Source organism: Luteolibacter ambystomatis (assembly GCF_018137965.1).
In the GTDB taxonomy this organism is placed as follows: Bacteria; Verrucomicrobiota; Verrucomicrobiia; order Verrucomicrobiales; family Akkermansiaceae; genus Luteolibacter; species Luteolibacter ambystomatis.
The window spans coordinates 516,930-747,615 of record NZ_CP073100.1; the positions used below are offsets into that span (position 1 = coordinate 516,930).

At 62.6% G+C, this 230,686-nt stretch carries 174 protein-coding genes, 3 tRNA genes, 1 other RNA gene and 4 pseudogenes (2 of these 182 only partly in view); 95 read left to right on the plus strand and 87 right to left on the minus strand.

Annotated features, from left to right (window positions below):
• Positions 1-1,275 carry the 5' portion of an aspartate aminotransferase family protein gene (locus tag KBB96_RS01995; RefSeq protein WP_211631814.1) on the minus strand. It extends 81 nt beyond the left edge of the window, so the window shows 1,275 of its 1,356 coding nt (coding positions 1-1,275); it begins with the start codon at positions 1,273-1,275; its stop codon lies off the left edge, out of view.
• Positions 1,276-1,516: 241 nt separating this feature from the next.
• Between KBB96_RS01995 and KBB96_RS02000 the strand changes: the two genes are divergently transcribed.
• The 8 genes from KBB96_RS02000 (at position 1,517) to KBB96_RS02030 (ending at position 9,822) form a co-directional block, all read left to right on the plus strand.
• Positions 1,517-3,898, plus strand: a complete 2,382-nt coding sequence (locus tag KBB96_RS02000; RefSeq protein ID WP_211631815.1) for an Amuc_1098 family type IV pilus outer membrane protein — start codon at positions 1,517-1,519, stop codon at positions 3,896-3,898.
• Between the two features lie 58 nt (positions 3,899-3,956).
• Positions 3,957-5,462, plus strand: a complete 1,506-nt coding sequence (locus KBB96_RS02005) for a hypothetical protein (protein ID WP_211631816.1) — start codon at positions 3,957-3,959, stop codon at positions 5,460-5,462.
• A gap of 92 nt (positions 5,463-5,554) precedes the next feature.
• The gene (locus tag KBB96_RS02010) at positions 5,555-7,531 is read left to right on the plus strand and encodes a hypothetical protein (RefSeq protein ID WP_211631817.1); all 1,977 of its coding nucleotides are present in this window, start codon (positions 5,555-5,557) and stop codon (positions 7,529-7,531) included.
• A gap of 93 nt (positions 7,532-7,624) precedes the next feature.
• Positions 7,625-7,699, plus strand: a tRNA-Asn gene (locus KBB96_RS02015).
• A 486-nt stretch (positions 7,700-8,185) separates the two neighbouring features.
• A complete protein-coding gene (locus KBB96_RS02020; RefSeq protein ID WP_211631818.1) occupies positions 8,186-8,839 on the plus strand; it encodes a TolB-like translocation protein in 654 nt (217 codons plus the stop codon).
• A gap of 163 nt (positions 8,840-9,002) precedes the next feature.
• Positions 9,003-9,332, plus strand: coding sequence for an HU family DNA-binding protein (locus tag KBB96_RS02025; protein ID WP_211631819.1), 330 nt, complete (start codon positions 9,003-9,005; stop codon positions 9,330-9,332).
• A gap of 237 nt (positions 9,333-9,569) precedes the next feature.
• Positions 9,570-9,704, plus strand: coding sequence for a hypothetical protein (locus tag KBB96_RS21135; protein ID WP_264176985.1), 135 nt, complete (start codon positions 9,570-9,572; stop codon positions 9,702-9,704).
• Positions 9,705-9,739: 35 nt separating this feature from the next.
• Positions 9,740-9,822, plus strand: a tRNA-Leu gene (locus KBB96_RS02030).
• Positions 9,823-9,998: 176 nt separating this feature from the next.
• Here the strand turns inward: KBB96_RS02030 and KBB96_RS02035 are convergent.
• The 5 genes from KBB96_RS02035 to KBB96_RS02055 form a co-directional block, all read right to left on the minus strand.
• Positions 9,999-15,587, minus strand: coding sequence for a beta strand repeat-containing protein (locus tag KBB96_RS02035; RefSeq protein ID WP_211631820.1), 5,589 nt, complete (start codon positions 15,585-15,587; stop codon positions 9,999-10,001).
• A gap of 41 nt (positions 15,588-15,628) precedes the next feature.
• On the minus strand, positions 15,629-17,224 hold the full coding sequence (locus tag KBB96_RS02040) for a LamG-like jellyroll fold domain-containing protein (RefSeq protein WP_211631821.1): 1,596 nt from the start codon (positions 17,222-17,224) through the stop codon (positions 15,629-15,631).
• A gap of 10 nt (positions 17,225-17,234) precedes the next feature.
• On the minus strand, positions 17,235-17,789 hold the full coding sequence (locus KBB96_RS02045) for a sigma-70 family RNA polymerase sigma factor (protein ID WP_211631822.1): 555 nt from the start codon (positions 17,787-17,789) through the stop codon (positions 17,235-17,237).
• Between the two features lie 261 nt (positions 17,790-18,050).
• Positions 18,051-19,505, minus strand: coding sequence for a glycoside hydrolase (locus tag KBB96_RS02050; RefSeq protein ID WP_211631823.1), 1,455 nt, complete (start codon positions 19,503-19,505; stop codon positions 18,051-18,053).
• An 83-nt stretch (positions 19,506-19,588) separates the two neighbouring features.
• Positions 19,589-21,250, minus strand: a complete 1,662-nt coding sequence (locus KBB96_RS02055) for a multicopper oxidase domain-containing protein (protein WP_211631824.1) — start codon at positions 21,248-21,250, stop codon at positions 19,589-19,591.
• A 254-nt stretch (positions 21,251-21,504) separates the two neighbouring features.
• Between KBB96_RS02055 and KBB96_RS02060 the strand changes: the two genes are divergently transcribed.
• Genes KBB96_RS02060 through KBB96_RS02070 form a run of 3 tightly spaced genes read left to right on the plus strand, consistent with a single transcriptional unit; the run spans position 21,505 to position 26,918 of the window.
• Complete coding sequence (locus KBB96_RS02060) at positions 21,505-22,353, plus strand: tetratricopeptide repeat protein (protein ID WP_211631825.1); 849 nt, start codon at positions 21,505-21,507, stop codon at positions 22,351-22,353.
• A complete protein-coding gene (locus KBB96_RS02065; protein WP_211631826.1) occupies positions 22,350-26,303 on the plus strand; it encodes an Ig-like domain-containing protein in 3,954 nt (1,317 codons plus the stop codon). Before KBB96_RS02060 ends, KBB96_RS02065 begins: the two co-directional genes overlap by 4 nt.
• 21 nt (positions 26,304-26,324) lie before the next feature.
• On the plus strand, positions 26,325-26,918 hold the full coding sequence (locus KBB96_RS02070; protein ID WP_211631827.1) for a PEP-CTERM sorting domain-containing protein: 594 nt from the start codon (positions 26,325-26,327) through the stop codon (positions 26,916-26,918).
• A gap of 66 nt (positions 26,919-26,984) precedes the next feature.
• Here KBB96_RS02070 and KBB96_RS02075 read toward each other — a convergent pair whose 3' ends face one another.
• Positions 26,985-27,623 carry an RNA polymerase sigma factor gene (locus KBB96_RS02075; protein WP_226373623.1) on the minus strand — a complete coding sequence of 213 codons (639 nt, stop codon included), beginning with the start codon at positions 27,621-27,623 and terminating at the stop codon, positions 26,985-26,987.
• Between the two features lie 42 nt (positions 27,624-27,665).
• On the minus strand, positions 27,666-28,073 hold the full coding sequence (locus KBB96_RS02080; protein ID WP_211631828.1) for a hypothetical protein: 408 nt from the start codon (positions 28,071-28,073) through the stop codon (positions 27,666-27,668).
• A 103-nt stretch (positions 28,074-28,176) separates the two neighbouring features.
• Here KBB96_RS02080 and KBB96_RS02085 point away from each other — a divergent pair, with 103 nt between their 5' ends.
• The 4 genes from KBB96_RS02085 (at position 28,177) to KBB96_RS02100 (ending at position 33,207) form a co-directional block, all read left to right on the plus strand.
• Positions 28,177-30,420: a hypothetical protein gene (locus tag KBB96_RS02085; protein WP_211631829.1), complete on the plus strand. Its 2,244-nt coding sequence runs from the start codon at positions 28,177-28,179 to the stop codon at positions 30,418-30,420.
• A gap of 91 nt (positions 30,421-30,511) precedes the next feature.
• Positions 30,512-31,201 carry a tRNA (N6-threonylcarbamoyladenosine(37)-N6)-methyltransferase TrmO gene (tsaA, locus tag KBB96_RS02090; protein WP_226373624.1) on the plus strand — a complete coding sequence of 230 codons (690 nt, stop codon included), beginning with the start codon at positions 30,512-30,514 and terminating at the stop codon, positions 31,199-31,201.
• Positions 31,202-31,258: 57 nt separating this feature from the next.
• Positions 31,259-32,734 carry an ankyrin repeat domain-containing protein gene (locus tag KBB96_RS02095; protein ID WP_211631830.1) on the plus strand — a complete coding sequence of 492 codons (1,476 nt, stop codon included), beginning with the start codon at positions 31,259-31,261 and terminating at the stop codon, positions 32,732-32,734.
• A 14-nt stretch (positions 32,735-32,748) separates the two neighbouring features.
• Positions 32,749-33,207: a hypothetical protein gene (locus KBB96_RS02100; RefSeq protein ID WP_211631831.1), complete on the plus strand. Its 459-nt coding sequence runs from the start codon at positions 32,749-32,751 to the stop codon at positions 33,205-33,207.
• A gap of 38 nt (positions 33,208-33,245) precedes the next feature.
• Here the strand turns inward: KBB96_RS02100 and KBB96_RS02105 are convergent, their stop codons facing one another.
• The 4 genes from KBB96_RS02105 to KBB96_RS02120 form a co-directional block, all read right to left on the minus strand.
• Positions 33,246-33,908, minus strand: coding sequence for a DedA family protein (locus KBB96_RS02105; protein ID WP_211631832.1), 663 nt, complete (start codon positions 33,906-33,908; stop codon positions 33,246-33,248).
• 15 nt (positions 33,909-33,923) lie between these two features.
• Complete coding sequence (locus KBB96_RS02110; protein WP_211631833.1) at positions 33,924-34,931, minus strand: NAD(P)H-dependent glycerol-3-phosphate dehydrogenase; 1,008 nt, start codon at positions 34,929-34,931, stop codon at positions 33,924-33,926.
• Positions 34,932-34,950: 19 nt separating this feature from the next.
• Positions 34,951-35,661 (minus strand): glycerol-3-phosphate 1-O-acyltransferase PlsY, encoded by a 711-nt coding sequence (plsY, locus tag KBB96_RS02115; protein ID WP_211631834.1) that lies wholly within the window; start codon positions 35,659-35,661, stop codon positions 34,951-34,953.
• 118 nt (positions 35,662-35,779) lie between these two features.
• Positions 35,780-36,430 carry a peptidylprolyl isomerase gene (locus KBB96_RS02120; RefSeq protein ID WP_211631835.1) on the minus strand — a complete coding sequence of 217 codons (651 nt, stop codon included), beginning with the start codon at positions 36,428-36,430 and terminating at the stop codon, positions 35,780-35,782.
• A gap of 46 nt (positions 36,431-36,476) precedes the next feature.
• Between KBB96_RS02120 and dinB the strand changes: the two genes are divergently transcribed.
• Positions 36,477-37,523, plus strand: a complete 1,047-nt coding sequence (gene dinB / locus KBB96_RS02125) for a DNA polymerase IV (RefSeq protein WP_211631836.1) — start codon at positions 36,477-36,479, stop codon at positions 37,521-37,523.
• A gap of 4 nt (positions 37,524-37,527) precedes the next feature.
• Here dinB and KBB96_RS02130 read toward each other — a convergent pair whose 3' ends face one another.
• From KBB96_RS02130 to KBB96_RS02155, 6 genes are read right to left on the minus strand one after another with little or no spacing between them, the layout of a single operon-like run.
• Positions 37,528-39,993, minus strand: a complete 2,466-nt coding sequence (locus KBB96_RS02130) for a tetratricopeptide repeat protein (RefSeq protein ID WP_211631837.1) — start codon at positions 39,991-39,993, stop codon at positions 37,528-37,530.
• A gap of 1 nt (position 39,994) precedes the next feature.
• Entirely contained in the window at positions 39,995-41,929 is a 1,935-nt protein-coding gene (locus KBB96_RS02135) for a VWA domain-containing protein (RefSeq protein ID WP_211631838.1), read from the minus strand.
• Positions 41,930-41,931: 2 nt separating this feature from the next.
• Positions 41,932-42,963 carry a VWA domain-containing protein gene (locus tag KBB96_RS02140; protein WP_211631839.1) on the minus strand — a complete coding sequence of 344 codons (1,032 nt, stop codon included), beginning with the start codon at positions 42,961-42,963 and terminating at the stop codon, positions 41,932-41,934.
• Complete coding sequence (locus tag KBB96_RS02145; RefSeq protein ID WP_211631840.1) at positions 42,960-43,472, minus strand: hypothetical protein; 513 nt, start codon at positions 43,470-43,472, stop codon at positions 42,960-42,962. The genes KBB96_RS02140 and KBB96_RS02145 overlap by 4 nt, the downstream gene beginning before the upstream one ends.
• Positions 43,473-43,475: 3 nt before the next feature.
• Positions 43,476-44,369: a DUF58 domain-containing protein gene (locus KBB96_RS02150; protein ID WP_211631841.1), complete on the minus strand. Its 894-nt coding sequence runs from the start codon at positions 44,367-44,369 to the stop codon at positions 43,476-43,478.
• 27 nt (positions 44,370-44,396) lie between these two features.
• The gene (locus tag KBB96_RS02155) at positions 44,397-45,380 is read right to left on the minus strand and encodes an AAA family ATPase (RefSeq protein ID WP_211631842.1); all 984 of its coding nucleotides are present in this window, start codon (positions 45,378-45,380) and stop codon (positions 44,397-44,399) included.
• Between the two features lie 294 nt (positions 45,381-45,674).
• On the opposite strand from KBB96_RS02155, the gene KBB96_RS02160 reads away from it, so the two are divergent.
• Both KBB96_RS02160 and KBB96_RS02165 read left to right on the plus strand, forming a co-directional pair.
• The gene (locus KBB96_RS02160) at positions 45,675-47,420 is read left to right on the plus strand and encodes an alpha-amylase family glycosyl hydrolase (protein WP_211631843.1); all 1,746 of its coding nucleotides are present in this window, start codon (positions 45,675-45,677) and stop codon (positions 47,418-47,420) included.
• A 137-nt stretch (positions 47,421-47,557) separates the two neighbouring features.
• Complete coding sequence (locus tag KBB96_RS02165; protein ID WP_211631844.1) at positions 47,558-49,954, plus strand: beta strand repeat-containing protein; 2,397 nt, start codon at positions 47,558-47,560, stop codon at positions 49,952-49,954.
• 2 nt (positions 49,955-49,956) lie between these two features.
• Here the strand turns inward: KBB96_RS02165 and KBB96_RS02170 are convergent, their stop codons facing one another.
• The gene (locus KBB96_RS02170; protein ID WP_211631845.1) at positions 49,957-50,979 is read right to left on the minus strand and encodes an endonuclease/exonuclease/phosphatase family protein; all 1,023 of its coding nucleotides are present in this window, start codon (positions 50,977-50,979) and stop codon (positions 49,957-49,959) included.
• A gap of 4 nt (positions 50,980-50,983) precedes the next feature.
• Complete coding sequence (locus KBB96_RS21140) at positions 50,984-51,259, minus strand: Sec-independent protein translocase subunit TatA/TatB (RefSeq protein ID WP_211631846.1); 276 nt, start codon at positions 51,257-51,259, stop codon at positions 50,984-50,986.
• A 181-nt stretch (positions 51,260-51,440) separates the two neighbouring features.
• Here KBB96_RS21140 and hrpB point away from each other — a divergent pair, with 181 nt between their 5' ends.
• Together hrpB and KBB96_RS02185 are read left to right on the plus strand one after the other, a co-directional pair.
• A complete protein-coding gene (gene hrpB, locus KBB96_RS02180; protein WP_211631847.1) occupies positions 51,441-54,029 on the plus strand; it encodes an ATP-dependent helicase HrpB in 2,589 nt (862 codons plus the stop codon).
• 20 nt (positions 54,030-54,049) lie between these two features.
• A complete protein-coding gene (locus KBB96_RS02185) occupies positions 54,050-54,613 on the plus strand; it encodes a hypothetical protein (RefSeq protein ID WP_211631848.1) in 564 nt (187 codons plus the stop codon).
• Between the two features lie 41 nt (positions 54,614-54,654).
• Here KBB96_RS02185 and KBB96_RS02190 read toward each other — a convergent pair whose 3' ends face one another.
• Genes KBB96_RS02190 through KBB96_RS02200 form a run of 3 tightly spaced genes read right to left on the minus strand, consistent with a single transcriptional unit; the run spans position 54,655 to position 57,001 of the window.
• Entirely contained in the window at positions 54,655-54,801 is a 147-nt protein-coding gene (locus KBB96_RS02190; RefSeq protein WP_211631849.1) for a hypothetical protein, read from the minus strand.
• A gap of 18 nt (positions 54,802-54,819) precedes the next feature.
• The gene (gene feoB, locus KBB96_RS02195; RefSeq protein ID WP_211631850.1) at positions 54,820-56,709 is read right to left on the minus strand and encodes a ferrous iron transporter B; all 1,890 of its coding nucleotides are present in this window, start codon (positions 56,707-56,709) and stop codon (positions 54,820-54,822) included.
• 37 nt (positions 56,710-56,746) lie between these two features.
• Positions 56,747-57,001, minus strand: a complete 255-nt coding sequence (locus KBB96_RS02200) for a FeoA family protein (protein ID WP_211631851.1) — start codon at positions 56,999-57,001, stop codon at positions 56,747-56,749.
• A 195-nt stretch (positions 57,002-57,196) separates the two neighbouring features.
• Here KBB96_RS02200 and KBB96_RS02205 point away from each other — a divergent pair, with 195 nt between their 5' ends.
• A complete protein-coding gene (locus KBB96_RS02205) occupies positions 57,197-58,594 on the plus strand; it encodes an ROK family protein (RefSeq protein ID WP_226373625.1) in 1,398 nt (465 codons plus the stop codon).
• A 61-nt stretch (positions 58,595-58,655) separates the two neighbouring features.
• On the opposite strand, the gene KBB96_RS02210 is transcribed toward KBB96_RS02205, so the two are convergent.
• The 7 genes from KBB96_RS02210 to recF all read right to left on the minus strand — a co-directional run bounded on the left by KBB96_RS02210 (position 58,656) and on the right by recF (position 68,807).
• Positions 58,656-60,512: a hypothetical protein gene (locus tag KBB96_RS02210; protein ID WP_211631852.1), complete on the minus strand. Its 1,857-nt coding sequence runs from the start codon at positions 60,510-60,512 to the stop codon at positions 58,656-58,658.
• The gene (locus KBB96_RS02215) at positions 60,512-63,154 is read right to left on the minus strand and encodes a hypothetical protein (protein ID WP_211631853.1); all 2,643 of its coding nucleotides are present in this window, start codon (positions 63,152-63,154) and stop codon (positions 60,512-60,514) included. Before KBB96_RS02215 ends, KBB96_RS02210 begins: the two co-directional genes overlap by 1 nt.
• A 12-nt stretch (positions 63,155-63,166) precedes the next feature.
• On the minus strand, positions 63,167-64,078 hold the full coding sequence (locus tag KBB96_RS02220; RefSeq protein ID WP_211631854.1) for an ABC transporter ATP-binding protein: 912 nt from the start codon (positions 64,076-64,078) through the stop codon (positions 63,167-63,169).
• Entirely contained in the window at positions 64,075-64,452 is a 378-nt protein-coding gene (locus KBB96_RS02225; protein WP_211631855.1) for a GntR family transcriptional regulator, read from the minus strand. The genes KBB96_RS02220 and KBB96_RS02225 overlap by 4 nt, the downstream gene beginning before the upstream one ends.
• A gap of 76 nt (positions 64,453-64,528) precedes the next feature.
• Positions 64,529-67,075 (minus strand): phosphocholine-specific phospholipase C, encoded by a 2,547-nt coding sequence (locus KBB96_RS02230; RefSeq protein ID WP_211631856.1) that lies wholly within the window; start codon positions 67,073-67,075, stop codon positions 64,529-64,531.
• A gap of 143 nt (positions 67,076-67,218) precedes the next feature.
• Positions 67,219-67,737, minus strand: coding sequence for a hypothetical protein (locus tag KBB96_RS02235; protein WP_211631857.1), 519 nt, complete (start codon positions 67,735-67,737; stop codon positions 67,219-67,221).
• Between the two features lie 11 nt (positions 67,738-67,748).
• Positions 67,749-68,807 carry a DNA replication/repair protein RecF gene (gene recF, locus KBB96_RS02240; RefSeq protein WP_211631858.1) on the minus strand — a complete coding sequence of 353 codons (1,059 nt, stop codon included), beginning with the start codon at positions 68,805-68,807 and terminating at the stop codon, positions 67,749-67,751.
• Between the two features lie 201 nt (positions 68,808-69,008).
• On the opposite strand from recF, the gene hisS reads away from it, so the two are divergent.
• From hisS to KBB96_RS02255, 3 genes are all read left to right on the plus strand, one after another.
• Positions 69,009-70,304, plus strand: coding sequence for a histidine--tRNA ligase (hisS, locus tag KBB96_RS02245; RefSeq protein WP_211631859.1), 1,296 nt, complete (start codon positions 69,009-69,011; stop codon positions 70,302-70,304).
• 61 nt (positions 70,305-70,365) lie between these two features.
• Positions 70,366-72,144 carry an aspartate--tRNA ligase gene (aspS, locus tag KBB96_RS02250; RefSeq protein WP_211631860.1) on the plus strand — a complete coding sequence of 593 codons (1,779 nt, stop codon included), beginning with the start codon at positions 70,366-70,368 and terminating at the stop codon, positions 72,142-72,144.
• A 126-nt stretch (positions 72,145-72,270) separates the two neighbouring features.
• A complete protein-coding gene (locus KBB96_RS02255; protein ID WP_211631861.1) occupies positions 72,271-72,456 on the plus strand; it encodes a hypothetical protein in 186 nt (61 codons plus the stop codon).
• A gap of 245 nt (positions 72,457-72,701) precedes the next feature.
• Here KBB96_RS02255 and KBB96_RS02260 read toward each other — a convergent pair whose 3' ends face one another.
• Entirely contained in the window at positions 72,702-73,046 is a 345-nt protein-coding gene (locus KBB96_RS02260; protein ID WP_211631862.1) for a hypothetical protein, read from the minus strand.
• A 131-nt stretch (positions 73,047-73,177) separates the two neighbouring features.
• Here KBB96_RS02260 and KBB96_RS02265 point away from each other — a divergent pair, with 131 nt between their 5' ends.
• Together KBB96_RS02265 and KBB96_RS02270 are read left to right on the plus strand one after the other, a co-directional pair.
• Positions 73,178-73,405: a hypothetical protein gene (locus KBB96_RS02265; protein ID WP_211631863.1), complete on the plus strand. Its 228-nt coding sequence runs from the start codon at positions 73,178-73,180 to the stop codon at positions 73,403-73,405.
• Between the two features lie 80 nt (positions 73,406-73,485).
• The gene (locus KBB96_RS02270; protein WP_211631864.1) at positions 73,486-75,057 is read left to right on the plus strand and encodes a c-type cytochrome domain-containing protein; all 1,572 of its coding nucleotides are present in this window, start codon (positions 73,486-73,488) and stop codon (positions 75,055-75,057) included.
• Positions 75,058-75,064: 7 nt separating this feature from the next.
• Here KBB96_RS02270 and mutM read toward each other — a convergent pair whose 3' ends face one another.
• The 3 genes from mutM to KBB96_RS02285 all read right to left on the minus strand — a co-directional run bounded on the left by mutM (position 75,065) and on the right by KBB96_RS02285 (position 77,351).
• A complete protein-coding gene (mutM, locus tag KBB96_RS02275) occupies positions 75,065-75,883 on the minus strand; it encodes a bifunctional DNA-formamidopyrimidine glycosylase/DNA-(apurinic or apyrimidinic site) lyase (RefSeq protein ID WP_211631865.1) in 819 nt (272 codons plus the stop codon).
• A gap of 3 nt (positions 75,884-75,886) precedes the next feature.
• Positions 75,887-76,537 (minus strand): PAQR family membrane homeostasis protein TrhA, encoded by a 651-nt coding sequence (gene trhA, locus KBB96_RS02280; RefSeq protein WP_211631866.1) that lies wholly within the window; start codon positions 76,535-76,537, stop codon positions 75,887-75,889.
• 160 nt (positions 76,538-76,697) lie between these two features.
• Positions 76,698-77,351: a phosphoribosylanthranilate isomerase gene (locus tag KBB96_RS02285; RefSeq protein WP_211631867.1), complete on the minus strand. Its 654-nt coding sequence runs from the start codon at positions 77,349-77,351 to the stop codon at positions 76,698-76,700.
• A 103-nt stretch (positions 77,352-77,454) separates the two neighbouring features.
• Between KBB96_RS02285 and uvrA the strand changes: the two genes are divergently transcribed.
• The 5 genes from uvrA to KBB96_RS02310 all read left to right on the plus strand — a co-directional run bounded on the left by uvrA (position 77,455) and on the right by KBB96_RS02310 (position 83,437).
• Entirely contained in the window at positions 77,455-80,337 is a 2,883-nt protein-coding gene (uvrA, locus tag KBB96_RS02290) for an excinuclease ABC subunit UvrA (RefSeq protein WP_226373626.1), read from the plus strand.
• Positions 80,313-80,903, plus strand: a complete 591-nt coding sequence (locus tag KBB96_RS02295; protein WP_211631868.1) for an RNA polymerase sigma factor — start codon at positions 80,313-80,315, stop codon at positions 80,901-80,903. Before uvrA ends, KBB96_RS02295 begins: the two co-directional genes overlap by 25 nt.
• Positions 80,904-80,910: 7 nt before the next feature.
• Positions 80,911-81,543, plus strand: coding sequence for a hypothetical protein (locus tag KBB96_RS02300; protein ID WP_211631869.1), 633 nt, complete (start codon positions 80,911-80,913; stop codon positions 81,541-81,543).
• Between the two features lie 50 nt (positions 81,544-81,593).
• The gene (locus tag KBB96_RS02305) at positions 81,594-82,622 is read left to right on the plus strand and encodes a S1C family serine protease (RefSeq protein ID WP_211631870.1); all 1,029 of its coding nucleotides are present in this window, start codon (positions 81,594-81,596) and stop codon (positions 82,620-82,622) included.
• A 146-nt stretch (positions 82,623-82,768) separates the two neighbouring features.
• Positions 82,769-83,437 (plus strand): ABC transporter ATP-binding protein, encoded by a 669-nt coding sequence (locus KBB96_RS02310; protein ID WP_226373627.1) that lies wholly within the window; start codon positions 82,769-82,771, stop codon positions 83,435-83,437.
• 15 nt (positions 83,438-83,452) lie between these two features.
• Here KBB96_RS02310 and KBB96_RS02315 read toward each other — a convergent pair whose 3' ends face one another.
• A complete protein-coding gene (locus KBB96_RS02315) occupies positions 83,453-85,336 on the minus strand; it encodes an ABC-F family ATP-binding cassette domain-containing protein (RefSeq protein WP_211631871.1) in 1,884 nt (627 codons plus the stop codon).
• A 41-nt stretch (positions 85,337-85,377) separates the two neighbouring features.
• Here KBB96_RS02315 and KBB96_RS02320 point away from each other — a divergent pair, with 41 nt between their 5' ends.
• The 18 genes and pseudogenes from KBB96_RS02320 to KBB96_RS02410 all read left to right on the plus strand — a co-directional run bounded on the left by KBB96_RS02320 (position 85,378) and on the right by KBB96_RS02410 (position 112,270).
• The gene (locus KBB96_RS02320) at positions 85,378-85,728 is read left to right on the plus strand and encodes an arsenate reductase family protein (protein ID WP_211631872.1); all 351 of its coding nucleotides are present in this window, start codon (positions 85,378-85,380) and stop codon (positions 85,726-85,728) included.
• A gap of 228 nt (positions 85,729-85,956) precedes the next feature.
• Positions 85,957-86,085 (plus strand): hypothetical protein, encoded by a 129-nt coding sequence (locus tag KBB96_RS21145; protein ID WP_264176986.1) that lies wholly within the window; start codon positions 85,957-85,959, stop codon positions 86,083-86,085.
• A 54-nt stretch (positions 86,086-86,139) separates the two neighbouring features.
• Positions 86,140-88,365 carry an NADP-dependent isocitrate dehydrogenase gene (locus tag KBB96_RS02325; protein ID WP_211631873.1) on the plus strand — a complete coding sequence of 742 codons (2,226 nt, stop codon included), beginning with the start codon at positions 86,140-86,142 and terminating at the stop codon, positions 88,363-88,365.
• A gap of 473 nt (positions 88,366-88,838) precedes the next feature.
• Complete coding sequence (locus KBB96_RS02330; RefSeq protein WP_211631874.1) at positions 88,839-89,891, plus strand: thrombospondin type 3 repeat-containing protein; 1,053 nt, start codon at positions 88,839-88,841, stop codon at positions 89,889-89,891.
• A gap of 231 nt (positions 89,892-90,122) precedes the next feature.
• On the plus strand, positions 90,123-90,935 hold the full coding sequence (locus tag KBB96_RS02335; protein WP_211631875.1) for a hypothetical protein: 813 nt from the start codon (positions 90,123-90,125) through the stop codon (positions 90,933-90,935).
• A 47-nt stretch (positions 90,936-90,982) separates the two neighbouring features.
• Complete coding sequence (locus KBB96_RS02340; protein ID WP_211631876.1) at positions 90,983-92,311, plus strand: hypothetical protein; 1,329 nt, start codon at positions 90,983-90,985, stop codon at positions 92,309-92,311.
• A 74-nt stretch (positions 92,312-92,385) separates the two neighbouring features.
• Entirely contained in the window at positions 92,386-92,973 is a 588-nt protein-coding gene (locus KBB96_RS02345; RefSeq protein WP_211631877.1) for a hypothetical protein, read from the plus strand.
• A 73-nt stretch (positions 92,974-93,046) separates the two neighbouring features.
• Positions 93,047-94,351 (plus strand): ShlB/FhaC/HecB family hemolysin secretion/activation protein, encoded by a 1,305-nt coding sequence (locus KBB96_RS02350; protein ID WP_211631878.1) that lies wholly within the window; start codon positions 93,047-93,049, stop codon positions 94,349-94,351.
• Positions 94,249-94,638 (plus strand): ShlB/FhaC/HecB family hemolysin secretion/activation protein, encoded by a 390-nt coding sequence (locus KBB96_RS21150; RefSeq protein WP_211631879.1) that lies wholly within the window; start codon positions 94,249-94,251, stop codon positions 94,636-94,638. Before KBB96_RS02350 ends, KBB96_RS21150 begins: the two co-directional genes overlap by 103 nt.
• 76 nt (positions 94,639-94,714) lie before the next feature.
• Positions 94,715-95,311 (plus strand): DUF2341 domain-containing protein, encoded by a 597-nt coding sequence (locus KBB96_RS02360; RefSeq protein ID WP_211631880.1) that lies wholly within the window; start codon positions 94,715-94,717, stop codon positions 95,309-95,311.
• Positions 95,221-95,535, plus strand: a pseudogene (locus KBB96_RS21290) (LamG-like jellyroll fold domain-containing protein); the annotation flags it as partial. The gene KBB96_RS02360 and the pseudogene KBB96_RS21290, both read left to right, overlap by 91 nt.
• Before the next feature lie 202 nt (positions 95,536-95,737).
• Positions 95,738-96,589 carry a MotA/TolQ/ExbB proton channel family protein gene (locus tag KBB96_RS02365; protein ID WP_211631881.1) on the plus strand — a complete coding sequence of 284 codons (852 nt, stop codon included), beginning with the start codon at positions 95,738-95,740 and terminating at the stop codon, positions 96,587-96,589.
• Between the two features lie 30 nt (positions 96,590-96,619).
• A pseudogene (locus tag KBB96_RS02375) lies at positions 96,620-97,017 on the plus strand (ExbD/TolR family protein).
• 149 nt (positions 97,018-97,166) lie between these two features.
• Positions 97,167-97,388 carry a hypothetical protein gene (locus tag KBB96_RS02380; protein ID WP_211631884.1) on the plus strand — a complete coding sequence of 74 codons (222 nt, stop codon included), beginning with the start codon at positions 97,167-97,169 and terminating at the stop codon, positions 97,386-97,388.
• Between the two features lie 235 nt (positions 97,389-97,623).
• Entirely contained in the window at positions 97,624-97,851 is a 228-nt protein-coding gene (locus KBB96_RS02385) for a hypothetical protein (protein WP_211631885.1), read from the plus strand.
• Between the two features lie 37 nt (positions 97,852-97,888).
• A pseudogene (locus KBB96_RS02390) lies at positions 97,889-99,722 on the plus strand (putative porin).
• A 190-nt stretch (positions 99,723-99,912) separates the two neighbouring features.
• The gene (locus KBB96_RS02405; RefSeq protein WP_211631889.1) at positions 99,913-100,446 is read left to right on the plus strand and encodes a hypothetical protein; all 534 of its coding nucleotides are present in this window, start codon (positions 99,913-99,915) and stop codon (positions 100,444-100,446) included.
• A 22-nt stretch (positions 100,447-100,468) separates the two neighbouring features.
• Positions 100,469-112,270, plus strand: coding sequence for a filamentous haemagglutinin family protein (locus KBB96_RS02410; protein WP_211631890.1), 11,802 nt, complete (start codon positions 100,469-100,471; stop codon positions 112,268-112,270).
• Positions 112,271-112,376: 106 nt separating this feature from the next.
• On the opposite strand, the gene KBB96_RS02415 is transcribed toward KBB96_RS02410, so the two are convergent.
• On the minus strand, positions 112,377-114,887 hold the full coding sequence (locus KBB96_RS02415) for a glycosyl hydrolase family 95 catalytic domain-containing protein (RefSeq protein WP_211631891.1): 2,511 nt from the start codon (positions 114,885-114,887) through the stop codon (positions 112,377-112,379).
• A 272-nt stretch (positions 114,888-115,159) separates the two neighbouring features.
• Positions 115,160-115,444, minus strand: coding sequence for a 4a-hydroxytetrahydrobiopterin dehydratase (locus KBB96_RS02420; protein WP_211631892.1), 285 nt, complete (start codon positions 115,442-115,444; stop codon positions 115,160-115,162).
• Between the two features lie 130 nt (positions 115,445-115,574).
• Between KBB96_RS02420 and KBB96_RS02425 the strand changes: the two genes are divergently transcribed.
• The 4 genes from KBB96_RS02425 (at position 115,575) to KBB96_RS02440 (ending at position 120,042) form a co-directional block, all read left to right on the plus strand.
• Positions 115,575-116,006 carry a hypothetical protein gene (locus KBB96_RS02425; protein WP_211631893.1) on the plus strand — a complete coding sequence of 144 codons (432 nt, stop codon included), beginning with the start codon at positions 115,575-115,577 and terminating at the stop codon, positions 116,004-116,006.
• Between the two features lie 85 nt (positions 116,007-116,091).
• Complete coding sequence (locus KBB96_RS02430; RefSeq protein ID WP_211631894.1) at positions 116,092-116,769, plus strand: L,D-transpeptidase; 678 nt, start codon at positions 116,092-116,094, stop codon at positions 116,767-116,769.
• A 178-nt stretch (positions 116,770-116,947) separates the two neighbouring features.
• On the plus strand, positions 116,948-119,200 hold the full coding sequence (locus tag KBB96_RS02435) for an NPCBM/NEW2 domain-containing protein (protein WP_211631896.1): 2,253 nt from the start codon (positions 116,948-116,950) through the stop codon (positions 119,198-119,200).
• A 77-nt stretch (positions 119,201-119,277) separates the two neighbouring features.
• Positions 119,278-120,042 carry a hypothetical protein gene (locus KBB96_RS02440; protein WP_211631898.1) on the plus strand — a complete coding sequence of 255 codons (765 nt, stop codon included), beginning with the start codon at positions 119,278-119,280 and terminating at the stop codon, positions 120,040-120,042.
• Between the two features lie 365 nt (positions 120,043-120,407).
• Here the strand turns inward: KBB96_RS02440 and KBB96_RS02445 are convergent, their stop codons facing one another.
• Together KBB96_RS02445 and KBB96_RS02450 are read right to left on the minus strand one after the other, a co-directional pair.
• Complete coding sequence (locus tag KBB96_RS02445) at positions 120,408-122,753, minus strand: beta-galactosidase (protein WP_211631900.1); 2,346 nt, start codon at positions 122,751-122,753, stop codon at positions 120,408-120,410.
• 278 nt (positions 122,754-123,031) lie between these two features.
• Positions 123,032-123,448 carry a hypothetical protein gene (locus KBB96_RS02450; RefSeq protein ID WP_211631901.1) on the minus strand — a complete coding sequence of 139 codons (417 nt, stop codon included), beginning with the start codon at positions 123,446-123,448 and terminating at the stop codon, positions 123,032-123,034.
• A 234-nt stretch (positions 123,449-123,682) separates the two neighbouring features.
• Between KBB96_RS02450 and KBB96_RS02455 the strand changes: the two genes are divergently transcribed.
• Positions 123,683-124,309 (plus strand): hypothetical protein, encoded by a 627-nt coding sequence (locus KBB96_RS02455; protein WP_211631903.1) that lies wholly within the window; start codon positions 123,683-123,685, stop codon positions 124,307-124,309.
• Between the two features lie 253 nt (positions 124,310-124,562).
• Positions 124,563-125,828, plus strand: coding sequence for a substrate-binding domain-containing protein (locus tag KBB96_RS02460; protein ID WP_211631905.1), 1,266 nt, complete (start codon positions 124,563-124,565; stop codon positions 125,826-125,828).
• A gap of 79 nt (positions 125,829-125,907) precedes the next feature.
• Here the strand turns inward: KBB96_RS02460 and KBB96_RS02465 are convergent, their stop codons facing one another.
• The gene (locus tag KBB96_RS02465) at positions 125,908-127,251 is read right to left on the minus strand and encodes an autotransporter outer membrane beta-barrel domain-containing protein (RefSeq protein ID WP_211631907.1); all 1,344 of its coding nucleotides are present in this window, start codon (positions 127,249-127,251) and stop codon (positions 125,908-125,910) included.
• A 144-nt stretch (positions 127,252-127,395) separates the two neighbouring features.
• Positions 127,396-128,268, minus strand: a complete 873-nt coding sequence (locus KBB96_RS02470; protein WP_211631909.1) for an AraC family transcriptional regulator — start codon at positions 128,266-128,268, stop codon at positions 127,396-127,398.
• Positions 128,269-128,446: 178 nt separating this feature from the next.
• Between KBB96_RS02470 and KBB96_RS02475 the strand changes: the two genes are divergently transcribed.
• From KBB96_RS02475 to KBB96_RS02490, 4 genes are read left to right on the plus strand one after another with little or no spacing between them, the layout of a single operon-like run.
• The gene (locus tag KBB96_RS02475; protein WP_211631911.1) at positions 128,447-129,403 is read left to right on the plus strand and encodes an aldo/keto reductase; all 957 of its coding nucleotides are present in this window, start codon (positions 128,447-128,449) and stop codon (positions 129,401-129,403) included.
• 32 nt (positions 129,404-129,435) lie between these two features.
• Positions 129,436-130,929, plus strand: coding sequence for a UxaA family hydrolase (locus tag KBB96_RS02480; RefSeq protein WP_211631914.1), 1,494 nt, complete (start codon positions 129,436-129,438; stop codon positions 130,927-130,929).
• Between the two features lie 24 nt (positions 130,930-130,953).
• On the plus strand, positions 130,954-132,057 hold the full coding sequence (locus KBB96_RS02485) for a mannitol dehydrogenase family protein (protein ID WP_211631916.1): 1,104 nt from the start codon (positions 130,954-130,956) through the stop codon (positions 132,055-132,057).
• The gene (locus KBB96_RS02490; protein ID WP_211631918.1) at positions 132,054-133,073 is read left to right on the plus strand and encodes a zinc-binding alcohol dehydrogenase family protein; all 1,020 of its coding nucleotides are present in this window, start codon (positions 132,054-132,056) and stop codon (positions 133,071-133,073) included. Before KBB96_RS02485 ends, KBB96_RS02490 begins: the two co-directional genes overlap by 4 nt.
• Positions 133,074-133,080: 7 nt before the next feature.
• Here KBB96_RS02490 and KBB96_RS02495 read toward each other — a convergent pair whose 3' ends face one another.
• Complete coding sequence (locus tag KBB96_RS02495) at positions 133,081-135,402, minus strand: hypothetical protein (RefSeq protein WP_211631920.1); 2,322 nt, start codon at positions 135,400-135,402, stop codon at positions 133,081-133,083.
• Between the two features lie 119 nt (positions 135,403-135,521).
• Here KBB96_RS02495 and eda point away from each other — a divergent pair, with 119 nt between their 5' ends.
• Together eda and KBB96_RS02505 are read left to right on the plus strand one after the other, a co-directional pair.
• Positions 135,522-136,151: a bifunctional 4-hydroxy-2-oxoglutarate aldolase/2-dehydro-3-deoxy-phosphogluconate aldolase gene (gene eda, locus KBB96_RS02500; RefSeq protein WP_211631922.1), complete on the plus strand. Its 630-nt coding sequence runs from the start codon at positions 135,522-135,524 to the stop codon at positions 136,149-136,151.
• Positions 136,152-136,173: 22 nt separating this feature from the next.
• Positions 136,174-137,061 carry an ROK family protein gene (locus KBB96_RS02505; RefSeq protein ID WP_211631924.1) on the plus strand — a complete coding sequence of 296 codons (888 nt, stop codon included), beginning with the start codon at positions 136,174-136,176 and terminating at the stop codon, positions 137,059-137,061.
• A gap of 68 nt (positions 137,062-137,129) precedes the next feature.
• Here KBB96_RS02505 and KBB96_RS02510 read toward each other — a convergent pair whose 3' ends face one another.
• Together KBB96_RS02510 and KBB96_RS02515 are read right to left on the minus strand one after the other, a co-directional pair.
• Positions 137,130-137,759, minus strand: a complete 630-nt coding sequence (locus KBB96_RS02510; protein WP_211631926.1) for a response regulator transcription factor — start codon at positions 137,757-137,759, stop codon at positions 137,130-137,132.
• Between the two features lie 42 nt (positions 137,760-137,801).
• Positions 137,802-140,723 (minus strand): sensor histidine kinase, encoded by a 2,922-nt coding sequence (locus KBB96_RS02515; protein WP_211631928.1) that lies wholly within the window; start codon positions 140,721-140,723, stop codon positions 137,802-137,804.
• Between the two features lie 147 nt (positions 140,724-140,870).
• Here KBB96_RS02515 and rnpB point away from each other — a divergent pair.
• Together rnpB and KBB96_RS02525 are read left to right on the plus strand one after the other, a co-directional pair.
• Positions 140,871-141,255, plus strand: an RNA gene (gene rnpB, locus KBB96_RS02520) — RNase P RNA component class A.
• 405 nt (positions 141,256-141,660) lie between these two features.
• The gene (locus tag KBB96_RS02525) at positions 141,661-144,114 is read left to right on the plus strand and encodes a c-type cytochrome (protein ID WP_211631930.1); all 2,454 of its coding nucleotides are present in this window, start codon (positions 141,661-141,663) and stop codon (positions 144,112-144,114) included.
• Positions 144,115-144,130: 16 nt separating this feature from the next.
• On the opposite strand, the gene KBB96_RS02530 is transcribed toward KBB96_RS02525, so the two are convergent.
• The 4 genes from KBB96_RS02530 to KBB96_RS02545 all read right to left on the minus strand — a co-directional run bounded on the left by KBB96_RS02530 (position 144,131) and on the right by KBB96_RS02545 (position 147,461).
• Positions 144,131-144,565, minus strand: coding sequence for a hypothetical protein (locus KBB96_RS02530; protein ID WP_211631932.1), 435 nt, complete (start codon positions 144,563-144,565; stop codon positions 144,131-144,133).
• Between the two features lie 79 nt (positions 144,566-144,644).
• Complete coding sequence (locus KBB96_RS02535; protein ID WP_211631934.1) at positions 144,645-145,745, minus strand: glycosyltransferase family 4 protein; 1,101 nt, start codon at positions 145,743-145,745, stop codon at positions 144,645-144,647.
• On the minus strand, positions 145,742-146,548 hold the full coding sequence (locus KBB96_RS02540) for a PIG-L deacetylase family protein (RefSeq protein ID WP_211631936.1): 807 nt from the start codon (positions 146,546-146,548) through the stop codon (positions 145,742-145,744). Before KBB96_RS02540 ends, KBB96_RS02535 begins: the two co-directional genes overlap by 4 nt.
• Positions 146,549-146,645: 97 nt before the next feature.
• Positions 146,646-147,461, minus strand: coding sequence for a rhamnogalacturonan acetylesterase (locus KBB96_RS02545; protein ID WP_211631938.1), 816 nt, complete (start codon positions 147,459-147,461; stop codon positions 146,646-146,648).
• Positions 147,462-148,169: 708 nt separating this feature from the next.
• Between KBB96_RS02545 and KBB96_RS02550 the strand changes: the two genes are divergently transcribed.
• A complete protein-coding gene (locus KBB96_RS02550; RefSeq protein ID WP_211631941.1) occupies positions 148,170-151,796 on the plus strand; it encodes a hypothetical protein in 3,627 nt (1,208 codons plus the stop codon).
• 55 nt (positions 151,797-151,851) lie between these two features.
• Positions 151,852-152,631 carry a hypothetical protein gene (locus KBB96_RS02555; RefSeq protein ID WP_211631943.1) on the plus strand — a complete coding sequence of 260 codons (780 nt, stop codon included), beginning with the start codon at positions 151,852-151,854 and terminating at the stop codon, positions 152,629-152,631.
• A 186-nt stretch (positions 152,632-152,817) separates the two neighbouring features.
• On the opposite strand, the gene KBB96_RS02560 is transcribed toward KBB96_RS02555, so the two are convergent.
• The gene (locus tag KBB96_RS02560) at positions 152,818-156,021 is read right to left on the minus strand and encodes an Ig-like domain-containing protein (protein WP_211631945.1); all 3,204 of its coding nucleotides are present in this window, start codon (positions 156,019-156,021) and stop codon (positions 152,818-152,820) included.
• Positions 156,022-156,412: 391 nt separating this feature from the next.
• Positions 156,413-156,991, minus strand: a complete 579-nt coding sequence (locus KBB96_RS02565; RefSeq protein ID WP_211631947.1) for a suppressor of fused domain protein — start codon at positions 156,989-156,991, stop codon at positions 156,413-156,415.
• Between the two features lie 122 nt (positions 156,992-157,113).
• On the opposite strand from KBB96_RS02565, the gene KBB96_RS02570 reads away from it, so the two are divergent.
• Positions 157,114-158,028: a hypothetical protein gene (locus KBB96_RS02570; protein WP_211631949.1), complete on the plus strand. Its 915-nt coding sequence runs from the start codon at positions 157,114-157,116 to the stop codon at positions 158,026-158,028.
• Between the two features lie 15 nt (positions 158,029-158,043).
• Here the strand turns inward: KBB96_RS02570 and KBB96_RS02575 are convergent, their stop codons facing one another.
• Together KBB96_RS02575 and KBB96_RS02580 are read right to left on the minus strand one after the other, a co-directional pair.
• Positions 158,044-160,269, minus strand: coding sequence for a sulfatase/phosphatase domain-containing protein (locus KBB96_RS02575; RefSeq protein WP_211631951.1), 2,226 nt, complete (start codon positions 160,267-160,269; stop codon positions 158,044-158,046).
• A gap of 45 nt (positions 160,270-160,314) precedes the next feature.
• The gene (locus KBB96_RS02580) at positions 160,315-161,763 is read right to left on the minus strand and encodes a phospholipase D-like domain-containing protein (protein WP_211631953.1); all 1,449 of its coding nucleotides are present in this window, start codon (positions 161,761-161,763) and stop codon (positions 160,315-160,317) included.
• Positions 161,764-161,848: 85 nt separating this feature from the next.
• Here KBB96_RS02580 and KBB96_RS02585 point away from each other — a divergent pair, with 85 nt between their 5' ends.
• The gene (locus tag KBB96_RS02585; RefSeq protein WP_211631955.1) at positions 161,849-162,160 is read left to right on the plus strand and encodes a Dabb family protein; all 312 of its coding nucleotides are present in this window, start codon (positions 161,849-161,851) and stop codon (positions 162,158-162,160) included.
• A 68-nt stretch (positions 162,161-162,228) separates the two neighbouring features.
• On the opposite strand, the gene KBB96_RS02590 is transcribed toward KBB96_RS02585, so the two are convergent.
• From KBB96_RS02590 to KBB96_RS02600, 3 genes are all read right to left on the minus strand, one after another.
• On the minus strand, positions 162,229-164,085 hold the full coding sequence (locus tag KBB96_RS02590) for an SLC13 family permease (protein ID WP_211631957.1): 1,857 nt from the start codon (positions 164,083-164,085) through the stop codon (positions 162,229-162,231).
• A gap of 180 nt (positions 164,086-164,265) precedes the next feature.
• Positions 164,266-165,303 carry a sulfate ABC transporter substrate-binding protein gene (locus tag KBB96_RS02595; protein WP_211631959.1) on the minus strand — a complete coding sequence of 346 codons (1,038 nt, stop codon included), beginning with the start codon at positions 165,301-165,303 and terminating at the stop codon, positions 164,266-164,268.
• A 163-nt stretch (positions 165,304-165,466) separates the two neighbouring features.
• On the minus strand, positions 165,467-166,333 hold the full coding sequence (locus KBB96_RS02600; protein WP_211631961.1) for a hypothetical protein: 867 nt from the start codon (positions 166,331-166,333) through the stop codon (positions 165,467-165,469).
• Between the two features lie 190 nt (positions 166,334-166,523).
• Between KBB96_RS02600 and KBB96_RS02605 the strand changes: the two genes are divergently transcribed.
• The 8 genes from KBB96_RS02605 (at position 166,524) to KBB96_RS02640 (ending at position 173,732) form a co-directional block, all read left to right on the plus strand.
• On the plus strand, positions 166,524-166,724 hold the full coding sequence (locus tag KBB96_RS02605) for a hypothetical protein (protein ID WP_211631963.1): 201 nt from the start codon (positions 166,524-166,526) through the stop codon (positions 166,722-166,724).
• 150 nt (positions 166,725-166,874) lie between these two features.
• Complete coding sequence (locus KBB96_RS02610; protein ID WP_211631965.1) at positions 166,875-167,276, plus strand: hypothetical protein; 402 nt, start codon at positions 166,875-166,877, stop codon at positions 167,274-167,276.
• Positions 167,277-167,301: 25 nt separating this feature from the next.
• Positions 167,302-167,784, plus strand: coding sequence for a Fur family transcriptional regulator (locus KBB96_RS02615; protein ID WP_211631967.1), 483 nt, complete (start codon positions 167,302-167,304; stop codon positions 167,782-167,784).
• Entirely contained in the window at positions 167,781-168,668 is an 888-nt protein-coding gene (locus tag KBB96_RS02620; RefSeq protein WP_211631969.1) for a helix-turn-helix domain-containing protein, read from the plus strand. Before KBB96_RS02615 ends, KBB96_RS02620 begins: the two co-directional genes overlap by 4 nt.
• 135 nt (positions 168,669-168,803) lie before the next feature.
• Positions 168,804-169,478 (plus strand): PEP-CTERM sorting domain-containing protein, encoded by a 675-nt coding sequence (locus tag KBB96_RS02625; protein WP_211631971.1) that lies wholly within the window; start codon positions 168,804-168,806, stop codon positions 169,476-169,478.
• 185 nt (positions 169,479-169,663) lie between these two features.
• Positions 169,664-170,599, plus strand: coding sequence for a DUF6607 family protein (locus KBB96_RS02630; protein WP_211631973.1), 936 nt, complete (start codon positions 169,664-169,666; stop codon positions 170,597-170,599).
• Between the two features lie 6 nt (positions 170,600-170,605).
• Entirely contained in the window at positions 170,606-172,903 is a 2,298-nt protein-coding gene (locus KBB96_RS02635; protein ID WP_211631975.1) for a TonB-dependent hemoglobin/transferrin/lactoferrin family receptor, read from the plus strand.
• 10 nt (positions 172,904-172,913) lie between these two features.
• A complete protein-coding gene (locus tag KBB96_RS02640) occupies positions 172,914-173,732 on the plus strand; it encodes a DNRLRE domain-containing protein (RefSeq protein ID WP_211631977.1) in 819 nt (272 codons plus the stop codon).
• Positions 173,733-173,862: 130 nt separating this feature from the next.
• Here the strand turns inward: KBB96_RS02640 and KBB96_RS02645 are convergent, their stop codons facing one another.
• Together KBB96_RS02645 and KBB96_RS02650 are read right to left on the minus strand one after the other, a co-directional pair.
• Entirely contained in the window at positions 173,863-174,876 is a 1,014-nt protein-coding gene (locus tag KBB96_RS02645; protein WP_211631978.1) for a S1 family peptidase, read from the minus strand.
• 99 nt (positions 174,877-174,975) lie between these two features.
• Positions 174,976-176,010: a BPSS1187 family protein gene (locus KBB96_RS02650; RefSeq protein WP_211631980.1), complete on the minus strand. Its 1,035-nt coding sequence runs from the start codon at positions 176,008-176,010 to the stop codon at positions 174,976-174,978.
• Between the two features lie 176 nt (positions 176,011-176,186).
• On the opposite strand from KBB96_RS02650, the pseudogene mgtE reads away from it, so the two are divergent.
• Positions 176,187-177,560, plus strand: a pseudogene (gene mgtE / locus KBB96_RS02655) (magnesium transporter); the annotation flags it as partial.
• A gap of 621 nt (positions 177,561-178,181) precedes the next feature.
• Positions 178,182-178,685 (plus strand): hypothetical protein, encoded by a 504-nt coding sequence (locus KBB96_RS02660; RefSeq protein ID WP_211631984.1) that lies wholly within the window; start codon positions 178,182-178,184, stop codon positions 178,683-178,685.
• Between the two features lie 13 nt (positions 178,686-178,698).
• Here the strand turns inward: KBB96_RS02660 and KBB96_RS02665 are convergent, their stop codons facing one another.
• A complete protein-coding gene (locus tag KBB96_RS02665; protein ID WP_211631986.1) occupies positions 178,699-178,968 on the minus strand; it encodes a hypothetical protein in 270 nt (89 codons plus the stop codon).
• A 200-nt stretch (positions 178,969-179,168) separates the two neighbouring features.
• On the opposite strand from KBB96_RS02665, the gene KBB96_RS02670 reads away from it, so the two are divergent.
• The 3 genes from KBB96_RS02670 (at position 179,169) to KBB96_RS02680 (ending at position 181,776) form a co-directional block, all read left to right on the plus strand.
• Positions 179,169-179,690: an ElaB/YgaM/YqjD family protein gene (locus KBB96_RS02670; protein WP_211631988.1), complete on the plus strand. Its 522-nt coding sequence runs from the start codon at positions 179,169-179,171 to the stop codon at positions 179,688-179,690.
• Positions 179,691-179,693: 3 nt separating this feature from the next.
• Positions 179,694-180,008, plus strand: coding sequence for a hypothetical protein (locus KBB96_RS02675; RefSeq protein WP_211631990.1), 315 nt, complete (start codon positions 179,694-179,696; stop codon positions 180,006-180,008).
• 136 nt (positions 180,009-180,144) lie between these two features.
• On the plus strand, positions 180,145-181,776 hold the full coding sequence (locus tag KBB96_RS02680) for an NAD+ synthase (RefSeq protein WP_211631992.1): 1,632 nt from the start codon (positions 180,145-180,147) through the stop codon (positions 181,774-181,776).
• Here KBB96_RS02680 and KBB96_RS02685 read toward each other — a convergent pair.
• Complete coding sequence (locus KBB96_RS02685) at positions 181,766-182,587, minus strand: alpha/beta hydrolase (protein WP_211631994.1); 822 nt, start codon at positions 182,585-182,587, stop codon at positions 181,766-181,768. The two genes, KBB96_RS02680 and KBB96_RS02685, sit on opposite strands and share 11 nt — an antisense overlap.
• A gap of 222 nt (positions 182,588-182,809) precedes the next feature.
• Between KBB96_RS02685 and KBB96_RS02690 the strand changes: the two genes are divergently transcribed.
• From KBB96_RS02690 to KBB96_RS02715, 6 genes are all read left to right on the plus strand, one after another.
• Positions 182,810-185,173 carry a right-handed parallel beta-helix repeat-containing protein gene (locus KBB96_RS02690; RefSeq protein ID WP_211631996.1) on the plus strand — a complete coding sequence of 788 codons (2,364 nt, stop codon included), beginning with the start codon at positions 182,810-182,812 and terminating at the stop codon, positions 185,171-185,173.
• Positions 185,174-186,048: 875 nt separating this feature from the next.
• Entirely contained in the window at positions 186,049-186,660 is a 612-nt protein-coding gene (locus KBB96_RS02695; protein ID WP_211631998.1) for a hypothetical protein, read from the plus strand.
• Positions 186,661-187,298: 638 nt separating this feature from the next.
• Complete coding sequence (gene purU, locus KBB96_RS02700; protein ID WP_211632000.1) at positions 187,299-188,156, plus strand: formyltetrahydrofolate deformylase; 858 nt, start codon at positions 187,299-187,301, stop codon at positions 188,154-188,156.
• Between the two features lie 78 nt (positions 188,157-188,234).
• The gene (locus KBB96_RS02705) at positions 188,235-189,080 is read left to right on the plus strand and encodes an energy transducer TonB (protein ID WP_211632002.1); all 846 of its coding nucleotides are present in this window, start codon (positions 188,235-188,237) and stop codon (positions 189,078-189,080) included.
• 96 nt (positions 189,081-189,176) lie between these two features.
• Positions 189,177-189,267: transfer RNA gene (locus tag KBB96_RS02710), tRNA-Ser, on the plus strand.
• Between the two features lie 113 nt (positions 189,268-189,380).
• On the plus strand, positions 189,381-189,773 hold the full coding sequence (locus KBB96_RS02715) for a hypothetical protein (protein ID WP_211632004.1): 393 nt from the start codon (positions 189,381-189,383) through the stop codon (positions 189,771-189,773).
• Between the two features lie 207 nt (positions 189,774-189,980).
• On the opposite strand, the gene KBB96_RS02720 is transcribed toward KBB96_RS02715, so the two are convergent.
• The 5 genes from KBB96_RS02720 to KBB96_RS02740 all read right to left on the minus strand — a co-directional run bounded on the left by KBB96_RS02720 (position 189,981) and on the right by KBB96_RS02740 (position 193,585).
• Positions 189,981-190,184: a hypothetical protein gene (locus KBB96_RS02720; RefSeq protein WP_211632006.1), complete on the minus strand. Its 204-nt coding sequence runs from the start codon at positions 190,182-190,184 to the stop codon at positions 189,981-189,983.
• Positions 190,185-190,294: 110 nt separating this feature from the next.
• Positions 190,295-190,729 carry a DUF2752 domain-containing protein gene (locus tag KBB96_RS02725; RefSeq protein ID WP_211632008.1) on the minus strand — a complete coding sequence of 145 codons (435 nt, stop codon included), beginning with the start codon at positions 190,727-190,729 and terminating at the stop codon, positions 190,295-190,297.
• Entirely contained in the window at positions 190,726-191,652 is a 927-nt protein-coding gene (locus KBB96_RS02730; RefSeq protein WP_211632010.1) for a bifunctional riboflavin kinase/FAD synthetase, read from the minus strand. Before KBB96_RS02730 ends, KBB96_RS02725 begins: the two co-directional genes overlap by 4 nt.
• A gap of 90 nt (positions 191,653-191,742) precedes the next feature.
• Entirely contained in the window at positions 191,743-192,477 is a 735-nt protein-coding gene (truB, locus tag KBB96_RS02735) for a tRNA pseudouridine(55) synthase TruB (protein WP_211632012.1), read from the minus strand.
• Positions 192,478-192,592: 115 nt separating this feature from the next.
• Positions 192,593-193,585 (minus strand): DHH family phosphoesterase, encoded by a 993-nt coding sequence (locus KBB96_RS02740; RefSeq protein ID WP_211632014.1) that lies wholly within the window; start codon positions 193,583-193,585, stop codon positions 192,593-192,595.
• A gap of 338 nt (positions 193,586-193,923) precedes the next feature.
• Here KBB96_RS02740 and KBB96_RS02745 point away from each other — a divergent pair, with 338 nt between their 5' ends.
• On the plus strand, positions 193,924-194,445 hold the full coding sequence (locus KBB96_RS02745; RefSeq protein WP_211632015.1) for a PH domain-containing protein: 522 nt from the start codon (positions 193,924-193,926) through the stop codon (positions 194,443-194,445).
• A 151-nt stretch (positions 194,446-194,596) separates the two neighbouring features.
• On the opposite strand, the gene KBB96_RS02750 is transcribed toward KBB96_RS02745, so the two are convergent.
• Positions 194,597-195,103: a glycine cleavage system transcriptional repressor gene (locus tag KBB96_RS02750; protein WP_211632017.1), complete on the minus strand. Its 507-nt coding sequence runs from the start codon at positions 195,101-195,103 to the stop codon at positions 194,597-194,599.
• A 303-nt stretch (positions 195,104-195,406) separates the two neighbouring features.
• Here KBB96_RS02750 and trpE point away from each other — a divergent pair, with 303 nt between their 5' ends.
• The 5 genes from trpE to KBB96_RS02775 all read left to right on the plus strand — a co-directional run bounded on the left by trpE (position 195,407) and on the right by KBB96_RS02775 (position 205,287).
• Positions 195,407-196,909 carry an anthranilate synthase component I gene (gene trpE / locus KBB96_RS02755; RefSeq protein ID WP_226373628.1) on the plus strand — a complete coding sequence of 501 codons (1,503 nt, stop codon included), beginning with the start codon at positions 195,407-195,409 and terminating at the stop codon, positions 196,907-196,909.
• A 12-nt stretch (positions 196,910-196,921) separates the two neighbouring features.
• The gene (locus KBB96_RS02760) at positions 196,922-197,485 is read left to right on the plus strand and encodes an anthranilate synthase component II (protein WP_211632019.1); all 564 of its coding nucleotides are present in this window, start codon (positions 196,922-196,924) and stop codon (positions 197,483-197,485) included.
• A 194-nt stretch (positions 197,486-197,679) separates the two neighbouring features.
• Positions 197,680-200,901 (plus strand): hypothetical protein, encoded by a 3,222-nt coding sequence (locus KBB96_RS02765; RefSeq protein WP_211632021.1) that lies wholly within the window; start codon positions 197,680-197,682, stop codon positions 200,899-200,901.
• A gap of 5 nt (positions 200,902-200,906) precedes the next feature.
• The gene (locus KBB96_RS02770) at positions 200,907-201,563 is read left to right on the plus strand and encodes a hypothetical protein (RefSeq protein WP_211632023.1); all 657 of its coding nucleotides are present in this window, start codon (positions 200,907-200,909) and stop codon (positions 201,561-201,563) included.
• A 154-nt stretch (positions 201,564-201,717) separates the two neighbouring features.
• Positions 201,718-205,287, plus strand: coding sequence for a choice-of-anchor tandem repeat GloVer-containing protein (locus KBB96_RS02775; RefSeq protein WP_211632025.1), 3,570 nt, complete (start codon positions 201,718-201,720; stop codon positions 205,285-205,287).
• Between the two features lie 319 nt (positions 205,288-205,606).
• On the opposite strand, the gene KBB96_RS02780 is transcribed toward KBB96_RS02775, so the two are convergent.
• Positions 205,607-206,035 carry an exosortase system-associated protein, TIGR04073 family gene (locus KBB96_RS02780; protein WP_211632027.1) on the minus strand — a complete coding sequence of 143 codons (429 nt, stop codon included), beginning with the start codon at positions 206,033-206,035 and terminating at the stop codon, positions 205,607-205,609.
• Positions 206,036-206,206: 171 nt separating this feature from the next.
• Positions 206,207-207,802: a phosphoglycerate dehydrogenase gene (serA, locus tag KBB96_RS02785; protein WP_211632029.1), complete on the minus strand. Its 1,596-nt coding sequence runs from the start codon at positions 207,800-207,802 to the stop codon at positions 206,207-206,209.
• A gap of 312 nt (positions 207,803-208,114) precedes the next feature.
• Here serA and ilvD point away from each other — a divergent pair, with 312 nt between their 5' ends.
• Positions 208,115-209,815, plus strand: a complete 1,701-nt coding sequence (gene ilvD, locus KBB96_RS02790; RefSeq protein ID WP_318971853.1) for a dihydroxy-acid dehydratase — start codon at positions 208,115-208,117, stop codon at positions 209,813-209,815.
• A gap of 433 nt (positions 209,816-210,248) precedes the next feature.
• Here ilvD and KBB96_RS02795 read toward each other — a convergent pair whose 3' ends face one another.
• The 19 genes from KBB96_RS02795 to KBB96_RS02885 form a co-directional block, all read right to left on the minus strand.
• Positions 210,249-210,905 carry a hypothetical protein gene (locus KBB96_RS02795; RefSeq protein ID WP_211632033.1) on the minus strand — a complete coding sequence of 219 codons (657 nt, stop codon included), beginning with the start codon at positions 210,903-210,905 and terminating at the stop codon, positions 210,249-210,251.
• Positions 210,902-211,744: a hypothetical protein gene (locus KBB96_RS02800; protein ID WP_211632035.1), complete on the minus strand. Its 843-nt coding sequence runs from the start codon at positions 211,742-211,744 to the stop codon at positions 210,902-210,904. The genes KBB96_RS02795 and KBB96_RS02800 overlap by 4 nt, the downstream gene beginning before the upstream one ends.
• Positions 211,741-212,526: a hypothetical protein gene (locus tag KBB96_RS02805; protein WP_211632037.1), complete on the minus strand. Its 786-nt coding sequence runs from the start codon at positions 212,524-212,526 to the stop codon at positions 211,741-211,743. Before KBB96_RS02805 ends, KBB96_RS02800 begins: the two co-directional genes overlap by 4 nt.
• Complete coding sequence (locus KBB96_RS02810) at positions 212,523-213,056, minus strand: hypothetical protein (RefSeq protein ID WP_211632039.1); 534 nt, start codon at positions 213,054-213,056, stop codon at positions 212,523-212,525. The genes KBB96_RS02805 and KBB96_RS02810 overlap by 4 nt, the downstream gene beginning before the upstream one ends.
• On the minus strand, positions 213,053-213,451 hold the full coding sequence (locus tag KBB96_RS02815) for a type II secretion system protein (RefSeq protein ID WP_211632041.1): 399 nt from the start codon (positions 213,449-213,451) through the stop codon (positions 213,053-213,055). The genes KBB96_RS02810 and KBB96_RS02815 overlap by 4 nt, the downstream gene beginning before the upstream one ends.
• Before the next feature lie 96 nt (positions 213,452-213,547).
• Positions 213,548-213,964, minus strand: a complete 417-nt coding sequence (locus KBB96_RS02820; protein WP_211632043.1) for a hypothetical protein — start codon at positions 213,962-213,964, stop codon at positions 213,548-213,550.
• 27 nt (positions 213,965-213,991) lie between these two features.
• On the minus strand, positions 213,992-215,125 hold the full coding sequence (locus tag KBB96_RS02825; protein WP_211632045.1) for a type II secretion system F family protein: 1,134 nt from the start codon (positions 215,123-215,125) through the stop codon (positions 213,992-213,994).
• The gene (locus tag KBB96_RS02830) at positions 215,118-216,800 is read right to left on the minus strand and encodes a GspE/PulE family protein (RefSeq protein WP_211632047.1); all 1,683 of its coding nucleotides are present in this window, start codon (positions 216,798-216,800) and stop codon (positions 215,118-215,120) included. Before KBB96_RS02830 ends, KBB96_RS02825 begins: the two co-directional genes overlap by 8 nt.
• Positions 216,797-217,381 (minus strand): hypothetical protein, encoded by a 585-nt coding sequence (locus KBB96_RS02835; RefSeq protein WP_211632049.1) that lies wholly within the window; start codon positions 217,379-217,381, stop codon positions 216,797-216,799. The genes KBB96_RS02830 and KBB96_RS02835 overlap by 4 nt, the downstream gene beginning before the upstream one ends.
• 11 nt (positions 217,382-217,392) lie before the next feature.
• Complete coding sequence (locus KBB96_RS02840) at positions 217,393-219,249, minus strand: type II secretion system protein GspD (protein ID WP_211632051.1); 1,857 nt, start codon at positions 219,247-219,249, stop codon at positions 217,393-217,395.
• 30 nt (positions 219,250-219,279) lie between these two features.
• The gene (locus KBB96_RS02845; RefSeq protein WP_211632053.1) at positions 219,280-220,026 is read right to left on the minus strand and encodes a hypothetical protein; all 747 of its coding nucleotides are present in this window, start codon (positions 220,024-220,026) and stop codon (positions 219,280-219,282) included.
• Positions 220,014-220,547, minus strand: a complete 534-nt coding sequence (locus KBB96_RS02850; protein ID WP_211632055.1) for a hypothetical protein — start codon at positions 220,545-220,547, stop codon at positions 220,014-220,016. Before KBB96_RS02850 ends, KBB96_RS02845 begins: the two co-directional genes overlap by 13 nt.
• A 166-nt stretch (positions 220,548-220,713) precedes the next feature.
• Positions 220,714-222,498, minus strand: a complete 1,785-nt coding sequence (locus tag KBB96_RS02855; RefSeq protein ID WP_211632057.1) for a hypothetical protein — start codon at positions 222,496-222,498, stop codon at positions 220,714-220,716.
• Positions 222,499-222,623: 125 nt separating this feature from the next.
• A complete protein-coding gene (locus KBB96_RS02860) occupies positions 222,624-223,040 on the minus strand; it encodes a prepilin-type N-terminal cleavage/methylation domain-containing protein (RefSeq protein WP_211632059.1) in 417 nt (138 codons plus the stop codon).
• A 51-nt stretch (positions 223,041-223,091) separates the two neighbouring features.
• Positions 223,092-223,505: a type II secretion system protein gene (locus KBB96_RS02865; protein ID WP_211632061.1), complete on the minus strand. Its 414-nt coding sequence runs from the start codon at positions 223,503-223,505 to the stop codon at positions 223,092-223,094.
• A 28-nt stretch (positions 223,506-223,533) separates the two neighbouring features.
• Entirely contained in the window at positions 223,534-224,814 is a 1,281-nt protein-coding gene (locus KBB96_RS02870; RefSeq protein ID WP_211632063.1) for a type IV pilus twitching motility protein PilT, read from the minus strand.
• A 5-nt stretch (positions 224,815-224,819) separates the two neighbouring features.
• Complete coding sequence (locus KBB96_RS02875; RefSeq protein WP_211632064.1) at positions 224,820-225,695, minus strand: hypothetical protein; 876 nt, start codon at positions 225,693-225,695, stop codon at positions 224,820-224,822.
• A 13-nt stretch (positions 225,696-225,708) separates the two neighbouring features.
• Positions 225,709-226,476, minus strand: a complete 768-nt coding sequence (locus KBB96_RS02880) for a hypothetical protein (RefSeq protein WP_211632065.1) — start codon at positions 226,474-226,476, stop codon at positions 225,709-225,711.
• A 3-nt stretch (positions 226,477-226,479) separates the two neighbouring features.
• On the minus strand, positions 226,480-227,136 hold the full coding sequence (locus KBB96_RS02885) for an ATP-binding cassette domain-containing protein (RefSeq protein ID WP_211632066.1): 657 nt from the start codon (positions 227,134-227,136) through the stop codon (positions 226,480-226,482).
• Between the two features lie 431 nt (positions 227,137-227,567).
• On the opposite strand from KBB96_RS02885, the gene purM reads away from it, so the two are divergent.
• On the plus strand, positions 227,568-228,563 hold the full coding sequence (purM, locus tag KBB96_RS02890; protein ID WP_211632067.1) for a phosphoribosylformylglycinamidine cyclo-ligase: 996 nt from the start codon (positions 227,568-227,570) through the stop codon (positions 228,561-228,563).
• Positions 228,564-228,585: 22 nt separating this feature from the next.
• On the plus strand, positions 228,586-230,511 hold the full coding sequence (locus KBB96_RS02895) for an amidophosphoribosyltransferase (RefSeq protein WP_211632068.1): 1,926 nt from the start codon (positions 228,586-228,588) through the stop codon (positions 230,509-230,511).
• A 170-nt stretch (positions 230,512-230,681) separates the two neighbouring features.
• Here KBB96_RS02895 and KBB96_RS02900 read toward each other — a convergent pair whose 3' ends face one another.
• Positions 230,682-230,686: the end of a metallophosphoesterase gene (locus KBB96_RS02900; protein WP_211632069.1), read on the minus strand. 985 nt of this gene lie beyond the right edge of the window; 5 of the gene's 990 nt are visible here — the last part of the coding sequence; its start codon lies off the right edge, out of view; it ends in the stop codon at positions 230,682-230,684.

A 230,686-nucleotide genomic window follows, 5' to 3' on the forward strand; every position in this document is an offset into this window, starting at 1 on the left:
ACCCAGCGTGAGGATGTTGCCCTGAGAGACCTTGAAGCTCAGCCCATCGCTCAAACAACGGTAGAGAATGCGTTCCGCCGCGGCGCTGGCGCGATCCTTTGTGGTGCGGTCGGTGACCAGTTCGATCGCACCGATCAGGCCGATGGATCGCACATCTCCCACCAGCTCGTATCGCTGGCGCATGCCGCCCAAACGTGCCCGCAGATGCTCACCCAGCATCCGCGCATGTTCTAACAGTCCTTCATTCCCGATCACCTCCAGAGTCGCGAGCGCGGCCGCGGCACCGAGGATGCTCTTCTCGTGAGTGTAATGCCCGAGCGAAACATCCCCGGCCACATCGAGTCCTTCACGCGCGATCAGCGCCGCCATCGGGAACAACGCGCCGCCGAGGCCTTTCCCGATCACCAGCATGTCCGGCACGATGCCGTAGTGCTCCACCGCGAACATCCTCCCGGTGCGTCCCAGCGCGGTGGGGATCTCATCCAGAATCAGCAGAGCCCCGTGTTTGTCGCAGATCGAGCGGAGACGCTGGTGATACTCCACCGGCGGCACATGCACCTCGGTGGCGCGGATGGTTTCCAACACCACCGCCCCGACATCGGTTTCACGTTCCATCACATAGTCGAGGTAATCGAGGCACTTCAACGGATCATCGAACATCGGACGGTAGCCATCATAGGGCATCACGTGGCTGGTTCCCGGGAGCAGCGGCCCGATGCCTCCCCGGAACACGCCCTCCCCACCCACGGAAATCGCATCGAGGCTGGCCCCATGGAACGAGTCCCACATCGACACCGTTTTGAATCGTCCGGTGGCTTTACGCGCCAGTTTGAGTGCCATGCCGATGGCGCTGGTGCCTCCAGGAGCGAAAAGCACCTTGTTGAGATCTCCGGGGGCGAGAGCCGTCAATTTCTCGGCTAGATCCGTCACCAGAGGATGGGCGAAGCGCCGCGGCAGGAACGGCAGCGTCTGCATCTGGCGGGTGACCGCCGCGATCACATGCGGATGGCCGTAGCCGATCTGATGGACGCTGTTTCCGTGGAAATCCATGATCCGGCGGTCTTGGGCGTCGATCAGATGAATGCCCTCCGCGCCCTTCAGCACATTCAGGCAGGGGGTGGACATCGATTGGTGGAGGAAATGCCGGGAATCCCGGTCCAGCTCACGTCGCGCCGCGTCGTCCAGAGTATCGCGCTGCCAGGCGTCGCGCTCTGGAGTGCCATTGGTGTCGCCCTCGGCAGCGGATCGGTGGGGCAGGGTGGGGTGGCTGGCCATGTTGCAGGCTCATCATTCAGGGAAACCCCAGGGAAGAAAACCCGTTCCGTTGCCGGAATCTCTGGCAGTTCCGCAAATCCCGTTGGAACCGGGCGGATTGCACGGCTTCCCAACAGGAGAAAATCTCCCGCTTTTCTGGATTTTCCGCTTACCCTCCCCGAACTGGCCCTCTATAAGCCCCGAAAACCCATCCATGGCATCCGTTTGCAGAATCATACCCTCGTGCGGTCGAGCCGCGCTTTTGGCCACCGCCTGTCTGGTGGTGCCGGTGCTCGGAGCTGATACGCCCGGCTTGTTCGAACATGAGCAAGCCAAGCGTTATCAAGGCGTTGAAGAAGCCCAGGAGTTGCTCGTCAAGGGCGACGAAGCTTACAATGCCGGTCGCTACAGCGACGCTGTCACCGCCTATTCCGGTGCCCGCGCGCTGATCCCGAAGGCACCCGCCACCATCGAACTCCGGGAGGCCGCCACCGAGCGGTATGCCCAAGCTTCGGTCGAATACGGACGGGAACTGCTCCGGAAGGGGGATCTGGAAGGTGCCAAGGCTGCCGTGGACAAGGTTCTGGCCAAGGACGTGGCCCCCGGGGACCTCGGTGCCGTCGCGTTCAAGAACCAACTCAACGATCCGATCCGCAACAATCCGGCGATGACCGCCGAGCACGGCAAGAACGTCGATCAGGTGCGGAAGCTTCTCTATACGGCGGAAGGCGCTTTCAACCTCGGCAAGTATGACGAGGCCAAGGCGACCTACGAAAAAGTGCTCCGCATCGATGCGACGAACTCCGCCGCACGCCGGGGTATGGAGCGGATTGCCGCCGCGAAGAGCGGCTACCACCGTTCCTCATACGACAGCGCGCGTGCCGAGATGTTGGGCAAGGTGGAAGCCGCTTGGGAACTCCAGCCTCTCCGCGGCGAAGAGAAGATTCCGGGGATGGAGGAAGGAGTGGTGGAGAACTCCAATACGATTTCCGTCCGCAACAAGATCGACCGGCTCATCCTGCCCTCGCTCGTCCTCGATCAGGTGACCTTGGAGGAAGCGGTGGATTATCTGCGGAGCCAGGCGTCCAAACTGGATACCTTCGAACTCGATCCCCAGCGGAAGGGGGTGAATTTCGCCGTCGATCTGGGTGCGCAGGGAAGCGAAGTCGCCGACAGGATTTCGAAGAAGCGCTTCAATCTGCGCCTCACCAACGTGCCGATCTCGGGGGCGCTGAAGTACATCAACGATCTCACCCAGACTTCCTACACCACCGACCAGTTTTCCGTGATCATCCGGTCCATGGGATCGCTGGCCACGGAGATGTCCACGCGGACCTATCACGTCCCGCCGAATTTCCTCTCCAGCATCACCGAAGGCGAAGACGGCGGAGCCGCTGCGGCTCCGCCCGATCCTTTTGGCACGGACAAGCCGGCCACCACGGGACTGCTTGCGAAACGCCGGGATATTCTCGATGTGTTCAAGTCGAAGGGAATCACCTTTCCGGAAGGAGCCACGGCGACTCTCAATGCGGCCACGAACGTGCTGATCGTCCGCAACACGGAGGCGAATCAGGACATGATCTCCCAGCTTGTGGAGGTGGTCATCAAGACCGAGCCGATCCAGGTGATTGTCACCGTCACGATGCTGAAGGCCGAGGAGCACCGTATCGACGAACTCGGCTTCGACTGGCTGCTCAACGACTACGGCATGTCCAATGACTTCTTCCTCTCGGGCGGAAAGGTCGGTGATCCTGGCATGGATGACATCGCGGTGCCAACAGGGGTCAACCGCAAGTCGATCACTTCGGGGAACCGTAGTGGCGATTTCGCCGTAACCGCGGATGCCATTGATACGGCCATCGCGGAGAACACCCAGGGGTTTGCCAATATATCGCAGCGCGCGCCGGGTGTGCTGGGTCTCAATGGATTCCTGAATGGTTCCGCCTACAATGGTGTCATGCGCGGACTGGCCCAGAAGACGGGTATCGACCTGATGACCTGCCCGTCCGTGGTGACCCGCAGCGGACAGGTCGCCTCCGTCCGCGTGGTGCGTGAAATGCTTTACCCCACCGAATACGAGCCCCCGGAGATCCCGAATCGCGTGGGATTGACCGGCATCGGCACCAACACCAACAATGAGGATCCCGGTGATGGTGGCGGCATCTTCCCGGTGACGCCTTCCCATCCCACGGCTTTCCAGAAGCGCGAGGTAGGCACCATCCTCGAGGTGCTGCCCACGGTTTCCGCGGACAAGCGCACGGTGGATCTTCAGTTGAAGCCCGAGATCACGGACTTCGATGGATTCGTCAACTACGGTACTCCGGTGAATTCGATCGCCATGGATGCCACCGGTACTGCGATCAATACTCCGATCACCCAGAACGCCATCCTGATGCCGGTATTCAGCAAGATGGCGATCAACACCTCCAGCATCACGGTGGCGGACGGATCGACCATCGTCATCGGTGGCTTGGTCCAGGAACGCACCCAGCGTGTGGAGGACAAAACCCCTCTGCTTGGCACCCTGCCGGTGGTGGGCCGCCTTTTCCAATCCAACGTCCAGGCTCCCGTGAAAAAGAACGTCGTGTTCATGGTCAACGTGAGGCTGGTGGACCCGTCCGGGCGTCCGATCAACCAGCCCTGACCCTTGCCTGCCGCCTCCGGGAGCCGATCCCGGGGGCTGATTCCACTCCAATAGATCCATGCCGTCCGATTCCCGCGAGCCGGAGAACTACAGTATCAGTGAAATGATGGACCGCTTGAAGGAGCGGTCCGGCGGGGACCGTTCCAATGGCGAGCTGGTGACCCGTGCGGATGGCACCCAGGCCATCAAGGTGAGAAGCCGCAAGCGGCGGAGCCACCAACCGCACCGTGAGAACGAGCAGCGCGAGCGGCGGATGCGCGCCGTGCAATTGGTGGGGCTCGTGGTGGTGATCGTATTGTTGCTGGCTGTCGCCACCGGAGTGGTGGTTTACATGAACGGCTCGCCCTACCGGAACAAGATCATGGGCCGGGTGGCCGAGGCCACCGGGGCCAAGGCGGATGTCACGGAGTTCCGCGTCACACCCATCGGGGCCAATGCGTCCACCCTCTCGCTGGAGTGGCCGGAAGGGCAGACGTTGAAGAAGCTCAATCTCCAGGGAGTCACCGCTGAACTCCGGTTCAGCAGTTTCCTGGGCCAGCCGTGGACGGGTGAGGAGATCGCCGCCCAGAAAGGGGAGTTGCTCGTCGGCATGTCATCGGGTGATGCCGCGTTGAAGGATGGTGTGGATTTCTTCCGCTTCAACCGGTTGCGCTGTGCGGATCTTTCCGTCTATTTCGGCGATCCCCGGTCGCCTGCGTTGTCGATCCTCGGTAGCGAGATGTCGCTCTATCCCAAAGGCGCGGGTGGTCGTCCCGAACTGCGGTGCAATCACGGCCGGGTGAAGTTCGGTCGGAAATTGCCGGAACTGGAATTGGATCGCGCGACGATCGGGGTCACCGGTCGTCGGCTGGACATCGTGAACTTCCGCCTGCTCGAGCCGGGTGAAGGCGAAGGCATTGTGGAAATCATCGGCCAGGTGGAACCCTCCGATTCAGGGCGGGCCACCACGCTGGATACCAAGGTCCGGGACATGCCCGTCGAACTGCTCGTGGGACCCGAACTTGGGACCATCCTGCGCGGCCGGGTTGAGTCACGCAGCATTCCGCAGTCGAACTTCCTGACCTTTGATCCTTCCAAGCCGGATTCCCTCAAACTGGTGATGTCCTTCCAGGGCGTGGGTGATCCACCCATGACCTTGTCGCAGCTTCCTTTCCTCTCCAAGCTGCGCGGAATCTTCAAGGACAGCGGCTACGAGCGCCCGGTGTTCGATGGCGGTGCCACCGGTGTGTTGCGCATCAGCGGCTCCGAGGTGTCCCTGTCGGACCTGCGGTTGGAAGCCATGAGCCGCATGACCATCCGTGGCAACATGGCGATCGGTGCGAACAAGGCGCTCAGCGGACGGCTTGAAGTGGGGCTTCCGATCCGCCTGGTGGAGTCCGAACCCCAGCTTGATGCCGCGTTTGGTGCGAGGAAGGAGGACCTGCGCTGGCTGGAGGTGAACCTTTCCGGCACCACGGATGTGCCGGCGGACGATTTCGGCAGGAAGGTGGTGAACGGCTCACCGTCGGGATCGGCGGCGGGTGGTGCGGCCTCGGAGTTCGAGAATCTAACTCGCCCGCGCTGATCCTTCGGCACAAGGGATTCCGGGGAGTTTCTTTCTTGTGAGAAACACGTGCGCCCGTCATGGTGATCAGGTCCGATCCGGACCTAGACCCCATGGCAATCGAGCACCCGTTCCAAGCTCTCTTCGAAACCTTCGGCCGGCTCCCCATCGTCCACGCCGAAACCGTCAACCGGCAGGCCTACGAACAGTTGTGGGATTTGCTGGCGGTTGACCTCGAACAGTCCGGCCGCTGCATCCTTCTGAAGGCCCCGCGCGCCGGGCACGGCAAGACCCATCTTCTTTCCCGTCTTCAGCACCATCTCGGCCAAGGCCATGAGTTCATTCCCCTGCATGCCGCTCATGGCAGTCTGATCGATGCCGCCACGGCCACTGCGGATACCTTGGCACGGCTCGGCCGCTCGCTTCCCGCGGGTGGAGGGCTGACGGTGCTCGATCTTCTGGTCCGCCGCTTGTTTGCCCAGGCGCTGCAGCCGCTGGTGCGCTCCGGAGAAGTTCCCTGCCAGGATCGGGAAGGCGCGCTCGCCGCCCTCCGCAACCGGCCTATCGAGACTTTCGATTTCCATCACCCGAACGCCGTCACGGCACACTGGGCGAAGGAGAACTTCGAAGTGCTCGGTCCGCGTCTGGCCTTGGAACTGGCGCAGCGGAGCACGGCTCCATTGCGCGAGGTCATGTTCTGGGTGGACGCCCTGTTCCGCTTCGCTTCCACTCCCGTGGATCATCCTCTTCGCGCGGGTGCGCTGATGCAGACGGTGGCTGTCGCCGGACTGCCCGAGTCCCAGGTATTCGAGCGCCTCGCAACGCTGTTGGGTTTGGTCAGCCAGCTTGTCCGGGTGGTGTTGGTCGCGGATGATCTTGAAGGATTTTCGGCGGATGAATCCGCGGCCCTCCGGCTGGCGGCGTTTCTGGGATCGCTCCGCCATTCCGCGGAGCGGATTGATGCGATCGTCTCCGTCAATCGTGACATTTGGGAAAGCGCCTTCCTGCCACGCCTCAGCGCCGGCCTTGCCGACCGCCTTGCGGAGGTGGTGGTGGAGTTGGAGCCACTGGGACGCCACGAAATCATCGCGCTTCTGGATGCACGGGCCCCGGGGCTTGGTGGCCGCGTATACGAGCGTCTCGATCTCAATCAGGAGGTACACCATGCGCGGGGGATTCTCCGTGCCGCCGGTGATGCCTGGGTCCATGCCGCCCGCCAGAATGCCCAGGCGCCTCCGGCAGCGGTCGCACCCCGGGCGGTGGAGCTGGAACCGCAGCTTCACATTCCTGCGGTAGCGGACGAGCCTGCCACGGTCACGGTCACTCCTCCGGCCGCGGTTGCCGCTGCCGTGGCCGCGGCTGTGACGGAGGAAACCCATGAGCGTAATCACGTGGAGGTCTTTCCACCGGTGGAGGCCGCAACTCCGCCCGTGGCCACGGATGCCCCTCTGGCATTCCAAATCCCTGAGCCGGAATCTCCGGTGCAGCTTGGGGAATCTGTTCCTCTTCCGACTGAAGAGCGGCCTCCCAAGGTTTGGAGTTTCGAGCCCACGGGTGTGGAAATACCGGTGGCCAGATTGATTCCGAATCCCATAGCCGCTCCGCCTCAGGATATTCCCGTTGCCACGCTGGTTCCCGAACCTGCTGCTGCGGAAGCCTTCCAGCTTCCGCCCGTCGCCAGCGAGCCTCCACCCATTGCTCCCGAGGTGCAGGAACCGGTGCCCGTGGCCTATGTTCCCTCTCCGGGAACTTTCCATGAAACTCCCCTGTCGGAAGTGCTCGCCACGGAGGCCGCGCACGATGCCCCTCCGGTGTCATGGCCCGCTCCCCAGGCGGTTCCCGCCGCCGCTTCTCCCTTCCAGGCCGCTCCGCCGCAGGCCGCGGTGTATGGCGAGGCAGAACCTGCCGGTTTCGCCGCCGCTGCCTCCACGCACGCGCCGGTGTATGCGGAAGCGAATACCGCAACGGTGCCCGCCGGTCCGCCTCCGGTTCCCGCTTCCCACGCCGCGCCGGCGGATACTCCCGCTCCGGAAACCGATCGGGTGGATGAATTGCTGCGCCAGTTCCGCGAACGATACGCGAAGGGATAAATTCATCAGGTTTCGTGTCATTTTTGCCTTGCGCGGAACCCCGGCCCCCGATCATCTTCCGCCCGCCCCGCAACCCGGGGCGACAATGGCAAATCCGGTGTAGCTCAGCGGTAGAGCGGGTGGCTGTTAACCACTAGGTCGTAGGTTCGAGCCCTACCGCCGGAGCCAACTGAAGGCCCCGATCCTCACAGGATCGGGGCCTTCGCCCTTTCCGGCAGAGAGAAGCTCCTCCAAACACATCACTCCCTTGTGTGGCTCGCGCCCGATGTCGATCCAGCCCTTGGACGGATCGATTTGCGTCCGGATAATTCAAAGACTTGAAGAACAGATGTGTCATCCGTATGAGCGTCGTCAGCCTTTCAGGCGGACTCTTGTCCCGCTGCCGGTCATGGCTGCGGAAACCATTCAATGTGATATCCAATGAAGTCTCGCTCTATCATTGCCCTGACCCTTGGAGGACTCGCATCGGCGGTTTGTGTTTTCAAGATGCAGGGAACATCTCAGGAATCCCTCGCAACCCGAGCCGAAGCTTCGCATCCGAGAGAGGCGCGCAAGCCCGCCCAAAATCACAAGTGGACCTTGAACGAGGCTTCCGTGCCTGCGACCCGATCTTTGCCGGGGACCACCATGCAAACGCCGCCCGCGGATGAAGAATTGCCCGCGGGCAAGCGGCAGCCGCGTGGCATTCCGTCGTATGCTTCTGGAAAAGCTTCCATAAGATCTGACCATTCTTCCGCGGGTGAGTTGTCGAAATCATTTTCCTCTTCCAACAGCGGGCAAATCGTTGCCGCCGGAACTGGCGGAGAAGAGCTGTGGCACGAAGGGACTCCCATCTTCGCCGCCCCGCTCATTGATTCGGCTTCATTCGCTCCGGATGGCTCTGCTGCGGTTTCGGCCATTGTAGGATCGGATGACTCCGATTCCATGTCACGGACCGATGCTTCGTCGGGCGGTCAACAGCAGATGGCACCCACAGGAGTGCGCGGGATCTGGCTGGTTTCTTCCTCCGGTGAGAAGCAGCGGATATCATCCGAAACGATGGATGCATACGCACCATCCCTTTCTCCGGATGGTTCCAAGATCGCATTCATGGGGCGCGAATTCGACGAGTCCGGCAAGCCTTCGGCCGGGCGCCTCTACGTCGGCCATGTTTCCATGGGCAGCTTCCAGTCGTATGTAGTTCAAAGGGCGTGGTCGTCCTTTTCGGATACCAGTGCCGCTCAATGGCTGGATGAGAATCGCGTCAGCATCGTGTCGGATCGTGGAGATCGGCAGGTGTTGCGGGTGGTTCCGGATGGGGACGAATAGGAAGGGATGCTGCTGTTTCAGGCGGCATGTCCTTCGGGATATTCCGGGCCTGTTGGTGGATGCCGGCCTGGGGGGAATTGAGCTGGAAACACCTGTTCTTTGTGGCCGTTTTTCGTTCCCTTCTTGACTCCAGCCGTTCTGTTGGAGAATCGTTCCCCGAAGTATGGCTAAGAAACCAGCACCCGTAAAAGACCGCTATAGCAAGACCCAGATCCTTGACGAGATCGCGGCCAGCACCCAGCTCACTCGCAAGCAGGTGGCAGCCGTTCTCGACAGCCTCACCGACGTCATCGAAAGCCACGTCAACAAGAAGGCCGTCGGTGAATTCGTCCTGCCCGGTCTGCTCAAGATCAACACGATCAAGAAGCCTGCCGTGAAGGCTCGCAAGGGCATCAACCCCTTCACCAAGGAGGAAGTGACCTTCAAGGCGAAGCCGGCCACCACCGTGATCAAGGTGCGCGCGCTCAAGAAGCTGAAGGACATGGCCCTCTGAAGGGTTGTTTCCAGTATTCTCAAACAGAAAGCCCGGTCCGAATGGTCCGGGCTTTTTTCGTGTTCAGGGCATTGGCGGGTGGATATGTGGATGTGGACCAGAAGCAACCGAAGTTTGTCCACAAAGTGAATTGATGGGACAAGGAATGGGAAAACCATGAACAATATTCCCGGACCAGACACACCCATCGAAGGCTCCGCACGAAAGCCTGACGCGGATCTTTTGCGCGGGCTTTGCATGCTGGACCGTTCCGGCCTTTCCATCTTCCACGCTGTCAGATGCGATGTCCCGGAGCCGCGCGAAGTGGGCACGACGGTCATTGTTCCGGAGACGGCGCTGCCTGTTCTGGACGCCGCCGCCGAACTCCGTTAGCGTGTGCGCCCCACCCGGTCCTCCGGGAATCCCGGGCCTCCGTGGTGGAATGGTAGACGCTGCGGACTTAAAATCCGTTGTCCGCAAGGACGTGCCGGTTCGAGTCCGGCCGGAGGCACCGAGGGAATGCTTTGATGAGGATTGCGGTGGCCCGGCGGCTTTGGACCGGCCCCCTCCGGGGCTCCCCTCCGCCCGCCGAAGAGGTGATTGAGATGCAAAAACCCGATCCGGGAAATCCCGGATCGAGCTCTGTTGCATTGCATTTACCCGATGAAAACCGTCGTGCGAAGCTGCTCAGGGTTTCGGAGTGGCCTTGAGGCGGACGAAGAGCTTGCCGTTCACGGCATTGCTGCGGGCAATCTTCACCGTGACGTAGTCGTAGGCCGGTATGCTCTGGTCGATGGACACCACTCCGTCGGAGGGATCCGCATCCGGGATGGGAATGTCGGTCCATGAGGCGAGGCCTGTTCCCCACTGGACGGTGACATTGGTGTCCTGCTTCGATTGGGTGCTGCGCAGGAAGTAGAAGTAGAGGTAGTTCGCATCCGAGCCCTGCATCGGCAGTTCGGAAGAACTGAATGCCAGCGGATTGGCCATCAAGACATACTCAAGCAGGTTGGCTAGACCATCGTGATCCGGGTCCTGGGTGAGGCCGTTGTTGACGGAGGTCAGACCTTGCGCCGCGGCCCAAACGAGGAATGGCGCATTTGTCAGCTTGATCTGTCCCGCGGTGCTGGTGTCCACGGCGTAGCCCGACGGAAGGCCGGTCACCGTGGTGAACGCCGGTGCCGCCCCGGTGTAGGTGGCGATCACGTAGCTCGATGCGGTGGGCGCGGAAACCGTGGAGATGGCCAGCGTGGCCCCGGTGAGGGTCAGGCTGCCATTCACCACCAGTTTGTCGCTGGTGGCCCCGTTCAGTTTGCAGGCGTAGGTGCCGCCATTGAGGACAACCGCACCGGTGGTCAGCGTGCCGGTACCGGTGGTGCCGGGAGCGATCTTCCCCGCTGCGGTCACCGTACCATTGACCGTGCCGGTACCGCCGAGGGTGCCGCTTGCGTCAACGCTCACCGCGCTGCCCGATGCCAGGGAACCGGTGATCAGCAGGGTGCCCGCATTCACCACAGTGGCGCCGGTGTAGGTTTGGACTCCCGTCAGAGTGGTGGTGCCGGAGCCCACCTGTTTCAGCTGACCAGTTCCGGAGATGATGTTGGAGAAGCTGCCGGCCGCATCGGAACGGTTGAAGGACAGCGCCGAGTTGTTCGTGACATTGAGGCCGCCAAGCGTGCCGGTTGCGCCACCATTGCCAACCATGAGCGTCGTTCCGGCACCGGTAATGGCGAGGGACTTGGTGGCAGTGCCGGCGATGGTGTTGGTGCCGGAGAAGGCCACCGTGCCGCCGCCCGTGATGGTCAGCACGGAGGTGGCCGCATCGCCGGAAGGCGAGGTTCTAATGATCCCCTGGATGTCCAGGTCGATGCCGGAAGCCGTCGTGCCCGGCGCGACGGTGAATGTGGTGTTGCCCTGGCGCAGCGGGGAAAGCGCGGTGCCGCTGATCGTGGAGGTCGTGGACGAAGCAAACGTCTTCAGAGTCGAAGCACCAGCGAAGAAGTCGATGTTCGAGCCCGCGATGCCGGTGATGCTCCCGCCGGTCATGTTGATGGTGGCACTGCCCAGCGTCTGGTTGCCCGTCGAGTTGACGTCGAGGTTGCCGCCCACGAGGTTGATGGTGTTGAGGCGAGTTGTCGCATCGTAACCTGCCGCATCGCCGGTGCTCAACCGCAGGGTCGCGCCGGTGTTGATGGTGGCCACACCGCGCATGGCACCGTTGGCTCCGCCGCCGCCGGTGAGGTCAAGGATGCCCTGGCTGACGGTGGTGCCACCAGTGTAGGTGGTCTGATTGCTGAACGTGAGCGTGCCCGCACCAGTCTTGGTCAGTGCTCCCGCACCGGAGACGCCCCCGGAGAACGTCTGTGCGGTGGAGGAGGCGTGGTTGAAGGTCGCACCCGAGGCGATGGAGATGGCACCGGGATAAGCACCGGAGTTCAACGAGCCGGAACCGCTGATGACCAGTGTGCCGCCACTGACGGCCGTCGCACCAGTGTAAGTGTTCGTAGCGGTGAGCGTGAGGGTTCCGGTGCCGAGCTTGGCGAGTCCCAGCGTATCGGCCACCGTGCCGACATGGTTCGCAATGGCGGTGGCATAGGTGAAATTGCCGCCGGCATTGGTGGTATCAAGGCCGATGCTCGAACCATTCTTGAACCCTTGGGTGGCGGTGACGGCACCAACATTCGTGAGACTCTGGAGGGTATCGATGTCCGCCGAGGTGAACTCGCCGGTTCCACCGATATTGAAGGCGGCGATCGCTCCGGAGGCGACGGTCAGGTTGGCAGCAGTCCACGAGGCAGGAGTGTTGTTATAGAGGGCGACCTGCTTGGTGAATTGCGCCGCACCGCCATTGATGGTGGTGGTACCGGTGTAGGTATTGGCGGCGGTGAAAATCACCTTGCTGCCACCGTCACCCGCGAGCTTGTCGATCGTGACGGGTCCGGTGCCGGAGACGACCCCGTTGACGACGAGGTTCTTCGCATTCCACTGGCTCTTGAAAGTGCCGCCGGAAGCGCCGATCGTGATGGCACCGCTGAGATTGTTCACCCCGTCCTGGCTGAGCAGTGTGCCGCCATTGAGCGTGATGTTGTTCGCGAAGGTCGTCCCCGTGGTGGTGGTGTTCACCCAGAACTGGAGCGTGGCACCGGTGTTGACGGTGGCGCTGCCCGTGCCCAGCGCGGTCGCGCCGGTACCGGTATTGTTACCCGCGGAGAGAGTGCCGCCATTGACGGTGGTGCCGCCGGTGTAGGTATTCGCCCCCGAGAGCGCGACACTGCCGGTCGTCTGCAACGCCACGGCCCCGGTGCCGTTGTCCGCGATCTTGGAAGAGACGAAGATGAGATTCGTGCTGCCGTTGTGAATGTCGATGGTTCCCGCGGTATCGTCCGCGCCACCGGCCGTGAGCGTTCCGCTCTGGATCGTCAGTGCCGAGGCGCCGGTTCCCGAGAAGATGCGGCCGCTCGCGCCGAGACGCAGGACATTGGTCCCGAGATCCGTGATCGTGGTGCCGCCGGTGGCGGTCTGGAAGAGGGTGCTGATGTCGGTGGTTGCCGCACCGAGCGTGATGTTGGTCGAAGTCCCTCCCGTGCCTTCGATGATACGGACGATGGAGCCCGCGCTGCTGGTGATCGTCTTTGTGCCGGTGGCCCGGTTGACATCCGCGTAGGTCACGCTGGCGGCGACGATGTTGCCCAGTCCGCCACCCAGCGTGCCATCGTTCATGGCGAGCTGGTTGCCAGCGAAGGTGATGTTGTCGAGGTAGCCTCCGCCATTGTTCGCCACCGTGGTGGTGGCGAGCCCGGCGGCCGCAATATTCAGCACGCCGTTGTTGGTGTAGTTGCCGAGGGCCAGCACGGTGGAATTGAACCCACCGCGCGTGATACTGACATTTCCATTGATGGTGACGGGGCCCACGACTTCCACATGAGTGCCGGTTACTCCGCCCATCTGGAGGGTGCCTCCGTTCAGGATCAGTGCCCCGGTGTCGGAGAGTTTGGAATTGTCCTGCGTGTTGTAGTCCAGGACGAGCGTGCCGGCGTTCAAGGTCGTCGCACCGGTGAAGGTATTCCCACCCGAGAGTGTCTGCGTTCCCGTGCCGATTTTGGAGAGGGAGACAGTGCCCGCGCCGTTTTCCATCACACCGGCGAAGGTGGCGGTCGCGTTGGATTCACCCACCGTCCAGGTTGCATTCGTGGCGGCGGCTGAATTGGTCAGCTTGCCACCCGTGACGCCGTTGAAATTACTGGTGCTTTCCGAATGTCCGTTGAGGTCGAGCGTGCCGGCGAGTCCGTTCACGCCGTAGTTGGTGCCCGCATTGCCGCCATAGATCTGATCGGGGCCGATGCCGGTGAGCTTGACGGTGGTGCCGGTGGCCACGCTGCTGATCCCCGCAAGCGCGCGGGTGGTGGTGCCGGTCTTGGCGAGATCCAGTTCCCCTGCGGAGACGGCGGCATAGACGCTTGAGTTGTCGGCGGAGCCGCCGAAGACGAGCGTGCCCGCGCCGGTCTTCGTCAGAATGACGCTGCCGCCAGCGGCGTTGAGCGTGTTGGCGATGGTCAGGGTGGTCGCCGCGTTCGTCACCTCGAGGGTGCTGGCCGCCGTGACGGTGAAGGCGTGATCGGTCGAAACCGAACCACCTGTGTATTTGAAGGTGCCGCCGGCAAAGACCAGGTTGCCCGCCGCATTGGTGGCTGCACCGATGTTGCTGGCCACGCCGCTGTTGGCGAGGGTGCTGACGCTCAGAGTGGCACCGGCGCCCACCGTGGTGACACCGGTATAGCTGTTGTTGCCGGAGAGCACCGCGGTACCCGCGCTCACGTTCATCGCGCCACCGCCGGTGTTGAGATCACCGGCGAACGTCCATGTCCCGGCCCCCGACTTGCCAATGTTCATCAGGCCGCCAAGAGCGGTGATGCCCCCGTCGAGTTGGCCATTGCCAGTGCCCCCGAAGGTCAGGCCTTTGGCGCCCGACCCTGTGGTCGTGGTGGCGGTGGTGAAACGGAGCAGGCCCGCACCGTTGTTGTTGACGGTCGCTCCGCCGGTGGTGCCGGAGAAATTCAGGACACGGTCCGTCGTTTCTCCCGAGCCCGTGTAGGTCAGAATGCCCTGTGCTCCGCCGCCACCGAGGTTGATGGTGCCGTTGGTGCCGAGGTTCCCGCTGAAACCGGTATTGCCGATGTTGGACACAGACACCGTCCCATTGGCCACGGTCGTCGCACCCGTGTAGGTGTTGGCTCCGGAAAGCGTGATCACCCCGGCAGCAAGGGCGTTATACAGGGAAAGGTTGAATCCTCCTGAAATGACCCCCGAAGACGTGATCCCGCCACCAGCAGCGTTCTGCAGGTAAATTCCGGAATCGCCAGTGAGGGTGATGTTCCCCGTGAAGGTGCAGTTTGTCGTTGAAACGCGGAGCGCACCGTTGTCCTGGCCGCCTTCACCCCAGCCCATCCCGCTGATGGAGAAACTCTGGCTGAAGGTAGTAGTCGTCACACCGGAGGTGAAGCCAAGGAATTGCGCGCCGCTACCGACGACGATATTGGTCGCTCCGCCCAATCCCGACGATACGCCGTGGATCCGTCCTCTATCGACCTGCAGCGTGCCCGTGAAACCGGAGCCGAGGGAGATGGGAGCGGAGGGACACCAATTGGCCGAGCCATTGACTGCCTGGGCGGAATTCAGCCGCAAGGTGCCGGCTCCGGTAATATTGGCCCATGTGGGCGCGGCGGCGGTGGCATAGTTCAGGTAAAGTGAACCCGCAACGACGGAATAGTTGCCCGTGCCGACGGTCCCGTTGGTCGTGCCATCGCCAATTTGCAATGTGCCGGCGTTGATGGCCGTGCCACCGGAGTAGGTGTTCCCTGCGGTCAGAACGAGCGTGTCGTTACCAGCCTTGGTCAGTCCTGCGGTTCCCGTGAGGATCGAGCTGATGGTGGCCGCGGTGTCGGTGGTGACCGTTGGCGAACCGCTTGGAACCGCGAGAATGATCGCGTTTCCACTGATGGTCCAGGCGCTTCCCGTGGCACCGTTGTCGGAGAAGAAGATGTTACCGATGGTACGGTTCACACCGTTGAGGGACACGGCCGTGGTGGCGGTGATGTCGCTGGTGAAGTTCGCCGTGAACCCGGAGCCATCGGCGATGGTGCTCCCGGACCAGTTGACGGCATCGGTCCAATTGCCGGACGGGGCGGTGACGACCCAAGTGCCATCGGCGGCGTTGGCCTGGAGAATAGCGGATCCAAAAAGGAGGGAGAGTTGAAGGAAACGACAGGTTTTTTTCATGGGGTTGGGATGCGATTTTACAATGAGACGGGAGGGGAAATTCAGCGGTGGGAGGCCGCGAAGTGGGCCTTCACCTCCGCGGCGGAGAGCGGACGGTCGTAGAGGGCGAGCTCATCAATGCCACCGGACCACTGCCGGAATGCGTCCACGGGACCCGGCTGCAACCGGCCGACGATGGCCCGCAATGAAACTCCCCCCGATGGCGATGATGCGATGATCTCGCGGGAAGGCTCACCATCGATATAGAGACACATCCGGTCCGGACCGAACGTGGCGGCCACATGAACCCAGCGGTGGAGCAAATTCCCCCGGGATGACATGAGATTGAACCCACCATCATATCCCGCTGGCGAGCGGCGGAGCGCCCGGAACACATGGCCGGGATTGCTGTCACGGAAATCCCTCGACCTGCCGGTGATTTCCAGCAGGGAAGCATCGGGCGCATGGTTGCTCCGATTGCGCTGCCGGACATCGTCTGGAATGGGACCGTCCAGCTCCAGGGCGACCGCCGTGGCCAGAGATTCACCACTTGAATAGAGCAGGCATTCGATGCTCCGGCCCCGCGGGGTATCAAGGCCCTTGATTCCAGAAATGCTGTCGGCGAACCCGGAAGCGTCCGTATTGTTGACGAACAAATAGCGTTGCGAGGCACCTTCCAGCCTCGCCATCCCGCGGAGTGCCAATGAGTGGCCTCCCGATGTTTCATCCGTCACCATGCCGTCCAGCCCGAGCTTTTCGAAGCGCCAGTATGCCATCGGCGAGGACTCCATGATCGCCCGGGGATAGGCTTCCGATCGGATCGAAGGGCCGGGCAGAATGGAGGGAGGCACACGCGGGAAATCACCTTCCGCGTCATCGGCCCGCTGGATGGTGGTGCTGATCAGAAGGCCATTGCCGGCTTGGAGGTCCCATTCATCAAGAGGCTCGTCCGGAACCCCGGCGGTGGAAACCCTCACACCGCCGGCAAAGCAGCGGAGCCGCGCGTCTCCGCCTTCCTCCGCGATCACCGAGAATTCCCCTCCGGTATTGGCCACGGATCCGTGCTCAACCTCCACGATGAACATGCGGTGCGGCCCCTCGCCGCGGAAGGCCGCCTTCCCCCGGATCAAGTGGATCTGGGAGCGGCTCACCAAGCGGAACTCCGCCGGACCGCGGAACGTGACAGCGGGTCCATCCAGGATGGAGATGGAAAGATCTCCGGTGGTCGTTTTGATCTCCCCCACGGGCAGACCGATGCCATTCGCCGCCGGTTCCGGAAGATTCCACTGTACCCCATCTTGCGCCGTGACAATGGCCAACACCGAAGGAATCACCTCCCCCTCCTTGCCCGCTGTCTGCCGCTCGGCGGGCGTAGCGGGTGACGGCCACCACATCCATGTCACTGCACTGATCGCCAGCGCGGCGGCAGCGGCGAGCCACGTCCACGAACGGCTGCGCCGAAAAGGAGGGAGTGCCCGAATGCGCTCACCGGCGTTCTCATCTCCGAGGGCGAAGTGGACCGCGATGTGGACGAGATAGTATTCCCGGGCCGCAGCATCGTTGCGCAGGATCTCATCCAACTCCTCCGCTTCGGCGGGCTCTATAAGACCGTCGCTCAGACGCGCAAGCAGGTGGGAAAGTCGTGGGTCGGGCGTCACGGGCATTCCATCACGGGGTTCGGATCAGACCTTCGGCGGCGAGTTGGCGGTGGACGCAACCGACAAGGAGCGAGCGCAGTTTTTCCAAGGTCCGGTAAAGACTGTGGACCGACTTCTTCCCCGATGCCGCGAGCTCCGCGATCGAGGTTCCGCGGGAATAGCGGGCCAGGATGATCGTGCGGGAGTTGGTGTCCAGCTTGCCGAGGCATTCATCCAGGGCCACACGGGCGGGCTCGGCGAGACTCCGGGAGGAAGCCTCCTCCGCCAGCAGAGCCACCAGCTCTTCCGAAAACACCAGGCCCGAAAACACCAGACGATCACGGCTGCGCTTCTTCCGGAAGCGCAGCACTTCGAAATACGCCAGACTGTTGGCCCAGGGTAGGAACTCGCGTTCCCGATCGTAGGTTTCAAATTTCTCCCACAAGCTGAGCGCCACATCCTGCATCAGTTCATCCAAATCGGCGGGCTGCGGATGAATGCTCAGAATGAAATTCCGGATGGCCGGTTGATGTGGCACCATCCGCGAGAGGAACTCGCGGGTCTGCTCGTCATGGGGAGTGGTCATAGTGGTGCTCTTAAAGGTATAAGCCCCGCGCGGACCCTTTTGGCGGAGTATTTCATGAAATTTTTCCGGAGCCCGGGACAGGACCTCCCGTGAGGTGCGCGGCAACCGGTCAACCGATTGGACCGGATCGGCCAACCGGTGCGTTCCACGCTCCAACGCCGCGCCTTACGACCTACAGATCGGCAGCCAATCTGATATGCCTGTGCCTTCGCGCCGCGCTTGAAGGTTTTTCAGCCGCGCTTGCCGTCCACCGGGAGCATTTCACCTGGTGGTCCGGAGGTCATTGATGACGATGGTCTGCACCGACTTCTCGGGAAGCGTGACGGAGAGGCTGCCACCCTGGAACGTGACTGCGGTTGAAATCTGGTAGCGCGCCTGTCCATGTGGCTGGGTAAGCCAGACATCCGCCCGGCCGGTGGCTGCGAATTTCGACAGATCGAAGCGCGCGGTGCGGGCCTTGTCCGAATCATTCAGGCAGACCAGCGTGAGGCGGGCATGCTGCACATCATAGGCGGCGATGGTGGATTCATCCCCGGTGGTCAGAATGATCGCCCCCTGTGGGATGCTGCGGGTGTATTGTGCCAGCACGTGCCACTTCGGATTGATCTGTGTCATGCGGCCTCCGCGCAGGTTCCCCGCCACCAGTCCCCAGCCGCCGCCATCCACCGCCTGCCAGTAGGACCAGGACACGGCGCGGAGGTGGGCGATGTCCCGATGAAGATTGCGGGCCATGTTCAAGCCGTGCGGATCGCCATCGCCGTATTCGGAATTCCACACCACCTTGCCATCGACTGCGGCGATGCGGTGCAGTTCCGCGCGGTCGCCCTTCGCTTCCTGATAGCCGTGGACGTTCACATGGCTGACGAGCTTCTTCACCTCCGGGCTGAAGCTCTTCCATGTCTCGATCGCATGGTCGTAGTAGGTTTCCTCCGAGGCGGTGATGGGCAGGGATTTGAGATCGCGGCGGTCGAGCTCCTCGCGGACCAATGGAAGGAGGCGTGCCTGGGCGGGTGCGGAAACGTGGCAGCCCTCCTGTTTGCAATCCGCGAACCACCAGTCCGAACGCGGTTCATTGAAAGGCGCGACCGAGGTGAAGGTGATGCCCCATTGCTCGTTCGCACGTTTGGCGATGGTGGCAAGATAGATGGCGAAGTTCCGTTCGTGTTCGGTCGCCAGATTGTCGTCGGTGGGTTTCGGGCCGCCCGAGGGATTGTCGTTCTTCGTCATCCACCACATCGGTGAATTGGAGAACAACTCGAACTGCTTCACGCCGCGTTCCCTTGCCTTCGTGAGCATCAGCCGCTGCTTGGCATCCACATCCCAATTCCACGATTTGGAATTGGGGTCCGGATTCTTGCCATCCAGCCAGAAGCCTTCCATCTGGCGGTAGCGTTGGATGATCTTCGAGACGACCATTTTCCTGCCATCGACATCGTTCCAACCGCACGCGCCCGCGTTGTAGCGTGCGAAGGTCAGGCCGAGGCCGGGAATGAGATCGGGGCCAAGCTTGACCGGCTTGGTGGTGAAAAGCGCGTCGGCCAGATCATCCCGGTCGCCGAAGACTCCCGCCCACCACGCCAGCGAGATGCCCCATCCCTGCCAGGTGCCCTGCCGTGCGGCGGGATCGATCATCACACTACCGGTTTCCGCAGAGTGGGAATGGACCGGAAGCAGGGCGAGAGCGAAGGTGGTGAGAAGGGAGAAGACGTGTGACATGGGAGGCCGCTGGATTCACCAGCCAACGGCATGAAGCGCCCGCATGTTTCGCGTTTTTTGGAAATGTGGCGTGGGCCGGATGATTATTGGCGCTGCAACTCCAATTTTGTGCCCGTGACCTTCAGCGGCAGTTCGACGCGGTGGGTAGTCTCGTCCACGGACAGCTCCAGTTGCAGAGGCTTGGTCGGTTGATCCTTCAGATAGTTCTGGATTTCGGACTGCCAGTCGTTGCCCTGCAGGGTGAGCTCGATTTCGAGCTCCTCTGTCTGGACGATGCCGGAGGGATCCACATTCAGCACCCGGAATTTCACGTCATGATCATTGCCGCTTCCCGCCCGGTCCAGGCGCGTGGCGGCCTTTTGTTTGCCTGCGGCCACACGCAGCGTCGTCGTCCAGACCGGCAGGTTCGCGTAGGCGGAAACGGTGGCTCGTGCCTTGAGCTGGAATTTGCCGTCTTCCAGAGAACCTTCAGCGGACGTCCAGCGCACGCTATGCTGGGCCGGCAACAGCCCGAAGAACGAGGCGGCGGTGAGGGCGGGGGCGTCTTTCCTCAGCACCTTGTAGTGCCCGTACATCCCTTCCATCATGTGCTCGCCCACATGGCAATGGATCATCCAATTGCCCGGATTGTCCGCCACCATGTCCGCGAGCTTCATTGTGCCGGGCATCAGTTCGATCACGTCGGTGGAATGACCTGCGGCATCCTTCAACCGCGCGCCGTGCCAGTGGGCGGTGTGAACATCCGCTTCGTTGCCCAGTGCGAATAGATACCAGCGCACACGCTCGCCTTCCTTCATGTCCATGCCACCGGCATTGCCGAAGACGCGGCCATTGATCGCGTGGCGCATCGCCAGCTCGCGTTGCTCTTCCGCTTCGGCCCACGGCGGCGGACCGGCAGGAGGCGGACCGCCATCGATTCCCTTGCCGTCCGGAGTGGTGACCTGCTCGTAGAGCTCCTTGCTCTCGGTCATGCCGCTCTCATCGTAGTTCTGGAGCAACATCGCCATCTCGCGGTCCACATCGGCCGGTGTTCCATCCGGTCGCGCGCGCGCGGCATCGGTGACCACGATGAAACCGGAGAGGCCGGAGTTGATCTCTTCATCACCCAGCACGTGGCTGTGATAGAGCCATGGCTTGGAGCTCGGTTCATCCGGTCGCGGGCCGCTGGCCTCATCGAGATACCAGACGTAGGTGAAGCGCGCCTGCGGGGCGATCGAGGCACCGAGGCCGCGTTCCGAAAGGTAGCTGGAACCTTCGCTGTCCTTGTCATAGCGGACGCCGTGCGGATGCAGGGACACCGGCGTGGAAAGGCGGTTGAGAAGGGTGACCACGATGTATTCCCCGGTCACGCCACGCAGCACCGGTCCGAGAATGCCCAAGCGCTCGTCCGGCAGCGCGCGGGTGGTGAAGGTGGCATCGGTGTACTGCCTGTATCGTAGTTTCGGATAGGCGGGGTTCGCCAGGATCTGCGGCGGAATCTTGTTGCCCATCACCGGATCCTTTCCTTCCGGCAGGTAGTCCCACACCTCCGGCTCGGCGGCGAGATAGTAGTGCCTGACTTTCGCGGGATCGGGAGTTTGTCCGAAGTATTTGCCGCCGGGATCCGGATCGCCTTCGAAGACGGTCGGCTTCATCACCGGATTCGCCTGGCACCACGGGCACGCGGACAAGCGCGGAGCGCCGAGCATCATGGCCGATGCAGCCAGCAGGAGGGGGAGTGCGGCGGAAAATGCGCGCGGGGACATGCGAGGCTCATAGATCGGAAGCTGCCGGGAACAGCGTGTCCGATCGTGACAATTTCGTGACTCCGGATCGGCTTCCGGCGCGTTTTTTGTGACGTGGCGTTCACTGATTATTCTGTCACCAACGGAAAGTGGGAGAACCGCGATTGGGTGCTTCATTTCGCACCCGCTTGCCCCCCCTGCGGACAGATTTTTTGTGTGGAAGAAAGCCGGCCACGGAACGCCGTGCTGGCGCGATGATGTCATGCTTGCTGCGCATGATGGTCATCGTGCTATGCGGAGGTTCCTTGGCCGGTGTTTCCCACGCGCACGGCACGCATAGCGACCTCATGAAGCTGGTGGACGACCAACTCGCCAGGGAACCGCGGAATGGCGAGCTCTGGTATCGACGTGCCGAGCTCGATCTGGAGCACGGAGATTGGGCGGAAACCTTGCGCGACCTTGAAAAAACGGAGGAATGCGCCCCCGGGAAATTCCCGGTGCTGTGGGTGAAAGGCCAGGTGCTCGATGCGGAGAACAAGCCGGAGGAAGCGAAGGGCGTGCTCGATACCTTCCTCTCGGGAAACCCCACCCACTGGGCCGCGCTGGCATCGCGTGCCCGTGTCGAAACGAAGCTGGGGCTGCATGAAAAAGCAGTGCTCGACTACACTGCCGCGCTGGCGAACAACCGTGAGGCCGAGCCGGATCTGGTTCAGGAAACCGCGGCCTGTCTTGCTGCCAACGGCCACGACGATGAGGCGATCCGGGTGTTGGAAGCTGGATTGAAGCGCCTTGGCGCTATCCCTTCGCTGCAGATCAAGGTGATCGAGGTCGAGGTCAACGCCCGCCGCTACGATGCCGCGCTCGCCCGCGTGGCCATGATCGAGAAAAGCGCGCCGCGTCCCGAGCCGTGGATGGTGCAGCGGGCCGGTATCCTCATTCGTGCGGAACGTCCGCGTGAGGCGCGTGCCACGTGGGAGTCGCTGCTTTCCCATCTCCAATCGCTCCCGGACGCGGAGCGGGGTTCCCACGCCATGTCGGTATTCGCCCGCCAGGCCCGCACCGCGATCGCATCCCTCGATTCCTCCACCGCTCGCTCCAATCCCTTCGCATCACCAAATCCATGAACCTCCGCCACCTGCAACCACTGGCGGCCCTTGTCCTGTTGTCAGGAATGACACAGGCCCAATCGGTCAGCTTCACCGGTTCGTTCACCGAGAATTTCAACTCGATGGGCACCACCGGCACCACCCGCCCCACCGGCTGGACCACCAAGAATGGTGCGTCCGGCACGGATAACAACACCTGGGGATCGAGCGTCACCGCCAGCGCCGTCGCCGCCATGGTGAACATCACCAGCGCGCTTACCGCGAACAACGCGCCCACCGCCACGAACGTCAATGGCTACAACGCCCAGGGCGCTTCCTCCAGCGACCGGGTATTCTGCACCTCGCCTACCGGTCAGGCCGGTGTGGCCACGCAGCTCTCCCTGACCAACGGCACGGCTGCCGCGATTTCGAGCATCGTGGTGGGTTATGACACCCGTCGCTATACGGCTGCTTCTTCGGCCAATGAACTGCCGGGCTATTGGCTGTTCTACAGTCTCGACAACGGGACTACCTGGGCGAACGTCGCCGCGCTGAATCCCGCGATTTCCGGGACTTCCGGTGTGGTGGTTCCCAACACGGTCGGAGTGACCACCGTGCCCGCCACCACGGTGAGCCTTTCCGGGGCCTGGGCGGCGGGTGGCACGCTGTTGCTCCGGTGGATCGACGACAATGCCAACCAGACTTCTCCCGACCAGATCATCGGTCTGGACAACGTGGTCATCAATGCCGGTCAGCCGGGACCAACGGTGGCTCTGACCGCTCCCGCCAATGGTTCCACGACCGCATTGCCGGCCTCGGTGAATCTGGTGGCGAGCGCTTCCGATTCCAATGGCACGGTGGCCAAGGTCGAGTTCTACCAAGGCGCAACCAAGCTCGGGGAGGCGACCTCTTCGCCCTTCCAATACACCTGGACCGGTATGATTTCCGGCTCCTATTCGTTGACCGCGAAGGCGACCGACAATGATGGTGCCTCCACGACCTCGTCGCCCGTGACGATCACGGTGACGAATCCCTCGAACGTCGCCCCGGCGGTGGCGATCACTTCCGAATTTGATGGCCAGAAGGTTCCCGCGTCCACGCTGGTGCTCACGGCTTCCGCTTCGGACAGCGACGGCGTGGTTTCGAAGGTGGAGTTCTTCAACGGCGCGACCAAGCTCGGCGAAAGCACCACCGCTCCTTACTCGCTCACCCTCCCCAGTGTGGCGGTTGGCACCTATGCGATCACCGCCAAGGCCACCGACAACGATGGTGGCACGACCACCTCCGCGGTGGTGAATGTGCAGGCCGTGGCCTATACCGATACCACCGTGCTCAATCGCGGCTCGGTGTGGAAGTATCTCGACGATGGCTCCAACCAGGGAACTGCTTGGAAGGAAACCGCGTTCGACGACAGCGCGTGGGCATCCGGTGCCGCCCGTCTCGGCTATGGCGACACCCAGGTCACGGCGCTGCGCCAGGGCCCGTCCGGAATGACCAGCAGCACGAAGTACATCACCTACTACTTCCGCCGGACCTTCACCGTCTCGGACGTGTCAAAGGTGATCGGCCTGTCCTCCACCCTCCAGCGCGACGATGCCGCGGTCATCTACATCAACGGAGTGGAAGTCGCCCGCAGCAACATGCCTGCCGGTGCGTTCGACTACCTCACCAACTCCTCCACGATCGTCGATGCCGCGGACGAGACGACCTTCTTTCCACTGACCCTGCCGTTTGCTTCGCTGGTGACCGGTGAGAACACCATCGCCGTGGAAATCCACCAGCGTGACAATACCAGCTCCGATCTCGGGTTTGACATGGATCTCACCCTGGCCACCGAAGGCGGCAACGCGCGGCCGGTGGTGCAGATGACCTCTCCGGCCAATGGCAGCACCGCTTTCCTTGGCAATCCGATCCTGCTTTCCGCGGATGCTTCCGACAGTGATGGCACCATCGCCAAGGTCGAGTTCTTCAATGGCGCGACCAAGCTCGGCCAGGCCACCAGCGCCCCATGGCAATACACATGGAACGGCGTGACCGCAGGCAGCTACAGCCTCACCGCGGTGGCGACCGACGATCTCGGCGCCACGGGCACTTCGTCCGCCGTCAGTCTCACGGTGAGCACCGGCCCGTCCGGCACGCTCCAGCGTGGACCGTATCTGAACATGGCGAACCAGAACAGCATCGTGGTGCGCTGGCGCAGCTCACAGTCCGTGGTCGGCCGGGTCCGCTATGGCCTGTCTCCGACCGCGCTCAACCTGAGCACCGACGAAGCCTCCGCGAAGACCGATCACGAGGTGCGCCTCACCGGTCTCACCCCCTACACCCGCTACTACTACAGCGTCGGTTCCGCACAGGATGCGCTCACGCCGGAGTCGGCCGAGACCACTTCGTTCAAAGCGGTTGGAACTCTGGCCCCCACCGCGGCGGACTATACCTTCCGTACTTCGCCGGTTCCCGGCACGGCGACGGACACCCGCATCTGGATCATCGGCGACTGCGGTCGCGGTACCAGCACCCAGGCGGGCGGTCGTGAGGCGTATCAGACTTTCACCGGTTCGCGCATTCCCGATCTCAACCTCCAGCTCGGTGACAATGCCTACAACAGCGGCACCGATTCCGAGTATCAGACCGGCTACTTCAACATGTATGCCGACTACTTCCGGAAGATGCCGCAGTGGAGCACGCTGGGCAACCACGACGCCAACAACGGCGTGACCAACCCGGCCACCAACTTCCCGTACTTCGACATGTTCACCTTCCCGAAGGCGGGTGAATGCGGTGGCGTGGCTTCCGGCACGGAGCACTACTACAGCTTCGACTACGGCAACATCCACTTCATCTGTCTCGATTCCCAGGCGAGCGACACCACTGTGGACAATGCCGCGACGACCGGCACGAATGAGGACGGTCCGATGGCCGCGTGGCTGCGCCAGGATCTCGCCAGCACCACCGCCACGTGGATCCTCGCCTTCTGGCACCATCCGCCCTACTCGAAGGGCAGCCATGACTCGGACTCCGAGACCCAGATGGTGAACATGCGCACGCGCTTCAACCCGATCCTCGAGCAGGGCGGGGTGGACATGGTCTTCGTCGGCCACAGCCACAACTACGAGCGCAGCTTCCTCCTCGACGGTCACTACGGCACCAGCGGCACGATCACGACCGCGATGAAGAAGAATGCCGGCAACGGCAGCACCACCGGCATCACCACCGGAGCGTCCGGCGTCATCCGCCGAGCACCGAACTTCACAGCCACCACCACCACCGCGGGCACGGTGATTCCCGCGGACGGCGCCTACAAGAAGCCGCTCACCGGTCCGCGCGACCACTTCGGCACCGTTTACAACACCGCGGGCATGTCCGGCCTGGCGGACGCCGGTTCGATCAACCACACCGCGATGTATATTTCGTACAATACGGTGGGCACCGTGAACATCGACATCAACGGCAACACGTTGAAGGCCACCTACGTCCAGTCCGGCGGTGCGACTCCGGACAACTACACGATCGTCAAGGAAGGCGCGGCCGACACCGATGGCGACGGCATTCCGGATGCCTACGAGATGGCCAACGGTCTCAACCGCTATTCCAACGATGCAAATGCGAACACGGATGGAGATGGAGTGTCGAACTTCCTCCAGTTCGCTTTCGGTCTCGATCCGCGGGTGGGGGGAGACACCACGCCGGTGGATGTGAACGTGGGTTCGCACAGCCTGGCCAAGCGCGGCATGCCGGCCACCTGGTATCAGGCGACCAACAATGGCACGGACTTCCGCGTGCTTTTCACCCGCCGCAAGGACTACCAGGAGGCAGGGGTTTCCTATACGCCGCAGTTCAGCGCCGACCTTGTGAATTGGACCAGCAGCAACGCCACCCAGGAGGTGGTGGCGGATGGCGGCGATGTGGAGGCGGTCAGCATCCGCTACCCGCTGTTCGTCGGTGGGCGCAAGGCGCGGTACTTCCGCATCCAGGTCAGCAGCAACCACTGAAAACTCCTACCTGCACCATTCATGAAATCCATTTGCTCCCTCGCCCTCGCCGCTTGCTTCGCGGCGGCGGCCCCATCGCAGGCGGCGGTTGTTTACAGCGGCTTGCAGAATATCACGGTGACCACGACCTTCGATGGCGTGTATCTGGACGTGGATGCCGGCACGACCAGCGGCACCGAAACCACCGGTTGGGACATCAATCCTTTCTTTGGCGGTGAAGGCGTTGCGAACAGCCCGGACTTCCAACCGGCCCGCACCACCATTGCTCTCGATGCTCCGATCCTGAACATCGCGCCCGGCAGCACGGTGGACGGCACCTTGAACTTCCTCACCGGCTTCGGTGGCTCGGATTCCCATACCGGCAACGGCGTCGGTCAGTTCGCCTCGGGTACGGAAGGTTACATCGGCTTCAAGCTCACACCGAACGATGACAGCGGCACCTTCTACGGCTGGATGCGCGTTGTGTTCTCCAACGATGGCTCCACCGGTGTGATCCGTGACTGGGCCTATGAAACCAGTGGCTCCGGTATCACCGTGGGTGCTGTCCCGGAGCCTTCGGCGTTCGCGCTGCTGGGCCTCGGTGCCGCCGGATTGCTCCGCCGCAAGCGGAAGTAATGCGACCGGGAACTTATCATCAAAAAAGGGCGGCCTTCACAGGTCGCCCTTTTCATTTCCAGCGGCTCAATCGTCGAGGTAGTCGCGCAGCGCCTCGCGCAGGGTAGTCCTTGCGCGGAAGAGCAGACTCTTGATCGCCGGAACGGTCAGGTCGAGCACCTTGGCGATTTCCTCATATGGCATCTGCTCGTAGCGCCGCAGCACCACGGCCACGCGCTGGGCCTCCGGCAGCGATTGGATCGCCTTGTCCACCGCGGCCTGGAGTTCTCCTTGGAGAAGGGTGGAGTCTGGTTCGCGCTCGGTGGGCGCGGGGAGATGGAAATTGGCGGAATCCTCGCGCTCCTCTACGGAGACCTCCTTGCGTCGCCCGCGGCGGCGGCTCTCGTTGAAGACGAGGTTGCGCGTGATGGTGAAGAGGTAGGTCGTGAACTTCGCCTCCGGCCGGTAGCGTTTCGCATGCCTCCACAGCCGCAGGAAAACCTGTTGGGCGATGTCCTCGGCCTCGGCCGGATCGCCCAGCATCTTGGCCACGGTGCCGACCACCGCGTGCTGGTGGCGCTCCACGATCTGGCGGAAGGCGTCATGATCTCCATTGCCGGCACGCGCCATCAGCACCGTGTCCAAGGACTCGGCGGCGGGTTCGTGTGGCAGTTCCATGTCGGCCATGACGGTCGGCGAGAGGATGGCGACTCCGGCACTCAGCATGATTGCAGGTAGCAACCCGTGGCGTGCCGGAAAGTTGCGGCTTCAGGGGGCTAAAAGTTCGGATTCGGCCCACTCTTGGACGTCGGGATCGAGAAAAACTTCATCCAGGACATCGCGGGCCCAGTCTTCGCGGGAGGCGAGCACCTTCAGCATCCGCCAGGCCACGACTTGGGCGGCGGGCAGTTCGCTCCACACGGTTTCCGCCAAGCAGCGCCATTCCTGGCCGGCCAGCGATTTCGGGCGATCCAACGCTTCCTGGCAGGACTCGGACACCAGCAGGGTGCGATCCAGCGAGGGCTCGGCGGCCACCGGCGGGATTTCATAGGCACGCAGCGGCACCCCGGCGGCACCGGTCAGCTCGCATTTGGATTTTGCCCGTCGCGCCAGATCCTTGCCCAGTGCCTGCAGGGCGGCCACCCGGGCCTGATGGATTTCGTGTCCCTTTGCCATGTGCGGGGCGATGTTAGCGGTTGGGCGGGCGCTGGGGAGAGATTTTTGAGGCCGTCATTCTCCTTGCGCGGCAAGGATTTTGGTTGTTAGGGTAGGGGCACCTATGAAATTGCGTCCCCTTTGGCTGGCTCTGCCCGCCTGCGCCGTGATGACCGCTTCCTGCAAAAAGGAGGAACCCGCGGCCGCAAAGGAACAACCGGCCGCCGAAAAGCCCGCCACCCCTGCAAAGGCTGGCGAGACCACTCCCGCGCCGAAACCCTCCACCCCGGCGCTTTCCGCCGATGAACGCGCGGCCAAATTCGGCATCGTCAAACACCTGCCGAAGGATTCGGACAGCTTTCTTACCATCTATAATGGCTCGAAGATCGCCGAACGCGCGAAGAAGACCAAGCTCTGGTCCGTGATCAAGGAAGAGGCGGGCGACGCCCTCCCGGAAGAAGCCGACGCTGCTGGTGACAAGAAGGACGGTCCCTCCGGTCCGGGCGCGCTGCTCGGTCATGAGGTCTTCCTTGCCACGGGCAAGGGCATGTCCGACCAGTTCGGCCATCTGATCACCGTCAACCGCCGGATGAGCTACTTCCAAGGCAAGCTCTTCGCGAAGCTGCTGGTGGCGGCCTCGAAGGGCGGCAGCGAGGAAGGGATGAAGGAAGAATCGGCCAACATCAGCCAACAGAGCATGCTGGAGATCCTCAAGGATCCACAGTCCGGTGTCGGCCTGCTTGAAAAGATGCAGGTGCCGCCGGTTTACATCGGCTTCAAAACCTCGGCCGCCGACCGTGAGCAGGTCGCCCAGCAGGTCGCCTCCATTGTCGAGTACATGGGGATGGCCGAGGACATGGTCGAGCCGGTCGAGTTCGACAGCGCCGGTGTGAAGTTCAAGGGCTACCGCCTGGTTGGCGAGAAAGTCTCCAAGGAGATGGCGAAGAACCGCGCGGACATGGAGAAGGACATCGATCCGGAGACCGCGGGCCGTCTGATCGCCGCCGTGGCGAAGAAGAACATCATCGCCGCCTCCGCGGTGCTCGGCGACTATGTGGTCGTTTTCATGGGCTCCGCTCCCGAGGACTGCAAACTGGTGGCGGAAGCGAAGGATGGCATCGCCGCTTCCGACGACGTCGCCTTCGCCGATGGCTACGCGGGCAAGGAGCTCGCCGGTCTCGCCTACACCTCGAAGGCTTTCTCCACCACCGCAGGCCTTGCCGGCAGCGGTCTGGCGGAAATGACCAACGGCCTGCGCGACGGTCTCGCCGGTGCAGAAGGACTTGGCGATACCCGCGACATCGAGGCCATGCTTCAGATCATCGGCGAGCGCGAGCAGGCGCTGCAGAAACTCACCACCGCCGATACGCTTGGCTTGGTGTCCTTCTTCGAGGAAGGCCTGAAGATCGAAACCTTCGGCGGCACCGACAAGGGCGCCGTGGATTGGAAGACTCCGAACCGCCTCGGTGGCCTCGGCAACTCCAAGGACGTCATCTTCTTCGCGAACTTCACCACGGATGCGGTTTACGATGAGAAGGCCCGCGCCTACGTCGAGTCGCTCGTCGAGACCGGCTACGCGGTGGCGAAGAAATTCTCCGATGCTCCGATCAAGACCGAGAACGAGGACTTCAAGAAGTTCCAGGAGGGCATGAAAATGTTCGACACCAAGTTCCGCACCGACGTGGTCTCGCTGGTCGATGCGTTGCGCGGTGATCTGCATGCCGGCCTTGGCAAGGAGTCCGCCATCGTGGTGGACCTCAAGGGCGGCGTGCCGACGATTCCGGGGCTGCCCCAGGAAGTCGTGGACAAGGGCAAGTTCGTCCGTGCCTCGTGGATCTCTCCGGTTACCGACCGCACCAAGATCCAGAGTTCGTGGTCGAAGATCAATACCTCCACCACCAGTATCCTCAAGAAGGTGAGCGAAATCGCCGGGGATGAGATTCCGATGCAGAAGCCGACGAGCTCTGAGAAGAACGGCTTCACCACCTGGTTCTTCCAGGCTCCGTTCTTCAACGAGGACTTCATGCCGTCCGTCACCGTGAGCGACAAGTGGTTCGTGGTTTCGACCTCGAAGTCGCAGGCCGTCGAACTCGGCACCGCGGCCGACAAGGAGAATACCCCCGGCTCGGGATTCACCATGTCGGTGAAGATCGATCCGATGCGCCAGTTCGGCCTCGATTGGGTGAAGCTGGTGGATGAAAACTCCGCCAAGCTCTTCGACACCGAGGACAAGCTGAACGAGTTCAAGGAGAACAAGCCGAAGATCGAAAAGAGCCTGAAGGCTCTCGAAGACTTCGAGGCCATCAATGTGGCGGTGCGTCGTGAGAACGGCCGCCTCCGTGGTTCGATCCACTTCAAGACCCACTAACCGGTCCTCCGCTTCGTCCCCGGGATGCCGGGGACGGATGCTTCCGGCGGAGCCTTTTTGCGAAGGCTCCGCTGTTTCATTTCTCCCACCCATGGAAATCAGGCCCATCGGCATCGTGCGCTCGTGTTTCGGCGGGAAATTCGCCGTGCCACGCCAGCCGGGATTGTGTCCGAGCGCGTGGGGGGAACTGGTGTTCCATGAGGAGTTCCGTGATCCGTCCGCCGTGCGCGGATTGGAGGGGTTTTCTCATGTGTGGCTGGTCTTCGGATTCCACGGCACCGCGGACCAGGGCTGGCAGCCCACCGTGCGTCCGCCGCGGCTCGGTGGGAATCAGCGGGTGGGGGTGTTTGCCAGCCGCTCGACCTTCCGGCCGAATGGGCTCGGTTTGTCCTTGATCCGGCTGGAAGGGATTGATGCGGCGGCGAAAGAGGGGCCGGTGTTGAAGCTGGGTGGGCTCGATTTGATTGATGGAACGCCGGTTTATGACATCAAGCCGTATCTGCCCTATGCGGAGGCGCTGCCGGACGCGACCGGCGGGTTTGCCGCGGAAGCACCCGCGCTGCTGGAGGTGACCATCTCTCCGGCGGCGCTGAAGGCTTTCGACCGGCTGCCCGAACGTGCCCAAGCCGTGATCCGCGAATGTCTGGCGCAGGATCCGCGTCCGGCGGTGCAGGCAGGAAAGGAGGACCGGACCTATGGAGCGGAGTTGTGCGGGCAGGATGTGCGGTTCCGCATCGGCCCGGCAGGCTGTGAGGTGGTGGAGATCGTGCCGCTGAAATGAGCGGCGGATGGCGACCCCGCCTTGCATGATTAACAAGTGTTAAGTATTGTCCGCGCCATGAAGGCGAACCTCCTGCGGCTATCCCCGATTCTGGCGCTGGCGGCCGTGGCCGCGCTGACCGGTTGCGGTGACAAGGAGAAGTCGAGCAAGCGAGACTTGGCCGACGTGGGGTATCAACTGACGGAGGCCGATTGGTTCCGCGCCGCGGCGGGCGATGACCCTGCGGCAATGGACAAGTTTCTCAAGGGGGGCATTGGTATCGGCACGAAGAACGCCGAGGGAAATACCGCCCTCCACGTGGCTGCGGCTGCGGGTGCGCAGAAGGCCGCCAAGTTCCTGCTCGACCGAAAGATGGCCGTGGATGAACGCGGAGCCGGTGGCCGCACGCCGTTGATGGAAGCGGTCCGCGCCGGGCAGCGGGACATGGTCCGCTGGCTGCTGCGGCAGGGAGCGGACCCGAAGCTGAAGGATGCCGAGGGCTACAAGCCGCTCATGCTCGCGGTGAAGGAAGGCCGCGCCGAAATGATCGGCGATCTGGCCGCCAATGATCGGGATGATCTGGATGGTGCATTGCTCGCGGCGGCGCTGTTGGGCAAGGCTCCGGTGATCGACGAACTGACCAAATACGGGGCATCCATCTACGCGAGCATGGATGATGGCCGCACCGCGCTGATGGTGGCGGCGGAGAACGGCCATACCGAGGCGGCGAAGCTGCTGGTGGACATCGGCGCGAACCGTTTCAGCAAGGATACGGAAGGCCGCACCGCTGCCGAACTGGCCGCCTCGGCAGGTCACGCGGATCTGGCGAAGATGCTTCTCTCGGAGCCCACACAGCAGGATTTCGCGCTCCGCTCGGAGGAACAGATTGGCAAGGAGATGACCACATTCGTGGACCAGGCTGATCCAGAGGATGCTCCGGCAGGAGGGTCGACAGGTGCGGGTGGAGCTACGGCACCCCGGCATCGCGATCATGATGTGGCGACGACCTTGGAAGGAAAGTCCCTGGGAACCTCTGGCAGCGCCGAAGGAACCGGGCCGAAACCCTCGTCGCCTCCGGGTTTGGTGATGCGCCATTTCCGCCAGCGCGAACTTCCGATCGAGGTGCGTCACGTCGAGGGGAATTCCGCCCGCTTGCAAATGCCGGCGGGAGGATCGGTTCGTGAAGTGAAGGTGGCGGAAGGGGAAACGATCCCCGGTTCGCGTCTGAAAGTCATCCGGGTACAGCGCCGCTACCAGAATCTGAAGGACAGCGCGGGTCCGGCGGCCGAGGCTTCCATTGTGGAGGTGGAGGATTCCAGCACCGGGGTCCGGCGGAATCTGATCGCCGGAACGCCTTCCAGTGCGCATGATCCCGTCGCACTGGTCGAAGACGCGGCCACCGGAAAGCGCTATCTGGCATCGCCCGGGCAGCACTTCACCGGAGCCGATGGCAACCGCTATACGGTTGCCGACGTGCGCCCGAACCAGATCGTCATCGAAAACAAGGAAACCGGCGCGGTTCAGACCCTGCCGTTGCGCGGCCCGCGAGGCTGAAACGATTTTCATCCATGGAACCACCCGTCATCGTCGAGCCCGGATCTCCCGTCAGGCAGTTTGCCGTCATGCTGCCCAACCGGGCCGGTGCCTTGGCCGCGCTTGTGAAGCTGCTCCGCACCTCCGCCATCGAGGTGCTCGGTCTGAGCGTTCAGGATTCCCGGGACGCCACCATCGCCCGCCTCATTCTCAGTGATCCGGATACCGCCGAGCACATCTTCATCGAGAAGGGGATCCCGCACACCACGTGCGACGTCATTGTGGTCGCCCTGCGTGAGTCGGGTCCGGGTTTGCTCCAGTGTCTCGATCACCTGATGGGCGCGGAGACCAACATCGATTTCGCGTATTCGCTGATGCCCGGTCCGGAAGGCCGCTCGATGCTGGCCATGCACGTGGAGGACTATGAATTCGCCGTCACGGTGCTTCAGACCAGCGGCTTCAAGCTGATGTATCAGGAGGACCTGAGCCGTTAGCGGACTCTTTGCTCCATCGTTGCAGGGAATCAGAAACCTTACTCGGCGGTTTCTCCGGCAACCTTGTTCCGCGCGCGGAGTTTCGCGCGCAGCAGCTCGATCACCATCGGGAGCAGCGAGATGCCGATGATCGCGAGCACGACGATCTCGAAGTTGTTTTTCACAAACGGCTTGTCCCCGAGGAACCAACCCGCGGGTAGAATCAGGCCGACCCACAGCAGCGATCCGCAGCAACTGAACAGGATGAATTTGCGGAACGGCATCGCGCCACTGCCCGCGACGAAAGGAGCGAAGGTGCGGACGATGGGCACGAAGCGTGCCATGATCAGGGTCTTGGCCCCGTAGGTGTCGTAGAAGCGGTGCGTCTTTTCCAGATAGCTTGGTTTGACGATCTTCGGAAACCGGTGGGTGAGCCATTTGCCCAAAGTACGACCGATCCAGTAGTTGGTGGTGTCCCCGATGGCCGCGGCTGCCAGCAGCGTGACGGCGGCGATCCATACGTTCAACCCGGAGGCCTCGTTGGCGGAAATCGCGCCGATGGCGAAAAGGAGCGAATCGCCCGGCAGGAACGGAGTGATGACCAGTCCCGTTTCGCAGAACACGATCAGGAACAACAGTCCGTAAACCAGCGAGCCGTGGTCGCGTGTGAAGTCGTGGAGGTGGTCCTGCAGGTGCAGGAAGAAATCGAGGATTTCCTTCATGGGGAGGGAGGAGGATCAGGAATGGGTGGAATCGGTTTCCGGGCGGGGATCGCGCGTCAGCAGCTCGTGCATGGCGCGGGCGGCGGGTTTGTCTTGGTAGAGGATGCCATGGACGGCATCGATGATCGGGGTGCGGACGCCTGCCTTGCGGGCGGCATCATGGATGGAGAGCGTGTTGGGCACGCCTTCCGCGACCATGCCCAGTGAATTGACGGCTTCTTCCAATGTCTTGCCTTGGCCGAGCGCGTATCCGACACGGTGGTTGCGCGAGTGTTCCGAGAAGCAGGTGACGATGAGGTCGCCCATGCCGGACAAGCCTGAGAATGTCTCGATCTGGCCGCCGAGCGCCACGCCGAGACGGGTCATTTCCGCGAGCGCGCGTGTGACCAGCGCGGCCACCGCATTGTCGCCGACTCCCAGACCGTGGGCGATGCCGGCGGCGATGGCGAAGACGTTCTTCACCGCGCCACCGAGTTCGATCCCGGCGACATCCTCACTGGTGTAGGAGCGGAAATGCGGCAGGGTGAAAAGCTCCTGGAGACGGACGGCGAGCGCGGGATCATCGGAGCCGATCACCGCGCAGGTGGCGAGCTGGTGGGCGATTTCCTCGGCGTGATTCGGGCCGGAGATCGCGGCGATGGGGTTTTCCGGAAACACCTCGCGCAGGATCTGGCTCATGCGCTCGCCGGTGGCTTTCTCGATGCCCTTCGCGCACGACAGAAGCACGGTGGATGCGGGCAGGCCTCGCTTCGCCAGTTCTTCGGCGATGGCGCGGGTGGCGGATGTGGGCACCACGAACAGCACCAGCGGATGATTCAGCGCCTCTCCCAGATCGGTGGTGCCGCGGATATTGTCCGCGAGCGTCACATCCCTGAGATAGTTGGGATTCCGGTGTTCCTTGGAAATGGCGACGGCGGTGGCGGGATCGCGGCCGATGATCACCGCCTCGCTTAATTTTGGTGCGAGCAGGGTGGCGAGGGCGGTGCCGAAGGAGCCTGAGCCGAGGATGGCGGCGGAAGTCACGGGCGGGCGGAAATAGGGTTCAGGCGTTGCGCTTCGACTTCGGCTGGAAGCGGTTTTCGGTGCCTTTCATCAGGCGCTGGATGTTCGAGCGATGTTTCCAGATCGCGAGCACCGCGATCACCACGGAGAAGGCGAAGAGAGGTTTGTTCCAGGTGCCGTTCGCCAGTTTGCCATGGAAAGCGGAGCCCGCGATGGTCAGAATGGGAAGGAACGCCGCAGCCCCGATGCTGGCCACGGAGACGTAGCGGGTGATGGCGAAGAGCAGCAGCCACACTACGATCAGAATCACCACGGCGGCGGGCATGAGGGCGATCAGGACTCCGGCGGAGGTGGCGATGCCCTTGCCGCCCTTGAAGCCGACCCAAGGCGAGTAGTTGTGGCCGAGGATCGCACACAGGCCCGTGAAGACCTGGAAGAGCTGGGCTTTCCACTGGAGATCGGCGGGGAGTTCCAGCGCTTTGGAAAGCAGCGGCTTGATGGTCATCGCCTCGCTGGCTCCCACATAACGGATCAGGGTGATGCCGAGCAGGGTAGGGATCAGGCCCTTGAGCGCATCAAGGAAGAGGCAGGTGATGCCGTATTTTTTCCCGACCACGCGCAGGACGTTGGTCGCACCGATATTGCCGGAGCCATGCTGGCGGATGTCGATGCCCTTGGCCTTTGCGATCAGCAGGCCGAAGGGGATGGAACCGAACAAAAACGCGATCAGCGGGCAGAGCCAGAGTTGCATCGGCGCTCTGGGTAAAGGAAAGCCGGGCCGCTGTCACCCCCATAGGCGGACTTCCCCGAAAACGAAAAAGCGCGGGTCGGCCGACCCGCGCCTTGGGAAATCGTCAATTCCGCTGGTCTTACTTCGCCACTTCAATCGATTCGATGACCACCGGTTCGATCGGCACATCGTTCGAGGGCATGCGCATCGGCTGGCCGGTGCCCGGGTGCTTCATGGAAAGGTCGGACTGGCGGGTGGGCACGCCCTTGATCTGGTCCACCACGTCCATGCCCTCCACCACCTTGCCGAAGACGGCGTAGCCACCGTTTTTCGGGTAGTCCAGGTCGGGATTGTCCACGACGTTCACGAAGAACTGGCTGGTGGCGCTGTCGATGTCCGCGGTGCGGGCCATCGCCACGGTGCCGCGCAGGTTCTTGAGGCCGTTCTGGCCTTCGTTCTTGATCGGTTTCTCCACGTCCTTCTGCATCAGGCGGCCGTTCGCCGCCGCGAAACCGCCACCCTGGATCATGAAGGTGGGGATCACACGGTGGAAGGTGGTGCCGTCGTAGAACTTCTTGTTCACGTAGCTGAGGAAGTTCTCGACACTGATGGGGGCCTTTTCGCGGTTCAGTTCGATGACGAAGTTGCCCTTGGAGGTTTTCACGCGGACTTTTTCGACCTTTGCGGGAGCCGCCGGCTTGGCATCGGCGGCGGGTTTGTCCTTGGATTCCTCCGCGTGCGCACAGAGTGGCAGGAGAAGCAGGGCGAGAATGGCGGAACGTCGTTTCATCGGCTAAGTCTCTAGGTCAAGAATCCTGCGCACGCAAGACAGCCCCATGCGGAAAATCATCCATATCGACATGGATTGCTTCTACGCCGCCATCGAGGAGCGGGAGAATCCGGCTTTGCGCGGGCGACCGCTCGCGGTCGGGGGAAGCCGCCGCCGCGGGGTGCTGACGACGGCGAACTACGAAGCGCGGAAATACGGCTGCCGCTCGGCCATGCCGGTCTTCAAGGCGTTGGAATTGTGCCCGCATCTCATTCTCGTGCCCGTGCGCTTCGATCTCTATCGGGCGGAAAGCGCGCGCATCCGGGCGATTTTCGGGCGCTTCACGGATGCCATAGAGCCGTTGTCGCTGGATGAGGCCTATCTGGATGTCTCCCACCTCCAGAGCGATGGCTCGGTGATCGCCCGTGAAATCCGCACCCAGATCCGCGAGGAAACCGGCCTGACAGCGTCGGCAGGCATCGCTCCCAACAAGATGGTGGCGAAGATCGCCAGCGACTGGAACAAGCCGGACGGCCAATTCCAGGTCACGGAGAAAGAAGTGGATGCTTTCGTGGCTGCCCTGCCGGTGGGACGTTTGTGGGGAGTCGGCAGGCGCGGGCGGGAGGAGCTGGCCACGTTCGGAGTCGAGACCTGCGCCGATCTGCGGAAGTTCGACCGCATCGAGCTGGCGAAACGCTTCGGCAAATGGGGGCTCGAATTGTGGAACCTCTGCCGCGGGATCGATGACCGGCCGGTACGGCCGGACCGGACCCGCAAATCGATCGGCTCGGAGGAAACTTTCTCGGAGAATGTCCTGACCGCCCAAGCGGCGTTGCCGCCGATGCGTGCGCTACTGGAGGGTTTGAAAGAAGATCTGTCCCGCCATCACTCTGACCGGGTGGTGAAAGGGCTGGTGGTGAAGCTGAAGTTCTCCGACTTCACCCGCACCACCGCCGAGCGCGCGCACCCGAGGATCGATGAGGAGATTTTCGAGGAACTGCTGATGGAAGCGTGGAAGCGCGGTGGTGGGAAACCGGTCCGTCTGATCGGGGTGGCCCTCCGTTTCGAAGATCCCGATGCCGCCGAGCAGATGGAGTTTTTCGGCGGCGGCTAGCGCCTCACGTGCTGCGGCTGTCGGCGTCCGGCTTGTGGAGTTTGGGCGCTTCCGGCTTCTTGTCCGGCACCACTTTTTCCACATCCTCGGCCGGGATCCAGCCGCGGGTTTTGGTGGCGAAGCTGACGTAGAGCCAGGCACCGCGATCCTTGATGATTTCGCACAGCGAGCCGACCCGGGCGTCGATGATTTCCTGGGAGGTGCGGGATGCCTCGGAGTGGAGGGCGGAGTCTTCGTTGACCACCACCGCCTGCCGGGTGAGCGGAGCGAAGCGTGAATCGTCCGGATAGTAGTGGGAACCGAGCGCACCAGCGGCGGCAATCATCGGCCCGAGGACCAAGCCGATCACCGCGGGGATGCGGGCCTTCGAACCCGCACGGGTGGCGAGGCAGACCAGCACTCCGAGCACGACCATCCAGACACCGGCCCATAGGGTATTGCGCCACGTCTGCAATTGGAGGCGGGTGAGCGCATACTGGTAGTCGTCCCACTTGACGGATACCGAGCCGTACTTGCGCTCGATGAAGCGGAGGTTCTGGAGTGCCTCCGCGTGGGAGGAATCCTTTTCCAAGGCACGGCGGTAGTAGAGCGCGGCATGACCCGGAACGCCCATCCGGTAGCAGGCGTTGCCGATGTTGTAGAGCGTGTCCGCGGAAAGACGGTCGAAGGGCCCGGCATCCAGCCACATTTGGATGGCCTTTTCATATTCGGCGGAGTCGTAGGCCGCCACGGCCTCGGTTTGGAGTTGTTCGTCGCCCGCGGCTTTAGAGTCGGAAGAGAATCCGAACCATGCGACCGCGATCCATAGCCATGCGAACTTGCGGATGACCTTGAGGATGGAGCTGCGTCGAGAGCGGTCGCCTTTGGCATCCGGAGAGCCTTCGCCACGGTAGCAGGTGGCATCGCGCTCCTCCAGGATCGCATGCAGCGAGGAATCCTGTGTCGCGGCCTTGGGCAGCCACTGTTCGATGAAGCGTCCGGCCTGGCGCAGGAAAGACGGGTGGTCGGCTGTGGAGACCCGTTCAAGCTCGCGGAATGCCTGGCGGCGGGCCGCCACTTCCGGCTCGATTCGGAATTTCGGTCCGGCTTTCATCCAAATGGCCTTGATGATGAGCAGCAGGGCGACAAGACCCGGGACGAGTTGCCAGGTCCACGACGGAAACCGGGTGGCACCGGGTAAAACGATGCGGGCGGGCTGAACCAGGCCGAGGATGTCGTTCATCTTTTCCACCGGGATGCCCGCGGCTTGGGGAGGTGCCAGTGGAGCGGAAGCCAACGGCTTTTCTTTCAAGGAGGGCAGCAACTTGAGCGGGATGGGCGGGGTCTCGATCGTCTTGTACTGGGCAAGCTGCGGATCGAAGTAAACGAGCTGGAAGCCAGGTACGGAGGCCTTGTCACCGAGAGGACGCATGAACTGGTGGAATGTCACCGAGCCGGTCTCCTGACGGCGTTCGTCACCGCGTTGCTCGGCGGACGCTTCGTAGATTTTCCAGCCATCGGCATCCTTCGGCTTCGGCGCGGTCATGCCATCCAGATTTCCGGTGCCGGTGACCGTCACGTCCACGGACAGGGGATCGCCCTCGCGCAGCTCGGTCTGCGTGGTCTTGGACGACATGGTGAAGCTGCCCACGGCATTGACGAAACCGGCGGGAGCGCCTTCCGGCAGTTTCTTCGCCTGAAGATCGAATTTCGGAATCGCGAGGAACACCGGCGTGGGTGACATGCGCGGGAATGGATCGTTCACGATCGTGCGGAGCATCAGCCGCAGATTGGCCGGGCCGATGCTCACGGTGCCGGAGCGGGTGGCGGACATCGAACTCGGATAGGCCACGGAAATATAAGACCGGCCGAGGATGTTGGTCTGTCCCCACGAGCCGGAGGGTTCGAAGCGCCAGCAGGCGATGCCATCCCGCTCGAATTCCGGAATGCCCCAGTCTTCCACGGGAATGTCCCGCGGGATGTAGAGCTTGATTTCCACCGGCACAGTTTCGCCTTCGTAGGGATTGTCCTTCAGCGGGTGGAAGGAGGCGGAATAGCGCATCTTCTGGTCGCCCACGCTGGCTTCCGACCATTTCAATTCGTCCGGATTGAAGACAGTGAACTCCTGGGGAGGAGTAGTGTAGGTTTTTCCGTCGAGCTGCAGGGTGATGGCCGGGATGATGTGGCGGCCTTCCTTGTAGGATGAGATGAGGAAAGGGAACACATAGCCGCTGCGCCGGGCGGAGATCATCCGTGGTTCAGGCTGGCCGGCCTCGATTTTCACGTCCGGCACCTGCGGCACCGCGGGGCTGCGTTCGAGCCGCGGCATGCCATTGAGGATCGCGATATCCAAGCTCGCGGTTTCTCCGCGTGCGAGGAAACGGCTGGACATGGTCGCCTGTACCGCGATCTGCGCGGAAGCGGTGGAAGTGATGAACGCCAGGAACGCGAGAGCGCGTCCGGCAGTGCGGATGAAATCTGTGATCCTCATGTCACCAATCTTTCTCTGGTCCCAAATGGTTTCTCCGGTTGCCTTGGGCGGTCGGGCCTTTCTGCAGATCCTCGTTTTCGCCAAGGAGGCGCTTCGCGCGTTCCTGCGGGGTCTCGCCTGGACGTTTCTCGTCCTTGCCGTTCTTTCCCTTGTCCTTGTCTTTTTCGTCGCCGCCCTTGCCTTTGCCTTTTTCGTCGCCGTTTGAACCGTTGCCCTTCTTGTCGCCACCTTCGCCCTTGTCGCCGGGCTGGCCGTCACCCTCGCCGTCGCCATCCTCGCCTTCGGGTTGGCCGGGGCCCTGGCCCATCTCCTGCGGGATCTGCTGCTGGGATTCCTGCTGCTGTTCTTTCAGCAGCTCTTCCAGTCGCTCCAGATAGCGTACCGTGAGGGCACGGTTCTGGGCGGCGTCCTTGTCGCTAGGCAGCAGCTTCAGGGCGGAATTGTAGTGCCGGATCGCATCCGTCCAATTGACGATGAGGGAATTGAAAAAGGTGTAGCTCTCGGTGTCACCGGCTTCCGGCACTTCCTTTTCGGCGAGTTCCTTCAGCTTCGCTTTCACCAGCGCGTCAAAGGCTTCGGTGTCTTCCGGCGCCGGATCGGGATAGGTCTCATTGCCGAGAGATTGCCAGCCGAGATGGAAGAGCGAGGCTCCGGCGCCAAGGTGGGCATTGCGCGCCACGTCGGCATTGTCCGACATCAGCGCGCCGCTGTAGGCTTCCGCGGCCTTGCGAAACTCAGCCCCCTTGTAGGCGGCTTCTCCTTCCGCAAGACGGTAGCGGTAGGAGTCCTCCTTTCGTTTCGAACCTTCCGCGAGGTCGTGATACCCGTTCCGGGCCTCCTCGAAATGGCCGTTGCCCACGGCCAGCCTGGCCTCCTGTGGTGAGGCGGCTCCGGAGGTCGAAACCGTGCCTGCCATGGTGGCTGCCACCGCGGTCCGGGTGGCGATCGGACGCCAGCGGGTGGCGAAGAGGATGGAGATCAGCAACGAGATGATCGCGGGACCTACGAGCCATTGATAGAACTCCACGGTGACTTTCTTTTCGCGTCCTTGTAGTTCGAATTGATCGATATCGGACAGCGCGGACTGTGCCAGGGCGGGGATGTCCACGCCGGTACCGGCGACCACGAAGCGGCCCTTGGTGCCTTCCGCGATCTTCCTGAGAACCTCCGGCTGCATCTGGCTTAGGACCGTGCGGCCCTGTCGGTCGTGGAACCTGCCACCCGGCATGCCGGGATCGGGCACTTCCGCGCCGCTCTCAGTGCCGACTCCGACCGTGAAGATGTAGACGCCGGCCTTGGTGGCTTCGTCGAGGACATCGTCGAGCGAGCCATCGTGTTTCTCTCCATCACTGATGAAGACCAGGGCGTTGTTGTGGACGCCGGTTTTCTTGAGTGCTTCGATGGAGAACTTCAGGGCCTCGACGACGTTCGAGCCACCGGTGGGAATCCACGTTTCGTCGATCTGATCGACCGTTTCCTTCACGGCACCGTGATCGACGGTCAGCGGCGCGAAGAGATAGGGAGTGCCCGCGAAGCCGACCAGGCCCATGCGGTCGTTTGGCATCGCCTCCATCATTTCATAGATGATGGCCTTGCCCTGGGACAGCCGGTCCGGTTTCACATCGTCCACCCGCATGCTGCGGGACAGGTCGAGGGCGAAGAGAATGTTGCGGCCCTTCACCGTCTCCGACCTGGTTCCGGCATCACCCTGGGGCTTTGCCAGTGCTCCGATCAGCAGCGCCAGCGAAACCAGCAGGAACAACAGGGACAGCCAGTGGCCGAATGCTTCCGTTTTTTTCAGCAGGGCCGGACGCAGGCGGTTCGCCACGAAGGCCTGCCAGCGGCGGCTGCGCAGGCGCGCGGTCACCATCGCTACGATTCCGAGCAGCGGAACCAGCGCCAATAGGAACAGCCATCGTGGATCGGCGAGGCTCATGGTCAGGAGGAGAGCGGCGGATTGAAGGAAAGAGCGAGAGCGGCAACGAAGGCGAATAGAGCGGCTGCTCCCACGAACCAAGGGAACAACTCGGTATCATCGATGACGGTGAGGGACTTCGCCTCCGTTTTTTCGAGCCGGTCGATGTCCTTGAAGTAGTCCTTCAGTTTCGAAAACGTCTGGGCGTAGTAGTGCCCGCCTCCGGTCATTTCGGCAATTTTCTGGAGGGTCGGCAGGTCGAACTCCTGGCGCGGGAAGCGCTGGACATTGCCCGCGACGCGACCTTCCGGGGTGCCGATGGCGACGGTGTAGATCTTGATGCCGAGTGTCTTGGCGTGTTCCGCCGCCTCCAGGGGGGCGATCTTGCCGGAATTGTTGGCTCCATCCGTGACCAGGATGATGACCTTGCTCTTGGCATCCCGGGCATCCAGCCGGAGGGCGGAGGCTGCCAAGGCGGAGCCGATGGCGGTGCCTTGTTCCTCGATGGTGCCGATCCGGCCGCGCGGGTCGTTCGGGCCGCCCAAATGGAGGTCCGAGAGGCCGTTGAGCAGCCACTGGTGGTCCAGGGTGATCGGGCTGACCTTGTAGGGCTTCCCGGCGAACACCACGAGACCCATGCGGTCGTCCGGACGGCCGGTGATGAAATCCTTCACCACGGATTTCGCGGCATCGATGCGCTGCAGCGGCCTGCCTTCCTCGCTGACGAAGTCATCGATCTCCATCGACAGCGAGAGGTCGAAGGCGATGACGATGTCGATGCCGCTGGCGCTGCGGCTCTGGTATTCGTTCCGCCAGACGGGACGAGCCAGTGCGATCACGGAGGTGGCCAGCGCGAGCCATGCCAGTGGCAGGCCGAAGTTCCAGGCCCCCTGCCGGACCTTGCCGCCGAGAGCGGCGAGGATTGGCACATTCGGGAACGAAATGGCGGCGGCGGCTCCCTTGCCGCGGCGGAGCAACAGCAGGAAAAGGAACGGGATCAACAGCGTCAGCCACCATGGCTCGGCGAGTCTCAGATGTTCGAAGAGAGTTCTCATGCCGCCAGGGCCCGGTGGAGGGTTTCGAGCAGGGAGCGGGAGGACTGGATCACCGGTCCGCCTTCGCCGGCGCGGGTTTCACGCCCGTACTTCAATGAGGCGAGGTGGCCGAAGCCTTCCACCGTCTGATGCCGGGTATCATCGGAAACGTTTTTCAAAATGTCGTGGCGGCCCACGAATTCCTCATGGGTTTCGTAGAGCGCGGGATCCTTCGCCACCACGGCAAGATAGCGGCGCAGGATGAATGAGGAAAGGGTGGCGGCTTCGCGGCTGCCAGCGGGCCGGGCTTCCTCAAGGCAGCGCAGGGCATCCTGATAGGCACGCCTGCGGACCGATCCTTCATCGACGGGCCGCTTCTTGCGGATGGCGAGGACGATCAGGAGGATGACAAGTATCAGCGCGATGGCGGCGAGCGCGATCTGCCACGCTGGAAGATCCAGCCGCGGCCCGGGCAGGAGCTTGTCCGGCGGGGGCGGGGGATGCAGTTCGAATGACGGTTTCGGGTCCATCGGTCAGGCCGTGCGCTTGCGGCTGCGCTTTTTCAAAAGCTTGTGGAGGGCGGGCAGGGAATCCGTGCGGGTGTTCAGCTCCGCGGTATCGATCCCGTTTTTCTTGAGCACGGCCGCCACGTATTCGTGTTGTTCGCGGGTGCGCCGGGCGTATTCCTCACGGATCCGGGCGCTATTGGTATTGACGTGCAGGCCGAGACCGGTTTCCGGATCGATCATCACCACGCGTCCTGCGCGGGGCAGTTCCGCCTCCAGCGGATCGGACACGCGCAAGGCCAGCGTCTCATGCTTGCGGGCGAGCTTGGCCAGCGGCTTTTCGATCGGATGGGATTGGAAATCGGAGATCATGAACACCAGCGATTTCCGGCGCAGCGTTCGGACCAGGAAATCACAGGCCGCGGCTACAGAGGTGCCGGGCTGGTTCGGGCGGGCGATCAGGATTTCCCGTACCAGCCGCAGCAGGTGGCGGGTGCCCTTGCCCGGCGGGACGAACAGGATCGGCTCATTCGCAAAAACGAGCAGCCCGACCTTGTCGCCGTTCTGCAGCGCGCTGAAGCCGAGGACGGCCGCGGCTTCAGCCATGACCTCGCGCTTGCTGAGGCTCTCGCTGCCATAGTCGGCGGAGCCGGAGACATCGACGGCCAATACCAGCGCGAGTTCCCGCTCTTCCCGGAACTTCCGGATGAAGGGCTGGTTCATGCGCGCGGTGACATTCCAGTCGATGAAACGGACTTCGTCACCGTGCTGGTATTCGCGGAAGTCGTCGAAATCGAGCCCCTGTCCCTTGAAGGACGAATGGTATTCCCCGGAGAACGATTCGCGCACGAGCCTGCGAGCCTTCAGCTCGAGCTTGCGCACGCGCGACATCATTTCCTCGATCTGGGCGTCGGTCAGCATCCCGTCTCTGGCTGTGGAAAAAGTTCCTTACGGCACCGGCACGCGGGCAACGATGCGGTCGAGGATGGAATCGGTGGTCACCTCCTCGGCCTCCGCCTCATAGCTGAGGAGGATGCGGTGGCGCAGGACGTCGTGGACCATGTCCTTCACGTCCTGCGGGGTCACGAACGCGCGGCCTTGCATGAAGGCGCGGGCGCGGGCGGTGAGGGCGAGATTGATGGTGCCGCGTGGCGAAGCGCCGGCGCGGATCAGATTTTTCAGCGGCGCGTCCACGGTCATCGGGAAACGCGTCGCGTGGATGATCTGGACGATGTATTCGCGCACCGAGGAGTCGATATAGACGCTGTTGACCAGCGCACGCGAGCCGCCGACCTGTTCCGGCGTCGCCACCGATTTGGTTTGGTAAACCGGAGCGGAGGTGGCCATGCGGTCGAGAATGGTGAGTTCCTCGTCCTTGGTCGGGTAGCCGACGGTGACCTTGAGCAGGAAGCGGTCGAGCTGGGCTTCCGGGAGCTGGTAGGTGCCTTCCTGGTCGATCGGGTTCTGGGTCGCCAGCACCAGGAATGGCTCCGGGAGCTTGTAGGTGCGGTCGCCGAGGGTCACCTGGCGCTCCTGCATGGCTTCCAGCAGGGCGGACTGCACCTTGGCGGGGGAGCGGTTGATTTCGTCCGCCAGGATCAGGTTGTTGAAGATCGGGCCCAGTTTCGGGGCGAAGGATGCCTCCTGGGGGTTGTAGACCATCGTGCCCAACAGGTCGGCGGGCAGGAGGTCCGGGGTGAACTGGAAGCGGGCGAAGCTGGCGTGCAGCGAGCCGGACAGTGCCTTGACCGCCAATGTCTTCGCAAGACCGGGTACCCCTTCGAGCAGGATGTGGCCATTGCAGAGCAGGCCGATCAACAGGCGGTCCACCAAGCGGTCCTGCCCGACGAGCACGCGGGCCATTTCATCTTTCACGGCGTGGAGCCAGCCGCTAGTCGCGGCGATCTGATCCTGCAATTCTTCGGTCGTCATCGGATGATAGGCTGAACTTGGCAATGCTGTGCGGTGGACACAAACGGGCAAGGAGATTCCCCAGCCCCTTAGCGTTTCACGGGGCCGTGCTCGTTTCAAGAACGCGCGGGAAATCGCGAAGTTGCGGGACGATCGCGTCTTTTGTCCGGGCAATGTCGCAAAAATACGCATTCATTTCGTTCCCCGGGCCGCCGACCGAGCGGAACCGGATGCGTCAATTCCGGGGCACCCTGACACGATCGCCACACGAAGCCGTTTGCGATTTGGCCCCGGCCCTGCTCTGTTAGATACGCCATGTCCCGCCCTGTCATCTATCAGCTTTTCGTCCGCCTGTTCGGCAACACCCGGCCGATGGTCCCCAATGGCACCCTCGACCAGAACGGGTGCGGCAAATTCAACGACATCGACGACCGCGTGCTCGGCTCGCTCGTCGATGCCGGATTCACCCATGTCTGGCTGACCGGCGTGCTGGAACAGGCGTCCGGCACCACCTATCCGGACCGGCCCGCGGATGATCCGGCGGTTCTCAAGGGCATCGCAGGCAGTCCCTACGCCATCCGCGACTACTTCGACGTTTGCCCGGACTACGCCGTCGATCCTTCCAAACGCCTCGATGAGTTCAGGTCGCTGCTCGACCGCTGCAAGAGCCACGGCCTCAAGGTGATCATGGACTTCGTGCCGAATCATGTCGCCCGCACCTATGCCTCCGACGTGCGGCCGGATCTCACCTTCGGCACCGGCGACGACACCTCCGTGTTCTTCGCGGAGAACAATCATTTCTTCTATCTGCGCCCGACCGATCCCGGCGGCGGGCCGCCGCTACGCCTGCCGGTGGCGGATGGCGTGTTCGAGCCGGAAAGACTCATCGGCAAGGTCACCGGCAACAATCTCATTTCGTGGGCTCCTTCGATCAACGAGTGGTATGAAACGGTGAAGCTCAACTACGGCCACGATTTCACCACCGGCCGTGATACCTCGCACCTGCCCGGCCCGGATGCCGCCGTGGAGGATGTGCCGAAGACCTGGCGCACGATGGATGCGATCCTGGCCTATTGGCAGGGGTTCGGCGTGGGCGGCTTCCGCGTGGACATGTCCCACATGATTCCCCAGGAATTCTGGCGCTGGGCGATCAAGCGCTGCCGTGCCCGGAATCCGGAAACCTATATCTTCGGTGAGGCGTATGACAGCGATCCCATGAAGCTCACCGACGGGGACGTGCTCGAGGCATTGCTCGATTCCGGATTCGATGCCGTGTACGGTCATCCTCCCTATCAGGTGCTGAAGGCGATCTATGATGGCAGCAACTGGGCGAACGATCTGAACTCCGTGCCCTTTTCCAGCAGTTTCCATCGTTCCCTCCACTACGCGGAGAATCACGACGAGGTACGCATTGCCAGTTTCCTGCACTGGGGCGGCCTCGGCCTGCCGGTCGGCAAGCCGGTGTCCGCCATTTTGTTGGGGATGAGCCCTGGGCCGATCATGATGTACAACGGCCAGGAAGTGGGCGAACAGGCCACCGCCCGCATGGGCTTCGGTGGTGGCGACGGACGCACCAGCATCTTCGACTACGGCAGCATGCCGGAGGTGGTGAAGATGCATCAGGGTGGTCTTGCTCCATCGCAGACCGAACTGCGGCAATGGTATATCGACCTGTTGAAGATCCTGCGCGAGCCAGCCTTCACCCTTGGCGAGTTCTACGGCCTGAACTTCGCCAATGGCGACAATCCGCAGTTCGGCCGGGTGGGCGATGAAGGGTTCAGCGGGCATTGGCTCCATGCCTTCCTGCGTCATGACTCCACCAGCGGCCAATCGTTCCTCGTGGTTTCGAATCTCAATGGCCGCGAAACCCTTCGCAACGTGCGTGTCCGCATCCCCTCGGACGCACTGCGTTGGCTGGGACTCGGGCAGGATGGCTCCGTGCATTTCTCCGAGCGGCTTTCGGATCCATTGGAAACCGACGTGTTCACCAACAGCCTGCCCGGACTCGGGCTGCCCGTCGGTGATCTCGCGCCGTTCCAAGTGCGTGTCCTGGCGTTTTGAAAGCAGCGGGACGGGAGGACCAAGACGGACTTTGTTCCGGCCAACTGCCTTTGCCTGTTGGTCAGATTTTGGGTTACGACCGGTTTTGATCCGGACTGCGGTGGCGTGCAATTTCGCATCGCACTGCATCCGTATCCATGAAGTCTCGTTTTCTCCCCCTGTTTGTCAGTCTCGCGTTCAGCGCGGAAACCCACGCGGCCAACATCACCTGGGATATTTCTCCTGGCACGGTTGGAGTCGGCAATGGAACCATCACCGGAGGCACCGGAAACTGGGACCTCGCGACCGGTAATTGGACGACCGATGGCGGCGCCAACAACTTCGCCTGGGATAATACCGCCAACGCGGCGGACACGGCCATCTTCGGAGGAACCGGCGGCACGGTGAGCATCGCCTCCGCCATCAACGTCCGCGGTCTGAAGTTCAACGTCACCAGCTACACCCTGAGTGGAGCGGGATCATTGGCATTCGGAGCTTCCCAAGGATCGATCGATACCTCCGCCTTGGGAACGGGCAGCAGTACCACGACGATTTCGACCGCGCTCACCGGTTCCGCCGGGGTCACGATCAACGCCAATGGCAACACGACGTCCTCGGGGGGCGGCAGCACCGGCCGGTTGGTGATTTCCGGAACCAATACCAGTCTGACCGGCGGCATCGCCATCACCGGCGGCCTGGTGAATTTCGGCAGTTCGTCCGCAGCAGGCAGCGCGGCCACCACGGCGGGCAGCGGCAATGCGATCACGCTCAGCAACGGCGGCGGTATCTACAACTCCGCCGCTCTCACGCTGGGCAACAACATCTCGCTCTCCACGGGCGGTGGGACGCTGCGTTCCACCAGCGGAAACGCGCTGACCTTGAACGGTGTGGTCTCCGGTTCCGGCGGTTTCAACAAGACGGACTCCGGCACGGTGGTTCTCAACAACCTGTCGAACACGCTCACGGGAGCGGTGGCGGTGCAGGCCGGCACGCTGCAACTTGGCAGTTCGTCGATCACCGGCACTTCCACCTATGCCTTCACCGCCAATACGCTTTCGGTGGCCAGTGGAGCAACGCTGAGCCTCAACAGCGCCTCGGGCAGCACGATCACCGTCACCCGCAATTTCGCGAACCTGACGGCTCCGATTTCCGTCACCGGCGGAACCATCGCATTCGTCCAGACGAACAACACGACGGACACGTTCAATGCGGCCTTGGATTTCTCCGGGACCAGCACGGTCAGTCTGACTGCATCAGCATTCAGTGGTCATACGGTGAACCTCACCCGCGCCATCACCGGCAGCTCAGGCACGCTCACCTTCACTGCCACCGGGGGAACCGGGCGCAACTTCACCATCAGCAACGCCAGCAACAACTACACCGGTGGTTTCATTCTCGGAAGTGCCGCCGCGTCTTCCATATTCAACCTCAACACGGCGATTGGAACTTCGGACTTCACGATCAACAACGCCAACTGGACGGTCAATCTCTCGAACGCGGCCCACACGTTCAAGAGCCTGAACAGTTCCGTGAACGCGGCGATCAATGGCGGAGGTGCCTCCAGCGTCATCAATGTAGGCTCCGGAAATGGCACCGATTCCTATGCGGGTCGTTTCACCGGAACGCTTGGAGTGGTGAAGAACGGCACCGGCACGATGACGCTTTCCGGGGCGAACACCCACAGCGCCACCACGGTTTCGAACGGCACGCTGGCCATCTCCGGTTCCGGCACCCTCGGATCATCGACCGCCGCGCTGGCGGTGAACGGAGCTTCTTCGGTTCTCAATCTCGGGGGCACTTCGCAAACGGTGGGAGCGGTCACGCTTGGCGGCGGCACGATCCAGAACGGCACCCTCACCGGCACGTCCTACACTTCCACCGGCGGCACGGTTTCCGCCAGCCTTGCGGGCACCGGCAATTTCTCGCAGTCCTCGGGCACGACGACGTTGACCGGTGTCAACAGCTACACCGGCACCACCACGGTTTCCGGCGGAACGTTGATCGTCAATGGCAGCCTCGCCAACACCACCACCACCATCGCAAGCGGAGCCACGCTGGGTGGCGGCGGCACGATCGGCGGGGCCACCACGATCCAGAATGGTGGCAATCTCTCACCGGGCAATTCGCCGGGGATCATCACGTTTTCGAACGGCCTGACCCTGCAGGCCGGGTCGAATCTCAACTGGCAGTTCAACGGCGACACACTGGCCACGCGCGGCACCGACTACGATGGCGTGGATGTCACCGGTGGCACCCTGTCCTTGGAAAGCGGTTCCATTCTCAATCTGCTGGCCACCGGAACCGACTACACCGCGTCCGCGTGGGACAGCAACCGCAGCTTCAAGATCATCGACGTGATCGGAGGTGGCAGCTACGATGGAAGTGGTAGTTTGACGCTGGTGACCACCGGTGCAGGAGATTTCGCTGCGGAAGGTGCCTGGGGGCTGACCTATGACACCACCGGCGTGACGCTCAACTGGACCGCCGTTCCGGAACCCTGCACCGCGTTGCTCGGAGGTCTCGGGCTGCTGATGATCCTGCGCCGCCGGCGCTGAGATCACTCCAGCACCATCATCACCGGCCGGTGGTCGGAGGCCTCCCCGCAGGCGGGTTCGTCCACCACGCGGGAGGCTTTCGCATCGACCTCGGGTTTCAGGGTTTTACTGACCATGATCCAATCGAAGCGGGAATAGATGTCCTCATAGTCCCAGTGCTGGGTCCATGTCTCACCGTGTGAATCGGCCAAGGCCAGTGGAGTGAGTGAGTCCTGACGATTGGCTCCACCCTGGAGGGTCTTCACCACCGTGCTGGCCTTGGTGTCGTTGAAATCGCCGTAGGCGATCAAACGGGTGGAAGGGGCCGCGGCGAGAATGCCTTCGATGTGATCGCGCAGCAGATGCCCCTCGCTGGCCCGCATCTGCTCCTGATCTCCCTCCTGTACATCGCGCTTCGATTTCAAATGCGCGCCCAGGAAGCGGTAGTCTTTTTCATTCACACGCACGGTGGCATCGAGAATGCCGCGCTGCATGCCGTAAGTCCTGCCGTTCAGAAGGTAGCTGGTTTTCGAGGGCTTGACCGTGGCGGTGATGGGAAATCGTGAAAGCAGGGCGAGGTGGCGGATGGGATCGGCACCGCCGGCATGGTGGACGTGCGGCAGATCGATTCCGGCCGCCTTGAGCCGGGTTTGGAGTTCGGCGAGGTCGGAGGATTCACCGATCTCACACACGCCGAGGATGTCCGGCTTTGTGGCGGCCAGCACCGCGATCACCGCCTGCTTGGCCTTTTCCGGCTTGGTGCCGTCGGTGGTGGCCTTGCTGCCTGGATAGCGGTTGCGGTCCAGCCAGTTCTCCACGTTGTAGGCCACGAAACGGACCGGGCCGTTGGTGGCGTGTTCCTCCGTCTTCGGTCTGGGCGGAGGTGTGGTCGCCGTGGTGGATGGGGAGGAGGGCGCTGCATCCGTCCAATCCGGCGTGCCTGCGGACTTCTTCTCACAACCGCCGGAAAGCAGGCACAGCGTGGAAAGCAAAAACGCCCCGAGGAGTCCCGGAGCGTTGATGCGGTTGGAAATCCGGAAGAACATCCGGTCAGGCGTCGGTCGTCTCCTTTTTGACAGGCTCTGCCACGACTTCGACGGGGGCCTGAGCCTGGGGTTCCGTGCGGGGCTCCGTCTTCTGGGCTTCCTTGACACGGACTTCGTCCGCAGCGCGGGTGATCTCACGCTCGAAATCATCGCGGGCCTTCTTGAATTCGCCCATGCTCTTGCCGATGCCGCGGGCCAGCTCCGGAAGCTTTTTCGCTCCGAAGAGGAGCAGAATGACGATGAAAATCAGAATCAGTTCAGGTGTGCCGAGCGGTCCCATGGTGGTGTGAAGTCGGGAGGAAACGTAGTGGTGGGGGGAGGACTTGCAATGGATTTATCAACTCCGGAGCATGTCGGTCCCCGGGTGAAAAACCGGTGTGGAGACGGGCTTTTGTTCAAGGAAAGCAGGCCTGCGATCTTTTTCGATTACGATTCCCGCCGGTTTCCGGCAAACCCGGGCCGTGTCGCTGCCTGTTTTCGAAATCGAGTCCGCACTCCGCGCCGCCGTCGCCAAGCCGGAACGCGCCCGTTTGCTGCTGAAGGCTCCCACGGGCTCGGGCAAGTCCACCGCCGTGCCGGGCATGCTGGCGGATGCCGGAGTCGCCGGGAAGATCGTGGTGATCGAACCGCGGCGCATGGCCGCCCGGCTGCTCGCCGGATGGGTGGCCAAGCTCCGTGGCACGCAACTCGGAGCGGGAGTGGGCTATTCGGTCCGCTTCGACAGCCGCTATGGCCGGGATACGAAGATCGTCTATGTCACGGATGGCGTGTTCCAGCGCTGGCTCCAGGATGATCCGGAGCTCTCCGACGTAGGGGCGGTGGTGTTCGATGAGTTCCATGAGCGCCGTCTCGCCGTGGATGTGGCGCTGGCCCGTTGTCTCGATCTACAGGACGGCCGCCGTCCTGATCTGAAGGTGCTGGTGATGTCCGCCACCCTTGAAACCGCCGGACTAGCCGACTACCTCGCTCCCGCCGAAACCTTGGAAGCAGGTGGCCGGACTTTTCCCGTGGAGGTGCTGTACCGACCCGAACGTGCGCCCCAGCACGATCGCCGTGGCGGGGCGCCGCGTGAAACTCCGGTGTGGGAACGCATGGCGGCGGTATGCCGGGAGGCCATGGCGATGCCGGACCCGGGGAACATCCTGATGTTCCTCGCGGGTACGCATGAGATCCGGAAGACCATCGAGACGCTGCAGAACAGTTCGTTTTCCCGCGGTTGGGACGTTTTTCCGCTCTACAGCAGCCTGCCGCCCGCAGCCCAGGAGGCCGCCATCGCACCCGGATCGCGCCCGAAAATCATCGTGGCCACCAACGTGGCGGAGACCTCGCTGACCATTGATGGCGTGAGGACTGTGATCGATTCCGGACTCGCCCGCGTGGCATCGTTCGACCCGCGCCGGGGCATCGATACCCTTCACATCAAGAAGATCTCCCGTGCGTCCGCTGAACAGCGTGCGGGTCGCGCGGGTCGTACTGCACCGGGCCGCTGCCTACGGTTGTGGAGCGAGGCGGAGCATGCGCGGCGCGAGGCCTTCGAGGCAGCGGAGGTGCGGCGTGTCGACCTGGGCGAATGCGTGCTGCTGCTGAAGGCGGCGGGTGTTTCGGAGATCCGCGCGTTCCGATGGTTGGATGCACCGGCGGAAGATTCGCTGCAACGCGCCGAACGCCTGCTGCACGACCTCGGCGCTTTGGATGCGCATGGCGTGCTCACGGATGAGGGAAGGAAGATGGCGGCGCTGCCGCTGGAGCCGCGTTTTTCCCGGCTCATGCTGGCGGGGATGGAGCACGGTTGTGTGGCGGAGACCGCCTTCATTGCCGCTGCTGTGCAAGGGGAGGGGATCTTCAGCAGTCGTCCGGGCAGTGCGAGCCGGAAGGATTTCATCTTCGCGGAGGATGGCAGCGACTTCGCCGGTGAATGGCGGGCATTTGAATCCGCGGAGGCGATGAACTTCGATCCGCAGCGGTGTTCGCAACTCGGCATCCATGGCCGTGGCGCCCGTGAGGTGGCGCAGGGTTTCGACCGGCTCGCAGGGCTCGCCAAGCGCGCCGGATGGGAGTGGAATGCGATCGATTTCCGCGCCAATCGCGAGCGGGTGGCGAAGGCCATGCTGGCGTCCTTCAGCGACCGCCTCGGCATCCGTCTGGGACAGGGGACGCTGGCGTGCAAGATGGTTGGCAACCGCAAGGGCAAGCTCGATGAGGATTCGTGCGCCCGTCATGCTCCGGCCTTTGTGGCGGCGGAAATCACCGAGGTGGAGGCACGGGAGATCATCGTGCATCTGCGCCGTGCCACCGGCATCGATCCGGAGTGGTTGCGCGAATTGTTTCCGGAGGACTTCGCCCTGACGGATGGCGCTTCCTACGATGAAACCCGTAGAAGGGTGGTCGCGCGGAAGGAAACCAAGTTCCGTGATCTGGTGATCGAGGCGAGGGAGAGCGATCATAACGTCAATCTCGATGCCGCGGCGGAGATTCTTGCCGCGCGCGTGCTTTCCGGCGAACTGGTGCTCAAAAACTGGGACGCGCAGGTCGAGCAATGGACCGCGCGCCTTGCCGGTCTTGGCAAATGGATGCCGGAGCTGGAGATGCCCGGTTGGTCGGACGAAGACCATGCCGCCGCCATCGCGCAGATCTGCCATGGGGCGGTGGCTTACAAGGACATCAAGGAACGTTCCGTGTGGCCGGTGCTGCGCGAGTGGCTCAGTGGACCGCAGCGTGCGGCGCTGGATTCCTACGCTCCGGAGCGCATCAATCTCGCCAACGGCCAGTCCGCGAAAATCACCTACGAGCCGGGCAAGGACCCGTGGATCGCGGTGAAGGCCCAGCACCTTTTCGGGGTTTGGGAAACGCCGGCCATCGCTTCCGGCCGGGTGCCGCTGGTGGTCCACATCCTCACGCCCGGTCACAAGCCGTGGCAGATGACGAAGGATTTAAAAAACTTCTGGGCCGGAGGCTACGCGCAGATGAAGAAGGAAGTGGCGGGGCGTTATCCGCGCCATCCGTGGCCGGATGATCCGAAGGCTTGGCTGGCCTCGGGTGGCAGGAAGTGACAGCCTGCTTTCCGATTCCCATGCCGCGCATCCTGTTCCTGCTTTCCCTGTTGCTCATCGTTGCCGCCATCCTGGTGCGCAGTTGGCATGGGAAGCGCATCATCGCCGGATACGGCGGACGCCGTATCCGGGTGAATGCCGCGGGCTGGCAGAATCTTTTCGGCGAGGAGGTGAAAGCCCCCGCCACGGAATCCTCAGCGGCCGAGTGTGGTCGCGCGCTCCGCGAGGCGGCGCTGGTCCAGTGGGAGAGGGACAATTCAGCGGCGTCCCGCGGTCGCGAGGCGGCCCGGCGTTTCGGCCTTGGGGTGCCGCCGTTCACGCTGGTGGTGGTGATCTTCGCTTGGGCCGTGGCGAAGCTGCCATTCTTCACTGGCATCGCGGTGGTGTTCGCGGCCACGGCCTTGGCGGTGATGTTCGGGCTGGCTTCGATCGGGACGGAACTGCGTGCGGTCGCGGCTGCCACGAAGCTGGCGCGGGCGCGTCACATTTTCCCGCGTCAGGAGGATGAAGAGGCAGCCATCGCCTGCGCCCGGGCCGAGGTGTGGATGCACACGCTCCCGCCGATACTACGATGGTTCTCGTAGTAACTCCGGCACATGATTCCTCCCGGACGGGGGATCGCCGCTTACTTCTTCGCCACGGGGGATTTCCCGCAGCCGCAGTCTTTTCCGCAGCCGCCACCGGCCTTCTTCGGGCCGAGCAGCCGGAAGCAGAAGATCAGCAGCGTGACGGCGACGATGCCGAGCGCGACGATGGTTTGCCAGTGGGGCATGGGAGGCAGGAGCGGGGTTCAATGAAGGCCGAGCAAATGCCCGCCTTGGTAAACGATCAATGAGGCCACATACGCGAAAACGCTCATGAACGCAAATTGTCCGGCCGCCCATTTCCAGGAGCCGGACTCGCGTGCGACCACTGCGGAGGTGGCCAGGCACTGGAGCGCGAAAACGTAGAATACCAGCAGCGAAACCACCGACAGCGGTGTGAACAGCGCGCGGCCATCAGGCCAGGTGGCCTGGGTGATCTGGTCGCGGAGGTTCGCGCGGTCGGCTTCTTCATCCTCGCTCTCCTCCACGTGGAAGATGACGCCCATGGTGGTATTGAAGGTTTCGCGTGCGGCGAAGGAGGTGAGGATGGCGGTGCCGGTGCGGCCATCAAAGCCGAGCGGCTTCACCACCGGCTCGATGAGCGCGCCGACGCGACCGATGGCGCTGTGCGCAAGCTGCTCGCCCTTGTCCTCACTGTCGGTCTTCGGGAAAGTCTGGAGCGCCCACAGGACAATCGAAATGCCGAGAATGAGCGTGCCGGCCTTTTTCAGGAAGGCCATCGCACGGTCGCCGACGTGACGGAAGATGTAGCTCCATTGCGGCCCACGGTAGAGCGGCAGCTCCAGCATGAAGTGGTTCGGTTGCTTGTCCGGGCCGAGCCGGCCGCGCAGCACGCGTGCCACGACGAAGGCGGAGAGAGTGCCCAGCACGTAGAAGCCGAACAGCACCGCCGCCTGTTTCCACGAGCCTTCCTTGCCATCCAGCAGCAGCGGAACGAGCAGGAAATAGACGGGCAGGCGCGCCGAGCAGCTCATCCACGGCGCGACGAAAATGGTAACCAGGCGCTCTTTGGCCGAGTCGATCGTGCGGGTGGCCATGATGCCGGGGATGGCGCAGGCGTAGGAACTGAAGAGCGGCAGGAACGCCTTTCCACTCAGCCCGGCCTTCGCCATCAGCCCGTCCATCAGATAGGCCGCGCGCGCCATGTAGCCGGAGCTTTCCAACAGGCCGATGAAGAGGAACAGCAGCACGATCTGGGGCAGGAACACCACCACCGCGCCTACGCCCGGAATGATCCCGTCCACGATCAGCGAATGCAGGTCACCCTCGGGCATTTTCGTTCCGATCCATTTGGCCAGATCGCCGATGCTGCCACTGATGAGGTCCATCGGGATCTTCGCGAACGAGAAGATCGCCCAGAAGACCGAGAACATGATGAGGATGAAGGCCAGCCAGCCGAACACCGGATGCAGGAAGAAGCGGTCGAGCTTGTCGGACAGTGTCTGCTGGTGCTCGCCGGGACGGCGTGCCGCCAGTTCGCACAGGCGGGCGACCATGTCGCGCCGCGCGGTTTCCGGATCCTCCGCACCATCCAGCCACGGGCTTTCCGCCGGAGGAGGGAAGGGGTGGCTCATGGCCTGCTTCAGATCAACCAGGCCTTTGCCGGCATTCGCCTGGATCGGTACCACCGGCACATTGAGTTCCTCGGAAAGCTTTGCGGGGTCGAGGCGCAGGCCCTGCTTCTCCGCCACATCCACCATGTTCAGGGCGATCACGACAGGCACGCCGAGTTCGATCGTCTGGAGGACGAGATTGAGCTGTCGCTCCATGCTGGAGGCATCCACCACGCAGATGGCGAGATCGGGCTTCGGCGTGCCTTCCAGTTCGCCCATCAGCGCGTCGCGGGCGATTTTTTCGTCCGGAGAGGTGGAGCGCAGCGAGTAGCAGCCCGGCAGATCCAGAATCCGCAGTTTCTGGCCGTGGGCGGTGAACATCTCCCCCGATTTCACGGCCACCGTGACCCCAGCGTAGTTGCCGACATGGGCGGCTGACTTGGTCAGAGCGTTGAAAAGAGTCGTTTTCCCGGCGTTGGGATTGCCCACGAGGGCGACGGTTTCGAGGGAAGGTGCGGACATCGGGAAAAATGGGGGCGCGGGAGAGGCGCGGCTCGGGTCAGGAAACGGGAGCCACCAGCACCTGCTCCGCCAGCTCGCGGCTGATCGCCATGCGGGTGCCGCAGACCGAACAAATCAGGTTCCGGCCACCGGAAAGCTTGCGGACCTGGATTTGCTCGCAGAACCCGAGATCGCGGAGGCGGTCGCATGAAGGACCGCTCAACAGCTTGATTTGCAGATCACAGCCCACGCTCGCCTGGTTCAGCGTCATCGCGCTGTCCGCGGCTAGGTCGTTGGCGAGCGCTCGTGGCATGGGGTCGGGGAAGGATCACCTATTGAGACGCTGTTGCAATACGAAAATCCGGCCCTCTAGGTGAATTTTCAGCCTTATTTCGGACACCTCCTCCGGGTGGCCGGTGGGGTGTGCAGACCGGTAAAATGCACGCCTTTCCACTTGGATTTCCCTTGTCCTGTCAGCACTCTCTCCGCGATCCATTTGTTTTAATCCATGTCATTGACCGTCTCTCCTCAATTCAAGCCGGTGCTCGATCCCGGTTTCGTCCCCGCCGTGTTGTGGAACCGCGCCTACGCCGCCAAGGTGGCGAAGGACTCCGGCGCCCGCACCCTCGATCTCGCGCTCGTCCGCCAGGATGGCACGGCCTTCCGCTGGTCCGGCAAGATCCTCTCCGCCGGTGGTGAAAACGACGCGTTGACCATCAAGTATGTCGAGCGCCTCACCAAATTCCTGCTCTGGCAGAAGGGTGGCAGCCGCTTTCTGATCGCCGGTGCTCCGGATGTCGCCGCGGCGCTGACCGGAATTTACGCGCCGGAAGGCCTGCGCAAGTTCGACCGCGAGTTCATTGGCACCAAGATTTTCGGTGAGCCGATCACGATCACCGCCGTGGCCTCTGTAGCCGATCTGCCGGAGGAAAACGGCGGCGTGATGACGCTGGGCCGCAATCTCGGCGGCTGCCGCATCGGCTTCGACCTCGGTGGCTCCGACCGCAAATGCGCCGCGCTCATCGATGGCGAGGTGGTGTTCTCCGAGGAAGTCGTATGGGACCCGTACTTCCAGAGCGATCCGCAGTATCACATCGAGGGCATCCACGATTCGCTCCAGCGCGCCGCCGCGCACCTGCCGCGTGTCGATGCCATCGGCGGTTCCTCCGCGGGCGTTTACGTAAACAATGAAGTCCGCGCAGCCTCGCTCTTCCGCGGCGTCAGCGAGGAGGATTTCGAGAAGCACATCCGCGGCGTGTTCTTCACACTGAAGGACCGCTGGGGTGGCATCCCCTTCGAAGTCGTGAATGACGGTGAGGTCACCGCGCTGGCTGGTTCGATGGGCCTCAATGCCAACCGCGTGCTCGGCGTGGCGCTCGGCACCTCGCAGGCCGCCGGTTATGTCGATGGTGAGGGCCACATTCTGCCGTGGCTCAACGAACTGGCCTTCGCGCCGGTCGATTACCGCGATGACGCTCCGGCCGATGAGTGGTCCGGCGACATCGGCTGCGGTGCGCAGTATTTCTCCCAGCAGGCCGTCGCCCGCCTCGCTCCCGCCGCTGGCTTCGAGTTCGGCAAGATGCCGTTCCCGGAGCAGCTCGTGAAGGTGCAGGAAGCGATGAAGGAAGGCGATTCCCGCGCCGCGCAGATCTATGAAACGATCGGTGTCTGCTTCGGCTACGCCATCGCCCACTACGCCGAGTTCTATGACATCGCGAACCTCCTCATCCTCGGTCGCGTGACTTCCGGCGAAGGCGGCCAGATCATCATCGACGAAGCGGAAACCGTGCTCGCCAACGAGTTCCCGGAACTCCGCATCAAGCTCGTGGTGCCGGACGAGAAGACCAAGCGCCACGGCCAGGCCGTCGCCGCCGCCAGCCTTCCGCCCGCCGCTGCCGCGGTTTGATCCCCGCGCTGTTTTTCGAACACCCCGTCCGGTCCGCCGGGCGGGGTGTTTTGTTTGCAGATCACTTCAGCCGGAACTTTCCGCTCTCCCGGTTCCACTCCAGTTGATCGATATGGGAGCGGAGAAATCCGATCACGTCGGGCTGGGTGCTTTCCAAAACGGCTGCCACCCGGGATTTTTCGTCTTCTTCACCGTGAGCGGCTTCTTCCGCCAGGTAACGCAGCGCGGAAACGTCACCCTCCCGGGCCGCCCAGGTGGCGAATGTCGGCATGGTTTCCCTGTCATCCGGCTTCTGAAGATACTTTACTCGTTTCCAACCGTTTTTCGCAAAGCCGCTCCAGTCGAAATTGGGCTGCGCCTTCAAGACTGCCTCCAGAGTTTCCACCTCGGGACCGAGCCGCATGGCCAGGGCGGCCAGATCGGCTGAAAGGGCCGGGTCCTTTTCTTCCGCCAATGCCTGGAGGCAGGTGGCATCAAGCGTGATTCTCTCTTTGGCGAAGTTCCGCAGCAGGGGCATCGCTTCCGTGCGCCATCCCTTCTTGAGAAAAATCCCCCCGAGCCGCGGATCGGTTGTCATGCGCTCCAACAAGGCCGGCTTGTCGGTTTCCGCCGCATGCTCGAGGAGATAAAGGCCGATGACATTGTCCCACGCGAAATCGGACCATGGATGCCGTTTCAACATGAACGGAACCAGGCCGGCGGGAAGTTTGCGTCCGGCGTAGGCCTTGGCCTCCTCGGAGGAACGGAAAGCCAGGTCCTGATCATCGAGCAGGCGTGTCGCCCTTCCTTCGAGGCCCGTCGGGCGTTGTTGTTGGAATCCGCGGCTTTGTTCCCGTGGTGCTTCCACCACGGTGGCGCTCATGTCCGCCACATAGATCAGCAGCTCCGCTCCCCGGAGTTCCTCTCCGTCTTTCAGTGTGGACCACGGCATCATGCGGGGTGATGCCGCGGAGCCGGATATGAGCACACGGTTGACCGGACACAGGGGGACCGGAGAGGGAATCATGCGGACTTTCCGTTGCAGGCAGTCGGCATGGTCGCCGTCAGCATACTTCACCACCAGCATGGCTCCCTGGAGTTGGCGTGCCAAAGCGTTGTTCGCACATAGAAACTCCAGATCGAACTCCACCCGATCTCCGGAGGTGCGGACGCTGGTCACACGTCCGGGTTCTCCCGGCACTTCGGTGACAGCCCCCGGTTGCAAAGGGAGACGGGTCAGCAATGAGGAGGCGATCCGATGTCCGTCCAGGCCATGGGGTTCTTCGATCCACTGTACTCCCGCCAGCGAGGTTGCCCGTACGGTGGAATCCAGAGGCCAGGGAGGATCCAGCCAATGGTCCGCCTGGCCGGAGTAGCTGATCCAGCCGAACATGCGGTAGGGGAGGAGTGCCACTATCGCGACCAAGGCCACCACCAGGGTAACGATCAGCCTCTTTCTCCATCGCGGAGTGAACCACGTGAGAAAGCATCCGATCGCATAGACTCCGATCGCTCCCGCTCCGAAGGTTCCCAACGGCGTCAGCCATGATTCAAAAAGGATCAACCCCCACTGGTGGAGATCCGGAGAAGTGGTGATGCCGATGGCTGCCGCGCGAAAAAGCAGGGGCGGGAGGAATACGATGAGGTAGGTGACCAGCGGCAGGCAGATCATCATCCGTTTTGCCATGGGCCGGGTGCGCCAGCCGCCCTGGGTCCGTAGCATGGTCTCCGATAGTCCCAGCCGGAGGATCAACCAACAGGCTGCCACGCTTTCGAACATCTCCGGGCGGAATCCGCGGTAGAGCATGTCATGGGTCGCTTCCGGAAAATCCCGGCGCAGGATGCGGATCGACTGCCAGACGCTCAGAAGCAGCCAGATGGCAATTTCCCACCGGAAACGACGCAATGTGGTCAGGATGGAGTGGATGGAAGGATTCATCACTTGGTGGAGTTGAGGGTCCAGCGGCGGGTGAATGCATCCCAGTGGAAGTCCGTGGCGGTCCTGCCTTCGATCATCAGGGATACGGGGTCCTTGCCCTCCGGGACGGACTCCGGGGGCATCAGGACTTGGAAAACTCCGGAGGTGACGCCATAGGGCTCGTTCTGCATGACTTGTGACCAGCGTGCGAACATCCGCTCGAAGGCTTCGCGGACTCCGTGCGTGGCCGCGACCTGCAGCATGGATGAGGGGATCTGATGGTGATCACGCTGGCTTCGTTGTTTCGCCCGCTCCCAGGCTTCCCGGACTGCTTCCGTCAGACCCGGCTCCAGGCCTGGAACCCGCCGCAGCATTTGATCGGTTTCGATGTCCACGCCATCCTTCACACGCTGGAGGATGTCCGGGTAGGTGGCGGGATCTTCCAGGGATGCGAGGGCGAGAAGCGGCAGTTCGCCACGGTTCGCATCGTCCGTGACCATGCGCCGGAGCATCGGCTTGAGGTCGTTGGTCCAGCCGCGCTGCATTGCGATCTTGAGGAGCCACGTGCTTCCCTTCAGGTTTTCCGATTCCTCAGCTGCTGTTAGGAATTCTCCTTTCCGGGATTCCGGCATCGCGGCAAGCAGAGCGCCCATGGCGAATCCCCTGTAGTCGTCCGCTTCGGCGCGCAGCAGCCATGGGAGCTGCCGGGGGAGAAACTCAACGGCATCCCGTTTGGCGAGACCCGACGCGGTGTCGGCATAGGAACGGATGACCCACCTCCAGTAATCTTCCGGAGTGGAGGTGAGAGGATCAGGGCGTTCGCTGAGGACGATTTCCTTGCTGCTTGCAAAAGGTCTCAAACGGAAAGGTTTGGTGGGCAGGTTGGTCTTCCTCTCCTCCATGGAGAGCTTCACCTCCATATCCTCCACCTTGCCGAAAACGAAACCCTTGAAGACCGGCCGGAGAAGAACGAAGCGGGCCCCTGTCAGATCCACGTTCTTCGGATCATACAGCCGGTCCGCAGCCCATATCGTGCGGATGGAGGCGCACCCGGCGAGGAGGATGCACCGGGTGTCATACCTTTGGCATGACACAATCTGCCGGGTGGCCGGAAGATAGATGAACCCGATGTTCCTTTCCTTTTCGGGCGGAAGGTAGTGCATCGTGGGCCACATGCCTCCCGAATCCGATCCGAAATGGACCATTTGCAGGACCTGGACCATGGGGCCTTTGTAACTCGGGCTGTTTGGCAGATAGCGGGTCGGGCTGACATCCATCCTCACTCCGCCCGCATTCAGGCGGGCCGGGCTGGATATGGGCAGGTCCACCAGCGTTTCGTATCGGAAGACAGTGCCGACAAGACCGCTGCTGAACCGGGCCACGGTGCCGTTTGTCAGGTAGTCCGGCAGGATCGGTTCAAGGTGATCGGCCCACGGAACTTCATTTGGATAGTTGCTCATCACACGGGGTGATGCATTCCGGTCCTGTGGGAAAAATGTGGCTCCGGTTGGAAAGGAGGCCAACAGGGACTCGGACGTGGAATAGTAGCCGGGAGGTGACTGGGGCCGCGCCTTGCGAATGCCTTTGGCGATGATTCTTCCATCAACCGACAAGGTTGAATCCCCCAGCCGTTCCCAGGAGGTGAACCAACCGTCGGGCGTCCCGTTGGTGGAAATATCGGGTTGGATCTGGAGTGCTTTGATGCGGGGCAGGGGGCCGGGCTGGAAGGGAACGGGTGGTGGTTCGATTTCCGTGATTCTGGCCGGCAGGCTGCCGTTCGTGAGGGTGGGGCTGAGGTCCGGCCCGAGCTCGGTGTAGAGGCCCTTCGTGGATTCCCTTGCTTCCGCCGGAGTGGAGGCGGGTTTGTAGATGCGCGGGACGCGGAAGGCCCAGCGCACGGTTGCCGATGAACATGCCAACAAAAGAACCAGGGCGGTCACGATCCCCGTGTTGGGCCGGAGGCGTTTTTTTCCGAAGCGCAGGAACACCGCGAGTACGAGGACTCCGATCCAAAGCGTGATTGAGCCTTGCGCGGTGCTTGCGATGCCAAACGGATCGGTGACGAAGGTGAGGCCGATACCAAAGAACGGAAGGATGATGACGCCAATCGAAACCATGGCGAGGAACCCAACCATCGCCGCGACCCATCTCCAGAAACGGCCGCAAATGCATCCTAACAGGCAGGCTGCCAGCAGCCGCGGAACCACCATGCGCGTGGAAAGCCACGCCGTTTCGAGAAGGTCGGATGCCGGAAAGCGGTGGACTGCCAGGTTTAGGACGCTGAGTCCGACCAAGGGCAGAACCAGGACCACAAGCAGCAGGAGCGTCTTTGATACGATCAGATCCCAGGCTCTCAGCGGGCGGCTTGCAGTCCAGTCCACGGCGTGGATGCCGATCATGGCGGCAGAGGTGATGACCGCCAGGTTCAACACCTGGTGGGCGTAGACGTGAAGGATGTGCCCGATCCCGAACGGTTTGCCGGAAGGAGTGATGGCGTAGGAATTGTAGTCCCCGAGGATGCGTTTCGGGTCCGCCCAGGTCTCCCAGGTGAAGGTGAGGCCGGGCCATGCGACGGCCAGCATCAGCAACCATGCCAGGGCGAACAGCCACCACAGGCGGCGGAAGTCGGTCCGGATCAGCAACAGGACGATTCTCGGATTCATGGCGATGGCGGGTTATGCGTCCGAACCAACCTTGCGGGCCGAGACCTGTGCCACGAACAACTCCCGCAGGGTCAGCGGATGGATGTCCGGCTGTGGGATCTCCGGGAAAATCTTCCGCACGTTCTCGGAGAAGCGCGTGATCTCATGATCGCTGTCCACGAACCGGAGCAGGCGTCCGGACGACTTCGCGGAGATCCATCCGGGTGCCAGAGGGGGAATGGATTCGATGTAGTGCGGGAACATGATCTCCACCAACCGGTGGCGGGCGAGCAGCTCCTCCGCATTCTCGTCCAGCACGACCTTGCCATCGTTCAGCAACACGATGTGGTCGGCGAGCCGGTCCACTTCCTCGATGTCATGGGAAGACACGACGACCGCGAATTTCTCGCTCTCGGACAGTTCCAGCAGGCCGCTGATGAACTCATCACGGACGAGCGGATCCAGTCCGGAAAAGGGCTCATCCAGAATCAACAGCTCCGGCCGGTAGGCGAGCACGGAGGCAAGTGCCGCCTTCATTCGCTGCCCCCGCGAGAGGTGCTTCAGCTTGCGATCACCGGGGAGTTCGAACTGTTTGCGCAGGGTGCGTTCGAATTCGGTGTCCCATTGGGGATAAAGCGGGCGGCACCAACCGAGGAACTGGTCAATGGTCATCCACAGTGGCAGGTCCATGCCATCCGCGACGTAGCCGATCCGCTGCAAGGTCTTCGGATTCATGTTCCGTGAGTCCGTGCCGAGTACGGTGACGTGGCCGCTGTAAGGGCGGATCAGGTTGAGCGCGATCTTGAGGGCTGTCGATTTGCCCGCGCCATTCGGTCCGAGCAAGGCGGTGATCGATCCGGAGGGAACGCGGAAGGACGCGTTGTCCAGTGCCCAGGCGCGGGAGTAGCGGCAGGAAACTTCGTGGAATTCGAGCAACGTGTTCATGGTTTTTCCGAAAGTGCGCGGCGTACCGCATCAAGGGTTTCATCCGGCGTCAGGCCGAGCAGGGAGGCCTGGCGCAACAGGTCGCGGCAGGCGGGGATGAGTTGGGCCACCAGTTGCTCACGTGATCCTCCGACGGGAGTCACCACCACCATCCCGGCTCCCGGCCGGGTGGCGAGGAAACCGCTGTCGCGGAGTTCCAACACCGCCTTGTGGGCCGTGGTGGGGGAGATCCTGAGTTCCTGTGCCAGCACCCGGACCGAGGGGAACTTTTCCCCCGCTGCCAGCTCGCCCGTCAGCACGGCCCGTTGCACCGCCTTCACCAATTGGTCGGAAACGGGAATGCCATCCAGGATCTGGAAGCGGAATGGGAGCATGGCCGGGTATCAACTGTAACAGTATGAATGTTACAGTTGGGGCCGGCTGGCAAGCAGGAAATGAGGGAGAGCTTGTTCAATCCCGCCGCTGTTCTCCGGCCGGAGCTTCCCGCCTTGCAGTGGCGGTGGCGCGGCGACCGATCTGCGGATCGCTCTCGCTGTCCTCGCCGGTTTCCACACGTCCAGCGTAGCGGCGCACGAACTTCGGCGCGCCTTCCACGGTCAGTTCCAGATCATACCAGCGGGCACTGGTGGCCAGATCGACGGGGAGTTGCACGGTTTCGCCGGGAGCGAGAGTGCGGGTGATCGGAGCCATGCCATAGGCGGTGTCCGTGAGCGTGACACTCGCGGTTTTGGAGGTGTCCCGGTTGGAAAGCGTGAAGAGCAGATGCGACACCGAGTGGCTGCCGTATTCGCAGGCGACCTCCACCATCGGATCGACGGCATCTCCGCGGTATTCGCGGAAGAAGCCGTTCGGACCGTAGGTGCGGAGGTGATAGATCGAATCCTCGAAGGCATCCACCGGCCATGAGCCGGTCACACGGTCGCCCGCCTTCACCGCATAGGCCCAGCGGCGGGTCTGCTCATAGCGGAACTCGGCATCGGTGTAGCTGGCGGCATCATCGGGCCGATAGCCCTTGGGCGTGTAAACGTGGAAAGGCGCGCCCGCGGCTTTGGAACCGAAAGATTTGTCGGAAGCTTCCAGCGTGATCTCGAAGGTGCCGGTGGCGCGGTTCAAGCGTCCCTCGGCCAGCAATTCGTACGGCAGGGCGCGGGAAGGTCGTCCACCCGGCTCCTGCTGCGGCAGGAAGGAGGAGCTGTTCGGATTCGCACGGACATCCGCAATCTCTTCCAGGGCGAGCTTCCGGTAAGTCGTGGGTGCTTCCTTGAACTTCGCGCGGTGGATCTCCTCGACGAACTGGTCGCGCTTCAAGGGCAGGGGATGCACGTCCTTTGCTCCATTGTGTGGACGGAAGGCCGAAGTGAGATCGCCGCAGACCGTGCGGCGCCAGGCGCTGATGTGCGGCTCATGAACCGGCTTGGAAAGCTTCCGGCCGAGGAAGGTTTCGAGAAACTGAAGCACCGAGGTGTGATCGAAGACCTGGGAGCACACATTGCCGCCACGGCTCCACGGCGAGGCGATCACCAGCGGCACGCGGTAGCCGAGACCGATGGGGTGGCCGCGTTCATCGAACTCCAGCCGCGTGTCCAATCCCTCCGAGGCGGCACCGCTGCCCGCGATGTCCGGATGCGGTGGCGTGAAAGGCGGCACGTGGTCATAGTAGCCGTCGTTCTCATCGTAGGTGAGAATGAAGATCGTCTTCTTCCAGACCTCCGGATTTCTCGTGAGGATGTCGAGCACCTCGGAAACATACCAGGCTCCATACCATGGCGCGCTTGGGTGATCGGAGAAGTTCTGCGCCGCGACCAACCACGAAACGGTCGGGAGCTTGCCGGTGTCGACGTCCTTGCGGAACTGGTGCAACACGTCGCCCGCGGGCACGGGAACCTCGCGGTCTTCCTGGCCCTCGCGGTATTTCAGCTTGGCGAGCTGCCGCTGCTGCGGATCGCCGGTGTTGGTCGTGAAAGCGCGCTTGTGGATGGATTGCTCGCGCGGCGTGAGCTTGGCGAAGTTCTCCGGACCGCAGCGGACCAGTTCCTCCTCGATCTTCGCGAGCTCCTTGGCTGCCTTGTCACGCGCCGCCTGCGCCTTTTCCGGGTCTTCATCGGGAGCGGGCTGGGTATCGAGCTTCTTCTTGAGCACCGCCGCACGACGTTTGAGGTAGGCGCTGTGAGCCGGGTGGAACTCCACGTGATACTGGGAGAAATACTCCATCGGATTGTCACCGAAGTTTCCGAGCCACGGATCTTCCGCGCCCTGGAAGCCGGTGGGAAGGTCCAGCTCGTTCTGATAGATCTTCCACGGCACGCCGAGATCCTCCAGCCGCTCCGGGAAGGTGGTCCAGTCGGCGTGGGTGGCATGATCGATCTGGCCGTTGCTCAGCCGCACGCGCGCGTTTGGATCACGGGGATCGCGGTTGGTGCCGGTCCAGAGGAAGAGGCGGTTCGGAGTGGTGCAGGTCTGCGCCGAGCAGAAGTGCTGGTCGCAGATGGTGAAGGCATCCGCGAAGGCGTGGTAGAAGGGAATGTCACGGCGGTCATAGTAGCCCAGCGTGAGCGGGATGCCGGCGTAGTCCTGATGGGATGATTTCTTCGCCTTCAGCCAGCGGTCGTGCCTGCCCTTGTTGCCTGCGGCCACCTGCGATCCACGGTCGTGAGGGAGGTCGCGCATCCAGGTGGCCTTCGACTCATGAATGTTCAGGCAGAACGGCGTGTAGGTATCGCCCTTCGCATCCGTTTGGAGAAACACCGGATTGCCGTCGGGGAGGGTGATCGCGCGGGGATCCTCAAAGCCACGGACACCACGCAGGGAGCCGAAGGCATGGTCGAACGAGCGGTTTTCCTGCATCAGGATCACCACGTGCTCCGCGTCCAGGAAGGTACTGCCATCCGCGGGCTGGATCTCCAGCGCCTTCAGGATCGAGGGCGGAATTGTGGCGAGGGTGCCGAGCCCGCCGGAGAGCATGGCGGCGTGCTTGAGGAAATCGCGTCGGGAAAACATGGCGGGAAGGGGACCGTGCAAAAGAATCCCGTCACGTAAGGCCGGTGGCGACGGCATATTTCAATCCGACGCGGGAATTTGCGATTTGGACAGGGAAAGATGGCCGATCGACAACGGCTCAGCCCTCTGGCCGGGTCGGGAGGTCAGAACCCGCGCGAAGGATGCGTCGCGATCCTGGCGGTAGGCATCGCGACTTCGGAGATACCGGTGTCGAGGCAGCTTTGCTTCACGCTGAGGAGGGCTTCTTCGGTAACGGAGGAAGGGGCGGATAGGACGGCCGAAGCTTGGGAAGGAGGGACCTTGAGTGCCGCGGCCAGTTGTTTCGGCAGGCGTTCCATCGTGACGGTGGTGCCGTTGACGGCCACGCGCTTCGAATCGAGAATTTCGATGCACACTTGTTGCTTCGGTTGGCTGCGGCGCACTTCCGATGCGGCGTAGTCGCTGGCATTCGAGAGCTCCTGGCGTGTCTTGTCCCGGTCATGCAGCAAGGTGGCGGCCACCGATCCGCCGGTGATGATCGCAAGAGTGCCGGAGATGGAGATGACGCCGAGCGTCATCTTGAGGATGCGCCGTTTCCAAGGCACTGAGATCCAGATCAAACCGGTGATCACCAACCAGAGGGAGGCCGCGGCAAGAGACGCCAGCGTATAGGATAACGGCATTGCCGATTGATCTATCGGGTCACGCTGCCGCTGCCAACTGTGAACCGGGCCAGATTTTCCAATTCGGGGGTCTCCTTCAACCAGTCCAGCGTGGTGGTGGTGATCCATTTCTGTGCCGCTCCCGGAAGATGATGCATCAGAGCGTTGCGGCGCCCCGGATCGAGCTCGCCGAAGATGTCGTCCATGAGATAGACCGGGAGTCTGCCACCGAGTTGCTCCAACAGTTTTCCCTGTGCCAGTTTCAGAGCGAGGGCGAGCGTGCGCTGCTGCCCCTCGCTGGCGAATTCGGAGGCGGCCAGGCCGTGGAGCCGCAGTTCGAGGTCGTCGCGGTGCGGACCCACGACCGATTGTCGCAGACGGCGCTCACGCTCGCGGGCGTGTTCGAGGGCGCTGCGCAGACAGATGCCACCGGAAGGGCGGTAGGCGAGGGTGAGGGGTTCGGCTTTGCCGCTGACCTCGGCTTGGGCGGCGGCGGCAAGCGGTTCGAGAGCGGTGACCAATTTCGTGCGGCTGGCGGTCAGTTCCGTGCCGTGCTCGATCAGGATCTCCTCGTAAGCGGCGATCTCCGCCTCATTCGGCCGGCTTTCCTTGAGCAGCAGGCTTTTCGACTTGAGAGCCACCTTGTAGCGCGCCCACGCGCGGCGATAGCCGGGATCGAGTTGGGCTCCGAGGAAATCGAGGTAGCGGCGGCGGATCTCGCCTGAGCCACGGACCAGATCGAGATCCTCATTGCCCATCCACACCACCAGCCCGCCATCGGCGAGATACTTGGATTGTCCGTCGCGGGATTCTCCATCGACGGTCAATGCCAGCCCTTCCTTGGAGAACCGCACCTTCCGCTCCTGTTCCCACGTCTCCCCGGCAATGCCGAAATGCCCGGTGCCAACCCGGGCCATGGTCGCCATCCGGCGGGTGCGGGGCGAGTGGAGACGGGTCAGCACGCAGATCGCCTCAAGGATCGAGGTCTTCCCCTGGGCATTTTCGCCCGTGAAGACACCGCCTGCTGCCGGAAGCTCAAGATCGAGACCGGAAAAGCAGCGGAAATCCAACAGACGGAGGGTGCGGACCACGAGGAAGGGCTTACGTGGGAACGGGCATTTTGACCACGGATTACACGGATTGGATGGATTTTCCGATGCGTGGTGGCGGTTTCCAACCGCCATGCCTCTTCCTGCTGGTTGTTTCCGATAGAGGCCGGGTGGTTGGAAACCACCGCCACCGGCATTCGGGGTTGAAAACCAAGTCCTCCCGTGCATCCTCGCCGCCCGTCCATGGCTGGCCTTGCTTTCCAAGCTCTTCCCGGTTTCCGCGATTTCTCCCCCGGAGAATGCGCGGTCCGCAATTATTTGTTCGAAACCTGGCGCTCCGTGGCCCGTCGTTTCGGATTTTCGGAGTATGAAACTCCGATTTTGGAGGACACCGCACTCTACCTGAAAAAGTCCGGCGGTGAGCTTTCCTCCCAGCTTTTCCGTTTCGAAGATCAGGGAGGCCGCGACGTCACCCTGCGCCCGGAGGTGACCGCCTCGCTGGCCCGCCTCGCCGCTCAGCATCAGCGCGATTTCCCGAAACCGCTGAAGTGGTTCGAGATCGGCCAGTGCTTCCGCTACGAAAAGCCGCAGAAGGGCCGTGGTCGCGAGTTTCACCAGTTCAACGTGGACATCCTCGGCGAAGCCGGACCGGTGGCCGATGCCGAGCTGATCTCGCTGGCGATCGAAACGATGCTGGCCTTCGGTTTCGTGGAAGGGGACTTCGTGGTTCGTGTCTCCGATCGTGAAGCGTGGGTTGCCTTTGCCCGTCAGCATGGCGTGGCCGAGGAACTCATCCCGGATTTCCTGAACGTGGTCGACAAGATCGAGCGCGAGAAGCCTGAGGCCCTGGAAGCCAAGCTCCAGTCCTTCGGTCTTACGACCGGTCTGGTGAAGGGCTTCATCGCCGATCCGGCGAATGCTTCCGCGGCCTATAACGCGATCAAGGACGACCTCACCGCACGTGGCCTCGGTGCGTATCTCGAATTGGATCTCTCCATCGTCCGCGGCCTCGCCTACTACACCGGCGTGGTGTTCGAAGTCTTCGATTCGAAGAAGTCGATGCGCGCGGTCGCAGGCGGCGGTCGTTACGACACGCTGGTTTCCACCATTTCCGACGGCGGCGTGGATCTGCCCGCCACCGGCTTCGCGATGGGTGACTACGTCATTCGCAATCTGATCGAGGAAACCACCCACGCGAACATGCAGATGCAGGCTTGGCTCCAGCGCCAGGGAGCCGCTTGCGATGTCTACGTGGTGGTCGCGGACGAAACCAAGCGTGGCAACGCGTTGAAGCTCGTCACCGATCTCCGCCGTGCGGGCGTGTCCGTCGATTTCCCGCTCATCGCTGGCAATGTCGGCAAGCTCTTCAAGCGCGCCGAGCAATCCCGTGCCCGCTTCGCGCTCGTCGTCGGCAACGAATATCCGCAGCTCAAGCTCAAGATCCTTTCCGCCCGCAGCGAGGAATCCGGCGACGCCGATTCCGCTGTCGAATGGATCACCGGCCGCCTGCTTGAACCGGACGGTCCGCTGCTCGTCTGATTCCTCTGGTTCTCAGGCTTCTTCCTGAAAACCGAACACTTCAAACTGAAAACTTTCCTCTATGCGCTCCCACCACTGCAACGAACTACGTTCCTCCCACATCGGCGAAACCGTCACGCTCATCGGCTGGGTGAATACCGTCCGTGACCAGGGCGGCGTCATTTTTGTCGATCTCCGCGACCGCGAGGGCGTCACCCAGGTCGTGTTCCGTTCGGAGGAGAATGCGGAAGCCACCAAGGTCTCGCACAAGCTGCGCGATGAGGACGTGATCCAGGTGGTGGGCCGCGTGGCGAAGCGTCTCGAAGGCACCGCCAATGAGAAGCTCGGCACCGGTGAAATTGAGATCGTTGCCACCGAGTTGAACATCGTCAACAAGGCGGACGTGCTACCGTTCCAGCTCGACAAGGAGCTGTCCAACGAGGACCTGCGGATGAAGTACCGCTACCTCGACCTGCGCCGCCCGCGGATGAACCGCAACATCCGCCTGCGTCACACGATCACCTCCGCTGCCCGCCGCTATCTGGACGATGCCGGTTTCATCGAAGTCGAGACTCCGATTCTTTCCAACCCGACTCCGGAGGGCGCGCGCGACTTCCTCGTGCCCGCACGCCTGAACCCCGGTCGTTTCTACGCGCTGCCGCAGGCCCCGCAGCAGTTCAAGCAGCTCCTCATGGTCGCCGGTCTGGAGAAGTATTTCCAGATCGCCCGCTGCTTCCGTGACGAGGACCTGCGCGCCGACCGCCAGCCGGAGTTCACCCAGATCGACATCGAGGCCAGCTTCGTGACGCAGGAGGACATCATCAAGCTGGTCGAAGGCCTGCTTGGTTCGATGTTCAAGGCCGGTCTTGGCATTGAGGTGCCGCAGCCATTCCCACGCATGACCTACCGCGAGGCGATGGACCGCTTCGGTTCCGACAAGCCGGACACCCGTTACGGCAATGAGATCATCGATCTCGCCGATGTCTTCGGTGCCACCGAGTTCAAGATCTTCCGCGGCACCTTCGACAACGGTGGTGTGGTCCGCGCCATCAATGCCAAGGGCTTCGCCGGTGTGACCACCGGCCAGATGAACCGCCTCAACGAGATCGCCATCCAGGCCGGCCTGCCGGTGAAGACGCTGGCGTTCGTGAAGGCGGAAGGCGGCGAGTTCAAGAGCCCGCTGTGGAAGTTCTTCACTGATGCCGAGAAGGAGGCGCTCATTGCCAAGCTCAACATCGAGGAAGGGGACATCGTCTTCTTCGTCGCGGGCAGCCGTGACTCCGTGAGCACCATTCTCGGTCGCGTCCGTTTGGAAATCGCGGAGATGATGGAGCTGACCAAGGGCAGCACCGCCTACAACTTCCTTTGGGTCGTGGATTTCCCGCTGCTTGCGCTCGACACCGAGACCGGCAAGTGGGCCGCCGTGCATCATCCCTTCACCCGCCCGAACACCGACGACGTGCCCCTTATGGAAGGCGGCCGGTATGAGGAAGTCCGCGCCGTGGCTTATGACGTGGTGCTGAACGGCTACGAGCTGGGCGGCGGATCGATCCGTATCCACGAAAAGGACCTTCAGGCGAAGATGTTCGAAGTGCTGGGCATCAGCCCGGAGGAGCAGCAGGAGAAATTTTCCCACATCCTCGATGCCTTCCGCTTCGGCGCGCCGCCGCACGGTGGTCTGGCGCTCGGCCTGGACCGCATCGCCATGCTGGCCGCGGGTGAGGACAGCATCCGCGAGGTGATCGCCTTCCCTAAGAACAACAAGGGTGCGGATCTCATGTCCCACAGCCCTTGCCAGGTGGATTTCAAGACGCTCCGCGAAATCTACATCCAGTCCACCTACAAGGAGAAGAAGGACTGATCTTCCGCTTCCCTTCGTCCATTTTGAGCCGATGCCGCACACGGGTGGCATCGGCTCTTTTCTTGGATGGGATTGCGAAAAGCGATGGTTGCTCGACAAATTCCCCGCCGTGTGTTAGAGTCGGTCGTGACCCGATTCCTTCTTGCCGCCGCGTTTTCCGCCCTCTTCGTGTCCTGCGCTTCGCTCGCACCCGAGGATTCTCCGGGACGTACGCCGTGGTCGAAGAAGGACGAAGGTGCGGAAAAGAACCAGCTGACCGACGAGCGGGCCCTGATCAAATCGAACGAATACCAGCCGGGCTGGCAGTATTGATCGCAAGGGCGTTCGTTTCCTTTACTGGAAAGCCCGTAGCCGGAGTTGTATCACGGACTTCGTGGAGGGTTTGGCGTACGGGTTCTTTTTTGAGTGGTGTGAGCGCTTGTGTGCTGTTGCCCGGAAAGCGTTGGCTACTCGCGTGAAACCATAGCCCGCAAGTACAGCAGCCGGCCCGATGTGAATCCGGCTCTCGGGAAGATCGGGCTGTCCTCTGATGCAAGTTGGAAACTTGCACCACTTTTTCAGAACGGCTTCCGGATGCCCAGCCAGGCGGCGAGGATACCAGCGGCGAGGCAAAGGACGAGCAACACCGGGCGTGGAACGACGCCGCGTTTGGCCAGCGCGGGGGCGGCGCCGAGGAACAGCCAGAGGACGATTTTCGTGTGCCACCAGCCGCCGCTCTTCACCAGATTCTGGGTGAAGATCATGGCCAGACCCACTCCTAGAATCAGGAGCAGCGAAATCCCATGCAGCATGGCCGCCTTCTTTTTGCAATCTTCGCAGGCTCCGGCGATGATCGCGCCCATCGAGGTGAAGAGTCCGATGACGCCGGCGACGTGGAGAGTCTTGAGAAGGAGAGGATCCATGGTTGGGGTGGTTGCGTCGCCAGTGTCTCCGCCGCGGCTGGAGTGAGGCAAGGAGGAACGTCCATCCGGTGGTTCGAAAATCATCCTCCTTGTCCAATTGCGGTCCGCGATTTTCGTGCGACCATGGGGCAATGAAAAAGGGTTTCGCCTTCCTTGCCGCGCTCATGTCCGGGGGCTACCTGCTCACTTTGGGCATCGCTCCGGATCCGCTGCCGTTCATCGATGAGGCGACGGCTCTGCTCATTTTGGTCAAGTCCTTGTCGGTTTTGGGTATCGATGTTTCCCGGTTCTTACCTTTTCTCGGACGTAAAACAAGGACCCAGCCCCCTCCAGCTTCGCAACAGACTGTCGATATTTGAGGACTCTTCGTGGTCGCGGGTCTGAAAGATCGGATGTAAGATCGGGGTAGTTGAGCGGTAATTGCTCCGTACCTCGTCTTATGGCTCAAACGTCGTCCTCCTCTCGCAAACCGATCTTTTTCACCTTCGCCGGTCTGGTCACCATCGGTGCCATGATCGCCATGCCCCTGTTGGCGGGGCAGCCGGACGGGGACAAGGTGCCGGATATCGTCCGCTTCGTGGGTCGGTTCCACCCGCTGGTGCTGCATCTGCCGATCGGCATGGTGACGCTGGCGATCCTTCTGGAGCTCACGCGGCTTTTCTCCAAGGGCGAGGACAAGAAGCGCGGTGGCGCGGGCTCGCTGGTGCTTGGCTTCTGCGCCGCATCCGCGGTGGTGGCGGTGATCCTCGGCTTCCTGCTTTATCAGGGCGGTGGCTGGGATGAATCGAAGCTGGCCGAGCAACACATGTGGCGCGGCATTTTCTTTGCCGTGGCGATGATCGTGACCTTCCTCGCGAAGATGTGGTCGGATGCCGCCGGTGGTTCGGGCGCCTGGTTTTCGAAGGCCGGCCTGCTGGTTTCTACTGCCGTGATGGGCATCGCCAGCCATGATGGCGGCTCTCTTACCCACGGCGAAAACTATCTCACCGAAGAAGCCCCCGCTCCGATCCGCAAGGCGCTCGGCCTGCCGCCGAAGGACGGCAAGAGCAAGCACGAGGGTGGCTCCGATGGGGTGGCGGCCTCTCCCGAGCAACTGGTCGTTTACACCGATCTGGTGGCGCCGATCCTGGAGAAGCGCTGCACCAACTGCCACAATGCCGACAAATCGAAGGGCAAGCTCCGTCTCGATACCTACGAATTGATCGTGAAGGGCGGTAAGAACGGCTCGTCCATCGAGCCGGGCAATTTCGAGAAGAGCCATCTCACCGCGCGCATCCTGCTGCCGAAGGATGACGAGGAGCATATGCCGCCGGAAGAGAAGCCGCAGGTGGAAGAGCATGAGCTCGCCGTCCTGAAATGGTGGATTGCCTCCGGTGCCGATCCGAAGAAGACGGTCGCCGAACTCAATCCTCCCGCCGACGTGAAGGCCGCGCTGGCCAAGCTGGGCACTGGTGGTTCCTCCAAGTCTGCTGCTACGGCCAAGACCGAGGGAGGTGCTCCCGCACCAGGAGCCGCACCGAAAGCCACTCCGGCCGATCCTGCCCTGAAGACCCAGGTGGCTGGTTTTGCCAAGGAATTCCCCGGCGCGCTGACCTTCGAGTCGCAGCAGTCCCCTTATCTCACCTTTACGGCTGTTTCGCTCCGCGAGCATCTTGATGACAATGCCTTCCAGAAGCTGCAGCCGGTGGTGAAGCATCTGGTGACGGCGGACCTCTCCGCTACCAAGGTGACCGACAAGAGCGTGGCTCTGCTTTCCAGTGCGGCGAACCTCCGCATGGTGCGTCTTTCCGAGACGGGCGTGACCGATGCGTCCATCGATGCGCTGGTGAAGCTGTCGAAGCTCGAATCCGTGAACCTCTACGGCACCGCCGTTACCGATGGCGGCGTGCAGAAGCTCGCGGGCCTGCCGAACCTGAAACGCCTCTACCTGTGGCAGACGAAGGTCACCCCGCAGGCTATCGACGAGCTGAAGAAGAAGCTGCCGAATTGCGAGATCGTGACGGGAGCGTGAAGTCGCGCTACTTCTGGCACTTCGGACACCAATACGTCGACCGCTGGCCCATCACGGCATGGCGGATCGGCGTGCGGCAGACGCGGCAAGGTTCGTCCTTCCGATCGTAAACAAAGAGTTTCTGCCGGAAGTAACCGGGCTCGCCATCGGACTTCAGGAAGTCGCGAAGCGTGGTGCCGCCCTCCGCAATGGAGTCGCTCAGGACATCGCGGATGGCTTGGGTGAGACGTTTCAGACGCGATTTCGAAACCGCATTTGCAGGAGTGTCCGGCAGGATCTTCGCGCGGAAGAGTGCTTCCGAGGCATAGATGTTGCCCACGCCCACGACGGTCTTTGCGTCCATGATTGCGACCTTGATCGGGATGGAACGCTTGGCACAGGCATTGACAAGGGTCTCGACCGTGAAGTCGTCTTCCAAAGGTTCCGGTCCGAGATTGCCGAGCAGCGGATGGGCGAGAGGATCGCCACCGGAAAGATGCAGCACGATCCCGAACCGGCGCGGATCGTGAAACCTCACCTGGAGGTCGGAGGATAGCGTCAGACCCACATGGTCATGCTTTTTCCACGGTTCGGAAGGCGGGATCACTCGCAGGCTGCCGGACATTCCGAGGTGGATCAGCAGCGAAGAGCCATCGTTGAGATCGACGATGAGATACTTCGAGCGGCGGCGGATCGCGAGAACCCGGCGGCCTTCGGCTTGGGCGATCGATTCCGGGATCACCTCGCGGAGATCGCGGCGGCGGACGATGACCTCGCGGAGCGTGGTTCCCACGACATGGGGTTCGAGTCCCCGGCGGGTGGTTTCGACTTCAGGAAGTTCCGGCACGGATCAACGGAGAATGTAGAGCACAACGGCGGCGACATGGCAGGCGCTGCCAGCGAGGACGAAGAGATGCCAGATGGCGTGGTTGAATGGCAACCGCCGCCACGCGAAGAAGATCGTGCCAAGCGTGTAGCTGAGACCACCGGCGACCAGCCAGGCGAGACCGCCGGGTGGCAGGGCCTTCATCATCGGGCCGATGGCGATGACCGCCAGCCAGCCCATGGCGATGTAAAGTGCCGTGGAGATCCAGTGATCCTTCTGCCCGGCGAAGACACTCTTGATGATCACCCCGGCGAGCGCGAGGAACCACACCACGCCCAGCAGCGACCAACCCCATGGCCCCCGCAGCGAAACCAGCGTCAGCGGAGTATAGGAGCCCGCGATCAGGAGATAGATGCAAGCGTGGTCGAAGAGCTGGAACAGCGCCTTCAACCGCGGGCCGCTGAAGCAGTGGTAGAGCGTGGAGGAGAGGTAGAGCAGGATCAGCGTGCCGCCGAAGACCGAGGCGGATACCAGCTTGTAAGGCTCGCCTTTCGCGACGAGCAGCATGCCGACCAAGGCGGCCACGCTGAGGGCGGCTCCGATGCCATGAGTGATGCTGCTGGCGAGTTCCTCGCGCGGGGAATCGCACAGTTCGGAGCGGGCGCGGGTGCTCATCAATGAGGATTCATCGCCGAAGACGACGCATTTGTCGAGGTGCCACCCGCTACGCGAACATGCGGGATTCTGCGTACGTAGTTCCTCCTTCAGGAGGGTGGGGCAGAGCTTCGATAGGTCGGACAGCCTCCCAAAGCAGAGAATCTCTCCGCCTAAAGGCTCAACTCCGTACCGCCTTCAACAACGCCTCAACCTTGTCGAAGTCCTTGATACCTGGCGAAATCTCCGCGCCCGAAGCTACATCGAGCGCCGTGGGTCGCACCTGCGAAAGAGCCGCCACCGCATTTTCCGGCACGATGCCTCCCGCCAGAATCACCGGCAGATCCGGGTGATGGCGGACAAAATCCGCCGCCACGGACCAGTCGAACGTTTCACCGGTTCCGCCATACACACCCGGGGCCGGAGCATCGAGCAGGACCCCGGAAGCGTGATACTCCTCCGCCCGATTCAGATCGGCGGCGGTGTTCACCCCGAAGGCTTTGAAGAATGGAATCGCCCAGTCTTCGAGAAAGCTGGCCTGCAAAGGCGACTCATCTCCATGGAGTTGCACGGCATCAATGATGCCCGCGCGGACCATTTCGATGGCGTCGTTGATGTCCGGATTCACGAACACCCCCACGCGCAGGATTTTACCCTTCAGGTCCTTGAGCCAGGTCGCGGTCTTCGGATTGTGGTAGCGCTTCGATTTCGGCCAGAAATTCACGCCCATCGCCTCCACGCCCAGATCGACCAGCCGCTGTCCGTCTTCGGCGAGGGTGACGCCGCAGATTTTCAGGGATGGGGTGGAGGGATCGAGGAAGCGTTCGAGAAGCACGCCGGAAAGAGAGAGCGGTCGGGCGGTTCTGCCAAGCGGAAGGTGGGGATTTTTTCGTCGCTGGGAACTTGGCAGCCGCAGCGCGGGGCTTTTTCCTGATGGGGTGGAAGCGATCCGGATCCGAGGGGCGAGACAGCACAACCTGCGCGGGGTCGATGTGGACATCCCGCGCGGCAAGCTGGTGGTGATCACCGGACCGAGCGGATCAGGAAAGTCGTCGCTCGCTTTCCACACCCTCTATGCCGAGGGGCAGCGGCGCTATGTCGAATCGCTCTCGGCTTATGCCCGCCAATTCCTCGACCAACTGGAGAAACCGGACGTGGACTCCATCGAGGGCCTGAGCCCGGCGATCGCCATTGAGCAACGGAGCGGGGGGCTCAGCCCGCGTTCGACCGTGGCGACCGCTACGGAAATCTACGATTATCTCCGCGTGCTGTGGGCGGCGGTCGGCGTGCCGCATGATCCCGCGACGGGAGAGCGTCTTGAGCGCATGACCTCCACGGACATTGTGACGGCGCTCTCTAAGCTGCCAGAGGGCAGCCGGGTGGTATTGCTCGCGCCGGTTCCCCTTGAAGAAGCCTCCGAGCCGGAACGCCTGCTGGGCGACTTGAAGCGCCAGGGTTTCGTCCGTGTGCGGGTGGATGGCTCTCTCTTGGAAATTGAGGAAGCGGCAGCTTCGTGGCCGGAAAGGCCGGTGGCGGTCGAGGTGGTGGTGGACCGCTTTGTCGTGCGACCGGGCGGCGAGGCCCGGTTGGCGGATTCCGTGGAGACCGCGCTCAAGATCTGCGGCAGCGAAGCCCGTGCCTCGATTCAGGCAGGCGATCTGTGGAAGGACTTGTCATTCCAGACCAGCTATCGGAATCCCACCACCGGTCTGATCGTGGAGGAGCTTTCGCCGCGTCACTTTTCCTTCAACTCCCACCTCGGTGCCTGCGCGGCCTGCGAGGGACTCGGGACGGAGTCGTTCTGCGATCCGGCGTTGCTGATCGGCGACCCGGCGAAGCCTTGGACCGCCGGGGGCATCCGCGGCTGGTGGAAGGACGGTTCGCCCCGGCACACCCAGTTCAAGCGTGAGGCGGAGGCGATGGGGCGGATGTTCTCTGTGGAGCCGGAAATGCCGGTGAACGCCTTGCCGGTGGAGCTGGCGCGGCTGCTGTTCGAAGGCGGCGAACTCGACACCGGCTGGAAGGTCGGTCGCGAGAAAAAGAGCCAGAAGAAGCCCTTCGAAGGCCTGTGCCGAGAGGCTGAGCGCAAGATCGGCCTCGCGAAGTCCGAGGCCGCGCGCCGTCGGCTCCTGCGCGTGATGGCGCATCGTCCCTGCCGTGTATGCCATGGCAAACGCCTGAAGCCGCAATGGCAGGCCGTGCGGATCGAAGGCTGTGGTGGCCGTTGGCTCGGCATTCAGGATTTCTGCGGGCTGCCGGTGGACGATGCCCTTGGCTGGATCGACGGCATTGTCATCGATGCTGCGAAGCTGGAGATCTGCAAGCGATTGGCCGATGACGTGCGGAAGCGCCTTTCGTTTCTGGAGGAAGTCGGCCTCGGCTATCTTGGGCTGGATCGTGCCAGCGGCACGCTTTCCGGTGGGGAGGCCCAGCGCATCCGTCTGGCCACCCAGCTCGGTGCAGGACTCTCCGGCGTGCTCTACGTGCTGGATGAACCGAGCATCGGACTCCATGCGGCGGACACCGCCCGCTTGATCGGGGCGTTGAAGCGGCTGCGCGATCTGGAAAATACGGTGGTCGTCGTAGAACACGATGAGGAGATCATCCGCGCCGCTGACCGTGTGATCGACATGGGACCCGGCGCTGGCGTGGAGGGTGGTCTCATCATCGGACAAGGCGAACCCGACACCCTTGTATCACCCACCGGGCAATGGCTGCGCGGTGAAATCCCTCCGTATCCGAACGTGCCCGCCACCGGTCTCCCTCTGGCCTCGCTGGTGATCCGCGGCGCGCGTGAACACAACCTGAAGGAGATTGATGTGTCCCTTCCTCTCGGCCAGTTGGTCTGCATCACCGGACCCAGCGGCAGTGGAAAATCAACCCTCGCGGATGACATCCTGCGCCGGGTACTCGCCCGCCATTTCAATGGCGCGGGCGATGTGCCCGGAAAACACGATGCCATCGAGGGGCTCGGTGAAATCGGCAAATTCGTCGTCGCCGACCAATCACCCATCGGCCGCAGCCCGCGCTCGAACCCCGCGACTTTTACCGGGGCCTTCGACCACATCCGTGAACTCTACGGCAAGCTGCCGCTCTCGAAGCAGCGTGGCTACGGGCCGGGGCGTTTCAGCTTCAATACCGCGGGCGGTCGTTGCGAACGCTGTGAGGGTGCGGGACGGCTGAAGATCGAGATGAATTTCCTCCCGGACGCCTGGGTGCCGTGCCAGGCGTGCGGTGGTCGGCGCTTCAACCGTGAGACGCTGGAAGTGACCTTCAAGGGCAAGTCGATCGCCGACGCGCTGGAGCTGCCAATCGCAGAGGCGTGGACGTTTTTCGGGGCGGTGCCGAAGCTGCGGGTGTTGCTGGAGATTCTCACCGACCTCGGCCTCGGCTATGTGAAGCTCGGGCAGGCGGCGAACACCCTCTCCGGTGGCGAAGCCCAGCGACTGAAACTGGCCGTAGAATTGGCGAAACCGCAGGCTCCGCACACCCTGTATCTCTTCGATGAACCCACCACCGGCCTCCATTTCGGCGATGTGGAGCGGCTGCTGGCGGCGTTTTTCCGGCTGAGGGACGCCGGGCACAGCGTGATCGTGGTGGAGCACCATTTGGATGTGATCGCCGCCGCGGACTGGGTGGTGGATCTCGGACCGGGCGGGGAGTCCACGGGGGCACGCTGGTGGGGACGGGAACTCCCTGCCAACTGGCCGGAATCCCCGGTTCACCCACCGGAGTGGCGCTGGCGCGGCATTTCGCGCAACTTCGGAAAAACAAATCTTAATACCGGTATCGCTCCATGGATGAAGCCTCCCAACCGGTGAATGCCGCAACCGATCTCTCTCCCTCCGCGACCGCTTGGCGTTCGTGGTTGGTGGAACATGGCCCGCGCCTGCTGCTTTTCGCACGCCAGCAGACCCGCTCGAACGAGGATGCCCAGGACATCCTCCAGGACGCGCTGGTCAAACTGGTGGACAAGCTCAACAGCGGGGAATTCGTGGGCGGTCAGGATGCCTGGCTGCCCTACCTCTACACCGCCATCCGCCGCCTCGCCATCGACCTCAGCCGCCGCGATGACCGTCGCAAGCGCCGCGAGGACACGGTGGGCGTGGAGATTGAAAGCGATCAGAAAGACGCGTTCCACCCTTGGTTCGAGAGTGAAGCCTCGGATGACGAAACCCGCGCCCTGCTGGAAGCCGGACTCAAGGAACTGCCGCCGAAATTCGCCGAAGTGATCGTCATGAAAATCTGGGGCGAACGCACGTTTGCGGAAATCGGCGAATCTCTCGGAATTTCTCAAAACACGGCGGCCTCCCGGTATCGCTACGGACTTGAAGCCCTCAAACGCAAACTCGGCGGCGCCCGCCGCAAAGGTGATCTTTCCATCTGATTCATCCATGAACGACGATCTCCACGACATCGAAGCATGCCTGGCCTCCCTGCGTCCGGCCGTGCCCGACTCGGCGTTGCTCGCCCGACTCGAACAGGCCGCGCACGGATCGCTGGTCCGGCCGACTGCCGAGGAAATGCGGATGGAGGCCTTGCTCGGCGGCCATGAGCCGCTGACGCTGCCTCCGGATTTGATGCGTTCCCTTGAGGGGATCGTGGCCAACGCGCCCTTCCATGTGGACGAGAAGATTGTGATGTTCACCAAGCCGAATGCCGCTCCCGCTCCGGTCCGCCGCTATCGTCCGATGGCCGCCGCCGCTGCGGTCGCGCTGCTCGGTGGCCTCACCGCGCTGATGATGCCTGCCGGCAAGGCCCCTTCCACCGGACCGGTTCGTGTGGCCGGTTCTCCCGTTACGTCCAACGACGATCGGGTGGCTCCCGCTTCCTTTTCGCCCTCGGGCTACGGACGCGATGTGCAGGACGCCAAGGACGAGGGTGTGATCTGGAAGAACGGCCGCCCCTACCGCGTGATGCGCGCCACCTTCAAGGAGAAGGCGAGCTTCACCAACTCCGAGGGCAGGAAGGTGGAGTTCGAACAACCGCGTGAGGAGCTGATCCTCGTGCCTGAAAAAATCGATTGATCAAAAATCAGATAAAACCGGGCTGCTACGACGCTCCTAGTATGTCAACGATGAAAACCGCGAAACATGCCATTCTTTCCGCCAGCCTCGCCGCGCTGGTGACTCCGGCTTTTGCGATCGAAGCCCCGCCGGATGAAGTGCCGGCCATCCAGGTGCCGCGCGATCAGCCGCTTGCCGAGGACGCTCCGTCCGTGGAAGCGCCGCTCCGCAACCAGCGTCCCGAGCCACGCCAGGCGGCACAGCCTGCCCAGGCCACCGCCTATCTCGGGCTCGGCAGCGGCACCGTGCCGGACATTCTTTCCGCCCACATCGGCCTGAAGCCGGGCGAGGGCGTGATCGTCCGCTCGCTCGATCCCACCGGTCCTGCGTCCAAGGCCGGATTTGCCATCAACGATGTGATCCTCAAGGTGGACGGCAAGGCTGTCGCCAGCCACGCCGAACTTTCCAGCCAGGTCGGTGCGAAGAAGCCCGGCGACGAAGTGGCCATTGATTTCATCCATGCCGGCAAGTCCGAGAGCCGCAAGGTGATCCTCGGCACCCGCCCGGAAACCGAACTCGGCATGGTGCCGAACGAGCAGCCCTCCTACGATCGCTTCTTCCAGGGCATGCCGCAGGATCAGGCCAAGCGCTTCCGCGAATCGCTCGAACGCGGTGTGCGCGGTCGTGCCGGAATTCATGATCCGTCCGGTGATCCGAATCTGGACATGAATGTTCCGGAGATCGACCAGGTCGTGCGTGAAATGCAGAACCGCATGCAGAAGATGCTCGAGGGCAATCCCGGTGCGGATGCATCCGCTGCGAAGGAATTCAACCTCAACAGCGAGAGCACCGTCCGGCTGATGGACGACCAAGGCTCCGTGGAGATCAAGAGCAAGAACGGCGGAAAGGAAGTGAAGATCTTCGACAAGGGCGGTTCGGTGGTCTGGTCCGGTCCGTGGGAAACCGACAAGGATCGTGAGAAGGCTCCTGAAGACGTCCGTGCGCGGGTGGATGCTCTCAAGCTCGACATGAACTTCAAAGGCGGTGGTCTCCGGCTCCAGTTCGGCTCCCGCGCCCGTGACCCGCTGCTCGACCAATGAGCCGGTAGCTTTCTCAGGGAGGCAAGGAAAGACACCCGCGTCCGGTTCGCCGGCGCGGGTGTCGCATTTTTGGAATGGCAGGCGGGTTCCGGCGACGTGAAGAAATTTCAGTTCCGGTTTCCAACAGCCGCGTCTAACTTCGCCGCGTGTCCGACGCGCCGATGATCGAAACGAGGAATTTGCACCGCAGCTATGTTCTCGGGAAGAAGCTGGTGGAAGTGCTGCATGGCATCGATCTGACCATCGCGCGTGGTGAGAAGGTCTTCCTCTGCGGCCCCAGCGGTGCGGGCAAGTCCACTTTGCTCTACACGCTCGCTGGTCTTGAACGACCCGAGGAGGGATCGGTTCACATCGATGGCCAGGACCTTTATAAGCTGGGGGACCGCGAGCAGGCGCGTTTCCGCAATGCCCGCATCGGCTACGTTTTCCAGAACTACCATCTTTTGCCGGAGCTGACCGCATTGGAGAATGTGCTGGTGCCCGGACTTCTTGGAAAGAAGGACCGCACCGCTGCGGCGATGGAGGCGCTGGAACGCGTGGGCCTCGCAAACCGCGCGGATCATCTTCCTGCGGAGCTTTCAGGTGGAGAACAGCAGCGTGTGGCAATCGCCCGCGCCATCGTCAATGAACCCAAGGTGCTCTTCGCGGACGAGCCGACCGGCAATCTGGACTCGGCGAATAGCAAGCAGATCATGGACATCCTGCTGAATCTCGCCACCGAACACGGCGTGACACTCGTGGTGGTGACCCACGATGAAACGATCGCGGAAAACGGCGATCGCAAGCTGATCATCCGGGACGGGAAGATCTGGTAAAACGCCCCGCGCGCGCTACTTCAACGCCTCCAGTTCTTCCCACCGCGCATACAGCTTCGCGGCATTTTCGCGTGCGACTTCCAGACGGTTCATCGTCTCCGGAATTTCGGCGAAGCGGTTCATCTGGAAGTCCGGGTCGTTGAGGATGGCTTCGATGTCCGCGACTTTTTCCTCTGCGAGCAGGATGGCGTCCTCCATGCCTTCGAGCTCCTTCTTCTCGGCCATGGTGAGCTTGCGTGGCTTCGGCGGCTCCACGGCCTTCTGGCGTGCCGCGGCTTCGCGGGCGGCTGCCGCGGCGAACATCTTGTCGCGCTGTTCGCGGGCCTGGCGCTTTTCGAGATAGTAGGAGTAGTTGCCCGGCTGGACGACGATGCCGTCTTCTTCAAACGCCACGATCTGATCGCAGATACGGTCGAGGAAATAGCGGTCGTGGGAGACGACGAGCACACTGCCATCGAAGTCCGCGAGCGCTTCCTCCAGCATGCGCAGCGAGGGCAGGTCGAGGTCGTTGGTCGGCTCGTCCAGCACCAGCAGATTGCCGCCGTTCTTCAGAACCTTCGCCAACATCAGGCGCGCGCGCTCACCGCCGGAGAGAAGATCGACTCGTTCGTTGATACGCTGGTCATTGAAAAGGAAACGGCGCAGGTAGGCTCGGGCTCCGAGCGTCTGGTTGCCGAACTGGAGCTTCTCGTTGCCGTCGGAAATTTCATCGAGCAGCGAACCGGTGCCATCGAGCGCCATGCGGGTTTGGTCGATGTAGTTCACCCGCACCTTCTTGCCGAGTTCCGCGGTGCCTTCGTTGGGCGGGATCTGGTTGAGGCAGAGCTTGATTAGCGTGGTCTTGCCAACACCGTTGCGACCGACGATGCCGGTGCATTGCCCCGGACGCATCGACAGCGTGAGGTGGCGGAACAGCCAGCGCGGATTGGCGGCGGTGCCGACGTTGATGCCCGCGCTTTCCAACTCTACGACAGTGTTGCCGAGTTCGGGCGGGGGAGGGATGAGAAGATCCATCTCGCGTTCCTCGGGAGGCGCTTGCAGTCCTTCGATCTCGTAGAATTGATCGAGGCGGTGACGGGATTTCGTACCGCGTGCTTTCACGCCGGAGCGCACCCATTCCAGCTCTTCGCGGAGGAAACGCTGGCGGCGGCGCTCGGTCTGTTCGGCGATCTGCTGGCGCACGGCCTTCGATTCCAGATACGCGGTGTAGTTCCCCGGGTGGGAGAACGCGCGACCTTGGTCGATCTCGATGATGCGGGTGGCGATCACATCGAGGAAGTAGCGGTCGTGGGTGACGAAGATCACCGCGCCGGGGAAGCCCTTGAGGAAATCCTCCAGCCAGCGGATCGACTCGGAGTCGAGATGGTTGGTCGGCTCATCGAGTAGCAGCAGATCCGGCTGCGAGACCAGCGCGCGACAGAGGGCGACACGGCGCTTCTCCCCACCGGACAGTGGGCCGACGGGAGCTTCCAGCGGAGCGGTGCCGAGAGCGGTGGAGATCGCCTTGATCCGGGTGTCGAGGTTCCAGCCATCGGCGTGTTCGATCAGGTGCAGCAGTTCGGCCAGCTCGGAATCGCTGCCCTCACCGTGCTCATAGCGGCGGATGGCCTCCACCAAATCGGCGGCTCCGGCGGCGATGTTCTCATGGACGCTGAGAGTCGGATCGAGTTCGAATTCCTGTGGCAGATACCCCACCCGGATGCTGCGGCGCAGCGAAAGGTCCCCGGAGTCCGCCTGCTGGGCACCGGTCAGGATCTTCAGCAGCGAGGTCTTGCCGCAGCCGTTGCGACCGACGAGCCCCACTTTCTCTCCGGCGGAAACGGCAAGCGTCACCCCGTCCAGCAGGGTTTGGTAACCGTAGGACAGGCGGAGTTCGTTGGCGGAGAGGAGGGCGGACATCGGCGCTTGCGGTGGAGGGAAGAGGACGGTGAAACTGCGCCGTGCTCAAGGTTTACCTCTACAAGAATTGCTCCACCTGCCGGGACGCGAAGAAATGGCTCCAAGCCCGCGGCATCGATTTCGAGGAAAAGGCGATTCGCGAGACACCGCCGACCGTGGAGGAACTGGCGACCGCGGCGGCCAGCCTCGGCTTGCAGCGGCTCTTCAATACATCCGGCGGAGATTATCGCGAGCTCGGACTGAAAGATCGCTTGCCGGGGATGTCACGCGAGGAGGCCTTCGGGCTGCTGGCCGCGAACGGCAATCTCGTGAAGAGACCGTTTGTGATCGGCAAGGGCGTGGCCCTGACCGGCTTCAAGGAAGCCGAGTGGGAAATGGCGCTGGGCCGCTGATTCCGAGCGTTCCGTAGCAAACGGGTGGGGATCCCCTGGTCCCACCTGCGGCCCCAATGCCATTGTCGGCGCGGGTGTGATCGGAATCAGCAAGGTGGGTCCGCAGGGGGCTGAGAGCTTGTCCGATTTTCTCCCCCGGACCGGTGGCAATCTTTTTCAGATGGCGTCAAGGGCGCACCGGGAAACAGGTGGCTAGCCGGGCCCGTACGAACCGGGCGATTTTGTGTCATGAAAAAAGCCAAGCCGAGCGCCGGAAGCCGCCTCAACGTGGCCGCGCATGTTAGAAAGTCAAACGGTCGATTGGAAAAATCTTCGCAAGAACGCGAAACCGGCCTTCCCGGCGTCGACTGGGATTGACCCGGAAGGGCGGATCGCCTAGTCCGTGGCCGGTCTTAATCCGACCTCACGACCATGTCCAAGGTGCCCACCATCATCTACACCCAGACCGACGAGGCCCCCGCGCTCGCGACTTATTCGTTCCTGCCGATCGTCCAGGCGTTCACGAAGCACTCCGGCATCGCGGTGGAGACCCGGGACATTTCGCTCGCCGGCCGCATCATCGCCAATTTCGCCGACCTCCTGCCCGCCGAACAGCGCATCGGTGACGCGCTGGCCGAGCTGGGAGAACTCGCCACCAAGCTGGAGTCGAACATCATCAAGCTTCCCAACATCAGCGCCTCCGTTCCACAGCTCAAGGCGGCCATCGCCGAACTCCAGGCCAAGGGCTACGCCCTGCCGGACTATCCGGAAGACCCCAAGACGGATGCCGAAAAGGACGCCAAGTCCCGCTATGACAAGGTAAAGGGTTCCGCCGTGAACCCGGTCCTTCGCGAAGGCAACTCCGACCGCCGCGCGCCGAAGGCCGTGAAGGAATACGCCCGCAAGAACCCGCACTCGATGGGTGCCTGGTCCGCGGATTCCAAGACCACCGTCGCTACCATGGGGCAGGACGACTTCTTCTCGAATGAGAAGTCCGTCACCGTTCCCGCCGCCACCGATGTGAAGATCGAGCTCACCGCCGCCGATGGCGCGGTGACCGTCCTCAAGGCCAGCACGCCGCTGAAGGCCGGTGAGATCCTGGACGCCACCGTGATGCGGAAGAAGGCGCTCGTGTCCTTCCTGGAAGAGCAGGTCGCGAAAGCGAAGGCCGAGGGCGTGCTGTTCTCCCTGCACATGAAGGCCACCATGATGAAGGTCTCGGACCCGATCATCTTCGGCCACGCCGTGGACGTGTTCTTCAAGGCGCTTGTCGACAAGCACGCCGCCGTGCTCGCCCCGCTCGGCATCGATTTCAAGAACGGTTTCGGCGACCTCGTTGCGAAGATCCAGTCGCTTCCCGCCGACCAGAAGGCTGCCATCGAAGCCGACCTCGCCGCGCTCTATGCGGAAGGCCCGGCCATCGCGATGGTGAATTCCGACAAGGGCATCACCAACCTCCACGTCCCCAGCGATGTGATCGTGGATGCCTCCATGCCGGCCATGATCCGTTCCTCCGGCCAGATGTGGAATGCCGCGGGCAAGCTGCAAGACACGCTCGCCGTGATTCCGGACAGCTCCTACGCGGGCATCTATCAGGCCACCATCGACTTCTGCAAGAAGCACGGCGCCTTCGATCCCCGCACCATGGGCACCGTGCCGAATGTCGGCCTCATGGCGCAGGCCGCCGAGGAATATGGCTCCCACAACAAGACTTTCGAAATCCCGGCGGCGGGCACCGTCCGTGTGATTGATTCCGCTGGCACCGTGCTTCTTGAGCACACCGTGGAGGAAGGCGACATCTGGCGCGCCTGCCAGACCAAGGACGCCCCGGTGCAGGATTGGGTGAAGCTGGCCGTGAACCGCGCCCGCGCCACCAACACTCCGGCGGTGTTCTGGCTCGATGAGAACCGCGCCCATGACGCGCAGATCATCGCGAAGGTGAACACCTGCCTGAAGGATCACGATACCACCGGCCTCGACATCCGCATCCTCGCCCCGGCTGCCGCCTGCCAGTTCTCACTGGAGCGCATCAGGGCCGGACAGGACACCATCTCGGTGACCGGCAACGTGCTCCGCGACTACCTCACCGATCTGTTCCCGATCCTCGAGCTCGGCACCAGCGCCAAGATGCTCTCCATCGTCCCGCTGATGAATGGCGGCGGACTTTTCGAAACCGGAGCCGGTGGTTCCGCGCCGAAGCACGTCGAGCAGTTCGTGCAGGAGGACTACCTCCGTTGGGATTCGCTCGGTGAGTTCCTCGCTCTGGCCGTGTCTTTCGAGCACCTCGGCGAAACGTTCGGCAATGCCAAGTCGAAGGTGTTGGCCGTTACGCTGGACTCTGCCACCGGCAAGTTCCTCGATGAGGACCGTTCCCCGGGCCGCAAGCTCGGCACCATCGACAACCGTGGCTCGCACTTCTACCTCGCGCTCTACTGGGCCGAGGCGCTCGCCGCGCAGAATGACGATGCCGAACTGAAGGCGCTCTTCACCACCGCCGCCACCGACCTGCGTGCGAACGAGGCGAAGATCGTGGAGGAACTCATCGCCGTACAGGGCAAGCCGGTGGACATCGGCGGCTACTACCAGCCGGACGACGCGAAGGCTTCCGCCGCCTTGCGCCCGAGCTCCACGTTCAACGGCATTCTTGCCGCGATCTGATCCTCGGAAACCATCTTTACCAAAAGCCCGGAGCGGATTCCGCTGCCGGGCTTTTTCGTGTGCCGGTAGGAGAAGGGGAGTCGGCTGCTCCTCCTTTTCTCTACCAATAGGTAAAATAAAATTGACAAGGGTGGAGAGCGGATTAAGAAATTCCCAGCCCTGCTTCTAATCTACACTAAAAAGATGAGATTGATAAGGGTTTGATTCGATTCGGCGAAAGCAACCCATGCAAATGGGAGCGAGCTGGATTGATCCTGATCGCCTGTTGACCCGTCTTCCATCGGGAAACCGGTTTGATTGCGGCCCGTGATCCCCACGTAGGGAAACGATGGCCTCTGCCCCGGCCTTTTCCAGGCAATCTTCATCTCCGCGCCATCGTGCCCGGAACTTTTCTCCATCCTCCTCTTTTCATCGCCTAAAAACTATACAAAAAAGTCTGGTTTTATCAATCCAGCTTAACCTTTCCCGCTGACATGAGAGCCCACCTCTACCGCTCCGCCCTCTTTGTGCTGGCCAGTTCCGTGCTTGCCGTGACCAGCGCCCAAGCCGTCAACCCCGCCGTGCCGGATCCGGTGACGGGGGACGTGTTTCTCGCATTCCGTGCCAGCGATGGCCAAGGCAGCGCGACTTCCTATCTGGTGAAGCTGGGTGTGGACACGCAGTTCACGACCGCCGCAGCTGGAAGCTCCTTCGATGTCTCCGGACTGGGAAATATTGGTGAGGATCTCAAGGCCACCTACGGCGATGGTTGGAACACCCGCGCCGACCTTTTCTGGGGGATCTTCTCGTTCCGTCCGAACAACGGCAATCCGATCATCTACGGTTCCCGTGAGCGTACCCAGGTGAACGTCCGCAGCACCGCATGGCCGACTCTGGTGCAGCAGTCCCGCTCCAGCACGTCGAATCAGATCAGCGCGGTGATCCAGAACATCGGCGGATACAAGGGCCGTCTCTCCACGGACAACAGCCTCATCGCCACCTTCCAGACGAACTCGGCGGATGCTTCCAGCTACAACAAGCAGGTGGCTACCGCGGGTACGAGTGACTTCGGCTCGCTGAGCCAGTGGAGCAGCATCGAAGGCAGCTTCGGCAATGGTGAAGCGGGAACGATTCTCGATTTCCACCGCATTGCGGCCTCCGGTGTGACGACCGTCGGCAGCTTCAGTATCAGTGCTTCGGGGACCATCCATTTCACCAATGTCGTTCCCACCAATCCGAACACGGATACCGATCACGACGGTGTGACCGATGCGAACGAAGCGATCGCGGGCACGAATCCGAACGATTCCACGGATTTCTTCCGGCTTCAATCGGTGGCCCCGGCCGGGGATGGCATCCATGTGAATTTCAACGTGGTCGCCTCCCGCACCTATACCGTCGAGTACTCGCAGACGCTCGCCGCCGGTTCCTGGGAATCCATCGGCACGTATGCCGCCACCGGAGCTGCTCCCCACACTTTCCTGGATACCGATGCCGTCCGTCGCTCGCGTCCCACCGGTTTCTATCGGGTACGGGTTTCGCAGTAAGGCGCAATCAGAGCTCTCTCCACCTCATTTGTCCAATGACCTGCTCCACCTGTTCCTGTCGATGAGCGTTGGCGTGCCGCCACGCGCGGCAGCGATTTCCACCGACCGGAACTCCCGGAGGCCTATTCCCACCCAGCAACCGAGACGGACCACAGGCGCATGCGGCGGTCCGGCTCTCATCCCCGGCCCAGCCTCTGGCGGGCCAGCCTTCACCAACACTTCGAAAGACAAATGAAACTTCACTCCAAAACACTGCGTGCGACCTTGTTCGCCGTGACCGGCGTGGTCCTCGGGGCCGCGGCGGCCAAGGCCTCGGTGACCGTCACCGCTCCGGCCAGTGGCGATATCTTCGTCGCTTTCCGTGCCACCGACGGCCAGGGCAGCTCCACCTCCTACATCGTCAATGTCGGCCAGTATTCGCAGTTCCGCGATGCGACTCCCGGCTCCACGATCACGCTCAACGTTGGCAACATCGGGGCTGACCTGGTGGCCACCTATGGTTCCGACTGGAACACCCGCGGCGATGTTTCGTGGGGCGTCTTCGGCGTCAGCCCCGGTGCCAGCCCCACGCTGTATGCCTCCAAGGAGCAGCCCACGGTGGGCGTGCAAAGCGATCCATGGATCGCGCTGAGTGCCGCGAACCGCACCAGCACCGCCAACCAGATCTCACCGGTGCTCCAGGGCATCGGCGGCTACCAGGGCAGCACCTCCACGGACAACAGCAACTTCGGTGTGCTCCAGACGAATTCGTCCAGTGCCTCCAGCTACTACAAGCAGGTTGGAACCGGCGGCACCTCCGATTTCGGCTCTCTCAGCGGCTGGAACAGCATCGAGGGCAATTTCGGCGATGGCACCGCGGGCACCGCGCTCGATCTCTATCGCATCGGCACCACCGGTGTCACCACGCCCGGCTACTTCACCATCAGCGATAGCGGCGTGCTGAGCTTCACCTCCAACGTCAGTCCGGTGCCGGAGCCGTCGGTGACCCTGGTTGCCGCCGCGGGTCTTTTGCTCGGCATCTCCCGCCGCCGCCGTTCCGCCTGAAATCTACTATATTCCTAGTCTTTTAAACCTTTTTCCCAACCACACTCATGAAACCATTCAAAAGCGCGGCCCTCGCCGCTCTCGTCCTCGCCCTCGCCGGTTCCGCCTCCGGCCAGACCGTCATCCGCATCGTGGGTTCCAATGGCGACCGGGTCGCCACCCAGACCGCGATTTCCCATATCCTCGCCTCCGGTTGGACCTTCCAGGGTGTTTCCGGCAATACCTCGTCCTCCGGTTCGCTGAGCACGGCCACGGGCGCGAACTTCGGCGCTTGGAACGGCACCTGGAATGGCAATCCGGTCATCATCAAGGTTTCCTACTCCGGCGCTCTCGCCGGAGTGGCCGCGGTGGCGGGCAATACGGACCAGCGCTTCGTGGTCAGCAATGGCACCGGCACCGGCACCGTGCCGAATCCGCTCACCGCTACCAACCTCAATGTGGACTACGAGATCGGAAAGGCCGACTTCGGTTTTTCCACGAACTTCCAGTCAACCTCGCCGTTCAATGGAGTGTTCGAGAACGTGACCTACAATCCGGTGGTGGAGGAAATCGTCGGTGTTTCGCCGCTGGGCTTTTACGCCAGCCCGGGTTTCCCCAGCACGGGTGCGAACATCACCACCCAGCTCGCGCAGCTTCTCTACACCTCCGGTTCGGTTTCGCTCGCACAGTTCACGGGTGATTTCAGTGCGGACCAGAACAAGATCGTCTACGCCATCGGCCGTAATACGGACGCCGGCCAGCGTTTCGGTGCCTATACGGAGATCGGTCTGGGCACCACCACCGGCGTCACGGTGTGGCAGCCTTCCGTCACTGGCACCACCACCACCAGTGGCATCACCTACGGCGGCACCGTGAATTCCCACGCGCTGTGGCCGGTCGAAACCGTCAGTGGTATCTTCAGCGGCCTCGGCAACGGCGGCTTCAGCTCCGGTGCTCTGGTGGCGCAGAACCTCACCGTCACGCTTGGTTCCGATGCCTACAAGGGGAAGTACTTCGATGAGGATACCCAGACGAACCAGTTCCTCTATCCGAATGCGACCGCCGGTTACTACATCGGCTACGTGACTCCGGGTGATGCGACCGATCGCATTCTGGGCGGCAACGGCGTGGTGCCCTTGGCCAACCGCGGCGTGGCGCTGAAGTACAACGGCGTGGATCTCACCAGCTCGAATGTTCAGAACGGCCGCTACACCGCCTGGCTTTACAACCGTATTCTCAAGCCGCAGAGCGGCCTCACCGGCACCAAGCTCAACTTCGCCAACGCGCTGCGCGACCAGATCAAGAATGTGGACGCTCCATCCGGCGGTGGTTTGTTCAACGACAGCACCTTCAAGGTCCAGCGCTTCACCGACGGTGGCCTGGTGGTGCCGAAGTGATCCCTTGGTAGCACCGTGATCCGCCGGAGGCCGTCTCTCCTTCCGGCGGATTGCACGACTCATCTCCCCGTGCCATGAAACTCCTTCCGCTCATCGCCGTCTTCGCTGCGTTGCTGTCGATCAGTTTGTTCGTGGGTCGCCACGATCATTCGGTCGCACCCCTGCGTCGTGCGCTGGAGCAGCGGTCGTTCGGTCGCTCCGAAGCCGCGTTCGCAGGAGCGGCGGAGCGGAGAAGGGAAGGGGAATCAAGGACACGGGTGGATGAGAAGCACACACCTGACGCGCTCGTGGCGGCTGTCGTGACAGTGGCTCCGGTTGTCGCCGAGGCGACGACCTTTCAACCGGCGGAAGACGTGGAAGATTTCTCGCCGGTCGAAGCAACGTCACCAGGCAATGCAGTGCGTGTGAACCAGCGGAACGTGATCGTCCGCGGGTTCCGGCCCGTGCCGGGCGCGTCGGGTGTGGCGCTCGCCGTGAGCGTGGAAAAGACGGTGGATGCGAAGACTCCGGTGGAAACAAAGCCGGAAGCCGTAGCCGCTCCGGTCGCTTCCATCCGTCCGCACCGCGGTCTTTCTTACGAGGACGAATTGTTCCGTACCAAGTGGGGATGGTCGGCCTATGCCGATGTCCGGCAAACCGCCCTCGAAGCCCGTTCCGATTGAGCCGTCTGTTCTCCATCGCATCCAATCCGGATGCTTCCGATTCCCGGATCTCCTCTTAGCCAGAGCCGTCCTCATGTTTGATTTCAAAGCCAGTCTCCGCCTCGCACTCGTCGCCGCTTCCGCATGGACGTTCCATGAAGTGCGTGCCGAAGGTGAGGCTCCTGTTGGCGAGGCGCGTCCGATGTATATCCGCGAGTACCGGGTGCGTGGTGTGAAGAGCGGGGTGGTGGGTAGTGCGGAGATCGGCGAGGCGGTGTATCCGTTCCTGGGACCGGGGCAGATGCCTGCGGACGTGGACCGGGCGCGGGCGGCGGTCGAAAAGCTCTATCACGACAAGGGCTACCAGGCGGTGGCGGTGGCGATCCCGGTGCAGCAGATCAAGCGCGGCACGGTGATCCTGGAGGTTTCGGAAAACCCGGTGGGCCGGCTGCGGGTGAAGGGCGCGCGCTTCACCTCGCCCTCGGCGCTCAAGGGGCTGGCCCCGGCGCTGGCCGAGGGCAGGGTGGTCAACTTCAACGAGGTGACGAAAAACCTCGTGGCGATGAACCAGCTCGGCGGCCGCACGGTCACGCCGGAGCTGCGTCCCGGCGTCGAGCCCGGCACGGTGGACATCGATCTGAAGGTCAAGGACGGGCTGCCCTTGCACGGCAGCCTCGAGGTCAACAACCGCTACAGCGCGAACACCAGCGAGCTGCGGCTCAACGGCGCGGTCTCGTATGACAACCTGTGGCAGCTCGGCCACGCGATGGGGATGAGCTTCCAGGTCGCGCCGCTGGATCTCGAGGACGCGCAGGTGTTCTCCGGCTACTACCTGGCGCCGCTCTCCAACGGCTGGAGCCTGATGCTGCAGGGGACCAAGCAGGACAGCAACGTCTCGACGCTGGGCGGGCTGGCGGTGGCGGGCCGCGGCGAGATCCTCGGCCTCCGGGTCTTGAAGACGCTGCCGCAGGGCAGGGACTTCTACCAGTCGCTGAGCTTCGGTCTCGACTACAAGCACTTCGACGAGGACCTCACCTCGAGCACCGGGACGATCCAGGCGCCGCTCACCTACTACCCGCTGACGGCGCTCTACACCGCGTCGCTGAAGCACAAGAGCGGCAAGACCGACTTCAACGGCGGGGTCACGCTGCACCTGCGCGGGATGGGGGCCTCGGCCGACGAGTTCAACAACAAGCGCTACAAGAGCGCGGGCAGCTTCCTCTACTTCCGCGGCGACCTCTCGCACACCGGGACCTGCCGCACGGGCTGCAGGGCTTCGCGCGGGTGCAGGGCCAGATGTCGAGCCAGCCGCTGGTCAACAGCGAGCAGTTCTCGGCGGGCGGCCTCGGCACGGTGCGCGGCTACCTCGAAAGCGAAACGCTGGGCGACGACGCGGTGACCGCGACCCTTGAGCTGCGCAGCCCGTCGTTGGTCGGCACCGGCAAGGACGATGCGGAGAACGACTGGCGCTTCTACGTCTTCGGGGACGCCGGGTTCACGTCGATCCAGGCGCCTCTTCCCGGGCAGGACCCCGGCAGCAGCCTGCTCAGCGTCGGCCTCGGCACGCGCGGGCGCTTCTTCGACCACTACAACGGTTCGCTCGACGTCGGGCTGCCGCTGCTGCGGCGCAGCAGCGGCCAGGACCGCCAGCCGCTCTACACCTTCCGCGTCTGGGGCGACTTCTAAAGCAACGCCCGCCACCCGCTTCGTCTCCACCTCTCCTCTTCCTCTGCCTCTCAACTCTCAGCCTTCAACTCTCAACATGCGCTTCCGTCTCCTCACTCTCCCCGTCCTGGCCACCCTGTTGGCCCAGCATGTTTCCGCCGGTGAATCCTCGAACTGGTGGAACAAGGAATGGACGCAGCGCCAGCCGGTGGCGGTGTCGGCGAAGGACGCGGGCGACGCCGGTGCCGCGACGGTGCTGGTGCGCCTGCACGACGGCAACTTCCAGTTCCCCACGGCCAAGGAGGATGGCAGCGACCTGCGCTTCATCGGTGACGACGGCAAGGAACTGCCCTACCAGATCGAGAGATACGACGGCCTCATGAACGAGGCCTTCGTGTGGGTCAAGGTGCCCGCGGTGAAGGGCGGCGAGGCGAAGTTCACGCTCTACTACGGCAATCCCAAAGCCGCCGCCCCGCGGCCGCCCCCGCCTACGACGCCGACACCGTGCTCGTCTATCACTTCGCCGAGCGCGGCGCCGCGCCGGTCGACTCCTCCCCGGCCAAGAACAACGGTGACAAGCCCGGTGCCGCGTCCGAAGGCGCGGTGGTCGGCGGCGGCCTGCGCCTCGCCGGTGGCGAACCGGTCGGCATCCCCAACACCGCGACCCTCGAATGGACCGCCAACCAGGCGCTGACCTGGTCGGCCTGGGTCAAGCCCGCCGCGCTGCGTCCCAACGCCATCCTCTTCAGCCGCGACACCCTTCGGGTGGTTCTGGACCAGGGCGTCCTGATCGTGGAAAACAACGGCGTTCGCAGTAGTTCCGGCGCGCCGCTGGCCGCCGGCGCGTGGAGCCACGTCGCCTTCGTCGCCGAAGGCGCGGCCATCAAGACCTACGTCAACGGCGTGGCCGCCGGCTCGCTCGCCGCGGGCCTGCCCGCCAGCACCGCGCCGCTGCTCCTCGGCGGCACCGCGGCCCCGTGGCCAACAGCGAACGCTTCAACGGCGAGCTCGACGAACTGGAAATCTCGCGCGTCGCCCGCCCCGAGGGCTGGCTCAAGCTCGCCGCCCTCACCCAGGAGTACCCAGCGAGGCGGCGACCAAGGCCGTCGCCGTCGGCGAGGTGGAAGGCGGCGAAGGCGGCGCCAAGCACAGCGCCGCGCTCGAGCACATCATGCTCTTCGGCGACATCGCGAAGAACATGATGTTCGACGGCTGGATGGCCATCGGCGTGTGCGTGCTCATGATTTTGGTCGGCTGGAGCGTGGCGGTGAAAAAGTTCTTCTACCTCAACTCGATCCAGAAGGGCGGCAAGGTCTTCCTCGACCAGTGGAAGAAGCTCTCCGGCGACCTCACCGCGCTCGACCACGGCGACAAGGCCAATGTCAGCAGCTTCGGCGGTCTCGCCGACGCGAGGACCCAGGCGCTGGTGAAGCAATCGCCGCTCTACCACCTCTACCACATCGGTTCGGAGGAAATCCGCCACCGCCTCGAGCGCGACAAGACGCGGACCAAGGGCCTGTCGGGCCGCTCGATCGAAGCGATCCGCGCCAGCCTCGACGCCGGACTGGTGCATGAGAACCACCACCTCAACAAGGGCCTGGTGTTCCTGACCATGAGCATCGCGGGTGGACCCTATGTCGGCCTGCTCGGCACCGTGGTCGGGGTGATGATCACCTTCGCCATCATCGCCAAGAGCGGCGAGGTCGACGTCAACTCGATCGCGCCCGGCATCGCCAGCGCGCTGCTCGCCACCGTGGCGGGCCTCATCGTCGCGATCCCGGCGCTGTTCATCTACAGCTACCTCAGCAGCAAGATCAAGGAGTCGATGGGCACGATGCAGGTCTTCATCGACGAGTTCATCGCCAAGATGGCCGAGTTCTACCCGCCGGCGGGCGAATCCACGCCGCACGTGAACGCCACCCAGGCGCACGCCAACGCGCACCCGGTGCCCAAGACGCTCGAACCCGTCTGATCCGATCCACCCCGGACCCCGACCCACGCCATGCAAGCCGACGACGGAAAAAGCTACGACGACATCAACGTCACGCCGATGGTGGACCTCTACCTGGTGCTGCTGCTGATCTTCATCATCATGACCACCGCGGGGTGAAGGGGACGAAGATCGACCTGCCGCGCGGCAGCAAGAGCCAGCCGAAGCTGGGCGGTCCGAAGACCCAGGCGATCACGGTGACGCCGGACGGCAAGATCCTGCTCAACACCACGCCGGTGACCTTGGCGGACCTGGAGAGCCGCCTCGGCACGCTCAAGGCCTCGACGCCCGAGTTCCCGGTGGTCGTCCGCGGCGACCGCGCCGTCCAGTACCAGGGCGTGATGGACGTGCTCGATGTCCTCGGCCGTCTCGGCATCACCCAGATCGGCCTCGCCACGCAGGCGAAGTAATTCCTTTCGAACTACTACAACCCTACGACTTCACGACTTCGGATCATTGACCACGGATTACGCTGATTTTTCAGAAGACAGAATCTTCGTCTTCCTCCTCTTCAATCTGTGTCATCTGCGAAATCTGTGGTCCCAACTTCTGAACTCTCATGAGCAACGAACTTCTCGACCCACCGAAAAAGAGTCCGTGGCCGTGGATCGCCGGAGCGGTCGCGCTGGTCGCGATCGGCGGCGGTGCCTTCGTCCTCGCGCCGAAGGGCGGGGACAAGCCGAAGCCGCGCAAGGTGGACACCATCAGCATCGTGCTGCCGCCCCGCCGCCACTCCCTCCGCCGCCGCCGAAGGTCGAGCCGCCGAAGCAGGAGGAAGTGAAACAGGAAATGGTCAAGCAGGAGGCGATCGAGGACACCCCGCCGCCGCCGCAGGCCCCGAGCCCGAACCGGCCCCGGCGCTGAGCACCAACCTCGAAGGGCCCGGCAACGACAGCTTCGGCCTGAGCCACGGCACCGGCAAGGGTGCGGTCGGCAACGGCGGCACCGGCATCGGTGGCAACGGCGGCCGCCGCAGCGGCAAGTACGACGCCTACGCCGGCCAAACCCAGAGCGCGGTGCGCGACGCCCTCGGCCGCGATCCCAAGACCCGCACGGCGACCTTCAGCGGCACCTTCCGGGTGTGGGTGGACGCCACCGGCCGGGTCACCCGTGCCAAGGGCGCGGACGGCAACGCCACCGCCGTGCTCAACGGCCTGCAGCTTCCGAGCGCTCCTCCCACGGACATGCCGATGCCCATCGTGATGCGCATCTCCGCTTCCAAGCCCTCCACCGCCTCGCGCTGATATCCCCCTTTTGATCCCTCTCTTCTTCCACGTTCCCATGTCCGTCCGTTCCATCCCCCTCCGCCTCGCCCCGCTGCTTGCGCTCGCCCTCCAACCGGCGTTCGCCGAGGACGAGTCGCTCGCGGTGCCGTCGCTCGACCAGCTCCCCGCCGAGGGCGTCACCCCGGTGGGCGATGAAACCACGGAAACTCCCGCAGGTGAGGCGGCCAGGCCGACCGACAACGTCACCATCAACCTGATCCACCGCCTGGTGGAGAAGGGCGTGCTGACCAAGGACGAGGCCGACACCATGATCCGCCAGGCCGAGGCCGACGCCACCCGCGTCCGCGCCCAGCAGCGCGCCGAGATCCAGACCGCGGTGCAGCAGGAGGCGCTCGCGCCGGTGCAGGAGGGCGAGGTCGGCGTCACCTACGTCCCGGAAACGGTCAAGGCGCAGATGCGCGAGGAGATCAAGCACCAGCTGCTCACCGAGGCCCGCGTCCAGAACTGGTCGGCGCCCGCCGCCACCCCGGAATGGGTGAAGCGCTACAAGGTCTTCGGCGACGTCCGCGTGCGCTACGAGGGCAGCTTCTTCCCCGGCGGCAACGACAACAGCGGCCAGTTCCCGAACTTCAACGCCATCAACACCGGCGCGCCCTACGACACCGCCGGCACCCAGCACTCGCCGCAGTACAACGTCGACCAGGACCGCGACCGCTTCCGCCTGCGCGCCCGCGTCGGGGCGGAGATCGATCTGGACGACGGCTTCACCGCCGGGCTGCGTCTCGCCACCGGCGAGAACAACTCGCCGGTCTCGCCCAACCAGAGCCTCGGGGCGGCGGGCAACGCCCAGGGCGGGAACTTCAGCAAGTACGCCGTTTGGATCGACCGCGCCTTCCTCAGCTACCACTTCGGCGAGGACCACTGCTACGACGTCGACCTCCAGGCCGGGCGCTTCGACAACCCGTTCTTCAACACCGACATCGTCTGGGACGACGACCTCGGCTTCGACGGCTTCGCCGCCAAGGGCAAGTTCCGCTTCAACGACGACATCAAGGTCTTCGCCACCGCGGGCGCGTTCCCGATCTTCAACACCGACTTCAACTTCTCGTCGATCAATCCGGCGAAGTTCGAGAGCACCGACAAGTACATCTACGGCGGCCAGATCGGGGTCGAGTGGAAGATCGCCGAGAAGCTCACCGGCAAGTTCGGCGTCGCCTTCTACGACTTCGACGGCGTGAAGGGCAAGCTGTCCACGCCGCACGTGCCGCTGACGTCCTCCGACGCGGGCGACACCGACGGGCTGCGTCCGTCGTTCGCGCAGAAGGGCAACACCTACATGGCGCTGCGCAACATCCTGCCCGATCCGTCGAACAACAACGGCAACAGCAACCAGTGGCAGTAGCTCGGGCTGGCCTCGCCGTTCCGCGAGCTGACGGTGACCGGCCGCCTCGACTACGACGGCTACGAGCCGGTGCGCCTGTCTCTGACCGGCGAGTTCGTCAAGAACGTGGCCTTCGACAAATCGTCGGTGGCGCAGTTCGCGGTCAACAACCGCGGGCCGTCGGGGGACCCGCAGAAGCAGGGTCTGTTCGAGGGTGGCGACACCGCGTGGATGGTCAACCTCGTGGTGGGGACGCGGCGCTGGAGAAGTTCGGCGACTGGCAGACCTACCTCGGCTACCGCTACGTCGAGAGCGACTCGGTGGTCGACGGCCTGACCGACTCGGACTTCGGCGGCGGCGGCACCAACCTCAAGGGCTTCACGCTCGGGGCGAACATGGCGCTCTCAAGGCGGTGCGCATCGGCGCGCGCTGGATGAGCGCGGACCAGATCGCCGGCCCGACCTACCGCAACGACATCCTGCAGGTCGACCTCAACGCCAAGTTCTGAGGCCGTCCGGCGCGACCGTTCCACCTCTGAAATTCCAGATCCCAGATTTCAAATCCTCTTCCTCTCCTCGAAGCCATGCGCTCCTCCTTCTCCTCCTCGCCCTCGCCCTCGCGCTGCCGCTGGCGCGGCGCTCGCCGCCGACGGTCCCAGCCCGGCTGAAACCAAGCTGCGCGAATCGCTCAAGGCGACGATGCTCCAGCTCCGCACCGCGGAAGCCGACAAGGCCAACCTGCAGGCCGAGAAGGACGCCAACGACGCCAAGGTGAAAGAGCTCACCGCGCAGGTCGAGAAGCTGACCAAACAGGCGGCGGCGGACCAGACCACGGCGAAGAAGCAGATCGAGGACCTCAACGGCAAGGTCGCCGCGCAGGAACAGCTCATCGGCAAGTTCAAGGAAGCGCTGGAGAAGTGGAAGGACGGCTACGCCAAGGCCGCCGCACTCGCGACGGCGAAGGAAGCCGAACGGGTGAAGCTCACCGACCAGAACGCGGTGCTGCGCCGCAAGGTCGAGGACCAGCGCGCGAAGAACGTCGCGCTGGCGAAGACCGCGAACGAGATCCTGGACCGTTACGCGAAGTTCGGGGTGGGCGAGGCGTTGTCGGCGCGCGAGCCGTTCACCGGCATCACCCGCGCGCGCATCGAGACGCTGGTGCAGGACTACGGCGACAAGATCGAGGACAACCGCATCAAACCGGAACCGGCTCCTACGAAGAAGAAGCCCTGAGACGTTTTCCATATTCATTGTCATGAAGCCCCGCCGTCATTTCCTGTCACGACGTTTTGTCCGGAAGCATCTGCCTCTCGGACTCGTGTGCACCCTTGCCACGACGATCGTCGTACAAGGCGGGGACCTCCTGCGCGGCGGCGCGGCGCGTGGTAATGCTCCAACGACGACCACCGGCACGACCAACACTCCGGCGGCGATCACGCCGCGTGCCACCGGCAATGCCAATGACGCGCTCGCGAAGACCACGCAGGCGATCCAGGCCGTGCAGGCGATGCAGACCGCGGCACGCAATCTGGCGAAGAACAATGGCTCCAACAATCTCGGTCAGAATCCCACCAAGCCCGGCCAGCTTCTTCCCGACGTCCCCGATGGCCTGACCGCGGGCGGTTTGGAAGTGGACCCGCGTGTCGGCACGAACTCCTCTCTATGGCAGGGCGCGAACCTGCCCGTGCAAGCGACCACCAGCGGCGGCAAGACGCAGGTGACCGTCAAGCAAACGGCCCAGCAGGCGATCCTGAATTGGAAGACCTTCAACGTTGGAAAGAACACCGAGCTCAAGTTCGACCAGAGCGCGGGCGGCAGCAGCGCCAGCCAGTGGATCGCCTTCAACAAGGTCAACGACCCGTTCGCGAATCCCACGCAGATCCTCGGCACCATCGATGCGCCCGGACAGGTGTATGTCATCAATCGCAACGGCATCATCTTCGGCGGCAGCTCGCAGGTGAATGTCGGCGCGTTGGTGGCCACCGCGCTGCCGGTCAACGAACTGCTAATCCAGCGCGGCCTCCTCAACAACCCCGACCAGCAGTTCCTCTTCAACGGCCTCGACCAGGGAGCGGACGATGATATCGATGCGAACACGCGCATCGGCGATGTCACCGTGCAGGCGGGTGCGAAGATCACCACCCCCGTGAGCGCGGATGGCAATGGCGGCCGCATCATGCTGGTGGGCGCGAATGTCACCAATTCCGGCACGCTCGAATCGACTGCGGGTCAGGTCGTGCTGGCTGCGGGTCTCCAGGTCGGCATTGCCGCGCACAACAGCAACGATGCCTCGCTGCGTGGTCTCGATGTCTACGTCGGCGCGGTCACCGATTCCCTTTCGGCGCTTTCGCCGTATGCAGGCGTGGCCACCAATGACGGCATCATCTCCGTCGCCCGTGGCAGCGCGACCGTCACCGGCAAGGACGTCCGTCAGAACGGAGTGATCGACAGCACGACCTCCGTCTCGCTCAACGGACGCATCGATCTGCTCGCGAACTACGGCGCGGTGGCGAACACCGGCTACGACGCCAGCAACGGCACCACTGGCAATCCCTTCCTCTACAAGAACACCGGCGGCGTCACACTCGGCGAGGGCAGCATCACCCGTATCCTGCCGGAGTGGGCCAGCACCGACAAGGTGGCGGGCACCGAGCTGGCCTTGCGCTCGCAGGTGAATATCCGGGGGCTTACCGTTCATCTGGAAACGGACTCCATCATCCTCGCACCGAACGCCCAGGCCACGATCAAGGCGGGAACGTGGGTCTTTAATGGTGCGACCACGCCGCCGTCCTCCACCTTCGTGGCCACGGGTGGACAAGTCTATCTCGACAGCGGCGCGACCATCAATCTCGCCGGATCGCAGGACGTGGCTGCCTCCGTGGCGGACAATATCATCACACTCCAGCTCCGCGGCTCCGAGCTCTCGGTCGCACCGGTGCAGCGCGATGGCGAGTTGCGCGGCGATACCATTACCGTCGATCTCGGCCTGAGCGGCACGTATGAGGGCCGCGATTGGATCGGCACGCCACTGGCGGATCTCACCGGATACGCCGGTCTGGTCGAGCGAACCGTCGGACAACTCACCACCGCGGGCGGCACGCTCGATATTTCCGCGGGTGGCTCCGTGGTGTTGCAGAATGGCTCGGTGCTGGATGTTTCCGGCGGCTCCACGAACTACGGCGGAGCCACTCTGCAAACCACGCGCTTGATCGATTCATCAGGAAACATCGTGGATATTGGCAAGGCCTCGCCGGATCAGGTGTATCGGGGAATCTATACCGGCGGCTCGACTGTGGTGCATGCCAAATGGGGCGTGACGGAAACCTTCAAGAGTCCGCTCGCGCCGACCGGTGCCTATTACAAGGAAGGCTACGTGCAGGGTGCGGTCGGCGGCAGCATCACGCTGAGCGCGCCGAGCATGGCGCTCGATGGTTCGCTCAAGGGCAGCACCATCGCGGGCACGAACCAGATCCGCAATTCCACCACCACCAGCGCGCTGCCGCAGGGTGCGAAGCTGACGCTGAACTTCCAGTCTCAGACGTATCTCAACAACACGGTTGTCACCACCTATCAGACCTCGCCGGATATCACCTTCCAATCCGGCGTGGTGCAGGACGCGGTGGCGGCATTCACGACGGATGCGAACGGAAATCCGGCGGCACTGGCGGCGGATCGGATCTCGAACGTTTATTTTTCTCCGGAGCTGGCATCGGATTTCGGATCGCTCACGTTGAACAATCCCAATGGCACCATCCATGTGCCGGAGAGCGTCACCTTGCACACGGCGGTGAAGGGTTCTCTGAACTTCGGCGCGGCGAACATCGACATCGCCGGATCGATCATCGCGCCGGGTGGCTCGCTGACGTTCACCACCTACAACATTGCCCCGGACGTAGCGGTCACTCTACCGGCGGGCACTCCGGACCCGGCGCCGAACTCGGGACGCGGTATCTTCACGCTGGGTGCGGGATCGACCCTGAGCACCGCGGGGCTGGTGACAGACGATCGCCTCGCGAACTCCAATCCGATCGCGGCCAGCGGTGGCTCGGTGAAGATCACCGGCTACGAGGTGAATCTCGCCACCGGCAGCGTGATCGACGTGTCCGGCGGCTACGTCATGACCGCGAAGGGCACTGGCAAGTACGGGAATGCCGGTAGCATCTCGATCACCGCCGGACAGGACCCGGGGCTGAAGTCGGTGCTCGGCGGCTCGTTGTCGCTGGGTTCCACCCTGAAAGGTTTCTCCGGCGCGCAAGGCGGCTCGCTCTCCATCACCGCGCCGTTCGTGCAGATCGGCGGCAGCGCGCTCACTGCGGGTTCGCTGGTGTTGCAGCCGGAGTTTTTCAGTCAGGGTGGCTTCACCAAGTTCTCTCTCTCGGGTCTCGGATCGGTGGCCAACCAGGGAGCGAATGCCGTGCCCGAGGTGTGGGTGGCGGATGGCACCGTGGTCGCGCCGCGTGCGCAGAGCTTCCAAGTAGTGCCGGGGAATCCCGGAGCCCTGTCACTGGCGGTGGGGGAGAATCCCGATGGCCTGCGCCCCGCGGTGAGCCTTTCGCTTTCTGCCCCCGGCGTGGATGCGCGTGAAGGCGGTCGTTTGCTTGCGGGCGATGTGGTGATCGGCGAGGGCGCGGTGATCCGTACCGAGGCGGGCGGCAATGTTTCCGTCACGGGGAATACGGTCACGGTGCTCGGTTCGATCTTCGCCGCGGGTGGAACGATCACCGTCGGCGGCGCGTCGAATTCCACCGGTTTGTTCGGCGATGATTCGCAGGCGCTGGTGACGACATACATCGGATCGCACGCGGTGCTTTCCGCCGCGGGCACCACCGTCTACATACCGGACCCCTACGGTCGCCGCACAGGCACCGTGCTGGATGGCGGCACGATCAAGATCAGTGGCAACATCGCCGCGGCTTCCGGCTCCGTGATCGATGTGTCCGGCACCAGCGCGATCCTCGATCTGGATGCCAGCACCGTTTCCACGGGAACGAAGACCACCACCGGCACGCCGGGTGGCCTCACCACGGTGGCCACACGCGTGGACAGCAACGGCGGCACGATCATTCTCGCGGGTGGCCAGATGCTCGCGTCAGATGCCACGCTACATGCGGATGCCGGTGGCAGTACCGCGCTCGGTGGAACGCTGTCGATTTCCTCCGGTCGCTATTATCCGGCGGGCGTGCTGCCCGCCACCGGTGATGTGAATCTCACCGTCACGCAGAGCGGGCAGTTCATCACCAGCCCGACCGGCATCGGCCACGCCGTGGCCTCTGCGAATGGCATGGGCGGGTTCGCGGTGGATGCGTTCACGGCGGGTGGGCTCGATTCGCTCACGCTCGGAGGCACCGTGAAGTTCCAGGGTGCGGTGACCATCAACGCGCGGAGCGAGCTCACCGTTGCCAATAGCGGCGTGCTCTACACCACCGGCGCGACTGTTCTCAATGCCGCACATGTCACGCTCGGCCAGCCGTTCCAGACACCGGTGGCACCGGATGCGAAGACGAATGTCTTCGGCACCGGCTATGCGCCCACCTGGGGCACCGGCACCCTCACGGTCTCGGCGGAGCTGATCGATGTCGGCAATCTCTCGCTGCAAGGAACGGGTAGCGCCGTACTCGCGGCGGACAACGGCGACATCCGCGGCAACGGTACGCTCAATCTCGCGGGGAATCTCACGCTGCGTGCAGGCCAGATCTATCCCACCACCGCCTCGGACTTCACCATCGTCGCCTACGATCACCTCGAGGGTGCGGTGGTGAAGCAAGGCTCGGTCACGATCCAGGCCTCCGGCAGCCGCCAGCTCCCGCTGTCCGGTGGTGGCAATCTCGCGATCTACGCCTCGAACATCCAGCAGAGCGGTGTGCTGCGCGCGCCCTTCGGTACCATCACGCTGGGCTGGGATGGCACCGGCACCGCGCCGAAGGATTACCTCGCGGGCGGCACCCTGGCGCTGCCGGTGACGAAGTCGCTCACGCTCGGCGCAGGCAGCATCACCTCCGTCTCGGCGGTTGATCCGCTGACGGGGAAGGGGATCACCATTCCCTACGGTTACAGCCCGGATGGCAGCAAGTGGATCGATCCGCACGGCACCGACATTACCGCGGGCGGCCTGCCGCAGAAGAATGTGGTGCTGGCTTCGAACAATCTCACCATGGAGCAGGGCGCGACCGTGGACCTGCGCGGTGGCGGCGAACTCTACGCCTATCGCTGGACCTCGGGACTCGGCGGGCCGGTGGACATCCTCGCCTCGCTGACGAGCTTCGCGGTGATCCCGTCCTACCAGGCGGACTACGCGCCCTATGCGGAGTTCAACAATTCCAGCGCCAGCACCAACCTGATCGCAGGCGTCGATGGCTACACCAACGGGACCTTGAAGGCAGGCGACCGCATCTATCTCAGCGGCAGCGCTTCCCTGCCCGCGGGCTATTACACGCTGCTGCCCGCGCGCTATGCCTTGCTCCCCGGGGCGGTGCTGGTCACGCCGGTCAAGGACGGCGGGTCAACGACCATCACCAATGCCGACAAGTCGAACATCGTCTCCGGCTACCGCTACAACGATCTCAACAGCGAGCGCACCGTGCCGACGATCCAGTCGCGCTTCGAAGTGGCCACCTCATTGGTGGTGCGCGCACGGGCGCAGTATGAGGATTTCAAGGCCAGCGATTTCCTGAAGGCCAGCGCGCTGTCGCTGAATCTGCCGGTGCCCACGCTCACCTCGGACTCCGGGCACCTTGTGTTCCAGGCCACGGACACGCTCGGCCTTTCGGGTTCGGTGTTGTCCGCCTCCATCGTTTCCGGCGCGCATGGCTCGTTGATCGATATCAGCACGCGCCTCGGCACCACGATCACGGCGGATGGTTCCGGCAGCGGTGCGGTGAATCTCTCCGCCACGGTGTTGAACAGCTTCGGTGCGGAAAGCCTGCTCATCGGCGGACGCCGCGATGGCACCGTCATCACCACCACCAGCTCCAGCCTCACGGTGGACAATGCCGGGGCCGCGCTGGTGGCGAACGATCTGATCCTTTCCGCGACCGGCGCGCTCACGCTGGCGGCGGGTGCGGAGATCCGCTCGACCACCACCAGCAATGTCACTCCGGAGAACTTCTCGCTCACCGGTGATGGCGCGCTGGTCCGCGTGTCCTCCGGCAAGGGCGCGGCGATCACCCGCACCGGCGCGACCACTTCGCAAGCCCCGGTTCTGACCGTGGCCGCGGGTGCGAAGCTCGCGGGCGGCAGCATCATTCTGGATTCCACCGCGCGCACCCTGCTCGATGGATCGGCGGATCTGTCCGCGTCCACCTACGTGCTCGGCAGCGGCCGGATCAGCCTCCAGCTCGATGGATCGGTGGTGCTCCCGGCGGACAGCGGACTCACGCTTTCGAATGCGGCGCTCGCCGATTTCCAGGGCGCGTCCTCGCTGAAGCTGCTCAGCTACTCCACGCTTGATCTTTATGGCGCGGGCCAGCTTGGCGGGAACAACCTCGCGCAGCTCGAACTCAGCGCGGGCTCGATCCGCGGCATCGGCCAGGGAAGCGGCACCGCGGTGATCCGTGCGGGATCGCTGGTGCTGGAAAACACCGCGAACGCCGCGAACACGGCGGCCACCGCCACCTCCGGCGTGGTCGAGTTCCGTGCCGATACGATCACGCTCGGTGCGAACCAGCTCGCGGTGAACGGCTACACGAATGTCACGCTCGCAGCGACCCGCGGGGTGACCGGTACGGGCACCGGTGGCCTCTCCACTCCGGGCAATCTCACCATTTCCGCCCCACGCGTCACCGGTGCGGCCGGGGCGGTGCGGACTATCACCGCGGGCGGATCGCTTTCACTTGTCGCGGGAACATCTACGGTGAATCCAGTAGCAAGCGGACTCGGAACCAGTCTCATCCTCACCGGCGCCTCGGTGGAGGTGAACACGGCGGTGCAGCTCCGCAGCGGACTCCTCTCCGTGCGCGCCACCGCCGGTAATGTCACCATCGGCGGCACGCTCGATGTGTCCGGCACACGCCAGGTCTTCGGAGACACGGCGAAGTTCACCGGCGGCGGCGATGTGGTGCTGGCGTCGGACAATGGCAATGTCACCGTTTCCACCGGCGGACGCATCGATGTGTCCGCGCCCACCGGTGGCGGCGATGCGGGATCGCTGTCCGTGTCCACGCCGCACGGTGCCTTTGCATCGAATGGAACGTTGGCGGCGAAGGGCGGCAACGGCGGAGCCAATGGCAGCTTCGTGCTGGATACGGCCACGCTTCCCTCTCTGGCGTCCCTCAGCGCTTCGCTTACTCAGGCCTCCTTCACCGGCTCGCAGGCGATCCGCGTGCGCGGTGGCGATGTGATTGTGGACGGCACCACCAAGGCCTCCGATTTCCTGCTCTCGGTCGACCAGGGTTCGATCAATGTCACCGGCACCATCGATGCCAGCGGCGTCACCGGCGGCTCGATCCGTCTCGCCGCTCATGGCGATGTCACGCTCACCAGTGGCTCGCGCCTCACCGTGGCGGGCCAGAAGTTCAGTGATGCGGGCAAGGGCGGGGACATCACATTGGAAGCGGGCACCTCGTTGAACGGCGTGGCCGGGACCGGCTGGGTGGATATCCAGACCGGCTCCACGCTCGATCTCTCGGTGGCGGCGAAGGTCGCGGGCGATGCCTCGACCGCGGGCAGCAGCGCCTACAACGGCCAGTTCAGCGGCAAGCTCCACATCCGCGCGCCACGCACCAGTGCGGGCACGGATCTCAATGTCCGCGCCATCAACGGCACCATCACCGAGGCCTCCAGCATTCTGGTCGAGGGTTACAAGGTCTACGATCTCGCGGACTTCGGCGGCATCGTCAATGGCGTGACCGGCACCATCAGCGCGGATGGCAAGACCTTCCTCGGTGCGACGGGCACCACCACCGCGGGCTACACCGCCATCTTTAATCGCCTCACCGCGAACAACGCCGGACTGGTGAACAACCTCGTGCTCGCGGCAGGTGCCGAACTCATCAATTCGCTCACACCTTCCAACGTCACCTCCAGCCTCGCGGCGGCGAACAGTACGTTGGTCGTGGCCACCACCGGCGGCAGCGTCCTGTTCCCCTCCGGCACCGGTGCGAGCCTGATCCGCGTGAGCAGCGCGGCGACCGTGACCTCCGCCACCGGTGAGGTCACCACCTTGGCCGCCAATGCCACCACCACGCTGGCCGCGGGCAGCACGATCACCCTGGCGAATGGCGGCACCATCACCTATGCCAGCGGCAGTGGTGCACTGGCGGTGAATCTGGTGACGGGTTCGTCTTACACCACCGGGGCAAGCAACAGCGTCGCCACCGTTACCTCGCGTGGCACTGTGGTCACGCTGAATACCGCGGGATCCAGTCGTCTCTCGCTGGCTGCCGGAACAAAGATCACGTTCCCGACCGGCACCAAGGCGGGCGCGACCACCGTGGTCAGCACCACCAACAAGATCACCGCCTCCGTCGCAGGCACGATCACCTCGGCCAGCGGCGTGGTCACCACGCTGGCGGCGAATACCGCGACCGCCATCGATCCGGGTAGCACCGTCACGCTTTCCGGCGCGGGCACCATCACCTTCGCCAGCGGCGGCACCGGCGGTCCCATCACCGTGGCGCTCGCTTCCGGTAGCTTCACCACCACCGGCGCGACCACCATTACGCCACCGTCCCGCGACATCCAGCTCGGCACGCCGAACTCGACCACCGCGGACGATTGGAACCTCGCCTCCACCGACTTCCGCTTCGGCGCGAAGAGCGCGCCCGGCGTGCTGACGATCCGCTCCACCGGCAATCTCGTCTTCAACACCGCACTCAGCGATGGTTTCACGCCCACGCTGGCCAGCACCGATACCAGTTGGCTGTGGACCGCCCGCCTTTCCACGCAGAACACCCTGCTCCCGGTGAACGAGCAATCGTGGTCCTATCGCCTGGCCTCGGGCGCGGATCTCACCGCCGCGGACTTCGGCCAGGTGAAGGCGCTCACCGCGCTGGATGCCACCAGCGGCAATCTGATTCTCGGCCGCACCTCGACCAACGCCGCGGCCACCGGATCGAATACCGCGACGACTTCCTCGGTGATCGCGAACCGTTTCCAGACGATCCGCACCGGCAGCGGTGACATCGAGATCCACGCGGGGCGCAGCGTGCAACTGATGAACCAGTTCGCCACCATCTACACCGCGGGCACCCGCGTGCTGGATGCCACGCTCGGCGGCATCTTCGATCTGCCGAATGTCAGCCAGACCACCTCCGGCGGCCTCGGTTCCGCGCAGCAGTCCTATGCGGTGCAATACAGCATGGCGGGCGGCGACGTGGTGGTGAAGGCGCAGCAGGACATCGAGCGGCTCACGCGCAATGCCGCTAACCAACTGGTGGCCGACTCGCAGTTCCAGATGCCGGACAACTGGCTCTACCGCCGCGGCTATGTCGATCCCACCACCGGCACCTACGGGACCGGCCGCTTCGGCGATACCACCACGACCACCTGGTGGATCGACTTCAGCAACTTCTTCCAGGGCGTCGGCGCGCTCGGCGGTGGCGATGTGACCTTGGAAGCGGGCCGCGACATTCACAACGTCGATGCCGTGGTGGCGACCAACGCCCGCATGCCGAAGGGCACCACGGATGCCTCCCGCCTGGTGGAGCTTGGCGGCGGCGATCTCGTCGTGCGCGCCGGTCGCGATATCGATGCGGGCGTTTACTACGTCGAGCGCGGCCACGGTCGTCTCAGCGCGGGCGGTGACATCCACACCAATGCCACCCGCTCGGTGCTCAATCAGAGCCTCTCCTCCGCGGCCTCGGTCTACACCCAGCTCCCGACCACGCTGTTTCTCGGCAAGGGCGGCTTCGACATCGATGCCCGCGGCAATGTCCTGCTCGGCCCGGTGGCGAACCCGTTCCTGCTGCCCGGCGGCCTGAACAACTCGTATTGGAACAAAAGCTACTTTTCCACCTACGCCTCGGACAGCTACGTGCATGTCTCATCGCTCGGCGGATCGGTCACGCTGCGCGAAAGCGGCACCACCGTCAGCGGTGACACGCAGGGCTCCGCGTCCTCGCTGCTGCTGGCCTGGTATGCGAACAAGCTGCTGCTCTCCACCACCTCCGCGTCCTACACCAAGCCGTGGCTGCGCCTGAATGAAACCAGCGTGCAACCCTTCGGCACCTTGTCCTCGTTGCTGCCGGGCACGGTGCTGGCGACCTCCTACAGCGGGGACATCAACCTCGTGGGCAACCTGATCCTCTCGCCCTCCGCCACCGGCACGCTGGAGCTGCTCGCAGGTGGATCGATCAACGGCCTGCAACCGAACGGCCTCGTCGCGCCCGGCGGTGTGACCAAGACGCCATGGGGAGTCGCCACGGTGAACGTCTCCGATGCCGATCCCAACTCGATCCCGGGCATCAGCTCGCCCTTCGCCTATCAGTCGGTGGTTGGCATCGGCAGCTCCGGTTCCGCCAGCACCACCGATACCAGCATCGGCTACCTCGATTTCCTCGACCGCTTGTTCGCGGAATCCGGCGCGACCACTGGCACCAATGTTGTGCTCCAGACGAAGCAGGCGCTGCACGGGGCCGGTCCGTTGCACAAGGATGATGCCTCGCCGCTGCGCCTCTATGCGAGTGCGGGCGATATTTCCGGATTCACGCTCTATTCGCCGAAGGCCGCGCGCATCACCGCGGGCCGGGACATCGCGGATGTGGCGTTCTACATCCAGAACGTGAACTCTACGGACATCAGCGTGGTCACCAGCGGCCGGGACATCCTGCCCTACAGCTCGTCGTCCGCTTTGCGCGTGTCCGCCTTGGCGACCGCCAATACGGTGAACGACGGCAGCGGTCCGTTGGCGGGGGATATCCAGATCAGCGGCCCCGGCACGCTGGAAGTCATCGCCGGTCGTAATCTCGATCTCGGCCTCGGCACCGCGAATGCGGATGGCACCGGCACGGGCATCACCAGCATCGGCAACACCCGCAATCCGTGGCTGCCGTTCGAAGGCGCGGATCTCGTGGTGGCCGCCGGTCTCGGCAGCGCCTCCGCGCTCGATGGCAGCAATGCCAACTTCGGCGCCTTCATCACGAAATACATCGATGGCCCGTCCGGCACCGACTATCTGAAGGCGATCGGCCTGACTCCGGCGCAGTTCGACAGCCTCTCCACCGAGGACCAGTACCTGGCCGCGCTGCGGGTGTTCTACGTCATCCTTCGTAATACCGGCCGCGACCACAACAACCCGGAGTCGCCCGGCTACGGCAGCTACGATACCGGCAAGGAAGCCATCGCCACGCTCTTCCCCGGCACCACCTGGGATGGCGATATCCTCACCCGCGGCCGTGACATCCGCACCACCAATGGCGGCGATATCGGCATCTTCATCCCGGGCGGCGGCCTCTCGATGGCGAATACCGCCATCGGCAATCCGCTTTCGCCTCCGGGCATCGTGACCGAAAGCGGTGGCAATATCTCCATCTTCGCCAACAACGACATCAGCATCGGCATCGGCCGTATCTTCACGCTGCGCGGCGGTGATGAAATCCTGTGGTCGTCCAAGGGCAATATCGCCGCGGGTTCGTCCTCGAAGACGGTGAAGTCCGCACCGCCCACCCGGGTGCTGATCGATCCCCAGAGCGGCGCGGTGAAGACCGACCTCGCGGGCCTCGCGACGGGCGGCGGCATCGGCGTGCTCGCCACCGTGAAGGGCGTGCTGCCGGGCAACGTCGATCTCATCGCCCCGGAGGGCTTCATTGACGCGGGCGATGCCGGCATCCGCGTGACGGGGAATCTCAACATCTCCGCGCCGCAGGTGCTGAATGCCGGTAACATCTCTGTCGGCGGCACCAGCGGCGGCACGCCCGCCGTTACGGTCCCCTCCGCGAACCTCGGCGGCATCGCCGCATCGAATACCGCGGCGGCGACGTCAGCGGTTTCTCCGACCGCCAATGCCACGCAGACCGGGAACGCCGCAGCCGATCAGGATCTTCCATCGATCATTGTCGTGGAAGTGATCGGCTACGGTGGGGATGAAGAGGAGGACGAAGACAAGAGTCAGGCGGCGAGGTGAATTGGCACGAGGCTCCCGTCTTGCGTGCGGGGCCAAGCGCTTTTGTCTTTATTGATCCTTCTGGGGTAAACACACGGTGTGAAGCACGCAAGGCGGGAGCCTCGCGCTACTTTTTGAACGCCACGGTGATCTTCACCGATCCAGCGGGTATGTTCACTTTCGCTCCGGTTCGTGCGACGCCTTGTGCAGTCACCGGTATCTCCTTGCCTCCGATGGTCATCTTCGAAACGCCCAGATCGTTCGGCAGCGCGACCACCAGTTCCCGCTTTGCAGTGGATGACAGGGTGACTTCGCAGGTGCCTGCGGCCAGATCCCATTTCAACTCATCCACGCCGATGTTTCCACGGGCGCGTGTTCCCCTCAGCGATCCCTTCGGCAGTGCCTTTGGAACCGCGGGAAGGAGCGTGAGGTCGCCGACGCGGGATTGAAGGAACATGCGGTTCACGATCTCCGGCGTCGCACCGTTTCCATCGTCGCAGAGGATGCGGGGACCCCCGAAGTGTGCGGCGACCATGTTGGAATAAATCGAGCGGCGCTTTGCCATTTCTTCGATGCGTGAAAAGGCCAGATCGCCCATTCCAAGGCCGACCGCCGCCAATCCGGTGTGCATGTAGCCGTGGGTGGCGTCTTCCTGGCTGGCATTGACGCGGTTGTTCAGTGCGACCTTTGCGGCTTCGAAGAGTTTCGGATCGCGGTCCCGGCTGAACTGCTGGCTCTCGAAGGCTCCGTAGAGATGCATCAGGTGGCGATGATTGTTTTTTTCACCCTGCTTCGGGTTCGACCATTCCTTGAGCTGGCCCTGGTCATTGATGAGCAGGGGCGGCAGTTTCGCGAGCAGTGCCTTCCATCGCACAACCCCTTCGCTTTCGATGCCGAGCAACTCGCAGCCTTCGATGAGATTGGTCAGCAGCTCGTGGGTGATCTCGATGTCCTGGCTGGTGTTGTCTCCCCAGCCGTTCTCAGCGGAGTAGGATGGACGGAAGGTGCGGCGGCCGTCGTTGTCTTCCGTGCCTTTGAGGAAGTCTTCCCAGAACAACGCGCAATCCTTCATGAAGGGAATGGCGGTGCTGCGCAGGAACTCGCGGTCTCCGGTGTAGAGGAAGTGGTCGTAGTACCAATGCGCCATCCAGCTTGTGCCGGGAGTCCACAGATTGCCCGGCCAGCCCTTGTCCCAATGCAGGGCGAGGCCATTGTTGGACGAGCGGCTGCCGATCAGGATGCCGCGGCAGTTGTAGAGGGACTTCGCATTGCGGCGGAGGTCCGGCATGTAGCTGTCCCAGAGGTGGTAGTAGCCGGTCATGCACTCGGCTAGATTCGCGCTGTAGGCGAGTTCCGTGTCGAGTTGGAGATTGGTGTCCGTGGTGTAGTCGCCGGACCATGCCGGCTTCCACGTCCCGGTCCAGATACCGAAGAGATTCGGCGGTGTTTCCGGTCCGGCGGCGCACATGAAGACATAGCGGCCCGCGTCATACATCCGCTCCAGCAGGGCGGGGGAAAGGCGCTTTTCCTGTTGGGCTTTGTCCAGCAGCAGTTCGGAAGGTAGTCCGCGTTCCCCGGCTGTGCCGCCGAGGTCGATGGAGGCCCGGTTGAACAGCGCGCTCCATGCCGCCGTGTGAGGCTTGAAAAGGGTGGAGTAGTCCGTCGGCATCGATTGCAGATCCGCTTTCAGAGCGGTCATCCACTCCGGGTTGTAGGCTTTGCCGGGGATTTGGACCGTGCTTCTTGCGACCTTCCGTTCGGGGCCCGTGAAATCCGGGTTCTTCGGATCATTCGGCCATGCCTGGCTCTCAGGCAGTGGCGTGCGCCATGGCAGGATGCGGACGAGCAGAGTCACCGAGTCCGCGCCGGTGATGGTCACGGAGCTGCCATTGCTGGTGCGCTTGCCGCCCTCGCTGATCACGCGGATCGCGCCCTCATAGCCACCCTTGCCTTTCACATACACGTTGTGACAGGTGATCCAATCCGTTGAGTGCTCGACCGTGGATTCGATGAGCGGGCTGTTCACCTTCTGCATCCGGACCGTCAATGAGACTTTGCCTTTCGGGCCGGTGGTCGTGGTGACGAGGGTATTGTCGGTCCTCGACACGAACATGCGGCGCTCGAAGGCCCCGTCGTCATTCTTCCACTGCACCCAGGTTTCCCCGGCGGAAAAATCCTCCACCCGGGCGAAATCCTTCACCTCTCCCGGCTGTGCTTGTCCGATGTCCACGAAGAATCCCGGATGAAATGCATCCGTCCATACGAGTTCGCCGCCCCAGCCCCCCTCGCGCGCTTTTTCGAGAAAGAATTTCTGTCCCTCTCCATAACCCTTTTCACCGATGATCCGGCGCATCTCGGAGAGGATGTCACCTCCGTTGGGGAGCACTTCCCGCGAGCCGACAGGTAGCCACAGCTTCGAGTGGTTCACCAGCAGGGTGTCTTTTTCCGGATGACCGTAGAGCATGGCACCCATGGTGCCGTTTCCGGCAGCCAGGCCATCCTCCCATCTCTTCGCGGGCTGGATCATCACCGTGCCGTGGCGAGGCATGAGTGCGGTGGGATTTTGTGACGGCGCGATTTCGCCAGCAAAGCTGGAAAGGAAGGATGCCAGCAACGTAGCGACGAGTGGAAGTTTCATTTGAGGATTGAAATCGTCATGTAGTGATTCGTTTGGAACGATTGGAATTTCCGATTGAAGTCTGAAATACACTTATAAAAAGGCATTATTTCATATTTTTGAGAATTTTGACGAATTTTGCTAGATGTTTAGATGGATAAAAATCGTTATTGATCGGGGCAAGAGGGCTCTGTATCCAGCCATCTCGTTCCCCGGAGGCTCGGAGGCACGAAAAAACCCGCCGCCGTTTCCGGCTGCGGGCTGTTCGAAAGCGTCGGATGATCCGAAGGATCTCAGTCCACGAGATTGTCGATGCGCTGGGCGAGCTCGATGTCCAGATCGGTGATGCCACCGGCATCGTGGGTGGTCAGCTTCAGCGAAACCTTGGTGTAGCGGATCACGATGTCCGGGTGGTGCTGCGCTTCCTCGGCGATCTCGGCGAGATCGTTGACGAAGTCGATGGCGTCCATGAATTCCTCGAACTCGACGGTGCGGGTGATCGCGTTTTTCTCGTGCTCCCACTCGGGGCACTTTTTGAGGGCGACGGAAAGGTCCTCGTCTTCGAGCAGGTCTGACATCAGGGGAAAGGGGTTGGTTTCGGCGGCGACATTGGCGCTGCCCGTTTCGCCTTGGCAAGACGTTTTCCGGCGGCGGGGAAAACGATTTCGGTACGTTGCAAGCTGCGCTTTCCCGCGCTAGGAGTTAGGGATGAAAACGCTGCTTGCCGTTCTCGCTCCGGTGGTGCTCACGGTGTCTTGCGCCAATGTCACGCCACAGGGCCGGATCGAACGCCATCCCGGACTGTACGCCACCCTGAGCGCCAGGGACAAACAGCTCGTCCAGACGGGCACGATCGCCCGCGGGATGAGCGCGGACGCGGTCTGGCTGGCGTGGGGCGAACCTTCCTCGAAGTTCTACGGAGCCAAGGGACCGCGGCCGTCCGAGCGGTGGATCTACACCTCTTCCGAGCCGGTCTACACCACCAATTTCTTCGGCGGACTCGGCTATGGTTCCTATGGCCCCTACCGCTACCGCAGCTATGGCTACGGATTCGGCCCGGAGGTCAGCTACGTGCCTCGCACCAGTGCCACCGTCGAGTTCGTGAACCAGAAAGTGGAGTCCTGGGAGCGCAAGCGCTGAGGCGGGCGGAACAAAGGTGGAAATCCCTAACCAACCCCGGCTTGCAATCGCTCCGGGACGCGCCAAACTGCGGGGGATCGAAACCATGAAAGCACTCCGCATGCTCGCGCTGGCGGGCCTCGCCTCGTCGATGGCCCTCTTCACCTCCTGTTCGACCACCACTGGTGGCAGCGGCCTGGCCGCCTATCACGCCTACGACCGTCCGACGAAGCTCCCGAAGAACCCGTCCGCCGTGAGGGTCAAGGTTTCGCTCAGCAAGCAGGTGGCGTACGTGATGGAGGGCAATGATCCGCTGCTGGTGATGCCGGTGTCCGTGGGAGCGCCCGGCACCTCCACTCCGTCCGGTTCCTTCACCATCTACAACAAGGAGCAGTTCCATCGCGCGAATACCCACGGCTATGCCTACAGCGGCAACCAGGTGAAGCAGACGTTCCTGGCGAAGAAACCCGCCGGCTGGTCCTTCAAAGGCACGCCGATGCCCTACTGGTGCGAATTCAAGGCCAACTACGGCTTCCACACCGGCTGGCTGAAGCACCATCCCTGCACTCATGGCTGCATCCGCATGCATGAGAACCTCGCGCCGAAATTCTTCCGCCTCGTGAAGGTCGGCACGCCGGTGAATATCTCTTACTCGCAGCCGGAGGACTCCACCCTCGGCAATATTTCCCTGCCGCCGGATTCCGGCCCGCTGCCGGACTATGCGGGGTCGATGTACACCGGTGACGGCTACTTCAGCCAGCACAAGAAGCCGGTCTACAACTGAGGCTTTTCCCGGAAACCAGGAACACCTGCCGTTTCCACCAAATCAACGAACGGGCCCGGCGGTCTGACCGCTTTTCCCGGCCCGCGTCCGGATTTTCCGGGCGCGGGCTTTTTTTATTCGGATCGTTCCGCCGGAATTGAATCGCGGGACGGTTTCAGCACGTAATCCCCATGTTTCCATGATTCGTTCCATTGCACTCTTCACCAGCCTCAGCACCCTGTCATCCATCGCCGCCGTTCCAGTGACGGATGATGACATGGTCATGGCCACCCAGTCGTATGGCGAACTCCGCCGTGATGCCAGTGTGGATGGCAAGCCGCTCGTGCTTGCCGGAAAAACCTATTCCTCCGGTCTCGGCAGCCATGCCACCTCGGAGATTCCCGTCAGCGTGCCTGAGGGAACGTCGCGCTTCACCGGTGCGGTCGGAGTGGACGATGCGGCGGGAGTGGGGAAAGGTTCGGTGAAGTTCCGCATCCTGTCCGGCAATGCCGTGCTGTGGGAGTCTCCGCGGATGAAGGCGGGCGATGCTCCGGCGGCGTTCGATATTCCGGTTTCCTCCGCCTTGCACAGAAAGCTCTATCTGCAGGCGGACGATCTCGAGGACCGTGATTTCGATCACGCCGATTGGGTGGATCTGGCGTGGGTGACTGGCGAGGGGATTGCGGCGAAAAAGGCGGAGGTGCTCGATGGCGCGGCGTTCGGGCTGAAGCCCGGCGTGCAGGATGACCAGACGGCCGCCATGCGAAAGGCGGTGCAGGCCTTGCGCGAGGCTCCCGGTTCCACGCTGAAGCTGGCGAAAGGCGAATACCACTTCCACGCCACTGGTGCGCTCCAGCGCCATTTTCACATCTCGAACCACGAGCAGCCGGAGTGGCATCCCGTCAGCATCCCCTTGGTCGATCTTCAAGGTGCCACGCTCGATGGCCAGGGCTCCACCTTCATTTTCCACGGCGATCTCCAGCCGATGCTCATCCAGGACAGCGTGAAGGTGACCGTGAAGGGGATCGGTATCGACTACTCGATTCCGCATCATTCACAGGGCGTCATCACCAAGGTCGAGGGCGATGCCTATGAACTGGATGTGGACCAGAAAAAGTTCCCGCACGAGATCCGAAGCGGCTGGTTCTTCTTCACCGGCGAGGGATGGGGCAGGGCCGACGCGGGCATCGGCATCATTTTTGATGGCAAGACCCGCAACATCGTCGCGGGCACCAGCGACTACACCTACAAGGGTCCGTTGACGGAACTGTCTCCCGGCCACTACCGGATCGCGAAGAACATCGGCAAGGATGGCATCAAGGCCGGTGACGTCATCACCTTCCGCCAGAACATCTGGGTCAGCCGTCCGCATCCGGCGGTAACGCTCTACCGTGCGAAGGACACCACGCTCGATCATGTGGCCATCCATTCCTCCCAGGGCATGGGCGTGCTCGCCCAGCGCAGCGAGAACATCCGTCTCACCGGTGGCGGCGTGTTTCCACGGAAGGAAACCGGCCGCTACTTCAGCACCAATGCGGATGCCACCCACTTCTCGAACTGCAAGGGCGAGGTGATCGCGGAAAACGGTCTCTACGAGGGCATGATGGATGATGCGATCAACGTTCACGCCACCTGCCTGCGCATCGAGGAGAAGGTGGATGCCCGCACGCTGCGCTGCAAATTCATCCACAACCAGGCGTTCGGTTTCGAAACCTTCCTACCGGGCGAAACGCTCCAGTTCATCCAAGCGAAGTGGCTGACACCCCGCGACCCGCGCAAGGTGGTCTCGGTCCGTCGCACCGGTGAGGACAGCCTCATCATCACGCTCGACTCGGACGTTCCTGCCGATCTCGGCAAGGGTGATGCGGTGGAGAATGTGGATTGGTTCCCGGCTGTCGTTTTCCGCGGTAATCTCGTTCACAAGAACCGCGCGCGTGGCTCGCTTTTCACCACGCCGAAGCCGGTGTTGGTGGAAAACAACCGCTTCGAGGACATCGCCGGTTCCGCCATCCTGCTCGCGGGTGATGCCAACGGTTGGTATGAGAGTGGCGCCTGCCACGACGTGGTGATCCGGAAGAATATCTTCAAGGACAACCTCACCTCCCGCTTCCAGTTCACCGAGGGACTGATCTCGTGCTATCCGGAACTGCCGGACCTCAAGGGACAGACGGAGTACTATCACCGCAACGTGAAGATCGAGGACAACACTTTCGAAACCTTCGACGTGCCGCTTCTTTTCGCGATTTCCACCCAAGGCATCACCTTCCGTGGCAACAAGGTCGCCTACAACGACAAGTTCCCGTCATGGAAGAAGGCTCCCTTCATCCTCAACCGCTGCGACCAAGTGGACATCTCGAACAACACCGTCACCCGCGGGGGCAAGCCGGTGAAGTGGTCCGCTACCGATGTGAAGACGAATCTGTGTCCACCCGATGCGGTGAAGGTGAAGTAAGCCAACCAACAGTGGAGCTGCCTTTGGGAAAAGGTTCTTCGCTTTGAATAAATGCCGGAGCGATCCGTCTCAGTTCCATGAAACCGATGGGACGGATCGTTTTGGCAATGGTGGCGCTTTCCTCCTTCTCCTTGGCCGTTCCGGAGGAGGGATGTCTGCTCGCCCTGCCGAGCCTCACCACCCGCGGCCAGAAAGTCTATCAGTCGGTTCGGATTACGGAAAAGCGCCCGGATGGCGTGACTGTCATGCATCAGGAAGGGGTGGCCCGTATTCCGTATGAGATGTTGCCGCACGATGTGGCGGTGGCTCTCGGTGGATTCGACCGCGAAAATGCGATGGCATTCCGCGCCGAGGACCGGAAAGCGCAGGCGGCATGGGAGGCGCAGACCTCCCGCGAACTCCAGGTGCTTGCGGAAAATCGCCGCATCGCCTGGCTGGCGCAGCAACGTCTGGCTGCGGAGAACGCGGCGGCCCGGGTCGCCGTCCTGCCCCGTCCCAACCCGCTTCATGAACCGGCGCGTCCACTGGGAGGCGGGTCCTACTCGGTGGCGACCTCTTCGGGCTCGGACACTTATTCTTCCGCGCCGCCGGTGGTGATCGAGGTGCCGGTGACGACCTCTTCCTATTGCCCGCCTCGGCCCTGTCCTCCGGAACCCTGTGGCACGGACAATCGTCCGCCACGTCCGCCGTACAACCCTTGCGGCACGGGCAATCCACCGCCGCGTCCTCCGTACAACCCTTGCGGCACGGGCAATCCACCGCCGCGTCCTCCGGTCCATCCTCCTTGCGGCACGGAGGGGCCCCGCAATCCGATGCCCAGTCCGACTGCGATGAAACGTTGATGCCAGCGCCCGTGTGGTGGCATTCCGCCAATCCAATGGGCGGTTTTTGTGACCACGAATCGGTTGCAAAGCCCTGTATCCGGGCTTGGTTGTTGGACCATGAATACGTCTGAACCAACAGGGAAACAGCGATTCCGGATCTCGGGGGATTTCCCCTATGCCTTCGATCAACTCATTCCGAAAGGCACGAGAATTTCCCACGAGGGTGGTTCCACCACCCTTGCCCGGGATTCGATACTCACTCTGAAATCCCCGCTGGGTGGCGGGCGATTTGAGATCGAGCTTCAGGAGCGCAGTTGAACGCGGCTCCATCATGACCGCCGGGAGGGTGCTGACGCGCCCGCCCGGTTTTTTTCGTGTGGCGCTTACTTCACCAGCGCGTCGCCGACATAGATCCGGTAGTCCTTGATGCGTCCGCCTTCATTTCCGGAGCCTTGGCGCGGCGTGTAGCGGAAGCCGCCGATGGTGGCGGAGGCGCCCAGATCGATGACAAGCCGGTGGGGCTGGGAGGGTTGAGAGTCCTTCCACTGGGTGTGCCAGAAGTTGGCGGACTGGCCGTCGATGGCGTTGGTGGCGGAGCCATCCTCGGCTTTCTTTTCCTCACTGTCCGCGTAGGCGATCGTCCACGTCTGGTGCGAAACCGAATTGCCCGCAGGATCGAGAAGGTCCAGTTCGGCGATGGCCGCGAACTGCTTTCCATCGTGAGCATTTTCGCTCTCGATGCAGAATTGCCTGCCGGTGGCCGGGGCGGCGAGCTTCACCTGCTGGGCGTCTCCACCGGGCGCGAAGCTACCGGAATGCACCGGCGTCACGCCATCGAGTGCGAGCTTGCCATAGGCGGTGGCCTGATTGGCGAAATCGAGTTCGGGGCGGAGCTGGTCGAGGATGGGTTTTTCCAATCCGGAGATCACCGGCTTGGATGGGCCGAGCAGATCGAGGATCACGATCTCGTTGCCTTCCTTCTTGAGCCACGCTCCGGGCAGGAAGGCGGTTTGGGTCGGTCCGATGTTCCAGAAGCGGGACAGGCAGTGGCCGTTCACCCAGATCACTCCTTTGCCCCAGGTCGAGAGATCCAGGAAAGTATCAGCGGGCTTTGCCACGGGGAATGTGGCTTTCCAGAACGACGGGCCTTCCTCCGGACCCTGCTTCCATTTCAGGCTGGCGAGCTGTTTGTCATCCTGCCGCAGCGGGAAGACCTTCCATGAGCCGGGCAGGGGCATGGTGTTGCCATTGGCCTCGGCGAGCATCACGCCATCCTGAAGGCCCTTCCGGTCGTGAACTTCCTTGCCGAAGTTCACGTGCCCCATCGCCTCGACCAGAATATCGAGACGCCCGGCTTTTTCGCGGGCCGGGAGCTTCACCGAGTAACTGCGGGTGCGGCGGTCCATGAAGCCGACCTTCTTCCCATCGATGAACACCCAGGCGAAGTCGTGCACCTGCCCGGCCTTCAATGTGATGGCCGGTCCGGCTGGCAACTCGGTCCGGTAGAGGATGCTGCCGTGACCCTGGTCGTAGTTTTCCATCGGCTTCACGTCGCAGTCCGCGATGGCTTCCGGCAGGTTGTCGAAGACCGGCGCGGTCTGCGTGAAGGTGATTTCGGGAAGCGAGGTCACGGGCAGCGGAGCGGGGGGCTCGGGAAGTTTTTCGCCCTCGCCGAGGTAGCGGCCCATCAACTCGCGGGTGCGGTTGAACTTGTCGCCGGTCCAGCCTGCTTCGCTGATCGGTGCATCGTAGTCATAGCTGTTCGTGTCCGGTTTGAACGGGCGGTCGGTGCCGGGCCACATGCCCGGCGTGGTGCCGCCGTGGGCCATATAGAGGCTGAAGGATGCCTTCGCCTTCAGCATGCTTTCCAGTTCCTTGATGTAGCGGTCGGTCTCGCCCTTGTGATGCGGGCTGCCCCAGGTATCGAACCAACCGGGATAGTACTCGCCGCACATCAGCGGTCCCTTCGGTTGGATTTCGCGGAGCTTCTTGAAGGCTCCCTCGGGATCGCGGCCGAAGTTCACCACGTTGAAGAGATCCGCTCGCGCGCCATTGCGGAGATCGCCGGCGGGATTGCAGGCGAAGAACGGGATGTCGAAGCCCGCGGTGGTGAGCGTCTTTTTCAGATCACCGATGTACTCCGCGTCCTTGCCGTAGGAGCCGTATTCATTCTCCACCTGGGCCATCAAGATCGGTCCGCCCTTGGTGATCTGGAGCGGGCCGAGCACGCGGCCGACCTCCTGATACCAACTGGTCGCCGCCTTCATGAAGTCCGCGTCACGGGTGCGGAGCTGGATCTTGTCATTTTTCAGCAGCCACCACGGCAGGCCGCCCCCATCCCATTCCGCACAGACATACGGACCGGGCCGGAGCACCACCCACAGGCCTTCCTCCTGGGCAATGCGGCAGAATTCCGCGGCGTCCGCCTGTCCCTCCCAGTTGTATGTGCCCGGTTCCCATTCGTGATAGTTCCAGAACAGGTAGGCGCACACGGCGTTCATCCCCATCGCCTTCAGGAGTTGCAGACGGTGCCGCCAGTATTCCTTCGGCACGCGGGCGAAGTGCATCTCACCGGTGCGAATCACGAACGGCTTGCCATCCAGAAGGAAAGCCTCGTCACCGATGGAGAACGTGTGTTTCGCCGCAACAGGCGCGGCCTGGATGGTGGAGGTGAACATGCCGGCCGCAAGGACAGCGGGCATCAATCGTTTGAAGAGGGTTGTCGACATGGGAATGCGATCGAAATGGGTATCGGACCGACGACCGATCCGACTGGAGTTTTACACCATGGAAGGACTCCGCCACGGAACAGAACAAGGTGGCATCGGACAAAGAAACAGCCCCGAGTAAAGAACCCGGGGCTGCGAAATCGAGCGGAAAAACCGTTCTCCGCGGCTATCCCAAGAGGGGCTTGTATGATCTCGTCACGTCGATTCCCACCGCCTCCGGGCTATCTATATCCAGTGAGGGTATCGATGGGGCCGTTGGCGCAAATCTCCACAACGGCTTATTTCTTTTCGTCGTCTTTCTTCGCCGGATCGACTCCCAGCGAGAGCGTCTGTGATCCGTTCTTGTAGATTTGGACCGGAGTTCCCTCCTTGCACAGGACACGCCCGTTGAAGGTGAGGTTGCGGTAATCGCTGCGGTTTCCGGTCTTCACCTCGACCTGCAGGCCGATGCTGTAGTTCACCTGGATGGCATTCTCGGTTTCGACGGTGTTGTACTGGACGCTGAGAATGGTGCCATCCCCGATGATGCATTCGGAATTGAAGGTGGGTCCGATGCCGGTGATGGAGAGATTGATGTCCCGGTTCTCCCCGACATTGCCGGTGAGATTGATGGAGCGGTTGTGATCGAAGGCGCTGTCATTCCCTCCTTGCGACCCACCATTATGAGGCCGGAGCGGGCGGACGCTGGGAGGCACAGGTAGTTGCTGAACGGGTTGTCCAGGTTGCCCGGGGGGCTGAACGATCTGGGGTGCCGGATCGGCGGAAGCCACTGGCAGGATCAGAAGGCAGCACAGGGAAATGAAGGATGCTTTCATGGCGGAGATCAGACGTGATCACCCGGCACGATATTCATGAAGTTCATCGGCGCTCCTTCGTCCTTTGATCCTGCTGGCGCTTCCCACCGGGCTCTCTAGGCTGTCGCTCGTCCCATGAAGACCGTCATCGTCTGTTTCACCACCCGCAACCGCGGTCTGCCCCACTTGGAGAGGCTGGAGCGCAGCAATCCGGGGAAGGAGATCATGGTGATGTACGGACGCGATGCAAAACCCGGTTTGGATCTCTATCGGGCGTGGAGCAACAGCGACATGCTGATCCGCGACTGGTGGCTGGAGACAGGACAGACCATGGAATTCGACCGGGCCGTCATGCTCGAGTGGGACGTGGTGTGTGATGCGGATGTGGACGGGGTGTTTCCTGCCGAGGCTGACTTGGTTGCCAAGGAGGTGGTCTATCCCGGCCAGCCCTGGACCTGGTGGCGCTACCGTTGGAAGCTGTCCTCCCGCTTCCGCAAGGTTCGCTGCGGGATCATCCCACTGGCCGTGATAGCTGTCAGTCGCCGCTGTCTTGAGGCGGTTTTCTCAGATTCCGAGGTTCTGAAACTGTATGAGAAGTATATCTTCTCCGAACTGCGGTTTCCCACGGCCGCCCGGGCCTGTGGGTTCGAACCCACGCCCTGTCCCGCCCTCGAGCATGTCTTTTGGGACAAGACGGACGGGGATGGTTCGCTACCGGGCATCTGGCATCCGGTGAAAAGCCCGGTTCCAGCGGTTTCTTGACCGCGTGGGGGCATTGGCAGGCAACTCCAGGTGGAAAAGAGAGAGCCGTATCCCTTGATTCATGGGGGTTTGAGAGAATGTTGGGGAATTTCTGGTGACAAGGCGGCGAATTTTGGTTCAATCCGCCCGTTCTTTTTTGACCCGGTCAGGTCCCTCTTTTTGTCCCCGTGTTTGCAGGCAGACGTTCTTTCCTGCCGCTCTATCAGGTCCGTCCTCTCATTGCGGTGCCTGAAACCAAGGAACCTGACTTATTATGTACCTCCATAACTCCTCCATTTCCACCTCTCCGCTCGTCCAGGACGCGGGTGCCGCAGGGTCCCATACCCGCAGTGGCCGCCGTCCGGTGATGTTGGTCGCGCTCGGCATCCATGATCCCGCCCTGCTGGACGGCATCACGGACTGGGCCCGCGGCAACGAGTGGGATGTCGATCTCTCTTGTGTCCGCCACGGGCAACTGCCGCCTCCATCCGGATTCGATGGCGTGCTGGCCACCGTGAACAACCAGAAGGTGGCCAACTGGCTTTCCCGTCTGGAGTGTCCGGTGGTGCGGATGCTGGATGCTTCCTTTCCGAAGCTCGCCCGCGCCACGGCCTCCTTCCCCATCGTGAACTATGATGCCGAAGGAGCGGGCCGTCTGGGTGCCGAGCATCTCTTGACCGTGGGTCGCCCGACCTTCGTTTTCTGCCGGCTTTCCTCCGGAGCGGATTCTCTCGCGACCAAGCGCGGCTTCGTCCGGGCGATCCGTGAGTCCGGACGTGAACCGGTGGTGCTCGATTTCATGAAGGACCATCCGGAGCTTTCCCGGAACCACGCCACCCCGCGCGACCTGTGCCGCGAGTGGATGATCTCGAAGCTCCAGGCGCTGCCGATGCCGGTGGCGATCATGGCGGACGACGATCGCTGCGCCTTGGATCTCGTGGCCGCGGCACGCAGCATCGGACTGAGCGTGCCGGGGGATCTCGCGATTCTCGGCAGCCAGAACCAACGCCATCTTCTCAGCGTCTCTCCGGTGGAGATTTCGTCGGTGGATGTGAATCTCCGTGAAGTGGGGCGTGCCGCCGCAGGCTTGTTGGCGGATCTTGTGGGCGTAAGCCGGAAGAAGCCGTCCCGCCCGCTGCTGGTGGCACCGGTGCAGGTGGATGCACGCGCTTCCACCTCGCTTTACATCGGGCCGCATCGCGGTGTGCGCCGCGCGATGAGCTTCATCCGCGAGAATTTCGCCGAGCCGCTCACCGTGGCGGATGTGGCGAAGCAGGCCGGACTCACTCCGCGCGGCCTCCAGAAGGCGCTGCTGCAGGAAGCCGGGCTCACGCTGGTGAAGGAGATCACCCGCCTGCGTCTGGAAGCCGCCATGCGGCTGCTCGGCGAGACCACCTGCAATCTCAATGAGATCGCGGAACGCACCGGCCTAGGCGATGCGAAGAATCTTTGCCGCCTCTTCCAGCGCTACCACGGCGTGACCCCGCGCAAGTGGCGCGATGGCAAGCGCCAGAGCCTCGAAAGCATGGCTGCGTCCTGAGAGCGTTCCCGGATTTTATTCCATGGCAACCGCGGCCGCGTTGGAAACAACGCGGCCGTTTCCTTCTCCAGTGGAAGGCTCAAAGTGTCCTCGATGCTGCGAGCCGGATGAACATCCGCCCGTTTACGGCGCTCGCCTTTGGAATGGCGACGCTGACGTAATCCACCGTCGTGCGGACCACCGTGACGGGACCGGATCCGGAAATGTTATCCGGAATGATGATGTCGTTCCACTGGCTGAGATCCGTGCTCCACTGGGTCTTCAGGATGGTCGGATGGAGGGAATTGTACTTGGCATCGTCCGTCCGGACGAAGTGGAAGATGAAGTTGTCGGCGTCCGTCGTGAGAGTGGGAGCGGAATTTCCGGAGCGAGCCAAAGGATTCCCACCAAGAATGAATTCCATGAGATTCGAAAAACCGTCGTGATCCGGATCCTGATCGAGGGCCAGATTGGCGAGGGTCAGGCCTTTTCCGTAAGCCCAATACCAGTAGCTGTCGTCGGGGCGCATGACGGTAACCTGCCTGCCGTTCGCACCGCCGTGATATTCCACGATATAGGTCAATTGCGCACCCAGCATACCGCTGACGGTGCCGGTGTATTCCGCAATAACCACCGGGGTGGCGGAAACCGCCGATTCACTGATATTGAGAGTTGCGAACCGACCGGTGGAGTCGCTGAAGGCGAGGTTGCCATTCACCATGAGCTTGTTGTTCCCGGTGGCGGTTAGTTGACCTGTGATCGTGGTATTTCCCAGGGTCGAGGTCGGGGAAGGTCTTCCAGTGCTCAAGGTTCCAATGCCGTCCACGCCGGGGTAGATGTTGCCGGCGATATTTACGGCGCGGTTGATGCTACCGGTGCCGGATAGGGTGCCAGCCATACCCACGGTTACGGCCACACCGTTGGGGAGGGTGCCCAGCACATTGAGGGTGCCTTGGTTGACGGTGAGGGATCCGCTGTAACTACCGGTGGTCAATGTGAGGGGATGGGATCCGTTTTTCATCAATGCCGCATTGGCTCCACTGGCGCTGAGGACGCCGCCGAGAGTGATCGGACCGCTGGCGGCATCGATGATGCTGGCGCCGCTGATGCTCAAAGGAAGGCTGATCGTCTGCAGGCTCGCACTGTTGTTCGTGACGTTTCCGGTGAGGCTCAATCCGTTTCCGGTGATGACGAAGGGACCGGCTCCCGCATTGAACTGCAGTCCGCCTGAGACGGCACCTGCGCTGAAAAGGTCATTGGAGGAGGCAAGCTGCGAGGTGCCTCCGAATTGGATTAGGGTCGAGGCTGTGGGAAGCGTGTTGGCGTCCCAGTTCGCCGCGGTGGACCATTTGCCGTCGGCTCCTTCGCCATCCCAGGCATTCCCTGCACCCGCCGGGCAGGAAAGGAGTCCGGGCATTCCCAAGATCAGGACGAGTCGCAGCATGGAGGAGGGAACCATGGAATGATCATCTCCGGGTTTGCCCATGAAACAACCTCGGAGATGTGTCGGTTCCGGCCGTGGAGACGCAAAAGCCGGGCCGATCGGCCCGGCTTTTGATGAGGTGGATTCCTTCCAGCCCCTGGTCTTTCACTTCACCTTCACCTCGCGGCGGTTGGCGAAGTCGGACGGGCTGACGCCCAACGTGCGCTTGAAGACGCGGGAGAAATGGAACGGGTCCATGCCGAGGTCGCTGGCCACCTCACGGACGATGCGGCGGCCGCTGTCCAGCAAATCGGCGGCGTGGGTCATCTTGCGATGCAGCAGGTAGCGGTAGGGGGACTCGCGGGCGTGACGGGCGAAGAGGCGGGCAAGATACGCGGGGTCCACATGGCAGGCCGTGGCCACTTCCTCGGCGGTATTGAGCGTGAAATAGTGCGCGTCGATGTAGTCCCGGCAGCGCAGGTAGGTCTGGTAGGATTGGGTTTGACCAGGAGCGGCAATGCGGTGATCGGTCAGTTCCAGCAGCAGGCTTTCCAACTGCAGCACGGCGATCCGAGTCTGGTTCGTGCTGGGGGTGCTGCCGGCATCGATCAGGCGGGAAAGAGCGGATTCGATGCGTGCCGGATCTCCGGCCTCAAGGATGGCTCCCGGGGCAATGCCGCACGATTCCAGCAACGCCAATGCGCCGTGTCCCGAGAAGTCGATGAAGTACTTTGAAAGCGGCCGCTTGCGCTCCGTGGTGATGAGGTGGGAGCAACCGGGGCCGTAGGTGAAGGCGATGCCGCGGCGCAGCTCATGTTTGTTTCCACCGGTGGTGACCTCGCCATAGCCGTCTGCCACGAACTCGAGGCAGCAGTATGGGAAATCCTCACGGGACACACGGTAGTCCGGCGCGCATTGCTCCCACCCGCCACAGACCACCGCGAGGGGCGCGTCCGGATGGGGATTCAAGTCCAGATAGAACCGGCGCGCCTCCGTCACCTGGGTGGAGACGAATGATGGGGTTTCGGGATTGGTCATAGTAACATGCAGTGTGATGAGATGGTCAAAAATCGTCATCCATGTGTCAGAAAGTGCTATGGCGGAAATCAAGGGTCTCCGCTAATTTCAAACCATCTTTCCACCACGGGAGTCGATTGGCTCCTGTCTTATTGAGTCTTAAAGAGCCATGGAATATCGTCAGTTGGGTCAAACGGGCATGGAAGTCTCCGTTCTTGGGTTTGGAGCTTCCTCTTTGGGGTCGGTTTTTCGTGAGGTCAGTGTGGAGGATTGCGTCTCCACTGTCCATGCGGCGCTCGCGGGAGGGATCAATTTTATCGATGTCTCGCCCTCCTATGGCCAGTCCTTGGCGGAGGTCCGGCTGGGTCGGGCGTTGGAAGGGGTCCCCCGGGGGGACTACTATCTGGCGACCAAGATTGGCAGCTACAGCGAGGCGCGGGGGGACTACGATTTTTCGCGGGCGAGCACGGAACGCAGCGTGGAGCACAGCATGATCCGGCTGGGGGTGGATCACATCGACCTTATCCAATGCCATGACATCGAGTTCGCCGATCACGACCAGATCGTCAACGAAACGCTTCCGACGCTGCTTGATCTGAAGGAACAGGGGCTGGTCCGCCACATCGGCATCACCGGTCTGCCGCTGGGAATTTTCCGGTCGATTCTGGACCGGGTGCCGGACGGCTTGGTCGAAACCATCCTGTCCTTCTGCCACTACGAACTGAACGATACCTCGCTCGGCGACCTGTTGCCATACTTCAAGGAACGTGGTGTGGGTGTCATCAATGCTTCTCCCACGGGCATGGGATTGCTGACCCGCCGCGGGGCGCCGTCCTGGCATCCCTCCACGCCGGAAATCCAGGCGGGATGCCGCAAAGCGGTGGAGCATTGCGATTCGAAGGGGGTGGATATTGTGAAACTCGCCGTCCAATTCTGCTGCATCAATCCGGACATCGCGTCCACGCTGGTGGGTACGGCGAGTCCGAAAAATATCCGCGACAACATCGCCTACGCGGAGGAACCGATCGACGAACCACTGCTCGCCGAGGTCATGGAGATTCTGGAGCCGATCCGGAATTTCACCTTCACCCGCGGACTGCCACAGCATCGCGATCCGGCGGAGGTATTGCGTCCGCTGCTGGCGGCGCGTGCGTAAGGTGCGGATGATGTCTATCGTGTGATCCAACGATGAAGCGTCTCGTCCAGATCCATCCCGAAGACAATGTGGCTGTCGCACCGGAGGCCGTTTCCGCTGGAACGGCGGAGGGTGCGCTGGTGTTGGAAGACATCCCGGCCGGGCACAAGGCCGCGTTGTGCGATCTCGCTGCAGGCGAGCGAGTGATCAAGTACGGCTTTCCCATCGGCGTGACCACCGAGGCGGTGAAGGCCGGAGCACATGTGCATTCCCACAATCTCAAGACGGGCCTTGGTGAAGATACCGAATTGTCATGGCGGCCGGTTCCTGCCGATGCCTCTCCTGTCGCGGGAGATGTTCCCGTCTTCATGGGCTTCCGCCGTTCCGATGGTCGCGCCGCGACACGCAATGAGATCTGGATCATCAATACGGTGGCCTGCGTGAACGTGCCGAGCCAGCGCATTGCGGAAACCGCCGCCCGCGAACTGGTGGTGCCGGGTGGTGCGATCGATGGCATCCACGCGTTCACTCATCCGTATGGTTGCTCCCAGCTCGGCGATGACCTCGGCCATACGCGTAAGATCCTGTCAGGCCTCGTTCGTCATCCCAATGCGGCGGCAGTGCTGATTCTCGGCCTGGGTTGTGAGAACAACACGCTGAAGGGTTTTCTGCAGGAGGTTGGCGCGCTCGATCCCACGCGTGTTCGTTTCTTCAATGCCCAGGAAGTGCTCGATGAAGTCGAGGCCGGCGTGGAGGCCGTGCGCGAGCTCGCGGCGGTGGTGGCCACGGCGAAACGCGAGCCGATCCCCGCGTCCGAACTGGTGCTGGGGATGAAGTGCGGCGGCAGCGATGGCTTCAGCGGCATCACTGCGAATCCCCTGGTCGGGCGTGTCGCCGACCGTCTTACCGGCTGGGGCGGCACCGCCATCCTGACCGAGGTGCCGGAGATGTTCGGCGCTGAGGCTCCTTTGTTCTCCCGTTGTGACAGCGGAGAAACGTTCGATCAGGCGGTGGCGATGGTGAATGGGTTCAAGGACTACTTCCGCCGCCACGACGAACCCATCTACGAGAATCCATCTCCCGGCAACAAGGAGGGCGGCATCACCACGCTGGAGGAGAAATCTCTGGGATGCATCCAGAAGGGTGGCCGCGCTCCGGTGAAGCAGGTGATCGGCTATGGTGAACCCGCCCGTCAGGGGCTCGGCGGTCTCTGTCTCGTACAGGCTCCCGGCAATGATGGTGTTTCCGCCACCGCGCTCGCGGCTTCCGGCGCGCATTGCATTCTCTTTACGACGGGCCGGGGTACGCCACTTGGCGTACCAGTGCCCACCTTGAAGATCGCGTCCAATCACGCGCTGGCCGCACGCAAGCCCGGGTGGATCGATTTCGATGCCGGCCAGCTTCTCGATCCGGATGTGGATCCCGAAGTGGTCACGTCCGGACTGATGGCTGTGATCCTCGATGTGGCGAGTGGTCGGCGCCTGGCACGCAATGAGGTCAACGGCTTCCGCGAGATCACGATCTGGAAGCAAGGAGTAACGCTTTGAAATCACATGCCGTCCTTTTTCTGAATGTCACTGCCTGAGACCATCCTCCAATTCGGTGCTGGAAATTTCCTCCGGGCCTTTGCCGATTTCTTCATCGCCGGGGCGAATCGTGGATCGAATCCGCCAGGCAAAATCGTGGTCGTGCAATCCACTGGCATCGAACGTGCGGAGGCGCTCAACCGTGCGGGCGGCCGTTATCATGTGGCGGTGCGCGGAGTGCTGGATGGTGCGGTGGTCGATGAAACCGTGGAGGTGGATTCGATTTCACGCGCGCTGCATGCAGGCACGCAGTGGGACGAGGTGCTGGCCTTCGCGGTGACGCCGGAATTGAAATGGATTTTCTCCAACACCACCGAGGCGGGGTTTGTGCTGGATGACACCGATGTGGCGAATGGCCCCGCTGCGCCGGTGTCGTTTCCGGCCAAGCTGCTAGCTGTTCTCCTTGCCCGTTATGAGGCAGGCCGACCCGGGGTCACCGTGCTGCCGTGTGAGTTGATTGAGAACAATGCGGCGCGTCTTTTGGGACTGGTGCGTGCCCAGGCCACGCGCTGGTCCGTGGATCACCGCGCATGGGTGTGGATCTCCGAAGAATGCCGCTGGCTGAACAATCTGGTGGATCGCATCGTGCCCGGCGCTCCCGCGGAGCATCCCTTGCTGGAGAGTGATCCCTTGTTGCTCGCGGCGGAGCCGTTCGCTTTTTGGGCGATCGAAGATCCACAAGGCTGTGGTTTCGATCATCCGGCGATCACCGCGTGCGATGACATCTCTTCCTATTACCTGCGGAAGGTGCGCATCCTGAATGGCGCCCATAGCGCGCTGGTATGCCGTGCCCTGCCGATGGGCATCGAAACCGTGCGCGAAGCTGTCGAGCATTCCGAGGTCGGTCCCTGGTTGGAGAGGCTGCTGTTCACCGAGATCGTCCCGGCGCTCGAAGGGCGTTGCGAAGATCCGGAAGGTTTCGCGCGCGCCACCTTGGACCGCTTCCGCAATCCCTTCTTCGATCACCGCCTCTCGGCCATCGCTCTCAATCATGAGGCGAAGATCGCCGTGCGCCTCGTTCCCACGTTCACCGAATATCGCGAACGCTTCGGCTGCGAACCTGAAATCCTCACCACTATCCTCCCATGAAGACGCTCGTCCTCCGCGAACCCGGCCAGATTGCTCTCGATGTTTCCACCGAACCCGCCGCGCCAGCTCCCGGCGAAGCCCTTGTGAAAGTGCATCGCGTCGGCGTCTGCGGCACCGACATCCATGCCTTCCGTGGCAAGCAGCCTTTCTTCAGCTATCCACGCGTGCTCGGCCACGAGCTCGGGGTGGAAGTGTTGGCCGTGGGTGAAGGTGTGGCAAACGTGAAGCCCGGCTACCGTTGTTCGGTCGAGCCCTACATCAACTGCGACACCTGCGTGGCCTGCCGGAAAGGAAAAGGAAACTGCTGCACGCGCATCCAGGTGATCGGAGTGCATGCGGATGGCGGCATGCGTGAGCGCATCATCCTGCCTGCACGGAAGCTGCATCCTTCCGCCAAGCTTTCCTACGATCAGCTCGCGCTCGTTGAGACGCTCGGCATCGGCGCGCATGCGGTGCAGCGGTCCGGTCTTCAGAAGGATGAGTTCGCTCTGGTCATTGGCGCAGGCCCCATCGGCTTGGCCGCGATGCAGTTCGCCGTGGAAGCCGGTGCGAAAACCATCGTTCTGGACATCAATGAAGCCCGTCTGGAGTTCTGCCAAAAGCAGCTCGGCGTCCAGCACGCGATCAATGGCCGCACGGAGGATGTTCTCGAACGTCTCATGGAAATCACCAACGGTGACTTGCCGGATGTGGTCTTCGATGCCACCGGCAACGCCGCCTCAATGATGAAGTCCTTCGAATACCCGGCTCACGGCGGGCGGCTGGTGTTCATCGGCCTCTTCGTGGGTGAGGTGACGTTCGATGATCCGAATTTCCATCGTCGCGAACTGACATTGCTCGCGAGCCGGAATGCGAATCCGGAAGATTTCGGCCGCATCATCGGGCTCATCGAAAGCGGCCGCATCAATACGCTGCCATGGATCACCCATCGCGCCACTGTCGAGGAAGTGCCGGGCTTGTTCGAGTCCTGGACCAAGCCCGAGACCGGCGTCCTGAAGGCGATGATCGGATTCTAAGTCCGTCTTATTTTCCGAACCGGAATACCAGCGTGGTGCGCGGCGCGACCTTAGCTGCGGTGCCCGGCTTGAGATCCTTGCGACCGGTGACCAGTTCGGTCGCATCGCCGGAGTCTTCGGGGACTCTCACGTCGAAGGTCTTGTCCTTCGACATGTTCATCGCCACGAAGTACGGACCGTAACGCATCTGGTAGAAGTCGCCGCGTCCCGCGTGGATGTTCTCCTCGCCGGCCTTGAACGGGATGCCATCCGGGATCCTGGCAATCGGCAGCTTCTCGCCGGTATGGGCGGATTGGACCGTGTCCGGATAGCGGTGCCCGCCGTTGGCGAAGCCGAAGTCGGTCCAGTTCGGACGTGTATATTCCATGCCGCTCTGCGTGTACGCGGTTTCCTGCCGGACCACTGCCACGCGATCGTATTCGGGTGTCAGGTAGTGCACGCGGGCGAGAAAGTTCACCGCATGACGCGCGCGCCAGTAAAGGGAGGCATAGAAGATCTCGTTGCCGCGCTTGATGGCCACCACGCCATCCTCTTCATCGCTGAAGACGTAGTCCGGCTCGCTCCACGTCAGCGGCAGGCGGGATTTTGAGGCGGGCTGGGATTTGATCAGTTCGTATTCCTCGGGAACCCGCAGTAGTCCCGCCGTGATGCGGAATCCCTTGCCTTCCACCTGCTCCGCGATGGAATGGAAATACTGGTTGTCCGCGAACATCTGCTGGCAGTAGCCGATCAGCGCCGGATCGAGCGTCAGGGAGGCAGCTTCCAATGGCGAGCCATCCCATGACGGGCGCTGGGCATAGGCCACATCTCCGGGCGAATGCGTGTCCCGCCAGCCGACCGCTGTTTCCTGAACCATGGCGCGATGGCCCCCTTCATCGAGCATCGGATAGCGGAAGGGCGCGCGGGCGCGGGCGATGCGGATGAGCTGCGCCTTGATGTCGGGGTCCCCCGGCTTGCCCCAGGCGGGAGCGGTGCCTTCATAGATCTGGCAGACCCAATCGATCACCTCGCCGTAGTTGCCCACGAATCCAAGTTCGCGGGTCAGTCCCTTGCGGGTGAGCTGGAGGTAGTCATTGCCGAGCGGCAGCGTGGGCTTGCCATTCACCTCGCTGCCCAGCCACGGATCGAGCCCGATGGATTCGCGCAGGTAACGCAGCGCCTGCTTCTCGGGCAACGCCTTCTCCGGACTCAGCACGGCGATGCCACGGTTGGCGAGGTAGATGCCATAGAGATCGTTGATCATCGATTGGTTCGTGTACTGCCGCCGGTGTTCGCGGTGCCAGTCGCGGCAGTGGAGAAGCATGTCCGTGTAGGCCTCACGGCGAGGGATGGAGCCACCGCTTCCGTCATCGATGGTTTCGCCCAGCGTGGGCTTGAGCTGCTCCGCCAGCAGGGAGATCACCTGGCCCGCCGGGCCGTAGCCGAACCAATCGGGATTGTAGGTGGAGGGTTCCGCCTCCGCCAGTTTCGGGTCCTTCTTGTAGGCGCGGTAGAGGTTGTCGAGGGATCGCTGGACCTGTGTGATGGCCTCGGGCTTTCCCGCCGCTGCGGTCCATTGGATGAAATAGGACTTGGCCAGAAACAGGGTCTGCATCTGATTCGGCATCCGGTCCGGCTTCAGCAGATTGACGAGCTCGTAGTTCACCCGTTGCTTGACCTTCCCGATGACTTCTTCGCCCGGCTCCTTGCGCAGCGGAGCATCCTTCGGATATACGCCCTGTTTTTCGTCCGCGGGCGGGGTGAAGCAGCCATCCGTATGGGTGTGGATCGCGTAGATGCCGCGGGTAGCTTCCGTCATCGGCTTCTGGTATTCCTCGAAGGATCTGCCGTAGTTCCAGATGGAGCCGTTGCTCTGGATGGTCACTTCCACCGATTGGCGGCCTTTGGTAAGATCCATGGGCAGTGGCAGGGTCTTGTAGCAGAAGCGCCCGTTGTAGGTCGGTGCATCGGTGCCGACATCCAGGCAATCGTAGTCGCCGAGGTGGCGGTAGCCGACCTGCTTTCCATCCACCTCCAGCATGAGCAGGTTGTGGTTCACGTCCGAGCCCCAGAAGCGGACGGTGACATAGTTCTGTAGCGTGGCATCCACCTTCAGCGTGCAGGACAGCTTGCCTCCGAACCACGCGGGGCTCTCCAGTGGCAGCAACCGCCGGGCGGGTAGATCGAGGCCACCCGTGAAAGTTTCGGCATGGTCGGATTTGAAGCTGTGAGCCGCTTCGGACGCGGGCGAACCGAGGGCGACGGTGTCGAGTGTCTCTGCGGACAATCCGCCTGCGGCGGACAAAAGGACGGCAATTACAAGATGGGGACTGGAGAAGAAGGTGGCCATGGAGCGTTTCAGATGATCCCTTAACGAGCCGCCATGGCAAATTCCGTCATCCAGCGACTTGTACTTTTGTTCAGTGGCGCGGTGTGATTCATTCGGTCAAATTTCGACACGCTCTATTCATGATCGACCGCATTCTCGCCAAACGCATCGTCCCGGTGATCGTCCTCGATGATCCCGCCTCAGCCGAACCTCTGGCCGAAGCCCTGCTCGCGGGCGGCCTTGATATCATGGAGGTTACTTTCCGCACCGCGGCTGCGGAAGAGTCCATTCGCAGGATCTCCGCGCGTTTTCCGGAGATTCTGGTGGGAGCGGGAACCTTGCTGGAAATCGAGCAGGTGAAGCGCGCGAAGGACGCTGGTGCCCAATTCGGCCTGGCTCCGGGATTGAATCCGAAAATCGTGGAGGTGGCCCGGGCGGAAGGAATCCAATTTTCGCCAGGTGTGATGACGCCGAGCGAAGTCGAGCAAGCCATGGCGCTCGGCTGCAAACTGCTGAAATTTTTTCCGGCGGAGACGGCTGGTGGGGTGGGCATGCTGAAGAATCTCGCGGGTCCTTACGGCCATACCGGCGTGAAAGTCATCCCGACCGGCGGCATCACCTCGGCCAATCTGGCCAGCTACCTGAAACTGCCGGTGGTGGCCGCGATCGGTGGCTCGTGGTTCGTGGACAAGGCGCTCATCGCGGCGGGCGATTGGAAGGAAATCACGCGTCTGACCAAGGAGGCGCTTGCCGCGGCGGCCCAGGCTTGATCGGTTGGTGTCATCCAATCCGATGACAGAATCGCAGGTAAAACCGGTGGCGGGAATCGAACTGGGCGGCACCAAGACGGTGGTCGCCTGGGGGCTCCCCGATGGCACGATCTACGAGGAACATCGTTTTCCCACCACGCAGCCGGATGAGACTTTCACCACCGCTATCGAATGGCTGCGTGAACGCGGCGTACCCGCAGGCATCGGCCTTGCGGCATTCGGTCCGGTGCGGGTGAATCCCATGGCGTCTGATTTCGGCTCGATGCTGGCCACGCCGAAGGAAGGTTGGCGCGGCTTTTCCATCACAGGTGCGCTGGAGAAAGCCTTCCCCGGCGTGCCGCTGGTGCTCGATACGGATGTGAATGTGGCCCTTTGGGGGGAGACGGTATTGGGGGCGGCGAAGGGTGCGACGGATGCAGCCTACATCACCATCGGCACTGGCATCGGTGCGGGGATTCTTTCAGGAGGAAGGCTGGTGCATGGCACGCTTCATCCGGAGTTCGGACATCTCAAGGTCGTGCGTGCGCCCGGTGATGCGTTCGAAGGCGTGTGTCCGTTCCATGGCGATTGCCTGGAGGGATTGGCGAGTGGGCCGGCCATCGCCGCACGCTGGGGGAAGGCTGCAGTGGATTTGCCACCGGATCATCCGGCATGGGACATGGAGGCGTGGTATCTCGCTCACGGCATTCTCGCGCTGCTGGCCATCGTTTCGCCCTCGAAGGTGATCGTCGGTGGCGGAGTCTCGCAGTGTCCGGTGCTGCACGCGACGATCGCGGCGACGTTGAAGGAAGCGGCCGCCGGATATTTCGGCGAGGGCGACTTCAGCGACCTTGTTGTTCCGCCACAGCTCGGACAGGAGGCGGGGATTCGCGGGGCATTGCTGCTGGCCGGGTCTCGCGGCGATTCTTGAAAGAAGGACTGCCTCTATCGTGGTGAGTCCTCCCGGCACGCGAAGCGGAGCCTCGCGCTACCGCACGTTCAGCCCTGAAGATACTTCACCACCGCCTCGGTGCGGGATTGTACGTGCAGCTTGCCATACACCGCGTGCAGATGCGCGCGCACGGTGCTCACGCTGATACCGAGTTGGTCGGCGATTTCCTTGTAGAGCAATCCCTTCGCCAGACGCGCGAGGATCTCTTGCTCGCGGGGAGTCAGCGATTGCATCTCCGGCGTGGCACGGCGCTCGGGATGGAAATACGTCACCACCTTGCGCGCGATGTGCGCGGACATCGGCGAGCCACCGTCGATGGCCACTTCGCGGATGGCGGGCAGCAGTTCCGTTGCGGCGCTGCGTTTGAGCAGATAGCCGCTGGCTCCGGAGCGGAGTGAATCGAAGATCGAATCCGTATCGTCGTAGGTGGTGAGCATGATCACCTGCATCCCGGGGTGAGCCGCCTTGAGGGTGGCCACGCAGGTGATGCCGGAGGCTCCGGGGAGATTGATGTCCGCGAGCAGCACGTCCGGCACCTGTGCGGGCAGCCCGGCGATGGCATCCTCGGCCGAACCCCACGAGGCGATGCAGGACATGTCAGCCGCGCGATTGATCAGGGCCACCAGGCTTTCGCGTGTGACCGTATCATCCTCCACAACGGCGACTCGGATATTCATGCAACAGATTGTGAAGCGGAGCGGCTCAATGAACAGGCTTTTTCAAGGCCACGGCAGCTTGAAAAGAATCTCGGTGCCCTTGGCTGCTTCGCTGATGATCGCACAGGTGCCGTGAAGCGTGTTCGCGCGGTTTCGCATGTTGCCGAGCCCATCGCCGGTGAGCTTGTCGGTCTCGAAGCCCTGGCCATCGTCGAGGATGCGGATCGTGAGCATCTGCGGCGCGGGATCGATTTCCACGGCGATCTCGGTGGCGCCCGCATGCTTGGTGGCATTGTTCACCGCCTCGCGGATCATCAGGAAAACCTGATGGCGGAAATCGGCGGGCAGGGGACGTGGTTCGATATGATCCGGCCACTCCAGTCGGCAGCGGATGCCCGCAGCCTGCAACAACTCGCCCACCTGTTCGGCGGTGTAGTCGAGAAAGCTGGCGAGGTTGTCATGGCGCGGATTGACCGCCCACACGATGCGGTCGAAGGAGGCGACCGCGTCACGCGAGGCTTCGGAAAGCTTCGCGAGATGCGGTGATGGATGTTCTCCGCTGGCGGAAAGCTCGGAGAGCAGCGAGATGCGGGTGAGGCTGGCCCCCACTTCATCGTGCATGTCGCGGGCGATGCGCGTGCGCTCGCGTTCGAGTTCAGCCTGGCGTTTGGCGGCGAGCATTTCACGGCGGGCCTGGCGCAGTGAAAGCCACCGCGCCACCCATGCGGTGAGACCGAGGCAAACCAGGCCGATGGAGATCTTGAAGGTGAGGGTCTGCCAGAAGAATGGACGCACCAGGATTTCGAGACGCGCGGGATGGAGACTGGTGACACCGTCATTGTTCGCACCCATCACTTCCAAGGTGTAGCGGCCGGGGGCGAGGTGATTGTAGTTGGCCGTCCTTTCTTCACTGCTGTCCACCCAGTCGCGGTCCAATCCGTCCAGCCGGTGGAGAACGCGTGCATTCTCCGGAGCGGTGAAGGAATACACGCCGAGACCCGCCCGCAGGCTGTCCACGCCCGGTCCAATCTCCAGAGGACCGCGCGGTGATACGGCTGTTCCATTGACGATCACATCGGTGATGGCGACCGGCGGAGGCACGGTGTTCGTGCCGGTGGCGGCGGGATTCGCAATCGCGATCCCTTTCCGTGTGGCGATCCAGATCCGGCCATCCGGGGCGGTGAAGTGGTTCGGCTGATAGCCGCTGTTGGCCTGCACGCTGGCAAGCGCCTCGCTGGCACCGAAGGCCTTGCAGGAAACATTCATCGCCCGGCCTTCCGCAACCGCGGTCAGTTGTTCGAAGTCACATGAGAATATCCCACGGTCGCTTGCGGCCCAGATGGTGCCGCGTTCGTCCAGCACCAGTTGGGAGATGACATCGTCCTTCAGCCCTTGCGCGCTCGTCACCGCGCCCGTCTTCCCATCCTTCAGGCGAAGCAGGCCCGCATTCACCCGCGAGATCCACAGCGCTCCATCCGGAGTGGCGAGCAAGGTGCGGACGCCACGTCCTTTCCCCGTCAGATCGTGCTTTTCGAAGCCCGTGGCCGGGAAGGAATACAGGGCACCATTGAGTTCGGCTACCCACAGCCTGCCGCTGGAATCCTCTGCCATGGAGGCGATTTCGGGACCGCCGGGGAAGGGATGCGAGGTGAGCGCGCCGTCTTTGAAATTCAGCATCGTCCGGCCGCGGGCGACCCACAGCGAACCATCGCGCGCTTCGAACAACGTCCGGATGCGCTCGGTGGGATGGACCGGCGGCAGTGCGATGGCCTCGAATGTGCCCTCCTGGTGACGGAACAGCCGGCCTTCCTCGGTGCCGATCCAGACACTGCCGTCGGCGGTGGCGCACACGGTGGTGGCATTGCGGCCGGGCCAGGCGGTCCCGTCGGCGAAGGCTTTCCATCCGCCTTTGTCACGCCGGTAGAGTTCGCCACCGGTTTGAAGTACGACCCATATCGTACCATCCGGCGTGCAGGTCATGGCCCTGGGGGTCTGTCCTCCCGGCAGGCCGGTTTCCGAAAGCATGGAGACGGCCCGCAGGCGCACGCGGTTGATGCCGCCGCCGCCCGTCGCGGCCCAGAGATTGCCCTCGCGGTCTTCCGCCAGCGACCAGATGTCCGGATTGGAAGTGGCCACACGGACGATATCCCGGCCGATGTTGACGAACAGCCCGTCGCCGAAGGTGCCGATCCAGACGCGCCCGGCCGTGTCCTCCAGCATGCAGGACACGCGGTCGCCCGGGCCGGCGGGCAGTTCCGAAATGCGCTTGAGCGCACTGTCCGCGGGCAGCCGGAACAAGGTTCCGTCCTGGATCAGCCAGATTCCGCCGCTCCGCGCGCCGCATGCCTGGCTATCCTTTGCCGACGGGAGCGCTTGTTCGTGAACGAAGGCATCATCCTGAAAGCGGGCGAGAACATCGGCACCTACCCCCCATATGATGCCGGAGCCATCCTCGACGATATAGTTCGCGAAATCCGGAGCGAGGTCGCCTGTTGTTTTCGGTGGGGCGATCACGCCATCGTGGACGCGGAATGCATGACCGTCGTTGTAGCCCAGCCAGATGTCTCCGGAGCGGCTTTCAAAAAAAGCCGTCATGTGGGCGAACCGCTCGCGACCGATGATGGAATAGAGGGCCACGTCGCCGCCCTCACGGCGGGCGGCCAGACCGCGGCTGGTGACCACCCACAACGTCCCATCCCTTGCAGACAAGACGCCACCCACGCCTTCTCCGGCACTGGAGGCAGGACCCGTGGGCACCTGGGTGAGACGCTTGCCATCCAGCCGGGCCAGTCCGCGGTGGGTGGCGGCGAGGATCGAGCCATCCGCGTCCTGCGCGATGTTGCTCACGTCGTTGCTCGGCAAGCCATCGTCGGTTTGCCAGGAGTGCGCGATCCACGCTCTCGGCGCCTCCACGGCCCGTGCGCCAGACATCGCGGCGATGAGGGCGGCGATGCATGGGATGAGCGCGTGAAAGCGGCTGGGCATGGAGCGCGGAGCAGGATGAGACCTCTCGGGAAGAGTCTCCGTACCGTCCCGGCGTTGTCAATGGAGCCACGCCCGGGCTGAGGGGTGGTCTCCACGAACCACGGAATTTCCCTTGGACGCCCGCAGGATTTCGGGCACGGTCCGCGCGCCGCTCCCCGGACGGCCGCAGTCGGGCGCAAGCCCGGTTGAGGAAAGTCCGGACACCATAGGGCAACGCGCCTCGTGAAAACGGGGGACGGAAGCGTCAAGGCTTCCGGACGGAAAGTGCAGCAGAGAACATACCGCCGATGGCCCGCAAGGGATCAGGTAAGGGTGAAACGGTGGGGTAAGAGCCCACCGCCCGAAGGGTAACCGACGGGGCACGGCAAACCCCGCGTGGTGCAAGACAGAACAGGGGAAGGGTAGCCCGCCCGCCAATCTCCGGGTATTAGTCGCATCCCGCGCAAGCGGGGTCCTGCGAAAACAGGAAGAGAAATGGCCGTCCAGTCCCTCCGGGGATGGACAGAATCCGGCTTACAGGGGGGCGGCACCTTCCTTTTTTGAGTCGTAACCGCCTCATTTTGAGAATTGGGGCCGTTTTTGTGACATCTTGGCCGAATTTGATACCAGAGAATGCTTCCTTTTTTGAAAAGTTAGGTGCATTGTATCACCAACGAAAGGCGACAGCGAGCTTCGGTTAGCTGGAAACCTTTCCCGCATATTCCTTTGTGTCTGACGATGGCCTTCCGAGGTCGATCCGGGGGGAGCAAGCCCGGAAAGCCGCCGAAGACACTTTGGGGGGAATGTGATTTAACCAAGGGCCCGAATCCGAATGCTATCCCGGATTCGGGCCCTTGTGTTTTCCGTTCCTTGAGGAGGCTGGTGGGATGTGGAAAAATGTCTGAAATTGTATGATTTTGTGTCCGTATCTGCTCCGATGATGTCTCGTTCATTGCTCTTGCCCCTATTGTTCGCCGGTTCCGTGTTCGCGGACCCCGATCCCGCCTCTGGCATCCATGTGCCGAAGGATTTCAAAATCGAACGGATCTACGAGGTGCCCGGAGGACAGGGTTCCTGGGTGGCCATCACCAAGGACGACAAGGGAAGGTTCATTTGCTCCGACCAATACGGCGGCCTTTATCGCGTGGAGGCGGGGGCTGCTCCGAAGGTGGAGAAGCTGGAGGTGAAAATCAGCGGTGCCCACGGCCTGTTGTGGTTCCAGGGAGTGCTCTATGTCTCCATCAATGAGGCGCCGATGAAGAGCGGCGTGTGGATGGTGAAGCCGCAGGGCGACCAGTTCTCCGAGCCGGTGCTGGTGAAGGAGTTCAAGGGACGTGGCGAGCACGGCCCGCACCAGATGGTGCCTTCTCCGGATGGGCAGTGGATCTACGTGACTTGCGGGAATTTCACCGACCTCCCCGGAATGGATGGTTATCAGCCGGCCAAAGTGTGGCAGGAAGACCAGTTGCTGACCCGCTGCACCGATCCGCGCGGCCATGATCCGAATCAAATGGCCCCCGGCGGCTGGATCGCCCGGTTCAAGCCGGATGGTGGCTCATGGGAGCTGTACGCGAGCGGCTTCCGCAATACCTACGACATTGCTTTCAATGACCGTGGCGATCTCTTCGGCTACGACTCGGACATGGAGTGGGACTTCGGTACCCCGTGGTACCGCCCGACCCGCCTGTGCGAGATTCTTCCCGGCGGCGAATACGGCTGGCGCAACGGCAGCGGCAAGTGGCCGGTGGAGTATGAGGACAACTATGGTTCGCTTGTGGACTTCGGACCCGGCTCGCCCACCGGTGTCGTCGCGGGGCGTGGAGCGAAGTTTCCGGAGGCTTACCAGCGGGCTTTGTACACGCTGGATTGGACCTTCGCTACGGTGCGCGCCATCCATCTGGAACCACAGGGTACTTCCTACAAGGCAACCAGTGAGGAATTCATCACCGGCACCGGCCTGCCGTTCACGGACGCGGTGATCGGTGATGATGGAGCGATGTATCTGCTCACCGGCGGCCGCAAGACCGGCTCCGCGATGTGGAAGGTGACCTACACCGGCAGCGCGAGCACCGCGCCGGTGAAGATCGGCCGTGAGGCGGACCCCTTGGCGGCGTTCAAGTCCGCGATCGACAAGCCCACTCCGGCCGCGATCAACTCGTTGTGGGAAAAGCTCGGCTCCAGCGAACGCACCGAGCGTTTCCTGGCGCGCACCGCTTTGGAGAAACTGCCGCCCGCATCATGGGCTCCACGTTTGGATGCCGAGAAGGATGCGTGGCGCGTGATCGGAGCCTCGATCGGACTGGCCCGCGTTTCGACGAAGGAAGACCGCGCCCGCGCGCTGTCCGCCCTGGACCGCCTCGATTGGAGCAAGCTCTCCAGCCTCCAGCGCATCAACTGGCTCCGCGCCTGCGATCTGGAATTCATCCGTGGCGGCGAACCACAGGTGGAAGAGCGCCAGAAGGTGCTCGCGAAAATCGACAAGTCCTTCCCGACCGGGGATGAGATGGTGGACCGGGAACTGTGTCGCCTGCTGTGCTACCTCCAGGCACCGGGCATCGTCGGCCGCACTTTGACGGCGATGGATCTCGCCGGTCCGGGCAAGCCGCCGGCATGGACGGAAATCGCCGCCCGCAATTCCGGCTATGGCAAGCCGATTCTCGAGATGCTCAAGAACCTGCCGCCCGCGCAGGTGCTGCATTACGTCTATTGCCTCCGCGCGGTGAAGGGCCCGTGGGGTGCGGGCGAACGCGAGCGATTCTTCTCGTGGGTGGACCGTCTGGCCTCCGGCAGCGGCGGCGCGAGCTATGGCGGATTCGTGGCGGAACTGCGGAAGCAGGCACTCGCCAATGCAACTCCGGAAGAGCGTGTCAGGTTTGAAAAGCCCGCGCATGCCGCGGCCAATCCGATGGCGAACCTGCCTCCGGTGAAAGGTCCGGGCAAGGACTGGACCGTGGATGAAGTCGCGGCACTTGCTGCCGGTGGCTTGTCCGGACGGGACAAGGAGAATGGCAGGAACATGTTCAAGGCCTCGCTTTGCGCCGCTTGTCACGCTTTCAATGGAGAAGGTGGTGACGTGGGTCCGGATCTCACCACGCTCGGCGGACGTTTCAAGCCGCGTGACATCGCGGATGCGATCATCAATCCCAGCGCGGTGGTTTCCGACCAGTTCGCCTACAGCACGATCACCAGGAAGGACGGCAGCTCGCTGTTCGGGCGGATGCTGAAGGAGGAGAATGGAAAGGTGATCGTCGGCACGAATCCCTTCGATACCACCCAGACGGTGGAGGTGCCGAAGGATGAGATCACTTCGATGGAGCGTTCCAGCATCTCCCCGATGCCGGGTGCGCTGATCAACCGTCTGAATCCGGACGAACTGAAGGATCTGCTGGCATTCCTGACTGGTGCGAAATAATCGCGGGCCGGTTTCATCAGGCTGCCTGGATGAGTGATCCGGTCGTGTGACGCGACCGGATCGTTTCCGCATCGACAGGCGCGGGATGGAGTGTTTCCACCAGGTGACGCAGTACTTCCGACTCCCACGCAAGCCGGGACAGGATGAGATCCGCCATCCAGCCGCCTGCGGTATCAGTCAAACGAAGAAGCGGTTCCTCCATCCCGGTGGGCGGCAGCAGATAGGCCAGTGGCAGTTGGTCGGGCACGACCGCGAGTCCGCTGGCAACGTCGTGGAGTTCCATGCCTTCGGCGATGAAGAGACCGCATTGCACGGGCGTTTCTTCAAGCCTGCCGTAGCGATGCAGCCGGAGCCGGCAGGGGCCCAAGTGGATCAGGTGGTGAAGGAGGATGGCGGTCTGACGCTCGAACCGATGGCCGGTGTTGTAGTGGCGGAAGATGAGTCCTTTCATCGGTCGCAAGGGAAACACGTTCCGCGATCGCCCGCCCGCGCACCGTTGCGGGATGTGGATGGCGGATTGCGGGGCACGGTTAGCCCCGCCTGTTCGTCAGAATCGCCCGCAGCCGCTCGCCAAAAACCTCACTGGTGCGATCCTTGAGGAGCGCCCGACAGGAGGTGTGGAAATCCACGGCATCCATCGTACCAAATTCATCACAACTCATCCGCGGCCACGCATCGCGCGCGCGTGCGATGGCGGCAGCCAGCGCGGTGATGTCGTCCGGCGGCACCAGCAGGGCGAGACCTGCGGCGCTCTCCGGAATGGCCCCCGCCGCGCAGGCCACCACCGGGGTTCCGCAGCGGAGTGATTCCAGCAGCGGCAGGCAGTAGGTTTCGTGCCGTGTGGCGAGTACCGTCAAATCGGCCGAGGCATAGCGTTCCGCCAGGTCCAATCTGGAAGCCGGTGGTCCGGTGAAGCGGACCCGCTTTGTCAGTCCGGAGGCTGCGAGAAATTCCCGCACCTGCGTCTCGTAGATGGCATTTGCGGACAGAGGATTGTGAACCACCTCCAGTTCCCAATCGCGGCAGCCGGATGTTTCGAGCAAATGCAATGCCCGGACGATTTCCAACAGCCCTTTGTTCGCCACGAGGCGCCCCACATGGAGAAGCCGGAAGACTCCATCCGCGCGGCGGGCTGGGCGGGGAACCTCCGGCAGATCCACCGGAAGGGGCAGCGGGATATAGTCCGGTCGGGTGACTCCCATCGAGAGTGCCAGGTCCTTCGAATAGCCGGTGGCATGCAGCACGACATCGGCACGATCCGCGATACGGAACTTGCGGCGCGAATGATCCACCCATCCTCGATCCGCCTCGGGTACCAGCGCGCGCGGTGTCAGTCCGTGGAAATAGACCATGCGGCGGGCTCCCCGTGGAATCCACGGCAGCAGGTTGAAAAGATCGTAGGACGCGCCGAAGTGGAACAGATGCACGTCCGTGTCCCGCCACCTTCTCCATTCGCGGAAGTGGGAACGGGCACCGTTCATCACACGGACTTCCGGTCGCTGGATGCTACTGCGGTCACAGTAAATCAGGCTTTCCGCACCACGGGCCAGCAGCGCCTCATGCATCGCCAGCACCGAGTGACCGGTGGCATCCTGCGGAGCCAACCAGCCGGTGTAGAGCGCCACCTTCACGCGGGTGCTCCGGCGAGCAGCGCGTCCACGGCCGGCAGGAAGTGCTCCCGGTAGGTGATCGCCCGGGTGATGGAACCTTCCTGCTTCAGGTGCTCCGCGCGCCAGTCGTAGCGGAGCACCCGTCCGCTGGCTTCCGGCTCCGGGAAAGCTCCGGAAGCCTCAGCGATCTCCTCCAGTGCGAGATGCTCGGGAGTGATCACCAGGAATTCCGGCCCGGCTTGCTCGCGCAGGTTGAGATAGATGTGGTCGCGGGCGTGGGTTTTGTGCGCGAGTTCTTCTCCGGTGAGGTGGTATTGGAAGCGGCGGTCGGCGAGAGCCTCCGGCACACGTTGGATTTCATAGCTCTCCGTTTCCGCCGGTTTCTGATAGACCAGCGGGATCTCGTAGAGGGTCGCCTCCGGCAGATCTTGCAACGCCCGCAGCACCATTGGCCGGGTGATGTCGTGGACGGGATTGTAGAACTCGATCGCATCGCAGAAAACCTGGTCCGGTTGCAGGCGCGCCAATTCCCTGCGCAGATCTTCCGTCACCCGCGCGAAGAGCACGTCATCACGATCGAGCAGCGCGTCATAGAAGGAGGATTCGCTGTAGCCGAGATAGGTGGCTTTTTCGAGAAGGCCGATGCGTTCCAAGCCCTCGCGGGATTGTCGTTCGCGCTCCGGCCCGCCACCGTCCGTGATCACCACCACGTGCGGTTGATGACGTTGCAACAGCCCGTAGATGGCGAGCTCGTGGGCAGGGTGGCCGATGACGACGACGCGTTTCGCGCCTGATACGGAGAAAGGATCGGTGGGATGGGACATGATGCCGGAAGGGATTGGAAAAGCTGCCCCACCCTGCGGAATCCACCCCTCGCGGGCAAGACGGGAAGTGATGCGGGATTGGAACCTGCGGCCGGAGTCACGGCTGGACAGGTGCTGCAACGGGCTTCCATGTCTCGACCGCCCTGCCCTCCTCACTCAGCCATGCATCGAATGGTGAGCCGGGCAGGGCCTTGAGGCCGGAGATCACGGAGCCGGCGTTGCGTTTCGCACCATCGGTGGTCGTGTGGGTGCGCTCGTCCGCGTAGTAGGTGGCCACCTTTTCCTCTCCGTCTTTCTGATAGGCCGCACGGATGATGTTCGTGAGATCGATGAAGGTCGCGCCCGCCGTATCCGCACTTTCGAGCGCCCACTTGCCATAGTCCACGAAGTCCGGGGCGAAGGTGCCATTATCCCACTTCTTGTGAGGGATGGGGGAGCAGACCGTGACCTCCGCGCCCTTCGCCTTCGCGGTGGTGATGTAGTTCCGCAGGTACCAGCCGTAGGTATGTACGGCTTCCGTCGTACCATCCGGCTTGGTCACATCCCGTGTTTCCTCGCCGGTGCCCTTCAGGGTTCCGCGGAAACGGCTCTTTTCGCCGGGTGAGCCGACGTCGTTATGACCGAACTGGATCAGCACGCGGTCGCCGGGCTTGAGGCCCGCGAGCACTTCGTCCCAGCGCTTTTCCGTGAGGAAGGTCAGGCTGCTGCGGCCACCCATGGCCTTGTTCACCACGCGCACCTTGGCAGGATCGAAGAAAGCCGGGATCTCATCACCCCATCCGCGCAGGACCAACCCGCCGTTCTTGCCGGTGTTGTGGACGGTGGAGTCGCCGATGATCCAAAGCGTTGGAAGATCGGCGCGTGCGACGACCAGCGAGAGCAGGAGGAAGGTGATGCAGGAGAGCAGTTTCATGATCGGAACCGATTGCGTATCGGCAGGGAGTAACACCACACGCATGACGGTGTTTCACGCCATTTGTCCCGTGGTTGCGGGACGATGGATGGAGGGACGGAAGCTTCCACCGGATTGCGTCCTGATGTCAGATCCTCCATTCCTCCCGGGAACACGGGTGATTGTTGGCTTCCTGAAAACCAGCCCCCGTTTTGCGGCTCGAAAAATATTTTCAGAAGGAAAGTCATTCGTCCCATCGGTTCCACATCCGGCGGTGTTCGCGGATTCCGCACCGATCAGCGTGTGCTTCCTCTTCATCGTTCGAGTGTTCCCGATTCGTATCGATCATCCAGCGAGAGGACGCCGGATGTATGCACATTCGCCATGATGGCAGAGGCTTGCGCGTCAAGGAACGGTGAGGAAAAGCGTCAGCCGCGTGAGGGTCGTGCCGCGTGTTCCCGTGCTCGGAATATCATCATTCCGAGCGATTTCGATTGAGGGTTTTCGATAGAAGGGCGTTCGGAAATAGGTGGAAAACCTTTGATAAATGAACGTTTTCGACGGTTGGTCGGCGGAATGATACACAAATCGAACCCTTCGATACAAGCGGCCTCCAAAAGACGGGGTAAGGTCAACTCATCGTAGTGGCCTGACTCGCCCCAATCCTTGTCGTCCGGAGTCCGGTCCATTGTCCGAGTATCAGTTGTAAATGCATCCGCCCAGACGCCCATGAACCCGACTCATGATAAACGTCACCGGTCATTAGTAAAATGGCAGCGTGGCTTCGCGCTGATCGTGGTGCTGATGATGATGGTGCTCATCAGCGTGCTCGCGTTGGGTCTGCTGGGCCTTTCCACCGTCACGCTCCGCACCAGTTCCGCCGAGCTTGCCCGTCAGGAAGCCCGCGCCAACAGCCGTCTTGCGCTGATGATGGCCATCGGCGAACTCCAGAAGCAGATGGGGCCGGACCAGCGCATCAGCGCCCGTTCTTCCGCCGTGAATGGACAGAAGGGTGAGAAGAACACTCTCGGTTCGTGGGAAAGCTGGCACTGGAAGGTTGCCTTCGGCAGCCCGGACTACAAAGAGAAGGCTGGCAAATTCAAAGGTTGGCTGGTTTCCGCCCCCACGGAGCAGCGGCGCCTCGATCCGGCGTATCCGGCTGCGGAATTTACGAATCCAGTCTGGCTCATCAATCCGCAAACGGTGGGTGCCCGCTCCGAGGCGGCTGAAAACGGTGCAGGTCTCCGCGCGGACAAGGTCAATGTCACCATCGGTTCCCAGTCCGGTTCCTTTGCCTGGGCTGTGATGGACGAGGCGCAGAAAGCCCCGATGAATCTCGCCAAGGCGGCTCCATCGAATCTCGGGGAGAAGATCGCCCAGCGCACGGCTCCGCCACGCACCCGTCCTGAGAGCCTGGTGGAAGGCCTGTCTCCGGATCAGATCGGCGAACCCCGGAAGCTGGTTTCCGTGGCCACCGCGGTGCCTGCCTCCGGTGGCAGCAAGGAAGTGCTCGCACTGCAGGAAGACGTGACCACCGATTCGCTGGGCCTGCTGACCAATGTTTCCGAAGGCGGCCTCCGTGCCGACCTCACCACTCTCTTTGAAGCGGATCAATCGAAGGTGAACTTCGTTTCCGTGCTCGGTTCCAATGGTCCTTACGGCTCCGTGGGACCCGGCAGCAATGCCAATGCGAACACCGCCACCGACAGTGGACCCACGTGGGACTACCTGCGCAATCACTACCAGCTTTACAGGGACAGCCGTCTCAGCGGAGCGGACTCCGGCCAACCGCTGTTCAAATACTCCGATGCCAAGACGCTTTCCAGCGGCGTGGATGTCGGCAAGGCCGCCCTGACCGGCACTGCGGTGGGCACCGTGAAGTCGCCGCCCGTCGAGCGCCTGTTGCCCGTGATCTCGAAGTTCCAGATCATGTATTCGGCGGTCACCCACTACTGCCACATCAACGACCGTGTGGATTACTACAACACCTCCGGCCAGCCGCAGGGGAACCAGAACTACTACGCACCCCATCTCGTCTATGATCCGGTCGTCACACTCTACAATCCGTATGATGTCGCGCTCGATCTGCCGCAGCTCCGCCTCCGCATCTGGGACGCGCCGATTCTGTTCGGCTTCAAGAAAAACGGCGAGTGGCTGCGCAGCGGCTTCGCCGGTGGTTTGCAGCCCCTGAGCCGTTTCACCATCAATACGGAGAAGGATGACAAGGCTCGCAAGAGTTTCACCCTGCTGCTCCGCGATGCAAAAGACGGTACGCCCGGACAACCGATCCGCCTAGCACCGGGCGAGGTGAAGGTCTTCAGCGCCTGGGTCGAACCGAAATGGAACTGGGCGATCGAAACCGCAGGCCAGTACAACGTTTACACGTTCTTCGATTTCGATACGAACCGCAACTTCGGCAAGATTGATCCCCGCACCGGCAACAAGCTGGGTGTGGAAACCATTCCCGGATGGGACCCGCGCGCCGGTTTCCAGACCGACCACCTTGCCTCCACCTACGATCGTCCGTCTTCCACCAACTATCCGTGGGACACCAAGGGCAGGAATACCGGCTGGGTGGTGATCAAGAAGGATGAGACCTTCTCCGTGCGTGCGGAGGCCGGACATCCTCTGGCCACTTCCGGCTCCAGCGACCCGGATTTCCAAGTGGATCTCATGCAGGGCACTCCTCCCTCCGGTGGCGAGCTCGATCCTGCGAACGACACGCTGTTGCGTTCCTACAGCTTCAAGTTGAAGGACCCTGCCTCGGAGCTTTCGCTCAATGGCGTCAAGCCGGTGATCGACCGCTTGTTCAAGGCGGGTGACCTCATCCAGGCACCGGGCGACATGGGGGTGGGGGGCAAGACTCCCTTCGCCATCTTCACCATGGCGGCGAAGACCACCGCCGATCCGAATGACAACGCGCGGCCCTGGGTACACAACCACCCGGTGGTCGAAGGCCCGGTGCAGGATACCAACAAGGTGTCAAACGCGCTCGATTCCTACGATCTCACGCTCAATGAAGTCACCGACTTCAACACTTTCCCCGGCATCGAAATCGATCCCGGATCGAACCGCGGTTTCTATGGCGCCAGCACCACCGCCAACCGCGGCGTGTCGAATGTGCCGATGTTCCGCGTGCCGGTCATGCCTGCCGTCAGCCTCGGCGATCTGGTGGCTTCGAATGTGATTCCGGGATCGGTCCTGCCGCGCACGACCCACCCCATCGGCAATTCGCGGGCGCATCCGCTGGTTCCGGCCAATGCCGCGGTCTATCGTTCTCCCAGCGCATCCTCGAACTACTACGATCATTCGTATTGCATCAATGACGCGTTGTGGGACCGCTTCTTCTTCTCCACCGCAGGAACGTTCAATGGCGGGCTGGTAAACAGCGGCACACGCCTTTCCCTGCTCACCGGATTCCTGAAGGGAGACAAGCAGCTTCTCAACCGCCGCTTCACCCCGCTCGTCTCGACCACCACCGATCCGACCGAACTCGCCAAGCAGCTCGACGGCACCGCCGATGGCACGCTGGCGAAGAAGATCGCTGCGAGCATCGGCGTGCGCGGTGCCTTCAATGTGAACTCGGACTCGGTGCCCGCCTGGATTGCCTTCATTTCCTCGATGCGCGATGCCTCCATCGCTGGATGGGCGGGCATGGACATGACCACCAAGGACAAGACCGGTTTCCCGCGCTTCACGCTGCCGATTTCCGGCGCCGCCGAGGACATCAATGCGAACAGTTCCATTGATGTGCAGGGCGCGCGCCGCTGGGCCGGTTTCCGCTCGTTGACGGATGATCAGATCAAGTCGCTGGCCACCGCCATCGTCACCCGCATCCGCGAGCGCGGCGCGAAGGACAAGGCCCCATTCCTCACCCTCGGCGAGTTCGTCAACCGTCGGTTGGCGAGCAATGATCCGGGCTCGGTGGCCGGTGTGCTCCAGCAGGCCATCGATGACTCGGGCGTGAACGACTCCTACAACGCCACGGACGCCAGGACCATGACATCGGCCGGCACCATGACCGGACTGGTGAATCCGGAGGCCCGCCAGGGCTACACCTCGGCCGGTTCCCCCGCCACCATCACCCAGGGCGATCTAATCAGCGCGCTGGCTCCCGTCATGACCGTTCGCGGCGATACCTTCCGCATCCGCGCCTATGGTGAATCCCGTACCTCGGATGGCAAGGTGGCTGCGCGAGCCTGGTGCGAGGCGGTGGTTCAGCGCATGCCCGCCTATGTGGACCCGAAGGATGCCCCGGAGGTGCTGCCTTCCGCTGCCACCGTATCGGTCAACAAGACCTTCGGGCGTCGTTTCGACATCGTTTCCTTCCGTTGGCTTGATTCCAAGGAGATCTGACCCGCGCCTCTTTCAATTAAAAATTCCCGGTCCGCCGCACGCGCATCCTCTACTCATGAAAGCCCGTTTCACCATTTCCATCGCCGCAGCCCTGCTGCTCCAGGCCGTTCCCGCCGGAGCCCAGCAGGTGAACGGCAACATGCAGCTCGCGTCTTCCAGCGCCAGCCTTTCACAGTCCGCTCCTCCGAAATCCGGAGAAACTGCCGGCCTCCGCGCCCGCAGTCTTTTGTTCCTCATCGATTCCCTTCCTGGCGAGGTCTATGCCCATGATCCTGCGGCGGAGAAGCCGGTTCCGGGAGTCGCGGTGCATGCGAAGAACTACCTCAATCATGAGGGCGACAGTTTCCCCGCCACCGCCAAGGAGATAGTCTTCACCCGCAGCGCCGATCCGACCAGCGCGAAGGCCGCCGACCAGCGGATCGCACGCGCCGCCGTGCCGGCGAATCTCAAGTCCGCCATCTTCCTCTTCGTACCCGGCTCCGGCCGTGCCGGTGAGGATCTCGCGCGCGTGATGGTCATCGATGACTCGGCCCGCAGCTTTCCAGCGGGTTCGCTGAAGGTAATGAACTTCAGCCCGCAGCCGGTGCGCATCCAGCTCGAGAACAAGGACTTTGATTTCAAGGTCGGCGAGATGCGAAACATCGAAGATCCGCCCGTAGGTGCGAATCAGACCTCCGGTATGCGGTCGTTCACCTTCAAGGACAATCAGTGGCAGCGCATCGGAGCCGGCATCTGGCCGCATCCGGGTACGAAGCGGGTGCTCCAGATCATTTTCATGAATCCCGCCACGAACCAGATCGAGGTGCGTGGAGTCCGGGATGTCACGTCCGTCTGATGGCGGGCGGAACCTTCTTCATGGGCAATGCAACCCTGCTGCAACAGGGGAAAGGCGCTCCGGCTGTCGCAACCGGAGCGCCTTTTTAATGTTCCAATCCAGCAATGAAAAGCCCCCACGCTCATAAGGAGTGTGGGGGTTTGGGAGATGCGGCGATTTGAAATCTCAAATCAAGGTGGAGCCGGTTTACGGCATGTCCCCGGTGATCACCAGACTGCCGCTGCCGGAGAACGTGCCACCATAGCCGAGCGCGCCCAGAGAAGTCGCGGTATAAGTTCCGGCCGGGACGTTGTTTCCTCCGATGGTCATCGTACCAATCGTGCTGGTCGCGCTGCCGAGATCCAGCGTGCCTGCGGCCAAGGTCAGCACCGCACGGTCCTGGTTCCAGGCATTGGTGAGCTGGAGCGTGGAGGTGCTGGTGGTGAGCGTCACTCCATACAGGCTGTCCAGTGCGCCGGTAGCCGCGCTGCGGAGCTGGGCGCGGGTGTTGAGTGTCACGGTGCCGGTGCCCAGCGCTCCACCTGCCTCGGAAACGAGGAAGAGGCGGCGGGCGTTGTCGGTGGTGCCGTCGCCGGTCACGTTCCAGTTGCCGCTGTAGGTGTTGTTCGCGGAGGCCACATAGAGCAGTCGGCGTTCTCCGGATTGACCCTGGAGGGTGGCGGTCAGGTTGATGTCCGAGCCACCGGTGAGCGCTCCGTTGATCCGCAGGGTATTCGAGTAGGCGCTGCCGCTGTCGGACTGGAGGCGGACGGTGACGCTGCCACCGGTGCCCAGGCTCACGGGGTTGCTCATGTTGCGCATGACGTTGCCTGCGGCGGTGTTGTAGGACTGGAAGGTCGCGCCGCTTTCCAGCAGCAGTTCCTTCAGGTTCACCGTGTGGGTGTTGTTGCCACCCGCAGAGGTGTGGCGCAGGCGCAGGATGCCGCCATTGGCCACCGTCACCCAATCACCCGGGAAGGTCACCGTGCTACCGCTGGCCACCGAGGCGGAGACGGAGTCCACCGTATTGGCGCTCACCACACGGTAGTTTTTGCCGCTGCCCGGAGCGGTGGCATCCGCCCACACGCTGGTGGTCGTCCAATCGCCGCTGGCCACCGAGGGAATGGTGACGATGGTGATCGTGCCGCTGCCGGTGAAAGTGCCGCCGTAACCGAACGCTCCGAGATTGGTGGCGGTGTAGGTGCCGGGGGTGATGGCATTGCCCGCGATCTTCAGCGTACCGATGGTGCTTGCGCCACTGCCGAGATCCAGCGTGCCTGCCTGCAGGTCCAGCGTCGCCGCCGGGTCGATCCACGGATTGGTGAGCTGGAGCGTGGAGGTGGCGGTGGTCAGCGTGACGCCGTAGAGGCTGTCCAATCCGCCCGCCGCGCTGTTGCGGAGCTGGGCGCGGGTGTTGAGCGTGACGGTGCCGGTGCCGAGCGAGTTGGCGGCCTCCGCGACGAGGAACAGGCGGCGGGCGTTGTCGGTGGTGCCGTCGCCGGTCACGTTCCAGTTGCCGCTGTAGGCCACGTTGTTCATCCCCATGTAGAGGAAGCGGCGCTCGCCGGTTTGTCCCTGCAAGGTGCCGGTCACGTTGACGTTGCCGGTGCCGAAGATTCCATCGCTGATCCGCAGGCCGTTCGTGTAGGAACTGCCGCTGTCGGACTGGATGCGGATGGTCGAGGTGCCGGAGCCGATCACCACTGGACCGCGGATGCTGCGCGTCACGTTCCCCACGTTCGAATTGTAGGACTGGAGCGTGGAGCCGCCGCGCAGGATCAAGCCGCCATCGAAGGCGGAAGTATAGGTGGTGGTGCCACCCGCGGAATTGTGGGCGAGGCGCAGCAGGCCACCGGAGTTCACCGCCATCGTGTCACCGGCGAAGTCGACCGTGCCGCCGCTGGAGACATTGTTCGGCGATGCGTCGACGGTGTGGCTATTGGAGATACCGTAGTTCTTCCCAGCCGAAGGCGCGAGGCTGTCACTCCACACGGTGGTGGTGGACCACGCGCCGCTGGACACGGAATTCACATCCGCGGCGATGTCCGGGTCCGGCGCTTGTGTAGGCGGCTGGATCATCACCCAGCCGACCGATTGATACCCGGCCGAGTCCTGGATGCGGTAGGAGAAATAATCCAGCGCGGTGATCGAGGTGGACGGATGATAGATCAACTGGTCGCGACCTCCGGGCCCCGTGCCGGTCGAGCGGGTGATGGACGCTCCGCCTTGCGAGGTGGACGGAAATGATGTGATGGTGATGGTCTGGCCATTCGAGTCCGAGTCGTTCGCCAGCACGTCCAGCGTCAGGTCCGTCAGCGAAAAGTGGACCTTCGCCCGGTCCGCGTTCGCGCGCGGTGGCAGCGGGAAGGAGTAGGAGCCGAGGTTGTCGAGGATGCCGGTGCGCGTGTTGCGGTAGGGGATCATCTTCGCCAGTTCGGAGGAGGCGAAGCGGCTCAGGCCATTGCCGTTCATGATCGTGTTGCCCTCCGTGTGATCGTCCTGGTTGTCGCCCGCGCCCCAGTTGTGGCCGAACTCATGGCGCCAGACGGTACAGAAGTTGGCATCGCTCAGGCTGCTGCTGATGCTCACCCACGCATAGGCGTTGCTGGTGCCGATGTTGCTCACGAAGGCCAGGCCGCCACTGCCTGTCACCACCACCGTGGTTGCCTCATCGTAGGAGGTGGAGGGCAGCACCGTGGGCAGAACGTTGTTCCACTGGTCCTTCAGCAGCGAGAGGGACGTGGAAGGATCATCCGCGGAATTCGTCCGCAGCACGATGCGACCGATCCGTGGCAGCACCGCGAAATCGCGCAGGTAGATCGCGCTGGTCTCGGTGACGGCGAATTCCGCGCGCTCCAGTGCTTCGTCCGCGTTCAGGCTGGCCTTGTTGTAGTAGGAATAGCTGAGGTCCAGGCCGACATCCGCACCATAGACGGTCGAACCGGCGCCGCCGGAGCCGACGACGTTGGTGGGATACTTCGGCGTCCAACTTGCGGGCGAGGGGATCGTCATCGAAGTGCCCGTGCCTTTCCAGGTCGTGCCGTCTTCGAAAATGATCGAAGTGCGTACGCTGCCATCCGCGAGCAACTGGCCTGCGGCGATCGCGCCCGGATAACCGGAAACACTGCCGATATAGGTGCGCACCGGGCGGGTGGGGGTGTAGGAGGTGAACGAAGTGCCGCCGGTGTGGAGGTACACGCCGTAGTTCGGACCGCGCACCGACTGCTTGTTGAAGGTCACCGTGGTGCTGCCACCCGTGTAGGTGTAGGTGCGGGTGAACGATGCGGGCGGGTTGTTCGGATCCTGGCCATGGACCGTCGCGGTGACGGAGGCGAGGGCCAGTAGGGTTCTCAAGGCTCCACGCCGCCACGCAGGCGCGGCATGGGATTGGGCTTTATAATGCAGGTTCATACGGTTCATGGGTTTTGTAGGGGAGAGGCCGCGGCACGAAGCCTCCGGCCGGTCTCCGGATGGAGACCGCGTGGAGTTCCGTCAGGCGCGTCTGGGCAACACGCGCCACGGAGGTTTTTGCTCTCATGCCTGCATGAGCACTCCCCACGTACAGGGAGGAATCGATCTAATCCGAATGCCTAACAGGCACCCCGCCTCCTTGCATCCAACAACGAGTTGGAAAATCTGGGTAATCCTCTTCGGCAGAGGTAGCCAAGCATTCCTGCTCGCGAGCGGGTGGAGCGGATCGTTCGTACCAGATACGCACGTCTCCAACGGCTCGCAGGGTGCGATTGAATTTTTTGGGTGCGTCGCGCCACCCACACTCACAAGCAGGAATGCTTGTGCTACGTCACACCACCGGCGTGCGCTCCAGATCGAACACGTCCACTTCCTTTTCCTCGAACAAGGTCTCCAGCGCTTCGAAGCCGTGTTCTTCCGCATACACCGCCTCGGATTCCGAGACGGGGATCATCATCAGCCAGAGCACTTCCTTCTCCGTCAGTTTCACCGGTTCCAGCTCGTCCCATGGGAACGGTTCCGTGAACATCACATGTTGCATGGTACGGGATACGCCGTACATGGACACCAGATCTCCGAAAACGGCTCCCGGATAAACCGGCCAGCCTTCCTTGATCGAGCAGAACGCGGCCGTTGAGAGGATCGAGGCAAAAGCCTCGGCTTTGTCCGCGTTGCAGCCGCCGGTCAGCTCCAGGCACACCGGCTTGTCCATGCCTTCCACCTCCCGCGGATGATCGGACAGTCCCACGGTGGCGAAGGAAACCACGCCACGTTCCGGGGCGTCCGGGCAGCGCAGCACGTCCACGTGATGCTTTCCGGATTCATCGTGGAAGCGGACGACTTCGGGCTTGCCGCCGAAGACCGCCGCCAGATGACCCGCGATTTTCAAGTTGGACGCGCTTGTTTCCATGCCCGTTCCCCTGACCCAATCGCGCGGCCGAGACAAGCGGAATGCGTCCCCGGGAGGCGCCACCCGAATTCCGTCCCTTGCCGGGTGAGGGTTCCTGCGCGAGGGTGGCGCGTTTGAGCTCCATGAACCGTGCCCTTTTCCTCGCCGCCGCCACCGTTATCCTGGCCGCGTGCGACCGCCCTGATCCATCTCCGACCGGCAGCGGAGGCGGGGCCGCGGTTGTGGCTCCCGCTCCGATCACTGGTGAAATGCCGCAGGCAACACCGGGGGTGGAGATGGATGTCGCCTTGCAGGAAAAGGCCCGCAGCCTTGCCAAGGAAGATCCCGTCGGTGGTCTGCGATGGCTTTTTTCCAAGGGTTTGGTGGCGGAGTCGGGTGCTTGTCTCTCCGCGTATCTCGACCTTCTGGCAAAGGAGCGCTCCCCAGCCATGCTGGATCTGGCCGACCTGATCGAATCCCCGCAGGTCCGTGCTGCCTATCAATCCGCCGCCTATGAGGTGCTGGCGAATCAGGACTCCGCTCTCGCCTGGCGCTTGTGGACGGAACGAAGTGCCACTCATCCCGATGAGCCCGTACGGCCGATGGTGCTTCATCAGTTCCGGAATGAAGGCTTCCGCCAGGCGTGGGACGAACTGCAACGGCGCAAACCCGGGAGCAGTCTGGATCTTGCGGCTTTTCGCACGATCCTAGGCTCGGAGAAACTGAGTCAGGACGATGCTGCATTTGCGGTCACGCTTCTGAGAAACCTGTCCGATGGGTCAGGTAAGGAGCTGCTGACCGAGCCGAAGATCGTGGAAACGCTCTGTCGACTCGACCTTTCAGGCTTGGGCGATTGGCTGGTATCGCTGCCGACCGATCCACGGTATGACCCTGCTTTCTCGGCGATGGCGGCGGACTCGGCGGGGAAACACGATTTCACCGCCGCCCAATCGTGGCTGGAGCGGATTCAAAGTCCGGACCAGCGGGAAGCAACGTTGGCCTGCGTCCGCGACCACATGTCGTCCACCTTGGCCGATTCGAAACCGAAGGTGGACTGACGAACTCCGCGCCGATTACTTCGGCAGACCCAGTTTGACCAAGGTCGGTTCAAGAGCCTCCGCCCAGCGCTTGTAGCCCTCTGCCTGCGGGTGGAGGAAGTCCGGCATGATCTCCTTGGGCAGCAGGCCGTCGGGATTCAGGAAACGGTCGTTCACATCGAGATGGATGACCTGGGTGCCATCCGCGAAGGCCTTGATGCGTTCGTTGATCTCGTTGTTGCGGACGCGCATCTTGTCTTCGGCCTTCTCGCCGCGTGGGAAGACGGAGAGCAGCACGATCTTCGCATCCGGCTTGCGGGCGCGGAGGATGTCGAGGATGCGGCGCACTCCGGAGGCGGTGTCCTCCGCCGGGTCCATGCGATGGCCGGTGTTGTTGGTGCCGATCATCAGCACGAAGACCTTCGGATCGACGTTGTCCAACTCGCCGTTCATGAGCCGCCAGATGACATGCTCGGTGCGGTCGCCGGAGAAGCCGAGGTTGAGCGCCTTGCGGCCCGCGTAGTATTCCGTCCAGATCTCCTTGCCGGGGCCTTCCCAGCCCTGGGTGATGGAGTCACCGATGAAGACGAGATCGTGCGGGCCTTCCTTCGCGAGCTTCATTTTCTCGTTGTGGCGCTGGCGCCACCACTGGAGTTCCTCGCCGCGCTGGGCCGTGGTGGTGGCGGGATTGATGCCGTAGCCGGCCTTGAGTTCGGCGAGGCGTTTCTTGAGACCTTCGAGAATGGGCGCGTAGGCCGGATCATCGGCCACGGACTTCAGTTCCTGCGGGTCCTTTTTCAGGTCGAAAAGGTTCCATTGTTTCGTTTTCGGGAACCACATCAGCTTGTAGCCGCTGTTGCGGACGCCTTCGTGCGGGGCCACGGCGTGGGTGGTCTCTCCACTATAGAAATAGTAGATCGCATCGCGCCAGCCGTCCGGAGTCTTGTCCCCGGCTTTCAGGACGGGGATGAGGCTCCTGCCCTGCATGTCCGGCGGGACGGGGACATGCGCCGCATCGAGGAAGGTCGGCGCGTAGTCGATGTTCTGGATCAGCGAGGCATTGCGGACTCCCGCGGGAACCACGCCGGGCCAGCGGATGATGAACGGCATCGAGAGTGATTCCTCGAACATCCAGCGCTTGTCGAACCAGCCGTGCTCGCCGAGATAGAAGCCCTGGTCGGCGCAGTAGATGACGATGGTGTTCTTCGCGAGGCCGCTCTTGTCGAGGTAGTCGAGCATCTTGCCCACGCCCTCGTCCACCGCGCGGACGCAGCGCAGGTAGTCCTTCATGTAGCGCTGGTACTTCCAGCGGACCACGGCCTTCTCATCGAGCTTGCCGTCCTTCATGTCCGCCAGGAATTTCTGGTTCTCCGGCCCGTAGGCGGCGTTCCAGGTCGCGAGCTGCTCCGGCGTCATGCGTTGAAGCTCACCGTTGCGGTCGGCGCCGGTGAAAAACTTCGGATAGAGGTTCTCGCCGGGGAGTTTCATGTCATTTCCCCATGAGAAATCGTTCGCGATCTGCATCGCTTGCTTCTTGAGCGATTCGTCGCGGTTCGCGTAGTCGTCGAATAGGGTGGGCGGTTCCGGGATGGTGACGCCGTCGAAGAGATGCATGTGGCGCGCCGCGGGCGACCAGTTGCGGTGCGGGGCCTTCTGCTGGAACATCAGCACGAAGGGCTTCGACTTGTCCCGGCCGCTTTCCAGCCAGGAGAGAGCCTTGTCCGTGATCAGATCGGTGACGTAGCCGTTCTCGCGCTTCGATCCGGCGGAGGTGATGAACTCCGGATTATAGTACATCCCCTGGCTGTTGAGGATCTCCCAGTGGTCGAAGCCGGTCGGCGTGGAATCGAGGTGCCACTTGCCGATGATCGAGGTCTGATAGCCCGCTTTCTGCAGCAGTTTCGGAAAGGTCTGCTGGGTGCCATCGAAGCGCGAACCGCTGTTGTCGATGAAGCCGTTGGTGACGGAGTGCTTGCCGGTGAGCACCGTGGCGCGGGATGGGCCGCAGATGGAATTCCCGCAATACGAGCGGGTGAACACCGCGCCATCCTTGGCGATGCGGTCGATGTTCGGCGTGGGGGCCACGTCCTTGAGCGGCCCGCCATAGGAGGAAATCGCGTTCAGAGCGTGGTCATCCGAGAAGATGAACACGATATTCGGCCGGTCTTCCGCGCGGGCGGCGGCGAGGGACAAGCAGGCTGCGGCAAACAATGAGGACAAACGCATCGCCGCCCATACGAAGAAAAAACCGGGATGTTTCAAGACGAATGGTGGTCGCCCCAGCCGACCGGGTGGAAGGATTTCCGGCTACAACTGATCCGCGAGGGATTCCGCGAGCGGGGCGATCATGCTATCGGTGTCGGATTTCTTCATGCGGGGGGAAATCCGGAAATCCGGAGTGAAAACCGCGTTTTCCAGGGACTTGACCGTGGCGGGATCATTGGTGGAGAGATTGAGCTCACGGTTGATGCGCATGCTCAGGGTATCGAGATTGGCGGAACCGAAGGTGGCCCAGCCATCGGCGATCATCACCTTCATGTGGGTCATGCGCGGATAGCGATAGACCTTCACGCCCGCCCTCATCACATCGCGTGCGGTGGCGGCATTTCCGGCATCCATGATGGTGGAGTCGCCACGACTCGGCAGGATCACGCGGACATCCACGCCACGGCGGGCGGCGGCGATGAGTTCGTCCGCGATGTCATCCGCGGCGAAGTAGGGATTCTCGATCCACACACGCTTGCGGCTGGCATTGATCGCAAGGCGGGTGGCCTTGAGCACGTCGTAGCGTCCCTCCGCCGGATCAGTGCGCAGGATGCGGAAGGCGGGACCGTTGCCCGGAGGCGTGCGGCGATACCAGGAGGGTGCTTTCAGAAGCGCGAGGTCGCCGACGGGACCGGCCTTCCTCCAGGCGCGGTTGAATTCGAGCTGGAGCGGCACGGTGATGGGACCTTCGATCCGTGCCATCAGGTCGTGCCACTCGGACTCGTATTCGCGGCCGATGTTCATGCCTCCGAGGTAGGCGCGCTCCGCATCGAAGACGAGTAGCTTGGTGTGATCGGAAACAAGCCATGGATCGAGCACGCGGCGGACCCGGACCTTGGAGCCGTCTTCCAGATGCTCGCCGATGTTGCCGGGCGGTGAGAATCCTTGAGGGCCTTTGGTCTCCGGCGGAGCGGTCTGGGCGAACGTGGTACCGACGTCATCGAAGAGCACGCGCACTCGGACCTCGTTCGAGCGGGCTTTGAGCAGGTCGGCGCAGTGGACGGCGGTGTCGTCGTTGTCGAAAATGAACACTTGCACATCGATGGTCTTTTTCGCCTGGGCCACCTCCTTGCGGAAATCCGAGAAGAACGCGGGGCCATCCACGCGAAAGGTGGCCTTGCCCGGCTCGGCGTGGCGGATGTGCTTCCGGTCCAACAGGCGCTCGAATTCCGGTGTGCCGGGGATTTCCGGAGGCGGCGGATCGACGAAGTCCGCCAGGGAGACGGACGAGCGGAAAATCGTGCGGATGCGCTGGTAGGCGAGGGCGAACCCGACTTTGGTGGTGGTCACGGGCTGGCGCACGGTGGCGAGCGCGGTGGAGCGGAGCAGGGTCAGGCCGATTTCGCGGCTGCTGTCCAGCGGATCGGCCGATTGGGAGCGGCGCTCGCTGGAGCGGCGGGCATTCATGCTGAAGCTGCCACAGGACGGGAGAAGGAGAACGGGCAGGAGCAGGGTTGCGAGGGCCGTCAGCCGCTTCCGTCGGTTCGTCATCACCGCATCATGGTCCAACAAAAGGCGGATGGCAAGTTGCCGACAATTGCTTGCGGCGGCGCACGTGCTGTTGGAAGCTCATGCCATGGCGATTGAACATCACGTTTATTTCTGGCTGAAGGAAGAGTACAAGGGCGAGGCCGAGCGCGCCGCGTTCGAGGCCGGCCTTGAGAAGCTTTTCGAAATCCCGCAGGTCGTCGAAGGCCTCTGGGGCACCCCCGCGCCGGTCATGGATCGTCCGGTGATCGACAAGTCCTGGGACTACGCGCTTTCGATGACCTTCGACACCATCGCGGAGCAGGACATCTATCAGGAAGATGCCGACCACCATGTCTTCATCGAGTCCTTCAAGGACACGTGGGAACGTGTGCTGGTGATGGACGTCCAGCCGCACTGAGCGGTTTGCTTTACGCGCGGAACGCGAGGGACCTCGCGTTTCGTGTGTCCGATGACAAACCGGGCACCTCACCCTGCCGGATAAAACGGCCAGATGAAGGGGATCAGCGTGCAGGCGGTGATCCAGCAGATGATGTTGAGAGGAATGCCCACGCGCAGGAAGTCCGAGAACTTGTAGCCACCGGGGCCATAGACCATCATGTGGGTCTGGTAGCCCATCGGCAGGGCGAAGGCGGTGGAGGCGGCCACGGTGACGGCCATGACAAAAGGCCAGTGGCTCACGCCGAGGCTGGCGGCAAGTTTCACCACGATGGGGACCATCATGACCGCGGTGGCGTTGTTCGAGAGCACCTCGGTGAGCAACAGGGTCATCAGGAAGATGGCCCACAGCATCACGCCGGGCAGCATTTCATGGGAGATGTGACCGCGCGCCAGCCCGACGAGGCTGTCGGCCAGCCAGCGGGCGGTGCCGGTGTTCTGCATGGCCATGCCGAGGCCGAGCAGGCCGTAAAGCATCAGCAACACCTGCCAGTCGATACTGGTGTAGGCATCGCGAGGCGTTACCACCTTCATCCACAGCAGGGCCAGTGCGCCGACGAGGGCGGCATAGTGGATGGGGATTTGTGGCAGCCAGGGCCATACGCCGTCCTTGCCACCGAGGAAGTCGGTCAATGTGGCGACCAATACAACACCGACGAGCGTGCCCCATGAGAGCCAGATGTGATGGGCCGGCTGGCGTGGAGTGGCATCGTCCTCCGGTGCATCGTCCGGCGAATCCGTGAGGATGAAATCGCGGGTGGCTTCCAGGTCGTCCAGGTTGTTGAGTGCGGTGATGACGAGCAGGGTGTCACCGCTTTCCAGTGCCTCGTTCGCGATCTGGCTGGTGATGTTCACTCCATTCCGGTGCAACGCGAGCACGACGCAGTTGTAGCGCTGGCGGAAATCGGACGCCGCGAGCGTTTCACCGATGAGCGAGGATTCATCCCGCACCACGAGTTCGGTGACGATGCCATCGACGGTGGACAGCACTTGCGCGCCGATCTCCGCGAAGAGCGCGTCCGGTTTTGCGGCCCGGCCGCGGCGGCGGTGGAGCGCGATGAGAAAGCGGTCGTTCTTCTCGACGGTGAGCGTCTTGAGGGACTTCATCACGCGCGCGCCCTTGCGGCGGACCTCCATGATGTGGATGCCATTGGCGCGGTCGAAGAGGGCGGTTTCCGTGAGCTTCTGTCCGATCAGCGGCGATTGGTCGGAAACGAGCAGATGATAAAGAGGCGTGGTGCGCTGGGTGATCTCCAGCGTGCCGGAGATGGAGGTGCGGGCGGGGATGAGTTTTGGCCCGAAGATGGCCAGATAGCCGATACCCGCGATCGTGAGGGGAATGCCGACCGGCGCGAGTTGGAACATGGACATCGGCTCCATGTGGAGATCCTTCAGCGTGCCATTCACCAGCAGGTTGGTGGAGGTGCCGATCAGCGTGCAGCAGCCGCCGAGGATGGAACTGTAGGACAGCGGCATCAGCAGGCGGGATGCGGGGATGTCCTTCGAGCGGGCGAGGCCGAGGGCCACCGGCAGCAGGATCGCGACGATGGCAGTGTTGTTCATCCACGCGCTGAAGAAGGCGGTGAGCAGCGAGAACGCCAGCATCGCCATGCGGGTGTTGTTCGGCAGCTTGTCGCGCAAGACCCGGCCGATGTGGTCGACAGCCCCCGATTTCTCCAAGGCTCCGCCGATGATGAAAAGAGCGGCGATGGTGAGCGGCGCCTCGTTCCTGAAGACGTCCGTCATCTTGTTCGCGTCCACCAGCCCGAGCGCCACCACGGCACAGAGAACCGTGAGCGCGATCACGTCCGGCGCGGCCCATTCGCGGATGAAGGCGACGAGTGTGACGGCGATGACCGTCAGGGTGAGTGCGATCTCCAGTGTCATGAGTCAGGCGGCACCCCGTGTGGGGAAGCCGGGCGTTTCCATGACTACCCCGCCCATGTTTGGCAAGAAATGCCTGATTCGCGGAGAATGTGCGGAAGCCCAAAAAAATGCCCCTCCGCCCGGCCCGCAAGGGGGAGCCGGGCGGAGGGGCGAACCACCGCAAGGAAACTGTCGGATGCGTCAGGGCGAATAGATCTGATCGAAGATGCCGCCGTCCGCGAAGTGGGTCTTCTGGGCCTCGGCCCAGCCGCCGAACTCCTCCTCGATCTTGTAGAGCTTCAACTCGGGGAAATCGGCGGTGTGTTTCGCCAGCACTTCCGGGGAACGGGGACGGAGCTTGTGCTTGGCGGCGAGTTCCTGGGACGCTGGCGTGTAGAGCGCATCGAGGTAGGCCTTCGCCAGCGCCTGGTTGCCGTGCTTGGCCGCGTATTTTTCAACGACGGCGACGGGTGCCTCGGCGAGCACGCTGGAGGCCGGATAGACGATTTCGTTTTTGTCCGCGCCGAGTTCGCGGAGAGCGAGGTGGGCCTCGTTTTCGAACGTGAGCAGCACATCGCCGATTTCCCGCTGGGCGAAGGTGGTGGTGGCACCGCGGCCGCCAGCATCCAGCACCGGGACGTTCTTGAACAGCTTGTTCACGAACTCCTTCGCTGTGGCATCAGTGCCGCCGGAGAGGTGCTTTGCGTGCGTCCACGCGGCGAGGTAGCTGTAGCGGCCGTTGCCGGAGGTCTTCGGATTCGGGATGATGACCTGGAGACCGGGCTTCACCAGATCGTCCCAGCCCTTGATCTGCCTGGGGTTTCCCTTGCGGACGAGGAAAACGATGGTGGAGGTGTAGGGCGAGGCGCGATCCGGGAAGCGGTCCACCCAGTCCTTCGCCACCAGACCGTTCTGGGCGAGGATGTCGATGTCGGTCGATTGGTTCATCGTCACCACATCGGCCTCGAGGCCATCCAGCACCGAGCGTGCCTGCTTCGAGGAGCCGCCATGGGACTGGTCGATCTTCGGAGTCTCACCGGTCTTGGCTTTCCACTCGGCGGCGAAGGAGGCGTTGAACTCCTTGTAGAACTCTCGGGTGACGTCGTAGGAGGCGTTGAGGAGAGTCGGCGCGGAGAGCGCGGTGCCGCTGGAAACGAGCAGCAGGACAAGGTGGGAGGAAAGGCGGCGCCAGACGCGGCGGCGCGGCGGGACGGATTCGAGGATGGGATTCGGAGTCATGGCCAACGGGAAAGCGGAGGGGGCTGCGGATGAGGCGGCCGGTTGCGGTTGCTGTCGCTTCCCGTGTGGGGTGGCTGGCTTTTGAATGTAGATTGATTGGTGGGAATTCAAGTGGAAAAACGGGATCGGGGTGTAGTGCTTTGGAGGTGAGTCGATTAGATTCTCAGATTTCCGGCTCGGCGCGGTAGTGGGTGCTATCGCCTTCACAGATTGACCGCCAATTCCGCTCGATGGCGGGGTCCGGAGTGGCGATTTCCAGGTTGAGCTGGCCGAGCATGTCGTAGACGCGGATGGCGGACCACGGTTCTCCATCGATGCGGATCGGCAGCACCCACAGCGAGTGCGCGTATTCCAGCTTGATGTGGAGGAGACCGTGACCGCTGGCGTCGATGACCTCGATGCAGCCGTTGCGGAGCTTCGCGCGTCCGGGGATGAGGCGTGTGACCATGCCGAGATGTGGCGATTGAATACGGCACATCAGCGGGAGATGAAGTACGGAGGCTTCCTCCAGGATGAGGGTGAGCGGATGGCGTGTGGCGTGGAGGACGCGGCGGTCTGCTGCCTGACTGCAATGCGGGCAGAGGCAGGGCGGGGGATCGAGTTCGCTGCGCCAGCGGTTCAGCTCCGCATGCGGAATGGCGGATTCGCCGAGAGCACGCAGATCTTCCACGAAGGGGCCGTAGTCCGCGGATTCATCGAGCGCGACGAGACTGAGTGCGCAGGAGCGCTCCTCGAAATCGAACTCCACGGCCGGAGCCGGGTGCAGGAGCTTGTCGATGCGGACGGCATGAACCCCTTTCAAATGTGTTAGATCGAGATTGAGACCACCTTCCGGGAAAAACACGCTGCCACTGTCCTCGTCCAGAAGCGGCATACCGAGTGGCTGGATGGCGGCGAGCTCCGCACCGATGTTGCGGGCATGCATATAGAGCCGATGGATCGGAGCAATGGCTTGGAAAATCGCTTCAGGAGCGGGGCGCAGGCGCAGCACGTGATCGGCGGAAGGAAGGGACGGGCCTGTGGTTGTCATTCGTGACATGGAAGCCACATCCGCCGTTTTGTGCGCGCTGCCGCTTGTCGAAGAATGACGGTGGATTGCCGCATTCTAACAGCCGTGTTATTGAGACTGAATGTCATCAACAATTCTCGTTTCTCTTTGATCTAACTTGAGTTGGGGCGGAATCGATGCTTTCTTCAAAACGAATCAACCACCTTTCATCATGAAAACCGAAACCTCTGGAAAGACCGCAACGTGTGCCGCCTGCCAATATTGGAGCAGCGATGCCAAGGGTAAGAAAGGCGAGTGCCGCCGTCATGCACCCCAGATGCTCGTCTTCAACGTGGACGACGACGTGAAATACAAATCCCACTTCCCGGCCACCTCCGCCAGCGACTGGTGTGGTGACTTCAAGGCGAAGTAAGATTCCGCTCCGATTCCTGGCAACAAAGCCGCCCGACCTTCACCGGTCCGGCGGCTTTTTTCATTGGAGCGGCAAGGCTTGGAGGGCCATGTGACGACCTCCGTGACAAAATCTCTTGCTATTGAGAATCATTCGCATTAGCTGTGGCGCATGACTCACACGGCAACGCTCGATTCGGTGCTGGCTTCGCTTGCGCGGCCCTTCCGGGGATGTGCGGACACTCTGCTGGACCTGCGTGAATGCGCGTGCGACGGGCGACGGGTGGGAACTTGTGTTAGAGCTTACTTCGAGCTTCAGGAAGAGGCTCCGGATCAGAACGAGGCACGCGCGGGACTGAACGGTTTCCGCCATTGGTTGGAAGATCACGTGGAGATCGCGGTGCTGGATGGAAAAAACTCCGTGTGCCTTGAGACATGGCCGCTGATGCTGGCGGGCGAGACGGATCTGGAACACTTCTGCCAGAAGGCGATGAACCGCCTCCGCGACGACCGCTGTCACAAGGCTTCGCTGATTCATCTGGAGTTCCGGTTCCGTCCGGCGCTGGCCGCCTGAGAGGTTCGAACGGGAACAACTTCCCATGAACGACGCCTCCGATTTCGCGACGCGTGCCGCCGCATTCTGGCGCGAGCGCGGCGGACGGATGACTCCGGTGCGCGAGGTGCTGTGCCGGGCGATCGTTTCCAGCGAGAAGGCCTTTGTAGCGGAGGAACTGCTGGAGCGTGCCCGGAAGCTGGATCGCGGAATTTCCTGCGCCTCCGTTTACCGTGCTTTGTCCGATCTTGTGGACGCGGGCTTGTTGCGGGAGATCCGCGGCGAGCGCGACCAGCGTTCGTTCGTGGCAGCAGGTCTGCCCCAGGCACCCGTGGGCCATGTCGTGTGCTCGGATTGCCGGCGGGTGATTCCCCTGGAGGACGAGTGCGTGCCCTTGCGCGAGGCGGCGATGCTGAAGCGCATGGGGTTCGCGGCGGGCGGCATGCACCTGCGGATCGAGGCTTCCTGCGAGTCGATGAAACGTTGCGGCACCTGTGAGAACCAGGCCGCGTCCACCGGAACGGAATGAGTATGGATGTCACGTGGTGGCGGAATGGAGGCGGCATCCGCTGCGGTTCCATGTCCGGGCGGGTGGCGTCGGCCGGCTGCCGTTTCCGTGAGGCGTCGGCCGGTGATGTCTGGCTGTGGTTGAACCGCAGTGGCAGCGGGCTGGTGTGGGGTCCGGGCGAACGCTTTCCAGTGCAGCCCGGCATGTATGCTCTAACAGGCGGCGTGGAGGAAGATGAGTGGACGTGCATCCGCTATCCGGGCATCCACCGGATGGAGATCGTCCGACTGTCGCGTGAATGGCTCTCGACCCATCTTGGCAAACAACCGGAATGGTTGCATCCGGATCTGGCGAAGTGGCTCAAGGATGGCGGTCGTCTGGCATTCTGCGGTCTGATGGGACTGTGGGAGGAGGATCTCGGGACGGCGCTGGAAAAGGGTGCGGAGGAGGGCGGGGGAGCTGCTCTGCTGGCGGAGGCCCGCATTCTCGAATGGGCGGCGGTGCGTCTCTATCGCGGCAAGACCGGTGGCGAGGCGGGCGCGGGCTTTTGCTCCGCGGTGCGCGGTCGTGATCCGGTGCGGCGGGCTTTGGAAACCGTGCGCGCCCGTCTCGACCAGCCGCTGGAACTCACCACGCTGGCGAAGGAGGTGGGGCTGGCTCCTCACTATCTTTCCCGCCGCGTGAGCGCGGAAACCGGCCTCACCTTGCAGCGTCATTTGCGGAGGATGCGCATCGAGCGCGCCTGCGAATGGCTCGCATCCGGGCGGATGAACGTGACCGAGGCCGCGCTCGAGGTCGGCTATCAGAGCCTCAGCCATTTCGCGAAGGCCTTCCGCGAGGAAACCGGGCATGGCCCGCAGGACTGGTTGAAGCAGCGGAAGAATGGTGCGGCGGTTGACGCCTGATACGATCTCCACCGCAAATGAGCGTCACGTTTCCGCAAGCGAGCGTGAGCGGGTTTCCGTCAGGTGGGGCAGGATGTGTGCGGTCGGCGGGACGTCATCGGGATGAACCGGCGGTCGCATACTGAAATTGAAACGATGAAATCGAACCTCCTTGGCCCGATCCTCCCCCTGCTCCGCGGCTGCGCCCTGACTTGTGCGCTGGCGGCTTCCGCCCACGCCGCGTTGTTCGTGGACTACAACCTGGGCGTCGACCAGAACACCACAATCTGGACAACGCTCAACAATACGAATCCGAGCCGTACCGCTGACGCCGGCAGCGATCCGGGCAGCTTCACCATCGGCGCGCCGGGCTATCAGGCCAGCGTGGGCACCTACAGCTTCTCCACCGATTACTCGGTCACGGTCAATCAGACCTCCACCTTCGATCTGCAAACGGCGGTGTTCCAGGTGGATATCGCGATGAATCCTTCCTACACGCTGCCGTATGGCACCGGCCCGTTGCTCAGCTACAACGGCGGTTCGCAGAATCTGGCCGCATCCCTTTTCACCACCAATGGCACCGAACTGCGCAACACGTCGTTCGGCCCGATGAACTATGTCGGCGGAGCCTGGCAGTGGGATCTCTCCGGCATCACCGAGAACATCTCCTCCATCACGATCACCATGCCGGTGTCGGTTCACTCTTCCATCTCCGCGGCGCGGATTGACTCGGGTTCCTCGAACCTCGCGGTTGTTCCGGAGCCGTCGATGATGGGTCTCGCTTTGCTCGGCGGCGGCCTGTTGGTTGCGCGTCGCCGCCGTGCTGTCTGATCCGGGAAGGGGGCGGGCTGCCTTATTCCCCCGGAGCAGACAATGCCCCGCGCGATCTCCGGATTGCGCGGGGCATTTTTATTCCGGGCATGGAGGAGGATGATGGTTCCTTGCACGGCAATCCACCGTCAATGAATGGCAAGGCATCGGGAGCGGAGGGGTGGAAAACGGCCATGCTGGGGCCGATGAACTTGCCTACGATGATGGTGGCCGCGGGTGTGATGCTTGCGGGAACGTTCGCACGGGCGGAGGAAACTCCGGAGAGTGCGTTTGAAAAGGACCGCAAGGCGATCCTGGCGATGGCGGGTGATTTCCAAGTCTCCTTCCACTTCCATGAGAGCGTGCCGCTTCATACCGGCTACACGTTGAAGGATCGTCCGTACGATGAAGAGGCTTTCGAAACGGTGAAAGTCGCCGAGGACTCGGGCAAGCGGATCATTCTCCAGCATCTCCTCCAGGTGGAGGGCGAGGTGGTGAAGCACTGGGCGCAGATCTGGACCTACGAGGACCGCGAGCTGCTGGAATTCAAGGGCCATCGGACTTGGGCCGCGCGCACGCTGGGTGCGGAAGAGGTGAAGGGGGCCTGGACGCAACGTGTGACGGAAGTCACGGACGAGCCACGCTATGAAGGCCTCGGCCGCTGGATTCACCGCGATGGCTCCAGCGAGTGGAGCAGCCCGGCCAATCGCCCGCTTCCGCGCCGTGAGTATACGAAGCGTGATGACTACGATCTGCTGCTGGTGACGAACCGCCACACGGTCACCGCGGATGCCTGGTATCACGAGCAGGACAACGTGAAGCAGGTGGACCGCGACGGCGCCTCCTATCCGCTGTGCCGCGAGGTCGGTTTCAACACCTACAAGCGCGTGAAGGATCACGACTTCGCCGCTGCGAACGACTATTGGAATCGTACCAATGCCTTCTGGAAGCAGGTCCGCGAGACCTGGGATGCCTCCTTCGCCGGTTCCGACAAGGTATCGCTGCGCGACAAGGTGGACGACCAGTCGTTCTCGAAGGTCCTCGGCGGTCTCGTGGGCCGCGTGAAGAAGGGCGAGGCGGTGAAACCGGAGGAAATCCAGACCGCGCTGAAGCCCTATCTGATTCTTCCAGCGAAAGGCTGATCGTACATGAGGATTTCCCCCCGATGGTGTTGGTTCGCCGCGCTCACGATCACCGTGGCCGCGGCGGTTCCGGATGAGCCTGTTTCCAAAGAGCAGGAAAAGAACGACGACGCGAACCTGCCCGAGTTGCCGGAGACGGTGGTGATCGCCACCCGCACCCGGCGGAACTGGCTGGACACCGCAGGGACGGTCAGCAGTTTGAATCAGGAGGAGATGGTGCGTCGCGGCGTCGAGGATCTCGGCGGGCTGGTGAAGTACGATCCGCTGTTGTCCGGACCGTTCGATTTCGCCAGCGGCGACGGGGCCTTCGCGTATGGCAGCAGCGGCTACAGCGGCTTCAATATCCGCGGGGTGGAGGGCAACCGGATCGCCATCGAGCTGGATGGCATCCGCCAGCCGCCGCAGTACGTCTCGACCTCCTTCGACATGGGAGCGAGCGATGGCTCGGGCGGCATGGGTCGGGACTATTTCGATCCGGCGATGTTCGACCTGGTGGAGGTGATGAAGGGTGGCGCGAGCGCGCTCTACGGCAGTGACGCGCTCGGAGGCGTGGTGTCGATGAAGACGCTCTCGCCGGATGATTTTCTGGGCAAGGGTGACATCGGTGGATTACTGCGGACGCAGTATTTCTCCGTCAATGAAGGGCTCGCGAGCCAGATCGGCGGTGCGGTGAGGCGCGGCGACTTCGAGGTGATGCTGGTCTGGGCCGGGCGCGAAGGCCACGAGACGCAGAACAACGGCACGCTGCCTCCGAACCCGGTGGACTTCACCAGCAGCGCGGGCCTGGCCAAGGTCGGCTGGCGGCATGGAGAGAACGCCCTGTTGCTCACGCTGGAATCCTACGAGCGCAATACCGGCAGCAATGCCCGCAGCGCGATCCTCTCGCCCTTCCAGGTTTTCAACCGCAATGTGCTCAACTCCCAGCTCATGACCCGCGAGCGCGTTGGCCTGGAGTGGGACTATGAACCCGCCAACGGCTGGATCGACCGTCTGGAGACGCACGCCTACTGGCAGGACTCGGTCACTGGCAGTGACAACCGCAGCCGCTCAAAGGATGTCACCATCGGCGGCATCACCATCCCGGGGCGCCTGCGCAACCAGTCGATCCGTTTCGACACGAATCTGCTCGGTCTGACCTCGATCGCGCGGAAGGAAATCGTGGCGGGGGACATCACCCACGGACTGCTCGCGGGGATCGATGTGTCCCGCGAGGAGGGCGTGAACCGCTTCATGCGCTTCGATACCGGCATGCCGTGGGAACGGGACAGGATTTCGTTCGCACCGAGCACCACCACGCGCCTCGGCGTCTTCGTGCAGGACGAATTGAAGCTCGGCAAGCGCTGGACGGTCACCCCGGGCCTGCGCGCCGACTCGACCAGCATCGATCCGGAGCTGAGTCCCGGCTATCTCGCGCGGCTGGCCTCGCTCGATCAGAACACCGTTGAGCCGCCGCGCCCTTACGACAATGTCGCGTTGTCGCCGCGCTTGGACGTGAGCTACAAGACCACCGATCAAACCCGCCTGTATGCGGCGTGGTCGCATGGCATCCGCAATCCGACGGCGGAGGAGCTTTCGATGATTTTCGAGCATCCGGCCTCCGGTGGCAGTCCGGTGGGATCGGTGACGGTGCCGAATCCCTCGCTGCAGGAGGAGACCAGCGAATCGTTCAAGGCTGGCTTCAAGGGCGAATCGGACGTGGGCAAAGTCGGCCTCGAAGGCTTCTACACGTTCTACAAGAACTACATCGAGAACGGTGTGCGCACCGGTCGTGTTGATGACGAGGGTCACGACATTCTGACCACGCTCAATCGCGGCGAAGCGGAGATCTACGGCTTCGAGGTGAATGGCGAGTGGCAGGCGCGTTCGTGGAGACCCGCGCTCGATGGCTGGTCACTCGGTGCGAGCACGGGCAAGGCGGTGGGCATCAACCGCACCGATGATACGTGGCTGAACTCGGTGGAGCCATGGAAGACGGTGGGATGGATCGGCTACGACGCCCCGGACCAGAGCTACGGTGTGCGCTTGACGGCGGTACACTCCGCGGCCGTGAAGCACGTGGATGACACAACCAGCCAGAGCCGGTTCTTCCGCCCGCCCGCATGGACCACGCTCGATGTGGCCGCATATTGGAAACCAACGGACGACCTCACGCTCAACGCCGGAGTGAACAACCTCTTCGATGAGAAATACTGGTCGTGGAGCTCCGTGCGCCGTGGAAACGGCCACCTCGGCGGCAGTGCGACCGACGACCGCAGCACCGCGCCCGGCACCAATTTCCATCTCAGCCTCACCCGCACTTTCTGACCTTCCTCCCATGAAACCGCTCCTCCTTCTCCTCGCCTCCGCGGCTATCACCTGCGGCGTGACGCTCACGCCGACCCAGGACACGGACGTTTATCAGTTCACCACCTATCCAACGAGCACCACCTACTCGCTGGGAGTGAACGCGAGCAATGGGGAAGGGCACTCGCAGAAGACGCTGCTCAAGTTCAATCCGACCACGACGACGCTGGGCATGTCCGCGACGGAAATCGGCACGGCGAAACTGCGGCTCTACATCCTGCCGGATGGATCACCCTCCAGCGGTTACGGGGGAACATTGGTTCCAGGAGCCGTGACAGTGCATCCGCAAGGTACGGCATGGACCGTAGCAACAGCGAGGTGGAGCACGTTTTCTCCCGGTACGTCGCTCGGTTCGATTGCGATCACCCAGCCCTCCACGGAAACCACGGCGGTTTGGGTGGAGCTGGACGTGACCGCGCAGGTGAAGGCATGGGTGACAACTCCCTCCACCAACAACGGCTTTGTGATCCAGTCGGCGAATGAAAACGCAGTGCCCTTGTTGAACGTGGCCTTCGCATCGATGGAAACCGGTTTCCCGCCGCAACTGGTGGTGGAGAAGGTCCAACCGAAGCCATTCCAGATGACCGGTTTCACCATGAGCGGCGCGAACGTGACTCTGGGTTGGAACTCGGTGGTCGGGAAAAGCTACCGCGTGGAGGAATCCCCGGACATGACCACATGGGCGCCGCGGCAGACCGTCGTCGCGTCATCGACGGAAAGCTCGCTGACGATCGCGAAGACGGTGTATGCGGGCGGGAAAGGGTTTTTCCGCGTGGTGGCGGTGCAGTGAAGCTAAGTAGCGCGAGGCTCCCGCCTTGCGTGTTTCTTGCAGGCCGCTGCCGCTGAATCTTTGTCGAATGAAACAGGCTGGCCTTTTTTAGCTGCCATGTTTCAGAAACACGCAAGGCGGGAGCCTCGCGCTACTTCTCGATCAGATTGCGGATCTTCGAGGCGGGCACGCAGTTCTTGATCATCATCTGCTGCTCGTTGCCTGCGGGTTCCGGGACGGGCTGGCCTTTTGGCTCGGCATCCTTCGGCTTTGGAGCCTCCTTGCCTTTTGGCGGGGTGGGGGCTTTCGGTTCCTTGCCGCCTTTCTGATTTTTTGGCTCGGCGGGCTTGGCTTCCTGATCGACGGGGCGCTTCGGCTCCGGTGTTTCCGGTGACTCTTCCTCTCCGCCTTCGTGGTTGATCGCCTCGGTGTTAGATACCATGCCCACGACCGCGCCATCCGGATCGAGCACGGGGCCGCCGGAAGATCCCTCGGCGAATTCCGCGGTTACGGATTGCCAGAGAGTCTCCTTGCTGTCGTCTTCCAACGTACGATCCATGGAGTAGCGGGAAACCTCGCCGCTGGTCTGGAAGTAGAAGTGTTCGCCCGGATGGCTGACGATACGGACGCGCGTGCCGACATCGGCATCCTCGCCCAGCTTCAGCGGCACGAGCTTCGCGCCCGCGGTATCCACTCTGAACAACACCGCGTCCGACTCCGGATCGGAGGCCAGGATGGAGGTGATCTTGTAGAGCTTTCCGTCGACACCATAGACACCCCACGATTCATCCTCGGGCACGAGGAAGACATGGCGGTTCGTCACCATCACGCCGTCCTCGGTAAGGCACCACGCGGAGGCGGTGCCGCCGTTGTGCCATTCGTCGCAGTCCTCGCATTTGTATGCGGAGGCGACGACGAAGATGCTCTTCACGAGATCGTTATAGCCCGATGGCTTCGGCGGATTGGCGGGCAGCGCGACCGCAGCCTTTTTTGGCGCCTTCTCCAGCTTCTTCATGAGAGCCTTGCCATTCACAGCTTCATGTTTGTCGCCGAGCTCTCCGAGCTTCTCGCGGAGATTCTTCAAAACGACCATGTCATCGATCACCACCGGAGCGGCGGAAGCGGAGAGAGCCGGAAGCAGGAGAGCGAAGGCGATGGGCTTCATGCGTGTCGGTTTCCGTGATGACGGTTCCCGGAGCTGTTTGAAACCACGAAAGACACGAAAATTCACGGGGGGATCTTAGCCAGGTTTTCCTTCTTCCGATCACTTCGTCCTCTGATCCAGTTTGCACGGCTCTGGTGGCACCGGCCTGCCGGTTTTTTCGACCGGGCTGGTGAAGAGGTAGCGCCAAACGTCCTCGTAAAGGAATTTGCCATCGGGTCCCTTGGGGGAATTGCCGCCGGGGGTGACGGAACCGTGGGCTTTGTCCGGATTCCCTCCCACATCGGCGGCGGAGATCAGCCGGCGGGTGTGGCCATAGGGGGCAGGCATGCTGTCCACGTTCACAATCGGGCCGTAGTCGTTCAGCTTCATGAGTTGCCAGGACCGCGGGTAGTGATCGCCAGCCCAGCCGGCATCCTGCACGTGGCTGAAGGCGAAAATCCGGTTGCCCGGGGTGGCGGAGGGGAGTTTTTGCCAGACCTCAAACTGGTCGCGGGGGCCGCAGAACAGCACAGCACGGTTCACCGCCTTGTATTTCGCGAAGCGGGCGGCGGTGGTGGAACCGTGAGAGGCACCGGAAATGATGACCCGGTCCCAACGCAGGTCCTTGCCATCCTCGGTCAGGAACTGGCCCCAACGGCCCTGCGGATTTTCATGATCCAGCCATTTCACGAACTGGAGCGCGCGTTCCATCATGCCATCCGGCTTCGGGATCTCCACGGCCGGGCTGAAGTCCTCGCCGGTGGCGGCCTCCAGGCGGACCTTTGAGAGAAACAGGTCATCCGCGGGCGGCTGGCCGGAGTAGAGCTTGGAGAACCAGCCATTGGCGTAATGGACCTGGATGGCGTGGAGGCCGTAACCGGAGACCCGCTCGAAGAGCCCGGCATTGTAGCCCATGAGCCAGATGACCAGTTTGCCCTGTGGGGCCACCCGGGTGTCCACGGTGGCATGCTCGACGTCCGCGGGCTTCCCGTTTTTTTGGAACAAGAAGTCGATCTCCGGATGCTCCTTGGCACGGGAGTCGATCACGCTGGCGCGGGCGGTGAGGTCGTAGCGTTTTCCCTCCGCGGGTGGGGAGGAGGGTTCCGCGAGGAGGGGCAGGGCGGTCGCCAGCAGCAGCGGCAGGGTGCGGATCATCCGACCGTTTACTGGCCGGACCGGGAAATCCTGTCGGGTGGATGTCACGCGACGATTTCGCCTTATTCCGGGGGCTTTCCGCACGGCTGGCGGGCGGGTTCGCAAACTTCTTTCACGCTGGCTGCCATTGGGCTTGCCGCCTCGCGATCCGGGGGGTAATCGGCGCTTGGCCCGCCATGCTTTCGGAATTGCAGGAACAGCTCGTGGAGCGCCTTCAGAGCGGAGACTTCTCCGGCCTGAAGCAAGTGCTCGGCACACTCGCCCCCGCGGACTTCGCGGAGGCGATCGAGCCGTTGCCCGCCGAGGAGAAGGCGGTGCTGTTCCGCCTGTTGCCCACCGGCTCGGCGGCGGAGGTGTTCGAATACCTCCACGTGGAGGACCAGGAGGAGTTGATTCACGCGATGAGCAGCCGCGATGCGGCGCGCATTCTGGAGGCGATGTCCTCCGACGACCGAACCGCCCTGCTTGAGGAACTGCCGACCGCGGTCTGTGCGCGCCTGATCGAGATGCTTTCGCCGGAGGAGCGGCGCGTGGCGCTGCGCCTGCTGGACTATCCGGAGGACTCCATCGGCCGTCTGATGACGTCCGAGTACCTGACCATCCGCGACGAGTGGACGGTGAAGGAGGCACTCGACCACATCCGGGCGCGCGGCAACGACTCCGAGACTCTCAACGTGCTCTACGTGGTGGATGACCACGGCAAGCTGCTCGATGACGTCCGCATCCGCGAGTTTCTGCTCGCACCGCTCGATCGCAAGGTGGGCGACCTGCGCGATGGCAAGATGACCCTCCTTCACGCCACCGACCACCAGGAGGAGGCGGTGAAGGCATTCCAGAAATATGACCGCACGGTGCTGCCGGTGGTCGATGGGAATGGCGGCCTCGTCGGTATCGTGACCGTCGACGACGTGCTCGACGTGGCGGAAGAGGAAGCCACCGAGGACATTCAGAAGCTCGGTGGTATGGAGCATCTGGATGAGCCGTACATGGACATTTCCTTCGCCCGGCTGGTGAAGAAGCGCGCCTCCTGGCTCGTCATCCTGTTCCTCGGCGAAATGCTCACCGCCACGGCGATGGGCCATTATGAGGAGCAGATCGAGAAGGCGGTGGTGCTCGCGCTCTTCGTGCCGCTGATCATTTCCAGCGGTGGCAACAGCGGCTCGCAGGCGGCCACGCTGATCATCCGCGCGATGTCGCTGGGTGAGGTGGGGCTGCGCGACTGGTGGCGGGTGATGCGCCGCGAGATCTTTTCGGGTTTCGCTTTGGGAGTGATCCTGGCGATCATTGGCGCGCTCCGCATTTCGGTCTGGGCCGGGGTGTTCCCCAATGTCTATGGCGCGCACTGGGAACTGGTGGCGGCTACGGTGGGCCTCTCGTTGATCGGAGTGGTACTGTGGGGATCACTGTCAGGCTCGATGCTGCCGTTTCTGCTGAAGCGCTGCGGGCTGGACCCGGCGACTTCATCGGCTCCCTTTGTGGCTACTCTGGTGGACGTGACCGGGCTGGTGATCTACTTCGCCGTGGCGGGCTTCGTGTTGCACGGCGCGCTGAATTCCCCGGTGCCTGCATTGCGCGGACCGGTGGCGATCCATGAATCCGCCTCCAAGGAAATCGGAAGTCTCACTTTCACCGGAGTCACGGATGCCGAGTGGTTGGCTCCAAAGGATGGCACCCACCGCATTCCGGTAACGGTGCAGCTCCGGGTGGCCAATGGCGGGGCGGAGCAGGTGGTTTTCCCGGTGACGGAATCGGTCCGACTCTCGGTGCAGGATGGGAGTGGCAAGGAAATGGTGGTCCCCGCCGACGGCAAGGAGGACCCGGTGATTTCGCAATCGGTGGTGATCCCGGCGCATGGCAGCTACACGCTGGCACGTACGGCTTATCTGGATTGGGACCGCAAGACCACTCAGGCGGTGCTGCACTACACGGATGACCGTGGGACCGAACAACGGACGGAACCGCTGCCTGCGGGAGACTACCGTTTGAAGTTCACGCTCTCCGGAAACGCCGTCGATGCCAAGACGGATGGGCCGAAGACCTGGACCGGTAATGGAGTTACCGGCGAAGTGCTTTTCCGGCTGACGGAGCAGCCGGAGACGAAGTAATCCACGCGGAAACGGGAAACTCCGTTCTCGCATGGCGATCCATGGGTGGTCCATCTTCACCGCAGGATGGAATCCTATCGCAAGCGCCTGCTAACCGCCCGTCTCGTGCTGGGCTGCGGCTTTTTACTCGCGGTGGCCGCCCAATGGCCGCCATTGGTGGTGTTCCGCCTTTCCGGCCTGGCCCAGCGGTATGGTACGGTGGTGGAGGACGTGACCATCCGCGTGTGGGAGGTGCTGTGGCAGCTCGGGGGAACGCTCGGACAGGATCTCAGGAATGGGAACTGGGCATCGCTGGGAATCCTTCTGGGCTGGTTCTCGCTGTTTGCCTTTCTGGCCTCATCGCCGTGGTTGGCTGGTTTTTATGCGAAGGCGGCGGCATTGCGGAGGATCGCCCGCACCATGGCGGTGACGTTGTGGCTTTCCCTCACCGTATTGGCGGTGGCTATCGGAAAGGCCGCAGGGCCCGGTTTGTGGCTGTTCGTGGCGTCGCTCGCGATTCACGCCGCGGGGCTGTTCATGATCCCGCGCGCGCATGCGCAGGAGATGGAGATGCCCTCCGGCGAAGCATGAGATACTCGATTTGCTACGGCCTGCGCCGTATTTGCATGGCCGCCGTCTCGGGTGCGGCATCGAGCCCGGCTTCCTCCGCCGTGCCATCCACATCCTCGTCGGCCGCGCTCAATTCCGGATCCGGATCCAACAGGTATTCCTGGGAGGATTCGTGGGTTTCTTCCTCGGCCACTTCCAAGCCTTCCTCGACGAGTTCCTGGTTCGGATTTTCATCAAGGTAGTCGGGGCCGGTTTTGATATTCGGCGCACGCGGCATGGGTTCGGACGGGTCGTAGGCATTCATGGCCTTTCAGCATAGCACAGGACGGAGGATCGTGCGTCGGGACAATCGCTCGATCCAGTGCGCGGTTGGGTGCATCCTGCAATCGCCACAGGCTGCCGAAAACTTGATGCATGCGTGGGTTTTGTTGTGCAAGTAATTGATAAATAATGAATTTCAAGTTTTTGGTTAGCCTTGGTACGGCCCCTGCGAAAAGACCGGACATGAGCACATCAATTTTCCATTCCAAGGAACAGGGCCGCCAGGCGGTGGAGGATGTGAAGGATCAAGCCCGGCAGGCTGCCAATGATGTCCGCGACGCGGCCGATGAGGTGGCGGGACGCGCCCGCCGCATCGGAGCCAATCTCCGGGAAAATGCTTCCGATGCGGTTCAACGCGCCACGGGCGCTGTCCGCGAACTGAAATCCCGGGGCACCGATGCCGCCGACCATGTCCGTGATTTCATCCGCGAAAAGCCGCTGGCAGCCGTGGTCGGATTCGCCGCCTTCGGGCTGGCGGTGGGTTATCTTCTGCGTCCGGCTCCACGCAAGCGCGGCTGGTTCGATGCCTCCGACATTTCCGATATTCTCCAGCCTCTGGAACGCCGCGCGCGTTCCGGCTACCGCGATCTGCGCAGCCGTGGTGCGGATGTCATCGGGTCCGTCCAGGACCGCATCCCGGATCATCCGGTGGATGCCATGGTGGACCGGGCCCGCTCGTTTGGACGGAATTTCAAGTTCTGGTAATCCATGAGCACTGCCACCCAAAGCCAAGGTCCGACTTTGTTCGAGCCGCCCACCGTCGAAGAAGGCGTGCAGGCGTTGTTGGACGATGGAAAGACCTTCATCCGCAGGCAATATGAAGCCTGTGAGGAGCAGGTGGTGAGGCATCCGGCCAAGGCCGTGCTTGCTGCTGTGGCTGCGGGTTACCTCATCGACCGGCTGCCGCTGCGAGCGATCTTCATCACGAAGATGCGCGTTCTGGCCGCCCTGACACCACCGGTGTTGTTCGCTTTTGGCGCCGCAAAAGTCTGCGAATATCTGCAGACCAAGGCGCGTGAATAGATTCCCTTGGGGAGGGAAATGCAAGACGAAGGAAAAAGAAGGGTCCGCTTCTGCTAGTCAGGGCGGGCCCTTCATCTTTGTCTTTGGGTCATCGTTCGCGTTGACCAACTCCGGCTCTCGGCCAACTCTTCCTTCCATGAAGATCGGCATCGCTCAGATCAACGCCGTGGTGGGGGATTTCCCTGGCAACGTGAAGCGCCTCGTGGCTGCGTATCGCGAGTGTATGGAAGCGGGTGCGGATCTGGTGGTGACGCCGGAAATGTCGCTGGTCGGCTATCCGCCGCGCGACCTCGTCTTCAAGAGCCAGTTCGTGCCGAAGTGCCTGCAGGCGCTCGATCATCTGGCGGGTGAGATCCGCTCGGTGCCGCTGCTTGTCGGCTACGTGGATCATCATGCCGAGGGCCGGGGCAAGCCGTTCCGGAACGCTGCCGCGTGGCTCCAGGATGGCGAGATCCGCCATCGCATTTGGAAGTCGCTGCTTCCCACCTACGATGTCTTCGACGAGCGCCGCTATTTCGAACCCGGTGAATCCTGCGAGCCGATCGGGTGGAATGGTCATCGCATCGGTGTGACGGTGTGTGAGGACATCTGGACCGAGGACTATCTCCAGCGTCCGTTCTACGATCGCGATCCCGCCGCGGAGCTGGCCGCGCGACGGATCGATGTGCTGATCAATCTCAGTGCTTCGCCCTTCCATGTGGGCAAGCCGGCGGTGCGGCGCGCGCTCATCACCGATGTGGCCTGCGAACACGGCGTGCCGGTGGTGTATGTGAATTCCGTGGGTGGGAATGACCAACTTGTGTTCGATGGACATTCGCTGGTGGTGAGCGGGGAGGGGAAGCTGCTGGCGGCCTTGCCCGGGTTTGTCGAAACCTGTCACGTGGTCGATCTGGATACCGCGCCCGAAATCGAGCCGCCGGTGTCCGAGGCGGCGGCTGATTTGTATGAGGCGCTGGTGCTCGGTCTCCGTGACTATGTCACCAAATGCGGCTTCTCAAGCGTGTGCCTGGGGCTGAGCGGCGGGATCGATTCCGCGCTTACCGCGGTGATCGCCGCTGATGCGCTGGGACCGCAGAACGTCCATGGTCTCACCATGCCGAGCGGCTTTTCGTCATCCGGCAGTGTGGATGATTCCATCGCACTGGCGGAGAAGCTGGGCATTCGTTGTGATGTCGTGCCGATTCAGAGCACCTTCGAATCGGTGAAGGCGGCGATGAAGCCGGTTTTCGGCGATCTTCCCGAGGACGTCACGGAGGAGAACATGCAGGCGCGCATCCGCGGCCTCTACCTCATGTCACTCTCCAACAAATCCGGGGCGCTGCTGCTGACCACCGGCAACAAGTCGGAATTGGCGGTCGGCTACTGCACCATCTACGGTGACATGTGCGGCGGCCTCGCGGTGATCTCCGATCTTCCGAAGACGAAAGTCTATGAAGTCTCGCGATGGATCAATCGCGAGCGGGAGATCATTCCATGGGCCACCATCGACAAGCCGCCGAGCGCCGAGCTCCGTCCTGATCAAAAGGACCAGGACACGCTGCCGCCGTATGATGTGCTGGATGCGATCCTGGAAGGCTACGTCGAGCAGCACCTTTCCGCGGATGAAATCATCTCGCAGGGTCATGAGGAATCCCTCGTCCGCTGGATCCAGCGCCGCGTGGATCTCAATGAATGGAAACGCCAGCAGGCGGCACCGGGCATCCGTGTGACCACCAAGGCCTTTGGCATCGGGCGGCGCATGCCGATCGTGCAGCGCTTCAACGGATAGCCGCAGGACGGTGGGCTTTCTTTTGGGCTTCGTTTGCGAGAAAGGTGATCGCTTCCTTCTTCGTGACATCGGGGAGGTCCCACATGACGGAACCATGCCCGAGTCGCGGGAGAACGATCCGCTTGCCTTGGCCAGGCCGGCACGCGTCGAGCAGCCGTTCGGATTGTACCGGCGGTACGGTGCCGTCGTCCGAGCCGTGGATGAATAGCAGTTTCGCGTCCGTGTGCTTTACCGCGTCCACCGGGCGGATGGATCGTGGATCGAATCCCGCTGCGTGACGCACGCTGGAGCGGACGACCGGCAACAGTGCGGTCATCGCGCCATGATAGCGCTTTTCGGCTTGGTAGCGGAGAATGCCTTCCAGATCCGCAATCGGCGCGAGGAGCACAGCCGCCTTCGCCTCCGGCCAGGATGGCAGGGTCTGTAAAGCCACCGCGGTGCCCATGGAATAGGCCCAGATCGTTTCCATGCCACGCGGGCCGTGATCCATCCGTCGTGAGGCGGCGATGACCCGTAGTGCATCATCCACCTCATGGGTGCCGTAGGTGGCGCGCTCACCGCCGCTCTTTCCATGGCCGCGGCTGTCCCACGCCACGCAGCGGAATCCCGCGGCCGAGAGTTCCTTCGCCGTGGGCAGCATCTGCTCCTTGGAATTGCCGAAGCCGTGGAAGAGGTAGCAGGTGCCCAGCTTGCTGACTTGCGGGGAAGCTTCGATGACCAAGGCGGAGAGCGTGATGCCATCCGCGGCGGTGACCTCGAATCGTTCCGGGCGCGTCCGTGTCTCCTTCACCCAGTGCGCTCCGTCCTTCACGCGTCTCGGCAGAGTCAGGAAATCGGTCGCCCGGCGGGTGACGCAGGACCCGCATGCAAAACACAGCAGAAGCAAAACGGCTCGTCGGATAGCGGTCATCACCGTGCGAATGGCAACCGTGCCAAGGTCGCCGCGTCAAGCGGAAGGCGGGCATTTCCACCGGCCGAAAACCCGAAATCGGCAATTCCCACCCCGGCAAGCCATTGCTAGGCTCCGCTTCAAATGACTCTCGATGCAGCGCGCCGCATTCTCGGACTGGAACCGAATGACGATCCGGCCACCCATCTGAAGGATTTCAATGAGGCCCGTGACCGTATCGCGGAATTGGTCCGTACCGCCCCGAATCCGACCATCGCCGCTCGCTATCAGGCCGGGCTTTCGGAGTTCGATGCAGCGCTCAATGTGATCCGCCTGCACATGGCCGCTCCGGCGATAAATCCGGTGGTGCCCGCTGTGGAGGCGACCTCCACGCCTGTCGAGGGACCGGGTGCCATCAGCAGCGAGCCTGCGGTCCATGCGGTGGAATCCGCTCCGGTAGAGCAGCCCGAAGTGCTGCCGGTGGCGTCTCCTGCGGCTCTGGTGCTGGAGCCCCCTGCCTTTTTGAGCCAGTCCTCACCCGTGGAAGCGGAACCTGTGCCGCCCCCTCCGGCTCCTATCGAAGCACCTGCGGAAATTCCGGTGGCTGCCGCCGTGCCTGAGCCGGAAATTCCCGAGGCCACATCGACCGCACCCACACAGAATCTGCCGATCGACCTGCCGACTCCCACATCGAAGTTGGTTCCCGCCTCGACCGAAGTTCCTGCTCCGGCGGCGGTCGTGCCCTCTGCGCCGCCTCGCAAGAAGAGCGGCAATGGGTTTCTGGTCACTCTGCTGATCCTGCTGCTGCTGGCGGTTGCCGGTGGCTATGCATGGCTGCGTTTGGAGGAGGACAAGCGCTTCGCACGGAAGGGAGAGATTGTGGAGTTGGAGAAGAAGGGCGCAAAGTTCGTGGAGGACCGTCTGTGGGATGAGGCCCGCCACATTCACGATCAGATCGACTCCATCGACCCGGGTTCCGAAGTGGCCGCCACCTTGCAGCGCAGCATCGAGGCGGGCATCAACGAGGAGAGCCAGCAGTTCATCCAGCATTGGAACGACCGCGCCCTCGCGGAGTTCGAGTCCGGCAACTACGATGCCGCCCTGGCCGCGATCAAGGAAGTGCTTTCCAAGGACCCGCGCAATGCGGAGGCACTGGAGCTCCAGAAGAAGATCGAGGAGGCACGCAAGACCGCCGCGTTTCAGAAAGCCAAGGAAGCCATCACCGCCAAGTTGACCGCGAAGGATTGGGAGGGAGCCATCGCCGCCGCCAAGGAAGCGCAGGCGAAAGGCGGCCTGGAACCGGCAGCGGCTGCGGAGGTGGCTTCGCTTCTTGCCAGTGCCGAAGCTGGCAAGAAGGAAGCGGAGGCGATGTATCTCAAGGCCCGCGATTTCTACGCGAAGGCCAAGGAGCGTGATGCCGGCAAGTATGACGCTCAGGGACTGGAACTGGCGCGCGAAGCGATGGTGCTGGCTCCGCAGGACCCGGAGATCAAGGCGCTCTTTGAAAAGCTCGCTTCCTACGTGCGGACATTGCATGTCCCGGGCGACTTCGCCACCCCGGCGGAGGCGCTGGCGGATGCGCATGACCGTGACCGCGTGGTCATCGCGGAGGGGGAGTGGCACGGACCGCTGGTGGTGAATGCAGCCGTGGAAATCCAAGGCGCGGGCAGCGACAAGACCTATGTGACCTGTCCCGCAGCGGATGGAGCCACACTCACGATCGGACCGGGTGGGAAGGGCGCGCGCGTCACCGGCATCACCTTCCGGCACACGTCTCTCGATCCATCGGCGGAGCGTTTCTCCGGCGTGTTGGTTCGTGGCGGCCAGGCCACCTTCGCCAATTGCCATTTCCTGGAAGCCGCAGGCCATGGCTTGGCGGTGATCGAGGGTGGGACCGCCTCCGCCAGCCATTGCCGTTTCTCCAGCAATGGCTGGGACGGTGCTTCCGCAAGCGGCGCGGGCAGTTCTCTGGAAGTCCGCGATTCCGATGTCACCAACAACATCGAGCACGGCTTGGACGTGTGGGATGGAGCCACAGGTACGCTCACCGGCAACCGCTGCGATGGCAACAGCCGCAATGGCATCCACATCGATGCCGGAGCCGCGCCCGTGACCGTCACCAACAATCAGTTCCGTAACAACCGCGAGTTCGGTCTGGTTCTGACCCGCGGTGAGGTCGGCAAGGTTTCCGCCAACACGGCAACTGGCAATCTGATGGGTGGCGTTGTCGTCCGTGCGGCCGCCACCCGCATCGCCGTCGCGGGCAACCGCATCCAGTCCGATACCTCGCCGGGACTTGCCCTTGAGAAGGGTGTGAATCGTGCGGCCTATGCGGGCAATGAAATCACCTCCGCGGTGCCTGCGAATCCGACCATCCTGGAGAACGTGGATTTCAATGCCCAGCCGCCTGCGGAACCCGCTCCCGTGCCGGAAGGCGCGGCTCCGGCTTCCGCCCCGACTCCGATGCCAGCACCCGTACCTGCGCCGAAGCATCCCAAGAAAAAGTAACGCGGAAGAGGAGAGTCCTGCCGTACAATCGATCGGCGGAAACCGGAGTGCCGGTGTCCGCCGATGGCAGGGGGAGATGGTTGGGAGGAATGGTCAGGAAAGGGTTCCGGGGGGAGGTCTTGCTGACGGATTCGTTATGCCACAAAAGCGGACTCAGGCCCATTCCGTGATCACGGAGACGCGATGGGTGGAAGTATATCGAAGCCCGATATTGATGAGGCACATGAGGCTTCGGAAATATTCCTGATCCCAATCTGTTAGAGGAGATGCTTTTCCAACCGGCCTGCATTGGCTCCGGATCCTTGTTAGGAGTGGTTCCTTTCGAGGAGCCATTTTGCGCACGATGGCCGTGGCAGATAGATCCGGTCGGCTCCTCACTCCCGATCATCGCGCGGAGAAAGGACCGTTCTCCCTCAACATGGCGGCTCGAAAGCCGCCACTTGTCTGTCGAGAGCGACTGTCGGCCGATCCGCTCCAGGGTGGTTGGGAGTTTTCCTCGGATTCCAGAGACGTGTCGTCCCAAGGTCTGAAGGAATTTCAGCCAACCCGGAAAAGCAATCGGCGGAAGCCGGAACGGGGGGATTCCGGCTTCCGCCGATTTGAAAGAGGGATGGGGGGATTTTCTTCCGGGGGGAGAAGATCGGCGTCCGGTCGGGGGGAACCTCGCGCTGACGAGAGAACCATGTCACAAAATCGGCCACATTGGAATTCCGTGATCGCGTGGAGAGGAAATCCAAGGGGTGGGACGGGACAGGGTCGAGTTTTGGATAAAAACCTTATAGGTCTAGGAAGAGCGGCAATTTACTTCAGACATATTGAACATTGACAAGATTCGACAATTAACGCAGATAGTGGGCAAACGTAGCCAAAGAGCCATGTTCCCCCTTGGACTGAACCCTCTCCCCATCAGCCGTCCGGAAGGTGAAATCCCGGAAAGTGCCGGCTGGGACGACTTCGTTTCCTCCGATGCGGTGCGCCAGGTGTTATCCGGAGCGTGTTCCGGGCGCCTTGCCGTGAGTTCGCTCGATTTCGGGCTTTCGTCCAATGACGATGATTTCGCTGCCGTGGCACTGATCGCCCCGCAGATGGAACCCGAGCCCCGGGTTTTTGTGCCGGTGGTTTGGCCGGAAGCGGTGGCCGCAGAGGCGGCATTCTCGCGCCGGATCTTCACGCCGGTCTTCGATCCCGTGGGCACCCGTGCCACCCCTCCTGCTGTGCCTTCCTGGGATGGCATCGAGGCCGGGTTGGCCGCCCGTGCCGGTTATCGCTGGTGGATCCCCGGCATCGTGGGGGTGGCGGCTACTTTCGTGTTGTCCGCCGTCTTGTTCCTTTTTTCCCAGCAGTCGGGATTGCCCCACGGAGCGATTGAAACACGCGCTCCCATTCCGGCGCTTCCTGCGGTGAAAGCCGCGGATGCCACGGCGGAAGCCCGTGGCGATCAGGGTAAGGAACCATCCGTGGCTGTGACCGACTGGACCAATCCGTAAAACGAGAAGGCCAGGGATGATCTCCCACGATCCAAGCGCTCCCAAGAGGTGCTTGGATCTTTTGTTTGAAGGGGACAACTTGTGAATAAGCTGGCAAGTAGCGCGAGGCTCCTGCCTTGCGTGCTGCTCGTGGAGCTATTCGACAAGGGCTGTCGTAGATCCTATCCGGCTCCCTCCCCCGCACGCGAGGTAAAGCTTCGCCACCATTTCAAACGGTGATCGTGAGCTTCATCTATTCACATTCTATTTACAGTTTCTTCCCTTCAATCGATCGATGGGTTGGTATTTTTTACGACGTTCACCGTATTTCACGAAACGATGGAGTTCCTTTCATATTTTCCATCGCCTCCATGGATCAAATGCCGGGAATTTGATCCTGATTCATTCATAAATCTCGTTTGGATACTTCCGGGTTCTTTTCCGGAGAGAATAATTCAAGCCGACAATCGGGATTCCATCTTAATCTTCAATCGAACGCTTGGCAGCTTGAATGCGGCAAAATGGCGCGGCTGAATTTGGATCAGAAAATACTTGGTTTTCCAGACCGCCCATGGATGGCTTTGCCGGATCTTCTGCCAATCATCTAGGCAATTTGGTCGATTGCGCTCGTTCTAACGGCCCGACATGCTCGGCGCACCATGGCCCGTGCCGGATTGATCCTGAAATTGAGTTGCCCCGACCAACCGGGGATCGTTGCGAAAGTCGCCAGCTATGTTGCCTCCCATCACGGCAATCTGGTGGAGTTCGCCCAGTTCTCCGACCAGCTTGGGAAAAAGTTCTTCGCCCGCCTGGAGATCCACACCGCGGATCTGGATGTGGATGTGGAGGATTTCATCGAGGGCTTCGGGACGCTCGGCCGCTCGCTCCGCGCCACCTGGCATTTCCGCCGCCTGCCCTTCAAGATGCGCACGGCGGTGCTGGTGACGAAAACCGACCACTGCCTGCAGGAGGTTCTGTGGCGCACCGAGCTGGGCGAGATGCCGGTGGAGATCACCTCGGTGATCGGCAACCGGGAAACCTGCCGCAGCGCCGCGGAACGGGCCGGGTTCGATTTCCGCTATGTGGAGATGGAAGGCCGCCGCGAGGAGGGCTTCCGCGAGATCCGGGAATTGCTGGTGGAGCAGAAGGTGGAACTGGTGGTGCTGGCGCGCTTCATGCAGATCCTGCCGGACTGGTTCTGCGAGGAATTCGCGGGTCGGGTGATCAATATCCACCACAGTTTCCTGCCGGCCTTCATCGGGGCGAATCCGTACAAGCAGGCTCATGAGCGCGGCGTGAAATTCATCGGTGCCACCTGTCACTACGTGACGGGAGAACTGGATGCAGGACCAATCATCGAGCAGGAGGTGGAGCGTGTGCAGCACTTCCACGGACCCGCGGACCTCGTCCGTCTCGGCCGGAGCTGCGAGCGCGCCGCGCTGGCGAAGGGCATCCGCTATCACGTCCACGACCGCACGATCCTCGATGGCCACCGTGCGATCGTGTTTCCGGATTGAAGATCGTCCGGCGGAAGGAAGATTCGGCGCTCGTAATCGGGCGGGAGGCGGATATCCCTCCGCGCCTTCGATTGTTAGATGAATCCACACCACCTGATTTCCGCCACGTGTGCCCTGGCCGCCGTTCTTCTTGCGTCCTGTGCGCCATCCACCCATCCCCGGCAACTCGACCGGTTGGAGCTCTTTAGAATCAACAAGAGTCTGGAGGCTGACTATGCAGCCAAGGGCCGGGACATGGAACTGGCCAAGCCGCTTCATCTGGTATCCGCGAGCAAGCCTGTTTATCCGGAGGAACTGCAGGATCAGGGTGTGACCGGTGCGGTGACGGTTTCCATGACGATCAATGAAAAAGGTCGGGTGGAAGTGGCGAAGGTGCTCAAAACCACTGACAAGAGGTTCAACACCGAAGCACTGGCGGTGGTCTACAAGTGGAAATTCGATCCTCCGGTGGGCAAGGAGAGACCGCGCAAGGTGACGGCCGTGCAGCGAATCTTCTTTGCCGCCGGCCACGGTGACGATGCCGCCACCGCGCTGGGTGAGAAATTCGGTGGAAACCTGCTCGTCTTCCACTATCCGAAGGACAAATACCGGTCCCTGTGGGCTGACAAGCCGGAGTATCTCTTCCTGCTGCAACCCAGGGCTCTCGTTCGCGGGCCACGGATTGTCAGCCAGCCGGATCCCGTGTTTCCCCCGACCCTGTGGTCCCAAGGGGGACGAGCGGCATTGGATGTCTCCTATGTCATCGGCAAGGACGGAAGCGTGGAAGCGGCGAGAGTGATCGACTCCACGCATCCGGTGGTGAATGATGTGGTGCTCGGCGCCATGCGGAAATGGAAGTATCAACCGGCGGCGAGCAAAGAGGGCCCCGAGCGGGTGCTATGGGAGAAACGCTTCATTTTCAAAACAAAGAACGGCACGATCTGAATGCCGCACCCCCTGGGGCGTGGACGGGAGCGCGGGATTTGCCGAATTGAGCGCTTTACAAGCCGGGGCCGGTTGCTAATTTGCCGCCCCATCAACGGACAGGTGGCTGAGTGGTTGAAGGCACTCGACTCGAAATCGAACGTAGGCTAATACCCTACCGTGGGTTCAAATCCCACCCTGTCCGCCATCCCTTTCCAATCAACCGGTTCTGAAGTTTCAGAGCCGGTTTTTTATGGCCCGGATCTGTTCCGATATGGGATGCGGAAGGCAGGGTCATCCAACGGGCTCTGAAGCGATCCTATGTATGAGCCACACGGCCGCGATCACCAGACAGATCTCGCGCGTGCCATCGCCGCAGCGCCCGATCACTTTGGTCCTTACCGGACTTTCGAAAGAGCCGATGCCTTCGATGTGGAGTCGATCGGAAATCCAAGGGAATTTCCATTTCACCACGCTGGCCGTTGTGCGGTTCTCCACATGGGCTTTGAGACCGAAAAGTGTTTTTCGAATGGCGAGGATATGGCCGGGGAACTGGATCAGGCCATTCAGGTTTTCGATGTGGTCGGGCCAGGAGCGTTCGAGCGTGGCGATTTCAACGAACTGATTTCCGGAGGCCTCGAGAATCCGCCGGTCCTGGAAATCGAAATGGAGCAAACGGCCGTCGATCTCGACGATGTCCGGATGATCTGTTGAGCAGGGGATGAGTCCGAAGAGCTTGTGGTGGCGCTTGTGTGGTTGACACATGAACTCCGTCATCTTGCCGTGGATCTATCGGATGGGATTGCCATGGCGGGAAAGAAAAATGGAGAAGCTGCGTCATGGGCCCAACTTCCGTACGAAAAAACCCCGGAGCTTGAGGGCTCCGGAGTATAAGGACGAGGTGATGGAATGAATGACTGCTCAGGGAGAGGTTCCGATGTGGGCGCTTGCCGAGAAATTGCCCGACATGATCGCGCCGATGATGTAGAGGATGATGCAGCCGGTCCAGATCAGCATGATTTTCTGCAGGCCGTGCTTGCCGGAATTCATCCAGCCCCAGATGTAGGCCCATATTCCGCAGAAGATGCCGATGATGCCAAGCAGTGGCTTTTCGGTCTTGAACATTTTGATCAACACGATGATCCAACAAATCAACCATCCGAGACCGCCCAGAGATAAGAGTAGAATGCCCATGGTGTGTTTCTATTGAGGGTTAAATCACGGCTTTCACCGATCTAACACTCATAGCAGAAACCAAGCCAACGGGTCAAGCTATAGCCCAACAGGGCGAGGCCGATCCACAGCGGCCAGCGGGTCAGGTGTTCGAATTTCTCCAGCCGCCGGATATAGGCCGTTCGCCAAGGTGGGGGACAGGCGAGGCCGATTCCCACGGCGATCCAGAACAGGGTGAACACGGGAGCCAGCGGGTGGAATTTCACCATCGCCGCCCAATCCCCGCGCAGCATGGCGAGAGTGGCGCGGGTCAGGCCGCAACCGGGGCAGGCGTGGCCGGTCACGGACTTGAATGGGCAGCGGAACCAGTGCCAGCCAAGCAAAGCGGTGAGGCCGTAAGCCGCCCCCCCCAAAGTCATGGCAAGGCCCAGTTTCCGCTCGCGGATGAGGTAGCTGGCCACCGCCCAGCGGGATTCCGGGGCGGGGGAGGTGTTCATGGGGTCTCGGCGAGAATGGTCCGGGCGGATTCGGCATCCAGCCCGATCTGGTGCTTCAACTCATCGAGGGAGCCGAATTTCTTCTCCCCGCGGAGATGGGAGATAAACGTGACTTCCAGCGTGCGGTGGTAGAGATCGCCGACGAAATCGAAAAGATGGACTTCCAGTGCATGTTGCACGCCATCGACAGTCGGGCGCACGCCGAGATTGGCCACGCCTTCCAGTTTCTCATCTTCAAGGGCGGCCCGCACCGCCCACACGCCGTCGGGGGGGAGTTGGACGTCACCGGTCGCGACATTGGCGGTAGGGAAGCCGAGCTGGCGACCGAGCTTTCGTCCTTCCATGACGTGGCCTTCCACGCTGTAGGTCCGGCCCAGCATGGAAGAGGCGGCGGCCAGATTGCCATCGCGGATGGCCTGGCGGATGCGGGTGCTGCTGATGCGCTCGCCATCGGCCATGACCGGGGGCACCGCTTCAAGCCGGAAGCCCCGCTCGGCGGAAAAGGTCCGGAGCATCGGCACGTCGCCGCGGCGGGCGTGGCCGAATTTCCAATCCTCGCCGATCGAGATGGTTTTCACCGGTGCCATGCACAGGCGGTCGATGAACGTCTCCGCCTCCATGCGGGCGAAGGCTTCATCAAAGTGGATGGCGAAGAGGAGATCGACGCCGAGCTCGGCTAGAAGATGGGCCTTGTGGTCGAGCGTGGCGAGCAGCGCACGCGGAGCCTTTTCCGGCGCAAGGACGCGGATGGGATGAGGATCGAAGGTGACGACGCCCGCCTTGCCACCCTCGCGGCGTGCGGCCTCTAGGGCACGCCCGATCACTCCGCGATGGCCGAGGTGGACGCCATCGAACACGCCCAGAGCCAGATGCAACGGGCCGGTGGCTTCAGCGAGTTCCTCGAATCGGGTGAGACGGAGCACGGCGTCAAAGTGGATGGTGAATCGCGATTGGTAAATCGTGGAAAAGGCCCCTTTTCCACGATTCACGATTTACCATTTGCGGGCGATTTCTCAAGCGCCACGCATCAGCGAGATCTCGGCGAGGGTGACCATCGCTTTCATGAGATCCTCGCGCGGGCCGTGCTTGAGGGCATCCACGGTCACGGCGCGCTCGAGGGTGAACTTGCCGGAGCGGGTGCGGCGCAGGGCGCTGAGGTGCGCGCCGCAGCCGAGAAGCCGGCCGATGTCGTGGGCGTAGGTGCGGACGTAGAAGCCCTTCGAGCAGTTCACGGTGAAATCAATTTCCGGCAGCTCGGTACGATGAACCTCGTAGCTGGTGACATGGACGGGGCGGGGTTCGCGTTCGATCTCCTGTCCCTTGCGGGCGAGCTTGTAGAGCGGCACGCCGTCCTTCTTGATCGCCGAGACCATCGGCGGGATTTGTTCGAAGGCGCCGGTGAATTTGCCGAAAGCCGAATCGATCTCGGCGGCGGTGAAAGCGGACACCGGCTTTTCCTCCAACACCTCGCCCTGCCGATCCTGGGTGGAGGTGGTGGAGCCGAGCGTGAGGGTGCCTTCGTATTCCTTGTCCTCGCTCATGAGCAGATCCTGGATCTTCGTCGCGCGGCCGATCACCAGCATCAGCAGGCCGGTGGCCATGGGATCGAGGGTGCCGCAGTGGCCGATCTTCTTCGTATTGAGCGCGCGGCGGGCGATGGCGACAACGTCGTGGGACGTCATGTCCGGGGCCTTGTCGATGAGCAGGACGCCGCTGGGGCCGAGGGGTTCGAATTCGTGTTTAGGCATTTGGGAAAGGAGTTGGGGCTTTGGAATTTTCAGCCGCAAAGAGGGGCAAAAATCGCAAGAGGGAAGAATGCAGGGGCACCCGAAACGGATGAAGGGGCCTTTTGCTCCTGAGAGTTCAGGAGCGGGCGCTGGCTTCCACCGCGCGGTGGATTGCGGCGAGAACCTTGGGCTTCGCGTCTTCCAGTGGTCCGGCCATGCGGATGCCGGCGGCAAGGGCGTGCCCACCGCCGCCGAACTCGAGCGCGATCTTGCAGACATCGATGGCGCGGTCCTTCGAGCGCATCGAGACGCGGATTTTTCCATCCGGCAGTTCCTCGAAGAACACGGCCACCTGCACGCCGCGGATGGCGCGGATGATGTCGATGAGGCCTTCGCTGTCCTCCGGGAAGAGGGCGAGCTTGCGGCGGGTGTCATCGCGCAGGTCCCAGTGGGCGACGATGCCGTTGTCGGAAAGCTGGAGGGTGTTGAGCAGGGCGCGCATCAGCTCCACGCGGCGGAACGGATGGCTGTCGTAGGTCAGCTCGTTGATCTTGCCCACGTCCAAGCCGCGGCGGATGAGATCGGCTCCCATCTCGTAGGTCTTCGCGGTGGTGTTGGGATACTGGAAGGAACCGGTATCGGTGGAGACGGCCACGTAGATGGCGTCCCGCGTTTCATCGGGGAAGGGGAGGTCCAGTGCGGTGATGAGATCGTAGAGGATCTGACCGGTGGCCGGGCTGGTGGAGTCGATCAGGTTGATGTCCCCGTAGCGCGGGTTGGAAATGTGGTGGTCGATGTTGATCCAGATGTCCGCACCGGAGGCGGCATGCAGGGTGGCATCGCCGAGGCGCGGCTTGGTGGCCGTATCCAGCGCGATGGCGACTTCAGCGTCCACCGGATCGGCGGGCGGCACCTCGATGCGGTGCGAGCCGGGGAGGAAGGTCAGGTTGTCCGGCAGGCCGTCCTCATTGATGAGGCGCACGCGCTTGCCCGCTGCTTCCAAGGCGAACCCGAGGGCGATCTGGGACCCGATGGCGTCGCCATCCGGACGCACGTGGCTGAGGATGACGAAGGACTCGTGGCGACGGAGGATGTCACCGATTTGTTCGAAAGTGGCGTTCTCGCTCATGGGATGGAACCGCAGCGCGGGGGGCGGATTCTGCAAACCGCCCTCTCCCGCGCAAGGACGAAAACGGGAGGGGAAAATCCACTCAAGAGGATGGGAACCACGAAAGACACGAAGATTCACGAAAGGGAGGATGCCCGGGAGTGTGTGAGTGAGGGATGACCTGGGAGCGGCAGCATGCGAATGACAAGCCTTCGCTAGGGACGTTCCGGACGCTCATCCTTTCGTGAATCTTCGTGTTTTTCGTGGTTTCATCTCTTCCGGCTGGAAGCTCAGACGACTACAAGAATGCCATCGCTTTTCCATTTACCCTAACGGCCGGGCGGGGCAGCATGCGGGGCGTGAGTTCTGATGAAACGACGTTGTGGAAGGGCAGCCCCTCGCAGTGGCTGAACCTCGGTCCCTTTGTGATCACCGCGCTCCTTGCCGGAGGGGTGGTGGCGGGCGGGATATTCTTCCCACCGGCATGGGCGCTCATGGTGATCCCCATCTTGTATGCGGTGTGGCGCTTCCTGCTGGTGAAGAGCCGCCGCTTTGAACTGACCACGGAGCGCCTTCGTGTGACCGAAGGCGTCTTCAACCAGAAGATCGACGAGATCGAACTCTACCGCGTGAAGGATATCGCGATGGAACGCCCGCTGTGGATGCGTCTCACTGGTTTGGCCTCCGTGAATCTCCAGACCTCGGATCGCTCGCTGCCGTTCCTCACCATCCCGGCGATCGTGAACGGCGTGGAACTGCGTGAGAAACTCCGCAAACAGGTGGAGGTCATCCGCGACAGCAAGCGCGTGCGCGAACTGGACATGGACGACCATCATGAACCCGGGGACCTCGACCACGCGTTGGATGTCAATTCGCCGTGAGAGAGTGCGGCTGAGAGCTTCGCATTCAGAAATGTAGGGGGAAGCTCTGCTTTCCCTCTTTGGGGGGGCGGCTGGCCTATCCGTCTCCGCCAACAAAGCTGGCGGAGACGATTCGAAAGCGGAGCTTTCGACTTCGATGGTCTCTTGGCGATTACTTCACCTCCACCGAGAGGTCCGGGCTGAGTTTTTCGATGGCGGTGACGATGGCTTCCACGGCCGCGCCTTCCGGGAGAGCCACAGTACCGCTGGCGCGGAAGATCGGATGGCCGCTCATGGCCGCGCTTTCGAGGCCGGTTACGAGTTCCTCGACATTGCCACCCGCGCCGCTGATGGCGGCGGCAAGCTGGCGCACGATGCCGGGGCGATCATTGCCGACCACGTCGATGGAGACGGTCTGACGGGTCGGGGCTTCGGCAGCTTGCTCGCGGGCGAACTGGATCGAGAGGCCGTCTTTTTCCAAGGTCTTCAGGGCGGCGACAAGGCCTTCGGCCTCGGTCTCCGGGCACTCCACGCGCAGGATGCCGGCGAACTGGCCCGCCATCCGGGCCATGCGGCTTTCCAGCCAGTTTCCGCCATGATCCGCGACCACCGATGAAAGGGACTGCACGAGACCCGGGCGATCCGGACCGAGAACGGTCATCACAAGATTGCTTTTCATGAAGCCCCATCACACACCCGATCCTAGGCGGATTCACGTTTTTTCCGTCTCGTTGGCGGAAAAATCACTGGCCTCGTCACGGAAGGGGCGCGCGGTGGGTGAACCACGAAAGACACGAAATTTCACGAAAGGGAGGGTGATGGGATATTCTCCCACAAGAAGGGCTCTCTTTGGTCAGAGATGCCTTCGCTCGTCCATATCCGGTTGCCCTCTTTATCGTGAAATTTCGTGCGTTTCGTGGTTTGGAGGCTGTGGCCACTCCGCCCTTGCGCTGAGGGGCTATCCGGCCATGCTCCGGGCGCAGTGAATTCCATTCCGGTCGAGCCATCTTTCGAGTCCTTTGCCCAGTTGGCGGAACAGGGGAACGTGATCCCCGTTTACACCCAGCTCGCGGCTGATTTCGAAACCCCGCTGTCCGCTTATCTGAAGATTCGCGACAGCCGGCACGCCTTCCTTCTGGAAAGTGCCGAAAGCACCGACAAGAGCGGACGATGGTCGATCCTCGGCTCGAATCCCCGGCGTGTCTTCGAGGCCCGCGGAAAGGACATCACCGTGCGCCAGGGACTGAACGTCCGCAACTTCACCGCGGAGGACGACGTGCTGGCCGCGCTGGAGCGTGAGATGGCCCCGTTCAAACCGGTGCGTCATGGCAACCTGCCTCCGTTCTGCGGTGGCATGCTCGGCTATCTTTCCTACGATGCGGTCCGCCAGTTCGAGCCCACCATCGGCACCGCGCCGAAGGACGAACTCGGCGTGCCGGACGCGGTTTTCATGCTGGCGGATACGCTGATCGTGTTCGACCAGCGCCTGCGCCGTCTCCAGATCGTCGCGAACGCTTTCCCGGAGGAACATGCATCCTTGGAAGAAGCCTACACCGAAGCCCGTGGCCGCATCGCCGCGATAGTGGAGATGCTGAACCGTCCGCTCCACGTCCCAGCCCTCAATGGTCTGGCCGCAGTGGAAGCTCCGCAGGCGGAAAGCAACACCACCCGTGAGGAATACGAGGGCATGGTGCTGGCGGGGAAGGAGTACATCGCCGCTGGTGACATTTTCCAGTTCGTGCCGAGCCAGCGTTTCCAGACACCGTTCCATCGCTCGCCGGTGGATCTTTATCGCGCGCTGCGCCATGTGAATCCCTCGCCCTACATGTTCATCCTGGAGCTGGGAGACTTCGCCCTCGTCGGCAGTTCGCCGGAGGTGCATGTCCGTTCCATTGGAGGTCGCATCGACATCCGCCCGATTGCAGGCACGCGCCGTCGTGGGGCCACTCCGGAGGAGGACGATGCACTGGCCGCCGAACTGATGGCGGACCCGAAGGAGCGCGCCGAGCACCTCATGCTCGTCGATCTCGCCCGCAACGATGTCGGCCGCATCGCGAAGCACGGCAGCGTTCATGTGGATGACTTCATGATCGTGGAGCGCTACAGCCACGTCATGCACATCGTCTCGAACGTGACCGGCCGGCTCGATTCCGGTCACAGTGCCTACGATGTGCTCCGCGCCACCTTCCCGGCAGGCACCGTGAGCGGCGCGCCGAAGATCCGCGCGATGCAGATCATCAACGAACTGGAGAAGAGCAAACGCTGCGCCTATGCGGGCGCCGTAGGCTACTTCGGTTTCGATGGCAGCCACGATGGCTGCATCACCCTGCGGACCTGTCTCCTCAAGGATGGCATGGCCTACGTGCAGGCCGGTGCCGGTGTCGTCGCCGACTCCGTGCCCGCCTCGGAATACGAGGAAACCGTGAACAAGGCAAAGGCCGTGCTCCGCGCGGTGGCGCTCGCCCGCACTTTGGAAGAGAACTAACTCACCGCCATCATGCTGCTCATCATCGATAACTACGATTCCTTCACCTACAATCTCGTCCAGTACTTCGGCGAGCTTGGCGCGGAGATGAAGATCGTGCGCAATGACGCGATGACCGTGGACGAGGTGAAGGCGCTCGCTCCTTCCCGCATCTGCATTTCACCCGGTCCTTGCACACCCACCGAGGCGGGCATCTCCTGCGAGCTCATTGCGGCTTTGGGTCAGACAACACCGATCCTTGGCGTGTGCCTTGGCCATCAATCGATCGGCCAGGTCTATGGTGGCGATGTGATCCGCGCGCCACGCCTGATGCACGGCAAGACGTCTCCCATCTTCCACAACAACAGCAGTGTCTTCGAAGGACTGCCGAGCCCGTTCGAGGCGACACGCTACCACTCCCTCATCGTGAAGAAGGAGACGCTCCCGGATTGCCTGGAGATCACCGCGTGGACCGCCGAGGACGAGATCATGGGCCTCCGCCACAAGGAGTTCCCGGTTCATGGCGTCCAGTTCCATCCGGAGTCGATCCTCACCCAGGACGGCAAGAGGATACTGGAGACCTTCCTGCGGCTTTGAGCGCGGGTCGGATTGCCGGAGAACGGATTTCAGGTCCGTGCCCCGGTGGGGTGGGCGTGGATTTCCGGGCCGTCCTTTCAGAAAAATTTCCGGAATAGGTCAGGAATTTCCGGGGAATGGAATCAGGGATTATGGTCTCTTGGGTTCCAGTCCGGTCGAGGTGTTCCCGTGGCTTCAGCTTGATCATCACTTTGATGATGATGGTGCTGCTCGCCACTCTGGCGCTGGGGCTTCTTTCGCTTTCCTCGATCACCCTTCGTGGTTCCACACAGGAAACCGCGCGGATGAAGGCCCGGGCCAACGCCCGCTGTGCCCTGATGATGGCCGTCGGGCAGCTTCAGAAAAACCTCGGCCCGGACCAGCGGATCAGCGCTCCGGCCGCCATGGCAGGAGCCAAGGTTCCGCCTGAGCACGAAAACTGGTGCGGTGTGTGGAAGTCGGATACGACCACCACCTCGTCCTTTCCCGCCGGTCGCGAGGACCGTTTCATGACGTGGTTGGTTTCCTCTCCTCAGGAAACCTCGCTGGGCCGCGTGGGATCCACCAGTGGTTCGTCCGTGGTTCTGGAGCGTTTGGCGGATGGTCGTGAAACCCGTGTGCCGCTTGTGAATCTGCCGGAGGGAAAGGCCGCGTGGTGGACCGCCGATGAAGCCCAGAAGGCCAACGTGGATCTCTTCGAGCCGGTGATCAGCACGGACAGCGCCCAGATCGCCAGCCGCCATGCGCCGCCCCGTCTGGCACCCGAAGCGATCGAGGCGATGAAGGCGTTTCCCAAGGATGAGGCGACCGTGAAGCGCTTGGTCACGCCGGAGGAGATCGAGCTGACGGGCGTTGCCAAGGTTCCGGATTTGAACCGCACCTACACCGTTGGCGCACGTACGGTGCTCTCGGACGTGCGGAAGGGGGGCTTGAAAAAGGATTTCTCCAGCCTCTTTGAAATGCCGGAGACCGAGATCTCCGGCTATGGACAGTGGACCGGAGCGAACTCGATCAACGATGCGCAGGCCTACATATACGGGAACCCGGGGGCCGCGATCGGCGCCCGTTGGAACCACCTTCACGCCTACTACAATCTCTATAAGGACGTCAGCCTGGTGGCGAACGAGCCGCGCATCCAACTGGCCTCGAAGCCGTTGATCGACTGGCGCCTTGCGGACCAACAGCAGGACTATGGTGACAAGCAGGGAGGCTTCCGTTATCCGCGCATCTCGCGCATCCTCTATGTGTTTTCCTACTCCGCGGTGCCACCCTCCGGCACCAGCACGGAGTTCACGCTGCGGCTCGGCGTGGATGTGTACGTTCTGCTGTGGAATCCCTTCGACGTCCGGATCACGTGGCCCGCGAACACCACGTTCCTGAGCAAGTTCAGCGCCGGACTGCCTTTCAAATTCAACTGGTTCGTGAATGGTGCCCAGCGCGGGGCGGCCACCCGCCTCGGCGATGTCATCGGATCTCCCGGCGGCTTGTTCCTCCAGTCCCAGTTCCAGATGCCGGGTGAGGCGACATTCAACATGGCACCGGGGGAAACCAGGTTGTTCTCCCTGGCGAAGACCACCAGCACTTTCAACGGCGGCAGCTACCCGGATTTCACCCCGGGCCTCTATTACAACGACCTCTTGTTCTATGACAAGGTGCTCGGCCCCGGTGGAAAGGTGACCGGCGGAGCCGCCGACCGGATCTCCGTGGGCATGGAGCCCTACAATGAGACCGGTGCTTACAACAACAAGGCCCAGTACGTGGATTTCTGGATCTACGACCGTTCGCGCGGCTGGCCCTACTATGAACATCGTGGCGAGATCATCGCGGAGGGGAACACCCAGTTCACCCAGAATCTCAAGCCGCTCTCGAAGGACATCCTTCCCTCGGTGACGATGTCGGAGGCTTCGGCGAAGAAGAAACCCTTCGCCGCGTTCATCATGGAAATGAAGTCGGCGGCGGATTCCACCCTGGCCACGCCTTCGTTCCTCTACAGCGGTGCCGCCCGCCTGTCATCGCGCCTGAACAACAGCAACGAGGATTTTTCCCTCGATCGCCTGGAGTACAAGCTGGAGAAGATGGAGTCCTTCCAGAGCGACGTGCTCCAATGCACCCTGCCGGGCGACCCGAACGGCGAGAACCACGGCTACATCGGTTCCGGCCGGTTGCCAATGGACGGACGCACGCACATGACCTCGCTCTCGATTCCGTCGATGCCGCCGCTTTCGGTTGCCAATCTACGGCACGCCAGCGTGGGCGACGGAGCTTCCTGCCTGCGCGCCACCTTGTGGGCACCACAGAATATTTCCTGCACACCTTCACCCATCTACACGGACCAGGCGGTGGGGAATTCCTACGCCCACCCGCGCATCTCCGCGAGCGCAACGAGTGGGACCGGTTCCGGGTCCACCTTATACGATCACTCGTTTCTCGCGAATGAGGCGCTCTGGGATGGTTGGTTCTTTTCCTCCCTCTCTTCGCGCTCGGCCGATGGCTCCGCGGTTCCGCCGAGTTCCGCCTGGAACGATTTCATTGTTGGAAAGAAGACGCTTCTCAACCCGCGTTTCAGTCTCTGGCGCGGAACGAACAATGATGACAAACTTCGCAGCGATGTCTTCAACGGGGACAAGATCCGTCTTGAGGCCCATCGTTCGATCGCATCCCATCTGCTGCTCAACGGCGGCTTCAATGTCAACTCGACCTCCGTGGACGCCTGGACGGCTTTCCTCTCCTCCACACGCTTGCGATCCATCCGCAAGCTGAACCGCACCGGCAATCCCGGAGGAGAACTGGTTCAGGCGAAGGGCACGTTGTTCTCCCGTGGCGATTTCGTCCTCGATGAGTCGGTGGATGGGAACTCCGGAGACGACAGCCAGTACTCTGGCTTCCGGGATCTCAGCGATTCCCAGGTCCGCGACCTCGCCACCAAGGTGGTGGACGAGGTGAGGAAGCGCGGTCCGTTCCTGAATGTTTCGGAATTCGTCAACCGACGTCTCGGAGACAACGCGGACCTCGCCCTGCGGGGAGTGCTGCAGGCCGCCATCGATGCAACCGATCTGAACGACCGCCTCAAGGCTCTCGGAAGGCCGGGGCTCGGCTCGCCACCCAGCGGTTCCTTCGCCAACCCCAACGCCGCCCAGCTCAATACGTCCACCGGCGCTCCCGGTTGGCTGATGCAGGGTGATGTCCTCGATCCACTCGGTCCGTTCGTCACCGTCCGGGGAGATACCTTCCGTATCCGGGCGTATGGAGAATCCACCGATCCCCAAGGCAACGTGGTCGCACGCGCCTGGTGCGAGGCCGTGGTCCAGCGGACACCCGACTATCTCGATAAGACCGAAACCGCTCAAACCAATCCGCCCGTCACCAAGGTGAACCTCCAGTTCGGACGGGAGTTCCGGATCGTCGGATTCCGGTGGCTGAACGGTCCCGAAGCCTGATGCCTATGAACGTCCGCCGATCCGCCACCGTCCTCGCCAGCCTGCTGCTTTCCTCATCTTTTGCCTGGGCGCACAAGGTGCGTTTTGTCGCCTTCGATCTACCGGTGGCCGCAGGCAAATGCCAGCTCATCCCAGCCACCGATTCGAAGAAGGCTTCCATCGTGGAACTCGGCATCAGCCGGTTCAGCGCGGTGGTTGATCTCTCCCCCGGCAGCTACAAGCTGGTGCTGCCGGATGGCAGGACCAGCGGAACCCTGAGCTTGGAGGGGGAGGCCGCCCGCAAGGCGATCGCCATCGTGCTACCGGGTCCGGAGGGGACGGTGAGCGTGCTCACCACACCGGACGAGTCCGCCTCCTTCGCCGCCGGCGACCGGATTTTCATCAATGCCACACGTGCGGAAATCCGCGTCCAGATCGGGGACAGGAACGTGGTTTGCAAACCGGCTTCGGTCCAGCTCGTGAAGCCGCCGGGCAAGATCGTGGATGGCCGCTACCCGGTGCGGATGGGCATCCAGAAGGACGACAAGTGGGTGACTTTCAACAGCACCTGGTGGCCGGACGATCCGACCTGCCGTTCGCTGGTGCTGCTCTATCCGAATGCCAACACCGGCGTTCCGGGAGTGAAGACGATCGAGGAGGTTCCGCAGAAGGAGCAGCAGTAGGCGGTCCACGTCTCCGAGGTTGGAGATCGGGGTGTTCCGAATGCCTCCGGAAACTGGTTATCAGCGTCCGGTGAAATTTTCGTGAGGTTGAGGTTACGAACTGGACGATTTGTTAGAGATTGTTCTAGCTTTGATACCTGTTGTCCCAACCCTTATGAAACCGTCCCCACTGCGTCCGCTTGCGGCGCTGCTTTGCCTTGGCCTCGGCCTTCCCATCGTCAGCCTTTCAGCCAGGGCGACACCCACCTTCGAGGCCGTCCAGGGCTTCGCCACCGGTCCCCAGCAGCCTGTGTGCAGGCTGGTGCGGGATGCCTCCGGAAATCTCTATGGCAGCACCTATGCCGGGGGCATGGGGGCTGGAACCATCTTCAAGGTCGCTCCGGATGGCACCGTGACCACGCTTCATGTATTCGACCAGACGGACGGCTGGTCCGCGGCGTTCGGCCTGACGTTTGGTCCGGATGGCAATCTCTATGGAGTGGCCGCATCGAGCTTTTCCAGCCAGGGCAATGTCTTCCGCATCACGCCGGATGGGAGCTTCACCATCCTCCACGCGTTCAGCGGCGGGGCCGATGGTGGATGGCCGGTGACGCAGTTGCTGCTGGCCAGTGATGGCAATTTCTACGGCACTACGAACGAGGGCGGTGCCCACGGCTTCGGCACGATCTACCGCATCACCCCGTCGGGTGAGCTCACCACCGTCGTCAGCATGAAGCAGGATGAGGTCGGCTGGGTTTCGCTCGGCAGCCTGATCGAGGGCGTCGATGGAAACATCTACGGCACCACCACCGACAACCGGGTGGGTGGAGAGAACAAGGGCGGCAGCATCTTCCGCCTGACACCCTCCTCCGGAACGATCACCGCGCTGGCGACCTTTGATGCGCTGCCAAACATGGCGGGAGCATTCCCTCACGGAGTCATCCAAGGATCGGATGGCAACTTTTATGGTTCGACCCAAGGCGGCGGACCCAATGGTGGCGGCACCGTTTTCAAGATGACTCCGACCGGCACGCTGACCCTGTTGAAGGGATTCGGCTGGCCGGAGGCGATGGACCTGTATGGTTCCCTGGTTGAAGGACCGGATGGGGATCTCTATGGCACGGCGCAGTTCGGTGGTCCGGATGGAGAGGGTGTTTTCTTCAAGATCAGCCCGACCGGCACCTATACCGTGCTGAGCACGCTTGATCAGGCGGACGGCCATCCCTACCGGCCGCAGGCGGGTTTCATTCTCGGGGAGGATGGCTACTTCTACGGTACGACCACCGCCGGTGGCCCCCGGAACGGCGGAACCGTGGTGCGCATGAACGCGGCGGGCGAATATACCGTGGTGGCTGGCTTCGATGTGAATCAGGACATGTGGTTGGATTCCGCGCTGGTCCAGGCTTCAGACGGCAGTTTTTACGGAACTTCCCTGGCAGGCGGTGTTGGATTCGGAGGCATCTACCGGATGTCCCCTGATGCGCAGATCTCGCACATCGCGTCCTTTGACACAGGGAGCAATCAATTCTTCCTCAGCCAACTGGCACTGGGCTCGAATGGAAACCTCTATGGCGTCCAGTCGCGGGGAGGCAACTACTACGTGGGTGGCATCTACGAGGTGACTCCGGAGGGGGCATTTTCGTATCTATGGTCCTTCGATGGTGAATACGGCTCCGATCCGACAGGGGTGGTCCAAGGAACGGATGGTGCCTTCTACGGCACGACTTCCCAGGGCGGCTTGATGGGCGGCGGCGTGGCCTTCCGCCTGACGACATCAGGCGACTTTTCCCTCATCGCTGAATTCGACGGCACCAACGGTTTTCAACCGAAGGGTTCGATGATCCAGGCGAGTGACGGAAACTTCTACGGAGTGTCCACCTCCGGAGGCAGCGATATGTCGATCGATGGCTCGATATTCAAGCTCACTCCATCCGGCGATCTCACCACCTTCGCATTGTTTGGTACGGACCCGGAGGACGCCCAGCGTCCGGTGGCCGGACTGGTGCAGGGTTCGGATGGGAATTTCTACGGTGCCTCTGAGGGAGGTGGGACGGATGAGGCGGGAGCGATCTACAAGGTTGCTCCTGATGGTTCTCTGACCACTATCGCGTCCTTCTCCCATGATGAAGGCTGGTTTCCGGTGGGCGCACTGGCGGAAGGTCCGGACGGTGCCTTTTACGGCGTGACCAATCGCGGGGGCAGCGAGGGCATCGGGACGGTGTTCCGTGTGACTTCCGCGGGCGTGCTGACCTACGTGCATGATTTCCAAGGTTCCGCCTACGGCCGCTATCCGGCAGCCGGGTTGACCAAGGGCGCGGATGGCGACCTTTATGGCACCGCCTCGGACGGAGGCTCCTTGTTGGATGGCTCGCCTGCGGGTGGCGGCCAGATTTTCCGCATCCATTTCGGTGCGGAGGTGGCCACGAACGGAGCGACGGAGGTCGGCGTGCTGGGAGCCAAGCTGAATGGCGTGGTCAATCCCGGCGGCTATGCCACCACGGTGACCTTCCAGTATGGCACCAGCCCGACCTTGGAATCTTCCTCCACTGTCAGCGGGGGCACGCTGTCTGCGGGTGATTCACCGGTGGGTGTGCAGGCCGTGCTTTCCGGTCTGGCACCGGAGACGACCTATTACTTCCGTGCCGTGGCAGTCAACGGGGAGACCCCGGTGCCGCAGGCGGGGGATGTCCGCAGCTTCACCACTGCGGCGGCCGTTCCTGCATCGGTGAGCACACAGCCCGCGTCGAGTGTGACCTTCACCACGGCCAGCCTGAATGCGGACGTGATCGCCGGGACCTATCCCGCTGGCGTCACCTTCGAGTACGGCACCAGCCCGACCCTCGCCTCCAGTACCACGGTGAGCGGCGGTACGATCGGAGCGGGAGAGGCCATCGTTTCGGTTCCGGTTCTTCTGAGCGGATTGAATCCGGGCACGACCTACTACTTCCGTGCGATCACCGCCACGGCGGAAAATCAGGTGCAGCAGACCGGTGAGATCCGAAGCTTCACCACCACGGCGGTGATTCCGGCCCAAGGCACCACTCAGGCGGCCACGGACATCACCACCACCACGGCCAAGTTGAATGGTTCGGTTTCCAGCGGCACCTATGGCGCGACGATCTCGTTCCAGTACGGCACCAGCGCCACTCTGGCGACCAGCACCACTGTAAGCGCCGGGTCAGTGGCGGCGGGGACTACCGCCGCCGTGTCGGCTCCGTTGACCGGTTTGACCGCAGGCACGACCTACTACTTCCGTGTCGTGACCACTCAGGCAGGTTCCTCCGCGCCGCAGCTCGGCCAGATTGCCAGCTTCACCACGACGGCCGCAGTGACCGGCAAGGCCAAGATCGGCGTGAAGGTGGCAGGTGAGGAACTCGAGAACGGTGAATCGATCGAGTTCGACGATACGAAGATCGGCGATACCGACACGATCACCCTGACCATCCGCAACACCAGCAACAAGGTGGCGCTCACGGGCATCGCAGTGTCGCTGACGGGCCGCGATGACGATCAGTTCAAGATCATCACTGCACCGGCCACCACGGTGGCACCGGGAGCGAAGACCACCTGCGTGATCCGCTTCGCCCCGACAGCGGAAGGCAAGCAGAAGGCCACGCTGCTGATCGCCAGCAATGATCCGAACGACAATCCGTTCAAGGTGAAGCTGAGTGGCATCGCCGCGCCGCGCCGCGGTGGCGGTCATGGCCACAATGACCGTGACGACGATCGCGGCGACTGCCGCTGATTGGATCTGATGGATTCCTGGGAAGCCGCTGACGGAGTTCCGTCAGCGGCTTTTCCTTGCTCTTGGAAAGCAATCGGCGGATGTCGGAACGGGGGGATTCCGATCCGCCGATCGAAAGGGGCGGGGAGTTGTCTTCCGGGGGAGAAGGCCGGCGTCCGGTGGGGACCTCGCGCTGACAAGGAAACACTGTCACAAAATCGGCCACAGGAAAATCACGTGATCGCGTTCCCACCATCGTGGGGGACCAAGCACACAACAAAAAATCCCGGCAGCGACGGGCGCGGCCGGGATTTTCGAAAAGGGGCTTTTGCCTCAGACCTCAGAAGGTCTGGGTGCGGCTGTAGCGGAAGGAAGTTTCGAAGCCGAGTTCCGGCGGGAATTCGGAGAGGCCGTCCGCAACGTTCATCTGGATGCGGTTGTCCTCACCGCAGCGCTGGTACGGGGGCTTGAAGGTGCCGCGATAGGTCGGGCAGGTGAAAGTGAAGACTTCGTAGAAGCCGTAGCCGAGGCGCTTCAGGGCACGGTTGGTGCCATCGACCGCACCGTAGGACCATTCCGCCTTGCGGCCGAGGTCGTCCTGCTTGCGCACCATTTGTTCCGGGATTTCCATCACTCCGTAGAGGATGTTGCTGAGACCGCGACCGAGCTTGCGGATCGAGGTGTACTGGGACTGCGGCGGCGCTTGGATGTCAGCGCTGGCCATGCCCGTAAGGACGGCAAAGGTAGCAAGGACGGCGAGTTTTTTCATGCTGCAGGGATGCTAAGGACGGAAGACGGGGGTTGGCAACGGATTTTTCCGCTAGAGACCGGGGTTTTTCACAACTTTGCCACGGCGGATTCGGGCCTCCTCCGGAGGCGGAAAAAGCCAGCGCCCGTCTAGAGCGCTGGCTTTCATGAACTTTCGGTATTTCCAACAGAATCAGAGGCCGAAGGACAGCACGCGGAGGATGCCCGGCGTGGCGCGCAAGGTTTCCAACAGGCTGACCGGCGGTTCCGAATCCACCTCGATCACCGTGACGGCACGCGAGAGGCTCTTGTTGCGGCTCAAGGACATGTTCGCGATGTTCACACCGGCGGTGCCGAGCGAGGAGCCGAGCAGTCCGACGACGCCGGGGCGGTCGTCATTCTCCACGAACAGGAACTGGCCGGAGGTGTTGGTTTCCACGTTGTGGCCGAGGATGTGGACGATGCGCGGGGCATTGCCGAAGAAGGTGCCGGCCACGGTGAAGGTCTCACCACCCTTGACGGCGGAGACTTCGATCAGCTCGGTCCAGTTGGTGGCGATGGCCACGGTGGACTCGGTGATCTGGAGGCCGAGGGCCTTGGCGACCGCTGGGGCATTGACCAGGTTCACCTGCGCCTCGTGGTGCGCGCCGGAGAGATAGCCGGTGAGCACGGTGCGGGTGACGAGCTGGGTGTCCAGCTCGGACACCGGGCCGAGGTAGGAGACACGCAGGGCGTCCACCTGGCCAGGGCCGATCTTCGCGAGGAGCTTGCCGAGCGCGGTGGCGAGATTGAGATAGGGGCCGACGCTTTCCAGGGTCTTCGCGTCGAGGTTCGGCATGTTCACCGCGTTGCGGATCTCGCCGCTGACGAGGAAATCCTTGAGCTGGTAGGCTACTTCGATGCCCACGTTTTCCTGGGCTTCCGCGGTGGAAGCACCGAGGTGCGGGGTGAAGACGGCCTTCTTCGCCGCGAACAGCGGGTGGTCGGCGGGAGGCGGCTCGACTTCGTACACGTCGAGCGCGATGCCGGCGAGGTGGCCGGAGTCCAGCAGCTCCTTGGCCGCCGCTTCATCGACGAGGCCGCCGCGGGCGCAGTTCACGACCAGCGCGCCCTTGTTCATCGAGGACAGGCGGGCCTTGTTGAGGATGTGGTTGGTCTCGTCGGTGAGCGGGATGTGGAGTGTGACCACGTCCGCGCCAGCGAGTGCCAGATCGGCGGTTTCAGCCAGTTCCACCTTCAATCCCTGCGCGCGGGCTGCGGTGAGGAAGGGATCGTAGGCGACCACGTGCATGCCGAAGGCTTGCGCACGCTTGGCGAACTCGGTGCCGATACGGCCCATGCCGAGGATGGCGAGGCGCTTGCCGTTCATTTCCACGCCTTCGAAGGATTTGCGGTCCCACTTGCCGGCGATTACGGTGGCGTGCGCCTGCGGGATGTTGCGGGCCAGCGAGAGCATCAGCGTGAAGGCGTGCTCGGCGGTGGAGATGGTGTTGCCGCTGGGGGTGTTCATCACCACCACGCCATGATCGGTGGCGGCATTGCGGTCGATGTTGTCCACGCCGACACCGGCACGACCGATGGCCTTGAGATTTTTGGCCGCAGCGAAGACCTCCGGGGTCACTTTTGTCTGAGATCGGACAACCAGACCGTGATAGTCGCCGATGATGGCGAGCAGTTCGTCGGGCTTGAGCCCGGTGTTCACATCAACCTGGATTTCCGGGGCGGTGCGCAGGGCATCCACGCCTTTTTCCGAAATCGGATCCGAAACAAGCACTCGGTAAGTGGCCATGAGGCGGGCGAGAAAAGCGTACCACCCCCCGCATGGCAAGGGCGGGGGTGCGTTTTATTGGTTTTGATTCTGTGGGAATCTTTGGGATTCGCGATTTTGCGACGCGGGATTCCCGCAACCCGAATGTGCATCCTTGGCCGGTGGATGCAAAAACCGGGAGATCCGGGAAAAGGCGGGGCGTGGCATGGGGCGGAAGAAAGGAGTGATAGTCTTTGGCCGCTTTTGCCCCGGGTTCCGGATGATGGCCCGGTTTGGGATTTCCCAATGGCCTCCGCCTTGACGCCGCGCCCGCAGCGGGAAAGCATCCCGCCGATGTCCGACTCCACCCGCACGTTCTCCAGTTTGATGCTTGACGGCCCCGACCGCGCGCCCAGCCGCGCGATGCTGTATGCCGTCGGATTCGAAAAGCAGGATTTCAAGAAGCCCATCATCGGCATCGCCTCCACGTGGAGCGAAGTCACCCCGTGCAACATCCACATCAACAAGCTCGCCGAGGAGTCCTCGAAGGGCGCGGATGCCGCGGGTGGCAAGGCGATCATTTTCAATACCATCACCATCTCGGACGGCATCTCCATGGGCACCGAGGGGATGAAGTACTCGCTGGTGTCCCGCGAGGTGATCGCGGACTCGATCGAGACCGTGGTCGGCTGCGAAGGCATGGACGGCTTCGTGGCGATCGGCGGCTGTGACAAGAACATGCCCGCCTGCGTGATGGCGATGGCACGCCTCAACCGCCCGTCCGTGTTCGTCTATGGCGGCACGATTCTTCCCGGCTGCGCCACGATCAAAGGCGACAAGAAGAATCTCGACATCGTTTCCGTGTTTGAAGCCGTGGGCAAGCATGCCAATGGCGAATACTCCGATGAGGAATTGGAAACCGTGGAATCCTGCGCGATTCCGGGCCCGGGTTCCTGTGGTGGCATGTACACCGCGAACACCATGGCTTCCGCGATCGAGGCGCTCGGCATGTCGCTGCCGAACAGTTCGTCCCAGGCGGCGATCTCGGACGACAAGATGCGCGATTGCTTCGATGCCGGTGCCGCCGTGCTGCACCTGCTCAATGAGAACATCCGCCCGCGTGATATCATGACAAAGGAGGCGTTCGAGAATGCCATCACCGTCCTCATCGCGCTCGGCGGCTCCACCAATGCCGCGCTTCACCTGCCGGCGATGGCCCATGCCGCGGGCGTGGACATTTCTCTCGATGACTTCGAGCGCATCGGCAAGCGCGTGCCGCTGCTCGCGGACCTGAAGCCCTCCGGCAAATACTCGATGGCGGAGCTGGTCAACATCGGCGGCACCCTGCCGCTGATGAAGATGCTGCTGGATGCCGGTTTGCTTCACGGCGATTGCCTCACTGTCACCGGCCGCACGCTGCGCGAGAACATCGAGAAGCTCGCGAAGCCCTATCCGGAGGGTCAGGAGATCATCCGCCCGCTTTCCGACCCGATCAAGAAGGACAGCCACCTGCGCATCCTCTACGGGAACCTCGCCGAAGGCGGCGCGGTGGCGAAGATCACCGGCAAGGAAGGCGAGCTCTTCACCGGCAAGGCCCGCGTGTTCAACTCCGAGGACGATGCCATGAAGGCTATCCTCGCCAAGCAGATCAAACCCGGCGACGTGATTGTCATCCGCATGGAAGGACCGAAGGGCGGTCCAGGCATGCGCGAGATGCTTGGGCCGACCAGCGCCATCATGGGCCTGGGCCTCGGCAAGACGGTCGCCCTCATCACGGACGGCCGCTTCTCCGGCGGCAGCCACGGCTTCGTGGTCGGCCACATCACTCCGGAAGCCTTCGTGGGCGGCACCATCGCCCTGCTCAAGGACGGTGACGAGATCACCATCGACGCGCAGAAGAACCGCCTCGACGTGAAGCTCAGCGCCGAGGAACTGGCCGAGCGCAAGGCCGCCTGGGTGCAGCCGGAGCCGCGCTACCGCCGCGGCGTGCTGGCGAAGTACGCCAAGCTCGTCACCAGCGCCAGCGAAGGCGCCGTGACCGACAAGGGACTCTGAGCCCTTCCTTCCTAACACCTTACGCCACGGGAAAGGAACCTGATCCTGTTCCCAGTGGCGTGCGGGTGGCGGTGGGGTTCCTCCGGCTTTTCGCCTGGGGCATCATCGTCTGTACGAATCTGCTCGGACTTGCACCGCTGGTCCTGTCGTTTTTCTCACCCATCGTGGAGGAACGGCCATGGTGGTTGCTGGATGCCCTGGCGATCATCGTGATGGTTCTGCTGCTGACCGGTTTCCCGATGCGGATCTTCGCGGATGGGTTGGAGCGGGCACATCATCACCGGGGTGGGATCACCGATGCCGTGCGTTGGCTGAAATTCGGTTCCACCACCGCGGAGTGGGTGAAATGGATCTCCGTGGGGCTGCTGCTGACCTGCCTGCGCGTCCGGAGATGCGCCACCAGATTCGATCCGGGTCTTCGGGGGAGAGTGGCTTACTGCGGCAATTCCAGACCTGGGACGATCGCACGCGGTGGCAGCACTCCGGAAGAGCCGGATTCGGGATCGCGGGGGCGGTCGAGAATCGGATCGTAGGATGTCGCATCGCCCTGCGAGTCGTCGTTCTTGATCTTCAGCGGCCGGAAGGAAGCGGAATGGCTGTCCAGGCGGAACTGAACCTCCATCAGATCGCGGTTGGTCTCCGCCACCTGGTCGCGGAGGTCCTTGTTCTCCTGCTTGAGCGCTTTCAGTTCGTCCAGCATGCCTTGGAAGAATTCCTTGGCGGTGGCGGAATTGGTGTTCGGGGTATTGGCGGCAGTGGCAGGGGCCGGTTTCGCCGCCTCACGGGGAGGGGAAGGAGTGGGAGCGGCCGGAGGAGCGCCTTGGGCAGCGGCCAACTTGCGGGTGGTGCCCTGCATCTCGGCCTGCAGGTCCTTGTTCTCCTTCCTGAGCGCATCCATTTCCTGGCGCATGCGCTGATAGAGCTCGGGAGACGTAAGGTTCGGCAAATCGGACGGGAGGGGTGCCGGAACGCCGTGCGCGGCCTGCCAGGCGGCGACTTGCTGGCGGACTTCCCACCAATGATGGCCGCCCACCGCGATCATGGCGGTGAGAGCCAAGCCACAAATGCCAGGAACAAGGGAAGGTTTCATCGTGGCTTTTTGATGGGGGCGGCCTCCCGGACGGGTTGGGCGACGGGTGGCGCGGGTTCCGGGGCGGGAGCGGGCATGGAGGCCAGCAATTGCTCCAGACGGTCGATGGCTTCACCGAGGTTTTTCGAGTCCTCGTCGAGCTGGGTCACGGCTTTCGAAAGGATGGTGCCGACGGTGCCGGGCTGGTTGTAGCCGAGCGCGGGATCGAATCCAGGCTCGTTCACGTTGAAGGTTTCCTTGCCATCCGCGACGGGCACGAGGACGTGCGGCCGGATGTTCAGCGAGATTTTCGTGCCCGGGGCCAGCTCCACTTGCTTGGTGAAGGGAGGTGCGCCTGCGGTGGGGTCGAAGGTCCAGCCGGGTGGCGGCGGGGTGAGAGGCTTTGGTGTGAAGGGAAACAGCAGCTTGATCTGGCTGGCATCGATCGGGCCGCCTTTGCCGCCCTGCACGTCCACGACCTTCACGGTCACGCCCTTCTCGGGCTTTTCCGGTGGTGGCGGCGGCTCCTCCGTCACCAGATGAGCATCTTCCGGCGGCTTGCCGGTGACCAGCACCGGAGAACCGGCGGGTGCTCCCTTGTCGGTGGCCGGAGCCGTGGCGGGGTCCACCGCCTTGTCCGCGGGCTCGGCCGGTTTTTCGGGCGGCGGGATGGGAGGTGGGACGTCATCCAGAATGACGGTGACCTCGTTGGACTTCGGCCGGTTGCCGCTGTCCAGACGTTGGAAGGTATCCACCGCACGGTCGCGTTCGCGGTCGGTCGGTTTCGGCGTGAGATCCTGACCGGCCGCGGTCCGGCCTGCGAGAAGCAGGAGTCCAAAGAGGAACAGGCGCGGTTTCATTTCCGGTTGGGCTGGATGTTGATCGACTCACCGGCTCCCGCGGGAGGAGTGGCGCTGGTGGTTCCGGGTCGCTCCTGATTGCCGAGCAGCGAGGGGCTGTCCGCCTGCAGGCCGACGACCGGCATGGAGCGCTCCATCAACTGGTTCCATGCATCTTCGAGGGCTACACCCTCGGCGCGCAGGGCGCGGGTCTTTTCCTGATAGTCGGCAAGGCGGCCGAGAAGCTCGCGGGCGGTGGCGACCTCGCGCTTCGTCCACAGCAGGTTCCGGCTCCGGTAGAGGACGGGGACCTTGAAATCGAGACGCTTCACCACGCCGTTGGGCGCTTCCGCGGTGACGACGTGCTGGACGCTGAAATTGCTTTCCTCATAGAGGCCGGTGGTGGGCGCGGATTTCAGCGGCGCGCGGGTGGGGCCGACCGCGGGATCTCCCGGCAGGCGGTCGCTGGCCGGACCGATGGCGGCGAGGGTGGGATCCGTGGGATTCGCGGTGGAAAGCGGACTGTTCCGCACCACCGCCGGAGTGATGGCGGGTGCGGCGGCCGCAGGACCAGCCGGAGCGGGCAGAATCACCGGTTTGGTGATGTAGAGGTAGCAGAACACGCCGGAGACGACGGTGCTTGCCAGGAGCAGCCACGGATATGCACCACGGCCTGGAGACGCCGTGTTCCGGCGGTTCGAGCTGGAACGGGGGCCGCCTGTCTGCGGCAGGGCAGTGGGAAGGGCCGAAGGACCGGAGGGTCTCCGGTCAACGAGGCTGCCTTCTGCAGGAAGTGGTTTCATCGGGGCGCGGAATCGGGACGGGACGGCTCCACCGTGGCGGTGGAGCTTTCGTGGGAAGGCTGCTGGGCTTGCTTTTTGGGGGAGGGGTTCTCCGGGTTGCCCTCCACACCGACCGCCGTGGTGACGATGGTCTGGTCGGAAACGCCGGGGAACGAGGTGATCGTGAGCGTTTCACGGGACAGCCGCAAGTGGCGAACCAATCCGCTGCTCTGGCTGAGTGCCTGCACCCCTGGAATCACCTCCAGGGCGCCGCCCGGCGTCCGCTGGCGGCCGATGCCATCCGAACGGTAGATCTCAAAAGTGGAGCGCGCGTCCGGATCGTCCTCCGCGGTCACGCGGATCTCGACGCCATCCGTATAGACCCGCAGCAGCATCGGCTTGATGGCGATGGGTGTCGCCTTGTCACCGGTCAGCTTCATGCGGGATTTCACGAGATAGTCGCCGACATGACGGAACTCTCCCGCGATTCCGATCCCGCCCGAGAAGCACCACAGGCAGGCCAGCAGGAATGGCAGCGCGCGCTTCATCATTGGCCGACGTCCCAGAGCAGGTCGGTGGTGCTACTAGAAGGATCGTAATATCCACCCGAGCCATTGTTGATCTTCGGTGGAGACACGGTGACGGCGATCGACAGGGTCGCTCCGGTGAGCGAGGTCACCGTGGGCATCGTGGTGGCACCGTTCGGCAGATAGGGAATCAGCTTCGCGCTGGTGATCGAGGCGAGCGTGGCGGTCGGATTGTCCGCCAGATACATGCGCTGGGCGGAGTAAACCGTGCGGAGTGTCTCGGAGGCGGTGCGGCCGAGTTGCCAGTCCTTGATCTTGTTGTTGAAGAAAAAGCCGGTACTCATCAGGGCGATGAGGACGCAGATGACCATGCTCATTTCCAGCAGCGTGAAGCCGCGGAAACGGAAACGACGGGCCATGGAACCGGTGCAACTCATTGCGTTGGCACAAAATTACGGAATTTCCACAGTCCTGAAAAGAAGGAAATGTGAACGATCCTGTTTCGGAGGGATTTTTCAGCCCTTGAGGATCTGCAGCGACTCCCGCAGATGCATTTGGATGGTCGGGTCCTGCCACAACCGCACGGCTACACCGAGCAGGCCGATCGCTCCGAGGACGATGCATGTGGAGGTCACCACGAACCAGGTGACAGACCCGTTGTTCTTGGGCGCGAGGTACGGAACGTACCAGGCCTGCCGCTCCACGATGCGGGTGGTGAACATCTGGCCGTTGTGCTTGAGCAGGGCGATGAACTTGTCCGCAATTTTCGATTGGGCCGTGGTATAGCGGTGCTTGAAGCGGCGGCCGGGCTGTTCCGGAAGCTCTTCGTGGCGGATTCCGGAGGGCACCGGTTCCACGGCGCGCATGGTGTAGATCTGCGTTTGGAGGACGAAGGTCTCGCGGAGCCAGCGGTCGAGGCGGGTGAGTTGCATCGGATCGTCAGGGCGGGGCGGGATGGATCACATCCCGCTGTTCATCATCTTCGGACCCATCAGGAAGATTGGAAGGAAGGTGCCGATGAAAACCGCGGCGATGAGGGCGACGGCGATCAGGAGGACCAGGAAATTCACGGCGGCGGTGAAGGTGGCCATGCAGTTTTCCGCATCCTCCTCATACATGCCCACGAGCATCTCCAACTGCCCGTCGAGCGAGGCGGATTTCTCACCGATCGCGAGCATGTGGACGACCTGGGAATCCACGGACGTGTACTTCGAGAATGCGGTGGAGAGGGGGACGCCGGAGCCTTCGTACTTGTCGGCGGCTTCCAGCAGCTCGCGGTAGAAGGGAGTTCCCTTCACGCTGTTGGCGGAGACCCGGATCGACTTCGCGAGGTTGATCCCGTTCGAGTGGAGCAGCTTGATGGTGGAGAGGAAGGTCATCTGCCGCAGGCTCATGATGAGCTGCCGCAGGAGGCGCCACTTCGACATCATGAATCCGAGGATCAGGGTGCGGATCTTTTCCGAGCGCAGGATGGTGATGATGGTGCCGACGATGATGCCGACCACGATGGGCCAGATGGCCTGGGTGGTGTGGGCGATGTTGAAGGAAATCGCGGTCAGGCCGTCCGGCTTCTGGTTCACGCCCTTGAGCATGCTTTCCACCTGGGGAACGATTTTCACCTGGGAAACGATGAACGCGCCGGAAAGCACCGAGATCACGACCGCCGGCATGGTGGTCGCCTTCTTGAGCGCTTTCTTGAATTTCATCTCATTGGTGAGACGGGTGGAGAGGGCGGAGAAGGCCTGGTGGAGCTGGCCGGCATCCGATCCCGCCTGGATCAAACCGATGATCATGTCACTGAAGCGGCCGGTGCGGCGGAAGGCTTCGTGAACACTCACGCCGGCGGCGATGTCATCACGGATTTTGAAGAGGGTGTCCGCCATGCCCTTGTTGGGCAGGCCCTGGCCGTAGTATTTCAGCGCATCCGCGGTATTGATCTGGGCGCGCAGCATGGAACTGAGGCCGCGGAACATGTGGACGAGTTCCTTTTTCTTGAACTCCTGCGGCTTCGCGGGAGCCTTGAGGAATGAAAGCGCCTTCGGGGATACCGGTTGGGCACCCGGTTTGGCGGCTGGCACGGCGGGATTACTCATCGGTGTAAGTCATGTCGATGACCTTCGACACGGCGTTGAGGTCGGTTTTGCCTTCGCGCAGGAGGCGCAGGTTGGGCAGCTTGCCTTCCTGCTGGATCTTGATTTCCAGCTCGTAGGGAGTGATCTCGCCCTTCGAGAGCTGGTCGGAGACCTTCGGGGTGATCGGAATGATTTCCAGGATGGCGGTACGGCCGCTGTATCCGGAGTTGCGGCATTCGGCGCAGCCGCCGGGCTTCGCGGAGAAGACCGGGATATCCGCCCACGAGTCATCGAGGCTGAAGGTGCGGCGGTCCAGGTCACCGATGCCCACCTGGGCTTCCTTGCAATAGGGGCAGAGCAGTTTCACCAGTCGCTGGGCACAGGCGGCCTTCAGGGTCTGGGCGATCTTCCAACGCTCGATGCCGAGCTGTTCGAAACGCTCGATGATCTGGGAGGCGCGCGGGGTGTGGATGGTGGTGAGCACCTTGTGACCCGTCACGGCGGCCTCGATCGCGAGTTCGGCTGACTCGGTGTCGCGCACCTCACCCATGAGGATGATGTCCGGGTCGCTTCGCATGAAGGACGCGATCATCGGCTTGAACTCCTTCGGGCTCTTCAAGTCGCAGTGGGTGATGCCGGCGACTTCGTCTTCGACCGGGTTTTCCAGCGTGAGGATGTTCACTTCCGGGCGGTTCAGCTCGCGGAGGATCGCATTGAGGGTGGTGGACTTGCCCGAACCGGTGGGGCCGGACATGACGATGATGCCCGCCGGGATCTTCATCACGCGGCCGAGTTCGAAGAGCGTCTCGTCATCGAAGGCGAGCGTGCCCTTGCCGAGCGTCACGTTGATGTGGCTCTTGTCGAGCAGACGCATCGTCACGTGGTAGCCGCGGTAAGTACGATGGCGCTCGTAGCGGATGTCGATGGGGCGGTGGAAATAGGAGATGGTGAAACGTCCCGAGATACCCGGAGTGGTGTTCCGGATTTCCGTCGGCAGCTTCATCAGGTTCAGCAGGAACGCATCGAGGCGGTCCTTCAGCTTCATCGGGATCTCGACCTTGTCGCCGAGGTCGCCGTCCACACGGAAGGTGTAGTAGAAGACTTCCTTCTCGACCTTGAAGTGGATGTCCGATGCGCGGAGCTTCACGGCGTCCGCCATGATGGTGGCCACGAGCTGGGCCATCGGCTCGCTGTAGTCGGTCGTGACGTCGAAGTCACGGATGCCATCGTCCACGTCCTCGACGTCGATGGCTTCAAGCTCGGAGCGGCTGGGACCGTTGTTGGTGCCCACCGATTCGATCGCCCGGCTGATCTCGGAGGCGAGGGTGACGATCTTGACGATTTCGAGATCCGGGAAACGCGGCGCGAGATATTCTTCCGCCAGCGGGCTCCATGGATTGGCCACCGCGACGATGAGGCGGTTCCCGGGGGAAAGGCACAGCGGCGTGAAGAACCCGCGGGTCATCACCGTCGGGTCGCAATAGGTGTGCAGCGAGGCATCGCAGAACTCGGCCACCTTCGGGAAGAAGGGCAGGCCGTTGATCCGCGCGATCGCGGCCATGAAGCTGTAGCGCGTGACGCGGTTCGGCACCTGGTCATGCGCCAGATCCGCATAGGACGGATCGTGGATGCCGAGGGCGGCCATGATCCGCCGGCTGATCGATTCGTTGAAGGAAATGCCGTCGAACTCGATCATAAGCCGAAGTGTTTGCGGGTGAGGAAGGTCCAGCTTTCGTAGTCCATCCGCGCCACCGTGAGGAAGGGCTTGATGTCGAAGCGGCGGTCCACCGCGTTCAGGATTTCCTCCGCCATCAGCAGGGCGGCGATGGGATTGATGGAAGCGACGCCGATCGCATCCGTGTCTTCCGCGTAGATCACCGGAGCGAGCAGCACCCGTGCGAGCTTGTGCAGCGAATCGAAGGACTCATAGAACGCCGATGGCGCGATCAGTTTCCCGGCGAAGGGGATCAGCGGCGGCGAAGGACTGAGGGTGGAGGCTACCGCTTCCGAAAGGGAGACGATGGCAGATCCCATGAACTCTTCCTCGTAACCCTGGGCGCGCGCGATGAATTCCAGCAGTTCGACCGGGCGGTCCTCGGAGAGGGCCTTGTTGGCGTGGTTGAAGGCGGAGGTGATCTGCGCGTCGGTGGCGGCTCCGGTGGCCCGGAGTGCTTCCGCCGTCCGCTTGGCACACTCCACGAGCAGATCCTGGGACGTCCGCGGGCGGCGTTCGTCACCCTCGCGCACTCCTTGGAATGTGGTGGAACTCGGTTGCATGGAAAAGACCTTTAGCGGCGGGCGCGGCTGAAACGTGGGGAGCTGTCGCTGGTGGAGGTAGCCGGCTGGGCTGTTCCGGACTTCGAATCCGTGGCACGCGGTGCGGGAGCCTGGGCCGGAGCAGAGTAGGTTTCCGTAGTGGTCGTGGTCTGCGGGTAGAACGGCGCCTGATAGGGCTGGAAGTCGCGGACGCCACGGCAGAGGTTCGGTTCGTGGGCGGGACCGGGGTTCAGCTCATCCACCCAGTCATTGTCCACGCCGAGCTGGACCTTGCGCTTGATGGTGGAGTTGGTGCGGTTGTTCGCGCCGCGGTTGCCGGGATCGTAGGACGTCGGGGTGACGATGAAGACGAGGCTGGTTTGCTCCTTGGTCTGCTCCTTGCTCTTGAAGAAGAAGTTGAGCACCGGTACATCACCGAGAAGCGGAACCTTGGTCTTGTTGTCCTTCTTGGACTCTCCGTAGAAGCCGCCGACAACGAGAGAACTGCCATCCGGCACGCGGGCGAGGGATTCGACCATCGATTCGGTGACGCGCGGGTAGATGTTTCCGGACAGGGCGCTCTTCACGTTCTCCGTGATCTGGGCGGAGCGCGGACGCAGGCGCATGCGCACGGTGCCGTCCGGCATCAGCGTGGGGGTGACCACGATGGAGATACCGATTTCACGGTGGTGCTCCGGATCCTTGTCGATGGTCGAGTCACCGTCATCGATCTTGTAGCGGACCTGTTCCGTGGCGGTGGAACCGCCGGCGCTGCCCACGCTCTGGGTGGCGGTGACGATCGGCACACGGTCGATGATGGAGATCGTGGCCTGTTCGTTGTCCTCGGTGATGAGGGTCGGGTTCGAGATCTGGGACGCCAGACCGCCCTGGGCCAGCGCGCGGAGCACGCCATTGAGCTGGATGGGGGAAAGGACGATGTTGTTGGACGCGAGCGGGATGTCGGCGGTGGTGACGGAACTGCCGGAGGACGTGCCTCCTGTGCCGGTCCAGGAGGAGGGAAGGCCGAAGACGCTGTTGAGCGAGCGGGCGGCCTCGATGGGCACACCGTTCTCACCCAGGCTGGTGCTCCAGTCCACGCCCTGGCGCTGCGCCGCATTGCTGTTCACGCGGAGAATCTTGGTTTCCACCACGATCTGGCCGCGCGGCTGGTCGATCTTGCGGAGGAGGTCGCGTGCGGCTTCGATCTTCTGCGCGTTGTCGATGATCACCACCGTGCTGGTCTTCGGCTCGAAGCTGACGACACCGGCCGGGCTGAGGATGGACTTGAGGATTTCCTTGAGAGTCGCAAGGTCCGTTTGGCGCAGGTAGCGGAGCTGGTATTGGAACTCGGCGCTGGGGAGTTGCGAGAGCTGCGCCGGGGTGAGGGCGTAGACCGTGTTGCCCTTGGTATAGAGCGTGAGGCCGTACATGAACGCCAGATCCTCCATCTGCTGGAGCGGATTCACGTCATCGAGCAACATACCCGTGACCCGGTATTCGGGGGTCGCGATCTTGGAGTTGTGGAAATACTGGCGGCCGGCCTTTGAAGCCAGATACTGGAAGGTATCATTGAGGGCCGTATCGTTGAGGCGCCAGCCCTTTGTATCGTCCTCCTTGTTCAGTGGCTGTCCCGTGTGCGGCGGATTGGCCGGATTGCCGGGAGCGGCGGGGTCGGTTGGCACGATGTCCACCGGAGCAGCGGGCACGGTGGAGGGAGGGCCTTCTCCCGGTACGGCCGGAGTTCCCGGAGTGGGGGTGAAATTCGGCGGAGTGGTGGGCTGCACATCGGCCACCTGTTCGATCAAAGGATCGCTTCCGGTTTGGGCACGCAGGCCGCCCGAGCACGTCAGGGCGGAGAGCAGGACGAGGGAAAAACGATTCGGTTTCATGGCTGGCAAGGGATGGGAACAGCAGGGAGGTCAGCGGTTGGTGGGGAAGCCACCCGGTTGGGGTAGGCCGCCTACTTGGGAAGGCGGGCCTGATTCGATCTCAAGGGGGGAATCGGGACGTTGCGACTGGAAGCCGGGCAGCATCTTGTCGCTCTGGCTGGCGCGGGTCATGCCGGGCGGCAGCTTCTCAAATTTGATCAAGCCGGTTTCCGATGTATCCAGATTCTTCATCCGGATGTAATCGGCATTCACTTCGGTGATTTCGGTCGGGTAGTTGCGACCGCGGAATGAGATGGGGAAGCGGTCGCCTTTCTTGAAGACGCGCGAACCGCAGAAAAACCTCTCCTCGGCAGGAATGACGGTGTTGACCTGGATCTGGGCCACGATTTCCGAGTAAGGGGTCGTGGGGATCGCTGCGGCGCGGGCCACGGCCGTGTGGGTGACCTTGGGCTTGATTGGCTTCGCGGTCGTGTCCTGCACTTGTCCGAAGGGATCGGTGGTGCGGCTGCGGATGGCGAAGACGGTCGCGAGGGTTTCCACATAGGCGCCCACGTCGGAGCCCGCGTATCGGGAGGGGAGGTCTCCGGAGGTCGCTGCTTCTCCCTGTGCCTTGTCGAGCGCCGGGACGGTGGGGCCTTTTTCGGGAGAAGGGGCCGGGGCGGGCTTTGTGGCGGGAGCTACGGGCGCGGCCGGACCTGGTGCCGGTCCGATGGTTTGCGCGGTCAGGCCCAGAGGCAGCAGGGTGCAGAGTCCCAGAAGATGGATCAGTTTTCCCATGCCGTGTAGATCACTTCAAAGTTCAACAAGGAGGTTTGGTTGGGACTCGGGTCCATCTTCAACTCGGTGAGCTGGAGCTGGGGCATGCGGGTCTCGAGTTCCAGGAAGGCGCGTTGTACGGTGCGGAACGTACCTCGCAGTCCGAGCCGGATTTGTGAGGATTTCTGTGCGGAAACGGGACCGAAGCCGGTCGAACTGGCCATCGGTTCGAAAGCGGTGGGCTGGAATTCCTTGCCGGGCAGGGTTTCCTGGATTTTCCGAAGGTTGCCCGAGATCGCGCTTTTGGTTTCCTCACCGAGTTTGGTTTTCCACAGTTCCATGTACTGGCGTTTTTTACCGAGCATGGTTTCAACACCGATCGCGCCGATGCGGCCCTGTTCCGCGGTCGAATACTTCTTCTGCTTGTCCGCGAAGTCGGACTTCATGCCGCCTGCGATGTAGAACGCGATCCCCACGACGATCCCGGCTGCGACCAAAGGCAGCACGATTCCGAACAGGGTGATGGATTGGCGATAGAACATGGGAGAATGGTTCAGCGAGGCAGGTAAGTTATTTGAAGTGGATGATGATTAACAGATTGAAACTAACCATATTTCCGGGGGCGTTGTCCAGCCGTAGGGTGGGATGCTGGTCCGGCAAGGCAGTTATTTTCTGAGAATCATCGTCCGGCGGGAGATCCGGAAGAGGTCATTTGATCTTGGCAACGCTGACGGCGATCGGGTCCGTGGCTTCGAAGCGCTGGGTGATCGTCAGGTCGAAGGTGAGCGGGTAGGTGGTCGGGTCGTCATCCTGGATCTCCTCCGCAGGGCGTGGCTTGAAGGCGGAGTTTTCCTGGGTGCGGACGTTCGGGACGATGCTGCGGCTGCCCAGATCGGAGCGGAAGGAGGGGTTCTGGGTGATGCGCGCCATCTCGGCGAAGACCGCGGAGATGCCTTCGCGGGTATTGATCAGGTTGAGCCGGTCGAGGGCTTCGTCTCTTGCGTAGCCGGTGATCTTCCACTCCTTTACGAAGCCCGCCTTGGTCTGGCCGGGAGCGAGTTCCGGCTTCACGACATGGTTGTATCCCTTGATCAGGAAACCACCGCGTTCCGGAAACAGACGGCAGAGCAGTTCCATGGAGGTCCACGCCTTGGAGCGGTCCTCCAGAAGGTTGTCCCACAATTCCACACGCTGGCGCTCGGTATTGAGACCGGCCAGACGCTGCTGCACCGATTGCGAGGCTTTCTGGTCAAAGCCCCACTCCGGCCTGCGGATCATGGAGAAGATCTCCAGCAGGGCCCATGAGAGGGCGAGCACGGCGCAGGCGGCGATGCCCAGACGGATCATGCGCACGGCGCGGAGAAGACGGATCTCCGAACGTGCCGGATAGATTTCCGCCACTTCGCGCGTCGTGGTGAGGAAGTTCTGGAAAGGCCAGCGTTCCTTCTGAAAATCACTGAAGGTCAGGCTCAGAGGGGTCTCCTCGGAGTTCAGGGGAGCCGCCGTCGAAATAAGCGGCTCGACCGCGAAAGGCGGCAAGGCAGGATTGGAGAGCGGGGTCACCGCCCAATCCACATCCTCCACACGGCTGGATGGGAACACCACGCGGAGATCCGCGGTGAGACCCGGTTCCGGCTGGGGACTGAGATTCATCACGTAAACCTCGGGATCGATCAGCTCGAGCGCGGCGGTGGTGGTGGAGGCCGCATGCCGCAGGTTTGACGGGCGGCGCTGTCCACGATGCTGGAGCGTGCGGATCAACTGGAGGTCCGAGTGGCTGTTGAAGAACGCCAGGACGGTGAAATTCGGATAGTGGAGGACGGTCATGAAGGACTGTCCTTCCGGTATGCGGATGATGCGCGGGATTGCCATCAGCGCCACCAGCGGGGCGCTCAGCGCATGCGTGATCAGCGGGAAATTGGCGGCTTCGCCAGCCATGCGGAGGCGATCGAGAAACAGGCCGTACTGGCGTGTGAGAGAGACGACGGTTGCGATGGTTTCGCTGCCCGCGGCCAGATAGGGAAGCAGGCGCCAGGAATGTTGGTCCGGCGGCAGGGAGGTGTCATCGAGGATCGATATGGGATCGTTTTCGGCGGCGACACGCAGATCACCGACGGCACCGGGGTTGTCGAAAGTGGGCTTCAGTTCGGTGATCGCGAACTCGTCCGCAATGTGAAGCACAAGTCCGAGCGCATTCGCTCCGGCCTTGCGGGCGAAGGTGATGAGTTCTTCGGCAAAGGCATCGGCCCGCTCCGGACTCCGCAGCACCTCATCATCGGGTACGGGGGCGGACTGCCACTGGCCGCTCTTGCGATCATAGGCGCGGGAAAGCACGCCGGTGCCATCGATCCGGAGATGGATCTGGCAATCAAGATCGAGAGCTTCGCGATACCATGCGTCATTTCTCGCGCGGCTCGTCGAACGAAGGACGGCGCAAGCCTGGGAGTAACGCTGGAGCGGATTGAGTTCGCTCGGATGTTGGAGGGTGGCCAAGGGACCGGGGTGTCAGGGATTTCACAGCAACCGGGGAGGCGAAAAAAGGGGGAGGGGAATCGGCCCGCCCGCATGACGGGCGGACCGATGATGGGAGTTGTCCTGGGGACAACCTGCGGCTGGATTTACCAGTCGCCGGTGTTGGTCGGGGTGTGGGCCGGACCGTCAGCGAAGTTGCAGGTCAGGAGCACGGAACCAACGTTCGGGATGGTGGTGCCATCGAGGCCGGCGTAGGTGCCATTGCCCGGGCAGGTCGGGGCGTTTTCCATGAACAGGCCGGAACCAATGAGCACCTGCGTGGCGGTCTTGCTGGCCGGGATGGTGGCACCCGGGGTCAGAGCCTGCATGTTGCCGTAGGAGCGGATGGCCTGCTGCACATTGCGGATGTTCATGAGGCAGCCGGCGCGGTCGGAACCCTTCTTCCAGGCGCGGGCACCAATGAAGAGGATGGAGATGAGCGAGAGCAGGACGAGGATGACGACGGTCAATTCGAGCAGCGTCATGCCCTTCTTGCTCTTCGCGATGATGGTGTTCGTTTTCATGTGTATGGGTCGGGTGTTGTTGGTTTCAGTTTTTTGGGGAGGAGAGGGATTTCACCAATCGTTGTGCTGGACGGGAAAGTGATCGGTGGAGCCTGCCTTCGCGATGTTCGGGCAGCTGAGATAGACGACTCCGATGTCCGGGATCGTATCCGGATCGGGAGCGGTGTAGAGCCCGGCTCCCGACGGACAGACCGGCTCGTTTTCCATGAATTTTCCAAACCCGACGATCTGGCTGCGCAGGCCTGGAGCGGGAGAGTTGGGATTGAGAGCGTTGATGTTCGCGTAGGAGCGGACGGCCTGTTGGAAATTGCGGAGATTGAGAATGCACGCGGCGCGGTCCGAGCCCTTCTTCCAGGCGCGGGCGCCGATGAAGAGCACGCCGATGAGCGTGAGCAGCACCAGGATGACGACGGTCATTTCTAGAAGCGTCATGCCGGGGCGGCGGTTGGAGTTGCGGGATTGCACGAAGGGAACAGGCTGCGAGGACGAACGATCAGAGAATCTCGGCTTCCGAGCGGTTCATCCGGGCGCTCTCATAGGTGGCGTCCGTGATGAGGCCTTGTCGGCGGAGGCGGCGGAGGTTTCCGTCCCATTCGATGTTGCCGGCACGGCGGATCACGTCCTCGAGGGAACGCGCGCCGCCGTCGTAGTTCGCGATCGCGCTGGCGACCGCATCGTCATTGTTCTGGAGGAATTCGTAGGTGAGCACGCGGCGTTGCACGCCGTTGAGCAGACCTTGCGAGTGGATGAAGATGAGGATTTCGGAAAGCCGGCTGAGCACCGCATTGTGGCTCTCGCGCGGATACATTTCGAGAATACGGCCGAGGGTCTTGACCGCGCCGGTGGTGTGAAGGGTGGAGAGCACCAGGTGACCGGTCTGCGCGGCTTCCATGCAGGTCTCCATCGCCTCGCGATCGCGGATTTCCCCCAGAAGGATCACGTGCGGGGCCTTGCGCAGCACGTCCTTGAGGCCCTGGCGGTAGGAGTGGACATCGCGTCCGACTTCCTGCTGGGTGACGATGGAGGGGGATGGCATGCGGTGGCCGGCGTATTCCGGGTCCGGCATGTCATCGGGATACTGATACTCGATCGGATCCTCCACCGTGACGATATGCTTCGGATGATTGCGGCGCAGCCAGTCGATCAGCGAGGCAAGGGTGGTGGACTTGCCGGAGCCGGTGGGGCCGGTTACGAGACAAAGGCCCGCGCGCTTGAGCACGCCCTGGCGCAGGGTCTCGGTGGTGTCCGGATCGATGCCGAGCGATTCGAGCTCGGGAATGAAATCGTTGAGGATACGGCAGGTGACGCCGAGACCGGAGGAGCTGAGGTGGGCTTGGATACGCAGGCGGCCGGAGCGTTCGCCATTGTCACCCATCGGGATGCCATCGCAGGAGAAGTCCGCCACCTTGGTCTCGGCGAAATTCTTCATGGCGTCCTCGATCTTATCGCCGACGCGGTCGCCGAGGTCTTCATGCTCACCGAAGCCGTGGCTGCCGCTCTCGCGGTTGCGGATGAGTTCCTTGAGGATCTCATCCATGTTGAGAGCGGAGAGGATGCCGAGGAAATCGAGCTTCTCCATGCCCTTGTTGGTGTGGATGTACACCGGGCGTTCCGCGCGCATCTGGATGTCCGAGACGCGGAGTTCCTTGCAGACACGGAAGATGGTGCCGAGCAGGAAGCGGCCGTCCATGCCGTTGTGAAAGCGCGTGCCCAGCGCCGGATTCTGCAATCCGGGAAGTGGCGGCGGCGCGGGAATGGCGGAAGGAACGGACATGGAAATCAGTTGAATGCCTGTGGAGAGGTTTTGCCTTCCAGTCGGAGAATAGTGGCTTCCGCGGTTTCGCGGATTTTGGTGACGAACTGCTCGCGCTGGGCGATTTCCTGCTGGCGCTGGGTGGAGATCAGCGCCCACTCGCCGGTGCGTTCCCACTCGGCGCGGATCTCGTGATGGCGGGCGAGACTGAGATCGAGTACCGCCAGTACCTTGCGCATGTCCTGGGTGGGATAGCGCTCGGGAGTGAGGAACATCAGTTCCAGTTGGTTCTCCGCAGCCAAGGCGGCGGTGAGGGAGGGACGAGGATCATCGTTCCGCGCGAGGCAGTAGCGGATGGTCGCGTCGGCGAGTTTGATCGCGCCCGGGGTCAGTTCCGGACGGGTGCCGATGGATGGCTCGGTGAGGAAAAAGTGATAGGAGGCGTAGTTGCCGTAGTGGGAAGGATCGAGCTCGTAGGCAAAGCGCAGCTTATCCTCGACCGCGCGGCGCTGGGAGAACTTCTGGGCCGGGCTGGCCTCCTTGGGATTGGTGCGGGCTTCGACCGCTTCATCGAGTTCCGCGAGGAATTGGTCGACGCGTCCACTCAGGGTGGCGGGCACCACTTCCGCCTCATGCTCATGATCGTGATCCGCATCGCCATCGTGATGATGATGGTGGGATGGATCGGTGCAGTTTTCATCGTGGCATTCCTCGCCACCATGCCAGTAGGTGTCGATCGGCCCCTGCATGGCCATGGCGAAGACCTCGCCATAGGGGCTGCACTTCACGCCGAAGGGATTCGGCGGCAGCTTGAGGCTGTCATCCTGCCCGAGCGGCCGCGAAGCCGCCAGCCACACCAAGGCACCACCGCCAAGGAGCGCGACATTCAGGAGCTTGGACAAGGGACCGGACATTTCAGGAAAGTGACTTCACGCGGAAGCACAGGCGGGAAAGACCGCAGTAAACCGCGAGGATGCCTGCGAAGTAGGCGGCGAGCTGCCAGAAGCGGGTGGCCTCGATGGCGCCGGACTTGAAGTAGAGGCGCTGCGTGAGATCCGCCCAGCGGTACTGCGGGGAGATCTGCCAGATGCCATGCAGGATCGGATTCGGCTCCAGCTTCAACATGCGGTCGATGTAACCGACACCCCACAGGCCATAGATGGCGATGCAGAGGGTGGCGGCGAAGCCGACGATGCCACCGAAGCGGGAGGCCAGCGCGATCGAGAGGCCCAGCAGCGGTGCGATCGCGAGGCTGAAGAGCGTGAGATACTGGAGATTCATGACCCACCACATGCCGCGTTCTTGTGGATCGGCAGGCATGGCAAAGAGCAGGCAGATCGTGGTGCCGAGGATGGCCAGCGGGATCACGAAAATCATGACGGCGAGCCAGATCTCCAGCCATTGGCGGGTGGCGGAAACGCCGGTGGTGAGGAAGTATTCCCCGAGGCCGGACTTCGAGTTCGCCTCGCCCTGGCGGGCGGCGGAGTAGAGGCCCCATAACAGGGTGCAGACCCAGACGGAGGCCCATGCGGCTTGAATGCGCGCGGGCTGGACCACACTGAGGCGCTCCGTGGCTGTCGAAATCAACGGCAGCACGAACGGCAGTACCACCACGGCGAAGGCGCAGATCGCCCACGCCTTGCGGCGGAAAATGGTGGAGGCGGTGAGGTGGAAGAGGCGCATGGTTCAGTTCAATCGGGCCTTGAGGCTGCTCCAGGTTTGGTCGGAACCGGTGAGGTGCGAGATGTGGCCGTGCTCGATGACGACCGCGCTGGGCATCGGCATCGAGTCGTAGTCCGGATGACAACTCACCAGCCGCAGGACGTGCCCGCGGCTGCCGTGCCACAGCTCCTCGAAGGTTTCGCGCGCGTAGGCGTCCAATCCGCTGAAAGGCTCATCGAGCAACAGGATGTTCGCCTGATCCGGGACTACGGAAAACTCGGCGAGAATCAGGCCGGCCTTGCGACGGTTGCCGGTGGAAAGGCGGCCATACTGCTTGCTGGTGTCGAGCTCGATGCGCTCGGCGAGCTCAAGGGCGGGCTTTACCGCCGCCTTCGGGAGCATCGCGCGGAAAATGGCGCTAACCGGGATCTCGGCATCGAAGCGGAGGTCTTCCGGGAGATATTGGGTGAAACCACTGGTTTCGAATTCCCCACCGAGACGCTTGAGCGTTTTGGCCAGCGTGCGGAGCAGGGTGGTCTTGCCGCGGCCGTTGCGCGCGAGAAGAAAATGCGTGCCTCCGGCAAGGGAGATTTCCCGTTCACTCCGTGCAAGCGGCTGGGCGTAGCCGATCTCAAGACCGGCTCCCAAGCGGATCAAGGGCGTGGTGTTTTTGCACGTCATGCTTTTTGCAAGAATCGACCGCTTTCTAACGACTGAGCCTAAATATTCAAGAAAAATTAAATATTTGCCGTCCAAAGCCGTTGGGACAGTAGAAATATTTAGCGAAACAGGCAAATATTTTTTTGAACGGTTAGGGTTACGGATTTGTCTGAATGAAATGCATGGGTCTATTCCATGCGTTTTGCACCTCGGATGGGTTTGGTTGGATGGCTCTCCTTTTCCACTGTCCGAGTTCTACTTCGGGAACCCTTTTTGAAACAGTGCGCGATCGCGTGGGGCAGGGAACGTGATCGCGGGGGTGTCTGCCGCTTTTTCCTCCACGGTGGCTGAAATCCAGCGATTGCGTCGGGGTGGGACGCAGGAATGAGAAATTCGCGGGTTTTTCCGCGTGACGGACCGGGGTGGGGTGTTAAACACCCGCCATCGGCAACATGGCGGGCAAGCTCACGTATCAACAGGCAGGAGTGGACACGCGCAAGGCGGCCGCTCTGGTAGGGGACATCAAGACTCACGTGGCTCGCACCCAGGCGAACCGCAAGCTGTTCGGCGCGTTCGGACTGTTCGCGGCCTGCTACGACCTCAGCTCTTATCAAGAGCCGGTGATGATGACCGGATGTGACGGTGTCGGCACCAAGCTGGAGCTGCTGCTGGAGCACGATCTTCTCGAAACCGCCGGCAAGGATTTGGTGGCGATGAGCGTGAACGACATTCTCACCACCGGTGGCGACCCGCTGTTGTTCCTCGACTACATCGGCATTGCCGCACTCAACGAGGAGAAGATCACCCGCCTGATCGGCGGCATGGCCGATTACCTTGAGGCCTGTAATTGCATCCTGGCCGGTGGCGAAACCGCCGAGATGCCGGGCATCGTCCCCGTGGATGTGATCGAACTTTCCGGTTTCTGTATCGGTTGTGCGGAGAAATCCGACCTCATCGACCCGACCACCGTGAAGGTGGGGGACGTGCTGATCGGCTACGCCTCCGACAGCATCCATGCCAATGGCTGGTCGCTGGTGCGCCGGGTCCTGAAGGACCACGCTCCGGACGTGACGGAGGAAGAACTCGCGGCGTGGCTGCAGCCCACCCGCCTTTACCACGATGTGGTCAACGACCTGAAAGCCTCCGGCGTGAAGCCCAAGGCCATGTCCCACATCACCGGCGGCGGACTGCCGGAAAACCTCGAGCGCCTCTTCGTGGGAATGGGCGCCGATCTGGAGATCCCGAAGTGGGAGCTCCCGGGCATCGACAAGCTCCTCGCACACGTGGACGCGGAAGACCGCTTCCACACCTTCAACATGGGCATCGGCTGGGTCGCCATTGTTGCCGAATCCGACGTGGAAACCGCCCTCAAGGCGGGCCCCGGCGGAACAATTATCGGTCGCATGGTTGACGCGGAAGGAGTCCGTGTAAAGGTGCGGGGCGAGTGAGGCCGAGCCAAACTTCCGGTAAATGAGCGACTTCCTGAAACACGAATGCGGGATCGCCGCTGTGCGACTCCGCAAACCCCTGGCGTATTATCTGGATCGTTACGGCTCCTGCCTATGGGGCTTCAACAAGCTGTTCCTCCTCATGGAGAAGCAGCACAACCGCGGACAGGACGGCACCGGCATCGGCTGTGTCAAACTGGACATGCCGCTGGGGCAACCCTACGTGCAACGCCGCCGCGGCATTGAAAAGGATGCGCTTGCCCGCATCTTCCAGAAGGAGGTGAAGAGCTTCCACAAGATGGCGCGCAAGGGCATCCTCGATCCGAAGGACCCGGCCAGCGTCAAGGAGCGCTACGATTTCGGCGGTGAGATCCTGGTGGGCCACCTCCGCTACGGCACCTCCGGCGAGTTCGACGAAGGCTCCTGCCATCCGTATCTCCGCCGCAGCAACTGGCCGACCCGCACCCTGATGGTGATGGGGAATTTCAACATGACCAATGCCGGGGAGCTGAACCAGGTGCTCATCGAGCGCGGCCAGCATCCGGTCTTCGGCACGGACACGCAGACCGTGCTCGAGGAAATCGGCTATCATCTCGATGAGGCCCACACCGATCTCTACCGCAAGCTCCGCGACGCCGGAGTGGATGGCCGCGAGATGCCGGCCCGCATTTCCGCCGAGCTGGACGTACCGCGTCTGGTGGGTGAATCAGCCCAACCGTGGGACGGCGGCTACGCCATCTGCGGCGTGGTCGGAAACGGCGACATGTTTGTGATGCGCGATCCGCGCGGCATCCGCCCGTGCCACATGCTGGTCACGGATGAGGTGATCGCCTTCGCCTCGGAACGTGTGCCGCTCATGACCGTGTTCGAAGCCTCCGCCGACCAGGTGAAGTCCGTCGATCCCGGCTCGATCATCACGATCAAGGCGGACGGTTCCTACAGCGACAGCGCGTTCTCGCCGCCGCAGCGATACACGCCGTGTTCGTTCGAGAAGATCTACTTCTCCCGCGGCAATGACCCGCAGATCTACCGCGAGCGCAAGGCGATGGGCGCGGCCCTCGTTTCGCAGGTGGTGGATTCCATCGATGGTTCCTTTGACAAGGCGGTGTTCTCGTTCATCCCGAACACCGCGGAGACCGCCTACTACGGTCTCATGGACGGTCTGCGTCTCTACCGCCGCCAGGAAGTCCGCTCGGAAATCCTCAAGGCCGTGGACGCGGGCAACCTCACCGCGGACAAGCTGGACGAACTGATCCTGCGCAACTGGCCGCGCGGCGAGAAGCTCGCGCACAAGGACATCAAGATGCGTACCTTCATCTCCCAGGAGAAGGGGCGCGACCAGCTCGTCTCGCACGTCTACGACATCACCTACGGCATCGTGAAGCCGGACGACGTGCTCGTGGCGCTCGATGACTCGATCGTCCGCGGCACCACGCTGAAGAAGTCGATTCTCAAGATCCTCGCGCGCACCGAGCCGCGGAAGATCGTCATCTGCTCGACCGCCCCGCAGATCCGCTATCCGGACTGCTACGGCATCGACATGGCGGACATCGGACAATTCATCGCCTTCCAGGCCGCCGTGGCCCTGCATCGCAAGGCCGGCCGCCAGTCGCTGCTCGACCGCATCTACGACGAGTGCCGTGAGGAGATGAAGAAGCCCGCCGAGGAACGCCGCAACCGCGTCCAGGGCGTCTATTCCGACTTTACCGATGAAGAGGTCTCCGCGGAGATCAGCCGCATGGTGTATCCGGAAAGCATCGATTGGAGTGGCGAGGTGCAGGTGATCTTCCAGACCATCGAAAACCTTCGAGCTTCCATCAAGGGCGACTGCGGTGACTGGTACTTCACCGGCGACTACCCGACTCCCGGCGGCTACGCGATGGTGAACAACGCCTACATCCGCTGGTACGAAGGTGTCGGCGGCCGCAGCTACGACTTGCCGCTGTGAGGCCCAAGGACGTGGCTCCCCGGAAGGAGCCACGCATAGTCGCGAGGCTCCCGCCTTGCGTATTGGGTGAAGCGCGATGGAAGGTCAGGCGTGTGCTTCTTGAAAAGATCCGCAAGAAGCACGCAGGCAGGAGCCTCGCGCTACCTTGCCTGTAGTGATCAAAGGACGGCTTACG

Bases quoted from the DNA above. Each gene is read 5' to 3' on its own strand.
- KBB96_RS02435 (WP_211631896.1), top strand. From the start codon at position 116,948: ATGATTCGTTCCATTGCACTCTTCACCAGCCTCAGCACCCTGTCATCC.
- KBB96_RS02410 (WP_211631890.1), top strand. From the start codon at position 100,469: ATGAAGCCCCGCCGTCATTTCCTGTCACGACGTTTTGTCCGGAAGCAT.
- KBB96_RS02570 (WP_211631949.1), top strand. From the start codon at position 157,114: ATGAACCGTGCCCTTTTCCTCGCCGCCGCCACCGTTATCCTGGCCGCG.
- KBB96_RS02645 (WP_211631978.1), bottom strand. From the start codon at position 174,876: ATGAAGCCCATCGCCTTCGCTCTCCTGCTTCCGGCTCTCTCCGCTTCC.
- KBB96_RS02845 (WP_211632053.1), bottom strand. From the start codon at position 220,026: ATGGGAAAACTGATCCATCTTCTGGGACTCTGCACCCTGCTGCCTCTG.
- KBB96_RS02315 (WP_211631871.1), bottom strand. From the start codon at position 85,336: ATGTCCGCCCTCCTCTCCGCCAACGAACTCCGCCTGTCCTACGGTTAC.
- KBB96_RS02675 (WP_211631990.1), top strand. From the start codon at position 179,694: ATGAGCACTGCCACCCAAAGCCAAGGTCCGACTTTGTTCGAGCCGCCC.
- KBB96_RS02630 (WP_211631973.1), top strand. From the start codon at position 169,664: ATGAACTTGCCTACGATGATGGTGGCCGCGGGTGTGATGCTTGCGGGA.
- KBB96_RS02850 (WP_211632055.1), bottom strand. From the start codon at position 220,547: ATGTTCTATCGCCAATCCATCACCCTGTTCGGAATCGTGCTGCCTTTG.
- KBB96_RS02075 (WP_226373623.1), bottom strand. From the start codon at position 27,623: ATGCTGAGTGCCGGAGTCGCCATCCTCTCGCCGACCGTCATGGCCGAC.
- KBB96_RS02565 (WP_211631947.1), bottom strand. From the start codon at position 156,991: ATGGAAACAAGCGCGTCCAACTTGAAAATCGCGGGTCATCTGGCGGCG.
- aspS (WP_211631860.1), top strand. From the start codon at position 70,366: ATGCGCTCCCACCACTGCAACGAACTACGTTCCTCCCACATCGGCGAA.
- KBB96_RS02815 (WP_211632041.1), bottom strand. From the start codon at position 213,451: ATGGCCCGTCGTTTCCGTTTCCGCGGCTTCACGCTGCTGGAAATGAGC.
- KBB96_RS02420 (WP_211631892.1), bottom strand. From the start codon at position 115,444: ATGTCAGACCTGCTCGAAGACGAGGACCTTTCCGTCGCCCTCAAAAAG.
- KBB96_RS02680 (WP_211631992.1), top strand. From the start codon at position 180,145: ATGAAGATCGGCATCGCTCAGATCAACGCCGTGGTGGGGGATTTCCCT.
- KBB96_RS02780 (WP_211632027.1), bottom strand. From the start codon at position 206,035: ATGAAAAAACTCGCCGTCCTTGCTACCTTTGCCGTCCTTACGGGCATG.
- KBB96_RS02095 (WP_211631830.1), top strand. From the start codon at position 31,259: ATGAAGGCGAACCTCCTGCGGCTATCCCCGATTCTGGCGCTGGCGGCC.
- KBB96_RS02760 (WP_211632019.1), top strand. From the start codon at position 196,922: ATGCTGCTCATCATCGATAACTACGATTCCTTCACCTACAATCTCGTC.
- KBB96_RS02885 (WP_211632066.1), bottom strand. From the start codon at position 227,136: ATGACGTGCAAAAACACCACGCCCTTGATCCGCTTGGGAGCCGGTCTT.
- KBB96_RS02025 (WP_211631819.1), top strand. From the start codon at position 9,003: ATGGCTAAGAAACCAGCACCCGTAAAAGACCGCTATAGCAAGACCCAG.
- KBB96_RS02220 (WP_211631854.1), bottom strand. From the start codon at position 64,078: ATGAACACGTTGCTCGAATTCCACGAAGTTTCCTGCCGCTACTCCCGC.
- KBB96_RS02185 (WP_211631848.1), top strand. From the start codon at position 54,050: ATGCCGCGCATCCTGTTCCTGCTTTCCCTGTTGCTCATCGTTGCCGCC.
- tsaA (WP_226373624.1), top strand. From the start codon at position 30,512: ATGGAAATCAGGCCCATCGGCATCGTGCGCTCGTGTTTCGGCGGGAAA.
- KBB96_RS02265 (WP_211631863.1), top strand. From the start codon at position 73,178: ATGAAAAAGGGTTTCGCCTTCCTTGCCGCGCTCATGTCCGGGGGCTAC.
- KBB96_RS02340 (WP_211631876.1), top strand. From the start codon at position 90,983: ATGAAACCATTCAAAAGCGCGGCCCTCGCCGCTCTCGTCCTCGCCCTC.
- KBB96_RS02200 (WP_211631851.1), bottom strand. From the start codon at position 57,001: ATGCCACGAGCGCTCGCCAACGACCTAGCCGCGGACAGCGCGATGACG.
- KBB96_RS02870 (WP_211632063.1), bottom strand. From the start codon at position 224,814: ATGTCCGTTCCTTCCGCCATTCCCGCGCCGCCGCCACTTCCCGGATTG.
- KBB96_RS02515 (WP_211631928.1), bottom strand. From the start codon at position 140,723: ATGCCCAGCCGCTTTCACGCGCTCATCCCATGCATCGCCGCCCTCATC.
- KBB96_RS02820 (WP_211632043.1), bottom strand. From the start codon at position 213,964: ATGCAACTCACCCGCCTCGACCGCTGGCTCCGCGAGACCTTCGTCCTC.
- KBB96_RS02705 (WP_211632002.1), top strand. From the start codon at position 188,235: ATGAATCCACACCACCTGATTTCCGCCACGTGTGCCCTGGCCGCCGTT.
- KBB96_RS02670 (WP_211631988.1), top strand. From the start codon at position 179,169: ATGAGCACATCAATTTTCCATTCCAAGGAACAGGGCCGCCAGGCGGTG.
- KBB96_RS02440 (WP_211631898.1), top strand. From the start codon at position 119,278: ATGAAACCGATGGGACGGATCGTTTTGGCAATGGTGGCGCTTTCCTCC.
- purU (WP_211632000.1), top strand. From the start codon at position 187,299: ATGGCCCGTGCCGGATTGATCCTGAAATTGAGTTGCCCCGACCAACCG.
- KBB96_RS02720 (WP_211632006.1), bottom strand. From the start codon at position 190,184: ATGTTCAAGACCGAAAAGCCACTGCTTGGCATCATCGGCATCTTCTGC.
- ilvD (WP_318971853.1), top strand. From the start codon at position 208,115: ATGTCCGACTCCACCCGCACGTTCTCCAGTTTGATGCTTGACGGCCCC.
- KBB96_RS02005 (WP_211631816.1), top strand. From the start codon at position 3,957: ATGCCGTCCGATTCCCGCGAGCCGGAGAACTACAGTATCAGTGAAATG.
- KBB96_RS02595 (WP_211631959.1), bottom strand. From the start codon at position 165,303: ATGACTCCGAATCCCATCCTCGAATCCGTCCCGCCGCGCCGCCGCGTC.
- KBB96_RS02605 (WP_211631963.1), top strand. From the start codon at position 166,524: ATGAAAACCGAAACCTCTGGAAAGACCGCAACGTGTGCCGCCTGCCAA.
- purM (WP_211632067.1), top strand. From the start codon at position 227,568: ATGGCGGGCAAGCTCACGTATCAACAGGCAGGAGTGGACACGCGCAAG.
- KBB96_RS02455 (WP_211631903.1), top strand. From the start codon at position 123,683: ATGAAGACCGTCATCGTCTGTTTCACCACCCGCAACCGCGGTCTGCCC.
- KBB96_RS02510 (WP_211631926.1), bottom strand. From the start codon at position 137,759: ATGAATATCCGAGTCGCCGTTGTGGAGGATGATACGGTCACACGCGAA.
- KBB96_RS02495 (WP_211631920.1), bottom strand. From the start codon at position 135,402: ATGGCCACCTTCTTCTCCAGTCCCCATCTTGTAATTGCCGTCCTTTTG.
- KBB96_RS02725 (WP_211632008.1), bottom strand. From the start codon at position 190,729: ATGAACACCTCCCCCGCCCCGGAATCCCGCTGGGCGGTGGCCAGCTAC.
- KBB96_RS02035 (WP_211631820.1), bottom strand. From the start codon at position 15,587: ATGAAAAAAACCTGTCGTTTCCTTCAACTCTCCCTCCTTTTTGGATCC.
- KBB96_RS02800 (WP_211632035.1), bottom strand. From the start codon at position 211,744: ATGAAACCGCGCCTGTTCCTCTTTGGACTCCTGCTTCTCGCAGGCCGG.
- KBB96_RS02795 (WP_211632033.1), bottom strand. From the start codon at position 210,905: ATGAAACCTTCCCTTGTTCCTGGCATTTGTGGCTTGGCTCTCACCGCC.
- KBB96_RS02765 (WP_211632021.1), top strand. From the start codon at position 197,680: ATGATGATGGTGCTGCTCGCCACTCTGGCGCTGGGGCTTCTTTCGCTT.
- KBB96_RS02775 (WP_211632025.1), top strand. From the start codon at position 201,718: ATGAAACCGTCCCCACTGCGTCCGCTTGCGGCGCTGCTTTGCCTTGGC.
- KBB96_RS02750 (WP_211632017.1), bottom strand. From the start codon at position 195,103: ATGAAAAGCAATCTTGTGATGACCGTTCTCGGTCCGGATCGCCCGGGT.
- KBB96_RS02415 (WP_211631891.1), bottom strand. From the start codon at position 114,887: ATGAAACTTCCACTCGTCGCTACGTTGCTGGCATCCTTCCTTTCCAGC.
- KBB96_RS02135 (WP_211631838.1), bottom strand. From the start codon at position 41,929: ATGAGCCTCGCCGATCCACGATGGCTGTTCCTATTGGCGCTGGTTCCG.
- KBB96_RS02810 (WP_211632039.1), bottom strand. From the start codon at position 213,056: ATGATGAAGCGCGCGCTGCCATTCCTGCTGGCCTGCCTGTGGTGCTTC.
- truB (WP_211632012.1), bottom strand. From the start codon at position 192,477: ATGCCTAAACACGAATTCGAACCCCTCGGCCCCAGCGGCGTCCTGCTC.
- KBB96_RS02230 (WP_211631856.1), bottom strand. From the start codon at position 67,075: ATGTTTTCCCGACGCGATTTCCTCAAGCACGCCGCCATGCTCTCCGGC.
- dinB (WP_211631836.1), top strand. From the start codon at position 36,477: ATGCGGAAAATCATCCATATCGACATGGATTGCTTCTACGCCGCCATC.
- KBB96_RS02445 (WP_211631900.1), bottom strand. From the start codon at position 122,753: ATGTCGACAACCCTCTTCAAACGATTGATGCCCGCTGTCCTTGCGGCC.
- KBB96_RS02225 (WP_211631855.1), bottom strand. From the start codon at position 64,452: ATGCTCCCATTCCGCTTCCAGATCCTGGATGGCATTCCCGTTTCCGAC.
- KBB96_RS02360 (WP_211631880.1), top strand. From the start codon at position 94,715: ATGCGCTTCCGTCTCCTCACTCTCCCCGTCCTGGCCACCCTGTTGGCC.
- KBB96_RS02215 (WP_211631853.1), bottom strand. From the start codon at position 63,154: ATGAATCCGAGAATCGTCCTGTTGCTGATCCGGACCGACTTCCGCCGC.
- hisS (WP_211631859.1), top strand. From the start codon at position 69,009: ATGGCTGGCCTTGCTTTCCAAGCTCTTCCCGGTTTCCGCGATTTCTCC.
- KBB96_RS02120 (WP_211631835.1), bottom strand. From the start codon at position 36,430: ATGAAACGACGTTCCGCCATTCTCGCCCTGCTTCTCCTGCCACTCTGT.
- KBB96_RS02060 (WP_211631825.1), top strand. From the start codon at position 21,505: ATGATGGTCATCGTGCTATGCGGAGGTTCCTTGGCCGGTGTTTCCCAC.
- KBB96_RS02465 (WP_211631907.1), bottom strand. From the start codon at position 127,251: ATGCTGCGACTCGTCCTGATCTTGGGAATGCCCGGACTCCTTTCCTGC.
- KBB96_RS02140 (WP_211631839.1), bottom strand. From the start codon at position 42,963: ATGAGAACTCTCTTCGAACATCTGAGACTCGCCGAGCCATGGTGGCTG.
- KBB96_RS02210 (WP_211631852.1), bottom strand. From the start codon at position 60,512: ATGAATCCTTCCATCCACTCCATCCTGACCACATTGCGTCGTTTCCGG.
- KBB96_RS02010 (WP_211631817.1), top strand. From the start codon at position 5,555: ATGGCAATCGAGCACCCGTTCCAAGCTCTCTTCGAAACCTTCGGCCGG.
- KBB96_RS02480 (WP_211631914.1), top strand. From the start codon at position 129,436: ATGAAGCGTCTCGTCCAGATCCATCCCGAAGACAATGTGGCTGTCGCA.
- KBB96_RS02665 (WP_211631986.1), bottom strand. From the start codon at position 178,968: ATGAATGCCTACGACCCGTCCGAACCCATGCCGCGTGCGCCGAATATC.
- KBB96_RS02085 (WP_211631829.1), top strand. From the start codon at position 28,177: ATGAAATTGCGTCCCCTTTGGCTGGCTCTGCCCGCCTGCGCCGTGATG.
- KBB96_RS02805 (WP_211632037.1), bottom strand. From the start codon at position 212,526: ATGAAACCACTTCCTGCAGAAGGCAGCCTCGTTGACCGGAGACCCTCC.
- KBB96_RS02545 (WP_211631938.1), bottom strand. From the start codon at position 147,461: ATGAAACTGCTCTCCTGCATCACCTTCCTCCTGCTCTCGCTGGTCGTC.
- KBB96_RS02600 (WP_211631961.1), bottom strand. From the start codon at position 166,333: ATGACAACCACAGGCCCGTCCCTTCCTTCCGCCGATCACGTGCTGCGC.
- KBB96_RS02325 (WP_211631873.1), top strand. From the start codon at position 86,140: ATGTCCAAGGTGCCCACCATCATCTACACCCAGACCGACGAGGCCCCC.
- KBB96_RS21150 (WP_211631879.1), top strand. From the start codon at position 94,249: ATGTCGAGCCAGCCGCTGGTCAACAGCGAGCAGTTCTCGGCGGGCGGC.
- KBB96_RS02695 (WP_211631998.1), top strand. From the start codon at position 186,049: ATGTTCCCCCTTGGACTGAACCCTCTCCCCATCAGCCGTCCGGAAGGT.
- KBB96_RS02660 (WP_211631984.1), top strand. From the start codon at position 178,182: ATGGAATCCTATCGCAAGCGCCTGCTAACCGCCCGTCTCGTGCTGGGC.
- KBB96_RS02635 (WP_211631975.1), top strand. From the start codon at position 170,606: ATGAGGATTTCCCCCCGATGGTGTTGGTTCGCCGCGCTCACGATCACC.
- KBB96_RS02205 (WP_226373625.1), top strand. From the start codon at position 57,197: ATGTCATTGACCGTCTCTCCTCAATTCAAGCCGGTGCTCGATCCCGGT.
- KBB96_RS02270 (WP_211631864.1), top strand. From the start codon at position 73,486: ATGGCTCAAACGTCGTCCTCCTCTCGCAAACCGATCTTTTTCACCTTC.
- KBB96_RS02580 (WP_211631953.1), bottom strand. From the start codon at position 161,763: ATGACGAACCGACGGAAGCGGCTGACGGCCCTCGCAACCCTGCTCCTG.
- KBB96_RS02295 (WP_211631868.1), top strand. From the start codon at position 80,313: ATGGATGAAGCCTCCCAACCGGTGAATGCCGCAACCGATCTCTCTCCC.
- KBB96_RS02380 (WP_211631884.1), top strand. From the start codon at position 97,167: ATGAGCAACGAACTTCTCGACCCACCGAAAAAGAGTCCGTGGCCGTGG.
- plsY (WP_211631834.1), bottom strand. From the start codon at position 35,661: ATGCAACTCTGGCTCTGCCCGCTGATCGCGTTTTTGTTCGGTTCCATC.
- KBB96_RS02130 (WP_211631837.1), bottom strand. From the start codon at position 39,993: ATGAGGATCACAGATTTCATCCGCACTGCCGGACGCGCTCTCGCGTTC.
- KBB96_RS02460 (WP_211631905.1), top strand. From the start codon at position 124,563: ATGTACCTCCATAACTCCTCCATTTCCACCTCTCCGCTCGTCCAGGAC.
- KBB96_RS02505 (WP_211631924.1), top strand. From the start codon at position 136,174: ATGACAGAATCGCAGGTAAAACCGGTGGCGGGAATCGAACTGGGCGGC.
- KBB96_RS02840 (WP_211632051.1), bottom strand. From the start codon at position 219,249: ATGAAACCGAATCGTTTTTCCCTCGTCCTGCTCTCCGCCCTGACGTGC.
- eda (WP_211631922.1), top strand. From the start codon at position 135,522: ATGATCGACCGCATTCTCGCCAAACGCATCGTCCCGGTGATCGTCCTC.
- KBB96_RS02305 (WP_211631870.1), top strand. From the start codon at position 81,594: ATGAAAACCGCGAAACATGCCATTCTTTCCGCCAGCCTCGCCGCGCTG.
- KBB96_RS02425 (WP_211631893.1), top strand. From the start codon at position 115,575: ATGAAAACGCTGCTTGCCGTTCTCGCTCCGGTGGTGCTCACGGTGTCT.
- trhA (WP_211631866.1), bottom strand. From the start codon at position 76,537: ATGAGCACCCGCGCCCGCTCCGAACTGTGCGATTCCCCGCGCGAGGAA.
- KBB96_RS02825 (WP_211632045.1), bottom strand. From the start codon at position 215,125: ATGAGTAATCCCGCCGTGCCAGCCGCCAAACCGGGTGCCCAACCGGTA.
- KBB96_RS21145 (WP_264176986.1), top strand. From the start codon at position 85,957: ATGAAAAAAGCCAAGCCGAGCGCCGGAAGCCGCCTCAACGTGGCCGCG.
- KBB96_RS02150 (WP_211631841.1), bottom strand. From the start codon at position 44,369: ATGCTGACCGACGCCCAGATCGAGGAAATGATGTCGCGCGTGCGCAAG.
- KBB96_RS02560 (WP_211631945.1), bottom strand. From the start codon at position 156,021: ATGAACCTGCATTATAAAGCCCAATCCCATGCCGCGCCTGCGTGGCGG.
- KBB96_RS02740 (WP_211632014.1), bottom strand. From the start codon at position 193,585: ATGAGCGAGAACGCCACTTTCGAACAAATCGGTGACATCCTCCGTCGC.
- KBB96_RS02335 (WP_211631875.1), top strand. From the start codon at position 90,123: ATGAAACTTCACTCCAAAACACTGCGTGCGACCTTGTTCGCCGTGACC.
- KBB96_RS02190 (WP_211631849.1), bottom strand. From the start codon at position 54,801: ATGCCCCACTGGCAAACCATCGTCGCGCTCGGCATCGTCGCCGTCACG.
- KBB96_RS02430 (WP_211631894.1), top strand. From the start codon at position 116,092: ATGAAAGCACTCCGCATGCTCGCGCTGGCGGGCCTCGCCTCGTCGATG.
- KBB96_RS02100 (WP_211631831.1), top strand. From the start codon at position 32,749: ATGGAACCACCCGTCATCGTCGAGCCCGGATCTCCCGTCAGGCAGTTT.
- KBB96_RS02835 (WP_211632049.1), bottom strand. From the start codon at position 217,381: ATGCAACCGAGTTCCACCACATTCCAAGGAGTGCGCGAGGGTGACGAA.
- KBB96_RS02170 (WP_211631845.1), bottom strand. From the start codon at position 50,979: ATGTTCTTCCGGATTTCCAACCGCATCAACGCTCCGGGACTCCTCGGG.
- KBB96_RS02585 (WP_211631955.1), top strand. From the start codon at position 161,849: ATGGCGATTGAACATCACGTTTATTTCTGGCTGAAGGAAGAGTACAAG.
- KBB96_RS02065 (WP_211631826.1), top strand. From the start codon at position 22,350: ATGAACCTCCGCCACCTGCAACCACTGGCGGCCCTTGTCCTGTTGTCA.
- feoB (WP_211631850.1), bottom strand. From the start codon at position 56,709: ATGTCCGCACCTTCCCTCGAAACCGTCGCCCTCGTGGGCAATCCCAAC.
- KBB96_RS02045 (WP_211631822.1), bottom strand. From the start codon at position 17,789: ATGACCACTCCCCATGACGAGCAGACCCGCGAGTTCCTCTCGCGGATG.
- KBB96_RS02530 (WP_211631932.1), bottom strand. From the start codon at position 144,565: ATGAAAGGACTCATCTTCCGCCACTACAACACCGGCCATCGGTTCGAG.
- KBB96_RS02165 (WP_211631844.1), top strand. From the start codon at position 47,558: ATGAAGTCTCGTTTTCTCCCCCTGTTTGTCAGTCTCGCGTTCAGCGCG.
- KBB96_RS02860 (WP_211632059.1), bottom strand. From the start codon at position 223,040: ATGAAAACGAACACCATCATCGCGAAGAGCAAGAAGGGCATGACGCTG.
- KBB96_RS02405 (WP_211631889.1), top strand. From the start codon at position 99,913: ATGCTCCAGCTCCGCACCGCGGAAGCCGACAAGGCCAACCTGCAGGCC.
- KBB96_RS02070 (WP_211631827.1), top strand. From the start codon at position 26,325: ATGAAATCCATTTGCTCCCTCGCCCTCGCCGCTTGCTTCGCGGCGGCG.
- KBB96_RS02470 (WP_211631909.1), bottom strand. From the start codon at position 128,268: ATGACCAATCCCGAAACCCCATCATTCGTCTCCACCCAGGTGACGGAG.
- KBB96_RS02490 (WP_211631918.1), top strand. From the start codon at position 132,054: ATGAAGACGCTCGTCCTCCGCGAACCCGGCCAGATTGCTCTCGATGTT.
- KBB96_RS02080 (WP_211631828.1), bottom strand. From the start codon at position 28,073: ATGGCAAAGGGACACGAAATCCATCAGGCCCGGGTGGCCGCCCTGCAG.
- KBB96_RS02155 (WP_211631842.1), bottom strand. From the start codon at position 45,380: ATGACGACCGAAGAATTGCAGGATCAGATCGCCGCGACTAGCGGCTGG.
- KBB96_RS02640 (WP_211631977.1), top strand. From the start codon at position 172,914: ATGAAACCGCTCCTCCTTCTCCTCGCCTCCGCGGCTATCACCTGCGGC.
- KBB96_RS02055 (WP_211631824.1), bottom strand. From the start codon at position 21,250: ATGTCCCCGCGCGCATTTTCCGCCGCACTCCCCCTCCTGCTGGCTGCA.
- KBB96_RS02615 (WP_211631967.1), top strand. From the start codon at position 167,302: ATGAACGACGCCTCCGATTTCGCGACGCGTGCCGCCGCATTCTGGCGC.
- KBB96_RS02620 (WP_211631969.1), top strand. From the start codon at position 167,781: ATGAGTATGGATGTCACGTGGTGGCGGAATGGAGGCGGCATCCGCTGC.
- KBB96_RS02610 (WP_211631965.1), top strand. From the start codon at position 166,875: ATGACTCACACGGCAACGCTCGATTCGGTGCTGGCTTCGCTTGCGCGG.
- KBB96_RS02485 (WP_211631916.1), top strand. From the start codon at position 130,954: ATGTCACTGCCTGAGACCATCCTCCAATTCGGTGCTGGAAATTTCCTC.
- KBB96_RS02550 (WP_211631941.1), top strand. From the start codon at position 148,170: ATGAACCCGACTCATGATAAACGTCACCGGTCATTAGTAAAATGGCAG.
- KBB96_RS02105 (WP_211631832.1), bottom strand. From the start codon at position 33,908: ATGAAGGAAATCCTCGATTTCTTCCTGCACCTGCAGGACCACCTCCAC.
- KBB96_RS02540 (WP_211631936.1), bottom strand. From the start codon at position 146,548: ATGTCCCATCCCACCGATCCTTTCTCCGTATCAGGCGCGAAACGCGTC.
- KBB96_RS02715 (WP_211632004.1), top strand. From the start codon at position 189,381: ATGTATGAGCCACACGGCCGCGATCACCAGACAGATCTCGCGCGTGCC.
- KBB96_RS21135 (WP_264176985.1), top strand. From the start codon at position 9,570: ATGCTGGACCGTTCCGGCCTTTCCATCTTCCACGCTGTCAGATGCGAT.
- KBB96_RS21140 (WP_211631846.1), bottom strand. From the start codon at position 51,259: ATGGGACCGCTCGGCACACCTGAACTGATTCTGATTTTCATCGTCATT.
- KBB96_RS02895 (WP_211632068.1), top strand. From the start codon at position 228,586: ATGAGCGACTTCCTGAAACACGAATGCGGGATCGCCGCTGTGCGACTC.
- KBB96_RS02145 (WP_211631840.1), bottom strand. From the start codon at position 43,472: ATGGACCCGAAACCGTCATTCGAACTGCATCCCCCGCCCCCGCCGGAC.
- KBB96_RS02300 (WP_211631869.1), top strand. From the start codon at position 80,911: ATGAACGACGATCTCCACGACATCGAAGCATGCCTGGCCTCCCTGCGT.
- KBB96_RS02260 (WP_211631862.1), bottom strand. From the start codon at position 73,046: ATGGATCCTCTCCTTCTCAAGACTCTCCACGTCGCCGGCGTCATCGGA.
- serA (WP_211632029.1), bottom strand. From the start codon at position 207,802: ATGGCCACTTACCGAGTGCTTGTTTCGGATCCGATTTCGGAAAAAGGC.
- KBB96_RS02690 (WP_211631996.1), top strand. From the start codon at position 182,810: ATGACTCTCGATGCAGCGCGCCGCATTCTCGGACTGGAACCGAATGAC.
- KBB96_RS02050 (WP_211631823.1), bottom strand. From the start codon at position 19,505: ATGTCACACGTCTTCTCCCTTCTCACCACCTTCGCTCTCGCCCTGCTT.
- KBB96_RS02345 (WP_211631877.1), top strand. From the start codon at position 92,386: ATGAAACTCCTTCCGCTCATCGCCGTCTTCGCTGCGTTGCTGTCGATC.
- KBB96_RS02830 (WP_211632047.1), bottom strand. From the start codon at position 216,800: ATGATCGAGTTCGACGGCATTTCCTTCAACGAATCGATCAGCCGGCGG.
- KBB96_RS02555 (WP_211631943.1), top strand. From the start codon at position 151,852: ATGAAAGCCCGTTTCACCATTTCCATCGCCGCAGCCCTGCTGCTCCAG.
- KBB96_RS02625 (WP_211631971.1), top strand. From the start codon at position 168,804: ATGAAATCGAACCTCCTTGGCCCGATCCTCCCCCTGCTCCGCGGCTGC.
- KBB96_RS02650 (WP_211631980.1), bottom strand. From the start codon at position 176,010: ATGATCCGCACCCTGCCGCTGCTGCTGGCGACCGCCCTGCCCCTCCTC.
- KBB96_RS02475 (WP_211631911.1), top strand. From the start codon at position 128,447: ATGGAAGTCTCCGTTCTTGGGTTTGGAGCTTCCTCTTTGGGGTCGGTT.
- KBB96_RS02880 (WP_211632065.1), bottom strand. From the start codon at position 226,476: ATGCGCCTCTTCCACCTCACCGCCTCCACCATTTTCCGCCGCAAGGCG.
- KBB96_RS02590 (WP_211631957.1), bottom strand. From the start codon at position 164,085: ATGACACTGGAGATCGCACTCACCCTGACGGTCATCGCCGTCACACTC.
- KBB96_RS02770 (WP_211632023.1), top strand. From the start codon at position 200,907: ATGAACGTCCGCCGATCCGCCACCGTCCTCGCCAGCCTGCTGCTTTCC.
- KBB96_RS02350 (WP_211631878.1), top strand. From the start codon at position 93,047: ATGTTTGATTTCAAAGCCAGTCTCCGCCTCGCACTCGTCGCCGCTTCC.
- KBB96_RS02235 (WP_211631857.1), bottom strand. From the start codon at position 67,737: ATGCCGTTATCCTATACGCTGGCGTCTCTTGCCGCGGCCTCCCTCTGG.
- KBB96_RS02160 (WP_211631843.1), top strand. From the start codon at position 45,675: ATGTCCCGCCCTGTCATCTATCAGCTTTTCGTCCGCCTGTTCGGCAAC.
- KBB96_RS02330 (WP_211631874.1), top strand. From the start codon at position 88,839: ATGAGAGCCCACCTCTACCGCTCCGCCCTCTTTGTGCTGGCCAGTTCC.